The organism is Streptococcus sp. 29892, assembly GCF_032594935.1.
Taxonomy (GTDB): Bacteria; Bacillota; Bacilli; order Lactobacillales; family Streptococcaceae; genus Streptococcus; species Streptococcus hyiners.
Window position 1 is genome coordinate 1,701,031 of the sequence record NZ_CP118734.1, and the last position, 230,686, is coordinate 1,931,716.

The following is a 230,686-nucleotide window of genomic DNA, read 5'->3' on the forward strand; positions in this document are numbered from 1 at the left end:
CAAAACGATGTTGCTCATCCGTCACAACTAGTCCCAGTTGATGATAAGACACACTCTCTTGAATCAGAGCATGCGTCCCAACAATCACATCTACCCGTCCATCAGAAATAGCTTCCAATGCTGTTCTACGTTCCGCTACCTTCATACCACCCGTCAAAAGTGCAATAGATAAATCTGGAAAAAGCTGCCGCAAACTCTGATAATGCTGTTCTGCTAAAATTTCCGTTGGCACCATAATCGCAGCCTGCATACCAGCCGAAACAGCCGCAAACATGGCTAATCCAGCAACCACCGTCTTACCAGAACCAACATCCCCTTGTAATAAACGATTCATATGACTAGGCGACTGCATATCAGCCAAAATTTCCGACAAGACATTGGCCTGGGCAGCCGTCAATTCAAAAGGCAATTTCTCAATCTGTCGATTAACTGTATTCAAATCATACTCAATCATCAAACCATTGGAAACATCTCGATTACCAGCTTTTAAGAGTTGCAACTGCAACTGGAAATAAAATAATTCCTCAAATTTAATCCGTCGCAGAGCTTGCCTGTATTCTTCCAAATTTGTCGGAAAATGCATAGCCAAAACGGCCTGTCTACGATTTAAAAGGCGGTATTTCTCCAACAAAACGATTGGTAAATTCTCTTCCAAGAGCTCCAAATAGCCTTGATCAACAGCCGCTTTTATAGCCTTGACCAAGTTCGCTTGAGAAATTCCTTGAGCCACATGGTAAACAGGCTGCAAATCTTCAGACACCTGAGCTAACACCTTCATGCCAGTCAAACTAGCTTTGGCCTTATCCCACTTACCCCAAATCGCAACTTGCTGCCCCATTACAATCTTATCAGCTAAGTAAGGCTGATTGAAAAAAGAAACAGAAACCACTACCTCACCCTGCTTAATCGAAAACCGTAGCCGATTTCTCTTGTAACCATAATACTGCACATTTGCTGGAGATACCACATGACCGACCACTACAGCCTTTTCCCCATCCTGCAAATCCAATATTGACTTGCTTTCAAAGTCCTCGTACCGAAAAGGATAATAAGTTAATAGCTGACCAATCGTCTCAAGGTCTAATTTCAAAAATTTCTCTGCTGATTTTGGTCCAATCCCAGGCAAAACTGATAAATAATCTGACAAACTTTTCATAATTTAATTATATAATAAAACTCAATTAGATAACAAAAAAAGGGCTACTGCCCTTCCATATAGTCCGTACGGGATTCGAACCCGTGTTACCGCCGTGAAAAGGCGGTGTCTTAACCCCTTGACCAACGGACCATATAACTAAAGATTTCTCTTTACTCCGCCAACAGGGCTCGAACCTGTGACATCATGATTAACAGTCATGCGCTCTACCAACTGAGCTATGGCGGAATTTCGCTAAGCGACTACCGTATCTCACAGGGGGCAACCCCCAACTACTTCAGGCGTTCTAGGGCTTAACTGCTGTGTTCGGCATGGGTACAGGTGTATCTCCTAGGCTATCGTCACTTAACTATTGAGTCTTGTCAACTCAAAATTGAATATCTACATTCTATCAAGAAAAACCAACGCTGTCAATATTGACTCTAGTTTATTTTTTGGATAAGTCCTCGAGCGATTAGTATTGGTCCGCTACATGTGTCGCCACACTTCCACTTCCAACCTATCTACCTGATCATCTCTCAGGGCTCTTACTAACATAATGTTATGGGAAATCTCATCTTGAGGTGGGTTTCACACTTAGATGCTTTCAGCGTTTATCCCGTCCCTACATAGCTACCCAGCGATGCCTTTGGCAAGACAACTGGTACACCAGCGGTAAGTCCACTCTGGTCCTCTCGTACTAGGAGCAGATCCTCTCAAATTTCCTACGCCCGCGACGGATAGGGACCGAACTGTCTCACGACGTTCTGAACCCAGCTCGCGTGCCGCTTTAATGGGCGAACAGCCCAACCCTTGGGACCGACTACAGCCCCAGGATGCGACGAGCCGACATCGAGGTGCCAAACCTCCCCGTCGATGTGAACTCTTGGGGGAGATAAGCCTGTTATCCCCAGGGTAGCTTTTATCCGTTGAGCGATGGCCCTTCCATACGGAACCACCGGATCACTAAGCCCGACTTTCGTCCCTGCTCGAGTTGTAGCTCTCGCAGTCAAGCTCCCTTATACCTTTACACTCTGCGAATGATTTCCAACCATTCTGAGGGAACCTTTGGGCGCCTCCGTTACCTTTTAGGAGGCGACCGCCCCAGTCAAACTGCCCGTCAGACACTGTCTCCGTAGATGATAAACCTACCGGGTTAGAGTAGCCATAACACAAGGGTAGTATCCCAACAGCGCCTCTGTCGAAACTGGCGTCCCGACTTCTTAGGCTCCTACCTATCCTGTACATGTGGTACAGATACTCAATATCAAACTGCAGTAAAGCTCCATGGGGTCTTTCCGTCCTGTCGCGGGTAACCTGCATCTTCACAGGTACTAAAATTTCACCGAGTCTCTCGTTGAGACAGTGCCCAAATCATTACGCCTTTCGTGCGGGTCGGAACTTACCCGACAAGGAATTTCGCTACCTTAGGACCGTTATAGTTACGGCCGCCGTTTACTGGGGCTTCAATTCAGATCTTCGCTTGCGCTAAACCCTCCTCTTAACCTTCCAGCACCGGGCAGGCGTCACCCCCTATACATCATCTTACGATTTAGCAGAGAGCTGTGTTTTTGATAAACAGTTGCTTGGGCCTATTCACTGCGGCTGACTTAAAGTCAGCACCCCTTCTCCCGAAGTTACGGGGTCATTTTGCCGAGTTCCTTAACGAGAGTTCTCTCGCTCACCTGAGGCTACTCGCCTCGACTACCTGTGTCGGTTTGCGGTACGGGTAGAGTATGATACATCGCTAGAAGATTTTCTCGGCAGTGTGACGTCACTAACTTCGCTACTAAACTTCGCTCCCCATCACAGCTCAATGTTACAGATACAAGCATTTGACTCATATCACACCTCACTGCTTAGACGGGCACTTCCAATCGCCCGCTTTAGTTAGCCTACTGCGTCCCTCCATCACTTCATACTCTAGTACAGGAATATCAACCTGTTGTCCATCGGATACACCTTTCGGTCTCTCCTTAGGTCCCGACTAACCCAGGGCGGACGAGCCTTCCCCTGGAAACCTTAGTCTTACGGTGGATGGGATTCTCACCCATCTTTCGCTACTCATACCGGCATTCTCACTTCTATGCGTTCCAGCACTCCTCACGGTATACCTTCTTCACACATAGAACGCTCTCCTACCATAACACCTAAGTGTTATCCACAGCTTCGGTAAATTGTTTTAGCCCCGGTACATTTTCGGCGCAGGGTCACTCGACTAGTGAGCTATTACGCACTCTTTGAATGAATAGCTGCTTCTAAGCTAACATCCTAGTTGTCTGTGCAACCCCACATCCTTTTCCACTTAACAATTATTTTGGGACCTTAGCTGGTGGTCTGGGCTGTTTCCCTTTCGACTACGGATCTTAGCACTCGCAGTCTGACTGCCGACCATAAATCTTTGGCATTCGGAGTTTATCTGAAATCAGTAAACCGAGATGGCCCCCTCATCCAAACAGTGCTCTACCTCCAAGATTCTTAATGTCGACGCTAGCCCTAAAGCTATTTCGGAGAGAACCAGCTATCTCCAAGTTCGTTTGGAATTTCTCCGCTACCCACAAGTCATCCAAGCACTTTTCAACGTGCCCTGGTTCGGTCCTCCAGTGCGTCTTACCGCACCTTCAACCTGCTCATGGGTAGGTCACATGGTTTCGGGTCTACGTCATGATACTAATGCGCCCTATTCAGACTCGGTTTCCCTACGGCTCCGTCTCTTCAACTTAACCTCGCATCATAACGTAACTCGCCGGTTCATTCTACAAAAGGCACGCTCTCACCCATTAACGGGCTCGAACTTGTTGTAGGCACACGGTTTCAGGTTCTATTTCACTCCCCTTCCGGGGTACTTTTCACCTTTCCCTCACGGTACTGGTTCACTATCGGTCACTAGAGAGTATTTAGGGTTGGGAGATGGTCCTCCCGGATTCCGACGAGATTTCGCGTGTCTCGCCGTACTCAGGATACTGCTAGGTATAAAGACTATTTCAAATACGAGGCTATTACTCTCTTTGGCCTACCTTCCCAGGTAGTTCTTCTATACTCTTTAAGTCCACATTGCAGTCCTACAACCCCGAAGAGTAAACTCTTCGGTTTGCCCTCCTGCCGTTTCGCTCGCCGCTACTAAGGCAATCGCTTTTGCTTTCTCTTCCTGCAGTTACTTAGATGTTTCAGTTCACTGCGTCTTCCTCTACACTACCTTAACAGTAGTGAGTGACAGGCATTACCTGCCGGGTTCCCCCATTCGGACACCCCTGGATCATTGCTTACTTACAGCTCCCCAAGGCATTTCGTCGTTAGTCACGTCCTTCATCGGCTTCTAGTGCCAAGGCATCCACCGTGCGCCCTTATTAACTTAACCTTATTAACCTAATTTTTTCAAAAATTAGAAAACTCATTAAATATTCACAGCGTTTTCGGTTTATTTTCTTGTTACTATTTCTTAATGTATCCTTGCAGATACATCAGGAATGTTTGATAGATATTCAATTTTCAATGGACAATTCCTTAACAACTTCCGTTGTTAATGGAGCCTAGCGGGATCGAACCGCTGACCTCCTGCGTGCAAAGCAGGCGCTCTCCCAGCTGAGCTAAGGCCCCACAAGACCTCTCAAAATTAAAGAAGATTAACGTACAGGTTCCGTTTCCTTAGAAAGGAGGTGATCCAGCCGCACCTTCCGATACGGCTACCTTGTTACGACTTCACCCCAATCATCTATCCCACCTTAGGCGGCTGGCTCCTAAAAGGTTACCTCACCGACTTCGGGTGTTACAAACTCTCGTGGTGTGACGGGCGGTGTGTACAAGGCCCGGGAACGTATTCACCGCGGCGTGCTGATCCGCGATTACTAGCGATTCCGACTTCATGTAGGCGAGTTGCAGCCTACAATCCGAACTGAGACTGGCTTTAAGAGATTAGCTTGTCGTCACCGACTTGCGACTCGTTGTACCAGCCATTGTAGCACGTGTGTAGCCCAGGTCATAAGGGGCATGATGATTTGACGTCATCCCCACCTTCCTCCGGTTTATTACCGGCAGTCTCGCTAGAGTGCCCAACTGAATGATGGCAACTAACAATAGGGGTTGCGCTCGTTGCGGGACTTAACCCAACATCTCACGACACGAGCTGACGACAACCATGCACCACCTGTCACCAGTGCTCCGAAGAGAAACCCTATCTCTAGGGCGGTCACTGGGATGTCAAGACCTGGTAAGGTTCTTCGCGTTGCTTCGAATTAAACCACATGCTCCACCGCTTGTGCGGGCCCCCGTCAATTCCTTTGAGTTTCAACCTTGCGGTCGTACTCCCCAGGCGGAGTGCTTAATGCGTTAGCTGCGGCACTGAGTCCCGGAAAGGACCCAACACCTAGCACTCATCGTTTACGGCGTGGACTACCAGGGTATCTAATCCTGTTCGCTCCCCACGCTTTCGAGCCTCAGCGTCAGTTACAGACCAGAGAGCCGCTTTCGCCACCGGTGTTCCTCCATATATCTACGCATTTCACCGCTACACATGGAATTCCACTCTCCCCTTCTGCACTCAAGTTTGACAGTTTCCAAAGCGTACTATGGTTAAGCCACAGCCTTTTACTTCAGACTTATCAAACCGCCTGCGCTCGCTTTACGCCCAATAAATCCGGACAACGCTTGGGACCTACGTATTACCGCGGCTGCTGGCACGTAGTTAGCCGTCCCTTTCTGGTAAGATACCGTCACTGTGTGAACTTTCCACTCTCACACACGTTCTTCTCTTACAACAGAGCTTTACGATCCGAAAACCTTCTTCACTCACGCGGCGTTGCTCGGTCAGGGTTCCCCCCATTGCCGAAGATTCCCTACTGCTGCCTCCCGTAGGAGTCTGGGCCGTGTCTCAGTCCCAGTGTGGCCGATCACCCTCTCAGGTCGGCTATGTATCGAAGCCTTGGTGAGCCGTTACCCCACCAACTAGCTAATACAACGCAGGTCCATCTCATAGTGAAGCAATTGCTCCTTTCAAGTATCTACCATGCGGTAAATACTGTTATGCGGTATTAGCTATCGTTTCCAATAGTTATCCCCCGCTATGAGGCAGGTTACCTACGCGTTACTCACCCGTTCGCGACTCACTTATCTCGGTGAAGCAAGCTCCGGTGAAATAAGTGCGTTCCACTTGCATGTATTAGGCACGCCGCCAGCGTTCGTCCTGAGCCAGGATCAAACTCTCATTAAAAGTTTTGATTCAAACTCAAGCTATCACTAGCTTTCCGTTTTATTGTTTTTTGTTCATTGACGATTTATCCTTAGATAAATCACCCTGCACGTTTGGTTCGTCTTCTTTAATTTTCAAAGGCCTTGTTCATCATCACTCTCTTGCGACAACTATCTTAGTTTATCATTTCTTCAACTGCTTGTCAACTCTTTTTTGAAACTTTTTTTAATTTCTTCAGAATCAACAGAGACGAAGATTTGACAACCCATTCATTCTATCATCTTCTTATCTACTTGTCAACTCTTTTTTGAAAATTTTTTCATTTCTTTCTGTCAACACGTCCTCAAAAGACAACTCAGTTATTCTATCATCGCTGTGAGAGATTGTCAAGAACTTATTATGCAGAGATTTCCTTCTAACTATCTTATACGAAGTACTTCTTATAATCTACCGCTTCTTGGTTTTGTTGTCATATACAATCAAAACCACCAGTCGAACTGGTGGTTTGTTCTGCGGCTATAAGCCGCTTGTTCCGGCCAGGGCCAAAGGCCCACTGAAATAGCTTCCTCGCGCACCACTTTCCCGAGCAGGTGCTAAAGCACCATCAGTTTTTTTCCTGTTGCTTTCCCATGTAAATGGGTCAACCGTTTCAAACAAAGTGAGCTGGTCCGCTACCCTGTCTTCTTATAATTGGTTTTGTATGTATTCTGCTATCACTTTTTGATTGCGTCCTACCGTATCCACATAGTAGCCTCTGCACCAAAACTTTCTATTCCCATACCTATATTTTAGATTGGCATGTTTGTCGAAAATCATTAAACTACTCTTACCTTTTAAATAGCCCATAAAACTGGAAACACTCATTTTGGGTGGAATGCTAACTAACATGTGAATATGATCAGGGCAGGCATTAGCTTCAGGGATAGTGACTCCTTTTCGCTCACACAAATCTCGGATAATCTTTCCGATACTGACCTTATACTTGCCGTAAATGATTTGACGACGATATTTAGGCGCAAAAACTAGATGATATTTACAATTCCAGCGAGTATGTGATAAACTTTCATTATCCTCTCTCATGAGGTACCTCCTATTTGATTTGATGTAGTGGCGGGGAAACCACTTCTATCTTATCACTTTGGGAGGATTTTTTAATACCTCGCTAGAAGCTCTACTGAACCACTAGCATAGCTAGTGGTTTTCAGGGGACAAAAAAGTCGCTAGACTATTCTAGCGACTTTCTTATTATACACGCTCAACTTTACCTGATTTGAGAGCACGAGCTGAAGCCCAAACTTTTTTAGGTTTGCCATCAATCAAAACAGTAACTTTTTGAAGGTTTGGTTTAACTGCGCGTTTCGTTTGGTTCATAGCGTGTGAACGGTTGTTACCTGATACAGTCTTACGACCAGTAAAATAACATACTTTAGCCATTGTATATTCCTCCTCATTTGATCAAATATATCGGATGTGCTAGCACCACATACCATACTATTCTATCAGAAAAGTATGGACTTGGCAAGAAATATTTTTATTTTTTATTTGCATTCTTCTTGCTAGCTAAGCTAGAACGATTTCAGATAGTTGGAATTTATTTTACTTCTATAAAAGAACTTCATTTTGCTTTAGCAGAAATAAGGCTTAGACAATAGGTGCACGGACCAGGTTTGCAAAAAAAGAACCCAACATTTGTCAGGTTCTCAGTATTATTCTAATTAAGCTTTGTTTGCTCGAAATCAAAAATTTCTTCGCAGTAATATTAAGCTTTATTCGCTGAACCAAATACGTCGATACGCTCTTCAACAGATGCTTGGATAGCTTTTACGCCGTCAGCCAAGAATTTACGTGGGTCAAAGAGTTTTTTCTTGTCGTATTCTGCTTCATTTGCTTCATAAGCTGCTGCAAATTTACGAGTTGCGTTTGCAAATGCGATTTGGCACTCAGTGTTAACGTTGACTTTAGCAACACCCAATTTGATTGCTTCTTGGATTTGCTCATCTGGAATACCAGAACCACCGTGCAATACGATTGGGAAACCTGGTACAGCTTCAGTCAATTTACGCAAGTGGTCAAGATCAAGACCTTCCCAGTTTGCTGGGTATGGACCGTGGATGTTACCAATACCAGCTGCCAAGAAGTCAATACCAGTTGCAACCATTGCTACTGCATCTTCGATTGGAGCCAATTCGCCAGTACCAACGATACCGTCTTCTTCACCACCGATAGTACCAACTTCAGCCTCAACTGAGATACCTTTAGCGTGAGCCAATTCTACAACTTCTTTAGCTTTTGCAAGGTTTTCTTCCACTGGAAGGTGTGAACCGTCAAACATGATAGAAGTGTAACCAACTTCGATACACTCAAGTGCATCTTCGTAGTGACCATGGTCAAGGTGAATAGCAACTGGAACTGTGATGTTCATTGACTCGATCAAGTTAGCGATCAAGTTACGAGCTACTTTGTAACCACCCATGTACTTAGCTGCACCCATAGAAGTTTGGATAAGAACTGGAGCTTGTTTTGCTTCTGCTGCACGCAAGATAGCTTGAGTCCACTCAAGGTTGTTTGTGTTAAATCCACCAACTGCATAACCGTTGTCACGCGCTGCTTGGACAAATTTTTCTGCTGAAACTAATGGCATTTCGATAGCCTCCTAATATTTTTTGAGGTTATACCTCATACCCTTCTATTCTACCATTTTTATTTTGAAAATGCTAGCTGAAACTATAGGGTTTTGAGAAAATTTTCACATAAGTTTCATGATAAAGTAACTTCTCTTCCTTAAATCCACTTACTTCATATTCTCTAAGTTTTTAAATTTTCCAGCGGGACTTGACAAGCCTCCGATGACTTTCAACTTCATTTATAGAAACTAAGTTTCAAATTAAAGAGAATGATGAACAAGGATATACTCAAAAAGACAAAGCAAAAGGACTAGCCTGAGCTAGTCCACTGATGCGGAGAGTGGGACTTGAACCCACACGATCTAAAGCGATCACAGGATCCTTAGTCCTGCGCGTCTGCCAATTCCGCCATCCCCGCTTAACACAAGATTTAGTATAACACGAGAATAGAGGACTGTCAACACTTTTTTTGAAAAAAATAATTATTTTGTTCATTTTTATTTTCGAACCTTGATTTACAAAGTTATTGTAGCACCCAAACTATTCTAGCCTAATCACCTCATCGTATCTTTCTTTATACATACTACGGTGACTAATATGAAGCAGGGTTTGTCCTTGCTCCGCTAGCAAGGCTTGTTCAACAGATTTGAAGGTTTCATCATCCAAACCAGACAGGGTTTCATCCAAGATTAGAATCGGTTTTCCTAGAAGTAGAACACGAATGATTACTAGCAGTTGTTGCTGACCACCAGAAAGACTGGTCGTTTCATCAAATCTTTCAGTCATCATACTTTCCTTATTAGGAAAACGTTCTGATAAACCAAATCGATGGAGCCACTTGAATACTCGTTCATCATCTACTACTCTCCCAAGAGTGATATTGTACCAGATACTATCTTGAAAAAGATTGACTTTTTGGGGTACAAAGCTGATATAGGATTGGACGGTTTCATAAGACAGGTACGACAGGGCTTGGTCATTTAAGTAAATTCCTGGAACTCTCTCTTTTGTATTTTGCGTCAGTAGATGGACCAGGGTTGACTTACCCACACCACTCTCTCCTTGAATCAAGTATTTCTTGCCGGCATCAAATTGTAGATGAAGGTGGTTGAACAAGCTACCATGATCCACTCGGTAGTCAAGACCTTCTATACGTAGAGTTGAGAAATTTGGATTTCCGCTAACTTCAGCAAAGTCAACAGTATCATTTCCTACCAAATCTTTTCGGATTGTTCGAACAGAGGTCATATCTGAGATAGATGAAGCAATCAGTCCGACTGGTGAAATTAGCTCTAGCGAAATGCTATAAATGGCAACAAGGGCACCCAAACTCATCTGTCCTGTTAAAACCTTTTGTCCGCCGATAAAGAGAATGATCATTGTCGTCAGGTAGAAAAAGAAACCTGAGCCTATATTGACCACAGCCGTTAGAAAGGCGCGCTTATCTTCTTGAGTATTTATCTGCTGGTATTGCTGATTTATTTTTTTGTAAAATTGCTGACCAAGACCATTGTTTTTGACAAGCAATAAATTGCCCAACAAATCCTGAAGTTTGGACTGGTAAGAAACTTTCTCTAGTGAGATAGCTTCCTCTACCTTGGTTCGATAGCTATTAACCAAATACGGAATGCCTACAGGAATGGTCGACACCAACAAAATCGTAAGAGATACTTGAATGTCCAGAGAAAACAAGGCGATACTAGCAATCAGAAAAGACACCAGACCCTGATAAAGTGAAAAAAAGGTATCGTAATAAAGTTCTGTAACCCTTTCGATGTCGTTATTGATTTTAGAAACATAGCCACTGACCTCTGATTGACTAAGGAGACTTCTTCCAGTTAGAATGCGACCAACCAGCGTAGCTTGAATCTTATAAGAAATCTGATTTAGAAAACGTTGATTGCTAATCTGCCTCACCAATTCCGCCGCCAGTAAAAGTAGAACGACGCCCACTATCAACAGGATGCTGTCGTAAAATGCAAGACTGTCTTTCGCAGTTAGGCTATCAATAATATTAGATATATGGTAGTTAAAAAAGATATTTAAGGCCGCCACAATGGTAATACAAATCACGGTCAACATAAAGTGTAATTTCTTCACAGTAGTTCTCCTTCAATATCTTTAGTATACCATATCCAAGTATTTTGTGAAATTGACAACATATATGTAATAGATTTTTTCGCATGATAGCAAAAGGTTGACCTAAGCCAACCTTCTTCATTTATTTTTCATTCTCAACCGCTGCTGTGACAAAGGCGGTGTAAAGCCCTTCTGGGCGGTTTGGTCGAGATTGGAGTTCTGGATGATACTGACAGGCCACAAAGAACTTATTCTCAGGGATTTCGACAATCTCAACCAAGCGGTTGTCTGGTGATACACCTGAGAAAACAAAGCCAGCTGCTTCAAATTGTTGACGGAAGTCATTGTTAAACTCGTAACGGTGGCGGTGGCGACGTTGGACAACTTCTTGATTGTCATAGGCTGCAGCAGCCTTGGAGCCACGTTTGAGTTTGCTTGGATACAGCCCCAGACGGAGCGTTCCCCCCAAGTCTTCCACGCCAATTTGATCACGCATGATATCGATAATCGGATACTTGGTTTCAGGATCCAGCTCAAAACTATTGGCACCTTCTAGGCCAAGGACGTGGCGGGCAAATTCCACACAGGTCAACTGCATGCCCAAGCAGACCCCTAGCATTGGCACGTCATTTTCACGCGCATAGCGAATGGCTTGGATTTTTCCTTCTGTACCACGCTGACCAAAGCCGCCTGGTACGATGATTCCTTGGGCTTGTCCAAGTCGGTCAGCGACATTTTCTGCTGTCAGGTCATTGGCATTGACCCAATCCAACTCAATAGCAGCATCGTTGGCATAGCCAGAGTGTTTCAAGGCTTCTACAACTGAAATGTAGGCATCTTGGAGCTCGACATATTTACCAACAAGGGCAATCTTAACTGTTTTCTTGAGGTTGAGAACCTTGTCAACCATGGCAGACCAGTCTGTCATATCTGCTGGTGGCACATCTAATTTCAAATGGTCACAGACAATCTGGTCCATATTTTGTGCCTGCATATTGAGAGGGATTTGGTAAAGGTGTTCAACGTCCAATGATTCAATGACCGCTTCTGGTGCCACATCACAGAACTGGGCTAGTTTGTTTTTAATGCCTTGACCTGCTGGCTGTTCTGTCCGAATCACCAACATATTTGGTTGAATACCAAGTCCACGCAGTTCTTTGACCGAATGCTGAGTCGGCTTGGTCTTCATTTCTCCTGCCGCCTTGAGATAAGGCAAGAGGGTGGTGTGGATGTACATGACATTATCTGAGCCGACATCCGCTTTCATCTGACGTAGGGCTTCAAGGAAGGGCAGGCTTTCAATATCACCAACCGTACCACCTACTTCTGTAATAATGACATCCGCATCTGTCGTACGAGCTGCTCGCTTGATTTTATCCTTTAGCGCATCCGTAATATGTGGAATCACCTGAACCGTTGCTCCTAGGTACTCTCCCTTACGTTCTTTGCGAAGGACTTCGCTGTAAATTTTACCAGTTGTGACGTTGGAATATTTGTTGAGGTTGATGTCGATGAAACGCTCATAGTGACCAAGGTCCAAGTCTGTTTCTGCACCATCATCTGTCACAAATACTTCCCCATGTTGATAAGGACTCATGGTTCCTGGGTCAATGTTGATGTAGGGATCAAATTTTTGGATAGTAACTTTCAATCCTCTATTCTTTAAGAGGCGGCCCAAACTCGCTGCCACAATCCCCTTACCAATCGATGACACAACGCCACCTGTTACAAAAATATATTTTGTCATGCAAACTCCTCCTCTGCTGTCTTCTTAATGACGGGGTGTTTTTTAACCATCTTGAAGAAAAAACAAAAATAGCTCCCTATTGACTAGGGAGCTCCGACCTCAAAAGAGGTGCCCGATAATATCTTATCGTAATTTAGTGGTCTTGTCAAATACAATTTTATATGATTATTCGTCAATACCTTCCTCATCTGAGTAGTCATCATCCACCTCACCCAGATCAACTTGTTCATCATCCAATTCATCATCCGTGATAATTTCGTTGATTTCAGAGTCATACGATTCTACTTCATCCTTCTCATCATCTGGATTTTCATCATCATATTCAGATGACAATCTATCAGAGTAATCATCCTCATCTTCTGGATCATCATGACCGTAGTCAAGGGCATCTTCATCACCATCCATGAAGGCATTAACACGTTTTTTCTTACGTTTTGGTGCATCTTCATCATCTTCTTCAAGAGTGATTACTTCTTCATCGATTTCATCAATGGCATACCACGAACGAAGACCCCATTTATTTTCTCCTAACGGGATGAAACTGCCGTCCACATTCAAATCAGAATAGAAGGTTGGCAAGGCTGCACGAATGTCACTGTTTGATTTTTCAAGGTAGTTTTGAATTTCATTGACCAAGTCATTGAAATACATTTCATTGTCGCGTCCACGTTCTTCCAAAATAGCACGCGCTACTTCAATCATGGAAAGTTCGCTTTTTTCTTGTCCTGCAAATACGTTAAGTTCCAAGGCTTTTCTCCTTTTTTGTCTTTCCTTTCTATTTTACGCTAAAACTGCTAATTAGTCAAAGATTAGTCCACTTTTTCAGAAAAGAAAAGTCCAGTTGGCTCTGCCAAACTAGTCCTTCTTGCTGGGATTACCCAACTTCTTCCAAAATGGTCGGCAGTGCTTGCTAACCATTTCGGGGAGGGCAAAAGCTATGTTTTTTATTCTGAGACAGAATCTAGCGCCTTCTCTGGCTTGCTTTCAGCTGCATCTGTCTCTGAAACGGAATCTAATGCCTTCTCTGGCTTGCTTCCAGCTACATCTGTCAGGACTGGAACTGGTTCATCAGCTACTGCCGGTTCGCTTGCCGCCTCTTCGCTTGCCGGTTTAGCAACTGGCTCAGCATCCGATGGTGATGTACTTGATGGAGTCGACTCACTCTTGGATTCTTGCGCTTGATTGCTTGTTGGTGTGCCACTTTTCTCCCTTGTTTCCTCAGGAGTGAAGCGTTGGGCAGGCGTTGCAATAATCGAAGAAGTGCTTGGCTGAGTTGTTGATTCTGTAGGTTTTGCAGGCTGGGCAGGTGCTGGTTGAGTTGCCGCTAGCAAGGCTTCTGCTGGTGCCAATTCCGTTTGCGGATGGAGCGCAGCTTTTTCCACCCGGTAGAAACCTGAACCGTCTGGTCTTGGGATGCGGAAGGCCGTTTGAGAAACCTTTGTTTTTGGATCGACAACATCTTGTGGATCAAAAATGTATCCATCCTTAGTCGTAAATTTACCAGCCGCCTTGACAGCTTCAATTTCCTCATAACTGTGGACAATCTGCCAATTCTTCAATCCTTTCCGTTGCTCTTGCGGTGTTACACGTTTGGCCAACTCATCTCTATCACGCTTGTCTAATAGTGCTTGAACCGCAGCCAATTCCTGACTGGAGAGCTCGCTCTTTTTCACTGAACGCAGGCTATCATCATCTGCACGTGGCAGACTAAATGCATCACGGAAGACAAAACTTCTAGGATCCAATACATCCTCAGCCGCAAAGATATAGCCATCAGCTGTCGCAAATCGCCCTTGGGCACGAGCTGCCCCCACCTCTTCTGCTGTATGGACAATCTGCCAATTTTTCAAACCAGCCCTCTTATCTGGTGCTGTCGCATTGAGAATCGGTGCCAACTGGTCCGCGGCTTCATCATGACTATGACCGCTGCTGGTCCAAGCTGCAGGACGAACTTCAGGATGACGCATGAGGTACTTGATGGTCGCAATCTGTTCCTTGTTCAACCAGGTATATGGCAGGACATGGATGTGGTCAATATGCGGAATAACAAAGACTTCCCCGGTATCATAGGTGGCATTTCCACCACGCATTGGAAGCTTATGGATTGGCACAAGCGGAGCTGGTGTCAGATCCCCCTCTTTAGCAGGGCTGACATCAAATAGATAGGATGGATCCTTCTCCATCAGACGCAATTCTGCAAATGAAATCTTCATCAAATCTAATTCCTGACGGGCATAGAAATAAGCCTTGCCATCCACTTCCATCCAATAGCCCACCTGACCTTGATGACTGGCCTTGCGCAAAACTGCCTGGCTATCAAATTCAGGGCGGTTTTCAGAACTCTCTTGTCCCTCAGTCGCTGGAGGAATTACTGGTTTTGATGGAGCTGCTGTCGAATGACTACCAGCATTGGCCTGGGATTTTTCAGCCAACCATGCTGCAACTTCCTTCAATTCAAATGCTTCTAATTCACCAAAGCCAACATAATGGAAGTGGTCTCCGTGGCTTGCAATCAAGCCATGTTCATCAACAGAGGTAATCGAAGCCTTGCTGAACTGATAACCATCACTAGTGAAGTAGGCTTTGCCATCCAATCCTTTACCATAAACAGTGATCGGACGCCCCTGCCACATACGAGTTGGTTGTTTGGCAGTCCCTATCGGCTTGGTTGGACTTGGTGGCAAGGTTGGACTTGGTGTTGGATTAGAGTGAACCTGATGACTAGTAGCTTGGTGTCTGCTACCACCATTTGCCTGGCCGATGCTTGCACCACTTGTGCCAATCATTCGGGCAATCTTTTCTTCCAAGGCAGACATCTGACTGTAAGGAATAAAGTGGAAATGATCTCCATGGGGCACGATTACACCGGTGGCTGTTTTTTTACTGATAGTTCTTGGATCAAAGACCAAACCATCAGCTTCAACATGGCGTTGAGATAAAGGTGTTGTATCCAGTTGAGCCAACAAACTAGCTAAATCTTGATTCTGAGCTAATAGAATAGCCGGTTGCTGAACGACCTTATCATTTCTTTCATTTTTTCCAACTTGGCCATGGTCCTTAGCCACAATCGATTTTCCCGATTGCTCCTTAACCCATTCTTCTACTTGTTTAATTTCAAAATCTTCCAATTCGCCTAAATCGACATAGTGGAAATGGTCTCCGTGACTAGCAATTAAACTGTGTTCATCCACTGATGTAATCGAATCCTTACTAAAGATATACCCATCACTGGTAAAATATGCCTTGCCATCCAATCCTTTACCATAGACAGCAATCGGACGTCCCATATAAGAAATGACTCTATCCTTACCCTGACCGGCTATTGGTATATCAGTGGAATGACTTGATTGAATCGGTTCTACAGAATCTATCAAAATCATGGAATGAGTAGAATTGGTTACACCTCCTACCTGCACATTTTGTCTCGGAGCTGAAACAACTCCTCCACCAACACCAATCATTCTGGAAATTTTTTCTTCCAAGGCTGACATCTGGCTATAAGGGATAAAATGATGGTGGTCTCCATGAGGAACAATCACACCTGCCGCCGTTTTCTTAGTAATGGTTCTTGGATCAAAGACCAAGCCATCCGCCTCAACATGGCGTTGAGACAAGGGGGTCGCATCCAGTTGAGCCAACAAGCTAGCCAAATCTTGACCTTGTACTGAAACTGGAGTTTCCTGCCGAACTTTCTGGGTGTGATTTCCATAATGATTTCCAGTGGTTGACTGACTGTTCCCAGACTTTTTATTCCAGTAATCCTGAGCAGCTTTTAACTCTGTTGCTGAAAGATCTTTTTTCGGGATGAAATGGAAATGGTCCCCATGAGGAACAATAAAGCCATCCCCCGTATCTTCGATGACATCTGTCGGATTAAAGACATAACCATCGTCAGTCTTGTAAGGACCGTCTGAATGACTAGAACCCGTCGCCTGCCGCTTGCTATCAGCCGATGTAATCCCTTTCTGTCGCTCCACTTCCTCCTTGCTCCGAACATTTTTCTGCTGTTTGGCATCTTTCAAGTAAAGGTAATATTTCCCATCTACCTTGATAACATAGCCATCTTGAACCTCATTGATAATGTGAGTATCTTGAAGGACATAATTCGGATCCTTCATGACCAATTCTTCACTAAAGATGGCATCGAAAGGCACCTTGCCATTGTAATAATGGAAATGATCTCCGTGAGAGGTCACATAGCCTTGGTCTGTGATTTTGACAACAATCTGCTCAGCATCAATATTTTCCTTTGCCGAAACCTGTTCCGGAGTTAATTGCTCCGCAACTAATGACTGTTCCTTGTGACTATCTTCAATATAGGACACTCGATTTTTTTGTTCTTCTGTCGCCTGATAACGACCCAACTGGTAGCTACACAAACTCATCCCCAAAACAAGGGTCGCTACCGAACCAACAAGAGCTTTCTTCTTCATTTTATCTCCTTTATCAATGATTATTTCAATTCTTGAGCAAGAGTTTCTAAAACCTGCTCTAAGTTTTCTAAATAGGTCAAGTTATTTTCAGGGTCTGCTTCTAGAGGATCCAAGACCTTCAAGTCCACACCTGTCGAAGTTGCCAGAGCCTTAGCCAATTTATCCGATGTCCCCTTTTCGGTAAAAATCGTTTGTACCTTGTAAGTGTCGACAAACTCTTTAATCTCTGCCAACTGTCTTGGGCTAGGTTCTTCCTCAGACACCCCTGCTATCCCCAACTGCTTCAATCCAAACCTCTGGGCAGTATAGGAAAAGGCAGTGTGTTGGGTCACGAAGGTTTTTGAACTGGCTCTTGAAAAAATTGGAATATATTTGTCCGCCAACTTTTTGGCATTCTCATCCAAAGCCTTAGCATTTTTCCGATAATAATCCGCATTTTCAGGATCACTCTCTGCCAAAAGTTCCCCAATTTCAAGGGCTTCCTGTCCGACCAAGACCGGATCCAGCCAGGTGTGGGGATCATACAAACTAGCCTCATCAATCCCCTGACCAACTTCCATATCTTCTAGACCAGGAACTTTTAACAAAGGCAGGCTTGTAGATGCTTCTAAGACTTGGACAGACGAACCCTGTAAATTCGGATCCAAGCGCCCTGCCCAGGACTCCAAAATCCGTGAGTGATAAATAAAGACATCTGCATCATAAATGGCTCGTATGTCTGCCGCTGATGGTTCGTATGAATGAATTCCCGAACGCGAACCAATCATCCGAACATCATTCTTATCTCCCGATACTTCCTTAACCAATGAATAAATAGGGTAAAATGATGTCACAATCCGCATTCCTGACTGAACCTGACTAGCCTCTTTCTGAACCGAGCAAGCCATCAAGCACAAACCAGCTAGAACAGAAAGACAGGCTCTAAGTATTTTCTTTAGCATATTTCCTCCTTTTCACAAAAAAACATTAACCAGTTAAGTTTATATCACAAAATAATTAACCAGTCAAGTATTTTTAAAAAATATATACTAATTTATCAAAAAACAAAAAGAAAACCCGACTAAGTCGAGTTTCCAATTTTCACTATATTATTTTACAGTTGCAGTGCTTGTAATCACTTCTACAGCTTTCTTCACAGCGATGTCGTGTTTAAGCATTTCTGGTGAAAGCAAGCTACGAACTTGTGCCACTTCCATACGGTAAGTAGCTGCCAAGTCTTCGATTTCTTTCTCGATTTCAGCGTCAGTTGCTTCGAAACCTTCTGCTTTAGCTACTGCTTCAACAACCAAGTTAGTCTTAGTACGTTTTTCAGCATCAGCTTCGTATTGTTTATGAAGGTCATCACGAGTTGTACCAGTGATTTGGAAGTACATGTCTGGTGAGATACCTTGTTGTTGCATACCACCCAAGAATTCATTGATTGCACGGTGAACTTCTTCGTGGATCATTTCTTCTGGCAATTCAACGATCTCAGCGTTTTCTACAGCCAATTCAAGAGCTGCTGATTCAACTGCATCGTCAAAGGCAACTTCTTTTGCTGCTTCCAATTCTTTGCGGTATTTAGCTTTCAACTCATCAAGTGTTTCTACTTCTTCGTCGATGTCTTTTGCCAATTCGTCATCCAAGGCTGGAACTTCTTTTGCTTTTACTTCGTGGATTTTTGTTACGAAGAGGGCTGGTTTACCAGCAAGGTCTGCTGCTTGGTAGTCTTCTGGGAAAGTCACTTCAACGTTTACTTCCTCACCAGCTGCGTGACCTACCAATTGTGCTTCAAAACCTGGGATGAATTGACCTGAACCAAGTCCAAGTGAGAAGTTCTCACCTTTACCGCCGTCAAATTCAACGCCGTCGATTGAACCTACAAAGTCGATAACAACTGTGTCGCCTTCAGCTGCTGGACCTTCTTTGATAACCAATTCAGCCAAGTTGTTGCGCTCACGCTCGATTTTTGCATCAACTTCTTCATCTGTTACTTCTTTAGTAGCTTCTACTGAAACTGCCAAGTTTTTGTAGTCACCCAATTTTACTTCAGGTTTTGTCACAACTTCAGCAGTGATTGTCCAGTCTTGACCTTTTTCCATAGACACAACGTCGATTTTTGGTTGTGCAACCACTTCAAGACCAGCTTCTGCAACCGCTGCTTCATAAGCTGCTGGTAACAATGCATTTACAACATCTTGATAAAGTGCTTCTTCACCAAATTTTTGGTTAAATACGGCACGTGGCAAGTGACCTTTACGGAAACCTGGAAGATTGATATCTTTCTTAACTTTGTTGAAAACGCGATCCAATTCTGGTTTGATGGCATCTTGACCAATTGTGAAGGTCAATACGCCGCGGTTTGTTTCTTTTGCTTCAAATGATACAGACATTCTGTCATTCTCCTTAAAATTTTATTGCATACTCTTCATTATAACACAATTGACAGGGATTTCAACGATTTTATAACGGACTTTTGGGAAATGGCAGAGCTTCTGCCCAATCTTCTAATCTGGTTGTTGACCGTCGTGGGCTAGCCATTTGCAGTCTGTCAAGGTCATTTCTGAAAAGATCGCTTCAAAAGAAGAGTCTTCTGGTGAACAGGCATAGATACCAAAACGAATTTTCCTGCCGCCTTGGTGCAAATGGCAAATCCGCATTTGCTCAAAATGGATACCGTCTTTGGAGTTTTCAATGCAAAAATCACTGCCCCGTCGGCTCAAACGGTAGTAAATTGACTTGACAGAAGCAGGAATTTCCTGGGTTGCCCAGTCTGAAAAGCCCTGATTGGTCACAACGCTGCCCAAGTGCTGAAACTCCTCATTTTCATACTCAATCGAGCCCTTAATCCAGTTTTCCGAATCCTGATAGACCACAACACCACACTGGTCAAAGCGGGTATGACTTTTGGAAAAATCTGTCTTAACCGTAAAGGAGAAATACTCTTCCTCCGTATCCATCAAGAGCAGGGGAGCATTGTCATTAACAAAATGATAATAGGTTTTCTGCCACAAGTCCGTATGAGCTTGGGTTGTAATTCTGATTTCCTTATCTGAGATCTGGTAGTTTTCTGGTTCTCGTACCCAGTAAAAATCTTTTGTGTTCATTTGATTTCCTTTCATTTGTGACTGGCCAACCAGTCACCGATTATTGCTTCTGCCTGTCTCGCCAAGTTTTCCTGCTCTGCATTGACCACTTGGGACATATCAACAGTTGCCCCTGTCAAACCTTCGGGATTGTTGGACTCGATGAAGCTGTGGACGGCTTCTGGATAGTCAATGACATCCACCGTGCAACCTGCTTCTTTCATATCTTCTATAAAAGGCTTGGCCTTTTGGGAAATAGGGTCCTGACCTGCCAAGACAAAAAGCGTTGGCGGGAAATCTTCCCCTTGATTTGCCACAGAAAGCCCCGTCGTCCAGGGATAAGCCATGATCAAGCCCGCCAAGTCAAACCGATCCTTGACCAATAATTCACTAGCAAGAGCGGCATAGTTGGCACCTGCGGAGTAGCCGATAATGGAAAATTGAGTCGGATCCACTCCATAAGCAGCCTTTTCCTTGGCGAAATACAAGACCGTGTCCTTGATTTCCTCTGCTCCGTAGGAAATGGGTTGCAGGTCTGCCTTGGTATAATTGACCGTTACAATGACCGCCTGCCATTGATCCGCCAGTCGCTGACTTTGCGTATCCAAGACATCTGCATCTCCTCCGACAAAACCACCACCGTGGACATTAACTACCAAGGGAAGCGGAGTTTGGCTTGCCTCACTTGGACGGTAGAGATTGACACGAACAGACTCTTTTCCAGGTCGGTCAATCACCAATCGCTCTCCTATCAGCTGACTGTCAGGCTTTACCAAGACTGCTCGGTGGGCTTGATTGTTTGCACGGTAAGACTGCAAGAAAACAGTAAAACCGACCAGCAAAAGTAGACTAAGCACTGTCCAGAGGGACAAGAGGATCAACTGGATTTTCCATTTCTTAGGTAATTCTTTAAACTTCATCTTATCCCACCATTACCTGAATCAAGGCCCCCAGGGTCAGCCAAAAATAAAGCACCAATAACAAGGGTAAGAGCACTGCCGCAATTCGTAAGCCAATAATCACATTACGCCACTTGGGTGGCAAATCGTGTAAACTTGTTGTTTTCATTCTGATGTTCTCTCTTCCAAAAATGTCATCATCCGCTCAAATGCTTTAGCAGATACCGGGTCATTTCGTAAATTCGCCACAAAACCATGAGGCTTTTCAAGCCCTTCTTCTGCTAAAGGATCGACCAATTCATTCTCAACTCCCGCTTGCTTCAAGGCCTTATTGAGCGACACCATATCTGTCCGATACTCGCTTCCCAACAGGAAACTAGCTGGGTAGTCCTTGTTCACATGGGAAATAGGGTTATAGGCATTGATTTCTTCCTCACTTAGATAGATGGTTTCTGAAACATAATTTCCAACCAAGAGCTTCGTGCTTAAGCTAAACTTGGCATAATCTAAGGGAGCATCATCGATGACCAGAGCCTTGACATGTTCTTTTGCAATACTTGGTTCAATGTTCAATAGCTGAGCGTAATCATTGTTGGCTAAGAGGCTACCGTATTGTGCTACCATGATGGCACCTGCGGATGAACCCATCAAGACAACATTGTCCATGTTCAAATGGTATTCTTCAGCGTGTTCCTTTATGTAGGCAAGGGCCTGATTCATCTGAATCACAGGTGTTGGGAAATGGTGGTCTGGTACAAGAGCATAGTCAACATTGACCACATTATATCCTTTTGACACAATATCGTCAATGAGATAGGTGGCTTGGCTGGCAGCCAGAGGGTCCCCCATATTTTTACTCCCTCCAAAGAATCCACCACCGTGGAAATAGAAGAGGGTTGGACGGTCAGCTTCAAAATTTTGGTCTGGATAGATAATATCTAAAAAGCTGTTAGGGTAGTCCTTGCTATAGGCAATCTCACTTTTCAGATACTGACCATTCTCTTTCAGACCATCAATGGGATCGTAAAGAGGACTGTAAGAGTTCGGTGAACTCTCCTTGTACATAAACGATTGAATGACACCGACCATCAACTGCGGATGATTGGTAACGGACACATAGGCAATGATACCGAGACTAGCTACAATCCCAAGGGGCCATAAGATAATTTTTTTAAATTTTTTCATGAGTTCTCCTAATCTAATAGTTCTAACCCGTAACTCTTTACCTCTCCGTTAACCGCATCATCCAGCCATTCTGCTACACTCTTTTCTTGAGCCATTGGTATGAAAAATGTTGAAAAGTTAATGGTTGTGTGCTGAGTAGCGGTAGTTTTTTCATCTTGCCCATAATTCCAGATAAAAATACCCACGCCATCAATCTTGGATTGCAGTTCTTGAATCATTTTTTTAAGTTCTTTTTGAAAGTGCTCACTGCTCTCTTCTGTTGCATCTGCTAGTTTCCCTTGGTCAATATAGGCTTGATATTGCTGAAGAATCCCATCTCGATAGGAAATGTCAAATAAAATCTTAACGCTATCCCCGCGTTTCTCATGGAGGGCTACTAAGCTATCCAAAACAATATTGTCTGAATGCAGGCGGTCACTAATAGAAGTCGGTGTTTTCCAGACATTTTCCGCTATGCTTTTCCAATTATCATGTCTCAAAAAGGAACTGTCCACTGCAACGGTGACATTTTTCGCTGTTGGAAATTGTGAAATTACTTCGTCCGCAAGCAATGATGTTGCAAATCCACCTGCTGAAAATCCAGTTACCAGAAGCGTATCTGGATTACCTATGTGAGCCTTGGCTGCTGCTAAAATACTCATCAGATTGGAATAACCTTGGTGATGGACTACTTGCTCTTTTCCGTTATCATCGATATAAGAAAAGTTTTGGGTCCCTGCATGAAAATCTCCTGTCCCATACGGAAGCACAATCATAGTCCAGTCCTTAAATGGATTGTCTTCCTGCGGACTTCCAATTCCCCAAGTTGCGACATAATCTTGATGGCCAGTTGTGGTCGCAAAATAGCGTGTGCCACCACTAGCAGTCTCTTCATTGATACTCACACCACCACCGAAGAAATAGACCATCACCTTATTCTTCTCTTTACCGATACGAAGCAGGCCATGTGCCTGATTACCCTGAGAATCTACAACCCCTTCGGGACTGAGGCGGTACCATTCATTCACTTGTGGGGTCTGATCAACAAGCTCAGGAGCTGACCAGCCAAATATCTTTTTGTAGGCAATAAAACCAAGCAAGGCTAGTACCACTGTTACAGCCGCTACTATTTTCCAAACTTTTTTCATACTTTCTTTTTTCTGTCCTTTATGGTATATTTTCAGAAACAGGTGTTTCGTTTTTATCAGTATAGCAGATGGACAGTGGGAAAACTAGTCCCAGCTCTGCTATTTACCCAAAAGGAAACAAATGAAAGGAAGTGTTTCGCATGGAAAGAGTGAAGCGGAAAGAGTCGTTATTTGTGGAGAGTGTCGTGGAGGCTCTGTGGGAATTACTGGAAGACAAAACCTTTGACAAGATTAGTGTGTCAGAGTTGGTGGAGCGAGCTGGCATCGGTCGGGTTACCTTTTACCGAAACTTTTCTAATAAAGAAGAGGTACTCAAACGGTCCTTCAACTTGGAGTTGCAAGCCTGGTTGACCGAGCGGCAGATTGACTTGTCGGATTGGTCAGATGTTCATCTCTTACTGGCTTTACGGCAATTTTTTGACTTTTGGTATGAGCAACAGAATAAGATCCGCTTATTGACTGCCAACCATTTGGACTACTTGCTCGAGGAGGTCTTGGATAGCTATTTCAAAGAAAGGCTGGGGGACATGACTGATGATTTTCACCTGCAATTTATCGTAGGGGGATTTTTCCGAGTGCTTAAAACCTGGGTTGCTAGAGGCTGTAAGGAAAGCCCCGATGACATCATGCGGTTGATGGGAGAGCAATAGGGCAAGCTTATCAACTGTCTGGACCAGACCAAGCAAAAAGACTTAGGCAACTGATGTTCAGTCACTCTAAGTCTTTTTGTATATATAGTGGTCATTGTGAAAAGATGACAATTTAAGTCCTTTTCGCTATTTCGCCCGTGCAAGATTACTTCATAACCTTCACTAGCTAGTTTCATGGCTAGGTGTTTGCCGATTCCATCCGTCGATCCTGTGATTAAAATGGTTTTAGGCATTGCTTTCCTCCAAAAAGGCTAGTAAGGCTTTCGAAAAATCCTCTGCATTTTGGAAGATAGAGCCGTGACCTGCATTTGGATAGATGATCAGTTGGCTATTTTTGATTTTCTCATGCATGGTATAAGAATTTTCTGTTGGAACCTGCATATCCTTATCCCCGTTGACGATCAGAGTTGGTTGGGTAATAAAGGTCATATCATCTTGCGGCTCTCTTCCCCAGCGTTTGATAGCTTTCAGCTGGGTCAAAAATCCTGGAACATTCATGTCCTTGTCTGCATGAGCAGCACTTCTTTGCCCCATACGACCCAAGACTTTTTCTGCCTCCAAACGACCTGCTTCATCATGATTGTAGAAAATGTAGCGTTTTGGATCCACACGCTCTAAACCAGCCTTCAGCATATAACGGAAGGTTTTTCCAGTCACCTTATCAACTTCAAAACCACCACGGGGACCTGTACCTGCTAAAATCAAACGTTTGACCAGCTGACTATCCAGACGAACGATTTCTTGAGCAATAAAACCACCCATAGACAGACCCAGCAAATTGATTTTCTCATGACCCAAAGCCTTGATAATGGAAACAGCCTGCTCAGCCATTCCTGGAATAGTCGGAGCCACCTTGCCCTGACTAGCTCCTACGCCAGGAAGGTCTAGGACAATCACATGGTGCTGTTCAGCCAGCAAATCCAGCAATTTTGGATCCCAGTTGTCCAAGGTCGCTGCTAGGTGAACCAGCATGACCAAAGGAAGGTCCGACTTGCCCTTGCTGAGCTCACGATAGGCGATTTTATTGTTTGAAACAGTGATGTATTGGTTTTTGGTTGTAATATATGACATGATTTTTCCTTGTATATTCTATTGTTTTAGTTGAAACTGAGGACTGTTTTTCCGCGTGAACGACCGTTGGCAACCTTATCAAGTGCTGCGTTGACTTCTTCAAATGGATAAACAGTATCGATAGACGGTTTAATTTCGAGCTTGCTGAAAATGTCTGCTACTTCTTGCAGTTGGCGACCATTGCTCTCTACGAAAATGAAATGGTAGTGAACACCGTATTTTTTAGCCATTTTGTCAAATGAACGACCAGCTAGGCCAAACAAGATTTGTTTCCATTTTGGCAAATTCATGCGTTTAGCAAATTCACCATTTGGCATGGCACGAAGGGAAACCAGCTGTCCACCTTTTTTCATGATGGACATTTGTTTTTCCGTTTCTGCACCACCAAGTGTATCCAAGACGTAGTCAACATCGCTAAGTGTTTTGGTGTAATCTTCTGTCTTGTAATCGAGAAACTGGTCTGCACCCAGTGACAACACTCGCTCTGCACTTGCCCCATCACCATTAGTAATGACGGTCAAGCCCTTGGCTTTGGCAATCGGAATGGCCATCCCTCCGACACCACCAGTTCCACCTGAGATGAAGATAGTCTTGCCTGCCTCAGCACCCATGAGATCAAGGGCCTGCATGATGGTCAAGGCTGTCAAAGGAACAGCAGCCGCTTCTTCATCTGTCAAGTAGGCAGGAACCTTAGCAAGAGCTTGAGCGTCAACCGCTACATACTCAGCGAAAGCACCGATACTATCAAGCGGAAGACGACCGAAGACACGGTCACCTGCTGCAAAGTTGGTTACAGTTGCACCGACTTCTTCAACCAAACCAACTACTTCATTTCCAGCCGTTTGTGGTAATTTGTAAGGAACAATCAATTTCACATCTCCGCGTGAGATCATGTTGTCCAATGGATTAACGCCTGCTGCGGTCACTTTGACAAGGACTTGGTTAGGCTTAATTTGTGGTTTAGCAATTTCTGTAAGGTTAAGGGTGATATTGTTTTTGTTATAAGATGTGTGTTGTGCTGCTTTCATGCTCTTCTCTTTTCTATTCTTTAATTTGTTCCTGTATCACTTACAGGTCTATGTTTGACTTTATAAAATCTGACCGAGGTCAGATTCGGGTTACTTGTGCGGATTGATAGAGATTATCAATCACATTATCTAAGGATTGACGACTGAGTTGATGTTCCAGTTCTTGTTCAACACTGGAAAAGATGGGAACCATTGCGCCTTCTATATGCTGCCCAACTGGACAAGTAAGATTGGCATTCTGGTGTATCTGAAATAGGCGAATATGCTCCACTTCTTGCGTCGCAAGGTAGATTTCCAATAAGCTAATTTCCTTAGGGGACTTGCTCAATTGGTAGCCTGATCGTCCTTGGTGCGAAGTGATTAAGCCTGCATTTTTCAAAAGTGCAATCACCTTGCGGATGTAGCTGGCATTGGTGCCAACGCTCTCAGCCAAGGCTTGCGAGCTAAGTATTTCCTTACTCTCACTGATCATGGTCAGAATATGAAGGGCTACTGAAAACTTTGTATCCATCTGGTTTCCTTTCTGTTCTTGTATCATTTACAAGAACAAGTTTATCATAAGCCAGACCTCTTGGCAAGTCTTTTGCTTGATTTTTTTAAAAATAAAGCATGCGACCAAGAAGTTGCTTGTCTTACATGCGTTTGCCATTTAGGACGAAAGGCAAGGTTTTTTCTATATGATAGACGTGGACTGCGGAGGCGTATTGCACCACTTCTGCATTCAACTGCGGAGCTAGGTTGGCATAGAAGGTCTCTCTTGCCGCCTGATCCGCAAAACCTAGGATGATGGAGGCATGAAGATGGTCTTCTTTAGGATTGTCATGGGCAACATTTGGGGTATTCCAAGTCGCTTTATTCCAAGGAAGATAGACCTGTGTCCGTACTTCCGTTACCCCAGAGATTGTCGCCAGTTGACTGGCTAGTCCATCTTGAACAAATTTTTTGAAGCTACCGCTCTTCACACCATCTTTGCGACGGAAATAAAGGACATCACGCAGTTGGGTTTGGGCCTGAGTACTAGTATGGTACCAACGTGATGAATATGGGAAGCCCATGTGCATCAAGGTCCGACGGAAAACATTGACCTCATCTTCAAAGGCAAGAGCAGTCTGACGGCGACCGCCTATTGGTGCCAATAACTTTTGATAGGTTACTTCCGCAATGCCATCAATCCGACGGTCTTCAGGAATAGCCGTTTCCAAGCCTGTCGCTTTCGGCCAAAAACTATGTTCTGTATCACTCAAATGTTGCTGGCGGTATTCTAATAGACCCGGTGAAGCCGCGATAATCTGTGCATGACCGCCACTCCAGTAGTCCATTCCTGCTTGGCGTACTTTATCCTGACGCATCCATAATAAAATGGACAGTGAGAATCGTTGTTGGTATCCTTTTGTCATGTTTTCCCCTTTTTGTTCTTGTATCATTTACAGGAACAAGTTTAGCATAAGCCAGACCTCTTGGCAAGGATTTGGCTCAAAAAAGGGAGTGGGAGAAAAATCGGTAACCCGCAGGGTTCGATTTTATCGTCCCACCCCCGCACAGCTCCAAAGGTTTGGGGAACCTTTGGAGGTTGGGAATAGAGCGAATTTTGTTCGCGTCAGCCGTAAAGGCCAGATTTGGAGTGTAAAACACGAATTGCTGAGATTTGCTGTGCAAATCTTATCTCCAACCTTTAACAGTCCACTGGACTGTTAAAGCCACTCAACCACTGCATCAAGTTTAACTATTGAAAAAAACTAAGGAGGCCAGGAATTTTTCCCAGCCTCCTAATTCTTCCGTATGGTATCTTCCTGATAAGCCGCACGAGCGCCACCGATTAGTTTTGGGCGACTGGCAAGGGCGGTGACATGAGCCTGACCAATCTCACGCAGGCTAGGTCTGATCGGAACTTGGACGTGCTTGATGTGCATGCCAATAGCTGTGTCGCCGATGTCTACACCAGCCTGAGCAGTGATAAACTCGACTTCCACCGGGTCCTTCATATACTTGAAGGCCGCCAACTGTCCAGAACCACCTGCATGCAGGGTGGGTAAGACATTGACAATTTCCAGGTCTTTCTGAATAGCCAATTCACGCTCCACCACCAAGGCACGATTGAGATGTTCACAGCCTTGGACAGCTAGATAGATACCTTTTGGCTCCAGGATTTCCAAGATGGTTTCAACAACCACCTCACCAACTTCCAGACTGGAATTTTTTCCAATATGCCCACCGATGACCTCACTAGAAGACAAACCTAGAACAAATATCTGCCCCTTTTGAAGATTGCTGAGTTCTAGGACCTCTTCGATAACTTGCTGGGTTTGAACTTTGATTTTATCGAGTGACATAGTTAATAGCACCGCTTTTCTCAACTAATTTAGCCACTGCAAACCCTAAACCCATCCCGACAAAGTTTTGCATGCTATTGCCAAAAACACTTTCAATGGCTTTGAGGTCGTTAAAATAAATCCGAGATGCCAGGTAGTAACCCCCAACCATAGAGAGCGTCGCCAAGACTAAACCGAGAATCCGTTTCTTGCCTGTCCAACCCGCAAAATAACCCTGAGCCCCGTGGAAGACCAAGCTAAAGAAGGCCCACTGGGGATAGCCCAGCAAGAAATCTATCAAGAGCCCTGCCAAACCACCGACAATAGCTCCTTCTTTCTTGCCCAAGTAAAAGGCTGTAAAGTAAACTCCCACATCCAAAAGTGTGACAAAGCCGGATAGGGTCGGCATATGAACATGGGCCAAGACCAGGGTCAAGGCTGTTAAGATAGCTAATAATACTAATTCTTGTGTTTTTTTATTTCTCATATTGAATTACCCCATATTGATCTGAATTTGAAATAGCCGCATGGACAAAGTCCTTGGATAGTCTGACTGCCTCTAAAGGATCTTGACCCAGCAAAAGCTGACTGGCAATGCTGGACGCAAAGGTACAGCCTGCCCCTACATTGTTTTCTGACAGCATAGGCGACTCCAGCACCACCACTTCCTGTCCGTCATAGTAAACATCGACCGCCTCTGAGCTACCCAGACGATTGCCGCCCTTGATGACCACTGACTTGGCTCCCAAGTCATACAAGGCCACTGCCGCCTGCTTCATCTCCTCCACCGTTTGGATGTCTTTTTGGAGCAATAGCTGAGCTTCTGCCAGATTTGGCGTGATAATGCTGACATAGGGAAGAAACTTCAAGAGTTCATCTCGCAACTGGCTGACCTCGGTATCGTGCGTTTCCTTGCAGACCAAGACCGGATCCAGTACCACAGGAATATCCTGGTGAGCCTTGATAAACTCCAAAGCCTGCTCTGCTATGTCCACCGTCGGAAGCAAGCCGATCTTAATCGCAGAAAAGGGCACATCCTTCAAACTAGCCAGCTGCTGGGCAAATACCGCTGCATCTGTCGGAATGACCTCAAAACCCTTGTCGGTCAGAGCTGTCAAGCAGGTCACCGCCACAAAGCCATGCAGGCCATGAACCGTGTAGGTGGTCAGGTCTGCATGGAGCCCACCACCACTGAAAATATCATTGCCCGAAAGCGCTAAAATATACTTAGTCTTCATAGATAATCTCCTTTAGATAGAGGCCGTTGCCTGCCGCAGTCGGACCCGCCAAACCACGATCCTTTTCTGCCAAAATCCGCTTGATCTGCCCAACAGGCATGCGACCATTGCCAATTTTCAGTAAGGTCCCGACCATATTCCGCACCTGCTTGTATAAAAAACCGTTGCCTGAAAAGGTAAAAATCAGAAACTGCCGCCGCTGGTCGTATTCCATAGTCGCCGCCGTGATGGTCCGCACCTTGTCCTCAACCGAGGTCCCTGAAGCCGTAAAGCCTGTAAAATCATGGGTCCCCACCAAGTCCTGAATGGCTTCTTCTATCAAGCTCAAATCCAAATCATAAGGATAAAAGGTCGCATAGTGCCGCATCATGGGATTCTTAGGCCTCCCAATATCCACCAAAAACTCATAGGTCTTGCTGTGCTTGGCATAGCGGCAATGAAAATCATCCGCTACCTGCTCCACACTGACCACATCAATATCCTCAGGTGTTTGAGTATCCAGGGCAAAGCGGAGCTTCTCAGCATCTCGACTGCCAGCCAAGTCAAAGTGAATCACCTGACCATAAGCGTGCACTCCTGCGTCTGTCCGACCTGCACCATGCACTGTCACCGGCTGGCCACTGTTTAGTCTTACTAGTGTTTTTTCGATTTCTTCCTGAACGGTACGGGCATGGGGCTGGCGCTGAAAACCAGAAAAGTCATGGCCGTCGTAGGAAATAATTGCCTTATATCGTGTCATGTTCTGATTGTAGCACAAGCAAACTTAGAAAAACAAGCCTATAAAACAACAACTGTCCTAGTGCAGATGTTCAACCTCCTATTAGATTGACAGAGCTAAGAAAATACACTATAATGAAAATAGGAATTGAAATTTAGAATTGTTATTATTACATCGTAGAAAGGAGGGAAGCATGACCCACCATCATAGTAGTGACCATCAAGCGGATTTCGACCACGTCATCCAGCACCTTAAGGAAAAAGGAGTGCGTATCACTTCGACTCGTAAGGCTGTTGTAGCCTACATCATAGAAAGCGATGACCACCCGAGTGCTGAGATGATTTACCAAGATCTTCTACCAGACTATCCAGGAATGAGCCTAGCAACTGTTTACAACAACCTGAAACTTCTGTTGGAAGAAGGATTTGTAACAGAAATCAAACGAACCAATGATAATACGACCTATTATGACTTTATGGGTCATGATCACCTCAATATCATTTGTGAAGTGTGTGGAAAAATTACAGATTTTATGGATATCGAACTACCTAGTCTGAAAAAAGAAGCCCAAGACCAGACAGGTTACAAGGTCACAAAAGAGGTCCTAGCTATCTATGGTATCTGTCCTGATTGCCAATCTAATAAGTCATAAAATAGCAGAGCGAAATATTTCGCTCTTTTTTCTTTCCTTGGAATTGTCTGAAAACTCTTATTTAGAATTATTACAATTAAACTTGACATTTTATTTATAATTGTTATAATTAAAATATAAAAAGATATTTCGAGGAATGATTTATGACTCTAACACAACAATTTAAACAAAATAGTCACATTATCACGACTTCTGTCTGCCTAGTATTTATCCTGGTAGGGATAATCCTGCTACAGACCGGGCAAGGATGGGCACCCTTCCTCTTCATTTCAGCCTTTGTCATCGGAGGCTACCAGTCAGCCAAGGAAGGACTGACAGAATTGTTCGTTGACAAACACCTGTCTGTTGACCTGCTCATGATTTTGGCGGCTATCGGATCTGGCCTCATCGGCTACTGGATGGAAGGAGCCCTGCTCATCTTCATTTTCTCCCTTTCTTCTACGCTGGAAGAATTGGCCATGGAAAAAAGCAAGAATGCGATTGCAGCTCTGATGAACATGACACCTCCAACTGCTCGTAAAATTGAAGAAAATGGCGACATCACCGTTTTGGACACGGCAATCATTCGCGTCGGTGACCTCCTGCAAGTTCGGAAGGGGGACACGGTGCCACTGGATGCCACCCTCATCAGCCAGCAATCCATCTTTGACGAATCTATGATTACAGGCGAGCCTCTGCCTGCGGAAAAAATAGCAGGTTCGGCTGTTATCGGCGGAACCATTAACCAAGGGCCAACTGTGACCGTACAAGTTACGGCTGAGAAAGGAGATGCCCTCTTCGATAAAATCGTCCAGATGGTCGAAAATGCCCAAGAATCCAAATCAAAAACTGCTACTTTCATTGAAAACATGGAAGATACCTATGTCAAAGTTGTCTTGGTGGTGGTACCGCTCTTCATTCTCTTTGCTCATTTTGCTTTAGGTTGGGACTGGTTGACCGCCTTCTACCGTGGCATGATTCTCTTGACCATCGCTTCTCCTTGTGCCCTCGTAGCTTCTTCTTCACCGGCAACACTTTCTGCCATCAGCCGTGCGGCACGCAAGGGCATGATTATCAAGGGCGGTGACATTGCGGATAATATCGCCAATCTAGAAGCAATCGTCTTTGACAAGACGGGTACCCTAACCATTGGTAAACCTGAGGTTATAGGGGCAACCTATCTTGGCGATGAAAAGCTAATCAAGGAAGTCGTTCAAGCAGTTGAAAAACAATCTAGCCACCCGATTGCACAGGCTCTCATGACCTATACGGCTGACAGCTCTGCTATTGCCCTCCAAAGCCTAGAAGACGTGACCGGTAAAGGCTTGGTAGCCCGCTATCAAGGCGACAGCTGGAAAATCGGTAAGGCGGATTTTGTGGTAAATAGTTTAGTGAGTCCGCTGTCTGCGGACTTGAGGGCACAAATCGATGAGGCAGAAAGTACTGGGAAAACCCTGGTCTATGTCAGCCAAAATGATGTCCTTGTGGCGATTTTTATGGTGGAAGATAGTTTGAAGCCAGAGAGTAAACTCCTTATCTCTCAGCTGAAAGAGATGGGAGTGACACCCATTCTCTTGACAGGTGACCAAGAAAAGACGGCTCGTTACGTAGCGAGTCAGGTCGGCATTGATCGGGTCATTGCCAACTGTCTGCCGACGGATAAGGCTGCTGTTATCCAAGAACTGCAAACCGAGTTTGCGTCTGTCGGTATGGTGGGGGACGGTATCAACGATGCTCCTGCCCTTGCTCAAGCCAATGTCAGCTATGCCATGGGAAGCGGTACGGACATCGCTATGGAGTCGGCCGACATCGTGCTCATGGAGGACCTGACGAGAATTCCTTACTCTATCCGCCTGTCTAAGAAAATGCGGGGCATCATTAAGCAAAATATCGTCTTTGCCCTGTCTGTCATTGCCCTTCTTATCATTTCCAATCTCTTCCAGTCTATCAATCTGCCACTCGGGGTAGTCGGACACGAAGGATCTACCATTTTGGTGATTTTGAATGGGTTGAGACTCTTGTACTTTAAATAATTAAATAAAATTCCTCGATTCAAAAGAACCGAGGAATTTTTTAATAAGTCGCCAATCGTTTTTCCAAGTGTACTTGACCGACAGCATATAGTGTACAGATCACCCAATAAATGAGGGCTACACAGATATAAACTGTCATGTAGTCGGACTTGGCTCCACCGACTATTTTGGCCTTATTGAAAATCTCTGGCACTGTAATCATAGCTGTCAGAGATGTACTTTTAACCATGTCCAAAAGCACATTGCTAAGAGGCGGTAGGGCAATTCGGAAGGCTTGGGGAATGATGATTTTTCGATAAATCACATTGGTCCGCAAGCCCAAGGAACGCGCCGCCTCCCACTGTCCCTTATCAATGGCTGAAAGAGATGCACGAATAATTTCAGAAATATAGGCACTGGACATGGATGTAAAAGCAATGATGGAAGCCGAAATAGCATCAAGCTGTAGCCCCATGAAAGGCAAGCCAAAATAGATGAAAAAGAGGAGAACCATGAGAGGAATACCCCTCATGAGAGAAATGTGAGTCATGGCCAGCCAACGTAAGGGACCAATCTTAGACATACGCATCAGAGCTACAAAGAAACCGCAAAAGGTCCCCAAGGCAAAGCCAATTAAAGACAGAGAAAGAGTGTAAGGTAAGCCTTCCAAAATCTGCGGAACGGCTTCCTTCGCAATCTCTGCATTAAAAACTGCCTGCCAGTTGATTTCCATATCTTCTCCTCTTTCCTAAAAACCAGATAGACCTTGCCAGTCTTTAACTGACAAAGTCTATACAACATACAATTTAATTTCTTACCAAGTCTTATTCAACTTCGATAACTGGCAATTTATCAGCATTTTCAACTGGTACTGATAGGTCTTGTCCTGCATAGTATTTCTCAGAAATAGCTTTCAAGGTACCATCAGCTTTCATTGCTTCAAGAGCTTCGTCAATTTTTTCTTTCAAGCTTGTATCAGCCTTGCTCATGACAATCCCTTGTTCAGTTGGGTTGTACTGAGCTGCACCCATCTTCACTTTGATGTCTGGGAAATTAGCCTTAGCCCATTTAATAGCCATTACCTGTGTAAAGTAGTCGTTTGGAATGAAATCTGTACGACCTGTTGATACATCACGCAAGTAAACATCGTTGGTTACGTTGTCATAGATAACTGGCTCCGCACCTTGCTTTTCAGCAATTTTCATGTACTGAGTACCTGCGCCACCACCAGCTTTCTTGCCAGTCCAGTCGCTCAAGTCAGCTGCTTCGATCCCTGATGAACCATCTTCACGGACGATATAACCACCAACTGAATACTTGTAAGGGATAGAGAAGTTATACTTTTCCTTACGAGCTTCGGTCATGTCAAAGTTGTTAACAGAAATATCTACCTTACCACTGTCAACCGCTGTAAAGGCTTCTGCCACACCGATTTCTTGGTATTCAATTTCTAGTTTCAAACGCTTACCAATTTCATTGATCATGTCAATTTCATAACCGACCAATTCTTTGGCATCGTTGTAGTAAGAAGTTGGGAAGAGGGTTCCTGGTGTAGCAACTTTCAAGACACCTGCTTCTTGTACTTTTTCCCACTGGGTTTGGCTAGCTGAAGAAGAGCTTTCTGTGCTTGTTGAAGTATTTGAACAAGCTGCAAGAGTAATTGATGAAACAAGCAGGGCTGATGCCAACAATTTTTTCAACATAGGTTCTAATCTCCTTTGGAAGCTTAGGCTTCTCTTTTTTCTTTTTCTCGGTGTTAACCCACCAACTTTTATAGGGTAACACTTTTAAAGAGATTTGGCAAGTATTTTATCTGAAAAATGAATTCCCTTACAAGTTGAGTAAACCTGCCGCTTCCATCTGGTCTGCCAACTGCAAGAGTAAATCCTCTCGTCCCTTGGCTGCTGTCAATTGGATACCAATCGGCAATCCGTCAGCCCGCACATAAGTTGGCAGAGAAATTGCTGGCTGACCACAAATATTGGCCTGCTGCGTAAAGGGAGTTAGGGCTAGGCTGTCCTCGAACATTTGCCAGATCAAGTCCTGCTGCTCTTCCATGGAATAGTTCTGGGTCTGCTTGAGGCGGTCCAGCAAATCTGCTGATAGGTCAAATTGCCCATGCTTGGGCGCTACATCAGCCACTGTCGGCGTCAGGAGCAAGTCGTATTCCTCATGAAAATGTGCCATTCTGGCTCCAAACTGGTCCCAGTCCAAGAGGGCCTTGGAGTGCAATTTGGCCGGAATGGTTTGCCCGCTTTGGTAAATAGCCCAGGACATAACTTCCATGTCATCCAGGGTCATCTGACGCCCAAAAGCTGCTTCGATATCGTCAAACATCTGGGCCGTATCCACGCTGTTCATCAGGTAGAAGGATTTCATTAGGGCCACTCCATCCAGAGGATACTCTGATAATTCCACCACTTCATGCCCCAAATTTGCCAAGTCATGACAGGCTTTTTGAACCGCTTCTACCGCTTCAGAACTGACCTTGCTCCCTACTGGAGATTTGGTATAGTAGGCGATTTTAAGGGGGCGTGAACCTTTTCCAAAAACCTCCTCCTCGCTCAGCTTGGCAAGGGGAAAGGGAGCTTCTAGCTGATAGTCCTGGAAATGATAGAGCAGGCGCTGGGTGTCTCGGACAGACTTGGTCAGGGCAAAATTGACAGATGCCCCCTGCCAGCCACGATAGGACTTAGGTCCAACTGGAATCCGACCACGACTGGTTTTAAGCCCAATCAAGCCATTGAAGGAGGCTGGGATACGAATAGACCCACCACCATCAGATGCAGCGGCAATAGAAACCATGCCTGAAGCTAGTGCTGCAGCTGCACCACCACTTGATCCACCGGCATTACGACTAGGATCCAAGGGAAGATTGACAGGACCATGCAGGCTGGCGTCTGAGATATTTTTAAAGCCGAACTCCGGTGTGTTGGTTCGACCGACAATGATGAAACCCAAGTCCTTCAAGCGTTGGACATAGGTATCGGTATGGCCTGCTGGTCGACCAGCAAGCAGGCCAGAACCTGCAGAAGATGGTTGCCCCTTTTCATTTTGCCCCAAATCCTTGAGCAAGAAGGGAACCCCTGCAAATGGCTTGCCCAGATAGTCTTCTTTTTCTGCTTCTTTCATGGCTTCTTCATATTGCTTGCTGACAACCGCATTGAGGGTGGGATTGAGATTTTCTATTCTGTCAATCGTTTCTTGCACCAATTCCTTGGCAGAAACCTGTTTCTGATTGACAGCCTGAGCCATGGCTGTCGCATCTTTCCATTCCATAGGGACCTCTATTTCTGCTTTTATCCTTCGCTCAGCATCAAGCCGACCAACTCTTCCGCACTAATCTTCCCGAAATAATGCGCCATGTCCAAATCCGCCAAGGCTGCTTGAAGATCATCTTCGAGCAAACGCGTGCCGATTAGCTTGTTTTCGACTTCGTCAATATTGCCCTTGGCAAAGAAATCTCCGTAAATACGGCATTTGGCAATGCGGCCTTTTTCAACTTCGAGGTGAATATCCACTGTTCCACCAGCAAAACGACCATCACGGTGGTAGCTATACTGTGGCGAATTACCGTAGTTCCATTCCCAGTTCTTATACTTGTCTGCCACCAACTTGTCAATAGCTGCCCAGTCTTCCTCAGTCAAGACATAGCGTTTTGCCTGGTCGATGGACTCAATGCCCAATAACTTGCAAGTAATGAGGTTCTTAAATTCCTCTGTTGTGACAGACTGGTATTCTTCTGCCAAGTATGGACGGATGGTACCCACACGGCTTTTGACAGACTTGATACCTTTTGATTCAATCTTTTTCTTGTTGGGATTGAGGACCTTGGACATGGCTTCTTCGTCAATATCCAAAAGGAGAGAGTAGCCACCATAGACACGGTTGTTGCTGATGGTCATGGCTGCACCTGACACCTTTTTCCCTTCAATCACCAGGTCATTGCGGCCTGTTTGCTCTACCTCAACAGCTCCCAACTCATGTAGGGCCTTGATAGCAGGCTGGTAGGCACGTTTGAAATCTCCAAAAATCCCGTTATCTTGAATTAAATAGCAGACATTGACAGAACCCTTATCCACATAGATGGCACCGCCACCTGTATCCCGACGAACCAAAAGGATATTGTTCTCTTTGAGGTAGTCTTCATTGATTTCGACCAAGGCATTTTGGAACTTGCCAATCTCTACCTTGGGGTCACAGTAATAGGGAAAGAGAATATCATCATCCAAGAAGACATTTTGCTGAACATAGACCTGCATAGCTAGAGCAACTGCTCCATCGCTGACATATTGGCCGTTACGAATTGGTTCTATTAGATACATGTTTTTCTCCTTTAAAATAAATTTTATGGGTTTCTTTTAATAATTGGGCACCGTCTTCTGCCAGGGTCAAACTTCGTTCCCTAATAGGCAGAGGTAGGCGATAGTGTTTTTGATTAAGACAGACATAGAGGGCCTGGGGATTTTGCTGGACTCGTGTCTGGAAGGGAGTCTTGATAAACTGAGGCGTGGTAAAGCCAATCCCGATTTCCAGATAGAGGACCTTACCTGTTTGATGCTCTTCTAAAAAGGCATCGTAGCGAGCTTTTTGGGCAAAGAAATCTGGCGATTCAACCATGCCCTTTTCGGCATTGCGTTTGTTAATCTCGAAAGGGGCATCACAGACTGGACAACGCGGAATTAGGTCATAGGGAATCTTCATATCCTCCTGCTCTGCTATCATCCGACGAATGAGGGCATCATCTCGATAGGTCTGGTCATGGCAATGGCGACTGCATTGCCAGAGACCGTATTCCCCTTGAATGTGGAAAACCTTATTCCTATCGTAGTCGGCAACCCAAAAGGCATTGTCTGCATTGGTGGTGATGATGTGATAGGGCTTGGTTTCTAAAAGCTCCCGCAAATGGATATAGGAGGCACCAACAGGCTGGTCCAGATAATTAAGGGCAACAAAGCGGCTCTGAAAGGCCCAATATTCCTCCGTGCTTTCAAAGTCAAAAAGGCTAGCCTGCAACATATCCAAAAAGCCGTACTTGGCGATAAAATCTGGAAAGGCTGTTTCAAAACGTGGACCGATGTAGGTAAAGCCATCCGCCGCAGACATGCCTGCTCCAATGCCCACCACCACCGCATCAGCTTCAGCCAGCAAACCTGCAAGCAGCTCCGCCTGAGTTTTTTCTTCTTGTTTAAGCGTCTGCCACATGGACATCCTCCTTTTCTCCTAATAAGGCTGTATAGTAGCTCTAGTCTTCCACCGTATAGGTCGAAAAAATGACCTTTAGGGGATAGGTTGTTTCCGTCAGCCACTTGCGGACAGTTCGAACTGCCACTTCCGCCGCCTGGTCCTTGGGATAGCCAAATTCCCCTGTTGATAGAGCTGGAAAGGCGATTGCTTTAAGACCACGCGCCTGAGCCTCCTCTAAACAGGACAGGTAGCACTGCTCCAAGAGCCCTCTCCGAATAGCCGAAACTGGCTTACCTTCTGGGATAAAGGGTCCCACCGTGTGAAAGACCAAACCAGCTGGCAGGTGAAAACCAGGTGTCACCATGACCTTGCCAACTGCTGCTGGAAGACCTTGGTCTTCCATTTTCTTGGCACAAAACTGGCGTAACTCCAAACCAGCAAAGGTATGGAGGGCATTGTCCAGACAGGCGTGGTTGGGGATAAAACAGCCCAGCATCTGACTATTGGCAGCGTTGACCACTGCATCAACCTGCAAATGACACAAATCTCCTGGATAGAGAAAAATCTGAGGGTCGCTCGTCGGCTGACAGACTGACACATCCTGCATATGTTCCTCATGATAGGCTGCTAGAAAGGCCTCCTCCGCTACCAGATAGTCCGCCCCAATCGGTCCCGCTGGTCGTTGATTGACCAAACCTCTCCAAATCGGAATAGCTTCTTCAAGACTAGTCAATTCAAGCTCCGCTGACTGTAGATCACCATTCTCAGTCTTCAAGATGGCAATCATAGACCCCAGCAAGTCTAGCATCTCTTCCTTAAGCATCTTCAAGTGCTAAAAAGGCTTCTTCAGACACATCGGTTAAGCGAATCAACCAGTTTTCTTCTGGTTTTTCCGAATTGAGCAAGGTTGGTTGTTCCAGAGCAGCCGTATTGCGCTCTACCACCCGACCTGCAATAGGGGTCAGGATAGCCATAACTGTTTTTGAGGCTTCGAGATTGAGAATCTCATCATTGACTTCTAAGACTTCCTTGTCGGAAAAAATAACAAAACCAAGTGTACCGACATCATCCTGCAACTCTGCTGTCATACGAATAGTGTAAATAGCATCTTCTTTTTCTACCCAGAGGTAGTTGGCAATTTTTTTCATAGTGTCTCACTTTCTACAATTTGTGCTAGTAATTCGATGGCTTTCAAGCGGTTATCAATCCCTGAAACCAAGGGGATAAAGAGGAGTTCGTCTGGCTGACAAGCTGCAACCAGTCTTTCAAGTTGCTCCTTGACTTCTGCTGGATTGCCAATAATCATCCGACTGCGGTGCTGGGCAATTCTTTCCCTATCCTGCTCCGTCAGATCATAGGCCTGATAGGTGGCTAGGCTTGGAAAATGGGTAAATTCATTAAAATCTTGCTTGCCCAACATCCAAATATCTAGCGATTTTGCCAGATTTTCTGCCTCCTGACTGGTTTCCGCAATCACTACAAAGAGGGCCAGGGCAAAATGCGGTTGCGCCATGATGTCTGACGGCTGAAACTCCCTACGGTAATCCTGAGCCAATTTTCCAGCTGTTTCCACAGGATCATGGGGAATGTAAGGGAAGCTACCAAAGACATAGCCCAAGCCCTCCTTAGCAGACAGAGCCATGGACTGCCCACCCATCCCCAAGGTGAAGATTTCTGGGTAGCTTGCCAGCTTGGGCGACAGACCAATGACTTCATCTCTTCCTGTCAGATAGCCTGTAAACTGCTGGATCCATTTGTCAAATTGACTGGGTTGAAACTGGCTACGCATGTGCTCTTTAACCAGAGCCGTTCCGGTAGAATTTCCCAAGCCGATGTCCACCCGACCTGGAAACAGAGTTTCCAAACTGGCTGCCAGCTCTGCTATTTTATAAGGCGAATAATGCAAGCCCATGATGCCGCCCGAACCCAGATGAATCCGCTGGGTCCGACTGGCCAAGTAAGGAATCACGACCTCGGGACTGCCGATGGTCAGGGCATGGACATTGTGGTGCTCCGCCAACCAAAACCGATGGTAGCCCAAGCGATCCGCCGCCTGCACCAGCGCCAAACTATCCTGCCAGGCCTCCTGATAGGTCCGGCCCTCATCCAAAAGCCCATAGTCCAAGAGACTAATCTTCATACCTTTCCTCCTCGTAGTGTTTTTCTAGGCTACGGAAAACCTCTCGCGATTCCCTCGGCAACGACTCCCCATAGTCCATCAAGGGAACAATATCCTTGAAAGAAGCCTGGGGAATAGCCAGCTTGGACAGGTCTTCTGACTTGATCCGAAGTTGAATCTCTTCTGGTTTGCCGGCCGCGATCTTGTGGACAAACTCAGGATCGGTGATAAAAGGTGTTGATAGACCAACCATATCCGCATGCTCCAAGGCCTCAATAGCCTTCTCCGCCGAATTGATTCCCCCTGTCGCCATAACCACCAGCCTATCCTTTAAGGCATCATGAACCACCTGATTGACCAAGCACCCCTGATGACGCCCAGCTCCTCGAACCTGATTGCGAAAGACATCATGTCCCCATGAAGCGATGGCTAGGTAGTCAATCCTTGCAACATCCAAAGCCATGTCCATGAACTGTAAAAATTCCTCGATAGAATAGCCGATACTGGCTCCTCTTGTTTCTTCAGGCGTTGCCCGAAAACCGAGGATAAAGTCAGCTGGCGCCAACTGGTCAATCACTTCCTGAACCTTCCGCAAGACTTCTAAACCAAAACGGGAACGATTTTCCAAGTTTTGACAGCCATAGCGGTCCTGACGCTGATTGGAAAAAGTCGAAAAGAAGGTCTGAATCAGCAAGCGCTGGGCAGAAGAAATCTCCACTCCCGCAAAACCCGCTTCAATAGCTCGCCGCGTCGCCTGACCATAGGCCTCAACCAGCTCTTCCAGCTCTGCTATAGTCAACTCTTTCACCTCATGGGGAAAGGGTGCATGGAGCTTCATGGGACTGGGACCATAGACCAGCTTGTCCCGCTGAAGGGTATGGCTGGAAAAACGACCAGCATGGGTCAGCTGCAAGATCGCCTTTGCCCCCTTGGACTGCATGACCTGGGCCAGTTTTCGCAAACCAGGAACATCCTCATCCTTGGCCACGCTAAAACCAAACTCAAACAACTGCCCCTTGGGGTCCACATAAGCCGCCCCTGTGATTTGCAAGGGAGCCGCATCCGCCCGCCGTTCCGCATAGTCCAAATCATCCTGAGTCACCAAGCCATCTGCTGTGGAGGAATTGGTCACCATGGGCGATAGGACAAAACGGTTGGCTAGGACGGTTTGGTGCAATGGCAGAGCTTCAAATAATGCTTGATAGGCTTCCATACTTCCTCCTAGATACCATATTTTTCCATAGACTGCTTGATGGTCTTTCCGAGCGCCATAAAATCAGCCATGTTGTCCGACGAAGGATAAAAGGTGGTCAGAAAAGCCCCGTTTTCAATCAAGACACGCTCAATTCGTGTTTTCATATCCTCCACCGTCAAAGCCTGACCGACCAAGTCTGACAGATTGGCCATCGAATTCGGATTTACTTGCGGAAATCTGTCCGCTACTTCTTGCGGAGCAAAACTTGCTGCATAAAAATCCGCCACTACTTGCCCACGTTTGACTTGATTGCCTGACACACTGATATAGGCAGAAATGGCAATAGCCTCTTGGTAAATCCGCTGGGCCAATCCAGCAAACTTCCGCCCCTTGATACTAAGGTCGTAGGTCCCAGGACAGTAGGAAGTTGCCACCTCACCACTGACCACATCGAAGGGAAAATCCGAAAGCGCCTGAGCAATCAAATCCACCATGACCTGATAGGATTCCCTCAAATCAACCTTGTGACCAGAAGGATTGGGCAAAATCAGAGTGACATTTAAAATCCCCTCATCTGCTACCACAGCTAGACCACCCAAACTCCGAATAATAGGACTGTAGCCCGCCCGACCAATACTGGCTAAGCCCCTGTCCAGCTGGGCAACCTGACTGTCCATCATCCCCAGAATGACCGTTTGGTCCATGGGCCAAAAATGCAAAATCCCTGTATTGGACTGACGATTGACCTCGCGCAAAAAGACCTCAGTCCACACCAGTGGTCCCTGTTTCAAACCCGTCAAACCAGACCGATCTTCGTATTTTTTTATGATCACATTCTCAACCCAAGATTTCATTCGTAAGCGTTCTCTTTCAATTTGCTATTCCTATTTTAACACAGACTAGCTGATGTAGGAGCAAAAATATTCAACTTGCTTTCAGTGTGTATATATTTATTGTTGTTTATTCAAAAGGGGAAGGCTACTTGCACAATACAGTGAAGTTGAGACCTCTGCCCTAACCTTGGTATGGACTATTTGCTCATACATAGATTTTTCTGAACGTGGCTAGGATAAATCCGCTACTCTATTAGAAGGCTTTCAAGAGGGGCCTAAGAAGACCAGAGGGCTCTCTCGCTAACATTTCTTCGCTAACATCTATGGTCGTCATTAAGAGCAGCTCAGATGTTAGACTACCTCTTTTCTTAATCTTATAGTATATTATCTAAGTCCCATTCACCATGCAGTGCAAGTGGGGAGATGATTCTAATATACATGTTATCCGAACTTGTTGGTGTGCTGCTCTTTGTGTGCACAGCTTCACAGCTACTCACGGAACGACCAATCTGTAAGTACTTCGACAAATGCGACAAAAACAAACTTAACCTGAGTACCTTGAGTAAGTAACAAAAAACACCCCATGGTGTGAACCATGAAGTGTTGTAAATGCTGTAATGTAGCTGGTTCTTAACGTTTTGAGAATTTCGCTATTGAAAACGAAGAATTCTCAACCCTTATAAATCCCGTTATATCAACATCTTACAGTTTGAAACTTCCATGAAAATGGACTAAAATCCATAAATTTGGATAAAATTGACACCAATTAACACCACAAAATAGACTAGTCATCAGTAGGTCAAACTAATTTGACCTACTTTATCTTATAGATGGATAATTTATTAATCAAATTCAAAATGATAGGTCAAGTATTTTATAAATTTATCGGTATAAGAAGACAAAAAACTAATCAATACGAGTTATTCTTCAAGAAAAAATCTTTTCAAAATTATTTCTCTTTTAGGAAGTTCGACTTGTTGCTGATTATCTCCATATAAAGTATTATATAACTCGATACAAGCTGTATATATGGACTTAATTTCTATCGCCTCAAAATAATAGTATAGAATGTCAATGTCTAATCTTTCTGTTGAAAAGACCATCTCTTTATCTAAGTGAGCCAAGAGTTTGTCGCGAAGCAATTTGATTTCATCAATATTTTTTTGTTCTTTATCAATACCCTCTTGAATGGTACTCAAAATTGATAAAAGAGATCTATCTTTGGTACTATGTCTCAACCTAGATAGAATCTTAAAAATACCATTTTTTTCTCTGATATCAAAAATTTTAGTTATACCGAAGACAACTCTATAAAACAAAGATTCATATGTCACATTTCGTATTATATCATATCTAATAGATGACTTCACTACTCTATCATGCCACTCATTGTTTACAATTTTTATTATTTCAAGTGCAGCAATTATTGATCCAAGTTCAAGTATCATAGTATGAAAATGAATCATTATTTTAGAGTCATCATCTGGTAATTCATCAGCAAAATTCTTTCCTACAAAATCTTTTAAATCATAATCATTCATAAGCTAACACCTATTTAATAAATCTTCTTACTTTTACTCAAATTGATAGTTCATTCTGCTTCAAAAATATTTTCGAGATTACAATTTCTTTAGTCACCATGCTCACTCAAATTAGACTCACTTTATAAACACTAATCTACTAAAATTTTCCGAAAATCTCCTCTAAACTGTTCTTTATCTCTTTATGGACATAGTCACTTAATGGAGTATTTTTACTAATATTTCTTGAGAATAAAAGATTTGAGAAAGCACTCTCATGAGTAGAAATATCTTTAGGAACTCTATTTAACAAATTGTAACTTTGTATTATTTCATCATATGCTCCTTCATAATTCTTAAACGAATCACTATGAGATACTTCAACTAAATTTTTATCTCCTGAATATGCTACGTGATAATATCCTATCCACGGATTACTTTCATCATCTTTGTAAGTGATAAGTAATTTGTACGGCATATCTTGAAACTTTGAAAAATATCTATAAATTTTAGGAAAGTTATATTTCACCATTTCCAGATAACTCACTTCAGCGAAATTAAAAAATGTTTCAACTATTTCTATTTTTCTTTTCGTAGAATATAAGTTCATTGTTAAGCCATTTGATTCTGAATATTCTCTATCACGACCAGGTATGATAGAACTCCTATAATCCACACCAGAGTGTAGTAAAATAGATAACAATTTATTTAAACTAAACAACTCTACTCCTTCCGATGTTGTATAGCTTAAAACTTCCGGACAATCTTCAAGGGCTTCATCTATCCTTTTTCTAACCTCTTTACTCATCAAAGAGATTTCATCAATATCTTTAAGCCAAGATAACCTATCTATGGTTTCTTTTAAAAGTTCACATAAAATATAGTTACTTGCTGGTAATGATTGTTTTTCTAATATATCTTTCAAATTACTTTTAATAAGCTCTACTGCAATTTTTCGCCCACTATCCCCTATAAATCCTGATAACTCCAAGTTTATACTATGCTGAACCATCCTAGTGGTTTTTAAAAATATTGTAGCCTGATATTCTTGACGCACTTGACTCAGTAGATTAGAGCTGACAACTTTTACATCTGGAACACTTTTATCCACGATATCAAACCAATAATAAAGACTATTTTCTACTATACTTCCAGTAATCCCGATTTTAGAATCCACTTTATTTTCTGTTATAAATGGTTCAAACTGCTCTGATATAGGATGAAAATAGTTCTCTACTATAAATGTATAAGTTGTATGAATTTCCGATAAAATTCGTTCCACATGATTCTCTATGGAAAAATCAGTTCTTCCATTATTCCTCAATAAATCATTTTTAGAGTTAACACATTCAATATAAAGAGGTAAGTTATGTTGTAGAACATAATCTAAAAATTTATCCTGCTCATCAATAGTTGAAAATAATCCTGAGATAAAAATAACTACCTCTTGCCATTCTTCATTATAGATAAGCTTCTCAAGAAGTTCAGTATCTGATGAAACTGTTAGGTTATTCGTAATATAGTATGCCGCACAAAACTCCTTAAATAGCTTATGAGAAAAACTAATTCTATCTGAAGTACTAAAAATTCCAAAATTTATAAAATAATCAATTATATTTCTTTTATTTGGTGTAGAAACTGGATAAGCACTTATTATTTTATCTACTTCACTGTATGTAAAACTAGACCGATCAAAATGCTCGTAAGAAAATTTGCCAAAAAGATTTAATGTTTCATATAGGGATAATTCTGAATAACTATTTTTGTAGCGATAATTATTTTCAAAATACTCTGTAAAAATTTGGGTTCTATTGAACAACTCCTTATTTTGTCTATTAGCCAGAACAGTTTTACCAATCTTATAAAACAAAGGGTTTCTAAACAATTCAAGATATGCTTTAGGAAGATTACTATACCATCCAAGTCTAATTAAATCACTTTGAATCATACCATCAGTAAGATTCGTTAGAAAGAAATTCTTTTCTTCCCCAAGCTCATTCTTATAACGATTATTTCGTGTGGTAAAAAAGAAAAAATTTTGTTTATATTGTGTCATTAATTGATTGACTTCAGAAAAAAATTTCAATCTCTTTCTCTCATCAATAATATCATCAATACCATCGAAGAACAGTGCTAATTGATTATTAGCGAATAGCTGATTAATAGCCTCTTTAGAATTTCCTTCACAAAAAGGCTCCATTTTCGATTGAATAATCTCGAATAATGTTCCTAAACCGTCCACGTACTCCACTAACGGAACATATACAGGAATTAATTGATAATTAGAATATTTTGCACATAACTGATTTATCAGTTTAAAGATTTCAAATGTTTTTCCAAATCCAGCTTCTCCTTTCAATACAACTTTACGGTATTGTAAAAGGGTATCTAACGAATCTTTTTCCTTACTACCTTCGGTATCTTGAAATAAACTACGTTCAAAATAGTTGGACTGATCAAATGAATCACCTAATGTTGTTAACAAGGTTTCAATATAAGAACGTATTCTAAAATTACCATCTACAACCTGTTTTAACATCGCATTATTATCATCTACAATAGACGTTATGTGCTGCAACTGCCTGTCTATTCCATCGATAATCTCTCTAATAGTCCGACACAGTGCCTGCGATTCAGGAGTCCCTATTTTATTGAGTTGTCTAAATATAATTTCAAAATATTTTTGAAGAATTTGTTTTATTTTACTATTATATAATTTATATTTAGGATATTTTTCAATAAACAATTTGATATAAAAATCTACTGATTGATTTATTGTTTTTGATTGTAGAATATCCTGATTAAGAAAATTTTTAATAATTTTGTTTAGCACATCCTGTTCAATCAAAAATTGATCAAAATCAAGATAATATATTTCATTTCCATATTGTTGTAATACTGAATATTCAATTTCATTCTTTAGCCTTTTTGTAAAGCACTTTAGTCGCATTTTTCCAAAGATACCTCTAAAGTAATTTCCAAGCTCCTCTATCAGTAAATTTTCAATTAATGAAATAATAAGCATATGTAATGTCCTCTCTCACTAAGTATATCATACCCCATAGGAATACATCTACTACGATTTTTGTATCGCTTTATCATCTCGTAATTAATTCATTGATAAAGTTTTCTCAAAATACAGCTGAACCCCCTCCAACAATTAATTTAATTTTTCATAATATTAGATTAAGCAATAAACCCCACTGACTTATTCAGCCAATGGGGTTTTTGAGTGTTTTCCATAGAATATTTAAATTACTTAACTATGGTATTTACTCAATAATAATATCAAAATATTTTGTATCAACCTCTTTTGGCGCAACATAACTAATACTTCGTTTGGCATTGAAAATATCAGATTCTTCCAATGCAGTAGAGAGTCCGCTCCATGGTTCTAATGCGACAAAGGGACTCTGATTTGTAGTTGACCAAATCACTAAATATGGAAAATCATCAAATGCAATCGAAAGTTTTTTCTGATGATTTTTGGATTTTAAGGTTACCTTTCGTGATGCTAATTGATCCAATGTGATGGCATCATGCTCAAACAGTTTATAGGACAAGTCCAAGGTCTTTTGATTTTCCAAGAATGGCCGGCGGTCTCGCAGATCAAGTAAGCCAGTTTCTGGAAAACTTCTAGGTACCGTACAAGATTCTACTTTTTCAAATTCTAAATAATAGTCTTCATAACTCTCACCATCCAACAAAGGACAATTAAAACCTGGGTGACCCCCAATAAAGTAAGGTAGCTTTCTATGTCCCTCAAGGTTTTTCACCCGATATTCAGTTCGGATTGTATTGCCAAGTAGTGAGTAGTTAATGGAAAGTTCAAATTCAAAAGGGTAATTTTTTACGGTTTCCTCATTTGATGAAATAGAAAATTCCAAAGAATTTTCGGTTCTCCTTACATTTTTGAACATCATTTTTCGTACAAGTCCATGCCTTGGAATTGTGCCTGTAAATGTCGGTCTTTCTGCAGGTTCATAGATAGCCCAATCATTTCGTAAACTTCCACAAATCGGAAATAGAACTGGTGCTTGACCGCTCCAATAGGTCGGATCTCCTTGCCAAAGATACTCGATACCATCCTTGTCTTTAATAGAAATAATTTGTCCACCTAATTCAGAAAATTGTACTGTTAAGTTCTCATTTTTTAATTCGAACATAAAAACTACCTCCCTTATATGAAAACAAGGATGCTAACTTGAGCTAGGCATCCTTGTATTAGTTTTATTCAATAACCTGTGTTTCTGCTACTTTTTTATACCAATAAGCACTTTTCTTTGGATAACGTTCTTGGGTCTCAAAGTCAACATAGAACAAACCATATCGTTTCTCGTATCCATTTGACCAAGAAAATACATCCATCAAGGACCAGATGAAATAACCTTTAACATTGGCACCATCTGAGATAGCATCTGAAATCACTTCTAAATGCTTTTTCACATAATCAATTCGACCATCGTCATAGACTGTACCATCTACAAACTCATCTTTATAGCCTAGGCCGTTTTCAGTGATGTAGATTTTCTTATAGTTTGGATAGTCATTTTTCACACGCATGATTTGATCATAAAGACCTTGTGGGTAGATAATCCAATCCCAATCCGTTTTCGGAATATCGACTGGAGATTCTCTACGACCAACTCCCTTGATTTGATACTTAGAACTTCCCTTTTCACCTTTACCATTATGGATAATTTCCGTTTCTCCATCATGAGCTCTCATCCAATCACTCATATAGTAATTGATGCCCAAGAAGTCGTTCAAATCTTTTGCGGCATCTAAGGCAGCGAAGTCTTCATCACGAAGGTCTAATTCTCCACCATTTACTTTCAGAATATGTCGAACGCCTTCAAGCGTTTTTTCAGAATAGTAACCCAAGTATGTAGCATCGAGGATAAATTTATTATGAATAATATCTTCTAGTTCCGCTGCACGAACATCGTCAGGATTGGTTGGATCATAAGGATATTTCGTTGGCAATGCGTGTACAACACCAATTTCTCCGCTATATCCAGCATCCTTGTAGAGCTTAACTGCCTTGGCATGTGAAACCATCATATTGTGGTGAGATTGGAATACCTTAGCTAAGTCATACTGAATCCCTGGTGGGAACTTCCCAACTAGATATTGCCCATCACCAATTGGACCGATTTCATTAAAGGTTGTCCAGTAATTAACTTCGGGGAATTCTTTGAAGCAAAACGCTGCGTAATTGACGAAGTGCTCAATATTTTCTCGATTTAGAAAGTCACCATTAGAATGTAGCGTTTCTGGTGTATCAAAATGGTGAAGCGTTACAAATGGTTCTACATGACGTTTATGGCATTCCGCAAATAATTTATGGTAATACTCTACTCCCTTTGGATTCACTTCTCCAAAGCCTGTTGGGAAGATACGAGACCACGCAATCGAAATCCGAATGCCATTCACCCCAAACTGTTCACTTAGTTCTAAATCAACTGGATAACGATTATAAAAATCAGAAGCTGGTTCCGCAGTGTACCAGTAATTATCTTCTAGATACTTGTCCCACGCAACACGACCTTTTCCATCCGTCTGTGTAGCACCCTCTGCTTGATATGCAGCAGTTGCCCCACCAAATATAAAATCTTTCGGTAATGTTTTAACCATATGCCTACCTTCTTCTATCAAAAATAAATAAAGGGGTAGGAGTTGGAGATGATAACTCCCTCCCCTTTTGATTAAGAACCTGTATTCACAAGTGAAGTGCTTGTATATAAGAGATAGTTTTTCGCTAATCAAGGCGGTTTTTTGAGGGAATACTGACTGTATTTTGAAAAAAACTAACGATGAGTAGCTGAAAAACTAGCCTTAGATGGAAGTGCTGAACCGTGAATATAGTTTCTAAAACTGTTGTTTGACAAAGTCAAGAGCACCTTGACCATCACGTGTGAGTTTAATGTATTGAGCCCCTTCAGTTTTGGCAAGTTTTATACCCAATGCATCGGTTTCTTGTTTAATGTCATCGTAGTTTGATGCTACTTGAGGTGCAAGGATGACTAATTGATACTCTGGCAAAATCTCACGGTGTGCCCCATAGCTTCCTGCTGTAGCTGTAACTGGAACACCATATTCTTTTGCAGCTTTAGTTAGAGCGTTGGCAAGCAATCCGCTTGTACCACCCCCTGCACAAAGTACCAAAACATTAGTTTGTTCAGAAATTTCGGTTTCGACTGCAGCTTTTTCAAGAATAGCATCCGCTTTGGCAGTATTAAAGTTAGCCGCCACTTTCTCTTTCAAACTATTTTCAACTTTCCCTGATTGTTCTTCAGCAAGAATTTGCTCATCGTAAACTTTCAAGAATGGATAATAGATAAGTACATCGACAACTACCAATAAGATAGCTAGTGCAAAGGCAAGTGGAGCAAAGTTTGTCCCCATTACAATCCCCAATGGTCCTGGAGTTGTCCATGGCAAGTTAACGCTGAAGCTGTTCATTTTTAGCGTATCAACAAAGAATTTGAAAATCCATACGTTAGCAATTGGAGCTAAGATGAATGGAACAAAGAATACTGGGTTGAGTACAAGTGGTGCACCGAACAAGATCGGTTCGTTTACACCAAAGAAAGTTGGAACAACTGAAGCACGTCCAATTGCTTTATTTCGTTTAGACTTAGTCAACCACATAAACATGAATGGCACAACCAAGGTAGCACCTGTACCACCCATTGTCACGATAAACATTTGAGTACCTGAAGTCAGGATTTTGTCCGCATGTTGACCCGCCTGTAGAAGCTGGAAGTTGGTTTCAATATTAGCATAAGTAATGGCTGCAATTGCTGGTTCAACAATAGATGGACCATGAATCCCTACAAACCAGAACAAAGCATAGGCACCAAAGATAATTGTAATACCAACATAACCATCTGCGGCAGTAAACAGAGGCTCAAATAATTTCAGAATCGCCTCAGCAACGTTTGTTCCAAGGAATTGACGTGTAACAAGATCAATTCCATACAAGACAAAGATAGACAATGCATATGGAATCACATCTTTAAATGCCTGGGATACGTTCGGTGGAACTTCGTCTGGCATACGAATGGTGACATTGTTTTTCACACAGACCTTATAGATATTAACCGTAATGAAGGCTGCTAGAAAGGCTGTCAAAAGTCCCTTAGTTCCCATGTAACCATTGGCAAATCCACCTTCAATACCATCAGAAGCCAGTAATAGGAAACCTGAAATTGAAGCAATCATGGTTGAAATGAAGTTGATTTGATTGGTCTTTGGCAATTGACGGTTAAACGCATCTGTCAAAGATTTTGCGGTCGTTCCTGCAACTAGGACAGCTACAATACCCATTGTATAACCGTAAGGTTTCATGATAGCCGCCACTGCTTCATCAGACCAAGTAAAGCCAAAGATATTAGGCACGAATGCCACCAATAGGAAGATACTTGAGAACAAGATAACCGGCATGGCAGCGATAAAACCATCACGGATAGCCCTTAAATAAGGGTTTCTCGAAATCTTTTCAAAGAAAGGCTTCCCTTTCTCAATGAATTCAATCAATTTATTCATTACTTATCACCTCGTTTATAAAGTTCAATCATATGACTCATCATGTCTTTCAATAACAATGTTGTCATGAGATGGTCTTGGCCATGCATGAGCGTCACACTAAAGGCTAAATCCTCACCAGCCGCTTCTTTCTGCAACAAACTTGTCTGAGCATGGTGGGCTTCAACAATACAAGCATTGGCAGCTTCAACTAGTTCTTCTGCTTTTGCATAATCACCTTTTTGAGCAGCAGCCAGTGCCTCCATCAAACGAGAACGAGCATCACCAGCGAATGCAACAATCTCAAAACCTAATAAAGTAATTTCTTCTCTGTTCATAATATGAACCTCCTTTTAAAATTGAATTGATTTACAATAACCGTTGAATATGTAGTACAATATAGAACCTTTCACTATCATTTACTGGCTCATCAACCAATGATGTAATCATCTCAAAAATCTGACTTCCAACCTGATGGGCTCTTGGATTCTGGAGCTTGATGTACTGTTCCAAACTAGCAATCGATTCATTTGACTGATGGGATCTATCTAAGTAATTCAGAAAATAGGACAAATGAATCATAAAGCGATCATAAAAATTGCTATTTTCTTTAGAGCGTTTAATCCCATTCTCTATCAAAATTTGTTCAACCTCAGCAATAATTTTCTTACTGATATCATGTTCTTCACTTGTGGGATGAATTGTTTCACCTTTTGCATTGATTAAGTGAAGTGCAATTTTACCAATCTCATCATTTGGAAAATCATTTAGCAACTTTTCACGAAACATAGCTAAGGCTTCACGCGCCATTTTATATTCCAATGGATATTCGGCTGAAATATTGGGTAGCCTACTCTCTTGATAACTGTTCTTTAAAACCGCCTGATATGCACAATAGATATGATCTGTCAGTGTCACATATAGATATTCTTGTACAGGGTAATGATAAGTTTCTACCAGATGATTAATAACCGTGTAGGTTGCCGAAATAAAATCTAAGGGAATATCTTTTAATAAGGTTAGAAAATTTTCTTTGGCTTCATCATTTTTTAGCGAAAAGATATTTTCTATCTTGTCCTTAACAATTAAATCCCCTTTCTTCTTTTGAAAGGTTATACCTAATCCCATCACGACTGCCTGTTCCCCATGTTCATTTTTCACCAGGGCAGCGTTATTATTTAGTGACTGTATAATCCTAAACATGTATCCCTCCTATATTTTTAAGCAAAAAAAGACTACAAACAAACCGAGAATATCCTACTCTCAAATCCATTTGTAGTCTTGCCTAATCGAATTAGTTACAATCCACTCTATTCTTGCTGATGAGATTATTATAGCATATTCTCAGAAAATGTAAACCCTTTCTTTTGAGAAAATGGTTATTTTTCAATTATTTTTCTAGCCAAGAAGTTGCTGTTTGAGACAAGACTGCATCAAGTCCCTCGATATTTTCACGACCAACAGTACGTAACCATTCTCGCGCAGCTTCTTCACCCTGTTCAATATAGACTGGCACAACTCCCGCCCACGTCGCACGACCGCAGAGAACACCGTTAAATTTAGCACCTGCTTCATGTGCAAACACTAGTGTATCTTGGAAAAGCTTAGCAGAAACACCTGCACTTAGATAGATGTATGGCAAATGAGTTGATGCTTCTTGTTGACGGAAATATTCAGCTGCTTCTTCTTTTGTATAGACGACTTCCCCTGTTCCAAAGCCTTCTACAAAATTCATGTTTACAGGTACTTCTACCTTGAGAACATCTACTCCAAAACGTTCATCCGAAAAGACTTTCATGGCTTCATTTACTTTTCGAGGTTTGACTTTTGCAAATTCCACACTGGCATTGTCTTCAATCGTTTCATCATAGCTCAAAATTTCCAAGAAGAATGGTAAACCTTCAGCCTGACATTCTGAACCCAAGCGTTCAATATAGGCATGTTTTTGAAGGTTGACATATGGATCACCATCAACGTCATAGTAGAGTAGAAACTTAATCGCATCTGCCCCTTCTTCTTTTAGTCGTTTTACAGACCACTCTACTAAGCAATCTGGTAAGCGACTGGTAGAGCTAGTATCATAGCCTGTTTTTTCATAAGCCAAAAGCAAACCGCACTGTTCGTCACGGGCGCGTGATGCTGGCAAACCAAATTCAGGATCTAACAGAATTGAGGAAGAAAACTGTGTTAATTCTTCTGAAACTAGTTTCTTTAGTTCTTCCATCTGCTCCACAGTAGGTTCTTCTGTCTGATGTTTTGCCATCATTTTTTTCAGGGCTCCACGTTGGTCAAAAGCTAAAGCTGAAATAATACCTGCTTCATTGCTTACTTTTTCCATGTATTTTCTTTTATCTGCTGTTACTACCATATTATACCTCTTCGACTTCGATTTGAGAATACAACGATTCTGCATTTTCTAAATTGACGTAACCCGTCTGTTCTTCCTGTGCATTTAACATGCCTAAAACATTAGCCTTTTTAAGTAATTCTGTATCAGGTAAGGCATGTACCAAACCTGCTGCAATACCTGCAACAGTTGAATCTCCTGATCCTACTGGATTGACGACTTTGATTTTTGGAATTTCCACACGATAGAACTTGTCATTGTGCTTGGCAAAAGCCCCCTGTGCCCCTAATGAGACGACTATCCACTCAATTCCTTGAAAAAGTTGACCCGACAAAACTGATTTCAACTCTTGAATATCATCAGTAACTTCTTTACCAATTAGTTGTGATAACTCCTCTGTATTCGGCTTAATAACTGTCGGCTTCTGCTGGCTTTCTAAAACGTTTTTCAGCGCCTCACCAGAACAATCCAGAACAACAGCTACACCGTATTTTTTACAAAGTTCTACAATCTCAACATAATAATTGCTAGCAAGTCCCTTAGGCAAACTTCCTGAAATGACAACTACATCTACATTGTTCAGAATAATTTCAAGGTGTTCGATAAAATTCAAGGCTTCGTGTTCATGAATAGTTGGGCCTTGTTCTAAAATCTCCGTCTGTTTGCCATCATGAAGAACCGCAATACAGTTACGTGTTTCGCTCCCGATTTCCACAAAGGAGTTTTTAATATCATTTCGAGTGAGTTGTTTCTTGACATAGCTCCCAATCTCACCGCCAATAAAGCCTGTTGCTACAACATCTTCACCAATTTGTTTCAAAACTCGTGTGACATTGAGCCCCTTGCCTCCAGCTGTTTTTTGAACTTTTTCTACTCGATTGACCGTATCCAAATGAAAGGTATCCAATTGATAGGCAATATCAACGGACGGATTTAAAGTGATTGTCAAAATCATGTGAGCCTCCTAGTCGTGGTATTCTCCACGATCCCACTTTTCAAGAAATTCCGTAAAGAACTCTGGATTAGCTTGCTCTTGATTGAGCGTTTCAACTGCAGCAATCTTTTCAATCAAACGTTTGTTTTCTTCAGTTGGTTTGTATTCTGCTTTAATGAAGGCTTCAATGATGTCGCACATGAGCAACTCACCTGTAATCTTTCCTCCAAAACCAATGACGTTGGCGTTTAACTCTTCTTTTGCATAGAGTGCAGAGGTCATATCACGAACCAAGGCTGATCGAACACCAGGAACCTTGTTTACAGCATTGTTGATTCCAACACCTGTTCCACAGATACAAATTCCCAAATCTGCTTGTCCGCTTGCAACAGCTTCACCAACTTTTTTACCAAAGATTGGGTAATGAGTACGAACATTGTCATAAGTCCCAAAGTCCAATACTTCATATCCTTGATTTTTCAAATAATCTACCACAGCGATTTTTTCATAGGTTACAATGTGGTCACAACCGATTGCAATTTTCATCTCTTATTCTCCTTTGTTTACAACAATTAGCACATTTTATTTAGCATATCGACACGAATTTGGTGACGGCCGCCATCATACTCACCTTCAACAAATCCTTTAACGATATTTTTAGCAATTCCTTCTCCTACAATCTCACTACCGATTGTAATAATACGCGAATTGTTGTGTCCTCTTGTCATATAGGCAGAGCGTTCGTCTGAAACTTCTGCAGCGATCATGCCTTTGACTTTAGTTGCGGTCATAAATGGACCAACACCATAAGCATCAATCACAATGCCAAGATTTCCTTCCTCTTGATTAACTTCTGCAACTACTGCCAAAGTTGTATCAACAAAATCACTTCCATCACTGACATCTTTAAAGTCATATGATTTTTCTAGCAAATAATCTTTAATAACGTCTTTTAGTTTTGAACCCGCTGGATCAGCACCGATAATGATTGTCATAACCTATCTCCTAACAAAAATAGAAAGTTGTAGCCATATTTGGCAGAAAATCTTTGTTTTGCAAAACTTAGAAAAAGCGTTTTCGCTTTTTATGTTTAAATTATACAACCAAATAAACATAAAGTCAACATGTTTTGTTTTATTTTTGTTTATTTTTTTCGTATGCAAACAAAAAACCAACATTCCGCTGTTGGTTTTGATAACTTTATGATTTTGTAGTGATAATTTCGATGTGCCTACTTAATAATTGGTAATTTTCATCCTTTGCATCCATATCGGTTACTAGAGCAGTTACATCATTCAAATCACAAAAGGAAGTAAAATCATCTTTTCCAATTTTCGAGGCATCTAGCAGTAGATATTTTTCTAAAGAATGTTTAATGGCAATATTTTGCGTATAAGCTTCGGCTAAGGTAGAGGTCATGACATCAGTTCCCTTAAGTCCGTTACCTGAAAAGAAAATCTTGCTGAATCGCATTTTTTCTAAACTTGTATTGGTAATTTCTCCTACAAAAGATTCTGTCACTTGGCGATATTCTCCTCCCAAGAGAAAGACTTGAAAATCCTCAGTCTTCTTTTGTGATAGGATGGTAAAAACAGGCATACAGTTTGTGATGACTGTTAGGCGAGGATTTTTAATGGCCTCAGCCAGAAAGGCCACTGTTGTTCCTGGACCTAAAAATACCGTGTCTCCATCTTCTATCAGCTGTGCAGCCCTTTCCGCTATCTCTTGTTTGGCTTCCTTATTCTGAATGTGTTTCTCAGAATGGGAATATTCCCGATATTGAAAAGCCTTATTACTTCTAGCACCGCCGTGAATTTTTGTTAAGACACCTTGCTCTTCCAGTTCAATAAAATCACGTCGAACAGTCATATCAGTAACATTTAGCAATTCAACAATCTCAGAAATTCGAACTGTGCCTTTTTTGTTTACCAATCGTGTAATTTCTTCTAGTCGTTCTCGTTTATTCATGTTTAATCCTTTGTTGTTTTTTACATTATATCAAAAATAAACAAGAATATGTTGGAATTTTGAACATTTGTTTTAAATGATAATTACAACTTTATTATGCGAGCAATCTTCGCGAGCAGGTTTTGCGCGGTTCGCAAAACATCGGTTCGTTAGAACCGACTGCAAGGAAAAAAGAAAGCATGGTGCTTTCTTTTTGGGCTGCAAGCCTACGTGTTTAGCGATGAGTAACGATAGTTTACTCACGCTAAACACGTATCTCATCAAAAATGAGATTATCTCAATAATAACATCAGTAGAATAAATAAAAATAGGCAGAAAATATCGAAATCTCCTGCCTTTTACCTATTCCACTTTTTGAGAAATAATGGATGGTTAGTTGGCATCTCGCTCGACAGAAAAGCTTGTAAAATTGTGACAAAGGCTCTGGGACACAATAGACCAGAGGAATTTCCTCGTTCCTACGCTTATATTTTATTGAAACGTTAGGTAGCATTGCACATTTTTCAAAAATCTAGCCTCAATTCATTACACATGTGGCATAATACTTGTATCTAGAAAATGAAAGGAATTTTATATGTTACCTCAAAATAATTCTCCTCTTCTGTTAAATAGACAACAAGCAGCTGAACTACTTGGAATAGATCCCAAATCATTTGATAAGTACATCAGAAATCACCCAGACTTTCAATGCTTTATGGTGGGAAAACAAGAGCGCTATTTGAAGTCAAAACTGGTTAAATTTATTGAAAGCCACTGCGATTGACGGATAATGATTGATAAAATTAGATTTTTCATATATCCTATATGTGACTAGTCTATTTTATCAATCATTTTTTATAGAAAGGCTGATAAAATGGCAACAATAACAAAACGTGGTAACTCTTACCGTGCAACTGTATCACTTTATAAGAAAGGAGAATATAAACGAGAAACTAAAACCTTTAGCAACAGAAAAGATGCTGAGCTTTGGACATTAGAAATGGAACTTGAAAAAGGTCGTGGCAAGAATATTGCCGAACGATCCACCCTATTTCCTGATTTTTATAGAAATTGGGTCCATACGGTCAAGAAAAATGATGTTCGCGAAGCCACCTTTATAAACTATAAACGAACTCTCGTAGTAGTTGATGACCTTTTTGATGGTATTCAACTTAAACACCTTGACGATCTCGTCATGCAAAAGAAAATCGACCAATATGCTGAAACCCACTCTAAAAAAACAGTAAAAGAACTTGTTCTTAAAATCCGTGGTTCACTGAAATATGCGTATGCTCGTGGTTTGATTAGTAATGACTTTGGTCATCTTTTGAAAGCAAAAGGACAAGAACAATCTAAACGAAATATACCACTATCTATCACAGAATTTAAAAAACTCAGACAATACTGCCTAAGTCATACTGAGGATGAATTTAATGTTCTTGTTGCTCTCGCCCTTGAGACAGGAGCAAGGCGTGGAGAACTTTTAGGAATTAAAAAAGAAGATATTTTTGAATATGGTATCAAAATTCTTCGATCAATTAGTCCAACTAATGACGATACCCAGCTTAAAACCAAACATTCTAAGCGTGATATTTCCATCAACGAAGATGTTTATCAAGCTGTGACAAAACTTGCACAAACAAAAGAAGGCTATATCTTTGATTGGAATGGATTCAAGCAAGCTAGTCAACTTCAAAAGCTGTTAAAACAGTTGGGATTAACAAAAACGACATTTCATGGACTTCGTGACACGCATGCCTCATTTCTCTTTTCAAAAGATATTAGCCTAGACTATATTTCTCGTCGTCTAGGTCATAACTCTATCTTAACAACACAACAGTATTATCTAGAATTGATGCCAGAAAAAAAGCACCAGCAAGATGCCGATGCTTTAAGTCTCTTAAACGACTTATCATTATAATTAACACCAACTGGCACCAAAAAAGCGCCATAATCGTTGGTATAATAAGGTTTTGATTAACGTTTTGAGAACTGGCTAGCTTTACGTGCTTTCTTAAGACCTGGTTTCTTACGTTCAACCATACGAGCGTCACGTGTAAGAAGGCCTGCGCGTTTCAATGAATCACGGAAGTCTGGGTCTACTTGAAGCAATGCACGCGCGATACCGTGACGGATCGCACCTGATTGACCACCGTAACCACCACCGTTCACGTTAACGAAAACGTCGTATGAACCTTGAGTTGAAGTTACTGCGAATGGTTGGTTGATAACCAAACGAAGATCAGCGTGTGGGATGTACTCTTCTACATCTTTTTTGTTTACTGTGATTTTACCAGTACCTGGGACCAAACGTACGCGTGCAACCGCGTTTTTACGACGACCAGTACCTGTGTATTGTGCTTGTGCCATTTAGATTACGTCCTTTCCCTTAGATAAGACCTGAAATATCAAGTACTTCTGGTTGTTGTGCAGCGTGAGTGTGCTCAGCACCTACAAACACTTTCAACTTCATGCCTTGTGCACGACCAAGTGTGTTGTGTGGAAGCATACCTTTAACTGATTTTTCAATCAAACGAACAGCGTTTTTAGAACGCAATTCACCAGCTGTGATTGATTTCAAACCACCTGGGTGCAATGAGTGAGTGTAGTACACTTTGTCAGTTGCTTTTTTACCAGTCAATTTCACTTTCTCAGCATTGATAACGATAACGAAGTCACCAGTATCAGTGTGAGGTGTGAAAGTTGGTTTGTTTTTACCGCGAAGAACGCTAGCAACTACTGCTGAAAGGCGTCCAAGAGGTACATCAGTAGCGTCTACTACATACCATTTACGTTCAACTTGGCCTGGTTTAGCCATAAATGTTGTTTTGTTCATGATTTCTCCTATACGAATCGTTTTTGTTTACTGGGCGGATGTTCCGGTCCGCGGGTATTTGGAAGGTTCCGGGGCCTTTCAAATGGGGTAAACAATACCGTCTACCATTCTATCAAAACTACTGTTCTCCGTCAAGTTATTTTACTTTACTTTTTTTATTTTTTGAAAGATGACAGAGCAGCTGAGAATGAAAGCCTTGGGATCTACTACTCTTCTCTAGTTCGCTTCCAATCAAAATGTGTCCCACTTACGCTATAGGCATGATAACCTCTCTTATTTAGAAAGGCCGCCGCTCGATTGGCATAGGTACAGAATAATCCCCTACAATACAGAATAATTGGTTTATCGCGCTTTAGTTCCTCTAAATGCTCCTCCAATTGACTGAAAGGAATATTCACCGCTCCATCTACATGCTCCAGCTCAAATTCACTAACGCTTCTTAGATCAACTAGTTGTGCCTGGCTAGAAAAGACCTTATCCTTGGCTTCATCTAAACCAATTGTTTGGATTGCTTTATCTTGCTCAATATAACTCTTTTCAATCCACCCTAACATCGGCGACCGTTCTTCACTAATGGAATGAATATCAGACAAGAGTTTTTCTACTGTCGGGGTGGAAATACTGTACCAAATATATTTTCCGTCTCTTTCAATTGAAACGAGGGACGCTTCCTTCAGAACTTGCAAATGCCTGGATGTATTAGCTGTTGTCATATCGGTCATTCTGGTTAGCTGTTCTACCGTCTTGGGTCCATGAATTAAACGGTGAAGTATCTCCAAGCGTTTTTCACTAGAAAGGGCTTTGGCGATCCGAACATATTCTAAAAATACTTGATCCATATAGTCACGATCTTGACTCATGATGACTCCTTGCTAAACTTACTATCTCCATTATAGCATATAGTAAAAATACTCTGCTAGTCAGAACTAACAAAGTATTTGTCCTTAATAATCTAGGAATTAGAGTTCTAATTTCTTGGCTACCGTATTACCTAGCACTCCACCCGTAACCAGAACAACTAAGAAAATCCATCCCGACAGAGAATAATTCGCAATCGGAGTAAAGAGAGCTCCTACATTACAGCCATTAGACAACCGCGTTCCAAAGCCCATCAATAAACCACCCAAGGCAAAGAAGAAAGCCTGTTTTGGAGTAATTTTCAACTCTGATTTGGCTACTTTGGTAAAGGTACCTGAAGTCAACAAGAAGAAAATTGTCCCTAACATGATTCCAAAGTTTTGTGTGCTAATTGGGTGTTCAAAGAATGGTGTTGAAAATGCTCCCTCTGGCATCAGGGTAAACTCCGCCAAACTACTTGCATCTATACCAAACAGCATCAAGAATTGGCCAAACCATAAACCGTAGGGAGTACTTGCACCCCAACCTGCTTTTGTCACTCCCATTAAGAGAGTAAAGAGAACGGCAAGAATAACCGCAGCTTTACGCAAAGACCATGCCTTTACAAACAAGCGATCATACCACCCTGCCTCATCCGCTGGATTTTCCAAAGACTCTGCCACTTCCATATCTTGAATTTTCTCGCCAAAGTGACCAGTATAGGTGCCGGCTTGCTTGCGTTTATTTTCATAACGATAAGAAAGCCAAATGACAATTCCACAGAGGAGACCGGTAAACATCAATGCTCCTAGATATCCACCCAGGCCATCAAATTTGAACAAGTCTGGTAGATAGACCCCTCCATATAATTTAGATCCCACTTCACTTGTAAACCAAGATTGTGTAATCCAACTAGCTGAATTCTGAATAGGGAATCCAATAAATACGCCCAAGCAGAAAAAGACCAATGTAATCAATCCACGAGGCAAGGCTGTCACCAAATCAGTCAATACGCCTGAGGCACAACAAGAAGAGAAGGTCATCCCAAATCCAAATAAAATCCCTCCTAAGAGAAGACCTAGATTAATGGGATTCACCCAAAGATCGTAAGAAGAAGCGTCTGCATTAAATAGAAAAGCGGTACTCAATAAAGTTGTAATAAAGAACATCATCATCATGGTCCGCATCAAGCGTGTAGAGCCTGTTCGATAGGCACGATTGACACTACCTGCAAATCCTGTATACCCTCGACTGAGTGTGTAGCCAAGAGCCGCACCTATCACCAGCCGAAAGAATAGCATATCCGATGACAATAATTTTGGCCCCAAAATCAGAATAGCTGCTCCTAATAGAAAACCGCTATAACGTTCTACATGTTTCATAAAAACTCCTTTTTATTTTGTTTATTCTTTGACAAATGAAAATAAAGAAATCCTAAACCGACCCAAATGCCCAAAATTCCAAATGAATAAGGAGACAACTGGCTCGGTGAATTTGGGAAAATAAGCAATAGTACAAACACAATCCCCACTAGCATTCCCAACAAACTTTGATACTTCATAACTCGTTTTTCTGTCAGCCGACTACTCACATAACAAACATAAGCGTAGGTGACTGCCGCCATCAAACTGGACAAATCAACGATATAGGAAATAACACTTCTCCCCAAGAGTGGCATCAGAATACTTACAACCGTTACAAACCGTAAAGCATTTTCTGGTATCTCATATTGATTTTCCTTAGCAAAGTGAGCAGGAAGTAATCCATGCGTCGCTAGAGAAGCTAATACTCGGCTACTTCCAACTAAAAAGCCGTTGATTCCGCCAACTACTGCGGCAAAAAGAGCAAGGCATAGACCAACAAAACCAACCCAGCCTGCATGTTCTAAAATGGCACTCCCCAAAGCCCAATCAAGCTGACTAGCCTGATTTGGAGAATAGGCTAAGGCTGTCATCACATTCAACATATTGTAAATGATCATCCCAATTATAGTTGCTAGAATCGTCATTCTTGTTGCGAAACGGAAAGGGAAACCAAGATCAGTCAAGACCTGCGGCACAATATCGAATCCAACAAAAAGAAAGGGAATAATGGCCAACACCTTCAAGATCGCAACGCTATCAATCTGAGACCTCTCTAAATAACTAGCCGCAAACTGAACACGATTTCCAGAAACGAGCATATAGATACAACTCACCACTACAATGGCTACCAGACTTATGATCAATATCTTTTGCAAACGCATGGAGAGAGAGACTCCCTGCAGATTGACCCAATAAAATACCAGGATTACTACTGTTGAAATCAGTACATCCGTGATATAGACTGGATAGGAAGCCGCAGTATAAAGATATCCAAAAGAAATACCTCCGAAAAGTTGTTTCAGAACCAGTACCACCGCAGTAGCATTCAAGGGAATCAAGGTCAGATAGCAAAATGTCAAGGCCCAGCCTACTAGAAAACCATGACCTCTTCCTAAATGTACGAATACATAGGAAAATTCTCCGCCACGTTCATGATGGTATTCAATCATGACATGGTAGCCCATCTGAATAAAATAAATCAGTACAGCTCCAAGAAAAAATGCAACTGCCGTGTTAAGCACTCCTGCTTCAGGCAGAAATTTTTTCCCTGGCAGATAGAAGGCACCCCAGCCAATAACCGACCCAATTACTAAGGAAATAACATCTAATTTTGATAAGGTCTGTCTGCCACTAGTCAAAGTTATACCCCGTCACGATTGGTCTTCTATCGGTCGTTTTATCCTTGAAATATTCATAATAACTCAAGGCAAGGAAGGAACCTTGGATATTGATAATATTGTCAAAGCCATAACCTTTCAAGGCGCGGATAGCATAATAGCTATTCCAAGAGGTCCGACAATGGATGTAAACCGGTCTGTCTTTCGGAATCTCCCCTAAGCGTTGTCGAATTTCATCGAGCGGAATATTTACTGCACCGATAACATGAGATTTGTCAAAAGCCTCCTTCCCACGAACATCGAGAATAAACGCACCTTCATCTACCAACTGACGAACACTTGTCACAGGTACTTGCTGATAGTCCCCATTGAGATAATTGAGGCCGACAATTCCAGCGAAGTTCACCACATCTTTTGCAGTTGAAAAAGCAGGAGCATAGCATAATTCCAAGTCTTTCAAATCTTCCAGGTAGCCCCCAAAACTAATCACGGTCGCAATGACATTGATGTTCTTAACAGGATTGCCCTTGCTGATGGCCTGGGCACCTACTATTTTTCCAGTCGGATACTGATAAAGTAATTTAAAGTGCATGGGTGCTGCATCTGGCATCAACCCAACACGGTCGTTTGGGATAACCAAGGCAACGCGATAATTGATACCAGCCTTTTGGCAGTCTTTTTCATTTAACCCTGTACTAGCCGCATTCAGACCAAAGACACGGATGCAAGAAGAACCAATCACGCCTCGATTGCGATTTTGTTTGCCCGAAATCGCATCTGCCACGTTTCTTGCTTGTTTTTGAGCAGGACCTGCAAGAGGTAGCCTTGTCTTTCTACCTGTAATCTGATGCACGACTTCAATAGCATCACCCACAGCATAGACATCTGGTAAGTTTGTTTGGTAGCGGTAGTCTACTTCAATCGCCCCTGTCTCCCCTAATTTTATGCCTGACTTGACTGCAAAATCAACATCTGGGCTGACACCGATAGCTACAATAACTGCTTGAGCGGGCAATCGTTTGCCACTCAGTAACACAACTTCCTTCTCTGTAATCTCGACAACACTATCCTCTAAGATTAGTTGCACACCATTGTCATAGAGTTCCTTGTGCAGCATCTGAACCATATCATCATCAAACGGAGTCATGATTTGAGCACTAGCTTCAACAAGGCTTACCTCTTTGCCAGAATGGCGCAAACATTCTGCTGCCTCGACACCAATAAATCCGCCACCAATCACAACGATTTGCTCTGCTTTTGAATACTTTAAATGCTGATCGATGTTGCGAACATCTGACACATTCTTCAATGCGAAAACATGAGGAGCATCAATCCCCTTTATGCTAGAGGGACGAATTGCCCTTGCCCCAGGTGACAAAATAAGGACATCATACCAATCTTGAAACTCTTCGCCAGTCTCAAGATTTTTTACGGTAACCTTATGTTCATCTGCAAGAATCTCTATCACTTCATGACGAACTTTGGCATCCAGATTATAGGTTTTCTTAAAACTCTCAGTATCATAAAAAACTAAATCCTCTATATTTTCGACCTCTCCGCTGAAATAGTTTGGCAAGCAACAGTTAGAGAAGGAAATGTCGTAACCCTTATCATAAATCTGTATCTGACTCTTTTCATCAATCCTACGAAGACGAGCTGCTACAGAGGCACCACCTGCAACACCACCTACAACTATATATTTCTTAGTCATCTTGACCTCCTTTGTGATTTTTTTCTCAAATACATTCTAACATTCAATTGATTGTTTGTCAACGGTTTCAAAATAAAAGAATGGACTTCTTTCCATTCTTCTAAAATTTACTCACCTACTGCCCTAGTTGTCCAGGCAAGACCAATTCGTCCACCGTCTAGCTCGGCGGATCTGTAAACCACCAGTCCCGGCCATCCAAGGCTTCTGGTTGGAACAACTTGACCAAGAAATAATCGGCCTCTGGGTCTGCCTGATAGCTAATGCCGACCTCCTTACCCTTGACAAAGCAAAATCGACTGTAGTAATCAGGAAAGCCTGTAATGACCGCCAAGACTGCTCTGCTATTTTCCGCCAAAGCCAACGAATGCTCTAAAAGTGCCTGACCATAACCACGGCCTTGCTGGTCTGGCGAGATGCTAAAGGGTCCAAAGAGCAGGCTGGCAAGCGAGTGCAGCCTACTGTAATCTCCGACACCACATAGAAGATATGCCCTACCAGCTGACCGTCGGCTTCCACCACAAGATTGAGATCTTGCCCGCGTAATTGATGAAAGTTCAGATGCTCCGTCGCACTCAGATAATAGGCCTTCAGTTTACTTTTAGTACAAGGCAACGAGTTGCAGACAGTACTGGAGTACGGCAAAACAAGTTAACGATGTAATAAAAGATAAACTGACGGATGAAAGACATTCCAAAAGGCGTCACGTGCTTGCTCTTCAACCGCACGCTGATCTTTTTCTTCTTCTCTTCTGATGATCAGTGACATTCTATCTCCTTACTGATTGACCTATTTTGAAATAGGTGTGCCGTTTGCCTCTGACTGCCAAGGACAGAGCCAAGATATTTTCAGGGTCTGGCATCCGACCGTAGCCTCCGTCCCCAATATGGTGGATGTCCGAGCCCACTCGCTTGTTGCTGAGCCCAAACTCCCGCACCGTCTGGCTATCCGCACTCTCCTGGCTGGTCCCAATGGTCGAAATGACCAGGCCGCCACGCGCCTTGACCTGACTGACGATTGGTGCCACAATCTCTTCCCGCACACCCGGCACCGTTCCAACCGCAGGAATGAGGACACCGTCTGCCCCCAAGTCCACAAAATCCAGCAGGACTTGACTGTCCACGACCGACTCTCCCAGACCTGCACCGTGCATTTTCCCCGCAAAGATGAGGCCCTCAAAGTGTTCTTTGGCAAGGCCAATAGCAGAGCGGATTGCAGCCATGGACACACCCGTAGCAGGATTGCCTGTCAGCATGATAAAATCTACGCCAAGGGCTTGGGCCTGTCGCAAACTTTTTGGACTAACCTGACGACCCGGTTTGAGAAAGACCTGCTGGTCTTGGACTTCCTGGCTACTGTCCACAGGCTCCAAGTTAATCCCAACCAATCGACCTGTCAACCGCTTAATTTCAGCGATGGGATTGTCGCAGTCGTAAAAATCAACAATCTCCGGATGAAACACATCTAATTCGTTGAGCACCAAGAGGTCACAACCAAAGGCAGCCATCATCTCCGCATTGGTCACTCCTGCAATCAAGGGAGCCGCCGTAACCACTGTTTCTCCCATGATAATCCGACCTTCACTGGATAGAATGGACTGCTTGAGCTCCTCCTTGGTCGCTCCCAGCAAGTCACTGGCATAACAAGACAACAAGCGTTTCATAAGAACCTCCACATCGAAATTAGTTTGTAATCGCTTTCTGTTTTTGTAAAAAGAAAAGAGATTATCTCTCTTCTTTATTGATTGATAGGATAGCCAGTACCCCTGTACCCGTATGAGTGGCAATAATCGGACCCAACTCCGTCAAGAGCACATCTGCTACCTGACTATCCTCCAATAAGCTAGCCTTAACTGCTTCGGCAGCCGCTCTATCACCTGTATAGGCTACCATTACTGTAGAATGATCCAATTTATCAAGGGTCAGGTTCAGCATTTCCTTGATTCCTTTTTTGCGACCACGGATTTTAGCAATCGCTTCTAACTTTCCTTCCGCATTGAGCGCAAGGAGAGGCTTGATATTCACTAAACCACCGATTAAACCTGCAGCTTTGGACAGACGACCACCACGCACTAAGTGTTGTAAATCATCAACTAAGAGATAGGTCCGTAAGCGCGGTACCAAATCTTCTACGATTGCCATAGTCTCTGCCAACGTCTTACCCGCAGCACGCGCTTGAACCGCCTGCATGACCAAGTAACCTTCACCGATAGATGCCGCCTTGGTATCGACAATCTCGATATGGGCTTGTGGATACTTATCCAAGACCATGTCACGGGCAATGGTACTGCTCTGGTAAGTCCCTGAAAGGGCAGATGAGAAAGCGAGATAAAGCACCTCTTGACCTTCCTTGGCTGCCGCTTCAAAAACTTCCTCAAATTGACCAACATTGACCTGACTGGTCGTTGGCAGTCCTCCTGTTGCCATTTTCTCCAGCAAATCTGCTGAGGTCAAGCGGTTTTCCCCAACGGTTTCATAGGTTACGCCGTCTAGGTTAATGGTCAAACCAAGCACGGTCACATCATTTTCTTGGACCCAGCTGATTGGCAAATCCGATGTCGAATCGGTTACGATTATAAATGTCACTCTTTCATTTCCTCCATCATTTCTTTTAAGGCTTGAAAATTCCCATCTGACCAGGGATTGAGCCGCGGGGTGTAAAGTTCGACCTGGTCCACAAACTTGTCCAAGTCCTTTTTGATGACCCTGGCTCTCTCCTCTAACTCACGCGCCGAAATCCGTAAGGCCCCTTGTGAAAAGACCACCCATTGTTCGTTGAGGTCGCTGGTTGCGACGGAAACCTGCTTGCGACGGTCACTATTGAGCTGGGCGCTGAGTCGTTCGATATAACTATCTGCCGTCTCTTCCTCCTCTGTAAAAATGACCGACACTTTGAATTCGTCATACTGTTGGCGAAGACCTGGCACATGGTGGGCATCAAAGACACAAATCACCTCAATCTGTTCAAAGGCTGCGTAGTGAGACAAGGTTCGAAGCAAGGTCGTTCTGGCCGCATCCAAGTCTCCCTTTTTAAAATCTTGCTTGGTGGCCTGCCAAAAGGCAATCATGTTGTAGCCATCTACAATGAGAATTTTTTCTTTCATTTAGATTTTCTTCCGAAATACTTCATACATCAGCACAGCTGCTGCTATGCTGGCGTTGAGAGATTGGACATGGCCCTTCATAGGAATGGTAATCATCTCATCAACCTGCTTTTTGATATTGCTGGAAATGCCCTTGCCTTCGTTGCCGATAATAAGGGCTAGCTTGCCAGCTGTATTCCACTTGTGGCTTGGGGTCCCGTTCATATCGGTACCAAATACCCAGAAACCAGCCTCCTTGAGCTTGTCGAGGGTTTGGCTGAGATTGGTTACTCGGGCGATTGGGACATGGGCCACCGCACCCGTGGAAGTCTTAGCCACAACAGGCGTCACACCAACTGCTCGGTGCTTGGGAATGATGATGCCTGCCACCTGAGTGGCATCTGCGGTCCGTAAAATCGAGCCGAAGTTGTGGGGGTCTGTCAGACCGTCCAAGATGAGAATGAGAGGATTATCTTCCTGCTCTGTTTTTTCCAAAATCACCGAAAGGTCCGCATAGGCAAACTCAGAGACCCGCAGGACAAAGCCTTGGTGGACAGCACCGTCTGTCATGTCGGACAGGGTCTTCTTGGGCGTCCAAGAAATCGACACCTTCTTCTCTGCTGCCAGCGCCTTGATCTTTTCTACATTTTTTCCGCGCAAATCATCCTGAATGTAGAGTTTGTTGCCGGTGTTGGCCTCCAAACTCTCCACCACAGCATGTACGCCATATACGATATCATTTTGTTCCATAAGAGTATTATAGCATAGGTTACTTGAAAAATGGCACTCACTGTGTCCCAGCTGAAATACTTGACCACATTACCAATATATGTTATCCTTATGCCTATTACTTGTCCGTACAAGCGGACACAAAAGGAGAACGTATGACACTTATTTTTGGAATTGTTGCGGGTCTGATTGCCTTTGCAATCGGTGGTTTGTGGTATGGTTTGATTTTCCGCGATGCTTGGATCAAGGCTTCAGGCATTGACATGGCTAAGGTAGAAGCAGATCGTCAGGCTGGAAAAAATGGCCAGAAGGAAATGGTGATTTCCCTTGTCATTGAAGTGCTGACTGCCATCATTGCTATTTTCTTCATTAAGACCCTCGGTGTTTCACCACTTCACGCAGCTGGCGGCATGGGCATAATTGCGGTCCTTGCTTCATTGAAAAACTACATCTTTGAGCAACGCCCCATCAACCTTATCCTTATCAACGAAAGCTACAAACTAGTCTGCTACCTAGTAGTCGGTATTCTGGCTCTATTTGCATAAGCGTAACCCTCCTAGCTTTAGGAGGGTTTTGTTTTATGGTACAATAGAAACAGATTAAGACCAAAGGAGCCACCATGTCCCTCTCCCTCCGAACGATTAAACTGATATTTGCCACCGTCCTAGCCATTTACCTAGCGACCGCCCTGGGTTTGTCCTATGCGACGGCAGCTGGCATCATCGCCATTCTCAGCGTCCTCGACACCCGCAAGTCCAGCTTCAAAATGGCTCGCAACCGCCTCTTCTCCACCCTCCTGGCCCTGACCACAGCTGTCCTGACCTTCGCCCTCTTTGGCTTCGGCATCTGGACCCTGGGCATCTACCTAGCCCTCTACGTCCCCCTGGCCTACCGTTTCAACTGGGAGGCAGGCATTGCACCCTCGACCGTCCTTGTCACCCATCTCTTGCTAGAGCAAGATATTTCGCTGATTTTTTTGGGAAATGAGCTGACGCTTTTTCTGATTGGGGCAGGACTGGCACTTTTGTTTAACCTCTATATGCCCTCACAAGAAAAGAAAATCCAGGCCTATCACGACCAAGTCGAAGACCTGCTCAGGCAGATTCTCCTTCGCTTTGAAGCCTTTCTGCTTAATGGTGACGGACGAAACGAGGCAGAATTGATTACGCAGCTGGATAAGACCTTGGATGAAGCCCTGAAAGTCGTCTATCTGGACCGCCACAATCAACTCTTCCAGCAGACCAACTACCAAGTCCATTACTTTGAAATGCGGGCCGCACAAAACAAAATCCTGCGGACCATGGCAGGAAATATCAACAAGTGTTTACTGGAAGGCAGAGAAAATGTCATCCTGTCCAGCCTCTTTGAGCGAGCAGCCCAACAACTGAGCCGAGAAAACTCCGCCAAGGAACTGCTCCTGGACATCGATCTCTTCCATGCCACCTTCCGCGAGCGACCTCTGCCACAAACAAGGGAAGAATTTGAAACCCGTGCCACCCTCTTCCAACTCCTACACGACATGGAAGCCTTTATTCGCCTCAAGGTTAATTTTTATGAAGTTTATAAAGATGAAGAACCGTCAGTTTAAACCGACGGTTCTTCTATTTTTCCATGAAATTCATCTGATACTTGGTTGTGCAAATGCACGAAAGATAGGCCCATCATGACCGCATTCCCTGCAACTGCAATCATAAATTCTTCCTTGGAAGATACCTTTCCTAGCCAAATGGAGAGGATTAAAATGAGATTATAAAGCAAAATATAAAGAGACGTTATACGAATTTTTCTCAGTAGCGACTTCATAGGAACCTCCTGTAAGTGTTTTCTATATTTATTATATAGAATTCAAGAAGCAATTGCACGTATTTATGTGTTCTTAGCCAAAAACCGCCAGATTTTCATCCGACGGTCAGGTGTTTTATGAACGATTTTAGAAAGGTTAGACAATCGCCTTGCTTGTTTCATCATCAAAGAAATGAGCTTTGTTGAGGTTGAAGGTCAAGCGAACTTTATCTCCTGGGTTGTGGTAGTCGCGTGCATCAACACGAGATACAAACTCTGTGCTACCTACTTTAGAGTAGAGCATGGTTTCTGCACCGAGAAGCTCAGATACAACTACTTCTGCTTCTACGATGGAAGATGGGTATGTGTCCAATTCCAACTGAGAAGCCTTGATGTCTTCTGGACGGATACCGAGGGTAAATGATTTGCCATTGTAGCCTTTTTCTTCCAAGTGTTTGCGACGTCCTTCTGGAAGATCCACCTTGAAACCATCTCCAACAAGAACGCCATCTTGAAGCGTAACTGTGAAGAAGTTCATAGCTGGGCTACCGATGAAGCTAGCAACAAACTTGTTAACAGGGCGGTTGTAGAGCTCTTCTGGGCTACCGATTTGCTCGATACGACCGATTGTACCAGTACCTGCTGGGTTTTTAGTCGCAGACATGATAACGATACGGTCAGCCAAGGTCATGGCTTCTGTTTGGTCGTGGGTTACGTAGATGGTTGTTGCACCGATACGGCGGTGGATTTTAGCAATCTCTGTACGCATGGATACACGCAATTTGGCATCCAAGTTTGACAAAGGTTCATCCATCAAGAATACTTTTGCATCACGAACGATGGCACGACCCATGGCAACACGTTGGCGTTGTCCACCTGAAAGGTCTGCTGGTTTGCGTTCCAAGAATTCTGTCAAGCCAAGAATTTGGGCAGCTTCTTCCACACGTTTTTTGATTTCGTCCTTGCTGTATTTACGCAATTTCAAACCAAAAGCCATGTTGTCAAATACAGTCATGTGTGGGTAGAGGGCATAGTTCTGGAATACCATGGCAATGTCACGGTCTTTTGGAGCCACATCATTCATGAGAACGCCGTCGATGTATGCTTCCCCTTCTGTGATATCTTCCAAACCAGCAATCATACGAAGAGTTGTTGACTTACCGCATCCTGAAGGACCTACGAATACGATAAACTCCTTGTCCTTGATGTCCAAGTTGAAGTCTTCAACAGAGTAGTGCTCGCTGTTTGGGTATTTTTTGTAAATGTTTTTTAAATTCAATTGAACCATGTTCAATCCTCGCTTTCTTTGATAGTTTTATTATAAATGAAAACGCTCTATTTTTCTCTGTCAATATGAACAAAAATAAAAAAATCTTTTGTACATCTTGCACAAAAGATTAAAAATCCTGTTCCATGATGACCTGATAGCAAACAGCTAAATCCGTCAACTCTTTTAATTGCAAGCCCGTCCAATCATACCATTTATCCAAACGGTACTGAAGGGTATTCCGATGAATATAGAGGGACTGGGCCGCCTTTGTTAATACAGCCCCCTCTTTCCAAAGCGCCTGAATTTCCTTTTCCATTTGCTGGTAGGCAATCATATCTCCCAGACCTCTTCTGATAATAGGATAAAGCTGACCAGCCCATAGATGAAGCTGACTAAAAGTTAGTAGACCAGACTGATGATGGCTTAATCTCCAGTGCTGAAAGAGAGATTGTTCTGCCTGAATGAGCATGGGCCAGGATTGCAGCAATCTTGCTGGCCAGATCTGACCTAGAAACAAGGTCATTCGCAACCCAAAATCAAACTCCATGGTCGCAAGGGTATCACCTAGGATTTCTCTAACATCAAATAGAGAGGAGCTGTCTAAGACAAAGCTGTAGTCCTGACCATTGGTCGTGTAGTAGCTCTGAAGATTGGGCAGAAGCTTGGTCATCATATCCAGCCAAGCTTGCTTCCCCTCTTCATCTGATACCGTCCAAATATGAGCGTGGATAACTTGAAGTTTACTTAGAGCCTGTGGAAGGGGGCCCATCCCCTGAAGATAACGAGCCCAAGGATGACCTGCCTCCTGGGGTAGTTCACCCAAGAATAACTGCAACAGGCCCCGTTCTCGCTCTGTGATATCCTCTTGAGCTATCACGAGCCAGGTCCCATCAGCTAGAGGCAAATGAATGCCTACTCCATCTACTTTTTCAGCTACCATTTTTGCTTTTGGAAATAATTTCTGTAATTGATCCTTACTGGTCATCTGGCCTCACTTTCATTCTATCATGACGGTTTCTTAATGGTTAGCTTCGATAAACCCAAGACACCAAGCCACCAACTCCTCCAAGCGTTCAATCTGCTCAGTCATGTGCAGGTATCCCAAGACCGCCTCAAAGCCTGTGGACATCCGATAGGTGACCACGTCCGCATTCTTGGCCTTGGTGTGACTGTTGGTATTGCGACCCCGCTTGTAGATTTCTTCCTCTTTTTCTGTCAATAGCTGAGCTTCTAAGAGGGCAGAGATCAGGCTTGCCTGAGCCTTGGCCGACACATACTTGTTAGCCTCTCCGTGCAATTTGTTAGGCTTGGTCAGCCCCTTGAAAATCAAGTGCCGTCTGACATACATGGAATAGACAGCATCCCCTTCAAAAGCCAGGGCGATGCCATTGATGAGATTGACATCTACTGCCTTAGTCACGTGTCCACCTCACACCATCCTTGGTATCCAAGAGCTTGATGCCTTGGGCTGCCAATTGATCTCGAATACGGTCAGCCGTCGCAAAGTCCCGATTGGCACGCGCTGCTTGACGCTCTGCTATCAAGGCTTCGATCTCGCTGTCCAAGACTTCTTCTTCAAAGACAATACCAAAGACGGCGAGCATCTTGCCAAAGGCTTCTTTTACAGCTTCATCATAATTGCCTGAGTTGATCCACTTGGCAAAGTCAAAGATAGCCGTAATCCCATTTGCCGCATTGAAATCATCATCCATTGCTGCTTCAAAGGCTGCCAAATACAATTCAAGAGCTGACTTATCCACAGAGTTTTGCACAGGTTGTGTATAAGTATTTTTCAGATATTTGAGATTGATTTCCGCATCTGAAATAGCCTTCTCAGTGTAGTTGAGTGGACGGCGGTAGTGCTGGGTCGATAGGAAGAATCGCAAGACCTGCCCGTCGATTTGTTCCAACATATCATGAGCTGTCAGGAAATTGCCCAAGGACTTGGACATCTTCTCATCATTGATATTGAGCATGGCATTGTGCATCCAATAATTCGCAAAAGTCTGACCAGTCTTGCACTCAGACTGGGCAATCTCATTGGTATGGTGAGGGAATTCCAAGTCCGCACCACCACCGTGAATGTCAATAGTGTCTCCCAAAATCTCTGTCGCCATAACCGAACACTCGATATGCCAACCTGGACGACCTGCTCCCCAAGGGCTTTCCCAAGATACTTCACCTGGCTTGGCAGTTTTCCACAGGGCAAAATCAAAAGGGTGTTCTTTGAGTTGACCTTCTCCCTCAACACGACCAGAAGCCCCAGCTTCTAAGTCAGACAGGGTTTTGTTGGCCAAACGGGCATAATTGGCTGCCTTTTCCACACGGAAATAGACATCTCCAGCCGCCTCGTAGGCATAGCCCTTGTCAATCAAGACCTGCACAAAATCGATGATTTCATCCATATAGTCAATAACGCGAGGGTTTTTGGTAGCAGGCTTGACACCCAGTTTTGCCACATCTTCCTTGAAAGCTGCGATAAACTTATCAGATAGTTCCTTGGTTGTCATGCCAGCTTCATTAGCAGCCTTGATAATCTTGTCATCCACATCCGTAAAGTTAGAAATGTAAGCTACATCAAAGCCACGGTATTCAAAATAGCGGCGGATGGTATCAAAGGCCACGACGCTACGGGCATTACCGATATGGATATAGTTGTAAACCGTCGGACCGCAAACATACATCTTGACCTTGCCCTCTTCCAAGGGCACAAAGTCACGCAAACTGCGAGTCATGGTATCGTAGATTTTAATCATAGTTTCTCCATTACTTCTGAGTATTCTTTAGGACTTGATACTTTTGATACAATTTTACTAGCCAATAAGCTGTCGCTGCCAACCAAATCATCCCTAACTGCCAGTTTCCTTGGGAGAATTTAAGGATAAACATGATTGTCCCAGCAATGGCGGTCAACACATAAGGCCAGTTTTGTCTTACTAATTTTTTTAACATGATCTACTTTCTAATTTTCTTGCAATGGCCATGGCCACTTCAAAGAAGGTCATACTGTCAGCCGTCCGTTCTTCCCGACGGGTATCCCACTCGTTCTTGTGGTGGTCCACATAGTCTGCCGTGTAGAAAAATTGATAGACCTTGGCCTGACGATAATTGGCCCAGGCCATGATAGCAGAAGCTTCCATATCGACCACCATGGCACCAGCGGCTAGGCGACGTTTGACCTTGGCAGCCGTTTCCCGATAGAAAGCGTCCGTGGTCCAGGTCTTGGCCCGCACATGCTCGATTCCCGCTTGGTCCAAGGCCTTTTCCATGGTTAATAGCAGAGCAGAATCATAGCTGATTTCCTCGCTGGCAGGAGCGTAGTGGTAACTAGTCCCCTCGTCCCGAAGGGCAGAGCTAGGAATAATAATCTTATCCGCAGCAAGCGACTTATCCAGCACCCCACAAGAACCCAGAACGATAAAGTTCTCAAACCCACAGGCCTTCAGTTCTTCCAGATGACCAACCGCCATGGGAGCACCAATGACTGCCAACATGACCGCAACACACAGTCCGTCCCTCTCTAAAATATACCAAGGGTGACAACCATTTAAGGTCTGTAAATGACCACCTTCCCTGCGTTCAGGCAACTGACGGACACGGTCTACGATTTCCCCATTGAAGGAGAAAATCATGGTGTCACATACCTCACCGCCACCACGAATAGCCTTATCCGTTGGTTCAATGACTGCAGAGGTGTTTTCAAATTCTTCTAGTAGCATATCATTCTCCTTTTGGGTCTAGGTAAACTACTTGTGTCTGCTTTGTAAAACCGATAGTTTCATACAGCCGCTTAGCGATGAGGTTATCATCTTCGACAGCGATTTGAAAAGGTTTGTCGTTTTTCCTGATAAGGTCATTGATGACAGCTTTGACTAAGTAAGTACCATATCCTTTTCGTTGCTGGTCTGGGGCAATAGCTAAACCGTAAAGGTAGTTATCATCGGTCGAGATATCTACTGTGCAAGAACCGATAACCGCTCCGCTATGTTCCAAAAGATAAAGCAAGCTATCTGCATCAGCGATAGCCTCACGCACGTAACGAAGAGCCACCTCGTAGTCGCTATCAAAGACCTGTGTCTGAAAACGTGCAATGTCATCTGCATGGTGAGCCTGTGCCAAACTTACTGTGAGTTCAGCCTGTTGTGAGAACTGATAAGGCTCTCGCTCACGTACCAGCCATGTCTCAGTATCCGTATTTTCAACCAAGTCCCATGCTGTCGCAAGGTCTGGGTGCTTGTCCAGAAAGGCACGTTCGGTCTGAAAGGTCACACTAGCGATAGGATAGTTTGCCGTCTTCATCTGGTAGCAATCATAGAGCTTGCCTGCCAGACCCTGTCTGCGGTAGTCTGGGTGCACGATAATCGCAAGTTCTACATCCTCATCATCAGCATACACAGTCAAGAGCCCCACCAACTGTTCGCCTTGATAAGCCAAGAAAAAAGCTGGCATTTCAGGGTCAAAGTTGAGCATATTTGACAGGTAAGGGGCACGATAGGTTCCGTCATGGGATTGTACAGTGCTTATCAGAGTTTTTGCTGCGGATAATTGCTGAAGATTTAGGACATTAGTTGCTGTTATCATGCTTATTTTTCCTCTCTATGGCTAACTCACATAGGACTTACCATATGTGGCTTTCCTACAAATGCGACGAATGATGGCTGGCTTCTCTCAGCTCTGCCAGTTTGGTAGTGTAGTGTTCACGACCACCTTCCATGTCATGAATGACCTTCTCATCTTTTTGACCATGCACACGGACAATTTTAGCTGGCATGCCGACTACTGTCACATCTGCTGGAACATCGGCTAGGACAACGGCAGCTGCACCCACTTTAGCATTTTCCCCAATCTCAATGGGACCAATGACTTGGGCGTGGGCAGAAACCAGAGCTCCTCTTCGCACAGTCGGATGGCGTTTGCCACAATCCTTACCCGTTCCACCAAGCGTTACGCCGTGGTAAAGCATGACACCTGATTCGATAATGGCGGTTTCTCCAATGACCAAACCGGCTCCATGGTCAATGAAGACTCCCGAAGCAATCTCGGCACCTGGATGAATTTCAATATTAGTCCAAAAACGCCAAAATTGGCTGTGCATCCGAGCTAGTAATTTAAAACCTTTTTTCCACATCCAGTGGGACAAACGGTGGGCAGCCAAGGCCTTGACACCTGGGTAGGTCAAAAGAACTTCCAAGGTCGTCCGTGCTGCCGGATCTTTTTCTTTTACAATCTCAATGGTGTCCTTCCACCAACCCATAGTCACTCCTTCTAGCGAGAAGACAAGCCCGCTACCGAACTTGTCTACTCAGCTTATTTCTTTTCAACCTTGTGGAATTTGAATTCACCAAAGTTGTTGTCTTTTTTCTCTTTGTTGTCTTTATGACGGCGTGGTCTGTCAGAACGCTCGCGTTTTTCTGGTTCCACATAACCTTCTGGTTTTGGAAGAAGAGCCTTCATAGAAGCATCAACACGACCTTTATCGTCAATCTTGATAACTTTGACATCGACAATATCGCCAATTTCAACCAAATCTTCTGGTTTATTGACACGGGTCCAAGCCATTTCAGAAACGTGGACCAGGGCATCTGTCTTGTCAAAGAGGTTGACAAAGGCACCGAATTTCTCCAAACGAACCACTTTTGCTTGGAAGACTTCGTCCACTTTTGCTTCGCGAACAAGTCCAGCGATGATTTCCTTGGTCCGCTCAATCGCATCGCGATCTGGTGAGAAGATAGCTACAAGCCCGTCTTCGTCGATATCGATTTTCACGCCAGTTTCTGCAATAATCTTATCGATAGTCTCGCCACCCTTACCGATGACAATCTTGATCTTATCGACATCAATCTTGATAGTGTCAATCTTCGGTGCAGTTGGTGCCAAGTCAGGACGAACTTCTGGGATCGTCGCTTCAATCACATCAAGGATTTCAAAGCGAGCTTTCTTAGCCTGTGCCAAGGCTTCTTCCAAGATTTGCGGTGTGATACCGTCAATCTTGATGTCCATCTGAAGAGCTGTGATACCATCACGGGTACCAGCCACCTTGAAGTCCATGTCGCCAAAGTGGTCCTCAAGACCTTGAATATCGGTCAAGACGGTGTAGTTTGTCCCGTCTGAAATCAGACCCATGGCAATCCCTGCAACTGGTGCCTTGATTGGCACACCACCTGCCATGAGGGCAAGGGTACCAGCTGTGATAGAAGCCTGTGAGGAAGAACCGTTTGACTCCAAGACTTCTGCTACCAAGCGGATAGCGTAAGGGAAGTCATCTAGGCTTGGCAGGACTTGCTCAAGGGCACGCTCACCAAGGGCTCCGTGACCGATTTCACGACGACCAGGTGCTCCGTAACGACCTGTTGATCCCACTGAGTATTGTGGGAAGTTGTAGTGGTGTAAGAAACGTTTCTTATACTCATCATCCAAACCGTCGATGATTTGGGTTTCACCCATTGGTGCCAAGGTCAAGACAGAAAGAGCTTGGGTTTGACCACGGGTAAAGAGACCTGAACCGTGAACATTTGGCAAGAAGTCCACTTCTGCATCCAGCGGACGAATCTCATCGACACGGCGACCGTCTGGACGAACCTTGTCTTCTGTAATCAAACGACGAACTTCTGCGTGCTCCATGAGTTCCAAGATTTCATGGACATCCCGCATGATGCGGTCAAATTCTTCGTGCTCAGCGTATTTCTCTTCATAAGCTGCGATGACGGTTTCACGAACGGCATTGGTCGCATCTTCACGGGCCAATTTTTCTTCAACCTGCACCGCTTTTTTCAAATCATCATTGTAAGCTGCAACAATCTCAGCCTGCAATTCTGGGTCCACTTGAAGGAGCTCCACATCTGCTTTTTCCTTGCCGACTGCTGCCACGATTTGATTTTGGAATTCCAAGAGTTCTTGAATAGCAGCATGACCTTTCAAGAGGGCTTCCAACATAATGTCTTCAGACAATTCTTTGGCACCAGACTCAACCATGTTGATGGCGTCCTTGTTACCAGCTACTGTCAAGTCAAGGAGAGACTCTTCCATTTGAGCCTTGTCAGGGTTGATGATGAGTTCACCATTGACATAGCCAACCTGCACACCTGCGATTGGACCGTTGAAAGGAATGTCTGAGATTGCCAATGCCAATGAAGAACCGAACATGGCTGCCATTGGAGCAGAAGCATCTGGATCGTAAGAAAGCACTGTGTTGATGACTTGAACTTCGTTACGGAAGCCTTCCGCAAACATTGGACGGATTGGGCGGTCAATCAAACGAGCTGTCAAGGTCGCATCAGTTGACGGACGGCCTTCACGCTTCATCCAGCCACCTGGGAATTTCCCAGCGGCGTACATTTTTTCTTCATAGTTGACTTGGAGGGGGAAGAAGTCTCCCGTCGCCATTTTTTTGGACATAACCGCCGCAGTCAAGACTGTGGAGTCGCCGTAGCGAACAACAACCGCACCGTTGGCTTGTTTGGCAACCTGGCCAGTTTCAACAACCAATTTCTTGCCAGCAAAAACCGTTTCAAATACTTGTTTTGACATGAATTGTCTCCTATTTTTTCTGAAATTTTTCTTGCGTGTTTTCTACAAAAGACAATCAAACAAGCTTGTTTCACTCTCTTTTGCACAAAACCACGCATACCTCATATTTTATCATATTTGAAGGAAAATGTGGGAAATTGAGAAAGCAATTTCTGCTAAAATAAGATGAAAAACGAATGAGTAACTCAAAAAAGAGAAATTGAAGCAGAAATCAATACCTTGCACAGCCTAAAAACTCGGAAAAAAGAAAAGGGAAAAACAAAAAAGAACCTGAAAAACAGGCTCTTTCTGAATTGTTGACACGAACTTTGTTCGCTTCATCTCCAATCTCCAACAGTCTATCCCAAGACTGTATTGACACGAACTACGTTCGCTTCATTTCCAACCTCCAACAGTCTATCCCAAGACTGTATTGACACGAACTACGTTCGCTCCATCTCCAACCTCCAACAGTCTATCCCAAGACTGTGTTGACACGAACTACGTTCGCTTCATTTCCAACCTCCAACAGTCTATCCCAAGACTGTTGGAGCGAGCTAAAATCCTAGCGAAGAAGAAAAACTGCCACTATCCGAAGACATGGCAGTTTCCTATTTTTCAGTCGTTTTTGACGGCTTTTGTATCCTATCTTAACGACGGAGTCCGAGTGAGTGAATCAATTCACGGTAACGGTTTACGTCTGTGCGGCGTAGGTATGCCAACAAGTTACGACGGCGACCGATTTTTTTCATCAAACCACGGTAAGTTGCATGGTCTTTTTTGTGTTGTTTGATGTGGTCGTTAAGGTGGTTGATTTCCCAAGTAAGTACTGCCACTTGTACTTCAACTGAACCTGTGTCGCCTTCATGACGAGCATATTGTGCCATGATTTCATTTTTTTTCTCTTTTGAGATTGCCATGATATGTTCTCCTTTGTATTTGAGCCTAATCCGAGTGACAGGTTGGCGACCTGTAACCAAGAAAAAGCTAGATGTGTCCTTCTGGACCTTAACCATTCTATCAAGGAATGACCTTTTTGTCAACTGATTTGAGAAATAGCTGAGCTGCTCTGCTATTTTTCAAAAAAAGCCAGCCGTGGCTGACTTTCATTTATATCTTTATTTCTCAGACTTTTCTGCTTTTGGCAAGATGAGGTTGAGGACGATGCCGACAATGGCTGAGAGGGCTGTTCCTGAAAGGGTAATGGCACCGATGTTAAGAACTGCTCCACCAAGACCCAAGACCAACATGGAGCTTGCGATAATCAGGTTGCGGACTTGACCGAAATCAACACGGCTTTCAATCAAGACTTTCAAACCGTTTGAGGCGATAACGCCGTAGAGCAAGATGGACATACCACCAAGAACAGCACTTGGAATAGTAGAGATAAGGGCTGTAAATTTGCCTAGGAATGAGAAGGCAATGGCAATCAGGGCAGCGTTTCGGATAACGGATACCGATGCGATACGGGTCATACCGATAACCCCTGTATTTTCACCATAAGTCGTGTTGGCAGGTCCACCGATAAAGGCAGATACGGCAGTCGCCACACCGTCACCAATCAAGGTACGGCTGAGACCTGGATCTTTCAAGAACTGGCGACCACAGATTTGGCTGAGAACCGTGTGGTCTCCGATATGCTCTGCGATGGTCACCACTGCGATTGGCAAGATGGCAATCATTTCTGGACCGAAGTAGAAATTGTAGGATTTGAAGGCACCAGTTTCAAATGGTAGGTAGAAACCTGGCAATTCAAACCACGCCGCTTCCAGCACAGGTTTGAAATCAACTAGACCAAGGAAGATAGCAATCACGTAACCACCGATGATGGCAATCAAGAAGGGAACAATCTTGGCGAAGCCTTTCCCTTTGGTATTGACAAAAGCCGCAATCAAGAAGGTAGCAATAGCCGCTACGACATTTCTCCAGTCACCGTCTGCGACAAAGCCTGCCGAAGTCACAGCAGAGTTGGCAAGACCGAGACCGATAACGATAATCATAGGACCGATGACAATCGGTGGCAAGAGGCTATCAATCCACTTAGTACCGATAACTTTGACAAGTGCTGCAATCAGTACATAAATCAAACCGACGAAGAGAATACCTGTCTGAGCAGCTGACACATCGCCACCCATTTCCTTGATAGCAAGCGCCATAGCCGAAATGTAGGCAAAGGATGAACCCAAGTAAACCGGCACCTTAAACTGGGTTGCCACTTGGTAAATCAGAGTTCCGACACCTGATGCAAAGAGAGCCACGGAAACGGGCATACCGAGAATCAGTGGCACCAAGATTGTCGCTCCGAACATAGCGAACACGTGCTGGAAACTCAACAAAATCCCTTGCAAGGGTGCTGGTTTCTCATGGACATCAAACAAAAGATTGGCTTTTGTACTCATAAATCTCCCATTCTGGGTACGCAAAAAGACCCAGACTTTCTAAATATATAGTCATAGGCCCTTAATTGATTTTCCTCTTGTCTTTCTCACCTCACGGGATGAGTTTAAAAACCTACGCTTTTGGTATTGTAGCACAAAGAGGAAGTTTTTTGCAAGGAATTTTGTAAATTTTTATTTTTTAGGAAAATGGCAGAGCGGGGAGCTGGACTGCTCATTATTACTCCATTTCTTCTTCCAACTCTTTTTCCACCTGCTTCTGACGATACTTATTCGCCCAAGATAGTATGTTCAACAATAGCAAACAAAGACAGGTAACAGAGACGAGGAATATCAAAATCACCACCCAAAAATGCCAATCCCAGATGCCACTATAATGCTGTCCATAGGTCTGGTAGTTGGTCCAAGCCATTACAATCGTTGTCCCAGCAATCACCCCTCCTAGGTAAAGGTAAGCCTGCCAAGAAGTTCCCCGCTCCATATCAAGCCCCTTCCTCCAATAACCGTAAAAGAGATAGACTGAAACTACCAACATGGCAAACAGTTCAAAAACATAGGTATCAAACGACCATTTTAAGACCAGACTTTTGATGAGAAATGAGAGGGGCAAAAGAATATTCATGGTCTTTCCCACCCAGGCAAAGACTTGGTTTTCTTCTTGTTGAACACGTTCATCAGTCACAATTTTTTTCATCAGTTGGTTCCTCCCAAAATAATTGATCTAAACTTTTCCCTAAACAGTGGCAAATCGATAAACAAAGACTTAGACTAGGATTGTATTTCCCTGCCTCAATCAGACCGATGGTCTGGCGGGTCACTCCAATAGCCTCTGCCAAGTCCCCTTGGGTCATATCTTTTTCCACACGCGCTAACTTTAACCGAAGATTTTTCATTCCCTAGCCATCCTCCTGTCCATTTTTATAACTTAATTATACACTATATTTTTCTTTTTGCAATATATACATTACATTTTGTTTGGTTTTTTAACAAAAAAAGAAGACAAAACTGCCTCCTTAAAATATCCATACACTTCTCCGTTTATTCCACACTCTTTATCCGTTTCTTAATCTTCTGACTAAACTCAGCCATCCTGCGCTTTTCTTCTGGCCAGATTTTGGTCACTCGGTCCACGGCGATGATAAAGATGACAATGACCGCATAATCTTTGGCACTATCAATCACTCCTAAGTTCTCCAAGATGGTCAAGAGTAGGTAAAAACTAAACAAGATGGTTCGTTTAGGCAGAGCCATCAGGAATTCAATCCCCGCCTTGTAGCCCAGATATATCTGCCGATTTAGCCCCTTGGCACGTTCTAACCGACGATTGAGAAAGGCACGAATGCGACTATAAAACCAGTCAGATGTGAAAAATAGGGACTGGATGGCAATGGCGATTAGGGATAAATTATTGGCATGTTTCTCCTTCATACCGGACACTCTGGCAATGATGTAGGTCCAATCCCCATTATCAATCCAGATCCAAATCGACAGATAAACAACTGCACCTGCCACTACAATCAAGGGCAAGGCACGCAGGTATTTGAACATGAACAACTACTCCAATCTATTTTTTTCTATTATCAACCGAGAAGCCAAACAAGTCAAGAAAAAGATAGTCAATATTTTTGACTATCTTTTCTCTTACATATACCCGTAAAATTCCCTGCGGACCACGGCCGAATGCACCCAGTTAATCAGGGTAGTGAAGTCAAAGACAGGCAGGCCTGTTTCACGATGAAGGGCTGCTGCATAGGGAGGCAGGTCGCTGCACTCCAGCAAGATAGCAGCAATCTCTGGATGCTTAGCCCGCAAATCCTGAACAACTGCGATTAGGTCCGCCTTCAAGCGACCATTGTCCAGATAAGGCTTGTTGTAACGAATGGGAGCAAAGCTCTCCAAACTGCCGATTTCCTTGACAATACAGTCTTCAATGGAAGCATTGGCCTTGGCGAAAAAGTCGGCATTGGCACCCGCTCCGTCTGCCACCAGAACGGCAATCTTCTGGTCTGGCTTGAGCCCCATTTTTATCAAGGGGATCTGCAAAACGCTGGATAGATAGACAGGAACCGCTACTGCATCCCGCACCTGCTCCTGAAAGTGATTGAAGTAGCCACAGGCACCAACAATAGCCCGCACACCCTTTTTCTCCAATTTCTTAGCCGCATCAATGACCATGTCCAACAACTTTTCCTCACCGTTGAACAAGTCTTCAATTTCCAAAACAATATCCTCATAGACGACTGGGAAAGAAAAGGTGGTCGCATTGGCCACATTACCCGGTAACTTGACATAGTTAAAGTCAATGGTGATAATTCCGATTGAAAATCCTGCCACAGAAGCATCTTGTACATGATACACTTGATCCAACTGCCCTGGGCCTTCTATACTTGCTCTGAAATGTGTCATCTATACCTCCCTCTCTCGAAACAAGCCTGTTTCCAAGTATTCTAAGGTTTCTTCCTTGGTCAAATGTGCCAAATCCAAGTCTTCCAAGGTCAAACCTTCTTCAAAAAACTTACGCCCTGTCATGACAGAACCCAGAACAATCATACTATCGATAACCGGCGTAGCCACTCCATATTTCTTGCCCAATTCATGATAGATATGGCAACCAACAGGCACATCCTCGGTCACATAACGGTCCTGAATGGTGAAGGGACCTGTCCCATAAGCCATCGGAAACTGCTTGTCGAAGGGAACAATGCAGTCATCTCCCATATACTCTGGCCCCAAAATACTCGTCCGCGACAAAAAGTTCTCCTTGGGATAGCGGAGCAAATCAACACCAATCGCCTCCGCCAGCTGCACTTGCTCCAGATAGAAGGCGTATTGCACTTCTGCCACGGATTCACTATAAGCATGTGAATAGATTGAGTACTGGAGTGGATCATTGCCACCGAAAATTCGACCAAAATTCTCCATCACACTAGCTCCCAAAATCGTACCAGGACAATGCAGGACTGGATTGACATTGCTAAAACCAACATCCAAAACGGTCTGACCACCTGTCACACCATCCCCTTCCGTAATGGCATCAAAGGCTCCAATCGCCCGCGAACTTTCTAGGAAGAGTTCTTGGTCGGTCATGGGCAGAGCTGCACCCCGAAGCGTAATGGCCCGATATTTTAACTCGATTTTAGGCGTCATGACCCCGCCCTCCCTGACAATTCGGGCTCCGTAAGGGGCACTGGTCCAGCCACCGACAATCACCTGCTTCTGACACCCCAGCTCTCTCATCTTCTTACGAAGTTTCAAACTGCCAAAATTATCCGGAATGATATGAACAATCATCCCATCTTCTAAGACAGGCACCAAGGCTTCAAAAAATTGGTCATGAGCAATGGACGGCACCGCCACAATGATGATTTTGGCCCCTGCTACCGCTTCTTCAATACGGTCCGTCACCAGGTCAAAAAAGGCACGTCCGCTACGCTCAAAACCGTAAAGACTATTTTGTCCACCTGTCAAAGTAATCCCTGTCTTGTCCAGATTCTTCAAGGTTTGTTCCGCAAATGCCGGCAACTCAAAGAGGTGAACACGATTCCCAGCCAACTTAGAATCCGCTCCTACAGCCTTTCCAACCGCACCTGCCCCTAAAATCGCTATCGGCGCTTGTTTCCATTCTTCTACTGACATAAATTCCTCCCATAGTCGTTTCTTCCTAGTATAACAAAACCACACTCACTCGGCTAATAGCAATAAATTATGACTAGCTATAAGAATAGACTATCACGAGGATAGCCTATTTCATCTTATTTTTCTTTCAAAACGACATTTAGTAAGAGGGCTGCCAGGGTCCCTGTTGAAATACCTGATGAGAAGACCATTTGGAGAGCTGAGGGAAGATGACTCAATAATTCTGGACGAACGGTCACTCCAATCCCAAGCGCAAAGGCAATGGAAATAATCAAAAGCTCACGGTCCCCAATTTTAATCGTTGCAAGAGTCTTAATCCCTTGGGCTGCAACCAAACCGAACATGATAATCCCAACACCACCAAGAACAGGCTGCGGCATGATGGAAATCAAGGCTGATAATTTGGGAAAGACGCCAAGTAGGGTCAAGATAATACCTGCAAGAATCATGACATGACGACTAGCAACTTTTGTCAAAGTAATGAGGCCAACGTTTTGTGAGAAGGCTGTATTTGGACCAGCCCCAAAAACACCGGCAATCAAGGAACCAACACCATCGGCTAGCACACCATTTGCTGCCCGCTCAGAAGAAATCTTTTGATTTGACGCTTCTCCAATGGCCATCATAATTCCCACCGTTCCAATCAAAGATACAACATAAGCAGGAATAAAGGCCAAAATTGAAGATAGGTCAAATTTTACACCATAATGGAAAATTTTAGGAAGAGCAAACCAGGCTGCTTCTCCTACAGCCGATAAATCAACTTTCCCAAGAAAAATACACAAGATGTAGCCAAAAACCATCCCAAAGAAGACAGAGGCTGTTTTTAGCATGCCTTTGCCATAGTGATTTAAGGCCAAAGTAAAGACCAAGACGATAAAAGCAATGCTGATATTTTCAACAGAAGCATAGTCTGTTGCGCCAACTCCACCAGCTGCCCAGTCCATACTGACTGGCATTAGGGTGATACCAATGAGGGAAACAACAGTTCCTGTAATCAATGGCGGAAAGAAACGCATCAAAGGTTTGACAAAACGACTAAGGGCTATCTCTACAAATGAACCCGCAATGGTCGCACCCACGATACCAGCAATTCCCAACTGACTACCAACGCTGATAGCTGGATTGGCAAAGGTAAAGTCCGTCCCCATCATACCAGAGACACGCGAACCTACTGGGCCAATACCTTTCGATTGCAAAATGGTGGCAATACCAGCAACAAAAATTGAGGCTGACACCATGATAGACGTATCTTCTACTGATAACCCCAAGGCACTTGCAACGACAAGAGGCACTGCGATGATTCCTGCAAAAGCTGCTAAAATATGCTGAAAAGCAAGCAAAACAGCCATCCCCTTTGGTGGTTGTTGATCAATTCCGTATAGCATTTCGGAAGACTGCTCCGTTCTTGTTTTCTGAGACATGATTTCTCCTTCACCATTCCTAAATAATGGTTTTAGTTTATCAGAAAAAGAAATCTATTTCAATACGTTTTTATAATTTTTAAGAATAATATTCGTTTTTTATCCATTTAAAAAGAATACATACAAATGTTTGAGTTAAATGTTCGTTTTTGTTTATAATCAGGTGAAAAAATGTTATAATACACCAAAGTATCACGTAAAGGATAGGATATCCATGAAAACATTAGAAGAACGTATTTTAAAAGATGGGCAGGTACTAGGAGAAAACATCTTAAAAGTTGACTCATTTTTGACCCATCAGGTTGATTTTGGCTTGATGAAGGAAATGGGGCAGGTCTTGGCAGATGCCTATCGCTCCAAGGACATTACTAAGGTCGTCACCATTGAAGCTTCAGGCATTGCTCCAGCCGTCTATGTTGCAGAAAGTCTAGATGTGCCGATGATTTTTGCTAAAAAGCATAAAAACATCACCATGACAGAAGGCATTTTGACATCTGAAGTCTACTCCTTTACCAAGCAAGTCACCAGCACCGTCTCCATCGCCAGCAAATTCTTATCATCTGAGGACCGTGTCCTAATCGTTGATGACTTTTTGGCCAATGGCCAGGCTGCTAAAGGGTTGATTGACATTATCCAACAAGCCGGAGCTCAGGTAATCGGGGTTGGTATCATCATCGAGAAATCCTTCCAAGATGGCCGCCAGCTGTTGCTTGATGCTTGTGTACCTGTTACTTCTCTCGCTCGTATTGAAAAATTTCAAGATGGGCAGGTTGTTTTTGCACCTGCGGATATTTAAAAGGCTTGCTTCCTATCGGAAGCAAGCCTTTGCTTTGATTTACAATTCAACTCCAAAAACTTTCAAACTAGTCAATTCCGCTTCTGTCAACCTGCGGTATTCTCCAAGAGCCAGCGCTGGATCTAACTCAAGTGGCCCCATGGTCAATCGTTGCAGATCTGTCACCGTCTTTCCACAGGCCAGCACCATGCGTTTGACCTGATGAAATTTCCCTTCTCGGATGGTGATGTCAACCAGTGAGGTCTGCTTGATTTCATCCACCTCCAAGATAGTCAACTGGGCTGGCTGACAGGTAAAGTCCTTCAGTTCTATTCCTGCCGCAAATCGTTCGACATCCTCTTGGGTCATGACCCCGTCAACCAGTGCACGGTAGCGTTTGTCCACATGTTTTTTCGGAGAAAGCATAGCATGGGCCAGCTGGCCATTGTTGGTCAAAAGGAGCAAGCCATGGGTATCAATATCCAAGCGTCCAACTGGAAAAACTTCCTTCTGGCGAGCTGTATTATCTAGCAAGTCCAAAACAGTCCGATGGTGGTCATCCTCGGTGGCTGATATGACACCCTTGGGTTTGTTCAATAGATAGTAAACAAAGGTTTCATGACTGAGAACCTGACCTGCTACTGCAATCTGGTCTTGTTTTTCGTTAATTTGCTGTTTGGGTGATGTTTCAACCTGGCCGTTGACTGTGACTTGCTTGTTTTTCAGGAGTTTCTTGACTTCTGTTCGACTGCCGACACCACAGTCCACTAAAAATTTATCTAATCGCATACGAGTTTCTTTTCCATTTTGATATATTCCGCTTGCTTTTCTGTTTCTGTAAATCCAAGAGCATGAAAGAGTTTTTGGGCAACTTGATGAGAGCTAGCAACTGTCAGTTTGATACTAGCTGGTTGAACATGCTCTACTAGGTAGTCTTCAATAGTCTGGTAGAAAGCTCTGCCATTTCCCTGACCGGTCAAAGAAGGTTTCATGCCCAAACGAAGTTCAACTACCTCACCAACTTGGTCCATACAGAAATAGCCCATGAGGGCGGCATTGCGGATGACTGCAAAAAAGCGGTCCCCACGCGCCCCTGGCGAAATCATCTCCGCATAGGTCTTGGGGTGTGCACTAATCGTATAGACATCCAAAGGGGCTTGATAGCGCCATTGGTTAGCAATTTCCAATGCCAGATCCTGGGGCAGGGGCATGATGTAAAAATAATCCATCTTCCGAAAATTTTTAGACAAATTTTTAATCCTGCGGTTTTGGGTGGCGTAATTATCTGTCTGATAGACATAATCCACATAGCCCAACTGATAGGAGGGAATCATGTCCTTAAAAATCAACTGAACATCCTCGGGAAAACGGAGTATTAATTCATTCAAACGGTTATTTTCTAACATAAATCCATTATAGCAAAAAAGAAACGGAAATCCGCTTCTATTTCTTCATTTGTTGGTAAATCAAACCAGCACTTATCAAGGCACAGCCGATGGCATAAATCCCAAAGGCACCTGTTGGGGTTGGGTTGAGTTTTTCCAGATAAGTCGGCAAGATAGCAGATGTCGCACCGCCGATATTGCAACCCATGAGGACGATTGTCATGACCGTATTGAGCAAGGCCTTAGGCGCCCGATCCGTTACCTGACTAAAGACAATGGTTAGAATGATGCTGTAGAAAAATCCTGACACCATACCACCAAGACCCAGTACCCAGAGATTATCCGCAAAGGCAATGCCGACAACCGCGAGTCCAAAGACCACGTAGGAAACAGCTAAAAGCCAACCCTTCAAACGACCAACCAAGCTACTAAAGACCGTCCCTGCCACAATCCCCATGACCTGCATAAGACTGAGAATCAGACTGGCTTGCTGAGCAGTACCAATGCCCTTGGCTAAAATAATCTGAGGAATACGAATGGTCAGGAAGGTATTGACATTGATAACAAAGAAGGCTAAGAATGCCAGATAAATGCCCATCATCCACATGGTCTTATCCAGTTTGACCTTGGGCGCATTCTCCTCAACCTTCACCTCCATGCGTGCCAGCAATTCCTCCTTGGGAACAAAGAGAAGGAAGAGGGCCAAGATGACCAAGGCAAAAAGGTAGACCAAGAAGGCAGGTTGCCAACCAAACTGGGTCAACCAACCGACAAGGAGGGTAAGCCCTGCGCTTCCCAAAACCTCTGCTGAACCACGCAAGCCCATCATCTGCACCCGCTCCTGACCGGTGAAAAAATTACCGATAATGTTAATAGCACGCGCATTGATCAAGCCAATCCCCAAACCAAGCAAGATACGAGCCAATAAAATCAGAGGATAAGCAGTTAGAAACATGGGCAAAGCTCCACCGGTGGCCATAAGCAAAAGCCCTGCAATGATAATGTTTCGTTCTGATAAGAAACGAACAACTAGACCATTTGCCAATAGAGTAACCATAATAGCAAAGGATGTCACCGTAATCAAATTTTCCACCTGGGCCGCTGCAATTCCCTGCTGGGCAAAATGCTCAATCATCTGTGGAATAGCTGGTGAAACTGCAAATGTCGAAACCAGCATGGTGGATAGGGCCAGCAAACTGGCTTTTTCTAAAATTCTTTTCATTTTTCTCCCTTTCAACGTTCGTCTTTTACTAGTATAACAGATTTGAAAACGAATAGATAGAAAAGTCCGACTTTTATTCTCTCCCATTTCATGCTATACTTATCTTAACTATATTCAAAGGAGAGAATCATGTCTGTTATTGAACGATTGACAAAAGCTGCCCATTTGATTGACATGGATGACATCATCCGTGAAGGGCATCCAACCCTACGCCAAGTTGCCGAAGAAGTTGTATTTCCTCTATCTGATCAGGAAATTATTTTAGGCGAAAAAATGATGCAATTCCTCAAACATTCGCAGGATCCTGTCATGGCTGAAAAAATGAAACTCCGTGGCGGAGTTGGTCTAGCAGCACCTCAGATTGATGTTTCCAAACGCATTATTGCTGTCTTGGTCCCAAATCCAGAAGATGAGGAAGGCAATCCACCTGCCCAAGCCTACTCCCTCCAAGAAGTCATGTACAATCCTAAAATCGTGGCACACTCTGTCCAAGAAGCGGCTATGGAAGGGGGCGAAGGCTGCCTATCTGTTGACCGCGAAGTCCAGGGCTACGTTGTCCGCCACGCGCGCGTGACTGTTGACTACATGGACAAAAACGGCGAAAAACACCGTATCAAACTCAAGGGCTTTAATGCCATCGTGGTCCAACACGAAATTGATCACCTCAACGGTGTCATGTTCTACGACCGCATTGACCCAGAACACCCATTTGCCGTTAAAGAAGGCATGTTGGTAATTGAATAAACATAAGAAACTGACTGAAGAATTTTCAGCCAGTTTTTCTTTTTTTATGAAAATAGCAGAGCTAACTGCCTAAAAATTTCCTGCCCATCCAAGACCAAATCTTGAAAAAGGAAATAGTCCAGCAGAGCCAAGAATCCAATTAGCAAGATAAAGACGACCAAACGATTTGAAAACCGAACTTGCAAAAGATGGTTGAGACTAACCAATCCAATTTCCAAGACAAGCAAGCCAACCACCATCCACAAGAGATAAGGAGCATTGGGCAGGAACCAAGCCCAGAGTTCTTGTCCCCTCAGGAGTTCAAGAAAAATACCCCTCTCCGAATGGGAAAGCAAGATTATGCCATCTTCCAGATAACCGATTCCTCCGACCAGACTATTGACTAGGAAAAGGCTAACGAGAAAGAACACTGTAAATCCTAGTGCCTGGCCCAGTCCCAGCAACCACTTAGTGAGTAGAACCTGACGCAAATCCACAGGCTGGGTCTGATAAAGACGCCAGTTTTTTCCAGCAATCTCCACCGCCTTGCCCCGACTGCCAAGCCAAACCGCCAGCAAGAGCACCACCAAATAGGCCGGACCATCAAAGAGAGAGCGCAGACTGCCGATACCTGACAAATCTCTGGAACGGTCCCATGTGGGATCATCTGCTGGAACCAAGGCATCATTAGTATCAAAACGATTTTCCAAGCTGGTCAAAATGACATCCTTGCCCCGCTTAGTTGCTGGCACCCCAGCCTCCATCAGCTGCTTCCAGTAATACTGACTGACCTGATTGCGGGTCTGGTAACGGCGAAGATTATCCACCGTCTGGCTGGCCCCAATATCACCATTGGCAAATGCCTTTTCCTCCCTAGCCCATAAATAGACCTGCTCTGCCTTCAGTAAAGCAAGGTGACTAGCCGGCAGGGCCTGAGGTTTTTCCTGATAAACCTGCCACTGTTTGACATAGAGGTCCTTATAGATATGATATTCCTGTAAAAGCTCCACTCTCCACTCCAACTCCTCCTGATAGCTCGCGTCCTCTTTGACCAACTGCCTCAGACGGCTGATTTCCGACTGCAAACTCTCCACATAGGCCCCATCCTGCTCATAGGACTGGGCAACCAACTCCATCGAAACCCTCTCCTCCTGGGCAACCTCTTGCTTTTGTAGGCCTGTTACTAGGGAAAATAGCAGAGCTAGGAGCAAGTTTACTAAGACGAGCCCTTTCCAAGTCTTGAGCCGACTAAGGATGAGTATTTCAAAAGACCAAACCTTGTCCAAAGGACAGGTTTCCCATTCTTTCTGATAACCAACTGACAAGACCAACCTTTTCTTTTCTGTCAGCACATAATAGGCAACGAAAAGCCCAATGGTCAGCAGGAGAAAGACATCCACCGCTACAAAGACCTGTGAAAATACGCCTGTGTCTAAAAAACTAGGAAAGGCCAGTAAGGGAAATACTTGACCTGACCAACCAGCTACTGCACCAGCCTGATAGGAAAGCCCCAGAGCCAATAGTAGCCCCGTCACTACAAAAATCAGCCGACTGGCTAACAAGTGGTCCAAAAATCCAAATAGCAGGCGAACAGCAAGAAGCAAGACCAGCCAAAAGCCAAGCAAGATAAGCCCATAAAGCCAAGAGCCTATCAACTGACTCTGCCCCAAAATTTCAAGAGGAGCTTGAAAACTAGATACAGCCAACTGACCTGTCAGCCCATCATAGACCAGGATAAAAAGCAAACCTATCCCCACAGCCAACAGAAGCGACAGCAAGGAAGCAACCAAACGCCTGAGCCCCTGCAAACTCAGACTATCCCATTGCCGCAACTGCCAAACTTGATGCGCCAGTGTCTTTTCCGACAGCTGATTGGCAAGTAGAAAACCAAGCACCAAAAATACAGGAAGAAAACCAAACAAACTTTCTAAATAGGCTTGAACAATACGCCCTGTTGACCAGGCTTGATTTTCAGGACCATCAGGCAATTGGTAGGCAAGCAACCAGTCATTCCATCTGGCCAAGCGTTCGACTTCAGTTTGGGTCAAAGACTGCCGAGTTTGAAAAAGCTGTCGATTGCGACTGATAAAATAGTCCAAATCCTGATACATGAGTTTGCGGTAGTTGGGGATAGCTTCAAACTTCCCCTCATCTAAGGCCTGACCGACACTTTCTATATCGGATTTCAAGCCCAGCATCCGCGGTGCTTCTTCTGAGCCATCCTCAATTTTTATATCTGCCAAGACACTAGCTAATTCACTCAGTTCTTTTTTATAGGTTTCCACATAGGTCGCTTGGTGGACTTGGCGCTGAGAAATAGGAAGGTAAGCCAGACCTAGAAAACCCAGCACGAGCAAGCAGTAGAGAGGCGACCAGAGAATTTTCTTGATTTCAAAGTTCAGCCTCATATCTCCTCACCACCTTCCTCCACGTAGAGATCACGATAGAGGGATTCCATATAGTCGCTGGCTTTTGTAAGGCCAGCCACCTGCTGGATTGGAATACAATCCAAACAATCCAGTAAATCTCTCTCAGGCAAGAAGATTTCCACCAGACCCTGCTCTGCCTTTTTCCACAAGAGTTGAGGATAATCCCGTAAAAATTCCTGAACCTGCTTGGAGTTTTCCACAGCAAGATGGTAATCATAATCAGCCGTCAACTCCACTTCTGTGGCAATCAACTTGCTAGCCTTGAGGAAATAAACCTGATTAGTCAGCTTCTCAATCTCCGACAAATGGTGGGAAGAAAGCAAAATGGCAACCCCTTCTGCTTGTAGGTTTAGAAGAAATTCCCGCTGTTGAATGATATTGGTCGGGTCCAAGCCGATATGGGGTTCATCCAGCAACAAGAGCTTGGGCTTGGGAAGGACAGCCATGGCAAAGAGCAGCTTCTGCTTCATACCCATGGAATAGCCAGCCACCCGCTTTTTGACATAGTAGCCCATCCCCAATTCTTCCACCAATGCATCCACTTCCTTTTTCCCCAGCTTGTGGGTGGCAGCCACATAGGTCAGATGGTCGTAACCCGTCAACTGTGGATAAAGGGCTTGGGCGTCCAACATGACAGACATATCCTGAAAAATCGCTCGGTCACTATTGGGACGACCATTGATGCTTACCGACCCACGGTCAGCGGTTTCTGTGTTGCTGATGATATTCAGGAGGGTGGATTTTCCCACACCATTGGGACCGACTAGGGCCACCAAGTCCCCCGCTTTCAGCTCAAAGGACACATAGGACAAGACCTGGTGGGCACCGTATCGCTTGCAGACATCAACTACTTTTAGCATAGAAACTCCTTTCTTGGGGAAATGGCAGGTTTTATTTAATATAATAATATTAAATAAAAGTATCCAGAACAACAAAAAGTGGAAAGAAAGTGTCTCTCCACTTAATAATACTTTACCCCAATATTACAACACATAAAATATTTAATTAATTTTTCTTAAAAATCAATTGATAAATATTTTTGACCTCCAAATAGATTGACAGCTCCCCAAGGAGAATTTACTCCTACACCAATTAATACCGAACCATTAGCTCTCTGTCCATAAGGAATAGAACTTGTCCAAGTTTTTCTGTCAGAAATAGTATTTGGAAACCATGCCCAATCAGTAAAATACATATTCGTTACACTCCCAGATGTAGGATTAGAGTATCCAGAAGCATGGAAAGTTACATTAAGAACGTGTAACCCCGCTAGAGAATGACCATTTATATGTCGTGTTGCATTTACATAGCCCGCTGAAACAGGCTGAGCCTGAAAACAGATAACCAGTAAAGTTATCAAAATTGCTTTTAGAGAAAATTTTTTCATTAGAAACACCTACCTATTCAATCTAATACAATCTACTGGGGATTTTTGACATGCCTTGTAAATCGGTAATAGTCCACTTGTGACAATCACACCAAAGCTAACTAGAGGTAAAGTAATCACATTTAAAATCATAACTCTCACAATATCCCTTATGTCTAAATCTAACGAAAAAGCTAGCAGAACCACTAATAAAAATGATACTAATAAAGCCATTGAACCGACCGATATAGCATATTGGACCAACTCTCTATAATAAAAACGTCTGACTGCCTTACTATTAAACCCAATCGCTTTCAATATACCTACTTCTTCTTTACGAGTATTACTCACTTGGAAAAAAACGAAAAATAAACATAACCCCATAAGCAACAGGATGACTAGACCTATATATGTCGATACTTTTCTGACATAAGCTAGGATATCTTTCAGACTCTGATAATCTTCTGCCGAGGAAACAATTGTTACACTAGGAAGTTGTTTAATGCGGTCTATTTCCTCAGAAACAGCTGTGCTATTTTTTATTTTTATATGATAGGCACTTGATTGCCAACTAGAGACCGATAGCCCTCCTAATACTTCTGGAAGTTCCTCGTCCTGTTGTAATTCCTGCTGCAAATGTAGCATTTCATCAGCCATCATGAAGAAACTATTGCCATAAATTGAATATTGGAAAGGGTAGGAATTTTTTAATATCCCAATTATTTTGAACTCTCTTCTCTGTTTAACGTAGATGTTGCCGTCACTATCTAGGATTTCCCCTGTATCAGTGGTCATTTCCCCTTCATAAAGAGCTACTGGTACATAATAATCTAATGTTATTCTTGGAAAAGTTCCCAACTCTGAAGATAAGTTTTGCGTTGCAATAAAACTTTCAGATACAATCAATCCTTGTTTCGTAGTTCTATCAATATACTCGATATTTCTCTCGGTCATATTCGTTTGAAATAGTGGCTGTATGCTGTACGGAGAAGACAAAGTAATCGTTTTTCCATTAAGAGTTATTTCAGGATTGATTTGCTGAGTTGATTGTTCAGGATTTTCAAAAGTCAATCCTTGATAAGGAAATTCTAAGTACGGGGTGACATTCAAAATAGCCACTGAATCCGCTAAAAATTCCACCTCATCAGTCGTAAATGACAAGAAATCATCATAAACTTGTTTCCCCTTAATCCCCAAGTTGTCATTCATGACTAAAAATCCATTTTCTAAAGAATTATCCAATAATTGCTGATAGTGAGACTGAAATAAACCAGTAATATTAAACATCATACTACTCAGGGCAACAAAGAAAATAAGTAAGCCTGTCACAATTTTGGAAATAGGGAATTTTCTCTTTGGTAAATCAATTTTTTGTTTGATCGAAAGATTGTAGATATCTCTGGCTCCCTCTTTTTTAAATGTATTTTTTTCTTCCTGTTCAATTCTTTGATCTAAAAATCTAATATGAACATCTCCGTATTTTATCACTTCATCATCATGAGAAACAATAATGACTATTTTCTGATAATGATGTGCCAATTCTACTAAAAGATTCGTAATCTTCTCTCTATTCTCCTTGTCAAGCGAATTTGTGGGTTCATCTGCTAAAATAATATCTTTATCTGTAACAATAGCTCTAGCGATGGCAACTCTTTGTTCCTCGCCACCTGATAAATCATAAGGGAAAGTGTATTTTTTATCTAATAAACCTAATTTTTTTAAACACTCATCCACTCTGTCATCTAAGTCATCAGCTTCACTTTGACTCTTGACTAACAATGCTAAATTATCATAAACACTGAACTGCCTTATTAAATTCTTTTCTTGGAAAATAAATCCAATATGTTGGGCAATGAAATTTGAAACTGCTTCCCCATCAGTCAAGTTAAGCGGATGACCATCGTAAGAATAACTCATATCTCCTAAATCAGTTGCTATTAGACCAATTTTGTTTAGTAATGACGACTTTCCAATACCTGAAGGGCCTGAAATCGTATATACGTTTCCTCTCTTAAACTGTAAAGAAGTCTCATTTAACAGGATTCTAGAACCATATCTAAGAATAATTCCATCAATCTCTAACATAGGTTTCCTCCCTTATATATGTTTATGCTTAGTAGATTTGCTAGAAGACCCCAATTTAAAATATGTTTCAGAGATAGTATCAAAACGAACCCTTACACTAAATATTGACATCCTCATATAGCCACTTTTACGGCTCCCTACCCCACCAGATGAGTTGCCGGTTGGGTTTCATAGATATCTTCATCTGGCTCACCAAAAATCCGAATGACCGAGATAAGTAAGACCAATATGGCGATTGTCATATATGTGACCTTCTTTTTCATCCGTCCCTCTCCTCCTCTCTGATGGGATTTTTTCTTGAATACCTCAATTCCTATCAAGAATATCGTTTCCGTTCTTCCTTTTCTCCTTTCTACCCTATAGAAATTGATGTATATTTTATACCATTATGATATACTATTTTTACAAACATTGTCTATTTTGTTACATATTTTCACATTTTTTGAAAGGTGTAGTTTATGCGGTGGGATTACGGAAGTGTATATAAGAGTATTCGGAAAAGTAAGCATTTAAGTCAGGAACAAATTTGTGGGGATTATTTCAATCGGTCTACTTTGGTTCGTTTCGAGAAAAATCAAACCATTCCTAGCTACGAGCTCATGCGATTCTTGCTCAAACAAGTGGATATGACCTTCGAGGAGTTTGAATACCTCTGTAACTACTACCAGCCCAGCCAACGCCAACAATTGCTCTATGATATAGATAATCTCAGAAATCCGACCACTAAGACCATGGAGAATTTGATAAAGCGTTGCTACAACCACTTGAAAAAAGAACCAGATGATGGTCCTATCCGTCGAAAATGTCAACTTTTAGAAACTGTAGTAGCAGTTCGAAACAGTACTTCTTTCAATCAACTTTCCGAAGAAGCTAAAACCCTTTCTAAGCTCCTCTGGTCAGAATTGGAGCGATATGACAACTGGTACCACAATGATATTATCTTAGTAGGCACTCTTCTGTCTAAGATTTCTTCACTTGATAGCCTTGAAGAAACTGCCAATCTTCTACTAAAGCGATTAGAAAAATACAAGGATTACAAGCGGATCCAACCGACCATTCTATCTTTCTACCAACAACTATCCCTTTTTACTCTTGAACAAAAACAATACAGCAAGTCTACTTTTTTTGCCACCAAACTCATGGACCTAGCCAAGCAAGAAAAACGCTATGACCAACTAGCCCGTGCCTATGTCTACCTAGGCATAGCCCAAAACAAGCAGGAACTGATTGACAAAGGACTACAAATCTTGGAGCTGACGGACGAGAAAAGGCTAGTCGACAACCTCCAATTTCTTATCAAACAACACCAAACTGACTGAAATCTTCGGTCAGTTTTTTTGTGAGTACGAAAAAACGACCCTTTCGGATCGTTCTCAATTAGCTTAATAGTATTCCCCTTGTCTATAGTCCCAAGAGTTGAAATGGTCAGACAAGTGCATCATGATTTTATCAATGTCCAGACCCTTACGAATGACAACTGGGCATGGGCTGATGGAGCGACTATCCGCACCTTGTTCTGGAATGAGTTTACCATCTTTGTCTACCATAGACACCATAACACCTTGCTCATAGCGGGTTTCGATGGTCTTGTCTGGCTGGATAGATGCTACATAATCATCCGCCTCGATAATTAAGTCTACCTTAGACGCGATACGCTCACCAATACCTTCTACCTTACCACGATTTCCCTTACCTGACGGGTTAGCAGATGAAGCGTAGACCATACGGCCTTCTTTTTCCCACATTTCCTTAGCAATCTGCTCGCCAGCTACACCAAACTTGATGACAAAGCAGGAAGTCCCACGAACGTCGGTCATCAACTCTTCACGACCATCACCATAGGCTTGCAATTTAGCATAAGCCTCTGGTTTCCAAGGTAGGATACAACCCAACAAAATGTCCTCATCCCAATGTTTTTGGTAGAAGGCATCAATCTCAGGTGTCAACTGTGCCAACTCACGAAGCTCCTCCATGCTACCGCAAAGGACAACACCCGGCTTATTACGCTTGCGCTCTTTGGCATCAAACTTCCGCTCCAAACCAGCCTTGTCAGCAGTCATGATGATGTAACCAACCTTAGTCGGACAGACAATCACGCCTCCCTCACCCTTGATAATGTCAAAACCTTCTTGTGAAAGTGCGCCATCCCAGTGAATTTGTTTCGTCATAATAGTTTCCTCTTTTCTTTTGTTTCATAGCAGAGTGACCTGCTTGTTTTCTTATCTTTATTTTATTCCTGCCAGTAGCTTGGGCGATTCCCCTCATACTCCTCAATCAAGTCCTGGTATTGCAAGGTAATGCCAATATCATCCAGACCCTTGAGTAATTTGTGTTTCCAATCTGCATCGATCTCAAAATCAAATTCTCCGACTGGAGAGATAATTTTTTGCTGGTAGAGATCGACAGTCACCTCATCAGTCGATGCCAGCGCAGCCAATTTCTCCCGAACCTCACAGGGCTGAACGATTGGCAAGATGCCATTGTTGAGGTCATTGTTGTAATGAATATCCCCGAAGGAGCCTGCAATGATAACCTTGAAGCCATAGTCAGCAAGGGCCCAAGCGGCATGCTCTCTGGATGAACCTGCTCCGAAGTTATCCCCTGTAATCAAGATCGTTGCCTGACGATAAGGTGCAGTATTGAAGATAAAATCAGGGTCCTCAGTGTACTTGTTATCCAGATAACGCCACTCATACATGAGGTACTTGCCAAAGCCTTTCTTGTCAATCAGCTTGAGAAACTGCTTGGGCAAAATCTGGTCGGTATCAATGTTGTCATTCATGAGTGGAACGGTCGTCCCAGTGTAGATTGTAAACTTTTCCATCAGACCACCTCCATCTCACGAACATCTACAAAGCGTCCTGCAATAGCTGCCGCTGCTGCCATGGCTGGGCTACAAAGGTGGGTTCGAGAGCCAACACCCTGTCGATCCTCAAAATTTCGGTTGCTGGTCGATGCACAGTGGACACCTGTCGGCACCTTGTCTGGGTTCATACCCAGACACATGGAGCAACCAGGATCTCGCCATTCAAAGCCAGCTTCCAAGAAAATTTTGTCTAAGCCTAGTGCTTCTGCAGCTGACTTAACCGGTCTCGAACCCGGAACCACAATTGCAGTCACATGATCTGCCACACGTTTGCCTTCAACAATCTTGGCGGCCACCTGCAAGTCAGAAAGACGGGCATTGGTACAGGACCCCAGGAAAACATAGCCAATTTCGATATCCTTTGGACTTTGTCCAGGCTGTAAGTTCATGTACTTATACGCTCGTTCATCGTTCATATCGCGAACTTCAGGAAAGGTCTCATCAAAGGATACCCCCATGGAAGGATTTGTTCCCCATGTTACCATCGGTGCTAGATTCGAAACATCCATTTCAATGACCTTATCATAAACTGCATCCGGGTTGGATACCAATGTTTTCCAATCAGCAACCGCCGCCTCAAAGTCTTTGGGGCGTTTTTCCTTGTCTGCTAGATAATCAAAAGTGGTTTGATCTGGGTTCATAATCCCCATCTTGGATCCGAACTCGATAGACATATTGCAAATCGTCATCCGTTCTTCCATGGTCAGAGCATCAATAGCCTCACCCACATACTCGACTACATAACCAACCCCCAGTGCCACACCATACTTAGCAATCAATGCTAAGACATAATCCTTGGAGTATATCCCCTTTTTCGGCTTACCTGTAAACCGTACTAAGAGCTTTTTGGGTTTGACCTGCCACAGGGTTTGAGTTGCAAAGACATGCTCTACTTCTGTTGTCCCAATCCCAAAGGCAATGGCCCCGAAAGCTCCGTGGGTTGCCGTATGACTATCTCCACAGACGATGAATTTCCCTGGCTGAGTCAAGCCAGTTTCTGGACCCACCATATGGACAATGCCTTGGTTGGCAGACCCATGTGGCGCATGTGGAATGCCGAATTCCACCACATTGCGGGCTAAAGCATCCATCTGAGCCTTGGAAATGACATCACGAATATCATAAATATTAACCGTTGGAACATTATGGTCAAATGTACCAAAAGTCAAGTCGGGTCTACGCACTTGACGTCCAGCCTCTCGTAGACCATCAAAGGCCTGGGGACTAGTCACTTCATGGATATAGTGCTGGTCCACATAAAGGAGTTGAGGCTGACCTTCTTGCCCTGTAATCACATGGCGATTCCAGAGCTTATCGAAAATGGATTTTCCACTCATGGCGATCTCCTTTCAATCTGGGCAATAATAGCCTCCGTCATTTCTTTGGTAGTGGCGCTACCACCTAGATCTTTAGTGAAAATGCCCTGTGCAAAGACCGCTTCGACAGCTTGGCGAATGGTCTGACCTGCTTGGACCAAATCAAAACTTTCTTCCAGCATCATGGCAACAGACAGAATCATACTGACCGGATTGGCAATGCCCTGACCTGCAATATCTGGTGCCGAACCGTGAATAGGTTCATAAAGACTAGGACCTGCCACCGCATGACTAGCAGAAGGCAGAACTCCTAACGTTCCTGTTAGTACGCTGGCCTCATCCGACAAAATATCTCCGAAAAGATTTTCCGTCACCAAGACATCAAATCGACTAGGATTGGTAATCAAGAGCATGGCTGCACTATCCACCAACTGGTGCTCCAATACCACATCTGGATAGTCCTTAGCCACCTCATCCGCTACCTTCCGCCACAATTTTGACGTTGCCAGCACATTTTGCTTATCAATGCTGGTGACTTTTTTTCGTCTTTTTTGGGCTAGGTCAAAGGCAGAGCGGACAACTCGTTCAATCTCTTCTGCCTGATAGGTATTGCTATCGCTGGCTTGGTCTGTTTCCAGAATATGCTCCCCAAAATAAATCCCACCTGTCAACTCCCGTACCATGACCAAATCCACACCATCCAAGCGCTCCGCTTTCAGAGGAGAATAGTCTTTCAAACTATCAAAAATCTTAACAGGACGGATATTGGCAAAGAGCCCCAATTCCTTCCGAAGTTGAAGCAGGCCTTGTTCTGGACGGACAGCCGCATTGTCATACTGAGGGCTACCGATAGCTGCCAACAAAATCGCATCCGCCTTTCGGCAAGCTTGCAAGGTATCCTCAGGTAGAGGATGACCTGCTGCATCAATCCCAGCGCCACCAAAAGCTTTCTCCTCAATCTCATAATCAAATCCTACTTGCCCAGCCACAGCCTCAAGGACTGCTAGGCCAGCCTCCATGATTTCAGGACCGATACCATCACCAGCCAAGGCTACAATTTTTTTCGTCATATTTCCTCCTAGATGTGTGGCAAGTCTTTCTCTGATAGTTTCCTATCTATCTGGCCACTATTTTCTTTTTGCACCATGACATTGGCATGGATATAGGCAATGGCCGAAGCCTTCAGTACGTCAAAGTCAATACCAGAGGCATTGAAGATAGTTTCCGTTGCCTTGTTTTCTACAGCAACCAGTACACGAGCCTGGGCATCAATTCCATCGGTAATGGCGTCAATATGATACCGTTCCAAGCTGATTTCCTGCTGGAAGAATTGGTCAATAGCATTAAATACAGCTTCAACCGAACCCTTACCAGTCTCAGCAACAACCACTTCTTCCTCATCTTGATTGATAAAGATGACCTGAGCCTGGATGCTGCCGTCAGACTGACTATCCAAACGCAAATCTTTAAATTGGAAACCATCACGGTTGCTAATCTCTGTCCCAGCTACTAGAGCTCGAATATCTGCGTCCGTGATTTTTTCTTTCTTGTCTGCCAGGCTTTTGAAACGAGTAAAGAGGCCCGCAACATCACTCTCTTCAAAATACAGGTCTAGTTCTTTTAGTTTTTCCACAAAGGCATGGCGACCAGAAAGTTTACCCAGTGGCAGAGAATTTTTCTTGACCCCTACCAACTCAGGTGTAATGATTTCATAGGTCAATGGATTTTTCAAGACACCATCCTGGTGAATACCTGACTCGTGTGAGAAGGCATTGCCACCAACCACCGCCTTATTGCGTGGAATGGCAATCCCCGAAAAGCGAGATACTAATTCCGAAGTATTAAGGGTTTCCTTGAGGACAATGGGACTGGTTACGTCATAAAAATCTTTCCGAATTTCAAGAGCAACAGCTACTTCTTCAAGGGCCGCATTTCCAGCCCGCTCACCGATACCATTGATAGTTCCTTCGACCCGACCAGCTCCATTTTTTATAGCTGAAAGGGTGTTGGCAACAGCCATGCCTAGGTCATTATGGCAATGGGGACTGAAAATAATCTCACGATCCGATTTAACATTAGTTGTCAGATAACGGAAAATTTCTCCGTAGTGCTGAGGGGTGGTAAAGCCGACTGTATCTGGAATGTTGATGTAGGTCGCACCAGCATCTACCGCTGTCTGCACCACTTCTAGCAAATATTCCAACTCCGTCCGCGTCGCATCCTCAGGCGAGAATTCCACCACCTCAAAACGCTCACGGGCATAGCTGACATGTTCAGTGATTTGCGCCAAAATTTCTTCTTTGGTCTTTTGCAGTTTAAATTCACGGTGAATGGGACTGGTCGCAATGAAAACATGGATCTGCGGATACTTGGCATCTTTAAGAGCCTCATAACAAGCATCAATGTCTGATTTGACTGACCGAGCCAAACCTGTCACCGCTGTCTTGGTCATCGCCGCCGCAATCTGACGGACCGCTTCAAATGAATCAGGACTGGCCGCTGGGAAACCCGCTTCGATGGCAGAAATCCCCCATTTCTCCAACTGCTTGGCGATGGTCACTTTTTCCTTGATAGAAAAATTCACACCCGGCGTCTGTTCACCATCTCGCAAAGTTGTATCTAAAAATTCAATCACACGCATAAGAACACCTTTCTAAATAACCCTAACGTCAATATTAGGTTTTCTTTCTTAGATTTCAAAGCAACCATAAGAAAAAGAAAACACCTCGAGGAAAACTACCCGCGAGATGTTGTCAACAGCGCCCGCTTGGTAAGCCAAACAGGACTAATGCATTCTTTCAGCACTAGCCCGACCGTCGCAACAACAAAGCAAAGAATTTTGTAGTGACAGGTTTCATTTGACTTTTCCTTTCAGTGTTCTGGAACCTGTGTGAACACAGGTTCTTAATTGTTTACAATGATACCTAACTTTTTTTCACTTGTCAACAGAAAAATGGAAATTTTCTGAAAAATCCGAATAATGTCGCAATTCGTACAAATTCAGACCACAAAAAACCATGCTCCAATTGAAGCACGGTTCAGGTGTTTAATTTCGTCTAGAACTGCTAAAAATTGCCACCAATAAAACGGCTCCTAAAACAGATGGTACAACTGCCATTTCGCCGAATTGTGGACCCCAGTCACCAAAGAGCAACTGTCCAATCCACGAACCAGCAAGTCCAAGGATAATATTTCCTAGACAGCCACGACGGTCATCTGATGAGGTCAAAGCCCCAGCAATCAAGCCAATAATGGCACCAGCGATAATGCTCGTTAACATCTTCTATCCAGAATGTTTTTAGCATACCAGAAATATAATACATATTTGCTTTGTATGGTATAATTGTTTAGTAGAAAAGTGAAGACGGTGGCTCTTGAGTTTCTGAAAGTGAGGTGATGCCTATGGGCAATTCATCAAAATCTAACAGAAGGGGGGAGCATTCTTTTGACAGCTTTTGAAGTTGTACAAACGATTCTAGCTTTTGGTAGCTTTACCATTGCGCTAGTTAGCTTGTGCTATAAAATCTTCAAAGAAAATGACAAAAAATAACCCGTCCCCACTTTTGCGCGAGTAGGACGGATTAAATCTAAACTACGAGCCACCGTCTTTTTAACGGTTCTACGTCAGGTGGTTGTTAGCGCAACTACCTTTTTCTATTTCTATTATAACACGAAAGCTATGAAAAGCAACTTTTAATAATATCGGCATACCAGTAAATTTATCCCATTTTTCTGAAAAAATCGGATAATAGAATTATTTTAGTTAGTTCCGTCTAGAACTAGAAAAAATCGCCACCAGCAATACTGCTCCAAAGACTGACGGGACCAAGGCCATACCAGCAAACTGTGGTCCCCAGTCACCAAAGAGCAACTGTCCAATCCATGAACCTGCAAGTCCAAGGATGATATTTCCAAGACAGCCACGACGGTCATCTGATGAAGTCAAAGCCCCAGCAATCAAGCCAATAATAGCACCTGCGATAATACTTGATAACATTCTGTTTTCCTCCTTATTTACAAAATGGGAGTGGGAAAGAACTCGACTAGGTCAAAAAGAGTTCGTCAACAAGTCCTTATTTCCAGTTGTTGAGCTGAAACAGTCTATCCCCAGACTGTTTCACTCCCACCCCAGCATAGCTCCAAAGGTTTGGGGGAACCTTTGGAGGTCGGAGATAGAGCGAACAGAGTTCACATCAGTCGTATAGGTCAGATTTGGAGTGCAAAACACGAATTGCTGAGATTTGCTTCGCAAATCTTATCTCCAACCTTTAACAGTCCACTGGACTGTTAAAGCCAATCAACCACTGCGCTGAGATGTTGACACGAACTCTGAAAAGTGATCCTGGGCTTTTTGCCCAGTTTCATTCAAGTATCATTAGATTGCCCACTCACCGTCACGGAAGATTGGCACACGGGTACCGTCTTCACGGATACCGTCAATGTTCATCTTGTTAGAACCAATCATGAAGTCCACATGGACATCAGAACGGTTAAGGCCTGCTTCTTTGAGCTCTTCTTGGCTCATTTCTGTACCACCTTCGATAGAGAAAGCATAAGCAGAACCGATGGCCAAGTGGTTTGAGGCATTTTCATCAAAGAGAGTATTGAAGAAGGTCACGCCTGATTGAGAGATTGGACTCTTGTCTGGAACAAGGGCAACTTCACCAAGACCACGCGCTCCAGCATTGTCAAAGACCAATTTCTTCATAACTTCATCGCCTTTTTCAGCAGTTACATCCACGATTTCACCGTCTTTGAAGGTAACTTTGATGCCTTCGATGATATTACCGTTGTAGCTGAGTGGTTTTGTGGATGTTACATAGCCATCTGCCACACGGTAGTCAGGTGCTGTGAAGACCTCTTCTGTTGGCATGTTGGCAATAAAGTGCTCACCTTGGGCATTGACCGAACCAGCCGCTTCCCACAAGTGATTTTTCGGCATACCGAGAACAAGGTCAGTTCCTGGTGCTGTATAGTGCAATTTGACAAACTGCTCGTCGTTAAGGACCTTAGCTTTAGCCACCAAGCGTGCCTCGTGCTCTTCCCACGCCTTGATTGGATCTTCTTCGTAGATACGGCAAGTCTTGAAGATTTGATCCCAAAGGAAGTCCACTGCCTCTTCGTCAGAGGCTGCATTTGGGAAGACTTTTTTAGCCCATTCCAAACCAGAGGCTGCACCAAGTGTCCAACTAACCTTGTTCGCTTGCGTTGCTTGACGCATTGGCTGCAAAGCTTGGCTGAGTGCACGAGCGTTGCGAGACAACTTCTCTGGATCAACGCCATCGTAAGCACCTGGATCATCAGACAAGACCACCAAACGGCTTGCCTTGCGCTCCAAGAGGTAGTTCATTTCAGTAACACGTTGTGGATGAACTTGTTCCAAGAGTTCCACATCTACATTGACCAAACGTTCACGTGCAATCACATCGTCCAACCAGTTGACCAATACTTCCTTAGCACCATGAGCGTAAGCTTCTTTGACAATCAAACGTGCCAACTCAGCCTGTTCCACACCAATTGTCAATTGAACCGTGTGACCAGGTTGGACATTGATACCTGTTGATACCAAGAGTTTAGCATATTTAGCGAGATTTTCTTTAAAATTTGGTAATACCATTTTTTTCTCCTTTGAAATGTAATACTAGATTATTGTATCATATTTTTTATAATTTTCCTCAATCTTAGTCAATAAATAACTATATTGAGTTGCATTCCTCATAGAAAAATTGGTACAATATATAGGACAACATTTAGGAGAATTGCATGTGAAAAAGTCTGAATTACTCATTATCATCCCAGCTTATAATGAAGAGGAGTCTATTCAAGGAGTCATTGAAAACCTCATACAAAACTATCCCCAATTTGATTATCTCATCATCAATGATGGCTCAAAAGACAATACCTCTCTTATCTGCCATCAAAATGGGTACTCTATCCTAGATTTGCCTATCAATTTGGGATTGGCTGGTGCTTTTCAAACAGGTCTACGCTACGCTTACAAACATGGTTATAAAAAAGCCATTCAATTCGATGCAGACGGACAACACTTACCAGAATATATCCAAGGTCTCTCTGATCAAATAGACCAAGGCTACGATCTAGTCATTGGTTCTCGCTTTGTAAACCAACCCAAAAATTGGTCCTTGAGAATGCTAGGCAATCGTCTCATCGCCAGTGCCATCAGACTGACGACAGGAAAGGAAATAGCTGACCCTACTTCCGGTATGCGCATGTTTAGCGCACCTCTCATCAAAGAATTTGCCTTGAATATTAACTATGGCCCAGAACCAGATACCGTTTCCTATTTATTGCGAAACGGCGTCAAGGTAAAGGAGGTTCAAGTAGCCATGCAAGAGCGACAAGGAGGTCAAAGCTATCTCACACTTTCTCGTTCGATTCAGTACATGATTCATATGTTTGCCTCCATCCTTATCATCCAAAACTTTAGAAAGCGAATGAACAAATGAGTTTATTATTTCAAACCATTCTTATCCTCGTATCTCTCCTTACAGGTGTTCTGATACTTAGAAGGATACGAAAATCGCAGCTACAAATACCTGATGCTCTATTTTGGATTTTTTTCTCTGCACTCTTGCTTATCCTCAGTCTATTTCCAAGTTTAGCTGAAGCTATAACAAAATTGTTAGGCATCGCCTTACCAGTTAATTTCATTTTTCTCTTTATCATTTTTTTACTGATTATCCATCAATTCCAGCTGACTATGCGGCTATCAAAATTAGATAACAAGCTAAAGGAACTAGCACAAACTATTGCAATCGAACGGTTTGATAAAGATGAATAATACACAAAAATCAGTTTATTTTTGGAATATGGTTGGTAATCTAGCTGCGGCTACCGTATCTGTTCTCTATCTGCTTATTGTATCGCGCTTTTCAAACGCAAAAACGGCCGACGACTTCAGTATGGCCTATGCTATTGGTAATCTTTGGGTAGTGATTGGTCTCTTTCAGGTAAGAAACTATCAAGGGACAGATATCAAAGAAACCCATTCCTTTGCCGCCTACCTATTAGCACGTAGCTATTCTTTGACACTTATGGTCGCAACCATTCTGCCCTATCTCCTTCTCACTCAGTATCAGTCCAGCTATGAACTTGTCCTCTTGGTCATCCTATATCGTGTAGGTGATGTTATCTCCGACTTATTTCAAGGTTTTTTCCAGCAACGAGATCGACTAGATATAGCAGGGAAGAATATGACTATTCGCTACACCACCAGTACCTTAGTATTAGCCTTCTCATTAGCTATCGGAAAACATCTTCCCCTAGCCCTAGCCCTTATGGCAACAACTAATCTGGCCTTGGTCTTTCTTCTAGATTGCCGACAAGCTCAGAAATTGTATACCACTAAACTTCATGCTCTTTTTAGAAAGTCATTACATAAGGATGCCTACACTATTTTGCGTGCCTGTTTCCCTCTTTTTATCAACGGTTTCCTACTCACTTATATCTTTAATGAACCAAAACAAGTCATCGAAACCGGCCTAGCCGAAGGAAGTCTGGTGACAGGTATGCAACGTGATTTCAGCATTCTATTTATGCCTGTATTTTTCATGAGTCTTTGTGTACTAATCCTGCGTCCATTGATTACCAGTTTAGCTAGACTTTGGTACCAACATAGCTACCAGGAATTTCGGCAGATTTGCAATCGCTTGGTACTAAGCTTGTTCATCGGAGGCAGTCTAATAAGCCTACTAGCTTTCGGCATAGGCACTCCCATCCTGAGCCTTCTATTTGGGATCGATTTGACAAGCCATAATCTGACACTAGGAATTCTAGTTTTTTCAGGTATTCTATATTCCCTGGCTATTGTTTTTGAAAATCTTATCACCATATTTCGACAACAAAAAATCCTGGTCTTTGTCTACCTCCTGCTATTTATCTTTTCAAGAATCATTACCAGCCCACTCATTTTCCATTATCAATTGCTTGGAGCTGCAATCAGTTTCTTACTAACAATGACCATATACGCTCTAGTCATGGGACTACTAACTATCTATCTCTATTCCAAAGGAAAAAAGAATGTCTAATTTACAGCCACTACATACCTTCATTATCTGTGCCTACGGAGACAGTCCTTTTTTAGAAGCCTGTATCCAGTCACTGCAAGAGCAAACTATCTCCTCTTCTATTCAGCTCTATACTTCTACACCTAGCAAACACATTCAACAGCTTTGTGAGCAATATGCCATTCCTATGCATTCTTCTGTAGGTGGAAGTATTGGAAAAGATTGGAACAATGCTCTCTCCTTTACGTCTACTCCCTATGTAACCATTGCCCACCAAGATGACATCTATCAATCAAGCTATGCCGAAGAAATGCTGACATCTTTCCAAAGCAACCCGGAAAACCTTATTGTCTTTTCAGACTATATGGAATGTAAGAATGGACAAACTATCTCCCGTAATACCAATTTAACCGTCAAACGAATCCTACTCAAAGGACTATCCTTGTTCCCTCAGTCCAAGACCTGGAGGCGTTTTATCCTCAGCTTTGGGAATTCAATTTGTTGCCCTGCTGTCACCTATAACATGGATAAACTAAGGGGCTTTCAGTTCAATGAACAAATGCGCACCAATTTAGATTGGTATGCCTGGTACCAAATAAACCAGTCTAATGGAGTTTTCTCCTATATCCCAAAACCACTTATGTATCATCGTATTCACCAAGAATCCGAGACCTCACAGACCATAGCTGACAATACTCGGACAAAGGAAGACTTGATGATGTTTGAACTATTTTGGCCGAAGCCGCTTGCCCGTCTAATCAATTCTTTTTATATCAAAGGACAGGACTCAAATCACTAGGAGGTTCTTGTGTTACATAAACTTAACCAAAATAAATGGTACTTGTTTGCCAGCTTCATTGCTTGTTGTACAGTTTATACAATTTATATACGAGACTATCACGCATCCGCCGCTGTCTATCCTCTAGCCTTATTCATGATTGGTTTCATTCTTCTACTCCCTAAGAGGCAAGATTTTGCTTGTTTGCTTGTCTTACTAGTATCTGGCCTAGCCTTCTCCATTGTAACTCCCGTATTGAATACACCAGATGAATATGTTCACCTTTCTCGTGCTATGCATATCGCACAAGGAGATATCAATTTAGACAATAACCCAGCAAATCTCCAAATATCTGAAGACTACTTTGTTATTGTTGATGACTATACTATGCCCCCCTTGGCTGTAGATGCCTTTGAATATCAGCATAGCTCCACTGAGGTTCCTTTTAAGGGCCTGGCTGATTTTCGTACGACCAATGCCTATTGGTTTATCGGTTATATACCCCAGGTTATCGGTATTACACTGGGACGAGCCTTGAATCTAAATGTTGGTTTAATCTATTACCTAGGTCGCATTTTTAATGCTATTTGCTACGCACTACTAGCTTATATAGCTGTCAAATTAAGTGGCAACTTTAGGCAAATAATGATGCTGATTGTACTCATGCCAATGAATATTTTCCTAGCCGCCTCCTATAATCAAGATGGAGTTGCACTCGGATTTATCTATGTTATTATTGGGCTCTTTATCCACTATCTAACCAGACAAAAAATGCTTGGTTATAAGGAACTTGTTATGTTTACTGCTCTTTCTTGCCTGATAATCACATTAAAATTACCTTATATCCTCTTGATGGGATTGCTCTTCTTTATCCCAAAAGAACGTTTCTCTATCAAATTCCCTACGATTAGCATTCTTTTAGTATCCTGCTTAGTTCTAGCTCTGACCGCCATCTGGTTTATCGGTTACCAACAAATTAAATCGACTACGACACTACAGGGAGTTGGTCTGGTTGGACAAATCCAATATTTCTTATCCAATCCTAGTCATGGATTGTTAGCTCTATCAAAAGAATTCTTCCTGACTCCCCACCGCTTAGTCATGCTATTCTACTTTGGAATCCTAAATCTACCTATGCGGGAAACGCTTATTCCAATTTTTACCTTCTATTTATTCGTTATCGCTAGTAATTTAGGTCAGAAACAGGTTACACTTCGCAGCCGTACAGGTAGCATTCTCATTGGCCTGGGAATTATTTGTGGGATTATTCTCGTCATGTACCTAACCTGGACCAAGATTGGCTACGGACACGTAGATGGCATCCAAGGTCGTTACTATCTGGGTGTTTTACCTCTTTTTGCACTCTCTATAACAGCTCTACCTATAAAATCTTTTACACCTTTCCGCATTTCCGATGCTTTTGTCATCAAAGTCAGTTGGATTATCTTAACAATGGTATTAGTATTCATCGTCCTATCTACCTACTAAGACTGATTTATATAAAAAAACTAGATAATAGTCATTTAAGGAGACATTATCTAGTTTTTTATTATACTCAATGAAATAGCACCAAGCTGTACTGAGGTACGGCAAAGCTACTTCAACTAATGATGAAATTAATTGAAGCAGGAAATAAGGATACAGGGTTTCCTCAACTGCCGACCTAATAAAGCAAACTGTAAACTTTATTAGTTACCAAAAACCTTTACACGGTCCCCATCCGCCATATAGTCTTTGTCTGCTGCTGGAGCTGCAATGCTACCGAATGGTGCTTGGGCACGAAGTTTCCAGTTAGCTGGGATACCGTATTTTTCAGCAACTTGTGCATCTACCAATGGGTTGTAGTGTTGAACGTTCATACCGATATTTTTCTCAGCAAATGCCAACCACACTGCGTACAAGTTGATACCATGAGCTTGTTCAGACCAGATTGGGAAGTTTTCTGCATAGAGTGGGAAGCTTTCTTGCAAGCCTTTAACTACGTCTTGGTCTTCGAAGAACAAGATAGTACCTGCACCGGCTGCAAAGCTAGCCAAACGACCTTTAGTGCCTTCAAAAGCCTCTGCTGGTGTTACTTTTTCCAATTCACTGTAAGCAATTTCGTTCCAGAAAGCTTCTGATTCAGCACCAAAAAGTACTACTGCACGACTTGATTGTGAGTTGAAAGCTGATGGTGATTCCTTCATAGCTTTCTCAACGAGAGCTACTACTTCTTCATTTGATACTGGCAATTCTTTACCGAGTGCATAAATAGTACGACGAGTTTCTTGAAGTTTTGCAAAATTTGACATTGATTTCCTCTTTTCTGTTTATTACTATCTAGTAGTTTTTATCACTATGTAGAGATTATATACCTATTCAAAAAAATAATCAAGGGTTTTGACTTCTTTTTTGAAAAAAATCACTGTCTCTCTAAATAACGAGAAACAGTGACCTTCCTTATTAAAACAAATCATCAAATAGACTGAGTTGGTTATCCTCTGGCAGTTTACCAAGGATGCCCATCTCATCCATTTTTTCGACAAGGGTGCTGGATAGACCGCCTCGCTTACGGAGTTCTGTTTTGGAGAGAAATTCCCCTTCAGCACGCGCCGTTACAAGCTGCTTGGCTACGTTTTCTCCCAGACCATCCATAGCGACAAATGGTGGGATGAGGGTATCGTCTTCAATCAAGAAGTCGGTCGCATGGGACTTGTAGAGGTCCAACTTACCAAACTTAAAGCCACGTTCCAGCATTTCATTGACCAATTCAAGTGTGGTATAGAGATCCTGCTCAACGTTTGACGCTTCATTGTTCTTCTTCTTGAGGGCAATCTCTTCCATCTTGGCCTTGACCCGATCCAAACCACCCGACATGGTCGCCAAATCAAAGGCCTTGGCACGAATAGAGAAGTAAGCACAATAGTAGTAGATTGGATAGTGAACCTTAAAGTAGGCAACCCGCAAGGCCATCATAACATAGGCAGCCGCATGGGCTTTGGGGAACATGTACTTGATTTTACCACAGGATTCGATATACCAGTCCGGCACCTTATTATCCTTCATATGTTGGATATAGCTGTTTCGCTCTTCCTCAGAAATCTTTAGCCACATGCCCTTCCGCACCCGCTCCATGATATTAAAGGCCATCTTAGGTGGTAGACCTGCGTGCATGAGATACACCATGATGTCATCCCGACAACCGATAACGGTTGATAGGTCGGCAATTCCTGCCTTAATCAAGTCCTGGGCATTGCCCAACCATACGTCTGTACCATGGGATAGACCAGACAGCTGCAGGAGTTCCGCAAAGGTGGTCGGCTTGGTTTCCTCCACCATTCCACGTACAAAGTTGGTTCCAAATTCAGGAATGCCCAGCATACCTGTCGGTGTCCCAATCTGTTCTGGTGTAACACCTAGAATTTCCGTGCCAGAGAAGAGGGCCATCACTCCCTTGTCATCAGCAGGAATGGTCTGCGGATCGATGCCCGACAAGTCCTGCAGCTTGCGGACCATGGTCGGATCATCGTGTCCCAGGACATCGAGCTTCAAGACGTTTTCATCAATATCGTGGAAGTTAAAGTGGGTGGTCTGCCAGTTGGCCGTCACATCATCGGCAGGATATTGGACAGGCGTAAAGTCATAAACATCCATGTAGTCCGGGAATACGATAATTCCTCCTGGGTGCTGACCGGTCGTCCGTTTGACCCCAGCCGCACCAGCAGCCAAGCGTTCTACCTCTACATCACGGTAGAATTTGCCATAATCCCGCTCATAGCCTCGGACAAAACCATAGGCCGTCTTGGCCGCCACCGTACCAACCGTTCCTGCACGGAAGGCATTTTCTTCGCCGAAAATATCCCGAACATCCAAATGGGCAGACGGTTGGTCATCCCCTGAGAAGTTCAAGTCAATATCGGGAACCTTGTCCCCATCAAAACCAAGGAAGGTTTCAAAGGGAATATCCTGACCATCTTTTTTATACTTGGTACCGCATTCTTCACAATCCTTATCTGGCAGGTCAAAACCGGAACCATAGGAACCATCTGTGATAAATTCACTGTGTTGACAATTTGGACAGACATAGTGAGGAGGCATAGGGTTTACTTCCGTAATCCCAATCATGGTGGCAACGAAACTGGATCCGACAGACCCCCGTGAACCAACCAGGTAGCCCCGTTCATTTGACCGTTGCACCAACATCTGCGATGCCAGGTAAATCACGGCGAAACCATTACCCAGAATGGACGTCAATTCCTTCTCAATCCGCAGGTCGATAATATCTGGAAGAGGATTGCCATAAATTTCAAAGGCTTTCTGATAGGTCAATTCCGCAACCGTTTCCTCAGCCTTTTCGATATAAGGGGTGTAGAGGTCCGACTTGACCACCTGAACATCTTCAAACCGGTCCAGCATAGCATTTGGATTGGTAATGACAATCTCACGAGCTAGACTTTCACCCAAGAAGGCAAACTCATCCAACATCTCGCTGGTCGTTCTAAAGTGAGCCTTTGGCAGAGGAGCCGGTTGAGCATTCTCACCATTTCCGATAGTCCAGTTAATCGGTGCCCCTTGACCTAGAGCACGGACAATGATTTCCCGATAAATCTCTTCCTCAGGGTCAATATAGTGGACATTTCCAGTCGCCAAAACTGGCAAACCTGCCCTACGCCCTACCTCAATCAACTGCTTGATGGTTTCTTCAATCTCTGCCATGTCCTTGAATTGCTCCTTGGCAATCATAGGAGCGTAGAGAGCTGGTGGCATGACCTCGATAAAATCATAATAGCCCGCTGTCTTAACCGCATCATCCATACCCTTAGAAAGCAGGTCATCAAAAACCTCGCCCTCTTGACAGGCTGTTCCTAGTATCAAGCCTTCTCGGTGGGCATCCAGAACCGTTCTGGGAATGCGAGGAACTCCCTCAAAATACTTAGTATTGGACAAGGAAACCAGTTTGAAGATATTTTTCAAACCAACCTGATTGACCACATAGAGCGTAGCGTGTTTGACACGGGCCTTCTTATACGAATCCTCCGCCACCAATTCTGTATTGAGCTGGTTGAGATTGGTCAGATTGTGTTTCTCCAAGGCTTCTTTTAGGAAGATAAAGAGCAGGCGACCAGTGGCCTCCGCATCGTAGTTGGCCATGTGGTGATGCTCAAGAGCAACACCAAATCGCTTGGTCAAGGCTGCCAAACCGTGCCGCTTGTAGTCTGGATAAAGGTTTCGGGCAAATTCTAGCGTATCGATGACTGGTTGGCTGATGATTGGCAAGCCAGCTCGCTCGTAGTTGACGTTCATGAAACCAACGTCAAAGGTCGCGTTGTGGGCAACCATGATGGAATCCTGACAGAAGTCCTGAAACTCTCGCAGAACTTGCTCCAAGGGCTTGGAACCACGCACATGCTCATCTGTAATCCCTGTCAGTTCAGTCGTAAATTTACTAAGCGGGTGACCTGGGTCAATAAATTCATCAAATTCCGCAATGATATTACCCTTGTGCATCTTAGATGCTGCAATCTGAATGAGGGCATTGTTGACAGCGGAAAGACCTGTCGTTTCCACGTCAAAGACCACATAGGTGGCATCAGATAGAACCATATCTGCTTCATTGTAGACAATGGGAACCGAGTCCTCAACGATATTGGCTTCCATACCAAAGAGGGGCTTAATTCCAGCCTTCCGAGCAGCATGGTAGCCATGGGGGAAGGATTGAACATTGCCGTGGTCAGTAATGGCCACCGCCTTGTGTCCCCAAGCCGCCGCACGCGCCACCAAGTCCTCAACAGCAGGCAGGGCATCCATGGTAGACATGTTGGTATGGGCATGAAACTCGACCCGCTTTTCCCCCTCAGGCATGAGATCCTTACGGATTTCCTTCTTGACCTCCTGGACCTCCTGGACATTCATAGTCAAATCACGAGTGAAGTTATTGGTTTCCACATTTCCACGCACCCGCAGCCAGTTGCCCTTTTTGACCATGTCAAATTTCTGGGCCTCTTCCTCATTCTTAGCCCACTTCTGCAAGGTAAAGGACGAAGTATAGTCAGTCATCTTAAAGTTGATAATGACCCGCCCCGTCTTGGTCGTCTTCTGCTCGACCTCAAAGACCAGACCCTCAAAGACAATCCGATTCTCCTCGCTGTCCACCTCAATCATAGGCGTAATCTCAGCCTTTTCGATATTGACCTTGGCAGGACGATTTTTCTTATATTCTGGGACAAATGGCTGAGCTGCCTCTGGTGGTGGCGCCATTTGCGCCAGTTGTTCCAGGGCCGCCAAGTTTTCTTCATTAGCCTGCAGGTAAATTTCCTCATTCTGCGCATGGAAGGCCGCAGCCTGCTGCTGCGTCATCTCTTGACAAACTTCAATATCCACCGCAAGATTGCCAAAACCAAATCGCTTGTATTGTTCCACAAGGTTTGGCAGGTGATTCTTCCGAAAATGAACGGTGTCAATGGTTTCAGGACCCTTTATCCACAGGGTATTCTCCCGATAAACAACCTCCAAAGATTGAAACAGAGCCTTGAAACCTGCACTCTGACACAAATCTTCTGTAAAAGCTTCTGGATAATAGGCCTCTACTAAGCCCGCTTCAAAACTTTCCGCATCGCTGACGATAGAAAATTGAATCCTGTTCCCTACCTTTTCAAACTCCGTCGCCAAACGAGCCTTGAAAAGTCTATAGTCCATCAGCGGCAAGGGCTTTTCAAAGCGGAAGGTAAATTCCCAGAGTTTGCTGACCTTGTGCAAGACCACTTTCTCAATCGTTGCAGTCGAAAAAGCCCCTGATTGCTGAGCATCAAGAGGCATCCCGATTTGTTGAAGCAAGAGCTGAAACTTATCTGACATGACCATTTCCTTTGTAGTTCGTTAGAAACATTTTACCATAAATGGAGGAAATTTTCTTGGGGGAGAGAAAAAACCTCTTCGGCATTCCAAAAGAGGTTCATCATTTGATACTTAACTTACCAGGCCGCTGCTTCTGTCGGAGCCTGCAAGAAGTCTAGCCAGACTGGATCCTTGACACGACAAAGGGTGACAGATATACCTTCCATATCCAAACTGGTCATAAACTTACCTGTTTTAATATAGGGTAGTTTCAAGCCTTCTAATTCCAAGAACTGGTACAAATCATTGAGAAAGATGCCTTGCTCCAACTCAGACAGGTTCCCTAGATTGTTGACCAAGAGGACATACTCCTCCCCCTCCTTCCAACGGAATTTCAGTTTTAGCTTGTTGACAATTTCATTAGCTAATTGCTCCGAAGATTCGTAGGTTACGGTGCGATAACCTTCCTCTCCATGAATGCCAATTCCATAGGAAATTTCTCCATCCGCCAAATCAAATAAAGGCTGGCTGACATCTGGCAAGCTGGCTGACTTGGTCGCAAAACCAATAGTCGCTATCTCTGTTGCTAGAGAGAGACCTAACTGCTCTAAGTCTACTAAATCATAACCAGCTTGAGCCGCAGCTCCAAGAACCTTATGCAGAAGAATAGTCCCCGCCAATCCCCGATGTCGCATCCGAAAATTATCCTTGGTATCAACAGAAATATCATCGTGGGATACAATATATTTCACAGCTATACCTTCTTGTCTTGCTTGCGCGATGGCTTGACCAAAGGTTTCTAAATCTGCCTCAAAGTTTTTTACAATCAGAAAAACTCCCTTACCCTTATGAACAGCACGAATGGCTGCCAAGACTTCTTCGGCAGTTGGTGGGGTAAAAATCTCTCCATAGACTGCTGCAGTCAGCATTCCTTTGCCCACGAAACCGACATGGGCCGGTTCATGCCCAGAACCACCACCTGAGATGATGGGAACCAGCTGACTGTCCTGTTCTTTTTGAACTAGAATAGGTTGATGTTCAAGTTTCTTTACATACTTATTTGTCCGATAGAATCCTTCAATGTAATCCGCAATCACATTATCCTGTCTATTTTTTATAAATACCATCCCTCTTCTCCCTCGAATTGTGATTAGAAAATGACTGCTCTAGTAAGGTGATAATTTGACCATACATGCTATGAATAGCACAAGGGGATTGAGCTAGCCCCTTCTTAATCAGACCAATCCAAGCGCTCGAATGGTAGGTCACTAAAAACTCCTGTTCCTGCCTTGTAAAATATCGACCTTCTTTGGACTGATATTCCGCCAATAATTTTTCCATCAGAACCCTAAAATAGCCTTCCAGATAGGTCACAAAGTCATTTTGTCCCTCAATTTCAAACAAGTGTTTGTAAAATACCTGGTTACAATCAATGTAATAGAGCAGTTCATCTAAGAGCTTCACCCCACTGATATAGGTCAGATTGTCTGTCACCTGCTCCTGCAATTCTGTTTCAAAAATCCAATCCAGTAGCTCATACTTGTCCAAAAAATGATTATAAAAGGTTTGACGACGGATACCTGCTTCCTGCATGATATCTACAACAGAAAGCTTATCAAATGATTTTAGCGATAATTGCCTTTTAAAGGCCTTGGCGATTCTTTTCTTGGTAATCAACGAGGTTGGCATATGTCACTTCCTTTCGCTTCCTCTCCATTATACCCTATCATGCTTTTGATAGAAACAAAAGGGACACATTTTAGAATTTGTCCCTTCCTTTTTCAATTATTTAAAAATATAATAACAGTATAAAAAACAAAGGGGTTTATCTCATGAAAAAAATCATTAACCAACCTGAACATGTCGTTGACGAAATGTTGAAAGGCCTTGTCTTTATGCACCAAGATGTGATTGAGCGTATTGACGGTTTTGAAGTCATTGTTCGCAAGGCGGAAAAGACTGGCAAAGTCGGCATCATCTCAGGAGGTGGTTCTGGTCACGAACCTTCTCATGCAGGCTTTGTCGGTAAGGGTATGTTGTCTGCCGCTGTCTGTGGCGCAGTATTTACCTCACCAACCCCAGACCAAATCTTGGAAGCCATCAAAGCAGCTGATGAAGGCGCTGGAGTCTTCATGGTCATCAAAAACTACTCTGGCGACATCATGAACTTTGAAATGGCACAAGAGTTGGCTGAAATGGAAGGAATCGAAGTGGCTAGTGTCGTTGTGGACGATGACATCGCTGTGGAAAATAGCCTCTATACCCAAGGCCGTCGTGGCGTAGCAGGTACCATCCTTGTCCACAAGATTCTCGGTCATGCTGCTGAAACTGGTAAATCGCTTGCTGAGATTAAAGAATTAGCTGACCGCCTCGTTCCACAAATCAAAACTATCGGTCTTGCGCTTTCAGGCGCTACTGTTCCAGAAGTGGGCAAACCAGGCTTCGTCCTTGAAGAAGATGAATTTGAGTATGGCGTTGGTATCCATGGCGAACCTGGCTATAAGAAAGAAAAGCTACAACCATCTGCAAAATTGGCTGAAGAATTGGTTGAGAAATTGGCTGAAGGCTTTGACATTCAAGATGGTGAACACTACGGTGTCCTTATCAATGGTCTTGGAGCAACTCCTCTCATGGAGCAATATGTTTTTGCCAACGACGTTGCGCAATTACTAGCTAAAAAAGGGGTTATTGTCGATTACAAGAAAATCGGTAACTATATGACATCCATTGATATGGCTGGACTATCACTGACTTTGATTAAACTAGAAGACCCAAGCTGGATTGATGCTTTACAGGCACCTGTTGAAGTTGTCGCTTGGTAGGAGAACGCTTATGGATGCAAAAACAGCATTGACATGGATGGAGAAATTCAACGAAAAAATTCAAACGAATAAGGATTATTTGAGCCAACTCGATTCACCGATTGGCGATGGAGATCATGGCGGAAACATGGCTCGAGGTATGGCGGCTGTCATGCAGGAGCTATCTGACAAAGACTACGAGAGTGCTGACCAGGTTTTCAAAGTGGTTGCCATGCAGCTTCTCAGTAAGGTTGGCGGGGCTTCAGGTCCTCTCTATGGCTCTGCTTTTATGGGAATTTCCAAGGCTAGCCAGACTGATACTGATTTGGCAGATGTGCTACAAGCAGGTTTGGATATGATTCAAAAACGTGGCAAGGCCGAATTAGGTGAAAAAACCATGGTGGATGTTTGGGTCCCTGTCATTGCTGCCCTAAGAGAAAACCAGCTCTCAGTAGAGGTTATTCATGAGGCTGTTCAGGCAACAAAAGATATCCTTGCGACCAAAGGGCGAGCTTCCTATGTTGGCGAGCGGTCTATCGGCCATATTGATCCAGGTTCTTTCTCGTCTGGGCTTCTATTTGAAGCCTTGTTGGAGGCAGGACTATGACAAAGGTTGGTATCTTACTCGTATCCCATTCAAAAAATTTGGCCCAGGGAATCATCGACCTAGTATCTGAAGTCGCCAAAGATATTCCCATCACCTACTGTGGCGGATTGGAGGACGGTAGTATCGGAACTAGCTTTGAAATGGTACAAGACAGGATTGAAACAAATCCAGCAAGTACAGTCCTTGCCTTCTTTGATCTTGGGAGTGCTAGGATGAACATTGAACTGGCTGCCGATTTTTCTGATAAGCAAGTCCTTATCCAAACTGTGCCAGTTGTAGAAGGATGCTACACAGCTGCTGCCCTCTTACAGGCAGGAGCAGATTTAAACACCATCCTTGACCAATTACAGGAGCTTGAAATCAAAAAATAAATCCATATTAAAAGCCGAGTTTTTATAAACTTCGGCTTTTTCTTATTACTTATTCAAAATCTGTAAGGTTTCAAGGAGTTGATCTACATGGACTTCAACCGTATCACCTGTTCCCTTGATTTTCACTTCAACAATGCCGTCAGCAGCTTTCTTACCGACTGTCACGCGGATTGGCAAACCAATCAAGTCACTATCAGAGAATTTCACACCGACACGCTCATTACGATCATCTGTCAAGACTTCGTAGCCTGCGCCAACCAAGCTGGCTTCGATGGACTGGGTCAAGGCCATAGCTTCTTCGTCTTTTACATTGACTGGGATTAGATGAACATCAAACGGAGCCAATTCTTTAGGGAAGTTGATTCCCCAAGCGTAACGGTATTCGCCTTTTGGTGTCTTGTTGACAAAGAGGCGAGCATGTTGCTCAAGAACGGCTGACAAAAGGCGACTAACACCGATACCGTAGCATCCCATGATAATTGGCATAGAACGACCGTTCTCATCCAAGATATTAGCATTCATGCTATCTGAATAACGGGTCCCCAGTTTGAAGATATGACCGATTTCAATACCGCGAGCAAAGTTGAGAACCCCGTGTCCATCTGGAGAAGGCTCACCTTCCTTGACTTCACGAATGTCCACATACTCAGTCACTTGGAAATCACGGCCTGCATTGGCACCTGTGTAGTGGAAACCATCTTCGTTAGCACCGACTACAGCATTTTTCACATCTTGGACCTTGCGGTCTGCAATAATCTTGATATTTTCTGGTAAACCAACTGGGCCAAGAGAACCAAAGCCTGCACCGAAGATGTTTTCAGCATCTGCTGGGCTTGCTGCATCAAAGAAATCAGCTCCAAGGTAGTTTTTCAACTTGACATCGTTTACCTGGTCATTGCCGACAAGTAGGGCAACAACTGGCTCACCATCTGCCATAAAGAGCATGGTTTTGATGGTTTGCTCTTCAGCGACATTCAAGAAGGCAGCAACTTCGTCGATGGTTTTAGCATCTGGTGTCGCTACTTTGACCAAGTCTTCTTCGACGACAACTGCTGTACTTGGTTTGTATTCGCTAGTTGCCATTTCTAGGTTGGCAGCGTAGCCAGACTCGCTAGAGTAGGCGATGGTATCTTCACCAGACACAGACCAAGCCAAAAGTTCTGCCTTGATTGCTTCAAGAACATCCTCTGGGATTTCCTCAAAAGAAGCAACCGACTTGTCCAAGACAACCCAACGGTCCAGATCAGTACGGTCCGGTGTAATAGCCATAAATTCCTGGCTATCCTTACCACCCATGGCACCACCGTCACCGATGATAGCCTTGAACTCAAGTCCTGCACGAGTGAAAATAGCCTCGTAAGCTGCCTTATAGTCATCGTAGGTCTGGTCCAGGCTCTCGTAGCTGGCGTGGAAGCTGTAACCGTCTTTCATGATAAACTCACGACCACGGAGAAGCCCGTTACGAGGACGTTTTTCATCACGGTATTTTGGCTGGATTTGGTAAATGTTGAGTGGTAACTGCCTGTAAGATTGCACCGCATCACGCGCCAATAGTGTCACCGTTTCTTCGTGGGTTGGACCCAAGATAAAGTCAGAACCCTCACGGTTTTTGAGCTTGTAGAGGTCATCACCGTAGGTTTCGTAACGACCCGACTCACGCCAAATGTCCGCTGACAAGAGAGCTGGTGCCAAAAATTCAATGGCATCAATCTTATCGAATTCCTCACGCATGATATTTTTTGCTTTTTCAATGACACGGTTAGCCAAAGGCAAGTAGCTGTAAATACCAGCAGAAATCTGGCGGACATAACCCGCACGCAACATCAAAGCATGGCTAATCACCGACGCATCCGAAGGCATCTCCCGCAAAGTAGGGATAATCATTTTAGACTGTTTCATAATGTAAGATACAAAGGGCGTGGAAACCAAAGCAAAAATAGGAAATCATTGCAGTGTGCTAACACACAAAATGATTTATCTTTTTTGCACAGGTTTCAGCCCGTGTTCAATTCCTTTCGTAGTTTACTTGATTGGAAGACAAAGAATTAACTTTTCTAAACCCCTCGCTGACGCTCGAGTTCAAATCTGAAAACTCTCTGTTCCTTTCTTTTTCGTATTTTTCAGAACATCCTGCGTTTAGCACGCATTCAATTCCATTTGAAGTTTTTATTTAGAAGAATACACGCATAATGTCATTCCAGGTCACAACTAGCATAAGAACGACCATAATGGCAACTCCTGCCAGCGTGATATAGGATTCCGTTTCTGGTTTAAGTGGTTTTCTGCGAATACCTTCTAGAATGTTCATGACAATCTTCCCACCATCCAAGGCTGGAATAGGGATAAGATTGAAAATACCGATATTGATTGACAGCATAGCCATCAGGTTAAAAACTGAGAACCAGCCATTTGCAGCAGCTTGATTGCTGACAGAATAAATAGCCACAGGTCCGCCCAACTGCTTGACATCAAAGTTTGCAATCAAGTTCTTTAAGGCAGTCACAACAATAAGGGCTGTCCCACCTGCTTGCTGGAATCCCCCAATAATCTTATCAAAGAAACCTGTTTTTAGAATGGGTGAAACGCCAATTCGGTAACTACCCTCAACCTTTTCAGCGGTCACTGTGATTGTTTTTTCAGCTCCTTCATGCTCTACGACCAACTCAAAACTTGGAGCTGTAGTCGCTTCCGCTGCGGATTGACTAATAGCGCTAGCAATTTCCGTATAAGTATCCGTTGCTTGACCATTGATAGACAAAATTTTATCACCCGTAACGATGCCTGCAGCCTGTAAAGCCCCTCCATCTGTCACACGAACCGCATTAGTCGTTGGGTCAGCAACCCCACCCTGAGCAAAGACAAGCATGATGAAAATAAAGGTACCTAGAATAAAGTTATTCATAGGACCAGCAAAGTTGGTCATCAATCGACCCCAAACGGTCGCATGCTGGTATTGAACATCCAGCGGAGCAATGCGAACTTCCGTTCCATCCTCCTCTACAATCGTAGCATCGTGATCAACCTTGTAGGTCTTGCTTTCATCTAACACCAAGCCTGTGATTTCTAGCTTTTCCTCGAAATCAAAACTAGTCACATTCATGGGTAAGCTAACATTATCAAGCTGTTTTCCAGAAAGATTGATACGAGTAACAACCCCATCAGCATTCAAGGTCAGGCTAGCTGGCGTCCCCGTCTTAATTTCCGTCTTATCTTCACCCCAACCAGCCATGCGCACATAGCCACCGAGCGGAAGGATACGAATAGTATAAGCCGTCCCATCTTTACCAATGTGAGCAAAGATTTTAGGGCCCATACCAATGGCAAATTCTCTGACAAGGATACCCGATTTTTTGGCAAAGTAGAAATGCCCAAATTCATGAACAACTACAATCACGCCAAATATAAAGATAAAGGCTAAAATTCCCTTCATAGTCCCTCCTTAAAACAGTCCAAAGAAGTGCATGATAGGAAAGACAAAGATCATACCATCAAAGCGGTCTAAAATACCACCATGACCTGGAATCAGATTGCCAGAATCCTTAACACCAAAGTGGCGCTTAATAGCACTTTCTACTAAATCACCAAATTGAACAAAAGCAGAGAAGATGACCACCAATACCAACATCAAGAAGAAGGGATAACCTGCTCGAAGACTTTTATCAACCAATAAGAAAATAATCGACAAGACGAGAGCGGAGCCAATCCCACCAAAAAATCCTTCCACCGTCTTATTGGGTGATACTTTTGGTAATAACTTTCTTCGACCAAATTGGCGACCAACCAGATAAGCCCCAATATCCGTTGCCCATACAATACAAAGTGCAAAGAACACCTTATTCAAGCCATCCGTCCGTGCCAACAGCAAATTATGAAAACCAATCCCTACATAAAAACTAGATGCAATCGGAAAAACCACATCCGAGTAGTTGTACTGTCCCAAATTAAAAACGGTCGTTCCGAGAAGAAGGAAGACGACAATAGCATAGGCTGTGTAGTTGCCATCCGTTGGTAAAAAAGTCAGGTAATTCTGCAAGGGCAAGGTCAAAACCAAACTTGCCAACATGGCCAAAGTCCCCTCAATCGAGTAGGGAGTTAAGCCGTGCATCTTAATCAATTCAGCCGTAGCAATCATCGCCAATAGGCCTATAAAGAAATGAAAGGCAGTTCCTCCTAGCAATAAAAAGGGAAGGAAGACCGCAAAAGCAATCCCTCCAAATACCACTCGTTTCTGCAAATCGTTTGTCATAACCTCTCCTTACACGCCACCAAAACGTCTGTGGCGACGGTTGTATTCTTTAATCGCTAATTTCAGTGCCTCACCATCAAAATCTGGCCAAGCAACATCTGTAAAATACAGCTCACTATAAGCTGTCTGCCAAGGCAAGAAATTACTCAAGCGTAATTCCCCGCTGGTCCGAATAACCAGATCAGGGTCACGAAGAGCAGGCGATAGACTTCCGGTATAAAGATAATCTGCAATCAGCTTCTCATTAATATCACCTGGATTAAACTTGGCATCCAAGACATCTTGTGCAATGGCCTTAACCGCTCTAGTCACCTCATCACGCCCACCATAGTTCAAGGCGAAATTTAAAATCAAACCCGTATTATTCTTGGTTTTTTGCTCTGCCTTATAGAGCGCATTGAGCGTAGGTTCAGGCAGCTTGGAATGGTCACCAATCATCTGGATTTTAACATTATTGGCATGGAGTTCAGGAACATATTTATCATAAAATTCCACAGGCAAGTTCATGATAAAGGCCACTTCCTTCTCGGGTCTGGACCAATTCTCCGTCGAAAAGGCATATACCGTCAAGACTTTAACTCCCAAATCAGAAGCTGTCTTAGTTACATTTTGTAAAGCATCCATTCCAGCCTTGTGCCCCATAATTCGCGGCTGCATCCGCTTTTTAGCCCAACGACCATTGCCGTCCATGATGACCGCTATATGCTTGGGCACCTCAATAGCTGTTTCAATGCTTTCCTTCTTTTTAAATTGAAATTTAAACATGGTAGTTTCCTTAAGATAGTATTTAGTCTGTTTTCTCTATCCTACTGACAAAAAATAAGGATATAATCAGTCTATTATACCATATTTATAGGGATTTAAGCAAAAATCAGCTAGCACAGTCAAGCAAAAAACCGAGGCTTTCCTCGGCTTTCAATCATCTATTCTTCAATAGCTGTTTCTGTTTTTTCTTGACTTGCTTCTTCTACGATAGCTGAAGCTGCTGGAGTACTGGCTACACGGTTACGAATAGCCCCACGTTCAAAGGTTAGGTAAACCCCATCAACGTCCAAGACAACCTTCTTCTCATCGATTTCATCAACAATACCAAACAGACCACCAATAGTAACAATCTCATCACCTTTTTTAATCTGACTAAGTGCATCTTGGCGCTGTTTTTGTTGTTTGCGCTGGCTATAGAACATAAAACCAATCATAGCAAGCATCAAAACAGGAAATAACAATCCTTGTATATCTGGCATTTTTTTACCTCTTCTTTTAGTTTATGAACATCATTATACCAAATTCCAGCCTAGAAAGCAAAATTCGGTCGCGCAAAAAGACCGAACTCTCGTTCAGCCTTTATCCATCTTATTTTGCACTCCACACACTCTCGAGGATGTTGGTCTGTTCACGACCTGGTCCGACTGAGAAGGTTGAGATACGAACGCCTACCAATTCGCTGATACGACGAACATAGTTGCGAGCTGCTTCTGGCAATTCATCCAAGCTACGCACACCTGTGATGTCTTCAGACCAACCTGGCATTTCTTCGTAGATTGGTTTGCAGCGTTTGAGCTGTTCCAAGCTTGCTGGGTAGTGATCAATACGCTCACCATCCAAGTCATAAGCCACGCAGATTTTCAAGGTTTCAAGACCTGACAAGACGTCAATCGAGTTGAGGGACAAGTTGGTAATACCTGACACACGGCGGCTATGGCGCATGACAACAGAGTCAAACCAACCGACACGGCGTGGACGGCCAGTTGTCGTACCGTATTCCTTACCGATTTCACGGATACGGTCTCCGATTTCATCGTGCAATTCAGTTGGGAATGGTCCGTCACCAACACGGCTGGTATAGGCTTTACATACTCCCACAACCTTATCAATCTTGCTTGGGCCGACACCGCTACCGATAGTCACACCACCCGCAACTGGGTTTGAAGAAGTAACGAATGGATAGGTACCTTGGTCAATGTCCAACATAACCCCTTGCGCCCCTTCAAACAAGACACGTTTGCCTTGGTCGAGAGCATCGTTCAAGATAACAGAGGTATCTGTTACATATTTCTGGATTTCCTGACCATAAGCGTAGTATTCTTCAAAGATTTCGTCGAATTCGATTGGCGTTGATTCATACATTTTCTCAAACAAACGGTTTTTCTCAGCCAAGTTTGTTCTCAAACGCTCCGCAAAAATCTCCTTGTCCAAGAGGTCTGCAATGCGGATACCAACACGCGCAGCCTTGTCCATGTAAGCTGGACCGATACCCTTGTTGGTTGTACCAATCTTGTTCTCACCTTTGGATTCTTCCTGCAACTGGTCCAATTTGATGTGATAAGGCAAGATGACGTGTGCGCGGTCTGAAATCCGCAAATTATCTGTCGTCACACCTGAATCATGGAGGTAGTTGATTTCCTTCACCAAGGATTTTGGATTGACAACCACACCATTACCGATTACAGAAATCTTTTCTGGGAAGAAAATTCCAGACGGAATCAAGTGCAACTTATACTTGGTGCCGTCAATAACGATAGTATGTCCTGCATTATCTCCACCTTGATAGCGCGCGATTACTTCAGCATTAGCAGACAAGAAGTCTGTAATTTTACCCTTACCTTCGTCGCCCCATTGGGTTCCTACAACAACTACTGATGTCATATTCACTCTTTCTCTGAACTGGCTGACCAGTCCAGCCTTTCTTCTACTTCTGGCAGGAATCTCACCTGCAAGTTTCGTTTTACAATCTATTCTACCAAAATACGAACATTTTTTCAAGAATTACCAATATTTTCGTTTATATCGGATGTTGTTTCTTGTTGCATTATTTTCAATCTCAAAATACGAACAAACGCTTATCCTGAACATTTTTAAAATTGTTTTTGACAGGAATTCCCGAAGCCTCCCAATCCTGTCCTCTTACCAACTTCATTTTTTCTTTCAAAACGTAGCAGAAATTTGTATTTGTTTTACAAACTAGATAAAATTGGTATAAGACATTATCAGAAATTGGACGGATTGCTTATGTTACAGAAATTATCCCCAAATAGCCCTATCCTCCAAGCCACCTTTGGTTTGGAACGGGAATCCTTGCGAATAAATAGCGACAACCGCGTGGCTCAGACACCACACCCTGAAACATTGGGTTCACGCAGTTTTCACCCCTATATCCAGACCGATTACAGCGAGCCACAACTAGAACTGATTACACCCGTGGCTCATTCGACCAAGGAAGCCCGTCGTTTCCTCGGAGCCATCACAGATGTAGCGGTGCGGTCTATGGAAAAAACGGAATACCTATGGCCCCTGTCCATGCCACCTGTGATTTCAGAAGATGAAATCCAAATTGCTCAGCTGGAAAGTGACTATGAGTATCAGTACCGTGTTGGTTTGGCAGAACGCTATGGTAAGTTGCTCCAGTCTATGTCGGGCATCCACTACAACTTCGAGCTCGGCAAGGACCTGACCCAGCAACTCTTTGAAGCCAGCGATTACGACGACCTCATCACCTTCAAAAATGCCCTCTATCTCAAGCTGGCTCAGAATTTCCTACGCTACCGCTGGCTCTTGACCTACCTCTACGGAGCTAGCAGTCTGGCTGAAAAAGGATTTTTGACAGAGGAAATTGGCTGCGTGCGGTCTATTCGCAATTCCAACTACGGCTATGTCAACGCCCCTGATGTCCACATCTCCTTCTCTTCTTTGGAGCAATATGTGACCGACATCGAGCAGGCGGTTGCTAGCGGTCAGCTGTCTGCCGAAAAGGAGTTTTACTCTGCTGTCCGCCTCCGCGGTGCCAAGACCAGCCGGGACTTCTTGACTAAGGGCATTACCTACTTGGAGTTCCGCAACTTCGACCTCAACCCCTTCGAGCCTCTGGCCATTAGCCAAGAAAACCTCGACACCACCCACCTCTTTGCTCTAGCTCTGCTCTGGCTTGATGACATGGAGCAGGTTGACGAGGAACTGGCTCAGGCAGCAGAACTCAACAACCGCATCGCCCTCAGTCATCCCCACACCCCCCTACCAGCAGAGGCAGACGCCAGCCCTATCCTGACCGCCATGAAGGCTATCGTTCAGCATTTCGGACTGGATGATTACTACAGTCAGCTCATTGCTCAGGCAGAGGCAGCCCTTCAAGACACTCGTCTGACCCTTTCTGGAAAAATAGCAGAGCAGGTTGAAGACGGGTCTTTGGAACACTTTGGCCAGCAGCAAGGCAAGACTTTCCATGACCATGCTTGGACAGCCCCTTACGCCCTCAAGGGCTATGAAAACATGGAACTCTCCACCCAGATGATTCTCTTTGACGCCATTCAAATGGGCTTGCATGTCGAGATTTTGGATGAAGAAGATCAGTTTCTCAAGCTCTGGCATGGTGACCATATCGAGTACATCAAAAATGGTAACATGACGTCCAAGGACAACTACGTCATTCCTCTGGCCATGGCCAACAAGGTGGTGACCAAGAAGATTTTGGACCAGGCTGGTTTCCCAGTGCCTGCGGGAGCGGAATTTGCTAACAAGGAAGATGCCCTGCGGTATTACGGACAGGTAGCCAGCTCTGCTATTGTTGTCAAACCAAAATCCACTAACTTCGGCCTAGGCATCTCTATCTTCCAAGACCCAGCCAGCCAAGCAGACTATGAAAAAGCCTTAGACATCGCCTTTTCGGAAGACAGCCATGTACTAGTGGAGGAATTCGTGGCAGGGACCGAATATCGCTTCTTCGTCCTAGACGGCAAGTGCGAAGCTGTCCTGCTTCGCGTCGCAGCCAATGTCGTAGGGGACGGTAGCTCAACCATCCGTGAATTGGTGGACCAAAAAAACCAAGATCCTCTGCGTGGCCGCGACCACCGCTCACCACTGGAAATCATCAATCTGGGTGATATCGAACTGCTTATGTTGGAGCAACAGGGCTACACACCTGATACGGTCTTGCCTGAGGGAGTTCAAGCCTTTCTGCGTGGCAATTCCAATATCTCAACCGGTGGCGACTCTATTGATATGACCGACCAAATGGATGAATCCTACAAGCAACTGGCTGCCGCTATGGCGACGGCTATGGGGGCTTGGGCCTGCGGTGTGGACTTAATTATCCCTGACCGCACCAAGCAAGCCAGCAAGAACGAACCAAACTGCACCTGTATCGAGCTTAACTTTAACCCAGCCATGTACCTGCATACCTATACCTACGCAGGACCTGGTCAGAGCATTACGCCGAAGATTTTGCGGAAGTTGTTTAAGGAAATATAGACTAAAGCCCCCTTATCTCATTGAGAAGGGAGCTTTTTTGATATTTCTTCTTGTACATGACTGTACCAATTTTGATATAATCTAAATGGCACTAACGATACCGCCTTAGAAAGGAGGTAAAGTACTATGCTTGACTTTCTTCTTACCAACATCATATCACCGCTCGCGGTTGGTTTTATTCTTCTAGCTATTGATAAATGGCTTGATGAGTAGTAGTGCTTTTCTAGGAAACTAGAAAAACCCCCTTGCTTTTGTAGGATCTAGCAAGGGGGTTTTCTTTTGAGGTAAAGTCAACTTGACTTCCCTACCAACATCTTCCTCTACATTATCCCATAACAGATACACCTTGTCAATCGATGTACTCACGTATCTTGGTGTGCAGAATGAGAATAGGATATCCTGTGCTGAAAATTTTTGTTATTTTATGAGATTTATCACTAGGTAGAATAAGAAAAATAAAACACTTCTACGACTCTATCAACTACACTCAGAATATTCTATCTTATCGATACTTAATCTTATAAATGAGGATTATACTTGAAAATAATAAGGAAATCGCGTTTGCAAAAATAAGCGGAAAATCTCTAATCATAATCCCGTGTACTAGCCATAAACCTATACCTAATACCGTCATACTATACATCCCTAGAGAAATAGCTCCTGTATCTTTTGTCTTTATTACCTTTATCACCTGTGGTAAGAAGCCAAAGGTAGTAAGACAAGCCGCAAGCATACCAATCATAAAAATACTCTCCTACATTATTAAGAATGCTGAACCAATTATTCCGTTATTTCCACTATCTATTTTTGAGATGATAATATTATTTAAAATATGTTTTTGCTCATGATGCAAAGATAAGCTCAAAACAGTCTTTATATCTTCTATAAAATCTGGGTTGTTTTGTGCAACACTACCACCCAAAACGATTATTTTAGGATCCAGTAAACAAATCATATTATGAATCGCTTGAACCATACCATCTCTAGCATTAGCAATAATAGCCGATGCTGTAATATCACCTTTACGCCAATTATCAAACACTGCCTTGGTTGACAAATCTTCACCATACATTTGCTTCCCTTGGCGTTCAATGGCTGGTCCTGAGCAGGAGATTTCTAGACCACTTGTTCTTCCGAAACTCCGAACTGGCATAAAACCGATTTCGCCCGCAAAGCCAGATCCTCTTAGAATTGTGTTATTTATGATATTGGTGGCTGCTATACCTGTAGAAATAGTAATATAGCCAAACATATCATCTGCTTCTAAAGAAAGCATTCGATACTCTGCATAAGCCGCTACTTTCACATCATTGTCAATTTTTATTGGAATATTTCCAAATTCTTCTTGAAGTCGCTTAACAAGAGGAAAATTCTCCCATGGAATATTATTTTGAAAAACTGCAACTCCATTTTCAACATCAACTTTTCCCGGCAAGCCAACACCAATCCCTGAAACATCCTCAATATTCAGTTGCTGACTGTTTAGTAGTTCTCGAATAGCTGTACACACGCATTGAAATAAGGTTTCTGAAGACTCTTTATTGCTTGGCACCTTTAGACTATAAGCCACATGACCTGCATCATTTACCAGTCCCACAGCAACTTTTGTACCGCCAATATCTACACCTAAAGCATATTTAACTGCCATATCACCCTCCTAGTTTTTCTGCGCAATCAGAATTGTATATGGAGCTAGTTCACACTCTGTTTCTGAAAGGACTCTATAGTCACCTTTGACCAATTGATACTCAGAAAGATTGATCTTATCTAACTGAATAGTGGCTGAATGGCTAGCTGGGTTCCGAAGTGAGAGGATTTCTTTCCCTGTTTCTTCATCAATACATCTGTAACCATAAATTTCAAATGCTGACGGTTTCCCACCAATCATTTGACTGTGCTTTAGAGTGGAATAATTGTTCTCTATCCACTTGACAGCACGAGCATTGGCCTTCCAACGTTCCTGATCAAACATTGTATAGGAATAGTGGAACTCCCAAAAAGCATTTCCACGAGTGGAAATAAATAGGAGATACTCTTCAAACTCTTCTACACTAGCATACATTTGATGGTCCATGTACCAGGTATGAGCTGTACTCGCATAGACAGGTTCATGGTTATAAAGACTCCAGAGAGGCAACTGAATATCCCGCTTGGTCAAAAATTCTTCATATTGACAATCACGATAGGTAATCATCCGCTGAATATCATTCCCAGCATTTTCTGTAAAACCAACATCCTGCGAAATTTGTATCCAAAGGCTGTTGACCCATTGTAAGAACCATGGGCTAGGATTGACATAAGAAGTCAAGTTCAGCCAACAATCTCTATCTCCTCGCTCTGCCCTTAAATCTTTTAAAAGGTCAATCAAGAATTCATAGACAGGAGTCATAGTGTGCATGGCAAATTCACCACTAGAGTCTGGCTTGTCCGGCTTCAACAACCAACCATCGATTTTCCAATAGCTGATGTCATATTTCTTCTGGTAATCCAACATTTTTTGCTTCATTCGCTCTAAATAATTAAAATCACCAATATTGACATCGTTTGATAAAGCATTTTTGCTACCAAATTCTGGATGTGCTTCTAACCAGTCACTCATGATAATTTCTGTACCGTTATAACCTCCACGTGGTCCGATCCAAAGACCAAGGCTAGCACCTAAATTGTTCACAAGAGCTTTTACCTTTGTTAGACCGTTAGGGAACTTTTCATTAAACTCCCAAACACTTTGGTAATCACACCAGCCATCATCAACGACATAGGCATCCAACTTCACACCATTATCTTCAAAACCATGCGAAATCTCTTCAAAACTCTTTACAATAATCCCTTCATCAATGGCAGTCATATGGTCATACCAAGAATTATATTGTTTTCTGAAATAACTTGGTTGAGCTATACCTCTAATGTAAGTGTAGAAATCCTTTTGAATACTAGACTTATCAAACCCAACGGAGGCACCAATAACAACTGGCCAGATTTTTTTCGGCTCTTTAATCTCGTGACCGACATAGTAGCGAGAAAAATAGGTCTGGTCCACCAGTCTATTTTCTCCCATTGGAAACTCCATACCAAAGAAGAGGGACTTGGCATAAATCGGTTGCCCTAACTCTACATAATAGCCAGAAAATCCACCCATTTCTTTAATATTATCTTGTTTTTTCGGAATATATACCTGCTCTAAATTTGCAAAACCAAACTGCTCCACATCAATATAGTTAATTGTTTTAGAAGACGACAGAATAGTAACCTCTTTAGCAAGTACATCTTCACGTTTTGAATAAAATATGGTTAACTGGATTTCTGAATGATAGAAACTCACCAAAAGACTCTCATTGGTTTGTTCGACTACATGAGCTGTAAAATCCTCAGAGCTGATCTGGCTTCCATCACAGAAATAAACAACGAATTCCGTATGTTTTTCGTTTCCAATGGGTTCATCAAGCTTTTTATTCAAGATATGGGAAGTATAAAACTTCCCATCTTCTAATTTAAAATAGCGTGCTATCTGTTTATTTTCAATCTTCACTATCATCACCTACTAACTCAATCTTAATCACACTATCTACGCCATCTGGCAAAGGATAAGTAAAGTGAGGAATATCACCATACTGTGCGAAGCAAATCCCTTCATACGCATTAGTGGTCCAACTCTTAGAAATTTTCACTTCACTTCCATCATGGAGGAAACTCATTCTTTTGACTTTGCTTTCATCGATACCAATCAGGGCAAGAGGGCCAATTGGCTGTTCGAAGACATGAGCATACACCGTGTTTCCTTTTTGAGTATAGTAGCCCCATTCTGGTTTAGGTAATGAACTAACGCCACAACCATAAATAGACTCACCATTCTTATCTAACCATTTTCCAAAATCAGTTAGAATGTTTTGACTTTCTTGGTTGATAACACCTAGTGCATCTGGACCTACATTCAGAATCATATTCCCATTTTTGCTCACACATTCAACCAACTTACGAATAAGTGTCTTGGACGATTTGTAGAGATGATCCGTAGGGTTGTAGGCCCAGTTATTATTCATTGTTAAGCAAAGTTCCCAAGGAATTGGCTCGCCGTGGATATTTCTAATCCCTTCATGAGGAATTAGCTGTTCTGGGCTAACAAAGTCACCAGAATATAAACTAATATTATCCGTTACAATACTACCAAAGCCTTCACCTGAACCCTCCAAGCGATTATCTACAATGACTTCGGGTTGATATTTACGAACCAACTTGATTAACTTCTCAGCTTGCCAACTCTCACCTACCATATCCTCATATGAGAAATCAAACCACAAAATGTCAATTTTTCCATATTTTGTAACAATTTCTTCTACTTGATGATGCAGATAGGAAATATAATTTTCAAAGTCAATTGTTTCGTCTTTAAATCTCTCATTTCCTCTCATTGGGTGGTAAAGATCTTGGTGTTTAGGATAATCTGGATGATACCAGTCAATCAGACTGAAGTATAGACCTACTTTTAATCCTTCCTCTCGTACCGCTTCAATAAACTCAGCTACTAAATCTTTTCCAATTGGTGTGTTTGTAGCCTTGTAGTCAGTATAGGCTGAATCAAACAAGCAAAATCCATCATGGTGCTTGGCGGTCAAGACCATATATTTCATACCTGCGGCCTTTGCTGCCTTAGCCCATTCTTTCGGATTGTACTTTACAGGATTAAATGTTTCAAAATATGGCTGATAGTCATCAATGGATAATTGTTGGTGACTGCGGATCCACTCCCCTTTTCCAGGGATTGAATAGAGCCCCCAGTGAATGAACATTCCAAAGCGGTCTCTTCGGAACCACTCTGTACGTTTGTTAATTTCTTGTAAACTATTTTTATTCATCCTTTTACTGCTCCTCCTCCAAGGGCTTCGATAAAGTATTTACTTGCAAATGCAAAGAGTAAAATTGGTGGTAAGATAATGACAACAATAGCCGAGAAAAGACCATTATAATTCGTATTAAAACTTGTTGTAAACTGTCCTAGAAGAGCAGGAACTGTTAACTCTTCGGTATCAATCAATAGCATAGAGGCCCAGTAGTACTCGTTCCAGTTATTTATAAAGGCTAAGATTGCTGCAGTTAATATTCCAGGTCTAGCAATCGGCAACATAATTTGCCAAAAAATTTGTGCGTAACTTGCCCCATCAATTTCTGCAGCTTCTTCCAATTCTTTGGGGATGATTGCAAAGTAGTTTTTTATAATAAAGAAACTCATGGCAATCCCACTACAAGAATAAACAAAAATCAAGGCCACAGGGGTATTGTAAATACCGAGTGCATTTACTAGACGATATACTGGAAATGTCATAGCCGTAGCAGGGATAAATAGAGTTGAATACAGCATTGCGGTTATCAATTTTTTGCCACGAAACTCCATCCTAGCAATGACATAAGAGGACATAGAAATCATAATGATGCTAATAATCACAGAGATTGAAACTACTTTAAAACTGTTCCAAAAGTAATCCAATACGTGTAGTTCTGTAAACACCTTGATATAACCGTCAAAACTCAAATCAGTCGGTAAACTAATACCTGGATTTTTCATGGGATCTGCTTTTAAAGATGATAAGAAAATCCATAAAATCGGAAATACTGATACTAGGCATGTAAACAGCATGTAGAGATAGATAATAATTTTACCGGTCTTTGTCAAACCATTCATATGACTTTTCATCTCTTTCTCCTTCTAACTTCTTTAAACATTAGGTTAATGCATAGAATGATAAGCATGCCGCCCAAAATTTGAATAACTCCTATAGTATTAGCTCTTGCATACTGAGTTCTAGAGCTAGCTACTGCTAACTCTCGAATAACGTAGGAAATGCTTCGTGTCTCTGCAGCACCATTCGTTAAAAAGAACACCTCGTTATACAGTAAGAATCCTGCAGTTCCTGACATTACTGTCACTGTTTTAATTGTCTCTTTAATCATAGGAATTGTAATATACCATTCTCTACGCCAACCAACAATATTATCTAAAAGAGCAGCTTCATGGATTTCTTGTGGAATGGCAAAAATTTGACCTAAAATCATTATAGTTGACGTTCCAGCAAAGAAAATGTAGGCACAAGTCATTGCAATAATATTTACACCCGGAATAAGTAACACCGATGAGGTAAAGTCTGGATTAAATAAACGTATAACCTGATTGACTACACCATAATTAGGATTATAGATTTGAAGAAAGATTAATCCCATGGCTGCACTGGAAATAATACTTGGGATGATATAAAGATTACGCGACAATTTCCAACCAATCAATTTCTTTGATAAAGCGATTGCTACTGAAATCGATAATGGAACCTGCACTACTACACCTATGACAGCCCATATCAATGAATTTCTAAGTGCTTCTGAGAAAAATGGATATTCTGTAAATATGTACTTATAATTATCAAATAGATTGCTTAAACCTAAAAATTGAGGATTGTTCAAATTTGAATAGTCCCACTTAGTAAATGACGTAACAAAAATTGTTACTACAGAATAAAAGTAAAATAGAAAAAAACAAACCAGTGTTGGAAGCAAAAATAGAAAGATAAATCGACTCTTTTGCTTTTTTCTATTTTTCAAACTCAAAACCTTATTTGGCATAATTGCTTCCTCTTTCAAAATAATCATAAGCTAGGTAAGGCAGGTCTTAACCAATATCTAAGAACCTGCCTAACTGGCCTAGCAAGTATCTATTAACCAATCAAAGCAATTAGGATTGCTTGGGTATCTTTGACTTTTTGTTCAATGTTTACACCCTCTGCCGCACTTTCTGTAAATGCGTTAATGAGAGCACCACGAACATCTCCACCCCAGGCAGTAATAATCGTTGGCACAGTATATTTTGCAGAGTTGGCTTGAGCTGCAGCGCGACCAAGGAGCTGAACAGTAGCATCCTCAGACCCTTCTGCTAATTTTGCAGTATCAATATTCTGACTAGCAGGGTTAGCACCTACTTTTTCAAAAATAGTAGTTTGCACCTCATCACTAACCATGTACTTCAAAAATTCTAAAGCAATCTTTTGTTTTTCTTCAGACATTTTACTAGAGATTGTAATACCTCCTCCAGGAGAACTGATTGCTACTCCACCTGGATACAAACCTGGTTGCAAGGCAGGATTATCCACCATAGCTCCAGCTGCCCATACACCATTGAAGAAAATCCCTGACTTATTCTCTTGGAAATCTACAGTGTATACATCAGCACCTCCACCTGCGTTAGCTGAACCATTTGCTTGTACTTCAGTCATAACTACTTTTAATGCTTCTGCAAATTCTTTAGACTCAATTCCTTCTTTAGTCAAAGGAGCAGTTAACAACTCTCTTCCTTTCTCAGTTGTCCCTAGAACTGTATTAAACATCCGAATTGCAGGTTCTCCAGCACCAAAACCATACACTCCTTCTTGTTTACGGACAAGTGCCAAGGAGTCAGAAAAGTCTTGCCATGTTTCCCATTGTTCTGGAGTTTTTGCTCCTGCTTTCTCAAAGATCTCTGCGTTATACCATAAACCTAGAGTTACTAACTGATCGTGTACACTATAAATTTTGCCACCAACATTATTCTGAACATAGTTGATACCAACATTTTTTTCCAAGCCATTTTCATCAATATATGGCTTCAAATCCACAACTAAGCCCTGTTCAATTGCTGCAAGCGATACACCATTTCCTGCTAAATCGATAATATCAGGAAACTCACCACTAGCAACCTTGTTGTTCATAATATCTGTCAAGCTTCCTGTTACAGGTATTTGTTTAAATTCAATATTTTCTGTGTTATGTTCCTCAGCGAATTTATCATAGAGATCCCTCATAACTTTAGCAGGTGCCCATTCTTCCTCACTGTGGTGAAATCCATGATAAAATTCTAACACTTCTTTTCCTGAAGATGCTGCCTCTTCTTGTTTAGATGTACTACAACCAGCAAGAGTTAAAACAGTTGCAAAACACAATGCACTGCATTTCAACAAACCTTTTTTCATTTTACGTTCCTCCGTTTTATTTCCTTTGTCCGTAAGTTTTAAATTTTTCAGCCATCAATTCCATTTCTTCATCTGGGAGGATGACTGGTTCTCCCATGCTTTTGGCAACACAATAAATTTTTGAACAGTATTCAACCTCCTCAATGATATTAAAGGCATTCAGTAAGTCCTGAGCACCAGCCAAAATACCGTGGTTGGCAAGAAAGACTGCACGTCTGTCTCTCATAGCCTCAGCAGCATTTTCAGCCAATTCCTTAGTCCCATATGTGGCGTATTCTGCTACTCGGACATCTTTTCCAGCTACCGCAATCATATAGTGGCTAGCTGGTAAGGGCTCTCTTAGTACTGCCAAAACAGTTCCATAAGTTGTGTGGGCATGAATGACTGCATCGATATCTTCCCTTTGCTGGTATTGAATCAGGTGCATATACCACTCACTAGAAGGAAGCTTTTCACCTTCGACTACTTGTCCCTCCAAGTCCATGATGACAATATCTTCTTCCTTGATTTCAAAGAAATCAATTCCAGATGGAGTGATTGCCATTAGACCTTTTTCACGGTTAAATACGCTCAGATTCCCACCAGTACCTTTGGTTAAGCCTTCAGTAACTAACTTTTTGCCGTACTTTATAAGTTCCTTTCTTTCTTTTTCCATGAACATAAAGTGTTCTCCTTCTATTTACTATATAGCGGTCCTAAAACCTCACACATCTTGAAATCTGCTGCTTCCAAATCCTTAGTACCGACACCATCAAAAATGCTTGGACGGAAAATTCGTTCCCTTGGAATATTGTGGAGGGCTACTGGGATACGCAACATACTTGCCAAGGTGATGACTTCCGCACCAATGTGACCATGTACAAAGGCACCGTGGTTAGAACCCCAATGGTTCATAACATCATAGACGGTTTCAAAACCAGGTTCTCCAAGATTCGGAGCAAACCAGGTTGTTGGCCAAGTTTTATCTGTCCGTTCATCCAAGATACGGTGCACCTCATCATCCAATGGACAGGTGTAGCCTTCTGCAATTTGTAAACTTGGACCAACACCCTTGACTAGATTGACACGAATCAAGGTCACTGGAAGTTCCCCCTGAGTCTTGAAGTGAGAAGAATAGCCACCTCCTCGGAAATATTCATAGTTTGCTCGACACCAATCTGTCGCTTCCAGACAGGCTTTTATATCCTCCTCTGTCATATTCCAGAACTCTTTCATGGTTGGCTGACCAGCTTCATCTCGTGCTGCTGCACTTCCATCAAGGGCTGAAGCTCCTGAGTTAATAAGGTGGAGGATGCCATCCTTAGCCCTACCTGTTAGCTCTTGACCTGTCACCCGTTTGACCGCCTCTGGGCTCCAATAAGTCCGAACATCAGAGAAAATTGGAGCCTTATTGGTTAGGAGGGTTCCAAATAACATGGCGGTCGCATTCAAAGTATCATTTTCTGTTGCAAAGGCAGTCACAGGACGTGGACCATTCCAGTCAAAAGTGGAAGCCAGAATCGCTTCAGCAAAATCACCGTTTGGCAACCAGTCTGTCCACTGACGTTGACCTTGGAAACCACCTGAAATTGCATTTCTGCCACGAGCTTCCTCTTCCCAGCCAATCTCTGCTAAGCGAGGATTTCCAAAGAGAATATCTCGGATAATCAAGGTTTGCTTGGCAATAAATTCCCAATCCTTGTCAGCTGGAATCACCTTGGACTTGGTAATCACTTCTGGGAATTCCTTTCCTACATTGATGTCAACACCTTCTTTGCAATATTCCCTAATCCAAGCAAGAGCTTTTTCATATTCTTCTTTATCGTAGATTTCCAACTCCATACGGCGAAGAATCTCAGTCATGTCCACAAATTCGACCAACATTCCCAGATAGTCTTCAAAGAAGGAAGTGGTAACCTGAGAACCCGCAATTCCCATTGAAGAAGCTCCAATGTTGACATAGGACTTGCCTTTCATCTGACCAGCAGCAATGGCTCCCTTGGCAAATAGCAAGATTTTTTCAGCCACATCTGCAGGAATGCTATTGTCATCCAGATCCTGAACATCATGACCATAAATCTTGAATGCTGGGTAACCCTTTTGAGCATAGCCACTCATGGCTGCGGCTAGATAAACTGCTCCAGGTCGCTCTGTCCCATTAAATCCCCAAATGGCTTTAATCGTATGTGGATCCATATCCATGGTTTCTGTTCCATAGCACCAACTTGGTGTGACAGATAAGGTTGCAACTACATTGTCACGAGCAAACTCGTCATAGACAATCCCTGCATCCCCTTGACCACCAATGGTGCGACTGGCCAGCAAACACTGAACAGGAGTTCCGTCTGCGTAACGCAAATTGGACTCAATCAAATCCTTAGCAGCCAGAGCCATTTGCATGGTTTTTTCTTCTAAGGATTCCCTTACACCGCCCTGTCGACCATCAATAGTTGGACGGATTCCAATTTTAGGATAAAGTGTCATTTTTTTCCTCCTTTTTTGGATAAAAATGGTTAAATGTTATAGACTCTTTTACAAGTTTCTTGGCTTCTTTCATATCTTCAACATAGCCAAGTGCCTTAAATTGAACGAGGGCATTACCGATTGAGGTTGCTTCATACAGACCAGTAACCACCGTCTTACCTGTAACATCTGCTACTAATTGTGAGAAATAGCTCGACTTGGAACCACCACCCAGTAGATAGAGTTTTTCAAAAGAATAACCTAACAGATCTTCCAGTTCAGAAATCACTTGCTTGTATTTCTCAGCCAAACCATAATAAGCTATTTTGAAATAGTGAGCTGGACTGGATGGCAGAACTTGGTTGGTCCTCTTTGCATAGGCGGTAATTTTTTCTATCATATTACCTGCACTAGCAAACTCTGGATTTTCTGTATCAATCCTAGCGACATCTTCTTGGCAATTTCCAATCATTTCTGTAATCATTTGGAACGAGTATTCTTGTCCCTGCTCCTTAAACTGTCTTCTTAATTCTTCAAAAATCCACAAACCTGTACAGTTCTTCAAGAAGGTTATGCTATCATCTAATCCAAATTCATTCGTAAATTCTTTGTCGTAGCTTTCCTTACTAATTAGAGGGGAGCTTAAAACAGTCCCTATTAAAGACCATGTCCCTGATGAAATATAGAGTACCTTATCCCCATCATCTGGGATAGATGCGATTGCACTTGCTGTATCATGTTGGCAGACATTGATGACTTTAGAAGCTTGGAGACCCCATTTTTCTTGGACTTTTCCAATAATATTTCCTGGCTCGACCAAGGATGGAAATAAGTTGTCAGCTATTTCAAAGCTTGCTAATAGCTCTTTATTCCATTCCCTTGTATAAGGATTCAGTAACTGCATTGTAGAAGCAATGGTTTTCTCAATGGCTATTTGTCCTGTAAGCCTATAGTTCAGATAATCAGAAACCATCACTAATCTGTCTGCCTTATAGTACTGGTCAGGTTGTCTGTTCTTTAAACGAATCAACTGGAAAAGTGTATTGATTTCCATGATTTGATTACCAGTTTTATAATACAACTCCTCCAAAGATGAATAACTTCCAATTTCTTCCAGTACACCATTGGTCCGACTGTCACGATAATGAACTGGCTGAGCTATCAATTCTCCCTGACTATCTAATAAGGCAAAATCCACACCCCAAGTATCTATACCTACCGATTGCAGGTCACTTTTCACTTGGGCTAACTTAATAGCATGGACAATATGTTCCATTAATTGATGGCTGTTCCAGCAGAGATTCCCTCTTTCTTTGATTGGAATATTTTCAAATCTGCTCAATTCCTCTGCCTTCAGTAATCCCTCTTCTATCCAGTAAAGGACTCCCCTGCCCGAGGTAGCTCCTAAATCAATTGCTAAAACAGATTCCATAGGTCTTCCTCCTAGAATGTTATCGCTTACATTTTTTATTATAGATTCCTGAACACTTCATTTCAATACTTGAACAGAAAGTTGGAAAATGGTCATTTTTTCAAAAATATATTGAAATATTGTTCAAAAATATTGGTTTTTTATGTATAATATAACATAAAAGGAGGTTCTCCCATGAGCAAAGAACAACGAATCCAAGAAATCAAGGCTATCTTACAAGTTAAAAAACGTATAGGGGTAAAAGAATTGGAGAAATCGACCTATTCCAGTGTATCAACTTTACGTCGTGATTTGATTTTCCTTGAACAGCAAGGTTTTCTTAAACGACAGCATGGCGAGGTCATCTTAAATTCCTTCAACACGATTGAACTATCTCACACCATTCGAGAATCAGAAAATAGACTAGCTAAAAAAATGATTGCGGATATGGCAAAAGATTTTATAGGCCCAGGCATGTGTATCTATCTGGATTCTAGCACCACTGTTTACGAACTCTGTAACTTCCTCACAAAAATTGATAATTTAATTATTTTTACAAATGGACTGAACACTGCTCAACGTTTGTCAGAATTTGCTAATCCAACAATGAAAATCTTCATTACTGGTGGGGAAATCAAACATCACTCCGCTTCTGTTGTAAATCATGCCATCGAAAATACTTTGTTAGATCACTTCAGTGTTGACTTGGCTTTCTGCTCTGCGCGTGGTATAGATAAAGAGTTTGTTTATGAAGCATCTTTCAGTCAAGCCTTGGCTAAGAAAAGCGTCATTGATCGAGCAAAAGAGACCATCCTTCTCATAGATAGTTCCAAATTTCACCAGACAGGATTCTTCAAAATCAACAACCTCTCACAATACAAGGCTATTATTTCCGACCAACTGCCAGATGAGCTTATGCTGGAAGAAGCTGAAAAATCTGGCGTTGAGTGGTTATCTTATAAATAACCTTCTCAAAACCTCTCCCTTTCCTCATTTTCCCCACTTGTGCTATAATAATCCTTATGGATAAAATTATTAAGACACTATCAAAGAGCGGGCATTTTCGTGCCTTTGTGCTAGATAGCACAGAAACCGTGAAAACAGCCCAAGAAAAACACGATACTATGGCGTCGTCCACCGTTGCTCTGGGACGCACCCTCATTGCCAATCAGATTTTGGCTGCCAATGAAAAAGGCGACACCAAGATCACCCTGAAAATCTTGGCCAGCGGTGCTGTTGGGGCTATCATCTCCGTTGCTAATACCAAAGGTCAGGTCAAGGGCTACATTCAAAATCCAGACTTGGATTACAAACGGACCTCAACTGGCGAAGTCATCGTTGGACCTCTTGTAGGGAACGGACAATTCCTAGTTATCACAGACTACGGAACAGGTCACCCTTACAATTCCATGACACCATTGATTTCTGGTGAAATCGGTGAAGACTTTGCCTACTTCCTAACAGACAGCCAGCAAACACCATCTGCGGTGGGACTGAATGTCTTGTTGGACGAGGAAGACAAGGTCAAGGTAGCTGGCGGCTTCTTGTTGCAAGTTTTACCAGGTGCGACCGAGACTGAAATTGCTCGTTTCGAAAAACGCATCCAAGAAATGCCTCCCATTTCGAGCTTACTGGCTTCTGAAAACCATATAGAAGCTCTGCTATCCGCCATTTATGGCGACGACGACTTCAAACGCCTATCAGAAGAAGAAATCGGTTTTGTCTGCGACTGCTCTAAGGACCGCTTCCTCGATGCTCTGGCCAGTCTGCCAAAAGCGGACCTGCAAGAGATGAAAGACGAGGACAAGGGCGTGGACATCACCTGTCAATTCTGCCAGACCCACTACCACTTTGACGAAAACGATTTGGAGGAACTCATCAATGGCTAATCTCAATACCCCTTTCATGATTGGTGATGTGGAAATCCCCAATCGCTGCGTGCTGGCCCCAATGGCTGGCGTGACTAACTCGGCCTTCCGTACCATTGCCAAGGAAATGGGCGCAGGCCTAGTCGTTATGGAAATGATCTCTGAAAAAGGCCTTCTCTACAACAACGAGAAGACCCTTCATATGCTCCATATTGACGACAACGAATACCCTATGTCCATCCAACTTTTCGGTGGCGATGCCGAAGGGCTGAAACGGGCTGCCGACTTCATCCAGAAGAACACCAAGGCTAATATCGTAGATATCAACATGGGTTGCCCTGTCAACAAGGTCATCAAGAACGAGGCAGGTGCCAAGTGGCTCAAGGACCCCGACAAGATCTACCACATCATCAAGGAAGTGACCTCTGTCCTTGACATTCCTTTAACCGTTAAGATGCGGACCGGTTGGAACAATACCGACCTGGCGGTCGAAAACGCCCTGGCCGCAGAAAGTGGCGGTGTGGCTGCCCTGGCCATGCACGGACGGACCCGCGAGCAGATGTACACAGGAACCGTAGACCTGGAAACCTTAACCAAGGTGGCTGGCAGCCTGACCAAGATTCCCTTCATCGCAAACGGCGACATCCGCAATGTCGAAGATGCCCGCCATCGAATTGAGGAAGTCGGAGCCGATGCTGTCATGGTCGGCCGGACTGCTATGGGAAACCCATACATCTTCAACCAAATCAACCACTATCTTGAAACTGGAGAAGTCCTCCCCGACCTCTCCTTCGATGACAAACTCAATGTCGCCTTCGACCACCTGACCCGATTGACCAATCTCAAGGGCGAGTCAGTTGCCGTCCGCGAATTCCGTGGCCTTGCTCCCCACTATCTCCGTGGCTCAGCAGGGGCTGCCAAAATCCGTGGAGCCGTTGCCAAGGCAGAAACCATTGAGCAGGTCCAAGAGCTCTTTGACCAAGCACGAGAAGCCTATCAAGAACGGATTGCTAAATAAGATAAACAGGCAGGTTAAAACTCGCTAACAATGAAACAGAAAAAACGCATAAAACCAAGGTTATGACCTGATTTTATGCGTTTTTTCTATACTGTTTTACATGCTTTCCTTTCCAAAAAAGGAAAGAAAGGCAGGGGCAATGTAATCATGGTATTGTTGAGGATGTTCACGAATGAGAGTGGCTGAAATACCAAATTTTCTAGGACTATAATGAGCTTGATAGCCTCGCCTATGCAGTTCTTGGGCATATTCTTCCTCGGACACATAGAAGACTGGCACTTGATTTTCAGACAAGTCCAACAAACCAAGCAAGCGTTCTAGCCAAAGGTCCCAACCATCTGGATAGGCTGGCAAGTCGGTTTCATCAAGCGCACAAACACTCACCAACCTATCTTCCTTAAACTGCTCTTGAGCAAATTGAAATCGTTTGGTCAGATCTAAACCTATCCTATCTCCTCGATCCTTGTCATAGCCTGAAACCACCACATAAACCTGACCACAAGCCAACTTTGCTCGTTCAATCAAATCCAAATGCCCCTTGTGCATGGGGGCAAAGGTTCCGAAAACGACTGCTACGGTTTGTTTCATACCTTGCCTTTCTCATCCGAAACTATATGATTGCGGCAGATAAAGTCCTCACAATCTGCTTCTAAAAGCAGTCTTAGTTCGAGCATTTTTCCACCTATTTGACCACATCAAACTTGAGCTCTTCGCCCTTAACCCCAACTTTCAAGGTTGAACCAGTTGGTAACTCCCCACGGAGCAACATCTCTGCCAATGGATCTTCCAACTTGGTCTGCAAGAGTCTGCGAAGTGGGCGAGCCCCCATTTCTGGGTCGTAACCTTGTTTAGCCAACAACTTAAGGGCAGACGGCTGAAGTTTGAGAGTAATGTCTTTCTCAGCTGTTACCGCAAGCAAGGCTTTGACCATGACCTTGACAACATCCTGCATATGCCTTTCCGTTAGGCTATGGAAGACCACTTTTTCATCAATACGGTTGATAAATTCAGGACGGTAGGCCTTTTTCAATTCCTCAAAAATGCGTTTCTCCACTTCTTTGTGGTCCTTAGACAAATCAAGAGCCCCAAAACCAACTGTCTTATCATCACGAAGGGCTGTCGCTCCTAGGTTTGAGGTCATGATAATGATGGTATTGGAGAAATCAACCTTGCGTCCCTTACTGTCAGTCAAGACACCATCATCCAAGACCTGCAAGAGCACATTGAAAATATCTGGATGGGCTTTTTCAACCTCATCAAAAAGAAGAACAGAATAAGGTTTATTACGAACTTTTTCTGTTAATTCGCCACCTTCTTCATAGCCAACATAGCCTGGAGGGGCACCATTTAGACGGCTAGCTGCGAATTTCTCCATGTATTCAGACATGTCAAAGCGAATCAGAGCTGACTCGTCATCAAAGAGGACTTCTGCTAAGGCCTTAGCTAGCTCCGTTTTACCGACACCCGTCGGTCCCAAGAACATGAATGAACCAATCGGTCTGCGACCTGTCCGAATGCCTGACTGATTACGGCGGATGGCCCTGCTGACTGCAGAAATAGCTTCTTCCTGGCCAATGACACGCTGGTGTAATTCTGCTTCCAAATTCAAATACTTCTTGGCATCTGACTGGCTAAGCTTGGTCACAGGAATACCAGACAGACGACTGAGGGTTTCTAAGACATCTTCTTCCGTCACTTCCAAGTCATAGTTTTGACTGGATTTAGCTGCTTCTTTTGCTTGACGCAGTAGCTTGCTAACTGTCTTATACTTACCAGCCATCAAAGCCTTATCCAGACTGGTCAAACCAGATTCTGCCAATTCTCCCTGTCCCTTGGCACGATTTTGCACGGTTGCACTGGCTTCATCTAGCAAGTCGATTGCTGAATCTGGCAGGTTTTTACTGGTCAAATACCGCTTAGCGTAGGTCACAGCAGTTTCAACAGCCCTATCTCCAATACGGACCCTATGGTATTTCTCAAAAGTCCCTTTTAGACCAGACAAAATGGCAATGCCATCTTCCACAGTCGGCTCCTCAATCATCACCTTGGCAAAACGACGTACCAAGGCCGCATCTTTTTCGATATGCTTCTGATACTCCGCCTGAGTGGTCGCCCCAACCGTACGAAGGGTCCCACGAGCCAGGGCCGGCTTGAGGATATTGGCCGCATCCAGAGTCGAATCAATCCCTGAACCAGACCCCATAATCGTGTGCAGCTCATCGATGAAGAGTATCACCTGACCGTCTTCTTCAATGTCATTGATGATATTGTTCATCCGCTCTTCGAAGTCACCACGGAAACGAGTGCCCGCAATCACATTCATCAAGTCAAGTTCCAAAACCCGCATCTTAGATAGACTAACAGGCACATCACCTGAAGCGACACGTTGAGCCAAGCCCAAAGCAAGAGCCGTTTTTCCGACACCCGCATCACCGACTAGGACAGGGTTGTTTTTCGTCTTGCGGGAAAGGATTTGAATCATCCGCTCAATCTCGACATCACGGCCAATGACCGGTTCCATCTTGCCTTCTCGGGCCAGGGCAGTCAAATCTCGGGTATAGTCTTCCAAACCACCCGTTTGAGGTCCAGGAGGCATGCCCATCATCTGTCCCGCATTGACTGGCTTGGCTTTTCCGCCCTTCATCAAGCCACGAACAGCCTTCATATCTTCCTTGGTAAATCCTGCACGTTTTTCTAAGCTCTTGCGCAAATCTACAAAACGAATCTTGTCATCGGAATCTTCCAAATGAAAACCGACCTTGTCCAAAATCAGACTGGCAGTCGAACGTCTGTTCAGCAACATGGCTAGGAAAAGGTGTTCTGTTCCCAACTCCTTGGCCTTGACCACTTCCGCAATCTTTTTAGCTAAGCTTGCTGTTTCATCCAAACGTTTAGAAGACGGCAAGATACGAAAACTCTCCAAGTCTTCACGATAGACCTTCTCCGTCACGACAAAGGTCGCATGCTCATACTCTGAAATAGAAGCAGGATATTCTGCCAAGACTGCTCCAGCAACCGTATCGTGATTGATGACAAAGGCCAGGAGAATATGCCAGGTTTCCAAATACTCACAGGCATAGCGTTGGGCGACCAACTGGGCATCTTCAAACACCCTTTGTAAACCAGTTGAAATCTTCATGAATTTATTCCTCTTTCCTATCTAAGCGCCGCAAAACCTGGCGCATCATCCGAGCGCGAATACTATCTGCATCCTTGCCCAAGACCTCATCCGAACTCGTTGCCAAAAAGAGATTTCCCTCCCTTTCTGTCATCAATCCTTCATCAAACAACAACTGCAAAATATCTGCATAGACCGTAGCAGACAGCTGCTCGCCCATATTGTTTAATAAATCATGGACCAGTTCATGCTTGTCTGAAAAGGTAATACGCCCAATGCGGATGTAGCCACCGCCACCTCGCTTGCTTTCCACAATATAGCCACGACTGGCTGTAAAACGGGTTTTGATGACATAGTTTATCTGGCTGGGAACCACTTCAAACCGGCTGGCCAATTCGCTGCGGCGCAATTCTGCCACATTGACCTGGTCCAAGATGGCTTTGATATGCTCTTCGATATAATCTGATGTATTTTTCATCGCCATAGTATCGCCTCTTTCTTTGACTATCTTTGACCATTATACCCTAATTTGACAAATATTGAAAGAAAAAGCCCAGCCTTATCCGTAGCAGAATTTTGAAATCTCTCCTCAAATTTTCTATAATAGAAAGAAAAAGGAGAAAGGACTAGGGCTTCCGTATTTGGTTGAACTGAATACGGGCTAGGGACTGGACCAGAAAGAAAAACCAGAACAGGACGCTTGCATCGTCCTTCTATTACCTATTTTGTCTGTGTCCGCTTAAGGCCCTTTATATCTTACACCATGAACTTTCAAGATTACATTCAAGATTTTACAAATGTGACTGTGGAGCAGGCACAGAGCCTTCTAACTGCCAAAGACGGTGCTGTTCTCTTCATCGGACGTAGCACCTGCCCTTACTGCAACCGCTTCGCACCAAAACTCCACAAGGTAGCCCAAGACAAGCAAGTGACCGTCCACTTCCTCGACTCCAGCCAAGTCAGCCCTGAACTTCAGGCCCTCCGTGACCACTACCAAGTTCCTACCGTACCTGGTCTTCTCGTCGCTAAATCTACTGGTGTCCAAGTCCGCTGCGATTCCAGCATGACGGAAGAAGAGATTGCGGCGTTTATTCAAGGCTAATGCTAGACATTTCCTACCAAGCCAACACCTTCCGCATCTCTCATCACGGAAGACCAATCGGCAGCATCCATACCTACAGCAACCCCTACCACCAAGTCAATATCTATCTGCGACTGGATTTGGCCGATTTCGAATGCACCATAGCAAAGCAGCTCTTCCAGTCCCTACAGACTTTCTTAGAAGGTAAGCCTCTGCAGGTTATGCTCTCCTCTGCAGAGCAGGAAAGAATCCATTTCCTTACCGCAGCTGGCTTTGTCTGCAAGCGGAAATGCTATGAGTTCGAAGTGACCAAGCAAGACTACCTTGGTCAAACAACTACCACTAACATCATCACAGCTCGAAAAGGCACCGCACCTTATCAAATAGCCTGTCAGCAAATTTTTGACCACTATCAAACAGTCCACCAAGACATCAATCCTTGGACTGCCAGTCAAGAAGAATTTGAAAAGGGCTTACCTGATCTGGTTTATACAGACTCAGCCAATTGTGCCTTCGTAGAAAACAATGAAATTGCCTATGTATGCGGAAAAGATGAACAAAGCCTTGGTTCCTTCATCCAAGCAGTTATTTGCCAACTATTTGAACAGTATGAGCAAATTAGCTTTGAGGCTGATGACTGCGATCCTATCGCCATGCATTTAGCTGACCAATTCCGACAACCAAACAAGCCTAGTTGGGACACTTATATCTTAAAAAGCTAGCAAAAAGCACCGACCACAAGGCCGGTGCTTTTTAAGGAGATTATGAAAAATATTTAGGATTGATACTAGTATAACTCACTCAACCTGTTCAAACATCCGCCCTAAGACCGATTTATCAAAAAAAGAACTCCTTTTCGGAAGTTCTTCGTTATATCTTATTTACCAAGAGCTGCTGCCATAGTAGCTGCAACTTCTGCTTCAAAGTCGTTTGAAGCTTTCTCGATACCTTCACCCACTTCGAAACGAGCAAATTCTACAACTGAAGCGTTTACTGAGTTCAAGTAAGCTTCAACTGTTTTGCTGTCGTCCATGATGTAAACTTGAGCAAGAAGTGTGTATGCTTGGTCAACTTGAGTGTTGTCAAGCATGAAGCGATCCATTTTACCTGGGATGATTTTGTCCCAGATTTTTTCTGGCTTGCCTTCTGCTGCCAATTCTGCTTTGATTGCTTCTTCAGCTGCTGCAATCACTTCGTCAGTCAATTGAGCTTTTGAACCGTATTGCAAGAGTGGCAATGCTGGTTTGTCAACCATTGCACGGCTTTCGTTGTCTTGTTCGATTTTGTGGTTGATTTGTGCCAACTCATCTTTAACGAATTGCTCATCCAACTCAGTGTAAGAAAGAACAGTTGGTTTCATCGCAGCGATGTGCATTGAGATTTGTTTAGCAAGAGTTTCGTCACCACCGTCGATTACTGAGATAACACCGATACGTCCGCCATTGTGTTGGTAAGCACCAAATGCTTGAGCATCTGTTTTTTCAACCAAAGCAAAGCGACGGAATGAGATTTTCTCACCGATTGTTGCAGTTGCGTTTACGTATGCTTCTTCAAGAGTTTCACCTGAAGGCATTGTCAATTTAAGAGCTGCTTCGTTGTCAGCTGGTTTACCTTCTGCAATTACTTTAGCAGTAGTGTTTACCAATTCAACGAATTGAGCGTTTTTCGCAACGAAGTCTGTTTCAGCGTTAACTTCAACAACTGCTGCTACATTACCATCAACGTAAACACCTGTCAAACCTTCAGCTGCTACACGGTCAGCTTTCTTAGCTGCCTTAGCCATACCTTTTTCGCGAAGCAATTCAATCGCTTTTTCGATATCACCTTCAGTTTCAACCAATGCTTTTTTCGCGTCCATAACGCCAGCACCTGATTTTTCACGCAATTCTTTAACGAGAGCTGCTGTAATTTCTGCCATGTCTATTCTCCTTGTTTGTATTTATAAAATAGAGGAGCGGGCTCAGCCCTGCCCCTCTAGGATTGTTTTTGTGTTTGATAAATGATGTAAAGTGTACTCAGACTAAAAAGCTAAAATTTAGATAAATCTAACGCTTTTTTTCACGTCCTCGTTACTTATTTTCCTTCTACAACTTCAACCAATTCTTCGATTGATTCTGTAGATGCTGGCTCAGCTGCCAATTCAGCTTCAACTGCTGCTACGCTGTCTTCACCTTGGTTACCTTCGATGATAGCGTCAGCCATTTTAGCTGTGATCAATTTAACAGCGCGGATAGCGTCGTCGTTAGCTGGGATGATAACATCGATATCATCTGGATCTGTGTTTGTGTCAACCATCGCTACAACTGGGATACCCAATTTCTTAGCTTCTTTAACAGCGATTTGCTCTTTGTGTGGGTCAACTACGAACATTACGTCTGGAATGCGTGGCATGTCAGCGATACCGCCCAAGAATTTTTCAAGACGAGCACGTTGTTTGTTCAACAATGCTACTTCTTTCTTAGGAAGCACATCGAAAGTTCCATCTTCTTCCATACGGTTGATTTCTTTCAAACGAGCGATACGTTTTTGGATTGTACCCCAGTTTGTAAGAGTTCCACCCAACCAACGGTGGTTGATGAAGTATTGACCAGCGCGGATAGCTTCGTCTTTAACAGCTTCAGCAGCTTGTTTTTTAGTACCTACGAACAAGATAACTGCGTCGTTTGCTGCAGCGTCACGGATGAATTCGTAAGCTTGGTCAGCCAATTTTACAGTTTGTTGCAAGTCGATAACGTGGATACCGTTACGCTCTGTGAAGATGTACTTAGCCATCTTAGGATTCCAGCGACGAGTTTGGTGACCGAAGTGTACACCAGCCTCAAGAAGTTGTTTCATTGAAATTACTGCCATGAGTATTTCTCCTTTTTGTTTTTTCTCCTCTCCCGAACTTCGACTTGCAGCCCAACCTTTCGGCAACAAGACCACAATTGGTCCGAGATGAGTATTTGTTGCACAGCAACTCTATTAGTATATCAGAATACCTGCCTATTTTCAAGCAAAATAGTAGAGAAATTCGTCAAAAATCGGCACTTTTTCTATTCAAAGTATGTTTCTGCAACAACAGAATAAGACCCTGCCACAACATCCATTCTTTCTAACTGTCCACTGGCATTTATTCTATAAAAACCAGCTGATGGAGCAACATTGGGATCTGTTCCCTGCATATTAGGGCTATTATGGTCTTCCCTTACCTCAACATAGACCAAGCCATCAGATGACTGAACATTGGTAACCACTTGGGCCAGAAAATCCGCTTTGGTAAAAGGAGCCCCGTAACGAGAAGCTGCATGTGCCTTGGCCCAATTAGCTGCCTGCTCGACGGTCAAATTCTTGGTGTCTACAGACGTATTAGGAACAGTTGCCGAGCTAGTTTCAGTTGCCACTGCTGAACTTTCACCGAGAACCAAGTTTTCAAAGAAGGCTTGTAATTCCTGGTTTTTAGTCGGTCGGAAATACAAACGCTTCTCTGGATTACCCTGATTTTGCTCAGTAATCCAAGCAATAACCTGACCATCCTTAATGGTAAAGAGATAGAGGTGGGCACTTGGGAATTTTGTATTTTCAATATCCGAATAAATCCCAACTACTGCTGTTTTCCCTGCCGCCACTTGTCCAGTTTCACTCCAAACGAGGTCAGGAGTTTCTCCTAGAAAATCAGGCGTCATTTGTTGCTCCGGGCCACTGAGAATACCTGAGGGCAAGGTCACACCAAAAAAGTTACCTTGACGACTGGGCCCATAAGATACATAGTATTGGGGAGGCGAGAAAGAAGGTCCCCACTGGTCAATCACAAACGTCCTCAATGCCTCTGCCTTGCCAGCATCCCAAGGACCGACCTGACTACTTGAACTACTTGATGTAGAGGTAGTTGTGGTTGATGTAGTGGAACTGGTGCTTGACAAGCTAGAGCTAGAGGATGAGCTAGATGAGGATGCCGGGGTTACTTCCTGCTTCTGCCCACCACAGGCAGCTAGTAAGCAGACACTGGCTCCCAAAAGTAAGCATGAAATAAATCTTTTCTTTTTCATTTTATCTCTCCCATTTTAACTAATCATCTACTCGATAAAAGACACCTTGGCTAAAGCTTTCTGTCGTTGCAACACTCTGGGTAGTAAAAATCCTATCCTTGCTAGTGTCCGTCTGATCGCTATGCCCTTCTAAAAATCCATAAGTATTCTGTACCCCTTTTGGAATCAGCAAAGTTGGTATGGTAGGTGAAGACATAGCATTTGGATTGGTAATTCCTGCTAAAAGAACTTCACCTTCAAACTTGGCATTTTGTACATCAACAAAGACGGTATTGCCCTCGCCATTTACAGCCACATTTCCTTGACTATCAATCTCAATCCGATCACCGCGTCCATTGACCCATTCTCCTTCCAAACTAGAAAAGTTCCCAGCTAGGATTTGTTCCAAATTCATGGACTGGACACCATCTGTTTGATCTGAACTGCTGGTTTCCGTTTCAACCATGTCAAACTCAAAATATTCCCAGTCAAATTGATTAGGATCTAGAATTTCTGACTCTGTCTTTCCAAAAACAGAAACAAGTTCATCTCTCATATGAAAATCTTGCGCGACTCCCTCAATCAATTGACCATTTGCATCTAACTTATTAAGCGTACCTACGGCATCTCCTGTCCCTGAACTCCATCCATAACTAACATATTCTCCACTCTGGAACAAGACAAGGGCGCTTCTCCCACCACCAACTCCAGCTACAAAATTTTCTGCTAACAAAGAAATTTGACCATCAATAATCGCGTAGAATCCCTTTACAAATACTGACTCATCTGTATTTTCAGATCCGATAAACAGTTCATTCTGACCATCCTGATTAAGATCATAAAAGGCATATCTTAAATGGGGAGCAGTTTTTACCGCACTTTCCATAACCCAAGAATTCATCGGAAGCTGTAAACCTTGCAAGACAGCCATCATTTTTTCTACATTTTCTTTGTCTGCACTATTCGCAAAGTCAATGATTGTCTGGTAATCCGAAAAGACGGACTGATACAGTTCCTTATCATCCTTCTTGACTTGGCTCGAACTAGTTGAACTTTGTTGTTTCGTTGATGAACTAGTCGAACTTTGCTGAGTGGATGACGAGGTTGAGGATTGTTTCGTCTGGACATTTGACTTGCTACAAGCTGATAAGGTCGCTACACAAACCAGTGCTAGAGCTAGATATTTTTTCATAATAACCTCCAAATGAAAAATAGATTAGGAACGAAAGGTATGGCCATTCTTGATTATACCGACAGTTGCTCCGACTAGCATTTCCAGTCTTCACTGCCCTTTACCAGACACATTATCTGTAAATGTTTATTTTTCCACTTGACCAATTTCACTATTTAAGGTACAATATTCTTTGTTATGGCGGTATAGCCAAGTGGTAAGGCACGGCTCTGCAAAAGCTTGATCGTCGGTTCAAATCCGTCTACCGCCTTTATTATAGGATTTTATCCGAATTTATACAAGTCAAAAGCCCGATTTTTCGGGCTTTTTTGATTTGTTATTTGGTAAAATTCGGTAAAAACAGAAAAAAGTTTTGGACAAATTTTGGACACCCAAAATAACAACAAACTCCCCACAGCTTGTCGCTATGAGGAGCATGGATATATTACAACTCAGCAATCTGGCTCAAGTTAACTTCAGCAATGGTATCATTACCAAACATAGAGATGACCATTTTGACCTTGTTGTTGTCGATTTCTGTGATTTTACCTGTGTAGTCGGTGAAGGCTCCGTCGATGATACGAACAGTGTCTCCAACTTTGACATCAATATCAAATTCTTGCACGGTTTGACCCATAGATACCAAGATTTGACGGATTTCTTCTTCCAAAAGTGGTGTTGGTTTTGAACGGTTACCGTGTGAACCCACGAAACCTGTAACGTTTGGCGTGTTACGCACTACAAACCAAGCTTCGTCGGTCATGACCATTTCCACCAAAACGTAACCTGGGAAACGATTTTCTTCTACTTCCTTAACCTCACCATTTTTCTCAACTTGAACGGTCTGGGTAGGAATTTCTACACGAAGAATGTTTTCCAACATGTTATAGGTATGAGCGCGTTGGAGCAAGTTCTCCTTGACCTTGTTCTCATATCCTGAATAAGTTTGCAAAACAAACCAGCCCTTATCAAAACTATCGTACATTTTAACTTCCTTTCTATGGAACCACTGCATTTTTAGACGCTAAAAAAAGCCCGAAGGCTTTCGCTTTTCTTTATTATATCACTTCCATTTTACAAATGGCAAGTGTTTTCTAGAAAAGATTAATAAGACTCACCAAACCACGTGACAAAATCAAGTCAAAGAGGTAGATTATCGCCACGAAAAATGCTGTGTATTGCATCACAGAAGCGAAATCCTTCCAGCTCTGCTTACGAGTTGGCCAGGCGGTCTTTTTTAAAATACGAACAATATCTTTCAAAAATTTCACGCGCTACTCCTATCTGGTTTCCTTGTGAACGGTGTATTGTCCACAATGTTTACAAAATTTATTTACTTCTAACCGTGTTGGCTTGGGATTACTCGACAAACTAATCGAATAGTTGCGAGAACCACAAACAGTACAGGCTAGGCTTGCTTTTTTTAGTGCCATAAAGCCCTCCATCTTTCTCATTTTATCATGTTTCTAAGGATTTGACAACTCCTCAAACCAAGTTGTAACCGTATCCCAAAGAGATTTAGCCCTCTCAGGCAACTGGGCATCAATCAAATTTTGCTTGGTTTGCTCAATCAGATTACGAGCTTGATCGGAGATCTCCTGTACCTGCTCCTGGCTAATGCCAACCTCAGACTGTGTCGCTGGTTCTTCTGCTACCTCCACAATTCCATTTTGCACATAGGCATTCTCAACATCAAAAGGAGTTCCCGCAGTATAGGGAAGTATGGAATTGGCCACCGTTTGAAAAACTGCCGGTGCCATCCAATAGCTACCACTGTCGATATAATGGTTTTCATCCGTCTGCTCAAAACCAACCCACTGACTAATAACCAAATCTGGCGTGTAGGCAATGTGCCACTGGTCATTGACCAAATCCACATTAAAGCTGGTTTCCGTCGTTCCCGTCTTACCAGCCAAGTAGTAATTTGCCGCATCAGCTGTTACACCTGTACCGTTTGTAAATGTTCCCAACATCATTGAAGTCATCTTATCAGCCACCGACCGATCAAGAACCTTAGTACTGGTTTCACGGTGCTCTGCCAGAACCTTACCGCTAGCTGTTTCGATTCGAGTAATCAAGTGAGCGTCTTTCATGACACCCTTATTAGCAAAGACAGCATAGGCCTGGGCCATTTGTAGAGGATTAGTTTCCACACCCGAACCAATTGAAACACCCAAGACCTTTTCGACTTCATCCATGTTCAGACCGAACTTTTTCCCATATTCGAAGGCCTTGTCAATGCCCAAGGTGTTCACTATGTAGGCTACTGGCAAATTGTAAGAAAGAGCCAAAGCTTGATACATTGGAATAGTGTCCGAGGTAGAACGATCGTAGTTATGTAAAGTGTAATCGCCATAGGTTTCCGTATGGTTATCCAAAGCCATGTCTGTGGACCAGCCCGCAGCCACCGCAGGTGCATAGGCTACAAGAGGCTTAATGGTTGACCCAGGACTTCTCTGCCCCTGTGTCGCAAAGTTAAAGGTTCTAAAGTCTGCATCTTCTGCACTGTTGACACGACCAACCAAGGCACGCACACCACCTGTCTGAGGATCAAGAGCCACACTGGCAGCCTGGGCATAGGTCCCATCATAGTTGGAGGATGGGAACATACTTTCATCATCAAAAATGACCTGCATACTAGCCTGCGAATTTTGGTCCATCTCCGTGTAGATCCGATAGCCGTTGTTAATGATGTCCGATTCTTTCAAACCATATCTATCAATGGCCTCCGCAATGACCGCATCAAAATAAGATGGGTAGGAATAGTTACTCTGTTTTCCTGAATAAGTGTCAGCCAATTGACTAGCCAAATCAACCTGAAAGCCCGCATCCGCCGTTGCCTGATCAATGACTCCAGCATCTACCATGGCTTGCAAAATAGTATCCCGACGATTGGTCGCATTCTCAATTGAGTAATAGGGATTGTAAATCTCCGGACCTTTCAACATGCCTGCTAGTAAAGCGGATTGCTCAATCGACAAATCACTAGCTGAAATCCCAAAATACTTTTGACTGGCGTCTTCCACCCCCCAGACCCCATTACCAAAATAAGCATTGTTGAGGTACATGGTTAGGATTTCCTGCTTGCTATATTTTTTATTGATTTCAAGGGCAAGGAAATATTCTCTGGCCTTCCGACTGATGGTCTGGTCCTGGGTCAAAAAGGCATTCTTGGCCAACTGCTGCGTAATGGTTGAACCACCACCTGAACGTCCCAAGGTCAAGACCGCTAGAATAGTCCGCTGATAGTTAATTCCTGAGTTTTTATAAAAACTCCTATCTTCCGTCGCGATGACGGCATTTTCCATATGATCCGAAATCGCATCCAGCTCCACATAGGTGCCTTTTTGACCAGACAAGGTGCCTGCTTCCGCTCCATCCTTATCGTAGATAATGGTGGTAGCCTTGAGAGCTTCCTGTAAATCCCCAACATTGGCTGTTTTGGCTAGGAAGAAGAGATAACCACCTACGGTCAACACCATGACCCCAATCACAATCATTAAAATCTTAGTCAACTGATAGCGACGCCAAAACTTGCGAATCGGCTCTGGAATTCGTGACTTCTTCTTTGCTTTTTCTAAAGATTTACCACTTCCTCGACGGCTACGACGAGGATATTCTTCCTGCTCAGCCTGAAAGTCCTCTGGTACATCAATCGGTTGATACTCTAAATCATCTCTGTCCATTACATACCTCTTTCTAATGAATTTTGTACCATTATACACCATTTCCTAAAAACTAGCAGAAAAAAGCCTGCGGCCACTTGTGACAACAGACAGAGAAAATTTTCCAAAAATATGATAAAATAGGGTCATTCTGAACAAGAAAAGGATATTCCATGACACAAGTATATGATATTACCATCATCGGTGGCGGACCAGTCGGTCTCTTCGCCGCTTTCTACGCCCACCTCCGTCAAGCCAAGGTCAAAATCATTGACTCCCTGCCCCAACTGGGTGGCCAACCCGCCATTCTCTATCCTGAAAAAGCTATTTTGGACATCCCAGCCTTTCCAAGTCTGACCGGACAGGAGTTGACCGACAACCTCCTTGCACAACTGGCGCCCTTTGACACTACCATCTGCCTCAATGAAACCCTGACTGCTATCGAACCTGGGGAAACCATTACCCTAAGGACCAACAAGGGCTGCCACCAGACCAAGACCCTGATTATCGCTATGGGTGGCGGGGCCTTCAAGCCACGTCCGCTGGAGATTGATGGTGCTGACAGCTTTGACAACGTCCACTACCACGTGTCTAATATCCAGCAGTATGCCGACAAGGACATCGTCGTCTTGGGTGGCGGTGACTCTGCGGTCGACTGGTCTCTAGCCTTTGAAAAGATCGCCAAGACCACTCAGATTGTCCACCGTCGTGACAATTTCCGAGCCCTTGAGCACAGCGTAGAGGAGCTCAAGCAGTCCAGCGTCACCATCCACACACCTTTTATCCCTAAAGGGCTTTCTGGGGAAAATGGCAGAGCTTCTAGCATTGATTTTGACAAGGTAAAGAGCGAGGACAAGCTGACCCTGTCTTTCGATCACCTCTTTGTCAACTACGGTTTCAAGTCATCTGTCGGTACGCTAAAAGAATGGGGATTGGAACTCAATCGCCACCGAATCATTGTCAACAGCAAGCAAGAAACCTCTGTCCCTGGTATCTATGCCATCGGTGACTGTTGCTTCTACGAAGGCAAAGTTGACCTGATTGCGACTGGACTGGGCGAAGCCCCAACCGCTGTTAACAATGCCATGAACTACCTCAATCCAAACGAAAAAGTGCAACCCAAGCACTCGACCAGCCTATAAGATGAAAATTGATATTCGTATTCCCCAAGCCTTTCCCCAACTGACTGTCAAGGAAGTCTTGGAAGATTATTTTCTCATTCCCAGAAAAATCCGCCACTTCCTCCGCACCAAGAAGCATGTCCGCGTCAACGGTGAGCTGATAAACTGGCAGAGTCCGATTACCGCAGGTGACTTGTTAGAATTGACCTTTGACCAGGAAGATTATCCTGAAAAAAGTATTCCTCTAGGACAGGCGGACTTGGTGGAGGAACTCTATCAGGATGAGCATTTGATTATCGTCAACAAGCCTGAAGGCATGAAAACCCACGGCAATGAACCGACGGAAATTGCCCTGCTCAACCATGTATCTGCCTATGTCGGCCAGACCTGCTATGTGGTCCACAGACTTGATATGGAAACCAGCGGAGCCATTCTCTTTGCTAAAAATCCCTTTATCCTGCCCATTCTCAATCGGCTTTTGGAGGACAAGGTCATCTACCGTGACTACCTAGCCCTCTGCCAAGGCCAGCTAAGAAAGACAGACTGGATTATCACCGATAAAATTGGACGGGACCGACACGACCGCAGAAAGCGGGTGGTCGATAACCGCAAGGGGCAGACTGCTCTTACCCAGGTCCACCTCTTGAAGACCCTTGGCAAAAATAGTCTGGTATCCTGCCGCCTCCAGACAGGTCGGACCCACCAAATCCGAGTCCATCTAGCCCACCACGGTCATGCTCTAATCGGTGACCCTCTTTACAGTCAAGTCGCTGCCCCCCGCCTCATGCTCCACGCCCAAAAACTCAGACTAACCCACCCGCTGACCCTCGAAGAAATTAGTGTAGAAGCAAGGTCGGAGAGTTTTGAGAAGGTAGTGAGAAGTATGAAATAAACAAATACACCCCCAGAGTTCTCATGCTCTGAGGGTGTTTTTTTACTTGAAGCTCACTCGGAACCTCCTTGATGGACTCAGCCTGATCCAGACCTGACAGGTCTTCGTTGAGAATCTCATATTGACCGATGTCATTGATGGCATAGATGGTATGGTCCTCAATCCCCTGCTCATCCTTATCTGGCTGGTAATCAGCCCCAGACCAGGCAGACTGGAAGAGTTCATACACTTCATTGTTTCCGACCTGGAGGTAGCCACGACCCACCTGAGTAATCTCAGCCGCATCTGGCGTCTTAAGCATCTCCATGGAGTCGCTCCGATCTGCCACCTTGAGCGCCAGCTTGAAGCGGGAGTTGGAAATTGACCGCAAGTGAGAGAATATAATACTGGATGACCTCTGAATTACCTGAACCCGCAGTTCCTATATTACTTTTTTTGAAAAATAGCAGACCATTTCCAAGAGTGAAGTAAGTTTGGTAAGTCTAACTCTGTCATATCCATCAGCTCCACTTTGAAACAAGTCCAGTCTGATTGCTTATGTATCAAGGAAAAATCTACCTTTCCATTATACCAAAAATCCAGACAAGGTGACCCTGTCTGGATAGAAATATCTTAGGTAGATTATTATCTATAACACCATAACCTGTCATAGTCATTCAAAGAATTGTATTCTGTTCTGTTTTTATAAATTTATGTATAGACTAAAGTAATAAGCTAGAACAAGCTACCTATGCATTAGATAAAAAAACACACCTCTACTTACCTCAAAATTAAAAGATTCGCTGTTAGATTGGCTTTCTAACCGTCCCTTTTTCAAGCTTCCCTCCATTTTGCTTAAACCAATTATCATAAAGCTCTCTAAATCTCTCCTCATCCTCATCTTGGTATCCTTCGAAAATAACTTTATCAATATTCTCTTCGTTAAAATAAAAAATTTTTTCCGGACTGAACCCCACTGGATACGCACAAGCAGAGTAATCAAAGTACACCTGTCCTTCACCTAGATCAACTATTGCTCCACGATTTAATATCATCATTTTTTGTCCACCTTCTTTCAAGTAGACAATACTGCCAATTGTTTGCATTATTTCCTCCTCACTTATATAAATGTTATCATCTCTATATCATCAGGCGCCATTGAAGCACCGCTTGAATTTAATAGCATCAAAAATAGTATAAATACAACAACAATACCAAGGAGCTCTCCTATTAAAAAATAATAAGCACCTACAAATAGTATTGTGAATAAAAACAATATTGGAAATACCATCCTTTTAAAGTAGTTTCGTCTTGAAGACTTAGAAAATTCTATACGAACAATCTTCACTTCGGTAAATTCCACTGCTTGCTTCTTACTCCACAACAGCCTGGCTAAAAATAACAGTACGCACACTCCTAGCATAATTGAACCTGCGATAAATTGGTTATAATTGGTATATACCAAAGAAAAACGTGTGAAAAAGATAGCGACTAGCGATGAAACCAAATATGGCGAAATTTGTGGCTGTTTCTTGCTCACAAAAAATTTTGGTCCTTTTAATCGATAAACTCTCATAGGAAACCACCACACACTTGTCGGAATCAACCAAGTCCAAATATGTGTGTCCAAGTCTAAAAGATAATAATCACTTCCCACTTGTAACTGACGGTAGCGTAGGTTTCCTACTTTTGTGATAATGTAGTTTTGTTCTGGTTCCTTCAAATTAAGTCTCCGCTTCCTTTACTCTTTTAAAAATACTATTTCATCTATCGGCTTAATCGGAACAATTATATTATTTAAAAAATAATAGAAAATTGTTCCAAGAGCAATCAAGACTCCTACCAGTAAGTTCCCCTTTGTGATAAACCAATGTAGAAAATAGCCGTAAATTGTAAAAAGTATGACAAATCCAAATAAACGTTGTAAATAGTATGAACGAATTACTGCTTGATTGTAACGAAATTGCACCATTTTTCTATTCTTTCCCACTTTAGCATCTTTCTGCCGTTGAAAACACTTTAGAGAAAAAGCAACGACATGTAGCAAGACCATCAACCCTATCGTTATTCTCACATTATCAATATATACCACTTCATAAAAGTTTTCAGGTAAAAGTCTTGTAAAAAGAGCAGAGGTCAGGGAGGCAATTATAATGGTCAATCCAAACCATCCCTTTTTGGATAACGCTGACTTTTTTCTAAATTCATTATCTGAATCAATTTCATAGATAACAATCGGTCTTATCCAAATTAAAGATGGAAAAAAACAATATAACAAACTATCATCTAAATCAATCAAGTATCTTTTACCTTTATAAACCAGTATCTTGTGCCGTATATAATTACTATTTTCAATATTAATCTTTTCACTCAATAATCTAACCTCCTCATAAAAAATATCCTACATTTTTAAATGCCGTTCCTATATCAGAAAAAGTTTCATCCATATTCTATCCACAATCTTAACAACAAAAATATTTTTGCACGTATAGACAATATGAATGACATCATTTGTAAAATCGGGCAATTTTCCTATTGAATCACAGAAAATTACTTCTAACGAATGACCCAAAATTAATGCCAGTCATTGCATATATAAACAGTCTATTGATTTTCTTTAATTTCAACACTACTGACCTCTAATGGCATATGCATAAGGTTGTGAAAATAAAGAAGTAGAGCATTAAAGCCAATAGTCGTAAAAAATACCAAAATCGAACCTGTACGAAGAAACTCACTGACTAACCAAAAGTATAAAAGTACAAAACCTATCAACCCCGGGAGAACCTGTTTATAAAACGATGTCAAGTTTGAATAGTAAATTTTTAAAGTATACTTCTCTCCATCTGACAGCTTTAACATGCGACTGATTAGTAATTTAGTACAAAACAAAATTAGTTGTGTCAACAAAATTAACAATAACAGTGTTTGCTTCGAAAAAATAAATGCATCCTTTGGAAAAAATCTAAAAATGAGCATTGTGGCAATAGGAGTAACCAGCCCAACTGTCACCTTTACTTGAGGAGCTCTTTTTTCTTTTCTAACTACTCTTTGATTTATTTTTTGGGCTTTCATTGGGAAAAGACCTACAATCCCAGGGAAAAACCATAATAATGGATTAGCATCCAAATCAATCAAATAATATTCCTCATTTATCTGAAGTTCACGATAACGGGGATTATTAATTTTCCTTGTCTTGTATACGGTAACTGTATTTATTAATTTCCCCATAAAAAATCTCCTACATTTTTAAATGCAGTTCCTATATTAGAAAATGTTTCATCCATATTCTCTCCCCAATCTTGAGCAACACTTCTCATACCCATAAAATCGGAATTATATAGCCATGATGATATTGCCCCAGCTGCTACACCAATACCAATAGCGGCCCAACCCACTGGTGTTGCATTAGCAATCAAACCTATAGAATAAAGACCTAAGGTAATTCCTTGTCCAACCACTACCGATGTAACAGTCGTCATCACTGAACCAGCAATTGCCTGTCCAGAGCTATCTCCTTGCATCATACCAATCACTGAACCAATAGTTGCTCCAAAGACTGTTGATCCTATTGCATCACCAACAGTATTAATTGCACCTGTATAACTAGCGCGAATTGCATCATTAGTAGAACGGGCAATCGGTCCTGCCGCATCATCAAAAATTGTCCCTAGTGAATAACCTATTTTTGACGCCAATCCATTCTCCTTAGTAAGCAAGTAAGATAATCCACCTAAACTTACATCAGTTACTGCCCCATGAGTCGCATCCTCGATTTTTTCCTCGACTGTCATTTGATTTTCTTTTTGTTTTTCAAACCGAATTATTGCATCTTGCAGATGTTCCGGGATTTTTGCTTGTGGATATTTTTCAAGATATTTTTCAACCGCTTGAATATCTTCATCAATTAGACTAAACCCTTTTTGAGCTTTTTCAAAAACCGATTGGAATTTTACATTAACCAATTCATAATCCGCTTCCCTCTCCTCCAACTTCCTGAAATCCGCAGGACTAGAAGTATCTCTCATCCGCTTCACACGGTCGTTCCATTTCTGATTGACCTTTGAAACCCATACTGGACTTAGACCACTTGGAAAACTTCCAGAAAAGTTACTCATGTCACTGCCAACTTGGGCAATCCCTTGACTAAGCTGCGTTTCTAGGTCTCCTATACCCGAAAAGAAACCGCTCGACCGCTCATTAAAGGCAAGCAAGGCTTGAAGTTGGCGTCGAACCTTGTTCTTACGGTCTATAACCTGGTGGAGCTGGCGCATCATGGAATGGGCATGCCACTCATAATCAGGATAGTCACGAGCCATCTCCAAAGCTCGATCAATCGACCCCTCCAGACGCATGCCTACCGACTCCAAACGAGCTAACTCTGCTTCCAATACATCCGAATCGAGACTTTTCCCTTCCAGGTATTCGGTAGCCCGATAGTCGGAAGGGAGGCGCTTAACCGCCTCGCTCAAAGATTCCTCGTAGAGAATCGCTGCTTTAAGCAGAGGCAAAAGAGTGCTCGTCGCATAGTCTTTGGCATTTTTATAAGCTTGACCAGATAGGCCAGTCGCATCTATAAAAGAAACAAGAGCCTGCATAGCTGACTCATATGCCCCTATCCGAGAGGCCACTACCTGACCGAAGGAAGCTGCCTGTGTGTCCGAGCTAGGTAGATTCATCTTAACCATTCGGTTTCTCCTTTACTTTTTCTTCTGTTACTCGTGATTGACTGTAGTAATTCTGTTTCTCCTTATGCAGTCGATCGATACGTGCCTCTGTTTCCGTCATCTCTTTCTTGTACTGAGCTTGTAATTCACCAACTTCCTCCTCAAAGGCATGGTTGGTTCGCTCCATATCAGCCGCAAGACCTTGATAGAAAGAGGCTAAGTCAGGTTCGTTGGAAGTATGTTCTAAGTTTAAGAATATACCTTTCCATTATACCAAAAAAACCAGACAAGGTACGCCTGTCTGGATGAAAAATCAATTGCTATAAACACAATTACTTAATCTTTATTTTTTGGAACTTTCCCTTTAGGATATTCAGCTCCATCTGTTTCCAACCATTTGGTATATAATTCTTGAAAACGCACTTCTTCCTCATCCTTATAACCCTCAAAAATAACTTTGTCAATATTTTCTTGGTTAAAATAATACGTTTTATCAGGATTTACTCCCAGCGGATAAAGCGAGGCAGAGTAATTAAATAGCACATTTTCCCCCTCTTCTTTCACAATTACACCCCGGCTAATTATCATTAACTTTTGGCTTCCTTCTTGTAAATATACTACACTTCCAATTGGTAACATAATTTATTCTCCTTTAATAATAAGATACATTCATTCCTAATCACTTACTTCCGAAATATTTGTTAAAATTAGCTCACCATTCCGATACGGAGTGCTGACTGGTGACATTGCAATAAAACCTAGCAACATCAACGTCGTTACTATCCCATTTATGATTAAAAATGTTCCTGATCCACTAGTATTTTGAAGCATGTAAAATCCAAAAATTACAAGATTGATCAAAATCAAAAGTTGCCAACCAAACATCCTCTTCCCATTCGGAGTAAATGATACTTGCATTTTCTTAGTATAATTTTGCAATCGTTGCTCGGCAATGCGACCACTGCTAAAAAGATAATATTGAACAACTAAGTAAGATATTATAAGAGGAAGTAAGAATAAACTTGTCTTAATCACCATCTGTTGTTCGATATTGTATCTGATGAATGTTCTCTCCATCATATCATACAAAAGCTTTACAAAAGGTTGAACTACAGCAACAATCAAACCGGTGCTAAACTTGGGTGTTCCTTTACGTTCAAACGACACATCATCTAAACTAACTTCTGTCATCTGAACAGAGATTTCTTTTGGTAGAAGTCCTGCATAGTAGCATTTCCCTTTCATTGAATGCAGGTCCATAATATACTTTCGTCCCTGATACTCAACAATATTATATCTCGCTAAATTTGAATTTCTAAATTTTAATTCCATCTATTACCACCCGAATGCACCTGTTAAACTATCCCACCCAGAACTAATAGCCTGGCCGACATTTTCTAAATCCTCAGTCATTCGATCTCCCCCATCATTTACAATATCATCGATAATAAATAGAACTTAAAAGCGAATGATGACAACTTTAATACTCCAGTTTTTACTTTTTGTAACAATTTATTCTAAATTAGTATTATTCCTCTTTCAAAAAGGACGCTTCTTCAAAAATAAGGTATCCAAGCTGATGATGAACTCCGATAGGTATTATTCGATAGCTGAAAACATACATTGCAAAAAAGAATAGAGTTGTTAATATTAAGAATGTTCCTGACTGGGGATTATCCCAGAGAAGATAAATAATCAGAGTAACTGTATTAAGTATTATAAAAATTGGAGCAAGGCCAAATCGTCGTTTTCCATCAGTCTTAAACGTCAACTTTAAAAATTCATCCTTAGAAATTTCTGATAACTGGTATCTCTTGTCTTCGCCGTAGTAGAACACTTTATATATGATAAAAGCTACAATGCTGGATATACCAAACATAAGAAGTTTCATTATTAAATTTCCACCGAGATAATGAGTATTGAAAAGTTCAGCCAAGAACCTGTACAGCAGTCCAATAACCGGTTGGATAATAATTGCAATTACTAATAAACTGAATCGCGGATTCTGGCTCTTTTTTACTAGCTCTCCTTGATTCACTTTCCTACCAAAAATGGATAATTTATCTGATCTTTTTCCTAAAAAATATGACCTTGGTGATATCCAGCAATTATGTATGATATACTCATCACCTTTATATCTTACGTAATGAAAGCTACCTTTTATTTGTGTTATTTTCAATTCCATACATTACCTCCCGAATGCACCTGTTAAACTATCCCACCCAGAACTAATAGCCTGGCCTACATTTTCTAAATCCTCAGTCATTCGATCTCCCCTATCGTTTAAAATGTCCTTAATACCTAGAAAATTACTATTGTAAGCCCAATTCACGGCTAAGCCAACACCTATCGTTGTAACAACTGCTAATCCAACAGGATTCATGGATAAGATTGTTCCTGCCACTGGTGAAACAACACCAGTACCAACACTTGCGGAAATTAGCCCAGCGGATAAAGCGAGGCAGAGTAATCAAATAGCACATTTTCCCCCTCTTCTTTCACAACTACACCTCGGCTAATAATCATTAACTTTTGGCTTCCTTCTTGTAAATATACTACACGTCCAATTGGTAACATGGACAGTTCTCCTATTTTTTACTAATTTCTTTAAAAATCAAATACTTATTTTGATATGAATGAGCAACTGGTGGCATCGTCCAAGATGCTAAAAATAACAATATTGACCATATACAATTCATAACTAAAAATCCTGCTTCAACTCCATTATTAATATAGATGTAGAAAGCAAATAAAATTATATTTCCTAAAAAAATAATACTGTTTACAGGATTTCTTCGGTTGTTTGAATGAAAAATAATTTTATAATCACTAGGATTTTTATCAAGTAATATCTGAGCTTTTGAGTGAGCCCTTCTTAAAGATTGCAGTACTATAAAATAAGCAATACTCATTGATAGTAAAAATAGAATGGTTTTTATCACTATTTGGGAACTTATATCATAGTTTACGAATACATTTTTAAAAAGATCGTAACCAATTTTCACAAAAGGTTGAACCATTATTGTTATGACTGCAGTAGAGAAAGACATTTTTTTCTCATTATCAAGTTCAAATTGACTATTAGATTTTTCAATTTCTATCATTTCTAACATGACTGTTTTTGGTAAAAATCCCCAATAATAGAACTTAGGCTTCAAAGTACTCAAATCCATAATAAATTTTTTATCCTGATATTCAACAATCTGATAGCAGCCTATTTTAGACTGTTTAAATGTTAATTTCATACTACCCTTTCTTGAGGTTTTTGAAAAATAGCAGAGCAGACAACCACATCTCCTTAAACAGCCTGTAAATCCAGCTAATCGCAAAAACAACCCAAAGCAGAGCTTTACAGCTAGAATAGACAGGCAGAAGAACCTTCCATGAAGAATCATTTCTACCACTCCATTATACCAAAAAGACCCAGCTAAAACTAGCTGGGCAATTCAATCATCCACAACCTATTAAACATTTTCTTTCAAGGATTCCTTATACTTCTTTGACTTCTTGCCATACCAAGCTTCGATGGAGTAGTCAAACTCTTGACGATAGTATTCTTGGTTTTTCTGGATTTCAGTAACAATTCTATACTGATGTAATGTCGTTCGAAACCAGTTCGTAAAAAATATAATAATGAAAATTGGAGCCAACATAATGGCTGACATGAAAAATTTGGCAACTAATCCATCGATATCTGCTCCAATAAATGTTAACCCCAAATTCACTAGATATACAAAAGGTATATACTTAATCAATTTATTAACTTGGATTGCATTTATCAAGTTGTTTGCGTCGTTTTTGCTTGAAACTATTAAAAATAGTATATAAACCAAAGAGCCAACGAATATTCCCCAATATACTATCCTTAGAAAAACTATTGTTACAAAATACTGCAATCCGAATATGAATGAATAATAAACGATACCGGACAAAATAGACAATACAAGCAAATTTTCCAAGTAAGCTTTTGGTCTATCATTTCTTGAAATAAAATAGATTCTAAAATAATTAATCCAACCCACCAGAAAAATCAAAACTAACACCTGAGTAGGAATTTGCAATAAAGTTTCAAACTTGCTAAGTGGAGCTGCAAAGGATGTGTTCGAATAAGCAAACATTTTACCAAATGTCGGCAAATAATACGAAGCAAAAATAAACATTGCTATCATAATTGGAAATAGGAAAATAATTGTGAAAATGTTCCACTTTTTTGTAGTATCTATTATATCTGATACTATTTGCTTTTTTTGCTCCATGCTTACCCTCCAAACCAGGACGCAAGCATTTTCGAATTTGAGTTGAAATAATCAGATACATTCTGACCAACCGATTTCAGATCATTCCAAGCCGACTCTATTGCTTTTCCTGTATTTTCTACTAATTGCTCACCTAGATCGACTAATTTATAAGCTCCATCCTTAATAGTATCATAGCCAACTTCATTCTCTCTTCTAAAAAGTGGGAACCGATTAATAATCATAATTTTCCTATTCCCATTCTTGAGCTGAACCACTGAGCCAATTGGTAAATATTTCTTCATCAATAATTTCTCCATTTCTAATACCATTCTTCCTTTGTTTTCCCTTCCCACTCACGATATTCTTCAGGATATTTCCATTTATAATAGCCCTGAAGAAAGAACGGAAGAAAAAGATAGATTTGCAAGGTCAAAATTCCTATATTGGTAATAAACCATATAGACAGGGCTCCTAAAACACCTAATCCATCCATGCCCTTCCAACCTTCTAGTATCCATTTTAAAACGGTTAAAATAATCACTACAATCCAAAAATACCGTGCCAGAACACTGAAAGCTCTGTCTAATCGTGATGGCAAAAATTGACCATATAGCAACTGACTAAGACTTTTAATTTTATTATTGAACAGATTGCCAATAATAACAGCTTGAGAAAAATAAATCACGCCAACCCCTAATATACCGAGGGTTCCATAAAATACATTCAATAAAAGTAAATTAAATTCAATCAATAACCAAATAAAATAGGTTACAAAAATATGAAACTGAGTACGATAAGTTAGAATAAACTTGAATTTGAATCTTTTTCCCAAAATAACGATCAGTAACCATAGAAATGCCAAGAGATAAAAGATCCAATACGGAAAAAAATTGATTGGAGAACCGGTAATGGATGTTTTTTCACTTGGGAGATGATAGATCATATTAGATATGACAGCAAATAAATAATTGACGCCAAAAATAAGAAGAAGACTCCACCAGAAAGTATTCCAATTTCCTTTAAAGGTTCCTCTATATTTCTCAGTCTCTTGCGCTGATTCAAAATTTGGTTTCCCAAATTTTTTATAAGATGGATCATCATATAGATTTAAGCTCTCTTCAAAGCTTGCATCTAAAAGTGTTTTTTTCATATTTTCTCCTTAACCAATAGCAAATAGTCTTAGCTCTTAGTTCAATACACTTTTTGCTACTGATTTTAATGTTTCCTGCTTATATTTATTACTTCCCCAAACTTTCCTTATATCGCTTGGACTTTTTACCATACCAGTCTTCAATACTATATCCTGAGAGAATACGATAGTCTTCCATATATTTGTTAATATAAAATCCTTGAATACAGCTAAACACTATTGCTACTGAAAAATAGAAAAGTAATATAGGCCCACCAATCCCAAAAATCATGACTAAACTTCTTAGAATATCATTCTCATAAATCCCTTCACCTTTATTAGGTAAAAAGAGACGAAACAGAACGAGGGGAAAGACGATTAAGCCACCATATTTCCTCCCTAAGACGACAAACTTCTCTAACACGTCATTCAATGGATTAGAAACAGATTGATTTCCATATAAGCCATTCAAAACCTCTTTCTTAAACCATAGATATCTTTCTGCGATTACAAAGATTATGATAGATAGGTTTAGAATGACTGCAATTAGCGAACCAAAAAACATGGCCGAACCAATCGCACATAGAACAAATACTTGGTAATTCAGAAGACTCACCATCAAGAACATATTCCGATTGAAATAGTAATACGACAAAATTCGATTATGGCGTATCTTTCTAGCGTCCATTAAGTAATGAACGATTACTAATAAGCCGAGCCATACGGGGATTGAAAATAGGATTTTCGCCTCCACAAATAATATCTTTCCAACTTCTTTGTCAGAATACGGTCCGATAAATGATATAAGAAAGATAAAAAATTCAACTGTCAAAAATCCCAAGATTTTCTTTCCATAACCATTTTTCTCTATGTCCTCCATTGAAGTCTGAATGTACTGATCCGTTACCAACCCCGTGCTCTCTTCTAAAGAGGCATTCCATACTGTTTTTTTCATGTTTTCTCCTTAACCAAACCAAGATAATTCAGGGACTTGGAAGTTAGAAATGATTGATTGGGCCTTACTTCCTACCTCACTGACTCTGAAATCAAATCTTCGAGTGGTTTATCATAATAAGTTTCCAGACCAACTCGTGTCCGCGCTCCTCTGTAATTGACTCAATGATTTCTTTTTATCCTTAAAATCAGATCTTGTCGTCTTCATAGCTTCATAAGCTTTTTTAAGTGCTTCTAGCTTTGTTTTGTAACTGGCAATTGTTGATTCTGTACTTGAAATCTGACTATTAGTAGTTGATATCCGTTGGTTACAACGAGCAATTTCAGCATCTTTTTACATTGTGAAAATCTCCTTTCTATTGAAAATTTATCCCGCAAAGAAGTAAATAATTGACATAGCAAGAAGCCAAACTACAAAGATTAGTATAGTTAGATTACGGAAATAATGTATCGTTCCTGCATACCGCTCAACATAGGCCAATTTAGGATTTTTGGGGTTATAGTAAACTGCCATAGTCGAGCCAACAGGCCAATGTTTTCTATAATCGCATTTTAAACCATTTGCATAGATTGTTAATCTATCTTTTAGTATTTCTCGCTTCAGTTCTTCTTCTGTTTCATAGGTAAAGTAAACATTACCTTTATCGATATAACGCATATAGTAACGTAAGTGTTGTCTGTACCTCTTTCCATCAACATAGTATTCAACTATCGGTGTATGAAATCGTTGAAACATTTTATGACCAATGACAATCCCTTTGATTTTTACCGAACTCTTATCTCTAATTGTCACTTGGCGCCACCAGTTGTAGAAAAAGACTAAACCTAGAAGCCAACATACGAATGTTAAAATAACATAGCCCAAAGTTGATTCTTTCATCCTTTACTCCACATATCCTAAATCTGAAATACTTAGTGAAATTTTGCTATTATCTGTCATATTTTTTACAACATCAACACTCTCAGCAGGGAGAGGTAGGAAGATAATGGCTGTCGTATTGGGCTCCAGCACCCCATATTCATCAGGCTCATACAGCACTTTTTGATTTTCATAGATGACCGTTCCATCATAGGACCAGTTAACCGTAAAATCAAAATTCTGTTCAATCCTATCTGCCGTCCTGTTCGTTACTAAGAACAGGGCGTAGGTAGTGGTTCCATCTGAATTCGTAGCATCCGCATAATTTAAACTAATGGCATTTTCTGCTCCTAAGTTAGGATTCTTTTCAAGCAAATCCTCAACATATTGAACAACTTCATCAGATTGAGTTGTATTTTTTCCATGTACTAATGTCAAGGCCTTATCCTCCACTGAACTACTTGTACTACTTTCAACACTTGATTGTGTTTCTGTATTTGTACTCGAATTTCCACAAGCCGTTAATAAGAACATGCTTGTGACGATAACAATTATTTTCTTCATCTCTTCTCACTTTCTAAAAATTGAGATTAACCTAGGTAGCACTACGATCACTAACAAATCACCTATAAGTCCACATCAAACAGCGCTTCTGAATATACACCGCTGACTTCTACATAATACCTATCCATTATACCAAAATTCTAGATAAGATGGCATATTTAAAAAATGTTACCCAGATATGAGTTTGAAGCCACCAAAAAAAGCTGAACACTCAGCTTTTTTATGCACGCATAATTTAAATGGGGGGGCAGCATACATCTCTTGAAGTGCTGACCAGTAAAAGTTACTCAAAAATATTACCCAACTCAACGTCCACGCGATTTTCTTTGACATTAATGTCCGTCACAGCTAGAAGGGATTTGTAGTTGGCAACGTTGCGATCACCTTTTTGGTTTTCCGCAAAGACGGCTACACCTACTAAAGTTGAGTCAAACTCAGACAAGAGGCTGATCATACCATTGATGGTACCACCATTTTTCAAGAAATCATCGACAATCAAGACACGACTTCCTGCCTTCAAGCTACGCTTGGATAGGAACATTTTCTCAATGCGGTCGCTAGATCCTGACACATAGTTGACAGAAACGGTTGAACCCTCTGTAATCTTGAGGTCACGACGAACAATAACAAATGGAACATTGAGTACATTGGCAACGGCATTGGCTAAAGGAACACCTTTTGTTGCAACCGTCATGACAGCATCAATCTTTTCTTCCTTAAAAGCATTGGCAATAATACGACCAACGTTTTTCAAGACATGAGGTGTTGAAAGAAGGTCAGATGAGTAAATATAACCACCTGGCAAAATTCGGTTACTTTCAGCCATCTGGTCACGAAGAGCCTGAGCAATCTCGATGGACTCTTCCTTAGAAATAGACGGCGTGAACACAACACCTCCACTGGCACCAGTAATGGTTTCAATCTGACCAATCGAACTTTCTTCAAAGGCTTTTTTAATAATTGCAATATCTTCTGAAATTGAAGACTTAGCAGACTCATACTTTTCCGCAAAGGTATTCAAGCTTGTTAATTCGTAAGGGTGATTGATGAGGTAGTTAGAGATAACAACCATTCGTTCACTTCTTCTTAATTTCATATCGTTCTCCTTTTTGGCTTTTTCCTATTATAGCACAATCTATGCAAAAAGCGAACTTTTTTATTTTAAAAAGTCCGTCTTTTTCGTATTTTGTTCATTTTTCACAAATACCATGATGGTTGAAGCCTGCTATAGCCTTGATACCAAGTCCAAACAGCATCAGCCTGTTCTTTCATCAAGGGGATTTGGAGGGGATCCACCTGTTCCGCCCAAGAAAGAGCCCCTAGACTGTTCACGGTCAGATAAAGGGCTAAAAGCCTCCAAAATTCCTCTGGAATAACTCCTTCAAAGTAGGCTTCCACCTGACCACGCGCAAAGGCTGGCGACAAGTCTGCCGTGAAAATCAATCGATTAAACTCTTCCCAAGGATCTCCTATATCGTAGCGATCAAAGTCTAAAATTTTCAGTCTTCCATCCTGGCCCCGTAGAAAGTTCCCTGTATGAAAATCACCATGATGGTAGGCAATTGGTCTTCCTGCCAGCAAGTGACGATTGGCCTGAACAAAGTCTATCATAGCTTGACCATTTGGATAGGAATGACTAGCTGCTTGGTAGGCAGCTAATTTATTGTCAATCTTAGCCTGATAGTAGTTGTTCCAGTCCCGTTGGCTTTGGTCAATAGGCAAGGCATGTAAGGTTCGCAAGAACTGACCTGACTGACAGCCCAGTTCATATAAGGTTTGTTCTGACAGACTGGTAGCCAAGTCATTCATATCCTGACCTTCTATCCATTCATAGAGGCTATGGACCGACTTCTCATCTGTCCAAAAGGCGATTGGCTCTGCCACAGGCAAACTTAGACCAAACAGTTTTTCAACTAACTGAAACTCTAATCGCTTAGCCTCATAGGCTGGTCGCTCTGCTATTCTCAAAAGACCAAGGCGACCATCTTCTAGCTGGACCTTATGCTTTCGGTCCGAGGACCAACCTTTGGTGAGGGGCTGTCGAGATACAATCCCAACTGCCATCAGTCGATGTTGGGCTTATAGAAGGCGCGGTTATCCATGGCAAAGATACGGTTGGTCATCTCGCCTGGGCCGACCTTGTCCAAGGCCGATAGCATCATCATCATTTCCGCATCGATGTTGTCAATCATGTGGAGGATTTCCGCCTCCATAATCTGCGGACGGACAGGGCTTCCATACTCCAGCAAACCGTGGTGGCTGAGGATGACGTGGCGCAGAACAGTCACTTCTTCCTTGCTATCGTCAATGCCCAATTCCATCAAGACCTTGGTAATCTCTTCATCAATCAGGGAAATGTGCCCAATCAGATTGCCACGGACAGTGTAGCCAGTGTTATCAGGACCTGTCAGTTCAATCACCTTGGCTAGGTCATGAAGCATAATCCCTGCGAAAAGCAGGCTCTTGTTGAGCTGAGGATAAATGTCACCAATTTTATCTGCCAAACGGACCATGGTCGCTGTATGGAAGGACAAACCTGAATAGAAGGCGTGGTGATTGGTCTTGGCCGCTGGATAGGAATAAAATTCCTTGTCGTACTTGCTGTAGAGAGCACGGACAATCCGCTGCCAAGTGGCATTTTCAATGCGGAAAATCATCTGGCTCAAGTATTCCTTGGTGTCCTTGACATCAACAGGTGGTTTTTCCTTGAAATCAGCAGGATCATTTGGCTCACCAGCTTTTGGCAAACGAAGAACCAGTTGATTGACCTGGGGGGTGTTGTTGTAAACTTCACGGCGTCCCTGCATGTGAACTACTGTTCCAGCAGTAAAGTCTTTGATTTTCCCTGGTTGGGCATCCCAGACCTTGCCTTCAATCTCGCCCGTATCATCTTGGAAGGTCAGAGCTAGGTAGTCTTTGCCAGCTCGTGTTTGACGGACTTCAGCTGTCTTGATCAGATAGAATCCTTCGAAGAATTCATCTTTTTTCATTTGGTTAATTTTCATTATCTTCCTCATCTAATGGGGACAGGCCAAGCAGTCCCTTGGTTTGATCATCTTCGTACAGGTCAATGGTACGAAGACTACGCTCGATAGCGTTGGTGCGAGTGGTTAGGAGTTTGTCAATATTGCTGCTGGCCTGATTGAGCTGTTTCTGAGCCTTGACCAAGAGGTCAGAAAACTTGCCAAATTCCAGCTTGACATTGCCCAAGACCTTGGAAATATCATCGGCCGACCGTTGAATATTGAGGGTCTTAAAGCCGACGGAGAGCGAATTAAGCAGGGCAGAAAGTGTGGTGGGTCCAGCTACTACGATATTTTCCTGACGGCGAAGCTCATCAAAGAAAATCGGATTGCGGACCACTTCTGAATAAAGCCCTTCGGTTGGCAAAAACAAGACGCCAAAATTAGTGGTTTCAGGCGGATTGAGGTACTTGCTCTGAATGTCCTTGGCAAAACGTTTAATAGCCGCTAAGAGATTTTTGCGGTGGAGGTCAATCTGGTCCTTGTCCCCACTTTCGTAGGCATCTTCCAAGCGATAATAGTCCGCCAGCGGAAACTTGGAATCGATTGGCAAGTAGATATAATCTCCCTCGGTCCGTCCCGGTAGCTTGACCGCATACTCCACGCGCTCATTCGAGCCTGAAACCGTGGCAAACTCTCGCTCATATTGGCTAGGTGTCAAAATATCCTCGATAATCTGTCCCAGCTGCAATTCGCCCATGATGCCACGGGTTTTAGTGCCAGACAGGACCTTGTTAAGACTGCCCACATCACGCGCCACCGTCTGCATTTCGCCCAGACCACGATTGACCGATTCCAACTGCTTGGACACCGTTTCAAAGGAGGCTTGTAGGCGGGTTTGCAGGGTTTTCTCCAGTTTTTCCTCAACCGTCTGCCGCATTTCTTCCAGGCGTTTTTCATTGGACTCCTGAATGGCCTGCAAACGGCGATCGGTGGCATCTCGATTTTCCAAGTGGCCCTTATTCAGCTCTTGACGGATGTCGGTTAGCTGTTGGTAAAGCTCCGTGCGGAGTCGTTCCACTTCCTGATGAATGGCCTGCTGCTGTTTGAGAGTTGCATTTTCTAGTTGATAGCTGAGCTGGTCAGACAAGTTGTCTGCAGTATCTTCGGCTTGATCTTGCAAAAGCAGGGCCAAGCTCTGCCATTTTCCATAAAGAAAAACCAAGGCAAGCAAGACCAGTATCAGCAAAATAAGTAGTACAATATCCATCTAATCCTTGTCCTTACTGTAGATCAGGACCACGTAGCCCTGATCCAGTTGAATGTCTATGTCCCTATCTATAAATTCGTTAGAAGCATAGCATTTTTTGAAAAAATAATTACTGGCATCCAGCGGGTACTTGGCATGACGAATGGTCAGGCGACTCTGGTCCGACGGCATAAAGGAAATGTACTTCATACCAGCAATCGGTGACAAACGGTGCTGACCTGCAGGTCGAAAACGGACGATGTTCTGACTGTCCACCAATTCAATCTGCTCCATATAGGCTGCCAAGTCTGGCTCAGCAGGCAAGAAGAGATTGCTCATCATGTGATCCATGCGACCACCCAAGGCTCCGTATATACGAACCTGAGCCTGCGGATAGGCCTTGAAGATTTCCTTTAAAGCCAGCTCCAAGTCTGTATCAGCTTTTTCAGCAGGAGCTTGCAGAAACCGCTCTGCCATCTCCCTGATCCGCCCTAATTCTTCAGGTGTCACCGAGTCAAAATCACCGATAGCCCAGTCAAGAGGCAGGGAATGGTCCAGAAGACGAAGAGAGCCTGCATCTACCCCCACATAGAGGTCGGCAGGCTCAGGAAGGCAGTCAAAGGAACCGCCTGCAATGACAGCAACCTTAGTCATTGAGGGCAGCTCTCAATTTGGCAACGTTGGCATCCAAATCGCCTTTGAAGAGATAGGACCCTGCCACAAAGACATTGGCACCCGCATTTTTGGCTGAATGAATGGTCTTGTCGTCAATCCCGCCGTCCACTTCGATGTCAAAGTTCAAGCCCTTGGCTTCACGAAGTTTGACCAAGGCCTCAATCTTCTCAGCCACTTCTGGAATGTAGGCCTGACCACCAAAACCTGGGTTGACCGTCATGAGCAGAACCTGATCCACCAAGTTGAGCACAGGCTCAATGGTCACAAGAGGAGTGCCTGGATTGATCACCACACCCACCTTCATACCGGCAGCACGGATTTTTTGCAGGGTCCCATGCAAGTGAACCGTTGCTTCTGCGTGAATAGTCAAGATATCCGCACCAGCGCGGGCGAAGCTTTCGATATGGTTTTCAGGATTGGACACCATGAGGTGGCAATCGAAGACCAGCTTGCTATGAGGACGCATAGCCGCAACCACATCCGCACCAAAGCTGATATTTGGCACAAAATGACCATCCATAATATCAATATGAACGTATTCCACACCTGTCTGCTCAATACGCTTGAGCTCTTTTTCAAAATTTGCATAATCTGCCGCCAAAATAGACGGTGCAATCTTATAATGTGACATAGAGTACCAACTTTCTATTTGAATTTCTTACTAACCTTGGTATAGGTTTCACGCTGATTTTGGATTTCGCTGAGGAATTGGAGGTAATTGTCAAAGCGACTTTGGGAAATGGCAGAGCTGGCAACAGCTTCCTTGACTGCACAATCCGGCTCGTGTGTGTGGGTACAGGTCCTAAATTTACAGTCCTGACTGCCTTCCGCAATCTCTGGGAAACAATCTGTCAGAGCCTCCGCCTCCTTGACTTCATAGTCTAGGGATGAGAAACCTGGCGTATCCGCAATTTTCCCACCGAAGACATTGTAGAAGCTGACCGCACGAGTGGTATGGCGACCACGCCCCAGACTATCTGAAATTGCCCCTGTTTCCAAGGCTAATTCTGGCGCAATGCGATTGAGTAGAGTCGATTTGCCAACCCCTGTCTGCCCCATAAAGACCGTCACCTTATCCTGCAATAGTGGCGTCAATTCCTCCAAACTATAGACAAAAGGATAGCCAATTTTCTCATAAATAGCCTTGAAGTCATCCATTTCTGTCCTGTCTTCTACCAAGTCCATCTTAGAGATGTAAATAACTGGGTCCATATCCTTTTGTTCAAGGAGAACTAGGAAACGATCCAGTAGATTGGCATTAAAATCAGGTTCCTTGGCTGACATGATAACCACCGCTTGATCGATATTGACGATAGGAGGTCGAACCAAACTATTCTTTCTCTCGTGGATTTTTAAAATATAGCCTTCTGAATTTTCCTCAGCCGAAAAGTCCACAAAATCACCCACATAGGGCGTTTGTCCCTTCTTACGAAAATTTCCTCTGGCTCTGGTTTGATAAATCTGTCCATCTGCCTCAACATAGTAAAAACCAGCCAAGGCCTTGATAATTCTTCCTTGCAATGAAGACTCCTTTGTGTGTACTTGTTCCTATTATACCAAATTTCCTACAAAAAAACCGCAAGCGGTTTCGATTTTACACTTTACTCTAGTCATTTCAAATAAAAAATAGTATAATAAAAACAAGCGGAGGTGGTGGAACGGCAGACACGCATGCTTCAGGCGCATGTGCCCATCGGGTGTGAGGGTTCAAATCCCTTCCTCCGCATGATAAATGGAGAGACCCCAAGTCAGAATTATTGGCTTGGGGTTATTTTTATATCTTCTCGCTCAGTTTCCCATCACGCATTTCCAAAACCACATCAAACAAGTCTAGGATAGCTGGGTCTGATTGGTGCAAGATAGTAATGATCAGTTTGTCCTCCAACTGCAAGAGGTTGGTCAAAACCTGTTTGGTCAGGGCAGGGTCTAAATGAGCGGTCGGTTCATCCAAGAGCAAGATGTCCTTGCCGCTCATAAGGGAACGGAGCAGACACAGGACATTTTTCTCGCCACCACTCAAGAGACTGGGGTCTGTTGTTGTATGCAAGGTGTCCTGTAAACTCTTTGGCAAGCTCTTCAACAAGCCAAGCATGACATCTCTTCCCTTCTCATAGGTCCCAAAGACAGACACATTGCTTTCAAAATCGGTATGGTAAAGATGTTCAAACTGGCTGAGATAGAAGGCTGTGGCAGTTTCCATTTCATGCAAAACATCATTTTCCAGATAGGAAACACTTCCCTTATCCAGAGCTAGTTCTCCTGCCAACACTCTTAGAAAAGTCGATTTCCCGCTAGCTGACGGACCAATGATGGCATACTTTTTCCCCTTGTCAAACCGATAGGAAAAATCTGCTACCGCTAATTCTCCCACATGATAGGCCACATCCCTGACTTCCAAGGCTGTCACATTGGGATAGCTTGGCACTTGCTCAGACAAGACCTGACCAGCAAGATAACCTTCTAAGTTGGCAACTGTTTCCTTGGTCGAATGGATATAATTGACATCCAAGAGGATGTATTTCATAGGATAGATGAAATTTTCAACATAGCTAAAAGTCGCAATGGCAGCTCCAATGGTCAACTCTTTTTGCAACAAGAGGTAGCCGACCAAGCCAAAAGCTGTTAATTGCACCAAAAACATGGAAAATCCATTGACAACATTGGCCAAGGTTTTGAATTGCCCAAAGCGAAAACGGGCTTGCTCACTTTCTTCTACTGACTGATGATGGACACGGCTGATGGAGCCGAAAGTTTCGGTATTAACGCGGTTCTTAGCAGAAAAGAGGTCTGTCACCACCTGAAAATAACTTTCCAAACTCTGTAAAAATGCCCGCTGTCGCTGAGAAAGAGGACCGGAAATCCACTTGGGAATGAAGACCGCCAAGGCAGACGACAGAATAATCCCAATCGCAACCAGCGGATGAACAAAGAGAAAGAGGGAAACCGCATAGATGAGCATGCTCAAACTAGAACGAATAATGTCCATGAGAGGACTCAGATAACTCTCCTCAATGGTTTCCAAATCGTTGTCAAAAATGGACAGATAGGCAGAGACATTCTTCTCTGAAAATTTGGATAAAGGCTGTGATAACAAGCTGTTTGCCAGGCCTTTTTTAGCCGTGACATAGAAGCCCTGAGACACCTTCCACTCATAAACCTGGGAAATGTACTGAAAAACTGAATTGGCAATGATGGTCAAGGCATAAGCCAACAAGAGCCAGACAAGCCCTGTCCAGCCCATCTGAAAAATATGGTCAAAAAGATACTTATTTAACTCAGGCAAAACGACATTGGTTAAACTATATAAGATATGGAAAACCAACTGAATGGCAATAACAGGCCGAAGAGATGATAGTATTTTTTTCATGTTCTTTTACCCCTAAATTCAATTTAGGACAATAGGGTTCTAATTGTTTAAAGTCTTGTTATTATTATACTACAATCCCCACGTTTGTGTCCTTTTTCACATAAAACAAACCAAGCCAGCATTCTGACTTGGGCATAGTTTTATTCTGTTGTTTCTGTCGCCACCTTGAAAAAGTCTTTGTATTTCAAAAGGTAGCCTTTTCCTGTGGATAGGTCGTATTGGACCAGCTTGAGTTCTGCTGCGACTGTTGCATCGCGCTCAGCCTGCCCTACACGGTCCTTGTGGAGCACTTCTGTCAAGAGAGCGTAGTAAGGACTGACCTTATTATTGGTCGTCTCCAGCATCAGTGCATTGAGATCGCTAGAATTGACCAAATCATAATGGTAGTCTTCCGTTTCAAAATTACTCCAAACGAAATAGTCGGTCTTATATTGCAGACTTGGGTCCGTCACAAAGGCAGACTCTGGATAGAGACCTGGCAGGTGGTCACCGTAAAAGACGACTGTCACTTTTTTATCCAAGGTCTTGAGCTGGTCTAGGAAATCCCTGGTCGCCTGGTCCGTAAAGGATAGAAGACGAACATAGCTATTAAGGTTTTCATTCTCCTCAGCCGCGAAGCCCTCACCCGAAGCCGTAATACTAGCTGGCTCTAGGGAATTCCACTGCACATGGTTCTGCATGGTAATGGCAGACACAAATGTATTTGTTCCTGAACGTACCTGCTCCAAAATCAAGTCATAAGTCTTTTTATCACTGATAAAATTCCCTTGATAATCTTCAGCCGTCACTGTCAGAGGATAAGCAGCACTATTCAGAGTGTAAAACTGCTCAATTCCCAACTGCTTATAGATTGAATTACGATTGTAACTAGTATCGTAGTAGGGGTGAATAGCGACACGATTATCTGCTGGATAGAGGTCACTGATACTTGGCAATTTCTTCATATTTGGCGCCACATCCAGATAGACGGACGAAATGGACGAGTTGTAATTGTAGAAGGGCAGACCACTGTAGACCTGAAACTCGATGTTAGCTGTACCACCACCATAGTGGTCACTCTTCATCAAGCCACTGGTAGTCTGACTCATGATGTACTCAATATTTGGAAGGACATTTTGACTAAGGGTCACGCCTGGAATCCGACGCGGATCAGCCAAACTCTCACTAAGAATGTAGATAACCGTCTGGTCAGTCAATTGACCTGTCCGTTCCGCATTGATTTCCTCGGCCAGGGCGGTGTATTTCTTCACAATCGCCTTCATGGTCTTCTCAGAGTAATTTTCAGGCTTTTCCATACTGGTCTTGCTGAGCTGTTGCAACCAGAGGAAGGATAGGGTGCGATAACGCGCCACAAAGGCATAACCCTTCCAGTCTACGTTACGCCAGTTATTGACCTTAGAAAGAATAGGAACCCAGCCAACAATCTTATGGTCTTTTTCATTGCGAATCGCCCACCCCATTCCCAAAATCAAGGACACAATGATTGAAATCCCTGCCAGCCGTTTCCAGATAGAAGCGACAATCCTTCCTTGGAAGTAGTTCTTGTGAATTTTCCGATAAAGAAAGAACAGAAGAACTAAAAAGAATAGCGATATGAGCACAACACGCAGACTGATAAAGCTGAGAATCATCCCCAAGTTCCCGACCCACTTGAAATCATTGGGGGTCAATGGCTCCGAACGATAGCGGAATTTGAGGAAATTGGCCGCTATCAAGGTCACATTTAAACCGGCAATGACAGCAACCGATAGGATTTGACGGTTGATGACCAAACTAATGATAATGTTTAGGAAAAAGAGGCAGGCAATCTGAAAGACAATGGCTCCAGGAAAGAGGTGACGGGTGAAATATGAACCCGTTCCCCCAGCCATAGAGGCCTGATAACCGATATGCGACAACATAGCCAGAGCCAGGCTGATAAAGAGCATACTGTGAACGTTGGTCCGATTGGCCTTAAACTCTACAAATGCCTTATGAAGATAGCGGAGAAAAATATAGGTCCCTATAAAATGAATAGGGGCAAACAGCGGTGTCTGGCTAAAGAATTCTATATAAGACCCCTTTTCCACCAAGCTCTCATAATGGCTATCTTTCCAATAAGAGATAGCTAGAGGGCTGAGAGAAAGCAAACTGGTCAAGAGCAAATAGCCATCTGGTACCAAGTGATTGGCTGACCACTGGCTTAATTTTTCTCGAATACCCGTCTTCTTCCGCCATAAAAATGCCAATAATACAGGAAGAGCCAACATCAACAGAAGCTCAAATTGAAAGAGATTATTACGGAAAATATTCCAGGCTTGATATTTCTTGGCATTGAGCCGATAGACTAGATTGACAAGATACAGAAAGCCTAGAAAATAGCCGACATACTTGGCAAAGCTCTTGGTCTTGATAAACTGTTCGTACTTATCCAGCAGGACCAAGATATAAAAAGTAAAAATAAGATAGGCAAGTAAGGGCAGAGGGATAAACCAGAGCGGAAAAGATACTCCACTTAGCAATAGAGCCCGACCCATCGCCAGCAAAACGGTCATAATCATAACCAGAATAAATTGCTTGCTTGCCTTTGGATTGATTTGTTTCATAACATTTCTCTCTTAGGAAAGGCTTGATTTTCGGTAAATAAAGATGTAGTGCATCGACCAGACTAGCCATCCAGTCAAGCTAATCGCGATAACAGGCAGTAACCACCATTGTTGCTTGTAGGATAGGATTAGGGTATTTTGCCCCGGTTGGCTGGTAACTGTTGGCACACCGATATCGGAAAGTTCCACATCCTCTCTATCCAATACCTGTTCATTCAAAACGAGCTGACTATCTTGGTAGACAATAACTGGTACCACAGTTTCTTCTGCTTCTGACGCCGTCCAAGTTACCACCAGCTGATTACCATCAACTTCTTTTTTAAATTCCTGATTTGGTAAAATCACTTGGTCACGATAGGTAAAATAGGTATTGTCCGACTCTTCATTGGTCAGATGTCCCGTCTTTTCTGATAAATCTGGTACATAGTCAGGCGTGGATTTCTGAGCAATGTGGATAAATTCACCCAAGTCTTTGGAATAGAAAGAAGCCCGTAACTCTTCCGTCGTCCCGTACAAGGTCGTATGAATTCGTTTTTGTAGGAAGGTATCGCTATAGTAATGTCTTTTGATTTCCTTATAACTTTCATTCCAGAGGAAGCCAACCGAAACAAACAAAGAAATAACAGTCAAACCAGAAAAGATTTTCTGCATTTTGTCTGACAAGCCAGATACTTGTAGCCCTACAACTCCTAATAACAAGGCATTGGCATAGAGGAAGAAACGGAAAGGAAATTGGATCAACTCAACTAAGTCAATCCCCTTACCAGCTACTAATTGCCAAGGGAAGAGGTTGGTTGACAAGACCAAAAATACTGCGTAGGTCAGAGCAAGACCAGCCAGAACCAGCGATTGTTTCTTCCAATTTTTCACCAAGAAATAAAAATAAATTCCAAAGAAAATTGGCAGTGGATATGGATAGTAGAGAAAGGCTGTTTTCAGCCATGTGACAGTATTTTGAACGAATTTCTTATTTACAAATGGAGGAACCAAGGTGTTGGTCGCATTGATATAAACCAGTGGCAACCAGATATTGATGGTCAGGAGCAGGAAAATCCCTACCGAAAGGGCTACTTGTCCAATAATCTTCATTTTTTGGTCTGATTTCCACCAACCAATGAAAAAGAGAATGCCATAGGCAATGACCAAGAACAAGGTCGATAGCATATGGACCTGTAACATAAGCCCCACAGCACCTGCCATAAGGAAAATGGGTACTTTTTTCGTCTGCAAAAAACGGACTGCAGGGATTAAACAAAGCGGAAAAAGAGCCACTCCCCAGCTGGTAAATCCTTGGGTTGCCCACCAATACTGAATGGAATAGGTGGTCACAAAGAACATAGACAAGAGAATGGAGTGAGCATACTTGACCTTGACCTCACGCATGAGGAAATAGAGAGAGGTGGCACTCAGAGTTCCCAAGAGAAGATTGGACAAAATTTGATAACGAAACCAGGTCCCACTTAAGAGTACCAAGGCTCCCTGTAGATAGGCAAAATAAGGACCATAGAGAGCATTGACAATCCGCCCTGACTGCTGATAGCCATACAAACTGATGATATAGGAGAAATTGCTCTCCTTCATCTGCATAGCCGCATCATAGAAACGGTTGTAGTGGAAAATCAAGTCCGCACCTGTCACCATGCCCTTGGTGAGCAAGTGGGGAACCAATAATAATAAAGAAAAGCCCACAAATAGGCCCAGGGCTACTAAATGGGGATGCTTTTTCAGCATAGTTTTTAACATATAGATACCTTCATAAAAAAAGAGGGAAACCCTCTCTTGTTTTTGTAAATATTCTGCCAATTTGCAGACAATATTTTTCAAAAGTTAGTCATATTTCAGTATAGCAAGCTTTCCACCCACTGTCAACGAACAAGGCAAATAGGAAAACAATTTTCCATTAAAATAAATATTGATTGCAGATTTCTCCGCAATCAATACTTGCTTATAAACCGACTTCCTGGAGGCTGTCAGACAGACGTGCGAAGTCAGCCATGGAAAGTGCTTCTCCACGAACACTGGCTTCCAGCTCTGCCATGCCAAGTGCCTGCGTCAGCTTGTCCTTAACTTCTTCGGACTTACCGAAATGGTTGGTCAGGTTGTTCCACAAGGTCTTGCGGCGGTGCACAAAGCTAGCCTTGGACACCCGGAAGAAGAAATCTTCGTCCTTGACGCTCACCATGGGTTGCTCGCGGCGAACCATTTTGAGAATGGCGGAATCCACGTTTGGTGCGGGTACAAAGACGGTGCGAGGCACGATGAAGGCCACCTTGGCAGTCATGTAGTACTGGACCGCAATGGACAGGCTGCCGTAGGCCTTGGTGTTTGGCTCGGCAGAAATGCGATCGGCCACCTCCCGCTGCATCATAACCACGAACTCGCTGAAGGGAATCTTGCTCTCAATCAGGTGCATGAGGATGGGTGTGGTGATGTAGTAAGGCAGATTGGCCACGACCTTGATAGGCAGGTCAGGATTTTTGAAATTCTGAATCTGGGTCTGCAGGTCGGTTTTCAAGATATCTTGGTTGACCACGGTCACATTGTCAAAGCGACCCAGGGTGTCCGCCAAAATCGGAATCAGGCGGTCGTCAATCTCAAAGGCCATGACCTCAGCAGCATTCTCTGCCAAAAACTCGGTCAAGGCCCCGATTCCAGGACCAATCTCGATGACATTGACATTCTGGTCAATCTCTGCCGTGTCCACAATCTTCTGTAAAATATTGGTATCGGTCAAAAAGTTCTGACCGAAAGATTTCTTAAAGGTAAACCCGTGGCGTTCCAGGACGGCACGAGTAACGTTTTTGTCTGCGATTCTCATGTGTGTTTCTTCTCATTCATCTGTTTCATTTTGAGTTTAATGTGATCAATTGGCTTATCGCCCCATATCTTTTTCATGTCATCATAGGCACTTTTGCTAATATACATACCAGCATCTAGGTATTGTGTAGCATTGATAGCAAAATCGTGCTGCTCAATAAAATCATCAACCGTCGTTATCATCCCATTCCATTCATCATCAAATACCATTCGCAATCGTTTCCAGTCTGTAAAGACTTGAAGCGTTGTCCGGCCATCTTTGTATTTCCCTTCACGAACTGGAAAGGACATGGTAGATTTCTCTTTCAATACCGTTTTCCCATCTGCATCAACAGCATCGTGGATAAGATTACCCTTCATTGGGATTAGCAACTTGGCACCCATCAATTCCCTAGCCATAAAACCATAGTACAACTGAAAAATTTGCTTAGCTTCATCTGTTTCTGGATGACCTATTTGTCCCATAAGCAACATCCAACGAACCAAATCTGGGTTAGTAATTGGTACTTGAATTTCTGGAATTCCACTAAAATCGGGTTTTGGAACCAACTCTTTCGCCCAGACTACTGTATCTTTGGACTCAATAAAAACTCCAAGTGCTCCATTTAGGTAAAATTCAGTTCCTAAAGCGTTGGTAATTCCTTCACCATCTTCCCCTTTTTCAACCTTTCGTAAAGTCACATCAGTCCGTTTAGCTTCTGTTAATTTTGTCATTACATAGTCGTAGCGTTCCTCATCTACAATCTGTATCAACGGATCTGTACAAAGGAATGAGCCATCTTCTCTTTGGAAGGTTTCAGAATGGAGGTGAGCTTCTCCGGTTCGTGTCGATTGGAGAACATAGATCCTATCAGCTACTAAAAGTTTGTCTCTGACAATATCTTTCAATGTTTTGATTTTTTGAAGATTCTCGTCAATTTCCTCTGCTGAGAAAAGTTTGTCGTTTCTTCTACAGTAATCAATAAATAGCCCTACCAATTCAGCAACATCAGCTAAGCTGGCTTTCTGAATATCCTCGGGTTTTAAAATTGCCTCTTGAAAGCCAATAAAACCATCAGCTAACGCTCTGAGATAAGCTTCTTCTTTAAAGTCAACGCTAGCAACAGCATTATACAGGACTAACCCTGTTTTGGCAAACTTTTTATCAGACAGAGCTACTCTCAAGCTACCTTTTTGATTGTTCAAGACTTGCATAGAAATTTGAGATTTCTCAATCCCCTTGATTAGTACAGTATGTTCCCGGCTGCCCTTAACAAAAGTAAGCCTATCACCCACCTTTATTGTACCATAAGCCTGACCAGATAAAATGACTTCCCCAGAATCTTGCGAGTTAAAGACCGCTTCTACACCAAAAGCAACTGGCTGCTGGGTAGCTGTTGTCACGTCTGTCATCTCATCTTTATTCTTTTTCCAAAAATCAAATAATCCCATCTTCCATCCTCCAGATTTAACATCTCACTCAATTCTGAAATAAGACTCAACTCCCTCACAGTAACTGCCATTTCCAGCTATTTTTCATTATCGATTCTCCACCTTCCACTCACCGTCTTCAAACCAGAAAAAATTCTCCGTCAGCTGTGGCTGTTCAAAGATTTCCAACATAGCTTCAAAACCGTCTGCCAGCTGAACATTCTTCAGGTCCGCACGATCAATCCAAAAGACTTCTCCCTCATCAGAAGATTGGAGAACTCCTGAAAAATGGCTGGTTTTGTAGCAAAATACTAGATAACGATAGTGGTCAGTAGGATCCGTCCAGTTTTGAATGCCACAGAGTTCGAGGTTGAATACAGTCAAGCCCGTTTCTTCTTTGACCTCACGAATGACGGAGGAAATAATACTCTCGCCACGTTCGACATGGCCACCCGGAAACGTGACGCCCGGCCACTTCTCTGACTTCCTATTCTGGACCAATACCTGCTGACCGTCTGTAATCATGCACATATTGGTTAAGACAACTTGTTCTCATCTAGACATTCCCTATCTCCCCAAATCATCAAAATAATAGAGATTCAAAAATTCTTCCTCAGTAACTGGACGTTCAAAATTGTAAAACCAACGATAGACTTCCACGGCTGGTCCATCAAACTCTACCCTGTCGTCCATTTCTTGCAGACCAGCAATATGAAACAAACGGCTCTGCTTCCAAATACCATCCGCATTGACATAGCCATCTTCGACCAGATTACGCAAATAGTCAAGTAGCGCTTCCGTGTTAACCTGCTCATCCTCCCAAACAAGGACATTAGCCGGTAGCAAGTAGGTCACTTCTTCATAGGACGAGTAATTCTCATAAGAAGGCTCAAAATCGTTTTTTACCAAGCACTTAACAGCGTAGACCCTATCCATGATAGTACTCCATACACTCTTCAACTTCCACCAAACTTATCCCAAACAACTCCAAGCGTTTGAGCAGTTGCTTGCCATTGCAGTAACCGATGCGGAGCTGCTCTCCCAGATACTCTCTCCTCTTGCGACTATCTCCGCCCATAAGCAAGCCTAGGCGCATTAGGTCTGACTTGCTGATATCAAAGTTATTTTCATCATCATAATAGCCACGCAGGCCTGCAAGGGCCTTTTCCAAGTCTTCAAAGCTGGCGTGCTCAATGCCCAAGGACCGCCCTTTTGTCTTGGACTGGGGCCGAGCCTCATCCCGCTGTAAGAAGGCGTGTTTGACCGTGGGAATGGCCTGCATAATCATCTTTCGAATCCGCTCGCCATTGTAGTCTGGGTCAGTAAAGACAATCACGCCCCGCAGGTCATGGAGTTTCTCGATGCGTTCTAAGTCATCGTCTGATATGGCAGAGCCTCTGGTTTCGTAGGTATCCACCTCATAAAATCGTTTGAGATTGGCTGTATCATCCTTGCCCTCGACAACGAGGACTTCTTGTATCTTAATTTTCTGAGTCAATTCTGAACAAGCTCCTTGCATTCTCGTAGGTCGCTCTCGCCACTTCTTCGACCGACTGGTTGCGAAGCTGGGCCAGCATATCCACCACATATCGGGTGTAGCCGGTACGATTTTCCCGACCACGCTTAGGAACTGGGGCCAGATAAGGCGCATCCGTTTCGACCAGGATTTTTTCTAGGGGCAATGCTTGCGCCACTTCCTGAAGCTCGACAGCTTTTTTGAAGGTCACCACTCCCGAGAAGGAGATGTGCATGCCCAGGTCCATGAAGGCCCGAGCCTCCTCCAGCGTGCCAGAGAAGGAATGCATGATGCCTCCGCGTGGACCGACGCCGACTTCCTTGATAATCTGATAGGTATCTTCCAAAGCATCGCGAGTATGAACCACAAAGGGCAAATTCAACTGCTTGGCCAGCTCCATTTGCCGCTTGAAGACACGGGCCTGGGTTTCCTTATCTGCCGTCATCCAGTAGTAATCCAGCCCAATCTCGCCCAGGGCAATGACCTTGGGATGTTTAAGAGCCTTGAGTAGATAACGTTCTACTTCCTCGTCATAGGTGCCAGCCTCTGTCGGATGCCAACCCAATGTCAGATAGATTTCGGGATGCTGGTCAGCAAGCTCCATAGCCTTGTCAATGGTTGCTCGGTCAAAACCGACGACGTTGTGGAGGGTGACCCCCATCTCCTTGGCAAAATCTAATTCTTCTTGGACCCGACCATCAAACTGCTCAACATTGAGGTGGGTATGGGTATCGAAAATTTCTATCATCTTACTTCTCTTTCTTTTCTACCATTATACCATACTTTAGACCTCTAGCTTTCAAGACAGTTTTGTAGAGAATATGCTACAATAATCTGAAAAGGAGAATAAATAATGATTAAACTACTCGCTATTGATATGGATGGAACTCTGTTGGACGATAAAAAGGAGATTTCCCCTCGCAACCAGCAGGCCTTGCGACAAGTTGCCGAGGCTGGAATAATGGTGGTACTGTGTACAGGACGACCCCTGTCTGGTATTCAACCCTACTTTGACCAATTGCAGTTGCCACATTCCCCCTATGCCATTGGCAACAACGGCTGTCTAACCCTTTCGACTGATGACTGGTCTATCCTGTCTTATCAATCGACACTGCTAGCTCATGTTGAACAATTAGTCAAACTTCTGGAGGAATTCCCTGGTCTTAACCTAGTCCTCTTTACACCTCATGCTAATTATGCACTGGGACAAGAGCTCAATGAGGCCACGAAAAATGATGCTATCATCGAATCTTCTATCCTTTACCATACAGACTTGGAGAATTTTCGCTCCTTAAACATACCTGTCCTTGTGCCGATTTTTATGGGAGAGGCTGAGGAACTGGATCAACTGCAACTAGCTTACGGTAACCAACTAGCAGAAAACTTCCAACCTGTCCGTAGTTTAGACTATGCTTTTGAAGTCCTTCCAAAAGGAGTTAGTAAGGCTAGTGCCTTGGCTAGACTAACAGAGAAGCTCGGCATAACTCCAGAGGAAGTCATGGCGGTTGGAGATGGGGACAATGATATCCAAATGCTCCAATGGGCAGGGCTTGGCATTGCCATGAAAAATGCAAGTCCATCCCTACTCAAGTTCGCGGATGATATCACAGACAGCCATAATGAATCTGGCTTGGCCAAGGCTATCGAAAAGCATCTCCTCAATGTGAAATAAGGACGAAAAAACCAGCAGACTCGAGTTTCTGCTGGTTTTAGTTGTATTCTTATGCTACTGTAAGAACTTTACGTCCCTTACGGCGACGAGCTGCTAACACGCGACGGCCATTTTTAGTTGCCATACGGCTACGGAAACCGTGTTTACGTGCGCGACGGATTTTACTTGGTTGAAAAGTACGTTTCACGATGAATACCTCCTCTTAGATTCTTGTATTCGTTTAGCCGGCTAGTTTTGATCAGTTACTAAACATACCAAACTATTTTATATAAAATCTGGGGGTTTGTCAAGCTATTCTGTTCTATTTTCAATCAGATTAAGAAAAAACATTGAAAAAAAGAGGCTGAGCCTCTTCTTAATCGCGATGTCCTTCAATATCTACCACTACATAGCGGTTTGGTTCGCTACCTTCTGAATAGCTAGTCAAACCATCCATCTTAGAAATAATGCGGTGGATAATTTTACGTTCACTGCTTGACATAGGGTCTGTGTGGTAGGCTTCCTGTTCAACCAAGACACGCTCAGCCAATTTTTGCGCATAGCCTTGAAGAACTTCTGCACGGTGTTCTACATAGTCATTCACATTGATGGTAATGTAGAAATTACGTTCGTAACGGTTGTAAAGGAAGTTCTGAGCCAAGAGTTGCAAGGCCTTCAAAACTTTACCATGATAGCCAATGACACGTCCTGGTTCATTGGTGTCGACTTGGATATTGATTGTACGTCGGCTATAGCTGGTTTCAATACTTGCTTCCACATCCATGTCGTCTAGAATTTCTTGGATGTAGGCAGAAACCTCTGCAACAACCTGTTCAATGTCATACTGGGGCTCCACTTTGATATTTAAATCAGCAAATTCATCCTTGACAACTGGCTCTGGGCTAGTCACTTCTTCTGGAGTAGGTGTCTGACTTACACTTGCTAACAATTCGTCAGAAAGAATTTCAATGCGCCCAGTTTCTTCAAGAATGGTTGTCGCTTCTTTTTCGTTCTTCAAAATCTGAGCCTTAATCTCATCATCAAGCGTTTGACCAGATTTTTCAAATTCCTTAACTGCCGCAACAACTTTTCCTAAATCAATCGTAGCTTCTGAAACACTCTTGACTGGCTCATTGAGTTCATTGATTTCACTTGGAACGCCTCGAACAGCCTTTTGGTTGGCTTTGACAACTGTTGTTTCGTTGATAACATCAATATCTACGATGGCTGGTTTTTTACCAAAACCAAAGAAACCTTTCTTCTCACGCGCTACAACAGTGATATGTGCCTTCTTACGGGGAATATTCAATTCTTCTAGACCATTTTGAATGGCTTCTTCAACATTTGCACCTGTAAATTTCATTTTCTCTCTCCTATTCGTTTCATCCTACTTCTGTTTGCGAGCCTTTTTCTGAGCCCGTCTGATTTTAGCTTGACGCTCTTTTTCAGCATCAATTTTAGCTTGACGCTCTGCTATGATTTTAAAAGGATTATTAAACACCAAGGTTTGAACCACTTGATAAGCGTTAGATACCGTCCAGTACAGGGCCACACCACTAGCGGCTGTAACAGCAAAGAAGAAAATCAGTACTGGCATGATGTACATCATAGCTGTAATGGCACCGTTTTTCTCAATGGCTGCCTTATTGGCCAACCAAGTACTTAAGAAGGTGAAGGCTGCTGCTAAAACTGGAAAGATAAAATAGGGGTCAGCTTCACCAAGATTTACCCAGAGGAACTGTCCAACCTTGAGAGCTTCCTCCGTTATCAGAGCTTGATAGAGAGCTAGCAAAATCGGCATCTGAATTAAGAGTGGCCACATGGATGAGGTCATGTTGACACCGTTCTCTTTATAGAGTTTTCGTGTTTCCTCATATAATTTCTGACGAGTATCCATATCACTTCCAGCATACTCTTCCTGTAAAGCACGTAGCTGGGGTTGAAGTTCCTGCATCTTACGCGAAGAATTCATTTGAATTTGGAACAAAGGCAATAAGATAGTCCGAATGATAATCGTAAAGAGAATAATCCCGATACCAATCTGACCGTTGATGGACAAGAATTGAATAATGCTAGCAAACCAATGAATCAATCCATTCCATGCGCCCGAAGACTGACTGGAGGCTGTTCCTGTTCCACAAGCGGTTAGCACGAGTAGAGTTGTGGTCAGTAGCCCAGCCCACTTAAGATTCTTTTTCAATCGCAACACCTTCCTGGTATAATTTAGCTAGTTTTAAAACATGGATGAGGTTTTTCTTGATTTCCTGATAGGACAGCTCTTCAACTCCTTTACGAGCGATGATTACAAAGTCATCCGTCACCAACTCTTGCTGGCATTCTATCAGGACATGGCGAAGTCTTCGCTTAATGCGATTTCTCATGACAGCGTTTCCCAATTTTTTGCTGACAGATAGGCCTACTCGGAAATGAGCCTGGTCCTTGGGTAAGCAGTAAACCACAAACTTCCGATTGGCTACATTCTTTCCTTTTGTAAAAATGTCATTAAAATCTCGTTCACGCTTGACACGATAGCTTTTCTTCAAACCGTCACTCCATCTTTCAAAATTACCTCTATTATACCATAAAATTCAAAAAAGCCAATAAACATCACGTTTAGAGGCTTTTTGAAACTAGTAATTGCTCATTTGCTTGTTGCATTCGCAGATAAAATTATGCAAAAACTGTCCCGTCAAGCGATTGACACGGTGGACTGCTGTTTTTGATTGAAGTGCCGTGTAGATGTCCAATTCAATCAAATCAGAAATTTCTTGGTAGCATTCCAAGGGCACATCTTGTTAATAGTAACCTGCCTTGCTGCATTCCAAGACCAGTTTTCCAATAATTTCATGAGCCTGGCGAAAGGGCATTCCCTTGCTAGCCAAATAATCTACCACCTCAGTTGCATTTGAAAAAACTTCTCTGTTGACTGTCCACAAGAAGAAAAACTGACCGAAGTCAGCTTTTTAGGATAAAATCTCTTTAATCTGGTCAAAATCCAGACGACGCATCTGCAGAACGGCATCATTAACAGCCTTGACGGTTTCTGGGCTAGCCGTATCGTATGCTTCCATCAACATACGCGGTACAATCTGCCAAGAAATACCGAACTGGTCCTTGACCCAACCGCACATTTCCGCCTCTGGCACTGCTGACAGGAGGTCATAATAGAAATTGAGTTCGTCCTGACTATCCACATAGACCATGAGCGAGAAGGCCTCGTTGAAAGACGCTTCGCCACCGTAACCGTGGTCCATAACAATCATTTTCTGTCCACCGACGATAAGTTCCGCATAATTCAGTTTAGCAGCCTCAACAGCAGCCTCCCCCTCACCGTAGTAGGAAAGTTGACCGACACTAGCCTGAGGCAACTTATCCTTGTAATAATCTAGCATAGGCTGGGCCAAACCAACCTGGTCCTGTGAGAAGAGCAGGCAGATGTCAAACTGATATGGCTTGTCCAAGTCCGGTGCATAAGACAGTTGCCAAGACAGACCAAAGCGGTCTTCCAACCAGACATAGTAAGGGCTGAAGGGATATTCTCCCAAAGGCATGAGAATACGACCGCCTTCTGACAAGGCTTGGTACAAACGTGTCACTTCATCCTTGCTGGCTACATTGACCATGAGAGACATGGATTCATTGAGCTTAAAGTATGGACCCGCACTAATAGCCGCCAAGGTCATATCGCCCAGTTGAAACTGAATCAAATCCGAATCACCCGAAGGCGTATCCGTAATGGTGTAAGTCCAGTCAAGCTTGCCACCGAAGAGGTCCACGTAGAAAGCCACCGCTTCTTTTGCCTCTGTGTCATACCAGAGATGAGGAATAATAGGCTGCATAAATTTCTCCTTTACTTTCGTCAGCCCATTATACCACACATTTGTCCGTACAAGCTCACAGGAAAATTTCCTATGCTATAATAGAAAGATAGAAAAGGAGCAAGCTATGGAAATCTGGAACGCCTACACAGCCGACGGTCACTTGACCGACCACACCCTCACACGAGGAGAATCCATTCCCCACGGCCTCTACCACCTGGTCGTCGAATGTATCATCCGCCACCACGACGGCAGCACTCTCTTCATGAAACGCGACAGCACCAAGCCCTCCTACCCTGACTATTATGAAGCAACAGCAGGAGGCTCGGCCTTGTTTGGGGAAATAGCAGAGCAGGCCATATTACGCGAAGTCCGCGAAGAGACAGGCATTGAGCTGACAGCTGACCAACTCCGCCACCATACACACTTTATCGCCCATGATGACCAGTGCATTTTCCACTGCTACTGGGCTGAAACCGACTGGGACAAAGCTGCTATCCAACTCCAAGCCGAAGAAACCAGCAACTACATCTGGGTCCCACAAGAAAAGTTGAAAGATTTCCTGGAAACAGAGCTAGTCATTCCAAGGCAGAAAGGCTATGTGGAGAGGCTATTTTTAGAAAGCTAAATTCCCCTAACAGACAAATCCCCACCGTCATGTGACAGCGGGGATACTTTTATTTCAAACCTGCAACTAGGCTAGTTATATCAGCTGGTCGGGTACGGCAACACCCTCCAACTACCTTGGCACCCAGTTTGTGCCATTCAAGTGTATTATCCAGAAGGGAATGGCTGTCGTCTGCTTTTTCCTTCCAAGTTTGAGTGGCTCCATCATAGACTTCCCCAGAATTTGGATAGGTGACAAATGGTTTATCCGTTTTTTCTCTCAACTGACTGAGAAAGGCTGAATAGAGCGAAGGAGCCGTACAGTTAAGACCAACCGCCAAAATCTGCTCACTACTGTTGACCAGCTCTGCTATTTTTTCAATAGACGTTCCGTCAGAAATCGACTGACCGTCCTGTGATGTGAAGCTGATATAGGCTTCAGCCTCTGGAAAATCCTCTACCAACAGCTCTACTAAAGCTTGGGCTTCAAGAACATTTGGAATGGTTTCCAATGCCAAGAGCTCAGCCCCATGTTCTAAGAGAAGCTGAATTCGACGGCGGTGGAAGTCTTTTAACTCTGACAGACTAATGTTGCCATAGTCACCCGTGTATTCAGCACCGTTGGCCAAATAGGCAGCGTAGGGACCCACATCACCTGAAATGAGAGGGTAGGTTCGTTGTACTTTTTCAGCTTCAGACAATTCTGCCCAGACCTCATCACGCGCTTCCTTGGCCAAATCAACGGTCAAGCGAATGAGTTCCTCTGCCTCTGCTGGTAACAAACCAACTTCTGCCAGTCCTTCAAAGGTCGCCTGATAGGTTGAGGTTGTCACCAAGTCGGCCCCAGCACGAACGTAGTCCTTATGAATATCCTTGATGTACTCGGGATTTTCCAATAGATATTTGGCAGACCAGAGCTTGCCCGATACATCATGACCTCGAAACTCTAATTCTGTTCCCAGAGCACCGTGCAAAATGATGTATTCCTTTTGTTCTAATAGTTCTTTAAAACGACCCATACTCGATCCCTCCTACCACTTTTTAAAGCGGATATAGTGATAAATATAGCAGCCAATCATGAATGGCACACCAAAGTAAAGACCAGCACGCTGAGAAGGATCCCAACCGATTCCGATGATGGAAATAACCAACAAAACAACCGTAATCCACGGCAAAGTTGGTGAAAAGGGTGTCTTGTATTCCAATTCATCTTCGCTATGATTCTTCAAAAATTCACGTCGGAAGCCGATTTGTGCAAGCGGAATAGCCAACCATGCAATGACAACCGCAAAACCAGCGATAGAAACTAGGGCCAGGAAGATTGTATCTTCTGCATAAATAGACGCAATCAAAGCGATTACAACACCAATCATGGACAAAATCATGCCACGCATGGGAACACCGTGTTTATTAATTTTTACCAATTCCTTACTAATCATGCCTTCATTGGCCAAAGACCACAGCATACGACTTGAAGCATAGAGACCAGAAGTCGATGCAGATAAGATAGCTGTCAAGATGATAAAGTTCATAATGTCAGCAGCATAAGGAAAACCTATCTTGTCCAAGACAAGTACGAACGGTGCTTCTGTCACACCTGCTTCTGACATAGGAAGTAAGGCTGCCAAAACAACGATTGTTAGGACAAAGAAGATGACCAAGAGACCGATTGTCGATTTAATGGCTTGCGGTACAGCTTTCTTGGGATTATCTGTTTCACCTGCCGCAATTCCGATCATTTCCACACCTGAAAAGGCATAGTTAACAGACAGCATGACCGTGATAAAACCAACCAGACCGTTAGGAAGTAAGCCGTTACTTGTGATATTGTTAAATAGCGGCGCAGCTTTGGTTCCCTCAAATGGCAAAATACCAAAAATAGCCAAAGTCCCAAGCACGATAAAAGCTGCAATGGCATAGACCTTGACAGACGAGAGTGAATCCTCCGCCTTGGCAAACCAACCGACAGATAGGGTGTTCAATCCAAAGACAATAACCGCAAAAATCGTCGCAAAAATCCAAATCGGCACACTAGGAAACCAGCGTTGCATGAGCTGGGCTGCCCCCACAAACTGCGAGGCCAGAGCAACGACCCAGCAAAGCCAATACATCCAGGCCACCATGAAACCAGTACCTGGACTGATAAACTTGGTCGCATAGGTGTGGAAAGATCCAGTCACCGGCATTGCAACCGACAATTCACCTAAAGAGAACATGACCAAGTAAACCATGACAGCTCCAAATAGATAGGCCGCAATAGCTCCAAATGGCCCAGCCTGTGCAATGGTATAGCCTGAACTTAAGAATAAACCAGTTCCGATTACCCCACCGATAGACAACATCTGCAAATGACGACTGTTCATCTCTCGATTAAAAGTACCCTGATTTTCAAAATTATGATTTTCCATACACTCTCCTAAATTCTTGTGATTAGTCTATCATACCATGAATTTTCAGAAACTGGTTATATCGTTTTCAAGCTTATTTCCATAGTTTTAAACTATAACAAATCCCCACCGCCATATATGACAGTGGGGATTTGTTCATTACAAACTCTTCAACATATTCTCAATATGCTGGATAGATTTTTCACGGCCGAGTAGGTAAATGGTATTTGGCAACTCTGGTCCATGCATTTCGCCTGAAACGGCGATACGGATTGGCATGAAGAGGTTTTTGCCCTTGATGCCTGTTTCTTTTTGAACAGCCTTAATTTGTGGGAAGATATTATCTGGTTGGAAATCTTCGTCCGTCATGGCTTCCAATTTTTCCTTAAGAGCATTGAGGACAGTCGGAACAGTTTCACCTGCCATGACTTCTTTTTCCTCATCCGTCAATTCTGGGAAATCAGAGAAGAAAAGGTCTGTCAAACCAACGATTTCATCCGCAGATGACATCTGTGGCTTGTAGAGTTCCACCAATTTTTCTGCCTTGTCTGTCAAGCGACCAGCCTCTTCCAAGAATGGTTTAGCAAGATTGAAAATAGTTTCCAAATCAGCATTTTTGATGTACTCATTGCTCATCCAGTCCATTTTCTTCTGGTCAAAGGCAGCGGGTGACTTGCTGAGACGGTTCTCATCGAAGAGTTGGATAAATTGCTCACGGGAGAAGATCTCTTCCTCACCACCCGGGTTCCAACCCAAGAGACCGATAAAGTTGAAAACAGCCTCCGGCATATAGCCTTTACGACGGTAGTCCTCGATAAACTGAAGGGTGTTGGTGTCACGTTTAGACAACTTTTTACCAGTTTCAGAGTTGATAATCAAAGTCATGTGACCAAATTCTGGCGCTTCCCAACCAAGTGCTTCATAGACCATGAGCTGCTTGGGTGTATTGGCAATGTGGTCATCCCCACGGATAACGTGTGAGATTTCCATCAAATGATCGTCAATAACTACGGCAAAGTTGTAGGTTGGGTAACCGTCGCGTTTCTGGATAACCCAGTCGCCACCGATGTTGCCACCTTCAAACTCGATTTCACCCTTAACCATGTCATTCCACTTGTAGATACCAGCTTCATTGACAGCCAAGCGAACAGTTGGGACAATGCCAGCCGCCTCACGCTCTGCGATGTAGGCCGTTTTTTCATCCTCAGACATGCCAAGGTATTCGTTGATGTAGCGAGGTGTTTCGCCTGCAGCTTCCTGACGCTCACGCTCCGCCGCCAACTCTTCTTCGGTCACGTAAGACTTGTAGGCCTTGCCTTCTGCCAAGAGCTCATCCACATACTTCTGGTAAATGTCCAAACGCTCAGACTGGCGGTATTGCTCATGGGTTTCTGGACTTTCATCCCAATCAATACCCAACCAACGCAGGTTTTCCAGCTGAGAACGCTCTCCGTCTTCCACATGGCGCTTGCGGTCTGTGTCCTCGATACGAATAAGGAAAGTACCGCCATGATGACGGGCAAAAAGATAGTTGAACAATGCTGTACGAGCATTTCCGATATGTAAAAGTCCCGTTGGACTTGGTGCGTAACGCACACGAATTGGTTTAGTCATGTTTCTCTCCTGTAAAATTTCAATCAAGAACATTATAGCATAGATACGAGTAAGAAAACAGAAAAATCAGCCTAGTTGGGCTGATTTTGAGGTGTTTTTTGGTTGCGTGCCAGCCAGTAGAGGACATAGAGGACTAAGATTCCAGTAGCTGCTAGGAAAAGTCCGCTAATCTGATCTACTGTTAACACCAATACCAGACCTGAAACAAGTAGTCGAACAAAGGCCTGACCCAGCATAAAGTAGGTCGATACTGCACCGCCGATAGTTGCCAGTTGCTCCTCTGGCATAGAATTGACAAACTTGGCATTAAACTTAGGACCGCTGGCACCAAAGCTAATTCCCATTGTAGTAAGGAAGAAGAAAATAATTGGCAGTTGATGTAGCAACATTCCGACAAACACGCCAAGTAGAGAGAAAGTGGCTGCCACTTCAAGCGTCACCATGCTGGTCTTTTTGAAGAGGCTAAAGACCAAGGTCGAACCCAGAATATTGCCGACAAAGAAGATCAGAATGGTCAGGGCAAGGGTTGTTTCAACATTAAGGAAGACGAGGCCTGGGTCTTCGCTAATCAGCAGGACCAGAATAGGATAAAGGATGGCTCCGCAGGCATTGATAAGAGGGCTGGTAATCAGGACCAGACGGAACTCGGGAATCTTACGCAGCTCCACGATTGCTTGCTTGAAAGAAGCTAGAATGCCTGGTCCCTTGGTTTTTTGCTCAGTCTGGCTCGGCTGCTCTGCTATTTTCAAAGGCTGCTCCGTCAGGAGCTTGCGAAAGGCTGGCGTCAGCAGTTGCATGATGAGGAGGGCGGCTAAAAAGGTGCCGGCGTTGAGAAAGGCCAGGTTTTGGTAGGAGAGGAGGCCGACCAAGAGGGCAGAGAGGGCCTGAAAGGCGATGTTGAGAAGGCTGGTCACGGTCTGGCGAAAGGCCGAGTACTGCTCCCGCTCTTCCTTGGGCGCTACGCGCAATCCCAGAGGTGTATAGAGGCCGTTTTCATAGAAGCCAGCGAAGTCTGCAAAGACATTGAAAGTTGCAGCCACCACGACAATCCAGAGAGCTGGCTCAAAGCCCATGCAGAAGCCGAGGATGAGGTAGAGAAGAACACGAAAGAGTAGGGTCAGCTTGATAGTGCTGATTTTGTTGACCGTCTTATCTGCCAGATAGCCTGTAAAGAGTCCCATAAAGCTAGGGAAGATTTCCGAGAAGGTCACGATTGCCAGAGCCAGACGGCTGTTGGGCACCAGCAAAACATAGTTCATCAAGGCCAAATAATAGACCACATCGCCAAAATTGGACAACATATCCGCAGTCAGTACCCATAGGTAGGTAGCATTTTTCAAAATCTTTTTCATGATAATCCCTTTCTTTTGAGTGGTTTTCAGAATATTCTGACTCTTCAACCTGCAGAGGAGCCTGAATAGACTGCTCTCTGTTCACTCTAGGTGTAATAGATATTCAAAGTGGAGAAGGCCATATCTCCTGTGATATGCAGCATCTTTTCTCCTATACCAGTTGCATAGTTATTGACAGCAGACATGGAACTATCTAGCTCCACGACCGCCTGCCAATTTGCCGGCAGATAAAGATTAACTGATGAGAAAGCTGCATCTATATGAAATTCAGCCTTATCTCCCAGAATAATCGCCTGATCAAAATAAACCATACTGGAGCCAAAGGCCACTTCCACACTATCGTAGGTAAAATTTTCCTCATGAATGTAGCGAGTAGAGGAGCCAAAAGCTATTTCCCGACCCTTATCGCCAATCACTCCGGTACTGCTCACATCTGGTCTCTTGGGCTTGAATAAGAGCTGCAAACCCGCACAGGCTAGGCCTGCACCCACAATCAGTGTCCAAGTATCGATGTCCACCCAGTCAAAGTGGTTGTTCAAAATAATAAAGACCAAAGTTCCCCACACAAAGCTTGTAACTAACTGTCTTCTAATTATTGCTTTTAGGAGAAGATAACTCCAACCGACTACCAGTGCCAATTTCCAAAGAGGAAGCTCAATAGCCGGCAAGTAGTCTTGAAACAAGACCAAGCCTGCCAAGACCAGCAGGGCAATTCCTAAACCATTTTTTTTCATTTTTCTACCTCACTTCTCGTAACTTTTCTTTTAATAAATGATAATAATGCCGCGACACGTGGACTTCCTTGTGAGTCTGATAGAAGGAAATCCGACTAGTTCCTGAAAAGGATTTGTCCAGCGAATAAACAGCCTTGCTATTTGCAATGGTTGACTTGGAAACCCGACAAAAATAAGCAGGGAGGCAGTCTTCCAGTTCATAGAGTTTCATCTTGACTTCATAGGCATCATCCCTGGTATGCCCCATCATCTTGGTTCCATCCGTTTCAAAAAAGAGCAGGTCTTCTAGTTTCAAGAAATATTCACTAGTTCCTTTGTAAAAGACAAGCGAGGGACGGCTAACCTGTTGCAAAGCCTGCTGGATGCGTTCCAACTCTGGTCCTAGTTGGCTACTTCTGATAATCACTTCGACTTGCTCTAAGCTATCATCTAATTCAATCCGAACTTTCATACGACCTCCTTTGCTTTTTCTGGTTTTATTATATCAACTTACTCGAATTTTGCAAGGGCATTTCAGCAAGTGGTCAAAAAATGCCAGTAAGTGGTATAATTGGACACTCAAAAAACCAGCCGTAGCTGGTTGAGTCTTAAAAAATCGCATCAAGGAGAGATGTACTACCTCCTCCACCATCCCCACCTGTTACGATATGGCTACCGATAACTTGAGCAAAGGTTTCAATATTCAAGCTTTGTACATAGATTTCCCCATAGCCCGAGAAGGTATTAACAATCCCTTCGCCAGTACCAATGGATTGTAGGAAACCATTTTCCATATGAATATCGTAGTTGAGGTCACGGCTCCAAGCTACCACATGGGCATTATCAATGGTAATACTCCCGCCATCCAATTCAATCTTCTTAATCGACCCGAAAGCATTTGCCAAGAGGGTACCCTTACCCTCAGTCGTCATAACAAAGAGGCCACCCTGACCACCAAAGAAGGCACGACCAACACTTTGGCGTTCCATCTTATACTGAGCTGAACCATCAAGGGCAAGAAATGCGCCATCATTAAGACGGTATTGTTCTGCCCCAAGTTCCAAGGCAATGACCTGACCTGGCGTTGAAGGCGCAAGTGCAATTTTTCCATCGTCACTATTGGAAATGGCTTGCGTGATAAACATAGATTCGCCTGATACCATTGACCGACCGATGGCTCCCATCAATTTACCAAAACCAGAGCCTCCACGGGCATTAAGCTTGGTATTCAAGGTCACACTCGGCGTATGGTAGACCATGCTTCCTTGTTGAATATAAGCTGATTCCCCAGCTTCCAAGGCGATTTCCACCAAAGGAAATTGCATATTGCTGTCGATTGTGTATTTCATACGATTGTCTGACATAGTTGCCTCCTATTTTTTACGAAATGTACCTGTTAACCACAGGATTGCTATAATAAACCAAAAACAAGCTAAAACAAACCAAATCATTATTAACTCCTTTTGTATTGTTTCTATAACACAATTCTACAACTTAAACTAAACCCTGTCAAGTATCTTTGTAAAAAAATAAAGGAATCCAAACAATTAGATTCCTCCTGTCATCATATAACCTCTGTCATACGGCCCGTATCCACATCATAAACCGCACCAGAAATTTCAACGTCGTCAGGGATGAGCGGAGATTGCTTCAAGAGAGTAATATCCTCACGAACGCTTTCTTCAATGTCTGTAAAAGGAAGAAAGTCCTGACCAGCCACATCCACTCCCAAATCCCGCCTGAGTTGGACCGCAAATTCTTCATTGGTAAAGGTCTGGGCACCGCAGTCTGTATGGTGGAGCACCACGATTTCCCGCGTACCAAGTTGCTGCTGGGAAATGACTAGCGAACGAATCATGTCCTCCGTCACGCGCCCACCTGCATTCCGCAGAATGTGGGCATCACCCAGAGCCAAGCCCAAAGCCTGAGCAACGTGAAGTCGTGAGTCCATGCAGGTCACGATAGCCACCTTGGTCTTGGGCTTAAGCGGCAGGTGATAGGTACCATGCAGGTCAACATAGGCCTTGTTGGCCTTCATAAAGTTTTGAAAATAAGACATAGGACCTCCTTGTCTGATGAGAATTTCTGAATTTTTCAGAAATAGGTTAGACCTAGCTTATCACATTCCCGACCATTTGTCGCAAAAAGAGGAGCGACTAGCTGTCACTCCCGAATGATTTTATCAGTTGAATACTTTCTGCAAGACTTCGCCAATGGTTGTCACGCCGACAACAGTGATTTCCTTTGGTACCTTGATTCCTGTCAGGGAATTTTTAGGGGCATAGACCTTAGTAAAGCCCAATTTGGCGGCTTCGTTAATCCGTTGTTCAATCCGATTGACGCGGCGGATTTCCCCTGTCAGACCTATTTCGCCTATAAAGCACTCTTGTGGGTTGGTTGGCTTGTCCTTGTAACTGGAGGCAAGGGCAACTGCGACTGCCAGGTCAATAGCTGGCTCATCCAGTTTGACACCGCCTGCTGACTTGAGGTAGGCATCTTGGTTTTGGAGGAGCAGGCCTGCCCGTTTTTCCAAAACCGCCATAATCAAGCTAGCACGGTTGAAATCCAAGCCTGTCGTAGTCCGCTTGGCATTGCCAAACATGGTCGGGGTCACCAGAGCCTGTACTTCGGCAAGGATAGGGCGGGTGCCCTCCATGGTCACGACAATAGCAGAGCCTGTCGCCCCGTCCAGACGCTCTTCCAGAAAGACCTCACTTGGATTGAGAACTTCGACCAAGCCCTGCGACTGCATTTCAAAAATGCCGATTTCATTGGTAGAGCCGAAGCGGTTTTTGACCGCCCGCAAGATACGAAAGGTGTGCTGCCGCTCGCCCTCAAAATAAAGAACGGTGTCCACCATGTGCTCCAGGGTCCTAGGTCCAGCCAGGGTTCCTTCCTTGGTCATGTGGCCGACGATAAAGGTTGCGATATTGTTGGTCTTGGCAATCTGCATGAGCTCATTGGTCACTTCACGGACCTGACTGACAGAGCCTTGCACGCTGGAGATGTCAGGGCTCATGATGGTTTGGATAGAGTCGATAATTAGGAAATCTGGCTTGATTTTCTCAATCTCGGTCCGAATGCTCTGCATATTGGTCTCCGCATAGAGATAGAACTCGCTGTCAATGTCGCCCAAACGCTCGGCACGAAGCTTAATCTGCTGTGCAGACTCCTCACCCGACACGTAGAGGACGGTGCCAATAGTCGAAAGTTGGGTCGATACTTGCAGGAGCAGGGTGGACTTCCCAATCCCTGGATCGCCTCCAATGAGAACTAGACTGCCCGGCACCACTCCACCACCGAGGACGCGGTTAAACTCCTCCATGTTGGTCTTGGTGCGGGCCACTTGAATGGACGACACTTCATTGAGCTTCATAGGGCGGGTCTTCTCACCTGTCAGACTGACCCGCTCGTTCTTGACTTCAGCGACTTCCACTTCCTCGACAAAGGAAGACCAGGAGCCACAGTTGGGGCAACGGCCCAGATACTTGGGCGAGTGGTACTCGCAGGATTGACAGACAAAGGTTGTTTTTTTCTTAGCGATGATGATGTCCTCCTACTTCCCAGTCGAGCCAAATCCACCTGTCCGAACGCCATCGGCCTGGTCGCCGTCAGCCAAAAGGAAGGGGGCAAAAACAGCCTGCACAATTCGCTCCCCAGCTTCCACCACCACGATTTCTTCTGTGATGTTTCGCATCTGGGCAAAGATGTGGCCTTCGTTGGCTGGATTGCCGTAGTAGTCGCCGTCGATAACTCCAACTGAGTTAATCAAAACCAGCCCCTTCTTGCGAGGATTGGACGAGCGGTCGTAGAGATAGAGGACCTCGTTGGCCTGCATATAGGCCTTGACACCCGTTGGCACCAGCTTAATCTCACCTGGCTCCAAGCTGACGGTTTCTGCAGCCTTCAGGTCGTAACCTGCTGCATGAGCGGTCTCACGTTTTGGCAATAAATTTTCATCAGTAAACTGGCTGACCAGTTCGAATCCGCGGATTTTCATTAAAACTCCTTATATCATGTTCTTTTTTTATTCATTGTATTCATTCGCATTTTTCGTCACAAATGCAAAAAGTGTTGTTAAGGGGAAGGCATACTCGTCATCAAAGCGGGCTGCACGTAGCCACAAGTCTTGGTCAACCTTGCGAATATAGACACTGCGTGGGAAGGTGAATTCTTCTTCCAACTGAGGCGACAGCAGGCAAATGGCTCCGTCTGGTGATTTTCCTTGGGAGAGTACGGTATTCTGGCTGACTTCCTGTTCCAACAAGGTCAGGCGAAGATAAACTCCCAGATGAGCTGGTGGTAGTTGATAACCCATCTCCACGGCTCTCTCCTCTATCTGAGGAGCAGTTGCTTCCCTATCAAACCCCATATCAACCAGGCTGACAATCTCAACCAAGCACTCTTGCTGCTCCTCCACTACTTGATATGCAGACTGGGCTAGGTAGGTCTTGAAATAATCATTTACCAAAATCCCCTTGTCATCTAAGTAGGCAAGGATTTCTTCTTTTTTCAGGGGAAACAATTCAACTCGAAGGCTCTGTCTTTTCATAGGTCTATTATACAGGAAATACAGGGTAAAGCAAAGACCTACTAGTAAACTAGAAGATCTCGCTGGTTTGAATTAGTTTCAAAACATAGTCCAAGTCTACATCTCTTTCCAAATGCTCAGGTGTCCAGGGAATGTAAATATCTGGCTCAACGCCTCTATCTGTCATCCCATTTCCCTTGTCAATTTCCAAACTGCGTGAGGTCGGATACATCAGGTAATCGTCGCCAAATTCTGCAAAACAGCAGTTGGAATAATCTAAGATACCCAAGGTCGCCCGCCCAACCACTGTGACTTTTGGAAGTGGTTTAAAGGTTTGGACAAAATTATCTCCTGAAGAGGCACAACGAACATCTGACAGGATATAAATCTTATTCGGTCCACCTTCAAGTCCTCTATATTCTGCCAAGTAATCTTCCTCGTCATCTGCACAGACAAAGCCAGCACCCTGATGTACTTCCAAGTCTGCCAACAAACTTTCTGTAAAGGCTCGACTTTCTGCTGAAAGATGAGGATCCCGCAAATCCTGCTCAAACAACTTACGTCGGTGAGCAACATTTGTCGGTGTATAGAGAATCTCCATGCCTGCCTCATCCGTCACCATATCATCGTAGGATTTCCCTGCTGGCAAGGCATATTTGAGCAAGGGCCAATAGAGTGAATCACTGCCACCACTGTTGACACGGACATCAATAATCAAGTTTTTTACCATGTGCAACAGAGGCTCTATCTGGGTATAGAGCTGTCCAATTTTCTCTTCGTCATAAAAGTTCTCCATTTTCATATAGAGAGTATGGTCGTCTAGCCAGTTCCAAGCAAATGCTTCCTGCTCTGCTGAATCTTGACAATCTCCAATCTCTACTTGCAAGAACTGACCATTACGAAAAAGACTGACCTTCTCTGCTTTTTTGACCAAATAAGCCCACTCCATGTACTGTCGCTCAGGCGTCGGACTGACAAAAAAGGCTTGGTGCTCCTGATAAACTTGGTCAAGAGGTTGACCACCTATGGCGATAATGCGGTCGCCCACCTCAAGACCGTTGCCACTATCACTGTCTAGCACATAGAGGGAATCTTCATGCCGACGCAGGAAGGCACCCAATCTTGGTGCGGCAGGGGAATGGTACCAGATATGACCCAGCACACCAAAGCTAGCTAAGTAAGTCCGAACCAGATAGATAAAGTCTTCTTTGGGCAAGTCTGTCAGTAACTGGTCACGATAAGGAGTCGGATCTGCCCCCTTTTTGTCCTTTTTAGTAGACGAATCTTCCTGCATGATGCCTACAATCGTATCAAATATTTCTAATTGGGTCATGAGTAGCTCCTTCAAAATATAAGTTTATTTCAGTATAATCTGTCGCCAGGCTGATGTCAAGACTGGAAAAGTCAGAAACAAAAAAGGCCTGTTGAGACCTTTTTCTTTATTCAAACACAAACTGGTTATGGTAGAGTTCGGCGTAGAAGCCATTGAGCTTGAGGAGCTGGCTGTGGTTGCCCTGCTCAATCACTTTTCCGTCTTTGAGGACGATGATTTCGTCCGCATTGAGAATGGTTTTGAGGCGGTGGGCAATGACGAAGCTGGTCCGTCCTGCGATAATAGCCTCCATAGCTTTCTGGATTTTGGCTTCCGTTACGGTATCAACGTTTGACGTTGCTTCGTCCAAAATCAAGACTTGTGGATCTGTCAAAAGCGTACGGGCAATGGAAATCAACTGTTTCTGACCTGTTGAGAAGACATTCTCATCATCGGTCACAAAGGTTTCATAGCCCTCTGGCAAGCTCATGATGAAGTCGTGGATATGAGTGGCACGAGCTGCGGTTTCCACCATTTCTTGCGAAATGCTTTCATCACCAAAGCGGATATTGTCCGCAATAGTACCTGAGAAAAGAACCGACTCCTGCAAGACAATGCCGACCTTATCCCGCAAGCTGTCCAAGTCATATTCCCGAATATCACGACCATCAAAGGCCACGCTACCACCGTTAACATCATAGAAGCGGTTGATCAAGTTCATAATGGTAGTCTTACCAGACCCCGTCGGACCAACGACTGCCACCATTTTGCCCTTAGGAGCAGAGATAGACACCTTGTCCAAGACCCTCTGACCTGGCAAGTAGCCAAAGTCGATGTCCTTGATTTCAACTCCTTCTTTTAATTCGGTAAATAGCGGAGCGTTTTGAGGGCGAACCTCCTCAGGCTCATCAAACATTTCCTGAATACGATGAGCTCCTGTGAAAGCTAGCTGCAATTCTGCCCAGCTGGCAGCAACCTGCATGATTGGCTGGTAATACTGTTGCGAATACTGAACAAAGGTCACTACCAGACCAAGTGCAGCAGCTGTTTCCAGCGAACTATCATTGAGAACAATGCTGGAGCCTGCAAAGATAACAATGGCCGTATTGACCAAACTCATCCCATTCATAAATGGAAAGAGAATACCACCAAACAAGCGTCCCTTGAAGGTCGTACGGCGAACTTCTTCATTGAGTTCCAAGAAACCATCAATCGTCTCTTCCTGCACACCCTGTACAATAATCGCTTTTTGTCCGGAAATTTTCTCGTCCATGTAGGCATTGAGCTTAGATACCGCAGCCTGTTGCTTATCCGTATATTTCCGTGATAGGCGGATGATAAGGACCAAGGCAATCAAGGCAACTGGTGTAGAAGCAATGGTGACCCAGGCCAAGCGAGTATCCTGACGGAACATCATGATGACCATACCAATATAAAGGGCGATGTTGGTCACCACTTGGGTCAAGGACTGGTTAAAAGCGTTTTGGATATTGTCCAAATCACTGGTAAAGCGAGAAAGAATGTCCCCGTCCTTGTGGCTATCAAAGAAGGCAACTGTCAAACGTTCCAGCTTGCCAAACAAGCCCTTACGCATACGGTTGGTCGAATGAGCCACGATACGCGTGAAGAGGAGGGTGTAAATCAAGGAAGCCACAACCGTCGCCGCATAGGCAAAGAAAAGATTGAGCATAACCCCGTTAAAATCAGCCATGTCTGGCTGAAAGTCAGCCTGACCAGCTTGATTGGCCATAAAGTAAGCCTGCCCAATTTTCCCCATCTCCGCAATGGCATTTCCAAGGAAAACAGGCGTCTTAACCTGCAAGTAGGTCGCTGTCACAATGGCTAGAAAAATCACAGCAAAGGACAGTTTATAGCGTTTGAAATAAAACCAGAAAAAACGTAACGTCTTCATCTATTCCTCCCTCCCTTTCTGTGTTTCGTAGATTTCACGGTAGACATCATTCGTAGCTACCAACTCGGCGTGGGGACCTTGGCCGATCAGACGACCTTCGTCAAGAACCAAAATCTTATCAGCTTTGACAACAGAAGAAATCTTCTGGGCAACAATGACAGTGGTTGTCCCCTTCAAATCATGGTTGAGAGCCTCTTGGACTAGTTTCTCAGACTTGGCATCCAGGGCAGAAGTTGAGTCATCCAAGACCAAAACCTTAGGCTCGCCAATCACCCCACGAGCAATGGACATCCGCTGCTTCTGACCACCAGAGAAGTTATTTCCACGTTCTTCTACTTGGCTCTCATAGGTATCATCCAAACGGTCGATAAATTCTTTTGCTTGGGCAATACCTGCGGCCCGCTCCAAACGTTGCAAATCAGCACCAGGTGCCCCTTGACGCAGGTTGTCTGCAATGGTCCCCGAGAAGAGAATAGCCTTTTGCAAGACAATCGATACCGTATCACGCAGGGTGTTCTTGCTGACTTCTTTCAAGTCCCGACCACCAATGGATACCGTTCCTTCCTGTGGGTCAAACAAACGTGGGATTAGCTGAGCAAGTGTGGATTTACCCGCACCTGTTGCACCAACCACACCGACCATCTGCCCAGGCTCAATCTCAAATGAGATATTTTTCAAAGTCGGCTCCGTATCGTGTGGGTAGGTAAAGCTAACATTGTCAAAGACAATCTTACCAGTCAATTCTTCATCCGCCACATCCTTGAAGGTCATAGCAGGCTCCGTATCCAAGACCTCGCTGATCCGCTTAATAGAGATGGCAGCACGAGAAGCCTGCATCCCCATAAAGCTAGTCATGATAATGGCAAACATGATTTGCATGAGGTAGCTCATAAAGGAAGTAAAGCCACCAACTGCCTCCAAGTTGGTTTCCAACATCCCGGACACCAAGTAGAGCGATGCAAAAATCGCCATGTAGGCAATCAACATCATCAGAGGTTGCAAAATAGAAAAACCGTAGCCGATAAAAAGGTTGAGGTCCAAGAGTTCGTTGGATACCTCCTTGAATTTAGCATATTGATTTTTCTCCTGAACAAAGGATTTGACCACACGAATTCCCCGTAGGTTTTCCTTGGCAATACTGTTCATCTTGTCCATGAGGGACTGGAATTTACCAAAACGTGGTCCCATCTGCCCCATGACAACTGCCATAATGGCCATAATCAAGACCACCATGAGAATAATCATCCACCAGAGTTCTGGCATGGTCCGCACTGCCATGATGAAGGCTCCGACAAACAGCAACGGAACCCGCATCAACACTGTAAAGAGCATCATGACAAGGTTCTGGATCTGATTGACATCGTTAGTCATCCGAACAACCAAGTTCCCAGCGTTAAACTCTTCGATATTGGCATAAGAGAAGCTTTGGATCTTCCGAAAGGTCTTCTCACGAATATCCGCAGATACTCCCTGAGAAATCTTAGCTGCTGAAATGGTATTGACAAGCCCTGCCAAAAGACCAATTCCAGCAATAATCAGCAGTAATTTGCCCACACGAACAATCTCATCCTTGTCATTGGCCAAGACTGCTGCCAAGACATCCTTTAAGTAGTTGGGCTGCAAGAGGGTTGTAAGGACGACAACTGACGTCAAAGCAAGACAGGCCAAGGCATACCATTTATAGCGTAAAATGGCTTCTTTAAACATGTTTCTTCTCCTTATAGTGTTGAATATTTTCTTTTAATTGATCGGCTACTTGTCTAACCAAATCAAAGTCCTCTTTTTGAATGCCCCAAAAAAGCGAATGGTGCATTTCATCATGGAAGGCTTTCAGGTGACAGATCTTACCCTGCCCTTTCTCTGTCAAGACTAGCTGCTTATAGCGTTTGTCTAGTTGAGAAGGCAAGACCTGAATAAAACCATTTTTCTCCATTCGCTTGACCAGGTTGCTGGCAACCGATTTGGAAATCTTCAATTCTACTTCTACATCTTTGACAAAGGTTTCAAGGCCTGACCGCTCCGCGATGAAACGCAAGGCCCAGCCCTGTGGACCAGCTAGGTGCTCCACATCGTATTCTTTAGCAATAGTTTCACTGATTTGTTCAATCTGATTGAGCAAGTTCCGAAAATCTGCAATAGTATGTCCCACGATAACTCCTTTCCTAGAATAATTATCATGAGAACTATTATAGTTCTCTCAAGAACTATTGTCAATGATTTCATCTCCAATTTTCTGAAAATGGCGCCAGTTTTCATACTTCCTGCTGAAAGCATTTTTCTTTATCAAAGTAATATTTGACATGACTTGCAAGCTTTTATTTTTTGCTTATGGTATAATAGTAAATAAATTAACTCAACTAGAAAGGATTTTCTATGACCAAACAAACTATTGCTATCTTGGGACCTGGTTCATGGGGGACTGCCCTGGCCCAGGTTCTCAACGATAACGGTCATACTGTCCGCATTTGGGGAAATATTCCCGAACAGATTGACGAAATCAATGAACAGCATACCAATACCCGCTACTTTAAAGATATTGTCTTAGATGAGAATATTAAAGGCTACAAGGATTTGACAGAAACACTAGACGGAGTTGACGCTGTTCTCTTTGTTGTTCCAACCAAGGTGACCCGTCTGGTTGCCAAACAAGTTGCTCAAGCCCTTAAACACAAGGTTGTTGTCATGCACGCTTCCAAAGGGTTGGAACCAGATAGCCACAAACGCTTATCTGAAGTCTTGGAAGAAGAGATTCCTGCAGATCTCCGTTCAGAAATCGTTGTGGTTTCTGGACCAAGCCATGCAGAAGAAACCATCGTCCGTGACTTGACCTTGATTTCTGCAGCTTCAAAAGACTTGGAAACAGCTGGCTATGTGCAAAACCTCTTCAGCAACCATTACTTCCGACTTTACACCAACAACGATGTCATCGGGGTAGAAACAGCTGGTGCTTTGAAAAACATCATCGCTGTTGGTGCTGGAGCCCTTCATGGTCTTGGATTCGGTGACAATGCCAAGGCAGCTATCATTGCCCGTGGCTTAACTGAGATTACCCGCCTTGGAGTTGCCATGGGAGCCAATCCCCTAACCTACAGTGGTCTGTCTGGTGTCGGCGACTTGATTGTTACCGGTACATCCGTTCACTCACGCAACTGGCGGGCTGGTGATTTGCTTGGTAAAGGTGAAAAACTGGAAGATATCGAAGCAAACATGGGCATGGTTATCGAAGGGATTTCTACTACCAAGGCAGCCTATGAATTAGCACAAGAATTGGGCGTTTATATGCCAATCACTCAAGCCATCTACAGCGTCATTTACCAAGGAGCTAGTATTCAGGACGCTATCAAAGATATCATGTCCGGCGAATTCCGCCACGAGAATGAATGGTCTTAATAAAAAGGAGATACGATGACAAAAAAAGTTAGAAAAGCTGTCATCCCAGCAGCTGGATTAGGGACTCGTTTCCTACCTGCTACTAAGGCGCTTGCCAAAGAGATGTTGCCGATTGTGGATAAGCCAACCCTTCAATTTATCTTTGAAGAAGCCCTTAAATCAGGTATTGAGGATATCTTGGTTGTAACCAATAAATCCAAACGTTCCATCGAAGACCACTTTGACTCAAACTTTGAATTGGAGTACAACCTCAAAGAAAAAGGAAAAAATGATCTCTTGAAATTGGTTGATGATGCGACAGCCATTCGCCTACACTTCATTCGCCAAAGCTATCCCAAAGGGTTGGGGGACGCAGTCTTGCAGGCCAAGGCCTTTGTTGGAAACGAGCCGTTCGTTGTTATGTTGGGCGATGACCTCATGGATATCACAGACGATACCGTTAAACCAATCACTAAACAACTGATTGAGGACTACGAAGCGACCCATGCGTCAACACTTGCAGTTATGCCAGTCCCTCATGAGGAAGTTTCTTCATACGGTGTCATTGCCCCGCATGGAGAAGGTATCAACGGCCTATACAGTGTGGAAACCTTTGTGGAAAAACCAAAACCAGAAGATGCACCGTCTGATTTGGCCATTATCGGGCGCTACTTGCTAACTCCTGAAATCTTCAAAATATTAGAAAATCAAGAACCAGGTGCAGGCAACGAAATTCAGTTGACAGATGCCATTGACACCCTCAACAAAACCCAGCGTGTATTTGCTCGTGAATTCACGGGAAAACGCTACGATGTCGGAGATAAATTTGGCTTTATGAAAACATCGATTGACTACGCCTTGACCCACCCACAAGTCAAAGATGATGTGAAAGACTACATCATCGACCTTGCTAAACAATTCCAAACTGAAGAAGAAAAGTAAAAAACTAGCAACCGCTAGTTTTTTCTTATATCACATAAAATATACCTAATAGCACGGCAATCAAGCCCCAATAACCAATGAAACTGTAGAAAATCTGTTTTCCTGTAAAGAGATTTTTTTCCATAAGAGGCGGAAGGAACATCACAACCAAACAACCTCCAATAGCTCCTCCAATATGCCCTGCCATGCTGATGGTTGGATTAAAAAGTCCCAATACCAAGTTCAATCCCAAAAGGACCATATAGCGTTGACCAAGAACTTGCAGATAGGGACTACGACTGAATTTCCTCAAGAGTGCCATGGCAGCAAAAAGACCAAAGAGCGAGGTCGATGCACCTGCACCAACTACATCTGGTGTAAAGAAGAGTACGAAGAGATTTCCTATTATCCCAGACAAGATATACAGCAGGAAGAAGCGCCGTGCTCCAAACAGTCCTTCTAATTGATAACCCAAACCAAGCAAGGTGATGCTATTAAAGATAAAATGTTCCCAGCCAATGTGGACAAAGATGGGGGAAATCAAGCGCCACAACTGAGTTGGATCATAACGTACCACTTGGCCATACATGCCACCAAACTCAAAAATTGTATAAGCTGCCGTCGTCTGCCCAAATCGAAATACCTGTATCAAAAGAAAAACAAGAGCCGTAACCGCCAACAAGGCATTGGTCACAGGATAGCGCTTATCAAAAAAGTTCTTCAAAAATCAACAACTCCTTTACTGGAATATCAAATAGATCTGGTTCGAAATCATAGACTTGAAAGTATGCCAAGGTCGATGCCGTTTTCCCCTGATAATCTACTAGGTAGCGATCATAAAAACCACCACCATAGCCCACTCGAAAACCCGCATGGTTCCAAGCTAAACCGGGCACATGGACCAACTTAATCACAGACTTATCCACAGGTTGTGAATAAGTCCCAGGTTCCCAAACTCCAAACCTAGATTTCACCAAATCATCAGGATTATATTCTACAAAATCCATGCGCCCTTGTGAATAGGTCTTAGGGATGAAAATCTGCTTGCCATCCTTTTGAGCCTGCTCAATCAGGTAAGAAGTGTCAAACTCATGGGGCATGGAAAGGTAGGTCCCAAGCGACTGTGCGCTCTGATAGACCGCAGAAGCAAGGAGCCTTTCCGTCAGCTGCTGGCTCCATCTTGCTCTCTGACTACTAGTCATGCCTTTCAAGTTCTGCAAGGCTTCTCGTCGAATACTGGCTTTATCCACAGAAACTCCTTTTCATTCTGAAAAAGACTGGAAACCCAGTCTAGTTTGCTTTCATTTTCAAAAAATCACTCAACTTATCCACAGCAAAAGGAAGCACTTCCTCTTTGGGACTGAGGCGAGGGTTGTGAAGGGGATAAGGTGTATCCACACCCAACCAGAACATAACACCCGGCACCTTATTGAGCAGGTAGCCAAAGTCCTCACCCGTCATAGCAGGCGGACAATCAATCATCTCCACACCAGCAACCTGTTCAAAATAGGTCATCAGTTCATCTGCCAGCTGGGGATTGTTCTCCACAGGCAAGTAACCGCTAGGATTGAGCTCGATGTCCAGGTCCACTCCAAAGGACAGGGCGATTCCTTCTGCCACTTCCCGCACCCGCTTTTGCACCAGAAGACTCATGCTCTGGGTCAAAGCCCGAATGGTGCCATGCAAGAAGGCCGTTTCTGCAATGACATTATTTGTTGTGCCAGCATGCATGGAGCCAAAGGTGACCACAGCCCCCTCTATTGGGTCGACATTGCGGCTGACCACCGACTGAACCTGGGTCACAAAGTAGCTAGCTGCCACCAAGGCGTCATTGGCCGTATGGGGAAATGCTGCGTGCCCACCCTTTCCTGTAAACCGTATCTTGACTTCACAGGTCCCAGCAAAAAGGGTCGCACGGTTGGTGGCCATTTGACCGACTTTGAGGTCTGGTCGGACATGGAGCCCATAAAATTCATCTGGCAACCAATCCCCAAAAGCACCCGCTTCATACATGAGCATACCTCCTGCTAGATTTTCCTCCGCAGGCTGAAAGAGGAAGAGCAGATTGTTTCTCGGTTGCTGCTCTGCCATTTTCTCCAAAAGCCCCAAGGCAATGGTCATGTGGAAATCATGTCCACAGGCGTGCATCCTGTCTGGGTGGAGGGACTTGAAGTCCAGGTCCGTCTCCTCCACGATCGGTAGGCCGTCAATATCCGCCCGCCAGCCAACCGTCTTTTCAGGAGCGGTCCCTGTCAGATAGACCAAAATCCCAGTCTTCCAAGTGCGGACTTGGGCAAAAGTACAATCTTGCAGTAAACCTTCAATCGTTTCCATAAGAAAGGCGTGGGTCTTGAACTCCTCCATGCCCAGCTCTGGAATCTGGTGGAGGGCCCGGCGTGTCGCGATTAAATCTAGCATAGCTACCTCTTAAAGTGTCCGCAAAGCCTCTTCCAAGGCTGTTTTTTGTTGGGTTTGGGCGTCGATTTCCTTGATGATGCGGGCTGGTACACCTGCCACCACGACGTTTTCAGGGACGTCTTGAGTTACAATAGCACCGGCTGCCACAACAGAGCCGCTACCGATTTGCACACCCTCGATGACAACAGCATTGGCACCGACCAAGACATTGTCACCAACGCGAACTGGCTCGGCAGACGCTGGCTCGATGACACCCGCAAGGACCGCACCAGCACCAATGTGGCTGTTCTTACCAACCGTCGCACGTCCGCCCAAAATCGCACCCATGTCGATCATGGTACCTGGACCGATTTCCGCACCGATGTTGATCACCGCTCCCATCATGATAACAGCATTGTCGCCGATGGTCACTTGGTCACGAATAATGGCACCTGGCTCGATACGGGCGTTAATGTTACGTTTGTCAAGCAAAGGCACAGCTGAATTGCGGCCGTCTTGTTCTACAACGTAGTCCACATTTTCAGTCAAGTTTGCCAAGAGTGGCTCAACGTCCTTCCAGTCACCGAAGAGGACATTGCCAAGCTTTGTCACTTCAGCAGGAACAGGACCTGCCAATTCTCCTTCAAAGGTCACTTTAACAGTGGTCTTTTTCACAGCATTACCGATAAAAGCAATGATTTCTTGCGCAGTCATTTTTTGTGCAGTCATAATGTTTCCAATCTAAAAATAATATTTTTACTATTATATCAAAATTTTCTGAAAATTTGATGATGAAAAACAAAAAAATTAGAAGTTTTACCTCCTAATTTTCATCTATTATATTAATCCTCAATTTCTTTTCTCGGATTGACAGCTCCAACGATATAATCTTGAACTAAACCTGTGTCATCTAGTACAATTCCATGGAGAACTCCACCGTAAACAGCACCACCGTCAATCCCCATTTTCCCATCTGAACTGGTCCAGATTTGGCTAATGCGGAGCTTTGTTTGATAGAGGTTATAAACAGGGGTATGCCCAAAGACAATCATTTTCCCTGTGGTATTTTCAGCCTCATGGAAAGGAGTTCTAAGCCAGACTTTATCATGATTGCTGGTTTCGCGCCAGTCTGGTAAAGTCAAGTCCACACCAGCATGGACAAAGATATATCCTTCCGTTTCCACATGATAGGGACAAGATTTGACAAAATCAATCAGGTCCTCATATTGTTCCATCACTGCATTAGCATCTACTAATCCATCTACAGGAGCATCCAAGGGCCGTCCCAGAAGAGAGTTAATCGTTGTATCACCACCGTTCCGACGGTAATGGTCATAGCAGTCAACCGGATCACGTAACCAGGCCAGAAACATCCGTTCATGGTTACCCGTTAAACAAATCGCATCCTTTTCCCGTACCAATTGCCAAACCAACTCCAAACAGGCTTTGGAATTTTCCCCGCGATCAATCAGGTCACCCAGAAAAATCAACTGTTGTCGCTTCTCGTTCCATTTCTTTAAAATATCAAGCAGGAGTTCAAACTTACCATGAACATCTCCTACTACAAAAAATTCCGTTTTCATAGAGAATATTCTACCATATTTCTAAAGGAAAGAAAAACCGACCGTTTCCGGTCAGTTTGGTTTTCCTACAAACGTGCATTCAATTCTGCACCGAGTTCTTCAAATCCTGGTTTGCCAAGAAGAGCGAACATATTTTTCTTGTAGGCTTCTACACCTGGTTGGTCAAATGGGTTGATGGCATTGAGGTAACCAGAGATCGCAATTGCCAACTCGAAGAAGTAGAAGGTGTAACCAAGTGTGAACTCATCTTGTTGTGGAAGAGTGACAAACATGTTTGGTACGCCACCATCTGTGTGGGCAAGAAGTACGCCGTCCGTTGCTTTTTTGTTTACAAAGTCAACGTCCTTACCTTGCAAGTAGCCAAGACCGTCAAGATCTTCTGCCATGTCAGGAATGAGGATATTTTTTCTTGGTTTGTCAACACGAACTACTGTTTCAAAGATATTGCGGTTTCCTTCTTGGATAAATTGTCCAAGTGAGTGCAAGTCTGTTGAGAAGTTAGCAGATGTTGGGTTGATACCTTTTTGGTCCTTACCTTCTGACTCACCAGCCAATTGTTTCCACCATTCGCTGAAGTATTGGAGTGATGGCTCATAGTTTGCCAAGATTTCTGTTACATAGCCTTTTCTGTAAAGGATATTACGAACAGCTGCATATTGGTAAGCCTCATTTTCAGCAATCTTATCTGATGTGTAAGTCTTACGAGCAGCGTTTGCACCTTCCATCAGGGCATCAATGTCTGCACCAGCTGCTGCGATTGGCAAAAGACCAACTGCTGTCAAGACAGAGAAACGGCCGCCGACATCATCTGGAACTACAAAAGTTTCCCAACCATTTGCGTCCGCTTCAACCTTAACTGCACCTTTTGCCTTGTCAGTTGTCGCATAGATACGCTTGTTAGCTTCCTCTTGACCGTATTTCTTGACAAGCAATTCTTTGAAGACGCGGAAGGCAATAGCTGGCTCGGTTGTTGTACCTGATTTTGAAATCACGTTAACTGAGAAGTCCTTGTCAGCAACGTAGTCCACCAAGTCAGCAAGGTAGCTTGATGAGATAGAGTTTCCAGCGTAAAGGATTTGTGGAGCTTTACGCTCTTCACGAGTTTGCAAGTTAACAAAAGCATTGCTCAAGAAATCAATAGCTGCTTTGGCACCGAGATACGAACCACCGATACCGATAACCACCAAAACTTCACTTTCATTTTGGATCTTAGCTGCTGCTTCCTTGATACGCGCAAATTCTTCTTTGTCATAATTTTCTGGTAAATCCAACCAGCCGATAAAGTCGCTACCAGGACCTGTTCCTTGACGGAGCATTTGGTCAGCAAGCGTTACTTGTGGTTGCATATAGTCTACTTCTTGAGCACCAACAAATTGGCCCAAGACTTTTGAATAATCAAATGTAATATGTGTCATGTCATTCCTCCATTTATGTACCATAATATGATAACGCTTTATCATGTTTTTTTCAAGGAATTTATCAATTTTCATTTATTTTCATAAAACCGTGCTTGTGCGAATGTTATTTTCTGAAAATTGTTTGTAATTTACCCTTGCATAATAGTCTTCCAAGTACTCCCCGCTTTGTGTCACAGTTATCAATTCTGGACATAGCTTAGACAGTAAATAAAGCGGCAACAAACTGAGATACCAAATAGTCATCACTTCAAAAATGAATTTACTATTATTTCCTCGTTGAATATAGCGTTGTTTGTACTCCGCTTTTAGACGAGGATGGGGAATATAGATATGAAAAGGAATGCCCTGAGAAACAATGACCGTCAGTACCATCCTGACCAAAAAATTGAGGGCTACCAGGACCGTCTTTCCCTCTTCGTGTAAGGCATGGGCCCTGTTCACATATACATTTTTATAGTTCTTATCTTTAATGGGACGGGGAGTGGATTTCCGTTCTTCCTTGGTCAAATGTCTGACGCTGCTATTATCATACTTAATATCAGACATCTCCAAATCGACTACATGAGCATATTTCTTGGCCAGGGTCGTTTTCCCCATACCTGGAAAAGCAAATATAAACATAGGCCTTCCTCCTTTTCCCCTGTAGAATAGCAGAGCTAACAAAAAGTTTTCTTAAGTGGAAGTCTATTTTACTCCTTTTTCCCTATAAATCAATAGAAAATTCCAAAAATCAGTCCCCAGACGGAGATAAAAGTACTCGCTAGGCCAGTAGCCCTTATTTTGCCCCTATTTCTAAAAATTAGACAATGAAAACCCTCTGAAGAGCTTGATTTCAAAGGGGTTTTAGACTGTACGCAAAAAGAGCACACACCCGACTTCGCTTAGGGCTGCTGGATTCCTCCCCTGACCCGCTTCACGCACGAATGTTGCTCCACTTATTATTATAACACAAATCAATGAAAGTGCAAGTTTGGACTACAAACTAGCTATCCGAAACTGTCCCTTGCTGAGCTTTCAAGGCCTCTTTTTCTACTTTTTGTTTTTCTCTTCTCTGCCTAAAAAAGTCCTGCATGATTTGGGCACAAGAATCTTCCAAGAGCCCTGTTTCCACTTCCACACGGTGATTGAGGCGCTCATCCGTTAAAATGTCGTATAGGCTACCTGCCGCCCCAAACTTTTGATTAGTAGCTCCGTAAACTACATGAGGAATACGGGCCAAGCCGATTGCACCACTACACATGACACAGGGTTCAATGGTCACAAAGAGGGTCGTATCCAGCAAACGCCAATTGCCCTCCACTCGATTGGCCTCTTGAATAGCCATCACCTCCGCATGCATAATAGCCTGATTAAGCTCCTCACGGGCATTATGCCCACGGCCAATAATCTGTCCATCCTTGACAATGACACAGCCAATGGGAATTTCATCCTTCTCCAGCGATTTTTTGGCTTCAGTCAAAGCCTGGTTCATAAAATATTCTTTTTCTTCTTGTGTATAGTTCATAGGATTATTATAACAGAAATAGCGTCTAAACCTGAAACTTTTTCCCAATATCAAAAATACCTTCTCGCTTGGAGAAGGTAGGGGGAGAGCAATGATCAATTGATCGTTCAAAAGGTATTATAATATATTATTATTTTATTGTCAAGGACTAATTAACAATTTACAAGCTATTTGAACCGTCCTATAAATCAGTCTAGATAGGAGTGCTGTATAAAGTAATAGCAAAACCTGGAACACTTTATTCTATATTCCTTTTACTGTCCTTATATGTTATACAAAAATGCACAGATTGTTAAGAGAGAGATTTTGAAACTAGAAAACAGCCCCGAAGGGCTGTCTGTACAGTTTCTATTACAATTCTCCAACCAATTTCACTACGTTTTCTACAGTGAAGCCATAGTTGTCGATAACTGTTTGTGCTGGAGCTGATGCACCGAATGTGTCGATACCAAGGACTTTACCGTCAAGGCCGACATACTTGTACCAGCTTTGAGTTGCACCCATTTCGATAGCCAAACGACGACGGATAGCATTTGGAAGGATTTCTTCCTTGTAAGCTGCGTCTTGAGCATCGAAGAGCTCAGTTGATGGCACAGAAACCACACGAACTTTTGTACCAGCTGCTTCTAGTTCTTTGGCAGCTTTGACAGCCAAGTTTACTTCTGAACCAGATGCAAGAAGGATTGTATCAAAGCCTGCTGCTTCATAAACCACATAAGCACCTTTGGCAACCTTGTCAAAGTCAGTACCTTCTTCAACGGTCAAGTTTTGACGAGTGAGGACAAGTGCTGATGGTGTTGACTTGCTGATCAATGACAAGTACCAAGCTGCCTGTGTTTCACGCGCATCTGCTGGACGGAAGACGTTGAGGTTTGGCATAGCACGAAGTCCTGCCAAGTGCTCGATTGGCTCGTGAGTTGGTCCATCTTCACCAACTGCGATAGAGTCGTGTGTGAAGACGTAAGTCACAGGAAGACCTTGAAGGGCTGACAAACGAACTGCTGCTTTGACATAGTCTGAGAAGACGAAGAAGGTACCACCATAGACACGAAGTCCACCGTGAGCTGCCATACCGTTCAAGATAGTACCCATAGCAAATTCACGCACACCGAACTGGATATTGCGGTTGAGTGGGTTTGCTGCATCCTGCAAACCATCTTCCTTGATGTAGGTCATATTTGAGTGAGCCAAGTCAGCTGAACCACCGAGGAAGGTTGGCAAGACCTTAGCTGCTGCGTTGAGGGCATCTTGTGATGAGTTACGAGTTGCTTGTGAGAAGCCATTTTCGTAGACTGGGAAGTCTTCTGGTTTCACTTCTACTACATCGCGACCTTCCAAGATAGCTGTTACTTCAGCTGCTAATTCTGGATGAGCTACTTTGTAGTCTTCTACTAATTTCACCCAAGCATCGTAAGCTGCTGCACCACGATCTGCTACATTTGCCTTGAAGTCCGCATAGACTTCTGCTGGAATTTCAAATGGAGCGTAGTTCCAGTCAAGTGCCTTACGAGTTGCTTCTGCTTCCTCTGGCCCAAGTGGCGCACCATGGACTGCGTTTGTACCTTGTTTGTTTGGTGAACCGTGACCGATAACAGTCTTGATTTCGATAAGAGATGGCTTACCTGCTGCCTTAGCTTTTTCAATAGCAGCAAAGATTGCATCCACATCTGTTCCGTCTGTTACGATATCTGTGTGCCAGCCATAAGCATTGTAGCGAGCGCGCACATCTTCTGTGAAGGAATCTTTTGTTTCACCATCCAAGTTGATGTCGTTTGAATCATAAAGAACAATGAGTTTTTCTAATTTTTGAAGACCAGCGTAAGAAGCAGCTTCTGCAGAAACACCCTCCATCAAGTCGCCATCGCCACAGATTACATATGTATAGTGGTCGAAGATTGGGAAACCATCACGGTTGTACTTAGCCGCTAGGAAACGCTCAGCTTGAGCAAAACCTGTCGCAGTTGAGATACCTTGACCAAGAGGACCTGTTGTCGCATCAACACCAGCTGTGTGACCAAATTCTGGGTGACCTGGTGTTTTTGAACCCCACTGACGGAAGTTTTTGATTTCGTCCATGCTGACATCTTCAAAACCTGAAAGGTGAAGAAGTCCGTAAAGCAACATAGAGCCGTGTCCTGCTGACAAGATAAAGCGGTCGCGGTTGATCCAGTTTGGTTGAGCTGGGTTGATACGGAGCTCTTTGGTAAAGAGGCTGTAAGCCATTGGAGCTGCACCCATAACAACACCTGGGTGACCTGATTTTGATTTTTCAATGGCATCGATACCAAGGAAACGAATTGCGTTTACTGAAAGTTGTGACATCTTATTCTCCTTTAATAAAGTCATAGTTCTATTATACCATAAAGCGTTTTCGCTTGTCATTTTCAAAAGGCAGGACTTACGTCCCGCCCTCGGAGTGATCTATTATAGCAAAGCCTTGAATTGAATGTTTGAATCTTCCAAGAAGCAATCGTCAAAGCCACGTGGGTGATGGTATTCAATGCGGTCTTTGTCAAGTGGATAGGTGTACTTGCCACCAACTTCCCAGATGAATGGATGGAAGTCGTATTGCAAGCGTTCCTTACGCATTTTCCAGAGCTGCAAGATTTCATCTGTTGACGCCATGAAGTTAGACCAGATGTCATAGTGAACAGGGATGATTACCTTAGCACGCAAGTTTTCTGCCATACGGAGAAGGTCGATTGAGGTCATCTTGTCTTGGATACCGATTGGGTTGTCACCGTAGTTGTTAATAGCAACGTCAATGTTGAAGTCACGGCCGTGTTTTGCAAAGTAGTTTGAGAAGTGGGAGTCTGCACCGTGGTAGATGGTTCCGCCAGGTGTTTCAAAGACATAGTTGACTGCCTTGCGAGCCATGAGTTCATCTGTCACAGGAAGACCTGCTAGCTTGCCACCGTTTTCTTCGTAGCCATCGATTGGAAGAGTTACCAAACAAGTACGGTCGAAGGATTCTACAGCGTGTACCTTGATGTCTTTGAATTCAAAGCTATCACCTGGTGCGATACGGATGATACGGTCAGCTGGAACGCCCCATTTTTCCCAGATGTCGCCACTTTCAACTGGACCGACAAATTTGACGTGGTCCAATTTTGGATTGTTGATGATAGCAGCTGCAGTGCTGATGTCCATGTGGTCGCTGTGGACATGTGATACCAGGTAGTAGTCCAATTCATTGATGGCAAATGGATCGATAACCATTGGTTGTACACGCAAGTTTGGTTGCAATTTACGGACACCTGCCATGTTAGCCATTTGGTGACCCCAAACCATATCTTTTACTTTTTTAGTTGACTTACCGCGAGATGACCAAAGGTCCATGACCACGTTCGCACCACCTGGTGTCTTAATCCAAACACCACAGTTACCAAGCCACCACATAGCAAAGTTGCCTTCTGGCACTACTTCTTCTTCAATTTCTTCATTAAGCCAAGTTCCCCACTCTGGGAAAGTTGAAAGAATCCATGATTCTCTTGTAATATCTTGAACTTTAGCCATTTTTCATTCCTCCTATAAGGCTGATTGTATTTCTATGTTTCTAGTATATGCGCAAAAGGTCACAAAAAAAAGACCAAATAAAACACAGGCTTGTGTTCACATTTGGACTTTAAGGCTTAGGCAAGCAAAATCAGTACAAATCTGTTTCAATGTCGCGACTAGATACATTTGACAGCAGTTCATTACTGATGAGCTTTTGCAGTCTGCCTTTGAGTTCTTGGACTGTCTTTCCATCTGATAAATAGCCAGCCAAGAGCTTATCTAACTCTACTGCAAATCCCTGTTTCTCATCAGACAGGCTACGGTATTTGGCAAAGTGGGTGAGATTGAGTACGTCATCGAAATCCAAGATTGGATGGACCCGTACCAGTGGGAAATCCGTTTCCAAACCCTCACTAGTTGTAATTAAGAAATCTACTTCCAACAAATCTTCAACACTTTTAAATTGCTCCGTAGTAAAAACTGCTCCAATTTTCTTGTCAGGCAAATGATGCTGGCACTGTCTATAGAGCAGGCGTTGAACAGAAACTCCCTCATCACAGATTAGATAGATGTTTTGGCTCTGTACCTTGCGGGTTCCACTTCGGCGAATAGCCCCTCCTAGATGAATGGTCAGATAGGCAATGTCCTCATCTGTCAGCTCAATCTCCCATTCCTCCTCTAATATCTTGCCGGAAATTTGGGTGACAGCAAACAGGGTACTATATTTTTCCTGGATTTGCTTGACCATTGGATTTTTTGATAAAATCCCATAGGTCTTTCTGAAGAGTAGGGCCTTACAGTGAGCCAAGAGATGTCTAGCTAGCTCCTCTGGATTTTCCAATTCAAAGGAAGAATGCACTTCAAAATGATGAATAAACCGGTCAACCACTCGTTTTAATTCGGCAAAATCCTGACTGGTCACATGCACATCGCTATCCTTCCGATAGGATAGAAGCAAAATGGCAATCAAGGAAACCTCAATATCATCTAGCTCCAAATCAAAACTAGACCACAGTGCCTCCTTAAAATCTTGCGCCACCAGGTACTCAATCCGTTCTCGAACCTGTTCAAATTCCTTGAGAATGGCGCGTTCTTCCAACTCATCCAACTCCATATTGCGATAGCTGAGTAAGAGAAAGGGGAGAACCTTAAGCATAAACTCAATCTCATAGCGGTTGATTTTCTTCCCTAATTTCTTCTCTAAACCAGGTACCTGTTTCTGCCAAAAACGAGCCATTTCTTCTGAGAAGAGAATTTGATAACCAACTAAATCCGATAATTTCTCTTCAAGGACTTGAAGAAAGCCCTTGTTGGCATCTGAAAAAATGCTATAGAGTAGAGAATGGACATACTGGATTTTGTTCAAGGGATGGCAAACTAAGCTATAGCCTTGGCTCTTGGACACATAGAGGGTCATCTTATATTGCTCCTGTGTCAGTTGCGATCGAATTTCATTGAGGTCATTCAAGACTGTGTTACGAGAAACCTCTGTCAGTTCCATAAGCTTTTCAATGGTTACCCGTTCGGGTGTGATACAAATGTAGACCATCATCAATTGAATACGTTCATCCATATTCATAATGTAGCTATAGGAATCAATGGAATCTAAGAGTTGGCGACAGGCTTGCTTTTGCTCTTCGGACAAGCGAATGCCTATCCGAGGCAAACTTTCCAGAGCTTCAATACCTTTTGGTAAAGATGCATTGATTTTTTCCAAGTGGTAGTAGATTTTTCTACGCGATTGTTGCAATTCCTTGGAAATAGCCATAATGGTTTCTGGCTCTTGGATACCAATCAAATGACGCAATAAGGCACAACTGCTTTTATCTAGTAACACCGTTTTTCCCTCCTCTCTTTCTCTATCTTAACACATTTATGCACCAATTTCTAATAATTATAAAAACTGAACGTATTCGTGCATCTTCATTCAAAATTGCCGACCCCACCTAAATAGCTTAGTAGATACTCTTGATAATCTCCACCCGTGTAATCAAATCCCCATGCATATTGTCAATCCGTAGAGCCACATTTTTCAGATAGACACAGGCACCAATAGCAATGGTCTTTTCTTCTTCTTTCAACTTACGAGTAACAAAATCTCGCAAGGTTTCAGTTCCCTCGCTAGGAATTTTTACCCGTGCAATGATATTAGCAACCCTGACCTTCTGGCTGGCCCGCATGATGATGTTGTTAGAATCATCAAACTGGGTAAAGAGGTATTTTCTCACTGCAAATAAGATGGCAACCGACACAATACCAATCAGGTAATCCATACTAGACCCATGTTCCACAATCAATTGACGGGCAATAGCAACCAAGAGCACCTCGATGACAGTACTAGGGGATTGTTTGCAGAGCATTTTGATGAATTCGACCCCGACTGCCAAGGTCATAGCCTTGCTTAAAAAACTCTGGATAAAGTTATCCGCTTGAATACCACCCGTCAGTGAACCAACTAAATCCGCCAACAACAAACCTGACAGTGCTAGTAGGGCTAATCCTAAAATGGCTGATAAAATCAACTCCAGATAGTAGGCAACCTCTGTCAGACTATCTTGTAAAAACTTTCTCATGTCCTCTCCTTTCAAAAAAAGAGGCTGGACCCAAGCCCAGCAACACTTCTCAAAGTTTGCGCCAAAATATCAGCGCAGTGGTTGATTGGGTTTAACAGTCCAGTGGACTGTTAAAGGTTGGAGATAAGATTTGCAAAGTAAATATCCTTAATTCGCGTTTACACTCCAAATCTGACCTCTACCACTGATGCGAACGTGCTCGCTTTATTTCCAGTTCTCCGAACCTCTTTTGTAGCAAACAAGTTCGCTTCATTTCCAACCTCCAAAGGTTCCCCAAACCTTTTTTGTAGCAAACAAGTTCGCTTTATTTCCAACCTCCAAAGGTTCCCCGAACCTTTTTTGTAGCAAACAAGTTCGCTTCATCTCCAACCTCCAAAGGTTCCCCGAACCTTTGGAGGTATGCGGGGCTGGGACTAAAACGGTCTGGGAATAGACCGTTTTAGCTCAACAACTTAAAATTAGGGCTTGTTGACGAACTCTTCTATGATCGGTCAAGTTCTTTCCCACTCCCTCTCATTCTTCTAATCGTTTTTGGCTAGAAACAAAGCTTAGTGTTCATCACCTTTTTGTCCGTAGTAGGCATTTGGACCGTGCTTACGGAGATAGTGCTTGTCCATGATATAGCTTGGTGCTGGTTCCACCCGTGGATTGATTTGTTCGGTGTATCGGTTCATCCGAGCCACTTCTTCTAGGACAACACTGTGGTAAACTGCCTGGGCAGGATCCTTGCCCCAAGTGAACGGACCGTGATTGCGGACAACAATTCCTGGTACAGCAACTGGATCGATTCCACGGCGCTCAAATTCCTCAATAATGACTGAGCCTGTTTCCTTTTCATAGGCAGTATTCACCTCTTCAGCCGTTAAGGAACGAGCGCACGGTACTGGACCGTAGAAATAGTCTGCGTGCGTTGTTCCATAAAATGGAATGTCACGACCAGCCTGAGCCCAACCAACTGCCTCTGTCGAATGTGTATGCACAACAGCGTGTACATTTGGCCAAGCCTTGTAGAGGGCAACGTGGGTCGCCAAGTCAGAAGAAGGATTGAGATCACCTTCTACCACATTTCCATCCAAGTCAGTCACCACCATGTTTTCTGGTGACAATTTTTCATAATCCACACCAGAAGGCTTGATAACAATGCGACCAAGTTCACGGCAGACTTCTGATACATTTCCCCAGGTAAACTTCACAAGTCCGTGAGCAGGTAGGGCGATGTTGGCTTCATAGACCCGTTGGCGCATTTCCTGTAAATCTTTTGGCATTAGTTCAACCCCGCTTTCTCAATCAATGGATAGAGGAAAGCCTGTGCTTCTTTAATGGCTGCACGTGTTTCCTCAACCGTTTCACAATTCTCTGACCACATTTCAATCAAGAATGGACCTTGGTAGTTGGTCTTTTTCAAGACTGCAAACATATTTTCCCAGTCCACACAGCCCTGACCGAATGGTACATCGCGGAATTGACCTTTGGAGTTCTCGGTTACAGCATAGGTATCTTTGAGGTGAAGGGCTGCAATAGAGCGATGACCTAAGTAAAATTCGCTATAAATGTCATTGTGCCAAGCAGACACGTTTCCAGTATCTGGATAAACAAAGAGATATGGTGAGTCGATTTCCTTCTCAACTGCTAGATATTTTTCAATGGAGTTGATAAATGGATCATCCATAATCTCGATAGCCAACATGACCTGAGCCTGTTCTGCCCAGTCGCAAGCTTTGCGGAGATTCTTGATGAAACGTTCTCTAGTTTCAGGCGACTTTTCTTCATAGTAAACGTCGTAGCCAGCCAGCTGGATGACACGGACACCCAGGTCCTGAGCTAGTTCGATACACTGTTTCATGGTTTCTAGCGACTTAGCTTCAAGAACAGGATCATTGGAACCAAGCGGATAACGACGGTGACCAGAGAAGCAAATGGTCGGAATACGGACACCTGTTTCATAGATGGCCTTGACCAAATCCAAACGCTCTTCCTTGGTCCATTCCAAACGAGCCAAGCGAGCATCGCTCTCATCCACCGACATCTCCACAAAGTCGAAACCTAATTCTTTGGCAAACTCCAAACGCTCTTTCCATGTAAAGTGCTTGGGCGTTGCCTTTTCATATATTCCGATTGGTCGTGCCATAGGCCTTACCCCCAGATACGACGGATTTCGTCTTTGAATTCACGCGCCGCAGCTGCTGGATCTGCTGCTTCTGTAATACCGCGACCTGCGATAAAGGTGAAGACATCTACACCCTCGAAGAGTTTGAGGGTATCCACATCAAGACCACCTGTTACAGAAACACGGAAGCCCATTTCAACCAATTTTTTCACTTTATTGAGGTCTTTTTCGCCCCAAGTTTCGCCAGCAAGGAGGGCGTCACGAGATTGGTGGTAAATCGCTTGGGAAATGCCTGCGTCCAACCAAAGTTGAGCCTGTTCATAAGTCCAGTCACCGTAAAGCTCGATTTGGATTTCACCCTTGTCGCCACGCACTTCCTTGATAGCCTTCAAAGCCGCTTCCATGGTTGGAATGGTCGCAGAACAGATACAAGTCATCCAGTCTGCACCGCGAACGGCATTATTTTTAGCTACAGTACCACCCGCATCCGCACACTTGGTATCTGCAACGATGATTTTGTCTGGGAAGAGGTTACGAAGAACTTCCACCAATTCGCTACCAACTTGGAGCAAGCAAACCGTACCTGCTTCAATCACGTCAACTTCATGACCAACAGACACAGCAGCCTTAATTGCTCCTTGCAAGTCTGAATGGTCAAGGGCAACCTGTAAATTTGGGATATGTTTTGTCATAATACTATTACCAAGAGTGAATAGACGGCCGATAAAGCTTCCTATTCCCCTTCAATTCCTTTCATTTTTGTCTATATCAATTTCTAACCGCCAAATTAGCTTTCCAAGTCTAAACCTTCTAAGTAAGGGCTGTTTTTAGACTCTTCAACCATTGCCAATACTTCTTCTGGAGTTTTGCAGGCAATCAAACGCTCGATTGAATTTTCCAATTCGAAGAGGGCGATGATTTGCGGAATGGCTACTGAAGTATGGATTTTTGGATCTGTCGCAGCCAAGGTCAATAGGACAGAAACCTCTTTACCATCTGAAAAGGCTACTGGTTTTGTCAGAGTAATCAAAGCAAAGGAATCTTTCAAAACACCGACACCAGCCTGGGCATGAGGCATAGCCATACCTGGCATGAGCACATAGTAAGGGCCATATTCTTCTGTTGAAGCGATGATGGCATCGTAGTATTCTTCTGTTGCGGCACCGCTTTCAATCAAAGGTTCAACTGCCAAGTGAACAGCTTCCTGCCAAGTTTCAGCTGTCAAACCCAAGCGGATAGAATTGTTTTCAATAAATGCTTTTTGTAAATTCATGATATTCTCCTTTCTATGTGAAAGGGGATGGGAAGAAATCCCGCCCCCTTTTTCCATTACAATACTTGACTAAGTTTTGTCTTGATTTCGTTATCGTCCATGAGGTTGTCAAGACCAACCAAATGACCATTTGTACGACCTTCCAATTCAGCAATCAAGTGATTTGAAGCAACGACGATGTCATAGCCTGCTGCCAAACCTTTTGCTTCACCTACTGAGCAAGAAGCAGATTGGAAATCTGTTACACCGAGTTGACGAAGAGCATTTTCAACCTTCATCTTAATAACCATGGATGAACCCATGCCGTTACCACAAGCTGTTAATACTTTAACCATCTTATTTTCTCCTTGTTTTTTATAAAATATATTTTGTTGTTTTTGTTAATGAACCAAGTAATAAACGAAGTTTTGTTCTGTTGATTTACGAAGAGTTATCGTCTTTCAGTTTGCTTTTAGTACGAGGCAACGAGATGCAGGCTGCTTATACAGTCTAATGGCTGTATAAGGTTGGAAATAACACTTGCGGAGCAAGTCCCCCCTGCCGAGTACGGCAAAGCGAGTTCAAATAATCTGTAGATTGTTTGAAGTGGGAAATCCAGAAACGGAGTTTCCTCTTTCGTCGAAGTAATAAAAGATAAACTGGATGACGATGTTAGTCCGCTTGCGCCTCACCGCGATAGTAAGCTTCCTTATCTTTTGCTTTTGCAAATTGAAGTTGTGGGATAGCCAACAAGAAGAGGCAGACAAGAACATAACCAGCAATACCAAGGTATTTGAAGGCATAGCCGAATGGCAACCATGGGATTTCGAAGTCAATGTTTCCGTGGTAACCACCGCTCAATTCAAGCAAGCCGACGCAGACTGCACCAAGGGCTACTTGAAGGACACCTGAGAGGAAGGAAAGGATTGCTGCTGCTTTCCAACCACCACGTTTGTCAGCGTAAACTGCGATAGCTGCGTTATCGAAGAATACAGGTACGAAACCAGTGATGATAAGGATTGGGCTCTTGAAGACAATCAAGAGAACGATAGTGATCAATTGACCAACCAAACCGAAGGCAAAACCTGAAAGAACTGCGTTAGATGAACCGAAGCCGTAAGAAGCTGCAACGTCCACCGCTGGGAATGAGCCTGGAAGCAATTTGCTTGAGATACCTTGGAAGGCATTTGTCAATTCTGCTACGAACATACGTACACCCTGCATCAAGATGAAGAGATATACTGAGAAAGTGAAGGCTGTTTGTACAACGTACATGAAGAATGCTTGTTTAGCTGGGTTGTATGGAGTGCCTGAAGTGATTACTTCTGGGTTTGCCATGATTTCTGGCCCCAAGATAAACAAGATGACACCGAAGAAGACCAACATCAAGGTTGCAGATGCAACAACTGTATCGTGGAAGATGTTGAGGAAGCTAGGCAACTTCAAGTTGTCCAAGTTTTCTTCTTTTTTACCAAGTTTTGGAGCAATCTTATCTACAAACCAGATTGCAAATTGTTGTTGGTGACCGATGGCAAATCCACCACCGCCTGTCAAGCGTTGAGTTGCTTCAACAGTCATATTTGAGCTGACTGCCCAGTAGATACCACAGATGATACCGATAGCTGCTGTACCGAATTGGTTACGAAGTCCTGGGATAAGGAAGAGCACCATCAATGAGATTGTTGCTGCTTGTTGTACCATGATATGT

At 43.3% G+C, this 230,686-nt stretch carries 222 protein-coding genes, 6 tRNA genes, 3 rRNA genes, 1 other RNA gene and 4 pseudogenes (2 of these 236 running past the window's edge); 33 read left to right on the top strand and 203 right to left on the bottom strand.

The window, feature by feature from the left end; genetic code table 11:
* The 22 genes and pseudogenes from recG to PW220_RS08615 form a co-directional block, all read right to left on the bottom strand.
* Nucleotides 1-1,156, bottom strand: partial view of an ATP-dependent DNA helicase RecG gene (gene recG, locus PW220_RS08510; RefSeq protein ID WP_248053955.1) — the 5' portion only. The gene continues 863 nt to the left of window position 1, outside the view; the window shows 1,156 of its 2,019 coding nt (coding positions 1-1,156); its start codon is at nucleotides 1,154-1,156; the stop codon falls past the left edge of the window.
* A gap of 60 nt (nucleotides 1,157-1,216) precedes the next feature.
* Nucleotides 1,217-1,288 (bottom strand) — tRNA-Glu (locus PW220_RS08515).
* A gap of 23 nt (nucleotides 1,289-1,311) precedes the next feature.
* Nucleotides 1,312-1,384 (bottom strand) — tRNA-Asn (locus tag PW220_RS08520).
* A gap of 5 nt (nucleotides 1,385-1,389) precedes the next feature.
* Nucleotides 1,390-1,505: ribosomal RNA gene (gene rrf, locus PW220_RS08525) — 5S ribosomal RNA — on the bottom strand.
* An 85-nt stretch (nucleotides 1,506-1,590) separates the two neighbouring features.
* Nucleotides 1,591-4,493: ribosomal RNA gene (locus PW220_RS08530) — 23S ribosomal RNA — on the bottom strand.
* A gap of 166 nt (nucleotides 4,494-4,659) precedes the next feature.
* Nucleotides 4,660-4,732: transfer RNA gene (locus PW220_RS08535), tRNA-Ala, on the bottom strand.
* A gap of 52 nt (nucleotides 4,733-4,784) precedes the next feature.
* Nucleotides 4,785-6,341, bottom strand: a 16S ribosomal RNA gene (locus PW220_RS08540).
* Together the 16S, 23S and 5S rRNA genes with 3 tRNA genes alongside form the textbook arrangement of a ribosomal RNA operon.
* A 588-nt stretch (nucleotides 6,342-6,929) precedes the next feature.
* Nucleotides 6,930-7,400: pseudogene (gene tnpA / locus PW220_RS08545) on the bottom strand (IS200/IS605 family transposase); the annotation flags it as partial.
* Nucleotides 7,401-7,565: 165 nt separating this feature from the next.
* On the bottom strand, nucleotides 7,566-7,754 hold the full coding sequence (gene rpmB, locus PW220_RS08550) for a 50S ribosomal protein L28 (protein WP_001140948.1): 189 nt from the start codon (nucleotides 7,752-7,754) through the stop codon (nucleotides 7,566-7,568).
* A 325-nt stretch (nucleotides 7,755-8,079) separates the two neighbouring features.
* Nucleotides 8,080-8,961, bottom strand: coding sequence for a class II fructose-bisphosphate aldolase (locus PW220_RS08555; RefSeq protein WP_105109964.1), 882 nt, complete (start codon nucleotides 8,959-8,961; stop codon nucleotides 8,080-8,082).
* A gap of 315 nt (nucleotides 8,962-9,276) precedes the next feature.
* Nucleotides 9,277-9,362 (bottom strand) — tRNA-Leu (locus tag PW220_RS08560).
* Nucleotides 9,363-9,484: 122 nt separating this feature from the next.
* Nucleotides 9,485-11,044, bottom strand: coding sequence for an ATP-binding cassette domain-containing protein (locus PW220_RS08565; RefSeq protein ID WP_248055410.1), 1,560 nt, complete (start codon nucleotides 11,042-11,044; stop codon nucleotides 9,485-9,487).
* 121 nt (nucleotides 11,045-11,165) lie between these two features.
* Nucleotides 11,166-12,770, bottom strand: coding sequence for a CTP synthase (locus tag PW220_RS08570; RefSeq protein WP_105113267.1), 1,605 nt, complete (start codon nucleotides 12,768-12,770; stop codon nucleotides 11,166-11,168).
* A 165-nt stretch (nucleotides 12,771-12,935) separates the two neighbouring features.
* Nucleotides 12,936-13,517, bottom strand: a complete 582-nt coding sequence (gene rpoE, locus PW220_RS08575; protein WP_248055412.1) for a DNA-directed RNA polymerase subunit delta — start codon at nucleotides 13,515-13,517, stop codon at nucleotides 12,936-12,938.
* 197 nt (nucleotides 13,518-13,714) lie between these two features.
* The gene (locus PW220_RS08580; protein ID WP_316716278.1) at nucleotides 13,715-17,203 is read right to left on the bottom strand and encodes a pneumococcal-type histidine triad protein; all 3,489 of its coding nucleotides are present in this window, start codon (nucleotides 17,201-17,203) and stop codon (nucleotides 13,715-13,717) included.
* A gap of 20 nt (nucleotides 17,204-17,223) precedes the next feature.
* Nucleotides 17,224-18,144 carry a metal ABC transporter solute-binding protein, Zn/Mn family gene (locus PW220_RS08585; RefSeq protein WP_248055414.1) on the bottom strand — a complete coding sequence of 307 codons (921 nt, stop codon included), beginning with the start codon at nucleotides 18,142-18,144 and terminating at the stop codon, nucleotides 17,224-17,226.
* A gap of 147 nt (nucleotides 18,145-18,291) precedes the next feature.
* A complete protein-coding gene (gene tig / locus PW220_RS08590; protein WP_105125495.1) occupies nucleotides 18,292-19,575 on the bottom strand; it encodes a trigger factor in 1,284 nt (427 codons plus the stop codon).
* A 114-nt stretch (nucleotides 19,576-19,689) separates the two neighbouring features.
* Nucleotides 19,690-20,289 (bottom strand): DUF1349 domain-containing protein, encoded by a 600-nt coding sequence (locus PW220_RS08595; RefSeq protein WP_248055416.1) that lies wholly within the window; start codon nucleotides 20,287-20,289, stop codon nucleotides 19,690-19,692.
* An 11-nt stretch (nucleotides 20,290-20,300) separates the two neighbouring features.
* Nucleotides 20,301-21,188 (bottom strand): alpha/beta hydrolase, encoded by an 888-nt coding sequence (locus PW220_RS08600; RefSeq protein ID WP_248055418.1) that lies wholly within the window; start codon nucleotides 21,186-21,188, stop codon nucleotides 20,301-20,303.
* Nucleotide 21,189: 1 nt separating this feature from the next.
* Nucleotides 21,190-21,336 carry a hypothetical protein gene (locus tag PW220_RS08605; protein WP_153309389.1) on the bottom strand — a complete coding sequence of 49 codons (147 nt, stop codon included), beginning with the start codon at nucleotides 21,334-21,336 and terminating at the stop codon, nucleotides 21,190-21,192.
* The gene (locus tag PW220_RS08610) at nucleotides 21,333-22,352 is read right to left on the bottom strand and encodes an alpha/beta hydrolase (protein WP_248055422.1); all 1,020 of its coding nucleotides are present in this window, start codon (nucleotides 22,350-22,352) and stop codon (nucleotides 21,333-21,335) included. Before PW220_RS08610 ends, PW220_RS08605 begins: the two co-directional genes overlap by 4 nt.
* 8 nt (nucleotides 22,353-22,360) lie before the next feature.
* Nucleotides 22,361-23,479, bottom strand: a complete 1,119-nt coding sequence (locus tag PW220_RS08615) for a pectinacetylesterase family protein (RefSeq protein ID WP_248055424.1) — start codon at nucleotides 23,477-23,479, stop codon at nucleotides 22,361-22,363.
* Nucleotides 23,480-23,619: 140 nt separating this feature from the next.
* On the opposite strand from PW220_RS08615, the gene PW220_RS08620 reads away from it, so the two are divergent.
* Nucleotides 23,620-24,129 carry a TetR/AcrR family transcriptional regulator gene (locus tag PW220_RS08620; protein WP_248055425.1) on the top strand — a complete coding sequence of 170 codons (510 nt, stop codon included), beginning with the start codon at nucleotides 23,620-23,622 and terminating at the stop codon, nucleotides 24,127-24,129.
* Between the two features lie 119 nt (nucleotides 24,130-24,248).
* Here the strand turns inward: PW220_RS08620 and PW220_RS08625 are convergent.
* The 9 genes and pseudogenes from PW220_RS08625 to truA form a co-directional block, all read right to left on the bottom strand.
* Nucleotides 24,249-24,362, bottom strand: a pseudogene (locus PW220_RS08625) (SDR family NAD(P)-dependent oxidoreductase); the annotation flags it as partial.
* Nucleotides 24,355-25,200, bottom strand: a complete 846-nt coding sequence (locus PW220_RS08630; RefSeq protein ID WP_248055427.1) for an alpha/beta fold hydrolase — start codon at nucleotides 25,198-25,200, stop codon at nucleotides 24,355-24,357. The gene PW220_RS08630 and the pseudogene PW220_RS08625, both read right to left, overlap by 8 nt.
* Before the next feature lie 26 nt (nucleotides 25,201-25,226).
* Nucleotides 25,227-26,228 carry an NADP-dependent oxidoreductase gene (locus tag PW220_RS08635; RefSeq protein ID WP_248055429.1) on the bottom strand — a complete coding sequence of 334 codons (1,002 nt, stop codon included), beginning with the start codon at nucleotides 26,226-26,228 and terminating at the stop codon, nucleotides 25,227-25,229.
* A 79-nt stretch (nucleotides 26,229-26,307) separates the two neighbouring features.
* The gene (locus tag PW220_RS08640; protein ID WP_248055431.1) at nucleotides 26,308-26,739 is read right to left on the bottom strand and encodes an Rrf2 family transcriptional regulator; all 432 of its coding nucleotides are present in this window, start codon (nucleotides 26,737-26,739) and stop codon (nucleotides 26,308-26,310) included.
* 121 nt (nucleotides 26,740-26,860) lie between these two features.
* Nucleotides 26,861-27,625: a hypothetical protein gene (locus PW220_RS08645; protein WP_248055434.1), complete on the bottom strand. Its 765-nt coding sequence runs from the start codon at nucleotides 27,623-27,625 to the stop codon at nucleotides 26,861-26,863.
* Nucleotides 27,626-27,994: 369 nt separating this feature from the next.
* Nucleotides 27,995-28,558 carry a TIGR01440 family protein gene (locus PW220_RS08650; RefSeq protein ID WP_248050242.1) on the bottom strand — a complete coding sequence of 188 codons (564 nt, stop codon included), beginning with the start codon at nucleotides 28,556-28,558 and terminating at the stop codon, nucleotides 27,995-27,997.
* Nucleotides 28,545-29,024 (bottom strand): ECF transporter S component, encoded by a 480-nt coding sequence (locus PW220_RS08655; protein WP_248033773.1) that lies wholly within the window; start codon nucleotides 29,022-29,024, stop codon nucleotides 28,545-28,547. Before PW220_RS08655 ends, PW220_RS08650 begins: the two co-directional genes overlap by 14 nt.
* Complete coding sequence (locus PW220_RS08660; RefSeq protein ID WP_248055436.1) at nucleotides 29,014-29,775, bottom strand: bifunctional hydroxymethylpyrimidine kinase/phosphomethylpyrimidine kinase; 762 nt, start codon at nucleotides 29,773-29,775, stop codon at nucleotides 29,014-29,016. Before PW220_RS08660 ends, PW220_RS08655 begins: the two co-directional genes overlap by 11 nt.
* Nucleotides 29,765-30,514: a tRNA pseudouridine(38-40) synthase TruA gene (truA, locus tag PW220_RS08665; protein WP_024397808.1), complete on the bottom strand. Its 750-nt coding sequence runs from the start codon at nucleotides 30,512-30,514 to the stop codon at nucleotides 29,765-29,767. Before truA ends, PW220_RS08660 begins: the two co-directional genes overlap by 11 nt.
* A gap of 172 nt (nucleotides 30,515-30,686) precedes the next feature.
* Here truA and PW220_RS08670 point away from each other — a divergent pair, with 172 nt between their 5' ends.
* Nucleotides 30,687-31,145: a Fur family transcriptional regulator gene (locus PW220_RS08670; protein WP_105117353.1), complete on the top strand. Its 459-nt coding sequence runs from the start codon at nucleotides 30,687-30,689 to the stop codon at nucleotides 31,143-31,145.
* A gap of 143 nt (nucleotides 31,146-31,288) precedes the next feature.
* Nucleotides 31,289-33,157, top strand: a complete 1,869-nt coding sequence (locus PW220_RS08675; RefSeq protein WP_248055438.1) for a heavy metal translocating P-type ATPase — start codon at nucleotides 31,289-31,291, stop codon at nucleotides 33,155-33,157.
* A gap of 40 nt (nucleotides 33,158-33,197) precedes the next feature.
* Here PW220_RS08675 and PW220_RS08680 read toward each other — a convergent pair whose 3' ends face one another.
* The 22 genes from PW220_RS08680 to PW220_RS08785 all read right to left on the bottom strand — a co-directional run bounded on the left by PW220_RS08680 (nucleotide 33,198) and on the right by PW220_RS08785 (nucleotide 56,769).
* Complete coding sequence (locus PW220_RS08680) at nucleotides 33,198-33,869, bottom strand: amino acid ABC transporter permease (RefSeq protein ID WP_248055444.1); 672 nt, start codon at nucleotides 33,867-33,869, stop codon at nucleotides 33,198-33,200.
* A gap of 91 nt (nucleotides 33,870-33,960) precedes the next feature.
* Nucleotides 33,961-34,839, bottom strand: a complete 879-nt coding sequence (locus PW220_RS08685) for a transporter substrate-binding domain-containing protein (protein ID WP_248055445.1) — start codon at nucleotides 34,837-34,839, stop codon at nucleotides 33,961-33,963.
* 127 nt (nucleotides 34,840-34,966) lie between these two features.
* The gene (locus tag PW220_RS08690; protein ID WP_248055446.1) at nucleotides 34,967-36,415 is read right to left on the bottom strand and encodes an amidase; all 1,449 of its coding nucleotides are present in this window, start codon (nucleotides 36,413-36,415) and stop codon (nucleotides 34,967-34,969) included.
* Nucleotides 36,416-36,435: 20 nt separating this feature from the next.
* On the bottom strand, nucleotides 36,436-37,461 hold the full coding sequence (locus PW220_RS08695; RefSeq protein ID WP_248055448.1) for a lipoate--protein ligase: 1,026 nt from the start codon (nucleotides 37,459-37,461) through the stop codon (nucleotides 36,436-36,438).
* Entirely contained in the window at nucleotides 37,436-38,347 is a 912-nt protein-coding gene (locus tag PW220_RS08700) for an SIR2 family NAD-dependent protein deacylase (RefSeq protein ID WP_248055450.1), read from the bottom strand. Before PW220_RS08700 ends, PW220_RS08695 begins: the two co-directional genes overlap by 26 nt.
* Nucleotides 38,348-38,381: 34 nt before the next feature.
* The gene (locus PW220_RS08705; protein WP_248055452.1) at nucleotides 38,382-39,146 is read right to left on the bottom strand and encodes a protein-ADP-ribose hydrolase; all 765 of its coding nucleotides are present in this window, start codon (nucleotides 39,144-39,146) and stop codon (nucleotides 38,382-38,384) included.
* On the bottom strand, nucleotides 39,139-39,471 hold the full coding sequence (locus PW220_RS08710; RefSeq protein WP_023369315.1) for a glycine cleavage system H family protein: 333 nt from the start codon (nucleotides 39,469-39,471) through the stop codon (nucleotides 39,139-39,141). Before PW220_RS08710 ends, PW220_RS08705 begins: the two co-directional genes overlap by 8 nt.
* The gene (locus PW220_RS08715; RefSeq protein ID WP_105117345.1) at nucleotides 39,468-40,463 is read right to left on the bottom strand and encodes an MsnO8 family LLM class oxidoreductase; all 996 of its coding nucleotides are present in this window, start codon (nucleotides 40,461-40,463) and stop codon (nucleotides 39,468-39,470) included. The genes PW220_RS08710 and PW220_RS08715 overlap by 4 nt, the downstream gene beginning before the upstream one ends.
* Nucleotides 40,453-41,655, bottom strand: a complete 1,203-nt coding sequence (locus PW220_RS08720) for an NADH-dependent flavin oxidoreductase (protein WP_248055453.1) — start codon at nucleotides 41,653-41,655, stop codon at nucleotides 40,453-40,455. The genes PW220_RS08715 and PW220_RS08720 overlap by 11 nt, the downstream gene beginning before the upstream one ends.
* Before the next feature lie 8 nt (nucleotides 41,656-41,663).
* On the bottom strand, nucleotides 41,664-42,491 hold the full coding sequence (locus tag PW220_RS08725) for a lipoate--protein ligase family protein (RefSeq protein WP_248055455.1): 828 nt from the start codon (nucleotides 42,489-42,491) through the stop codon (nucleotides 41,664-41,666).
* An 899-nt stretch (nucleotides 42,492-43,390) separates the two neighbouring features.
* Complete coding sequence (locus PW220_RS08730; RefSeq protein WP_248055456.1) at nucleotides 43,391-44,011, bottom strand: AbiU2 domain-containing protein; 621 nt, start codon at nucleotides 44,009-44,011, stop codon at nucleotides 43,391-43,393.
* A 139-nt stretch (nucleotides 44,012-44,150) separates the two neighbouring features.
* Nucleotides 44,151-47,015: an NACHT domain-containing protein gene (locus PW220_RS08735; RefSeq protein WP_248055457.1), complete on the bottom strand. Its 2,865-nt coding sequence runs from the start codon at nucleotides 47,013-47,015 to the stop codon at nucleotides 44,151-44,153.
* Between the two features lie 247 nt (nucleotides 47,016-47,262).
* Entirely contained in the window at nucleotides 47,263-48,156 is an 894-nt protein-coding gene (locus PW220_RS08740) for an aldose 1-epimerase family protein (RefSeq protein WP_248055458.1), read from the bottom strand.
* 64 nt (nucleotides 48,157-48,220) lie between these two features.
* Nucleotides 48,221-49,627: a 6-phospho-beta-galactosidase gene (lacG, locus tag PW220_RS08745; protein WP_024410489.1), complete on the bottom strand. Its 1,407-nt coding sequence runs from the start codon at nucleotides 49,625-49,627 to the stop codon at nucleotides 48,221-48,223.
* A 234-nt stretch (nucleotides 49,628-49,861) separates the two neighbouring features.
* Complete coding sequence (locus PW220_RS08750; RefSeq protein ID WP_024405813.1) at nucleotides 49,862-51,541, bottom strand: lactose-specific PTS transporter subunit EIIC; 1,680 nt, start codon at nucleotides 51,539-51,541, stop codon at nucleotides 49,862-49,864.
* Entirely contained in the window at nucleotides 51,541-51,858 is a 318-nt protein-coding gene (locus PW220_RS08755) for a PTS lactose/cellobiose transporter subunit IIA (RefSeq protein WP_003048451.1), read from the bottom strand. The genes PW220_RS08750 and PW220_RS08755 overlap by 1 nt, the downstream gene beginning before the upstream one ends.
* Nucleotides 51,859-51,889: 31 nt before the next feature.
* The gene (locus PW220_RS08760; RefSeq protein ID WP_105096861.1) at nucleotides 51,890-52,723 is read right to left on the bottom strand and encodes a PRD domain-containing protein; all 834 of its coding nucleotides are present in this window, start codon (nucleotides 52,721-52,723) and stop codon (nucleotides 51,890-51,892) included.
* Between the two features lie 187 nt (nucleotides 52,724-52,910).
* Nucleotides 52,911-53,888, bottom strand: coding sequence for a tagatose-bisphosphate aldolase (gene lacD, locus PW220_RS08765; protein WP_024378034.1), 978 nt, complete (start codon nucleotides 53,886-53,888; stop codon nucleotides 52,911-52,913).
* A gap of 1 nt (nucleotide 53,889) precedes the next feature.
* Complete coding sequence (locus PW220_RS08770; protein ID WP_248055459.1) at nucleotides 53,890-54,822, bottom strand: tagatose-6-phosphate kinase; 933 nt, start codon at nucleotides 54,820-54,822, stop codon at nucleotides 53,890-53,892.
* A 9-nt stretch (nucleotides 54,823-54,831) separates the two neighbouring features.
* The gene (lacB, locus tag PW220_RS08775; RefSeq protein WP_018031055.1) at nucleotides 54,832-55,347 is read right to left on the bottom strand and encodes a galactose-6-phosphate isomerase subunit LacB; all 516 of its coding nucleotides are present in this window, start codon (nucleotides 55,345-55,347) and stop codon (nucleotides 54,832-54,834) included.
* 26 nt (nucleotides 55,348-55,373) lie between these two features.
* The gene (gene lacA / locus PW220_RS08780; RefSeq protein WP_002941127.1) at nucleotides 55,374-55,796 is read right to left on the bottom strand and encodes a galactose-6-phosphate isomerase subunit LacA; all 423 of its coding nucleotides are present in this window, start codon (nucleotides 55,794-55,796) and stop codon (nucleotides 55,374-55,376) included.
* Between the two features lie 205 nt (nucleotides 55,797-56,001).
* Complete coding sequence (locus PW220_RS08785) at nucleotides 56,002-56,769, bottom strand: DeoR/GlpR family DNA-binding transcription regulator (RefSeq protein ID WP_248055460.1); 768 nt, start codon at nucleotides 56,767-56,769, stop codon at nucleotides 56,002-56,004.
* Nucleotides 56,770-57,343: 574 nt separating this feature from the next.
* Between PW220_RS08785 and PW220_RS08790 the strand changes: the two genes are divergently transcribed.
* Nucleotides 57,344-57,532, top strand: a complete 189-nt coding sequence (locus PW220_RS08790) for a helix-turn-helix domain-containing protein (RefSeq protein ID WP_248055461.1) — start codon at nucleotides 57,344-57,346, stop codon at nucleotides 57,530-57,532.
* Between the two features lie 90 nt (nucleotides 57,533-57,622).
* Nucleotides 57,623-58,669 (top strand): tyrosine-type recombinase/integrase, encoded by a 1,047-nt coding sequence (locus PW220_RS08795; protein WP_248055462.1) that lies wholly within the window; start codon nucleotides 57,623-57,625, stop codon nucleotides 58,667-58,669.
* 56 nt (nucleotides 58,670-58,725) lie between these two features.
* On the opposite strand, the gene rpsI is transcribed toward PW220_RS08795, so the two are convergent.
* The 11 genes from rpsI to rlmB all read right to left on the bottom strand — a co-directional run bounded on the left by rpsI (nucleotide 58,726) and on the right by rlmB (nucleotide 68,662).
* Entirely contained in the window at nucleotides 58,726-59,118 is a 393-nt protein-coding gene (rpsI, locus tag PW220_RS08800) for a 30S ribosomal protein S9 (protein WP_002942223.1), read from the bottom strand.
* Between the two features lie 19 nt (nucleotides 59,119-59,137).
* On the bottom strand, nucleotides 59,138-59,584 hold the full coding sequence (gene rplM / locus PW220_RS08805; RefSeq protein WP_027972471.1) for a 50S ribosomal protein L13: 447 nt from the start codon (nucleotides 59,582-59,584) through the stop codon (nucleotides 59,138-59,140).
* Between the two features lie 206 nt (nucleotides 59,585-59,790).
* A complete protein-coding gene (locus PW220_RS08810) occupies nucleotides 59,791-60,444 on the bottom strand; it encodes an ArsR/SmtB family transcription factor (RefSeq protein ID WP_158457243.1) in 654 nt (217 codons plus the stop codon).
* A 99-nt stretch (nucleotides 60,445-60,543) separates the two neighbouring features.
* Nucleotides 60,544-61,803 carry a YeeE/YedE family protein gene (locus PW220_RS08815; protein ID WP_248033835.1) on the bottom strand — a complete coding sequence of 420 codons (1,260 nt, stop codon included), beginning with the start codon at nucleotides 61,801-61,803 and terminating at the stop codon, nucleotides 60,544-60,546.
* Nucleotides 61,800-63,143, bottom strand: a complete 1,344-nt coding sequence (locus PW220_RS08820) for an APC family permease (RefSeq protein WP_248055463.1) — start codon at nucleotides 63,141-63,143, stop codon at nucleotides 61,800-61,802. The genes PW220_RS08815 and PW220_RS08820 overlap by 4 nt, the downstream gene beginning before the upstream one ends.
* A complete protein-coding gene (locus PW220_RS08825) occupies nucleotides 63,136-64,833 on the bottom strand; it encodes an FAD-dependent oxidoreductase (RefSeq protein ID WP_248055464.1) in 1,698 nt (565 codons plus the stop codon). The genes PW220_RS08820 and PW220_RS08825 overlap by 8 nt, the downstream gene beginning before the upstream one ends.
* Nucleotides 64,834-64,990: 157 nt before the next feature.
* Nucleotides 64,991-65,194 (bottom strand): hypothetical protein, encoded by a 204-nt coding sequence (locus PW220_RS08830; protein ID WP_248055466.1) that lies wholly within the window; start codon nucleotides 65,192-65,194, stop codon nucleotides 64,991-64,993.
* A 405-nt stretch (nucleotides 65,195-65,599) separates the two neighbouring features.
* Entirely contained in the window at nucleotides 65,600-66,493 is an 894-nt protein-coding gene (locus PW220_RS08835; RefSeq protein WP_248055468.1) for a DUF7916 family protein, read from the bottom strand.
* 61 nt (nucleotides 66,494-66,554) lie between these two features.
* A complete protein-coding gene (locus PW220_RS08840; RefSeq protein ID WP_248055469.1) occupies nucleotides 66,555-67,415 on the bottom strand; it encodes a DegV family protein in 861 nt (286 codons plus the stop codon).
* A complete protein-coding gene (locus tag PW220_RS08845) occupies nucleotides 67,412-67,933 on the bottom strand; it encodes an NYN domain-containing protein (protein WP_248055470.1) in 522 nt (173 codons plus the stop codon). Before PW220_RS08845 ends, PW220_RS08840 begins: the two co-directional genes overlap by 4 nt.
* On the bottom strand, nucleotides 67,934-68,662 hold the full coding sequence (gene rlmB, locus PW220_RS08850; RefSeq protein WP_248055472.1) for a 23S rRNA (guanosine(2251)-2'-O)-methyltransferase RlmB: 729 nt from the start codon (nucleotides 68,660-68,662) through the stop codon (nucleotides 67,934-67,936). It lies immediately after the preceding gene.
* A 134-nt stretch (nucleotides 68,663-68,796) separates the two neighbouring features.
* Between rlmB and PW220_RS08855 the strand changes: the two genes are divergently transcribed.
* Both PW220_RS08855 and PW220_RS08860 read left to right on the top strand, forming a co-directional pair.
* On the top strand, nucleotides 68,797-69,186 hold the full coding sequence (locus PW220_RS08855; protein ID WP_248044332.1) for a DUF1761 domain-containing protein: 390 nt from the start codon (nucleotides 68,797-68,799) through the stop codon (nucleotides 69,184-69,186).
* A gap of 74 nt (nucleotides 69,187-69,260) precedes the next feature.
* Complete coding sequence (locus PW220_RS08860; protein WP_248055474.1) at nucleotides 69,261-70,229, top strand: aromatic acid exporter family protein; 969 nt, start codon at nucleotides 69,261-69,263, stop codon at nucleotides 70,227-70,229.
* A gap of 351 nt (nucleotides 70,230-70,580) precedes the next feature.
* Here the strand turns inward: PW220_RS08860 and PW220_RS08865 are convergent, their stop codons facing one another.
* From PW220_RS08865 to PW220_RS08945, 17 genes are all read right to left on the bottom strand, one after another.
* Nucleotides 70,581-71,711, bottom strand: a complete 1,131-nt coding sequence (locus tag PW220_RS08865; protein WP_172008975.1) for an ABC transporter ATP-binding protein — start codon at nucleotides 71,709-71,711, stop codon at nucleotides 70,581-70,583.
* Between the two features lie 109 nt (nucleotides 71,712-71,820).
* A complete protein-coding gene (locus PW220_RS08870; protein ID WP_248055475.1) occupies nucleotides 71,821-72,678 on the bottom strand; it encodes a helix-turn-helix domain-containing protein in 858 nt (285 codons plus the stop codon).
* 33 nt (nucleotides 72,679-72,711) lie between these two features.
* A complete protein-coding gene (locus PW220_RS08875) occupies nucleotides 72,712-73,113 on the bottom strand; it encodes a Mini-ribonuclease 3 (RefSeq protein WP_248055482.1) in 402 nt (133 codons plus the stop codon).
* On the bottom strand, nucleotides 73,106-74,449 hold the full coding sequence (cysS, locus tag PW220_RS08880; protein ID WP_248055485.1) for a cysteine--tRNA ligase: 1,344 nt from the start codon (nucleotides 74,447-74,449) through the stop codon (nucleotides 73,106-73,108). Before cysS ends, PW220_RS08875 begins: the two co-directional genes overlap by 8 nt.
* A gap of 10 nt (nucleotides 74,450-74,459) precedes the next feature.
* Entirely contained in the window at nucleotides 74,460-74,645 is a 186-nt protein-coding gene (locus PW220_RS08885; RefSeq protein ID WP_248055486.1) for a hypothetical protein, read from the bottom strand.
* Nucleotides 74,639-75,412 carry a nucleoside phosphorylase gene (locus tag PW220_RS08890; protein ID WP_248055487.1) on the bottom strand — a complete coding sequence of 258 codons (774 nt, stop codon included), beginning with the start codon at nucleotides 75,410-75,412 and terminating at the stop codon, nucleotides 74,639-74,641. The genes PW220_RS08885 and PW220_RS08890 overlap by 7 nt, the downstream gene beginning before the upstream one ends.
* Before the next feature lies 1 nt (nucleotide 75,413).
* Complete coding sequence (locus PW220_RS08895; protein ID WP_248055489.1) at nucleotides 75,414-76,274, bottom strand: GNAT family N-acetyltransferase; 861 nt, start codon at nucleotides 76,272-76,274, stop codon at nucleotides 75,414-75,416.
* A 55-nt stretch (nucleotides 76,275-76,329) separates the two neighbouring features.
* Nucleotides 76,330-76,947, bottom strand: coding sequence for a serine O-acetyltransferase (cysE, locus tag PW220_RS08900; RefSeq protein ID WP_024378261.1), 618 nt, complete (start codon nucleotides 76,945-76,947; stop codon nucleotides 76,330-76,332).
* Between the two features lie 53 nt (nucleotides 76,948-77,000).
* Nucleotides 77,001-79,220: a polyribonucleotide nucleotidyltransferase gene (gene pnp, locus PW220_RS08905; protein WP_248055496.1), complete on the bottom strand. Its 2,220-nt coding sequence runs from the start codon at nucleotides 79,218-79,220 to the stop codon at nucleotides 77,001-77,003.
* Between the two features lie 629 nt (nucleotides 79,221-79,849).
* Nucleotides 79,850-80,119 (bottom strand): 30S ribosomal protein S15, encoded by a 270-nt coding sequence (gene rpsO / locus PW220_RS08910; protein WP_002938849.1) that lies wholly within the window; start codon nucleotides 80,117-80,119, stop codon nucleotides 79,850-79,852.
* Nucleotides 80,120-80,317: 198 nt separating this feature from the next.
* Nucleotides 80,318-81,598 (bottom strand): uracil-xanthine permease family protein, encoded by a 1,281-nt coding sequence (locus PW220_RS08915; protein WP_248055498.1) that lies wholly within the window; start codon nucleotides 81,596-81,598, stop codon nucleotides 80,318-80,320.
* 217 nt (nucleotides 81,599-81,815) lie between these two features.
* Nucleotides 81,816-82,289, bottom strand: a complete 474-nt coding sequence (locus tag PW220_RS08920) for a DUF6773 family protein (protein WP_248055499.1) — start codon at nucleotides 82,287-82,289, stop codon at nucleotides 81,816-81,818.
* The gene (locus tag PW220_RS08925) at nucleotides 82,270-82,488 is read right to left on the bottom strand and encodes a helix-turn-helix transcriptional regulator (protein WP_105113856.1); all 219 of its coding nucleotides are present in this window, start codon (nucleotides 82,486-82,488) and stop codon (nucleotides 82,270-82,272) included. The genes PW220_RS08920 and PW220_RS08925 overlap by 20 nt, the downstream gene beginning before the upstream one ends.
* A gap of 145 nt (nucleotides 82,489-82,633) precedes the next feature.
* A complete protein-coding gene (locus PW220_RS08930) occupies nucleotides 82,634-83,143 on the bottom strand; it encodes a hypothetical protein (RefSeq protein ID WP_248055501.1) in 510 nt (169 codons plus the stop codon).
* Nucleotides 83,144-83,236: 93 nt separating this feature from the next.
* Nucleotides 83,237-84,001, bottom strand: a complete 765-nt coding sequence (locus PW220_RS08935; protein WP_248055503.1) for an aspartate/glutamate racemase family protein — start codon at nucleotides 83,999-84,001, stop codon at nucleotides 83,237-83,239.
* Nucleotides 84,002-85,231, bottom strand: coding sequence for an NAD/NADP octopine/nopaline dehydrogenase family protein (locus tag PW220_RS08940; protein ID WP_248055505.1), 1,230 nt, complete (start codon nucleotides 85,229-85,231; stop codon nucleotides 84,002-84,004). It lies immediately after the preceding gene.
* Between the two features lie 116 nt (nucleotides 85,232-85,347).
* Complete coding sequence (locus PW220_RS08945; RefSeq protein WP_248055508.1) at nucleotides 85,348-86,655, bottom strand: nucleobase:cation symporter-2 family protein; 1,308 nt, start codon at nucleotides 86,653-86,655, stop codon at nucleotides 85,348-85,350.
* Nucleotides 86,656-86,869: 214 nt separating this feature from the next.
* Between PW220_RS08945 and PW220_RS08950 the strand changes: the two genes are divergently transcribed.
* Nucleotides 86,870-87,451: a xanthine phosphoribosyltransferase gene (locus PW220_RS08950; RefSeq protein ID WP_248055509.1), complete on the top strand. Its 582-nt coding sequence runs from the start codon at nucleotides 86,870-86,872 to the stop codon at nucleotides 87,449-87,451.
* A gap of 39 nt (nucleotides 87,452-87,490) precedes the next feature.
* On the opposite strand, the gene PW220_RS08955 is transcribed toward PW220_RS08950, so the two are convergent.
* The 3 genes from PW220_RS08955 to PW220_RS08965 are packed head-to-tail and all read right to left on the bottom strand — an operon-like array spanning nucleotide 87,491 to nucleotide 90,037.
* Nucleotides 87,491-88,219, bottom strand: a complete 729-nt coding sequence (locus PW220_RS08955; protein WP_248055511.1) for a pseudouridine synthase — start codon at nucleotides 88,217-88,219, stop codon at nucleotides 87,491-87,493.
* Nucleotides 88,210-88,836 (bottom strand): GNAT family N-acetyltransferase, encoded by a 627-nt coding sequence (locus PW220_RS08960; protein WP_248055513.1) that lies wholly within the window; start codon nucleotides 88,834-88,836, stop codon nucleotides 88,210-88,212. Before PW220_RS08960 ends, PW220_RS08955 begins: the two co-directional genes overlap by 10 nt.
* Before the next feature lie 37 nt (nucleotides 88,837-88,873).
* Nucleotides 88,874-90,037 carry an MFS transporter gene (locus PW220_RS08965; RefSeq protein WP_248055514.1) on the bottom strand — a complete coding sequence of 388 codons (1,164 nt, stop codon included), beginning with the start codon at nucleotides 90,035-90,037 and terminating at the stop codon, nucleotides 88,874-88,876.
* Nucleotides 90,038-90,166: 129 nt separating this feature from the next.
* Here PW220_RS08965 and def point away from each other — a divergent pair, with 129 nt between their 5' ends.
* The gene (def, locus tag PW220_RS08970) at nucleotides 90,167-90,781 is read left to right on the top strand and encodes a peptide deformylase (RefSeq protein WP_029176156.1); all 615 of its coding nucleotides are present in this window, start codon (nucleotides 90,167-90,169) and stop codon (nucleotides 90,779-90,781) included.
* A 44-nt stretch (nucleotides 90,782-90,825) separates the two neighbouring features.
* Here def and PW220_RS08975 read toward each other — a convergent pair whose 3' ends face one another.
* The 5 genes from PW220_RS08975 to PW220_RS08995 form a co-directional block, all read right to left on the bottom strand.
* Entirely contained in the window at nucleotides 90,826-93,168 is a 2,343-nt protein-coding gene (locus tag PW220_RS08975; protein WP_248055515.1) for a hypothetical protein, read from the bottom strand.
* Nucleotides 93,165-94,049, bottom strand: a complete 885-nt coding sequence (locus tag PW220_RS08980) for an ABC transporter ATP-binding protein (RefSeq protein WP_248055516.1) — start codon at nucleotides 94,047-94,049, stop codon at nucleotides 93,165-93,167. The genes PW220_RS08975 and PW220_RS08980 overlap by 4 nt, the downstream gene beginning before the upstream one ends.
* A gap of 155 nt (nucleotides 94,050-94,204) precedes the next feature.
* Nucleotides 94,205-94,576 carry a hypothetical protein gene (locus PW220_RS08985; protein WP_002942113.1) on the bottom strand — a complete coding sequence of 124 codons (372 nt, stop codon included), beginning with the start codon at nucleotides 94,574-94,576 and terminating at the stop codon, nucleotides 94,205-94,207.
* A 9-nt stretch (nucleotides 94,577-94,585) separates the two neighbouring features.
* Nucleotides 94,586-96,640, bottom strand: a complete 2,055-nt coding sequence (locus tag PW220_RS08990) for an ABC transporter ATP-binding protein/permease (protein ID WP_024378850.1) — start codon at nucleotides 96,638-96,640, stop codon at nucleotides 94,586-94,588.
* A 137-nt stretch (nucleotides 96,641-96,777) separates the two neighbouring features.
* Entirely contained in the window at nucleotides 96,778-96,903 is a 126-nt protein-coding gene (locus tag PW220_RS08995; protein WP_316716333.1) for a hypothetical protein, read from the bottom strand.
* A 195-nt stretch (nucleotides 96,904-97,098) separates the two neighbouring features.
* On the opposite strand from PW220_RS08995, the gene PW220_RS09000 reads away from it, so the two are divergent.
* The gene (locus tag PW220_RS09000) at nucleotides 97,099-97,959 is read left to right on the top strand and encodes a helix-turn-helix domain-containing protein (RefSeq protein WP_248055517.1); all 861 of its coding nucleotides are present in this window, start codon (nucleotides 97,099-97,101) and stop codon (nucleotides 97,957-97,959) included.
* A gap of 63 nt (nucleotides 97,960-98,022) precedes the next feature.
* Here PW220_RS09000 and PW220_RS09005 read toward each other — a convergent pair whose 3' ends face one another.
* The 6 genes from PW220_RS09005 to PW220_RS09030 all read right to left on the bottom strand — a co-directional run bounded on the left by PW220_RS09005 (nucleotide 98,023) and on the right by PW220_RS09030 (nucleotide 104,102).
* Complete coding sequence (locus tag PW220_RS09005; protein WP_014638675.1) at nucleotides 98,023-98,808, bottom strand: L-threonylcarbamoyladenylate synthase; 786 nt, start codon at nucleotides 98,806-98,808, stop codon at nucleotides 98,023-98,025.
* A gap of 62 nt (nucleotides 98,809-98,870) precedes the next feature.
* Nucleotides 98,871-99,464: a 3-isopropylmalate dehydratase small subunit gene (gene leuD / locus PW220_RS09010; protein WP_248055518.1), complete on the bottom strand. Its 594-nt coding sequence runs from the start codon at nucleotides 99,462-99,464 to the stop codon at nucleotides 98,871-98,873.
* Nucleotides 99,464-100,843 (bottom strand): 3-isopropylmalate dehydratase large subunit, encoded by a 1,380-nt coding sequence (leuC, locus tag PW220_RS09015; protein WP_248055519.1) that lies wholly within the window; start codon nucleotides 100,841-100,843, stop codon nucleotides 99,464-99,466. The genes leuD and leuC overlap by 1 nt, the downstream gene beginning before the upstream one ends.
* The gene (gene leuB, locus PW220_RS09020) at nucleotides 100,840-101,892 is read right to left on the bottom strand and encodes a 3-isopropylmalate dehydrogenase (RefSeq protein WP_248055520.1); all 1,053 of its coding nucleotides are present in this window, start codon (nucleotides 101,890-101,892) and stop codon (nucleotides 100,840-100,842) included. The genes leuC and leuB overlap by 4 nt, the downstream gene beginning before the upstream one ends.
* Before the next feature lie 8 nt (nucleotides 101,893-101,900).
* Nucleotides 101,901-103,463, bottom strand: coding sequence for a 2-isopropylmalate synthase (locus PW220_RS09025; RefSeq protein WP_248055521.1), 1,563 nt, complete (start codon nucleotides 103,461-103,463; stop codon nucleotides 101,901-101,903).
* Nucleotides 103,464-103,868: 405 nt separating this feature from the next.
* Nucleotides 103,869-104,102 carry a GlsB/YeaQ/YmgE family stress response membrane protein gene (locus PW220_RS09030; protein ID WP_172053711.1) on the bottom strand — a complete coding sequence of 78 codons (234 nt, stop codon included), beginning with the start codon at nucleotides 104,100-104,102 and terminating at the stop codon, nucleotides 103,869-103,871.
* A gap of 129 nt (nucleotides 104,103-104,231) precedes the next feature.
* Here PW220_RS09030 and PW220_RS09035 point away from each other — a divergent pair, with 129 nt between their 5' ends.
* Nucleotides 104,232-104,372, top strand: coding sequence for a putative holin-like toxin (locus tag PW220_RS09035; RefSeq protein ID WP_290438361.1), 141 nt, complete (start codon nucleotides 104,232-104,234; stop codon nucleotides 104,370-104,372).
* 213 nt (nucleotides 104,373-104,585) lie between these two features.
* On the opposite strand, the gene PW220_RS09040 is transcribed toward PW220_RS09035, so the two are convergent.
* Both PW220_RS09040 and PW220_RS09045 read right to left on the bottom strand, forming a co-directional pair.
* Complete coding sequence (locus PW220_RS09040) at nucleotides 104,586-104,819, bottom strand: GlsB/YeaQ/YmgE family stress response membrane protein (RefSeq protein ID WP_024378839.1); 234 nt, start codon at nucleotides 104,817-104,819, stop codon at nucleotides 104,586-104,588.
* Nucleotides 104,820-105,197: 378 nt separating this feature from the next.
* The gene (locus PW220_RS09045) at nucleotides 105,198-106,439 is read right to left on the bottom strand and encodes an aminopeptidase (protein ID WP_248055522.1); all 1,242 of its coding nucleotides are present in this window, start codon (nucleotides 106,437-106,439) and stop codon (nucleotides 105,198-105,200) included.
* 148 nt (nucleotides 106,440-106,587) lie between these two features.
* Here PW220_RS09045 and PW220_RS09050 point away from each other — a divergent pair, with 148 nt between their 5' ends.
* Genes PW220_RS09050 through PW220_RS09070 form a run of 5 tightly spaced genes read left to right on the top strand, consistent with a single transcriptional unit; the run spans nucleotide 106,588 to nucleotide 111,115 of the window.
* Entirely contained in the window at nucleotides 106,588-107,289 is a 702-nt protein-coding gene (locus PW220_RS09050) for a glycosyltransferase family 2 protein (protein ID WP_105117306.1), read from the top strand.
* Entirely contained in the window at nucleotides 107,286-107,624 is a 339-nt protein-coding gene (locus tag PW220_RS09055; RefSeq protein ID WP_105117305.1) for a DUF2304 domain-containing protein, read from the top strand. Before PW220_RS09050 ends, PW220_RS09055 begins: the two co-directional genes overlap by 4 nt.
* Complete coding sequence (locus PW220_RS09060; protein WP_248055524.1) at nucleotides 107,617-108,870, top strand: lipopolysaccharide biosynthesis protein; 1,254 nt, start codon at nucleotides 107,617-107,619, stop codon at nucleotides 108,868-108,870. The genes PW220_RS09055 and PW220_RS09060 overlap by 8 nt, the downstream gene beginning before the upstream one ends.
* Nucleotides 108,863-109,648 carry a glycosyltransferase gene (locus PW220_RS09065; protein WP_248055525.1) on the top strand — a complete coding sequence of 262 codons (786 nt, stop codon included), beginning with the start codon at nucleotides 108,863-108,865 and terminating at the stop codon, nucleotides 109,646-109,648. Before PW220_RS09060 ends, PW220_RS09065 begins: the two co-directional genes overlap by 8 nt.
* Before the next feature lie 9 nt (nucleotides 109,649-109,657).
* On the top strand, nucleotides 109,658-111,115 hold the full coding sequence (locus PW220_RS09070; RefSeq protein WP_248055527.1) for a DUF2142 domain-containing protein: 1,458 nt from the start codon (nucleotides 109,658-109,660) through the stop codon (nucleotides 111,113-111,115).
* 200 nt (nucleotides 111,116-111,315) lie between these two features.
* On the opposite strand, the gene PW220_RS09075 is transcribed toward PW220_RS09070, so the two are convergent.
* From PW220_RS09075 to dhaS, 4 genes are all read right to left on the bottom strand, one after another.
* Nucleotides 111,316-111,918, bottom strand: a complete 603-nt coding sequence (locus PW220_RS09075) for a nitroreductase family protein (RefSeq protein ID WP_172066780.1) — start codon at nucleotides 111,916-111,918, stop codon at nucleotides 111,316-111,318.
* A 151-nt stretch (nucleotides 111,919-112,069) separates the two neighbouring features.
* On the bottom strand, nucleotides 112,070-116,461 hold the full coding sequence (locus PW220_RS09080; protein ID WP_248055533.1) for a PolC-type DNA polymerase III: 4,392 nt from the start codon (nucleotides 116,459-116,461) through the stop codon (nucleotides 112,070-112,072).
* Nucleotides 116,462-116,577: 116 nt separating this feature from the next.
* Entirely contained in the window at nucleotides 116,578-117,567 is a 990-nt protein-coding gene (gene dhaQ, locus PW220_RS09085; RefSeq protein ID WP_248055534.1) for a DhaKLM operon coactivator DhaQ, read from the bottom strand.
* Nucleotides 117,548-118,129, bottom strand: a complete 582-nt coding sequence (dhaS, locus tag PW220_RS09090; protein ID WP_105117298.1) for a dihydroxyacetone kinase transcriptional activator DhaS — start codon at nucleotides 118,127-118,129, stop codon at nucleotides 117,548-117,550. The genes dhaQ and dhaS overlap by 20 nt, the downstream gene beginning before the upstream one ends.
* A 143-nt stretch (nucleotides 118,130-118,272) precedes the next feature.
* Here dhaS and dhaK point away from each other — a divergent pair, with 143 nt between their 5' ends.
* From dhaK to dhaM, 3 genes are read left to right on the top strand one after another with little or no spacing between them, the layout of a single operon-like run.
* Nucleotides 118,273-119,262 (top strand): dihydroxyacetone kinase subunit DhaK, encoded by a 990-nt coding sequence (gene dhaK / locus PW220_RS09095; RefSeq protein WP_172002655.1) that lies wholly within the window; start codon nucleotides 118,273-118,275, stop codon nucleotides 119,260-119,262.
* Between the two features lie 10 nt (nucleotides 119,263-119,272).
* Nucleotides 119,273-119,848, top strand: coding sequence for a dihydroxyacetone kinase subunit DhaL (dhaL, locus tag PW220_RS09100; RefSeq protein WP_248033088.1), 576 nt, complete (start codon nucleotides 119,273-119,275; stop codon nucleotides 119,846-119,848).
* Nucleotides 119,845-120,219 carry a dihydroxyacetone kinase phosphoryl donor subunit DhaM gene (dhaM, locus tag PW220_RS09105; protein ID WP_248055535.1) on the top strand — a complete coding sequence of 125 codons (375 nt, stop codon included), beginning with the start codon at nucleotides 119,845-119,847 and terminating at the stop codon, nucleotides 120,217-120,219. Before dhaL ends, dhaM begins: the two co-directional genes overlap by 4 nt.
* 45 nt (nucleotides 120,220-120,264) lie before the next feature.
* Here the strand turns inward: dhaM and PW220_RS09110 are convergent, their stop codons facing one another.
* The 6 genes from PW220_RS09110 to PW220_RS09135 all read right to left on the bottom strand — a co-directional run bounded on the left by PW220_RS09110 (nucleotide 120,265) and on the right by PW220_RS09135 (nucleotide 127,111).
* Nucleotides 120,265-122,118, bottom strand: coding sequence for a proline--tRNA ligase (locus PW220_RS09110; protein WP_248055539.1), 1,854 nt, complete (start codon nucleotides 122,116-122,118; stop codon nucleotides 120,265-120,267).
* A gap of 271 nt (nucleotides 122,119-122,389) precedes the next feature.
* Entirely contained in the window at nucleotides 122,390-123,649 is a 1,260-nt protein-coding gene (gene rseP / locus PW220_RS09115; RefSeq protein ID WP_248055540.1) for an RIP metalloprotease RseP, read from the bottom strand.
* 9 nt (nucleotides 123,650-123,658) lie between these two features.
* The gene (locus PW220_RS09120) at nucleotides 123,659-124,453 is read right to left on the bottom strand and encodes a phosphatidate cytidylyltransferase (RefSeq protein ID WP_248055874.1); all 795 of its coding nucleotides are present in this window, start codon (nucleotides 124,451-124,453) and stop codon (nucleotides 123,659-123,661) included.
* A 21-nt stretch (nucleotides 124,454-124,474) separates the two neighbouring features.
* The gene (locus tag PW220_RS09125) at nucleotides 124,475-125,230 is read right to left on the bottom strand and encodes an undecaprenyl pyrophosphate synthase (protein WP_248055541.1); all 756 of its coding nucleotides are present in this window, start codon (nucleotides 125,228-125,230) and stop codon (nucleotides 124,475-124,477) included.
* A 158-nt stretch (nucleotides 125,231-125,388) separates the two neighbouring features.
* On the bottom strand, nucleotides 125,389-125,691 hold the full coding sequence (gene yajC / locus PW220_RS09130; protein ID WP_248055875.1) for a preprotein translocase subunit YajC: 303 nt from the start codon (nucleotides 125,689-125,691) through the stop codon (nucleotides 125,389-125,391).
* A 127-nt stretch (nucleotides 125,692-125,818) separates the two neighbouring features.
* Nucleotides 125,819-127,111: an adenylosuccinate synthase gene (locus tag PW220_RS09135; RefSeq protein ID WP_248055542.1), complete on the bottom strand. Its 1,293-nt coding sequence runs from the start codon at nucleotides 127,109-127,111 to the stop codon at nucleotides 125,819-125,821.
* A gap of 363 nt (nucleotides 127,112-127,474) precedes the next feature.
* On the opposite strand from PW220_RS09135, the gene gshAB reads away from it, so the two are divergent.
* Nucleotides 127,475-129,706, top strand: a complete 2,232-nt coding sequence (gene gshAB / locus PW220_RS09140; protein ID WP_248055543.1) for a bifunctional glutamate--cysteine ligase GshA/glutathione synthetase GshB — start codon at nucleotides 127,475-127,477, stop codon at nucleotides 129,704-129,706.
* A 502-nt stretch (nucleotides 129,707-130,208) separates the two neighbouring features.
* Here gshAB and PW220_RS09145 read toward each other — a convergent pair.
* The 10 genes from PW220_RS09145 to PW220_RS09190 form a co-directional block, all read right to left on the bottom strand.
* Nucleotides 130,209-130,448 carry a SemiSWEET transporter gene (locus PW220_RS09145; protein ID WP_248055548.1) on the bottom strand — a complete coding sequence of 80 codons (240 nt, stop codon included), beginning with the start codon at nucleotides 130,446-130,448 and terminating at the stop codon, nucleotides 130,209-130,211.
* A gap of 12 nt (nucleotides 130,449-130,460) precedes the next feature.
* Nucleotides 130,461-131,354 carry an ROK family protein gene (locus PW220_RS09150; protein WP_248055551.1) on the bottom strand — a complete coding sequence of 298 codons (894 nt, stop codon included), beginning with the start codon at nucleotides 131,352-131,354 and terminating at the stop codon, nucleotides 130,461-130,463.
* Nucleotides 131,355-131,363: 9 nt separating this feature from the next.
* Complete coding sequence (locus PW220_RS09155; protein WP_248055552.1) at nucleotides 131,364-133,235, bottom strand: alpha-galactosidase; 1,872 nt, start codon at nucleotides 133,233-133,235, stop codon at nucleotides 131,364-131,366.
* Nucleotides 133,225-134,559 carry an alpha-L-fucosidase gene (locus PW220_RS09160; protein WP_248055554.1) on the bottom strand — a complete coding sequence of 445 codons (1,335 nt, stop codon included), beginning with the start codon at nucleotides 134,557-134,559 and terminating at the stop codon, nucleotides 133,225-133,227. The genes PW220_RS09155 and PW220_RS09160 overlap by 11 nt, the downstream gene beginning before the upstream one ends.
* The gene (locus PW220_RS09165) at nucleotides 134,556-135,395 is read right to left on the bottom strand and encodes a carbohydrate ABC transporter permease (protein WP_248055556.1); all 840 of its coding nucleotides are present in this window, start codon (nucleotides 135,393-135,395) and stop codon (nucleotides 134,556-134,558) included. The genes PW220_RS09160 and PW220_RS09165 overlap by 4 nt, the downstream gene beginning before the upstream one ends.
* The gene (locus tag PW220_RS09170) at nucleotides 135,392-136,315 is read right to left on the bottom strand and encodes a carbohydrate ABC transporter permease (RefSeq protein WP_248055558.1); all 924 of its coding nucleotides are present in this window, start codon (nucleotides 136,313-136,315) and stop codon (nucleotides 135,392-135,394) included. The genes PW220_RS09165 and PW220_RS09170 overlap by 4 nt, the downstream gene beginning before the upstream one ends.
* Before the next feature lie 92 nt (nucleotides 136,316-136,407).
* The gene (locus PW220_RS09175) at nucleotides 136,408-137,694 is read right to left on the bottom strand and encodes an ABC transporter substrate-binding protein (protein ID WP_248055560.1); all 1,287 of its coding nucleotides are present in this window, start codon (nucleotides 137,692-137,694) and stop codon (nucleotides 136,408-136,410) included.
* 16 nt (nucleotides 137,695-137,710) lie between these two features.
* Nucleotides 137,711-138,355, bottom strand: coding sequence for an L-fuculose-phosphate aldolase (locus tag PW220_RS09180; protein WP_398582926.1), 645 nt, complete (start codon nucleotides 138,353-138,355; stop codon nucleotides 137,711-137,713).
* A gap of 14 nt (nucleotides 138,356-138,369) precedes the next feature.
* A complete protein-coding gene (locus PW220_RS09185) occupies nucleotides 138,370-140,157 on the bottom strand; it encodes an L-fucose isomerase (RefSeq protein WP_029173302.1) in 1,788 nt (595 codons plus the stop codon).
* Nucleotides 140,141-141,568: a rhamnulokinase gene (locus tag PW220_RS09190; RefSeq protein ID WP_248055563.1), complete on the bottom strand. Its 1,428-nt coding sequence runs from the start codon at nucleotides 141,566-141,568 to the stop codon at nucleotides 140,141-140,143. Before PW220_RS09190 ends, PW220_RS09185 begins: the two co-directional genes overlap by 17 nt.
* Before the next feature lie 174 nt (nucleotides 141,569-141,742).
* On the opposite strand from PW220_RS09190, the gene PW220_RS09195 reads away from it, so the two are divergent.
* From PW220_RS09195 to dusB, 3 genes are read left to right on the top strand one after another with little or no spacing between them, the layout of a single operon-like run.
* On the top strand, nucleotides 141,743-142,513 hold the full coding sequence (locus PW220_RS09195; protein ID WP_248055564.1) for a DeoR/GlpR family DNA-binding transcription regulator: 771 nt from the start codon (nucleotides 141,743-141,745) through the stop codon (nucleotides 142,511-142,513).
* Nucleotides 142,514-142,569: 56 nt separating this feature from the next.
* Nucleotides 142,570-143,436: an Hsp33 family molecular chaperone HslO gene (hslO, locus tag PW220_RS09200; protein WP_172094757.1), complete on the top strand. Its 867-nt coding sequence runs from the start codon at nucleotides 142,570-142,572 to the stop codon at nucleotides 143,434-143,436.
* On the top strand, nucleotides 143,429-144,433 hold the full coding sequence (dusB, locus tag PW220_RS09205) for a tRNA dihydrouridine synthase DusB (protein ID WP_248055565.1): 1,005 nt from the start codon (nucleotides 143,429-143,431) through the stop codon (nucleotides 144,431-144,433). The genes hslO and dusB overlap by 8 nt, the downstream gene beginning before the upstream one ends.
* A gap of 96 nt (nucleotides 144,434-144,529) precedes the next feature.
* Here the strand turns inward: dusB and PW220_RS09210 are convergent, their stop codons facing one another.
* The 3 genes from PW220_RS09210 to PW220_RS09220 form a co-directional block, all read right to left on the bottom strand.
* Nucleotides 144,530-145,021: an adenylyltransferase/cytidyltransferase family protein gene (locus tag PW220_RS09210; RefSeq protein WP_248055566.1), complete on the bottom strand. Its 492-nt coding sequence runs from the start codon at nucleotides 145,019-145,021 to the stop codon at nucleotides 144,530-144,532.
* 94 nt (nucleotides 145,022-145,115) lie between these two features.
* On the bottom strand, nucleotides 145,116-147,572 hold the full coding sequence (locus PW220_RS09215) for an ATP-dependent Clp protease ATP-binding subunit (protein WP_248055567.1): 2,457 nt from the start codon (nucleotides 147,570-147,572) through the stop codon (nucleotides 145,116-145,118).
* A 4-nt stretch (nucleotides 147,573-147,576) separates the two neighbouring features.
* The gene (locus tag PW220_RS09220) at nucleotides 147,577-148,035 is read right to left on the bottom strand and encodes a CtsR family transcriptional regulator (protein ID WP_248055571.1); all 459 of its coding nucleotides are present in this window, start codon (nucleotides 148,033-148,035) and stop codon (nucleotides 147,577-147,579) included.
* 279 nt (nucleotides 148,036-148,314) lie between these two features.
* Here PW220_RS09220 and PW220_RS09225 point away from each other — a divergent pair, with 279 nt between their 5' ends.
* Both PW220_RS09225 and PW220_RS09230 read left to right on the top strand, forming a co-directional pair.
* Nucleotides 148,315-148,653, top strand: a complete 339-nt coding sequence (locus PW220_RS09225; protein WP_172090909.1) for a DUF6568 family protein — start codon at nucleotides 148,315-148,317, stop codon at nucleotides 148,651-148,653.
* Nucleotides 148,653-149,354 carry a GNAT family acetyltransferase gene (locus PW220_RS09230; protein ID WP_248055572.1) on the top strand — a complete coding sequence of 234 codons (702 nt, stop codon included), beginning with the start codon at nucleotides 148,653-148,655 and terminating at the stop codon, nucleotides 149,352-149,354. The genes PW220_RS09225 and PW220_RS09230 overlap by 1 nt, the downstream gene beginning before the upstream one ends.
* A gap of 155 nt (nucleotides 149,355-149,509) precedes the next feature.
* Here PW220_RS09230 and tsf read toward each other — a convergent pair whose 3' ends face one another.
* The 4 genes from tsf to PW220_RS09250 all read right to left on the bottom strand — a co-directional run bounded on the left by tsf (nucleotide 149,510) and on the right by PW220_RS09250 (nucleotide 153,831).
* Complete coding sequence (gene tsf, locus PW220_RS09235) at nucleotides 149,510-150,550, bottom strand: translation elongation factor Ts (RefSeq protein WP_099806551.1); 1,041 nt, start codon at nucleotides 150,548-150,550, stop codon at nucleotides 149,510-149,512.
* Between the two features lie 155 nt (nucleotides 150,551-150,705).
* Nucleotides 150,706-151,482, bottom strand: coding sequence for a 30S ribosomal protein S2 (gene rpsB / locus PW220_RS09240; protein ID WP_014637198.1), 777 nt, complete (start codon nucleotides 151,480-151,482; stop codon nucleotides 150,706-150,708).
* 185 nt (nucleotides 151,483-151,667) lie between these two features.
* Nucleotides 151,668-152,660, bottom strand: coding sequence for a DUF4767 domain-containing protein (locus tag PW220_RS09245; RefSeq protein WP_248055574.1), 993 nt, complete (start codon nucleotides 152,658-152,660; stop codon nucleotides 151,668-151,670).
* Between the two features lie 19 nt (nucleotides 152,661-152,679).
* Nucleotides 152,680-153,831, bottom strand: coding sequence for a DUF6287 domain-containing protein (locus PW220_RS09250; protein ID WP_248055576.1), 1,152 nt, complete (start codon nucleotides 153,829-153,831; stop codon nucleotides 152,680-152,682).
* Nucleotides 153,832-154,010: 179 nt separating this feature from the next.
* Here PW220_RS09250 and PW220_RS09255 point away from each other — a divergent pair.
* Nucleotides 154,011-154,081 (top strand) — tRNA-Cys (locus PW220_RS09255).
* Nucleotides 154,082-154,255: 174 nt separating this feature from the next.
* Here PW220_RS09255 and nusG read toward each other — a convergent pair.
* The 4 genes from nusG to pbp2a form a co-directional block, all read right to left on the bottom strand.
* On the bottom strand, nucleotides 154,256-154,795 hold the full coding sequence (gene nusG, locus PW220_RS09260; RefSeq protein ID WP_002940254.1) for a transcription termination/antitermination protein NusG: 540 nt from the start codon (nucleotides 154,793-154,795) through the stop codon (nucleotides 154,256-154,258).
* A 109-nt stretch (nucleotides 154,796-154,904) separates the two neighbouring features.
* Nucleotides 154,905-155,081 (bottom strand): preprotein translocase subunit SecE, encoded by a 177-nt coding sequence (gene secE / locus PW220_RS09265; RefSeq protein ID WP_248055578.1) that lies wholly within the window; start codon nucleotides 155,079-155,081, stop codon nucleotides 154,905-154,907.
* A gap of 9 nt (nucleotides 155,082-155,090) precedes the next feature.
* The gene (gene rpmG, locus PW220_RS09270) at nucleotides 155,091-155,243 is read right to left on the bottom strand and encodes a 50S ribosomal protein L33 (protein WP_002940258.1); all 153 of its coding nucleotides are present in this window, start codon (nucleotides 155,241-155,243) and stop codon (nucleotides 155,091-155,093) included.
* 33 nt (nucleotides 155,244-155,276) lie between these two features.
* Complete coding sequence (gene pbp2a / locus PW220_RS09275) at nucleotides 155,277-157,496, bottom strand: penicillin-binding protein PBP2A (RefSeq protein WP_248055582.1); 2,220 nt, start codon at nucleotides 157,494-157,496, stop codon at nucleotides 155,277-155,279.
* Nucleotides 157,497-157,648: 152 nt separating this feature from the next.
* On the opposite strand from pbp2a, the gene PW220_RS09280 reads away from it, so the two are divergent.
* Nucleotides 157,649-158,617, top strand: a complete 969-nt coding sequence (locus PW220_RS09280) for an NAD(P)/FAD-dependent oxidoreductase (RefSeq protein WP_248055584.1) — start codon at nucleotides 157,649-157,651, stop codon at nucleotides 158,615-158,617.
* Nucleotide 158,618: 1 nt separating this feature from the next.
* Nucleotides 158,619-159,488, top strand: coding sequence for an RluA family pseudouridine synthase (locus PW220_RS09285; protein WP_248055586.1), 870 nt, complete (start codon nucleotides 158,619-158,621; stop codon nucleotides 159,486-159,488).
* A 49-nt stretch (nucleotides 159,489-159,537) separates the two neighbouring features.
* On the opposite strand, the pseudogene PW220_RS09290 reads toward PW220_RS09285, so the two are convergent.
* The 26 genes and pseudogenes from PW220_RS09290 to rsgA all read right to left on the bottom strand — a co-directional run.
* Nucleotides 159,538-159,846 (bottom strand): annotated as a pseudogene (locus PW220_RS09290) (type VII secretion protein EssC); the annotation flags it as partial.
* Between the two features lie 427 nt (nucleotides 159,847-160,273).
* The gene (locus tag PW220_RS09295; RefSeq protein ID WP_248055588.1) at nucleotides 160,274-160,573 is read right to left on the bottom strand and encodes a DUF4176 domain-containing protein; all 300 of its coding nucleotides are present in this window, start codon (nucleotides 160,571-160,573) and stop codon (nucleotides 160,274-160,276) included.
* A 14-nt stretch (nucleotides 160,574-160,587) separates the two neighbouring features.
* Entirely contained in the window at nucleotides 160,588-161,190 is a 603-nt protein-coding gene (locus PW220_RS09300; protein WP_248055590.1) for a DUF443 family protein, read from the bottom strand.
* An 18-nt stretch (nucleotides 161,191-161,208) separates the two neighbouring features.
* The gene (locus tag PW220_RS09305) at nucleotides 161,209-161,841 is read right to left on the bottom strand and encodes a DUF443 family protein (RefSeq protein ID WP_248055591.1); all 633 of its coding nucleotides are present in this window, start codon (nucleotides 161,839-161,841) and stop codon (nucleotides 161,209-161,211) included.
* 230 nt (nucleotides 161,842-162,071) lie between these two features.
* Nucleotides 162,072-162,698: a DUF443 family protein gene (locus PW220_RS09310; protein ID WP_248055593.1), complete on the bottom strand. Its 627-nt coding sequence runs from the start codon at nucleotides 162,696-162,698 to the stop codon at nucleotides 162,072-162,074.
* On the bottom strand, nucleotides 162,686-164,155 hold the full coding sequence (locus PW220_RS09315; RefSeq protein WP_248055595.1) for a T7SS effector LXG polymorphic toxin: 1,470 nt from the start codon (nucleotides 164,153-164,155) through the stop codon (nucleotides 162,686-162,688). Before PW220_RS09315 ends, PW220_RS09310 begins: the two co-directional genes overlap by 13 nt.
* Entirely contained in the window at nucleotides 164,148-164,321 is a 174-nt protein-coding gene (locus PW220_RS09320; protein WP_248055597.1) for a hypothetical protein, read from the bottom strand. Before PW220_RS09320 ends, PW220_RS09315 begins: the two co-directional genes overlap by 8 nt.
* A 149-nt stretch (nucleotides 164,322-164,470) precedes the next feature.
* Complete coding sequence (locus PW220_RS09325) at nucleotides 164,471-164,773, bottom strand: DUF4176 domain-containing protein (RefSeq protein ID WP_248055600.1); 303 nt, start codon at nucleotides 164,771-164,773, stop codon at nucleotides 164,471-164,473.
* 36 nt (nucleotides 164,774-164,809) lie between these two features.
* The gene (locus tag PW220_RS09330; protein ID WP_248055602.1) at nucleotides 164,810-165,466 is read right to left on the bottom strand and encodes a DUF443 domain-containing protein; all 657 of its coding nucleotides are present in this window, start codon (nucleotides 165,464-165,466) and stop codon (nucleotides 164,810-164,812) included.
* A 196-nt stretch (nucleotides 165,467-165,662) separates the two neighbouring features.
* Complete coding sequence (locus PW220_RS09335) at nucleotides 165,663-166,319, bottom strand: DUF443 domain-containing protein (protein ID WP_248055604.1); 657 nt, start codon at nucleotides 166,317-166,319, stop codon at nucleotides 165,663-165,665.
* 254 nt (nucleotides 166,320-166,573) lie between these two features.
* Nucleotides 166,574-166,711, bottom strand: coding sequence for a DUF4176 domain-containing protein (locus PW220_RS09340; protein WP_248055608.1), 138 nt, complete (start codon nucleotides 166,709-166,711; stop codon nucleotides 166,574-166,576).
* Nucleotides 166,712-166,722: 11 nt separating this feature from the next.
* Nucleotides 166,723-167,379: a DUF443 domain-containing protein gene (locus tag PW220_RS09345; protein WP_248055611.1), complete on the bottom strand. Its 657-nt coding sequence runs from the start codon at nucleotides 167,377-167,379 to the stop codon at nucleotides 166,723-166,725.
* 219 nt (nucleotides 167,380-167,598) lie between these two features.
* The gene (locus PW220_RS09350) at nucleotides 167,599-168,390 is read right to left on the bottom strand and encodes a hypothetical protein (RefSeq protein ID WP_105210102.1); all 792 of its coding nucleotides are present in this window, start codon (nucleotides 168,388-168,390) and stop codon (nucleotides 167,599-167,601) included.
* Between the two features lie 2 nt (nucleotides 168,391-168,392).
* Nucleotides 168,393-168,674 (bottom strand): DUF4176 domain-containing protein, encoded by a 282-nt coding sequence (locus tag PW220_RS09355; protein ID WP_316716470.1) that lies wholly within the window; start codon nucleotides 168,672-168,674, stop codon nucleotides 168,393-168,395.
* Nucleotides 168,675-168,691: 17 nt separating this feature from the next.
* Complete coding sequence (locus PW220_RS09360; RefSeq protein ID WP_029743644.1) at nucleotides 168,692-169,522, bottom strand: hypothetical protein; 831 nt, start codon at nucleotides 169,520-169,522, stop codon at nucleotides 168,692-168,694.
* An 88-nt stretch (nucleotides 169,523-169,610) separates the two neighbouring features.
* Nucleotides 169,611-170,456 (bottom strand): hypothetical protein, encoded by an 846-nt coding sequence (locus tag PW220_RS09365; protein ID WP_248055617.1) that lies wholly within the window; start codon nucleotides 170,454-170,456, stop codon nucleotides 169,611-169,613.
* A gap of 111 nt (nucleotides 170,457-170,567) precedes the next feature.
* Nucleotides 170,568-170,777, bottom strand: coding sequence for a YwqH-like family protein (locus PW220_RS10380; RefSeq protein WP_398582938.1), 210 nt, complete (start codon nucleotides 170,775-170,777; stop codon nucleotides 170,568-170,570).
* A gap of 45 nt (nucleotides 170,778-170,822) precedes the next feature.
* A complete protein-coding gene (locus PW220_RS09370) occupies nucleotides 170,823-171,335 on the bottom strand; it encodes a DUF3592 domain-containing protein (protein ID WP_248055621.1) in 513 nt (170 codons plus the stop codon).
* Between the two features lie 3 nt (nucleotides 171,336-171,338).
* Nucleotides 171,339-171,878 carry a hypothetical protein gene (locus PW220_RS09375; protein WP_248055623.1) on the bottom strand — a complete coding sequence of 180 codons (540 nt, stop codon included), beginning with the start codon at nucleotides 171,876-171,878 and terminating at the stop codon, nucleotides 171,339-171,341.
* Between the two features lie 283 nt (nucleotides 171,879-172,161).
* On the bottom strand, nucleotides 172,162-172,974 hold the full coding sequence (gene purR, locus PW220_RS09380) for a pur operon repressor (RefSeq protein WP_105124316.1): 813 nt from the start codon (nucleotides 172,972-172,974) through the stop codon (nucleotides 172,162-172,164).
* A gap of 101 nt (nucleotides 172,975-173,075) precedes the next feature.
* Complete coding sequence (locus PW220_RS09385) at nucleotides 173,076-173,942, bottom strand: aminoglycoside phosphotransferase family protein (RefSeq protein WP_248055625.1); 867 nt, start codon at nucleotides 173,940-173,942, stop codon at nucleotides 173,076-173,078.
* Entirely contained in the window at nucleotides 173,942-174,883 is a 942-nt protein-coding gene (locus tag PW220_RS09390; RefSeq protein ID WP_248055627.1) for a 3'-5' exoribonuclease YhaM family protein, read from the bottom strand. The genes PW220_RS09385 and PW220_RS09390 overlap by 1 nt, the downstream gene beginning before the upstream one ends.
* Nucleotides 174,873-176,111 (bottom strand): DNA recombination protein RmuC, encoded by a 1,239-nt coding sequence (locus PW220_RS09395; protein ID WP_248055629.1) that lies wholly within the window; start codon nucleotides 176,109-176,111, stop codon nucleotides 174,873-174,875. The genes PW220_RS09390 and PW220_RS09395 overlap by 11 nt, the downstream gene beginning before the upstream one ends.
* Nucleotides 176,112-176,744, bottom strand: coding sequence for a thiamine diphosphokinase (locus PW220_RS09400; protein ID WP_248055637.1), 633 nt, complete (start codon nucleotides 176,742-176,744; stop codon nucleotides 176,112-176,114).
* Complete coding sequence (gene rpe / locus PW220_RS09405) at nucleotides 176,737-177,396, bottom strand: ribulose-phosphate 3-epimerase (protein WP_248055643.1); 660 nt, start codon at nucleotides 177,394-177,396, stop codon at nucleotides 176,737-176,739. The genes PW220_RS09400 and rpe overlap by 8 nt, the downstream gene beginning before the upstream one ends.
* A 14-nt stretch (nucleotides 177,397-177,410) precedes the next feature.
* Nucleotides 177,411-178,286, bottom strand: coding sequence for a ribosome small subunit-dependent GTPase A (rsgA, locus tag PW220_RS09410; protein WP_248055645.1), 876 nt, complete (start codon nucleotides 178,284-178,286; stop codon nucleotides 177,411-177,413).
* Nucleotides 178,287-178,409: 123 nt separating this feature from the next.
* Here rsgA and PW220_RS09415 point away from each other — a divergent pair.
* Nucleotides 178,410-178,491, top strand: a tRNA-Leu gene (locus PW220_RS09415).
* A gap of 48 nt (nucleotides 178,492-178,539) precedes the next feature.
* On the opposite strand, the gene PW220_RS09420 is transcribed toward PW220_RS09415, so the two are convergent.
* From PW220_RS09420 to PW220_RS09460, 9 genes are all read right to left on the bottom strand, one after another.
* On the bottom strand, nucleotides 178,540-180,132 hold the full coding sequence (locus PW220_RS09420; protein ID WP_248055647.1) for an ATP-binding cassette domain-containing protein: 1,593 nt from the start codon (nucleotides 180,130-180,132) through the stop codon (nucleotides 178,540-178,542).
* Nucleotides 180,133-180,272: 140 nt separating this feature from the next.
* A complete protein-coding gene (locus tag PW220_RS09425) occupies nucleotides 180,273-182,717 on the bottom strand; it encodes an LTA synthase family protein (protein ID WP_248055650.1) in 2,445 nt (814 codons plus the stop codon).
* Nucleotides 182,718-182,729: 12 nt separating this feature from the next.
* A complete protein-coding gene (locus PW220_RS09430; RefSeq protein ID WP_248055653.1) occupies nucleotides 182,730-184,460 on the bottom strand; it encodes a hypothetical protein in 1,731 nt (576 codons plus the stop codon).
* 202 nt (nucleotides 184,461-184,662) lie between these two features.
* Entirely contained in the window at nucleotides 184,663-185,535 is an 873-nt protein-coding gene (rsmA, locus tag PW220_RS09435; RefSeq protein WP_248055655.1) for a 16S rRNA (adenine(1518)-N(6)/adenine(1519)-N(6))-dimethyltransferase RsmA, read from the bottom strand.
* Entirely contained in the window at nucleotides 185,532-186,965 is a 1,434-nt protein-coding gene (locus tag PW220_RS09440; protein ID WP_105124328.1) for an SseB family protein, read from the bottom strand. The genes rsmA and PW220_RS09440 overlap by 4 nt, the downstream gene beginning before the upstream one ends.
* An 87-nt stretch (nucleotides 186,966-187,052) precedes the next feature.
* Nucleotides 187,053-187,469, bottom strand: a complete 417-nt coding sequence (locus tag PW220_RS09445) for an 8-oxo-dGTP diphosphatase (RefSeq protein WP_398582939.1) — start codon at nucleotides 187,467-187,469, stop codon at nucleotides 187,053-187,055.
* Between the two features lie 42 nt (nucleotides 187,470-187,511).
* Nucleotides 187,512-187,880, bottom strand: coding sequence for a hypothetical protein (locus PW220_RS09450; protein ID WP_248055665.1), 369 nt, complete (start codon nucleotides 187,878-187,880; stop codon nucleotides 187,512-187,514).
* The gene (gene rnmV / locus PW220_RS09455; protein WP_248055670.1) at nucleotides 187,873-188,442 is read right to left on the bottom strand and encodes a ribonuclease M5; all 570 of its coding nucleotides are present in this window, start codon (nucleotides 188,440-188,442) and stop codon (nucleotides 187,873-187,875) included. The genes PW220_RS09450 and rnmV overlap by 8 nt, the downstream gene beginning before the upstream one ends.
* The gene (locus PW220_RS09460) at nucleotides 188,426-189,208 is read right to left on the bottom strand and encodes a TatD family hydrolase (protein WP_248055674.1); all 783 of its coding nucleotides are present in this window, start codon (nucleotides 189,206-189,208) and stop codon (nucleotides 188,426-188,428) included. Before PW220_RS09460 ends, rnmV begins: the two co-directional genes overlap by 17 nt.
* 105 nt (nucleotides 189,209-189,313) lie before the next feature.
* On the opposite strand from PW220_RS09460, the gene PW220_RS09465 reads away from it, so the two are divergent.
* Nucleotides 189,314-190,132, top strand: a complete 819-nt coding sequence (locus tag PW220_RS09465; protein WP_248055681.1) for a Cof-type HAD-IIB family hydrolase — start codon at nucleotides 189,314-189,316, stop codon at nucleotides 190,130-190,132.
* A gap of 49 nt (nucleotides 190,133-190,181) precedes the next feature.
* Here the strand turns inward: PW220_RS09465 and rpmH are convergent, their stop codons facing one another.
* From rpmH to PW220_RS09495, 6 genes and pseudogenes are all read right to left on the bottom strand, one after another.
* Nucleotides 190,182-190,319: a 50S ribosomal protein L34 gene (rpmH, locus tag PW220_RS09470; RefSeq protein ID WP_002939016.1), complete on the bottom strand. Its 138-nt coding sequence runs from the start codon at nucleotides 190,317-190,319 to the stop codon at nucleotides 190,182-190,184.
* 168 nt (nucleotides 190,320-190,487) lie between these two features.
* Nucleotides 190,488-191,474, bottom strand: a complete 987-nt coding sequence (gene jag / locus PW220_RS09475) for an RNA-binding cell elongation regulator Jag/EloR (protein ID WP_248055682.1) — start codon at nucleotides 191,472-191,474, stop codon at nucleotides 190,488-190,490.
* A 24-nt stretch (nucleotides 191,475-191,498) separates the two neighbouring features.
* The gene (locus PW220_RS09480) at nucleotides 191,499-192,311 is read right to left on the bottom strand and encodes a membrane protein insertase YidC (RefSeq protein WP_105117250.1); all 813 of its coding nucleotides are present in this window, start codon (nucleotides 192,309-192,311) and stop codon (nucleotides 191,499-191,501) included.
* The gene (gene rnpA, locus PW220_RS09485; RefSeq protein ID WP_105117249.1) at nucleotides 192,295-192,654 is read right to left on the bottom strand and encodes a ribonuclease P protein component; all 360 of its coding nucleotides are present in this window, start codon (nucleotides 192,652-192,654) and stop codon (nucleotides 192,295-192,297) included. The genes PW220_RS09480 and rnpA overlap by 17 nt, the downstream gene beginning before the upstream one ends.
* A gap of 87 nt (nucleotides 192,655-192,741) precedes the next feature.
* Nucleotides 192,742-193,023, bottom strand: a pseudogene (locus tag PW220_RS09490) (hypothetical protein); the annotation flags it as partial.
* Between the two features lie 51 nt (nucleotides 193,024-193,074).
* Nucleotides 193,075-193,950 (bottom strand): VOC family protein, encoded by an 876-nt coding sequence (locus tag PW220_RS09495; protein WP_248055683.1) that lies wholly within the window; start codon nucleotides 193,948-193,950, stop codon nucleotides 193,075-193,077.
* Between the two features lie 106 nt (nucleotides 193,951-194,056).
* Here PW220_RS09495 and PW220_RS09500 point away from each other — a divergent pair, with 106 nt between their 5' ends.
* The gene (locus PW220_RS09500; RefSeq protein ID WP_248055684.1) at nucleotides 194,057-194,557 is read left to right on the top strand and encodes an NUDIX hydrolase; all 501 of its coding nucleotides are present in this window, start codon (nucleotides 194,057-194,059) and stop codon (nucleotides 194,555-194,557) included.
* A 49-nt stretch (nucleotides 194,558-194,606) separates the two neighbouring features.
* Here the strand turns inward: PW220_RS09500 and mmuM are convergent, their stop codons facing one another.
* The 15 genes from mmuM to PW220_RS09575 form a co-directional block, all read right to left on the bottom strand.
* Complete coding sequence (gene mmuM / locus PW220_RS09505; RefSeq protein ID WP_248055692.1) at nucleotides 194,607-195,554, bottom strand: homocysteine S-methyltransferase; 948 nt, start codon at nucleotides 195,552-195,554, stop codon at nucleotides 194,607-194,609.
* 12 nt (nucleotides 195,555-195,566) lie between these two features.
* On the bottom strand, nucleotides 195,567-196,943 hold the full coding sequence (locus tag PW220_RS09510) for an amino acid permease (RefSeq protein ID WP_105117245.1): 1,377 nt from the start codon (nucleotides 196,941-196,943) through the stop codon (nucleotides 195,567-195,569).
* Between the two features lie 138 nt (nucleotides 196,944-197,081).
* Complete coding sequence (gene gltX, locus PW220_RS09515) at nucleotides 197,082-198,536, bottom strand: glutamate--tRNA ligase (protein ID WP_105118598.1); 1,455 nt, start codon at nucleotides 198,534-198,536, stop codon at nucleotides 197,082-197,084.
* 71 nt (nucleotides 198,537-198,607) lie between these two features.
* On the bottom strand, nucleotides 198,608-199,888 hold the full coding sequence (locus tag PW220_RS09520; RefSeq protein ID WP_248055694.1) for an MFS transporter: 1,281 nt from the start codon (nucleotides 199,886-199,888) through the stop codon (nucleotides 198,608-198,610).
* A gap of 86 nt (nucleotides 199,889-199,974) precedes the next feature.
* Nucleotides 199,975-200,622 (bottom strand): hypothetical protein, encoded by a 648-nt coding sequence (locus PW220_RS09525; protein WP_248055695.1) that lies wholly within the window; start codon nucleotides 200,620-200,622, stop codon nucleotides 199,975-199,977.
* Nucleotides 200,623-200,626: 4 nt separating this feature from the next.
* Entirely contained in the window at nucleotides 200,627-201,073 is a 447-nt protein-coding gene (locus PW220_RS09530; RefSeq protein WP_105118601.1) for a LytTR family DNA-binding domain-containing protein, read from the bottom strand.
* Nucleotides 201,074-201,209: 136 nt separating this feature from the next.
* Nucleotides 201,210-201,965, bottom strand: a complete 756-nt coding sequence (locus tag PW220_RS09535; protein ID WP_172018867.1) for a TIGR00266 family protein — start codon at nucleotides 201,963-201,965, stop codon at nucleotides 201,210-201,212.
* A gap of 200 nt (nucleotides 201,966-202,165) precedes the next feature.
* On the bottom strand, nucleotides 202,166-202,660 hold the full coding sequence (locus PW220_RS09540) for a beta-class carbonic anhydrase (protein ID WP_248055698.1): 495 nt from the start codon (nucleotides 202,658-202,660) through the stop codon (nucleotides 202,166-202,168).
* A 123-nt stretch (nucleotides 202,661-202,783) separates the two neighbouring features.
* Nucleotides 202,784-204,151, bottom strand: coding sequence for a DNA repair protein RadA (gene radA / locus PW220_RS09545; protein WP_024398839.1), 1,368 nt, complete (start codon nucleotides 204,149-204,151; stop codon nucleotides 202,784-202,786).
* 6 nt (nucleotides 204,152-204,157) lie between these two features.
* On the bottom strand, nucleotides 204,158-204,601 hold the full coding sequence (locus PW220_RS09550; RefSeq protein WP_105210133.1) for a dUTP diphosphatase: 444 nt from the start codon (nucleotides 204,599-204,601) through the stop codon (nucleotides 204,158-204,160).
* Between the two features lie 27 nt (nucleotides 204,602-204,628).
* Nucleotides 204,629-205,153, bottom strand: coding sequence for a hypothetical protein (locus PW220_RS09555; protein WP_248055699.1), 525 nt, complete (start codon nucleotides 205,151-205,153; stop codon nucleotides 204,629-204,631).
* Nucleotides 205,154-205,202: 49 nt separating this feature from the next.
* The gene (locus PW220_RS09560) at nucleotides 205,203-206,465 is read right to left on the bottom strand and encodes a S41 family peptidase (RefSeq protein WP_248055702.1); all 1,263 of its coding nucleotides are present in this window, start codon (nucleotides 206,463-206,465) and stop codon (nucleotides 205,203-205,205) included.
* A 106-nt stretch (nucleotides 206,466-206,571) separates the two neighbouring features.
* The gene (locus tag PW220_RS09565) at nucleotides 206,572-208,356 is read right to left on the bottom strand and encodes an ABC transporter ATP-binding protein (protein ID WP_248055703.1); all 1,785 of its coding nucleotides are present in this window, start codon (nucleotides 208,354-208,356) and stop codon (nucleotides 206,572-206,574) included.
* The gene (locus tag PW220_RS09570) at nucleotides 208,357-210,063 is read right to left on the bottom strand and encodes an ABC transporter ATP-binding protein (RefSeq protein WP_248055704.1); all 1,707 of its coding nucleotides are present in this window, start codon (nucleotides 210,061-210,063) and stop codon (nucleotides 208,357-208,359) included.
* Nucleotides 210,056-210,505, bottom strand: a complete 450-nt coding sequence (locus PW220_RS09575) for a MarR family winged helix-turn-helix transcriptional regulator (protein ID WP_248055709.1) — start codon at nucleotides 210,503-210,505, stop codon at nucleotides 210,056-210,058. The genes PW220_RS09570 and PW220_RS09575 overlap by 8 nt, the downstream gene beginning before the upstream one ends.
* Nucleotides 210,506-210,729: 224 nt before the next feature.
* Between PW220_RS09575 and PW220_RS09580 the strand changes: the two genes are divergently transcribed.
* Nucleotides 210,730-211,746, top strand: coding sequence for an NAD(P)H-dependent glycerol-3-phosphate dehydrogenase (locus tag PW220_RS09580; protein ID WP_105113399.1), 1,017 nt, complete (start codon nucleotides 210,730-210,732; stop codon nucleotides 211,744-211,746).
* 15 nt (nucleotides 211,747-211,761) lie between these two features.
* Nucleotides 211,762-212,667 carry a UTP--glucose-1-phosphate uridylyltransferase GalU gene (galU, locus tag PW220_RS09585; protein WP_105210140.1) on the top strand — a complete coding sequence of 302 codons (906 nt, stop codon included), beginning with the start codon at nucleotides 211,762-211,764 and terminating at the stop codon, nucleotides 212,665-212,667.
* Between the two features lie 25 nt (nucleotides 212,668-212,692).
* Here the strand turns inward: galU and PW220_RS09590 are convergent, their stop codons facing one another.
* From PW220_RS09590 to PW220_RS09680, 19 genes are all read right to left on the bottom strand, one after another.
* Nucleotides 212,693-213,370, bottom strand: coding sequence for a rhomboid family intramembrane serine protease (locus PW220_RS09590; RefSeq protein ID WP_105118611.1), 678 nt, complete (start codon nucleotides 213,368-213,370; stop codon nucleotides 212,693-212,695).
* Nucleotides 213,354-213,896, bottom strand: a complete 543-nt coding sequence (locus PW220_RS09595; RefSeq protein WP_105118612.1) for a 5-formyltetrahydrofolate cyclo-ligase — start codon at nucleotides 213,894-213,896, stop codon at nucleotides 213,354-213,356. Before PW220_RS09595 ends, PW220_RS09590 begins: the two co-directional genes overlap by 17 nt.
* 40 nt (nucleotides 213,897-213,936) lie before the next feature.
* Entirely contained in the window at nucleotides 213,937-215,064 is a 1,128-nt protein-coding gene (locus PW220_RS09600) for an N-acetyldiaminopimelate deacetylase (protein ID WP_105118613.1), read from the bottom strand.
* A gap of 9 nt (nucleotides 215,065-215,073) precedes the next feature.
* Nucleotides 215,074-215,772: a 2,3,4,5-tetrahydropyridine-2,6-dicarboxylate N-acetyltransferase gene (gene dapD, locus PW220_RS09605; RefSeq protein ID WP_024376132.1), complete on the bottom strand. Its 699-nt coding sequence runs from the start codon at nucleotides 215,770-215,772 to the stop codon at nucleotides 215,074-215,076.
* A gap of 113 nt (nucleotides 215,773-215,885) precedes the next feature.
* A complete protein-coding gene (locus PW220_RS09610; RefSeq protein WP_105118614.1) occupies nucleotides 215,886-216,626 on the bottom strand; it encodes a metallophosphoesterase in 741 nt (246 codons plus the stop codon).
* Between the two features lie 65 nt (nucleotides 216,627-216,691).
* Nucleotides 216,692-218,041, bottom strand: coding sequence for a glucose-6-phosphate isomerase (locus PW220_RS09615; protein ID WP_105118615.1), 1,350 nt, complete (start codon nucleotides 218,039-218,041; stop codon nucleotides 216,692-216,694).
* An 81-nt stretch (nucleotides 218,042-218,122) separates the two neighbouring features.
* Entirely contained in the window at nucleotides 218,123-218,665 is a 543-nt protein-coding gene (locus PW220_RS09620) for a hypothetical protein (protein ID WP_105118616.1), read from the bottom strand.
* 224 nt (nucleotides 218,666-218,889) lie between these two features.
* An RNA gene (gene ffs, locus PW220_RS09625) (signal recognition particle sRNA small type) lies at nucleotides 218,890-218,985 on the bottom strand.
* 41 nt (nucleotides 218,986-219,026) lie between these two features.
* Entirely contained in the window at nucleotides 219,027-219,548 is a 522-nt protein-coding gene (gene tadA / locus PW220_RS09630) for a tRNA adenosine(34) deaminase TadA (protein ID WP_105118617.1), read from the bottom strand.
* 351 nt (nucleotides 219,549-219,899) lie between these two features.
* On the bottom strand, nucleotides 219,900-221,870 hold the full coding sequence (gene tkt / locus PW220_RS09635; protein WP_248055711.1) for a transketolase: 1,971 nt from the start codon (nucleotides 221,868-221,870) through the stop codon (nucleotides 219,900-219,902).
* A gap of 102 nt (nucleotides 221,871-221,972) precedes the next feature.
* Complete coding sequence (gene ulaG, locus PW220_RS09640; protein ID WP_029943848.1) at nucleotides 221,973-223,064, bottom strand: L-ascorbate 6-phosphate lactonase; 1,092 nt, start codon at nucleotides 223,062-223,064, stop codon at nucleotides 221,973-221,975.
* Nucleotides 223,065-223,194: 130 nt separating this feature from the next.
* Nucleotides 223,195-224,883 carry a BglG family transcription antiterminator gene (locus PW220_RS09645; protein WP_248055713.1) on the bottom strand — a complete coding sequence of 563 codons (1,689 nt, stop codon included), beginning with the start codon at nucleotides 224,881-224,883 and terminating at the stop codon, nucleotides 223,195-223,197.
* 118 nt (nucleotides 224,884-225,001) lie between these two features.
* Entirely contained in the window at nucleotides 225,002-225,619 is a 618-nt protein-coding gene (locus tag PW220_RS09650) for a hypothetical protein (protein ID WP_099871512.1), read from the bottom strand.
* Nucleotides 225,620-226,167: 548 nt separating this feature from the next.
* Nucleotides 226,168-226,884: an L-ribulose-5-phosphate 4-epimerase gene (locus tag PW220_RS09655; RefSeq protein ID WP_024386066.1), complete on the bottom strand. Its 717-nt coding sequence runs from the start codon at nucleotides 226,882-226,884 to the stop codon at nucleotides 226,168-226,170.
* A complete protein-coding gene (locus PW220_RS09660) occupies nucleotides 226,884-227,747 on the bottom strand; it encodes an L-ribulose-5-phosphate 3-epimerase (RefSeq protein ID WP_105118621.1) in 864 nt (287 codons plus the stop codon). Before PW220_RS09660 ends, PW220_RS09655 begins: the two co-directional genes overlap by 1 nt.
* 5 nt (nucleotides 227,748-227,752) lie before the next feature.
* Nucleotides 227,753-228,418, bottom strand: coding sequence for a 3-keto-L-gulonate-6-phosphate decarboxylase UlaD (locus PW220_RS09665; RefSeq protein WP_029179493.1), 666 nt, complete (start codon nucleotides 228,416-228,418; stop codon nucleotides 227,753-227,755).
* A 95-nt stretch (nucleotides 228,419-228,513) separates the two neighbouring features.
* A complete protein-coding gene (locus PW220_RS09670) occupies nucleotides 228,514-228,999 on the bottom strand; it encodes a PTS sugar transporter subunit IIA (RefSeq protein WP_044773537.1) in 486 nt (161 codons plus the stop codon).
* Nucleotides 229,000-229,055: 56 nt separating this feature from the next.
* Nucleotides 229,056-229,334, bottom strand: coding sequence for a PTS sugar transporter subunit IIB (locus PW220_RS09675; RefSeq protein WP_029179495.1), 279 nt, complete (start codon nucleotides 229,332-229,334; stop codon nucleotides 229,056-229,058).
* 316 nt (nucleotides 229,335-229,650) lie between these two features.
* On the bottom strand, nucleotides 229,651-230,686 hold the 3' portion of the coding sequence (locus tag PW220_RS09680) for a PTS sugar transporter subunit IIC (protein ID WP_248055716.1). The gene runs 413 nt beyond the window's last position; only the last 1,036 of its 1,449 coding nucleotides appear in the window; its start codon lies beyond the right edge, outside the window; its stop codon occupies nucleotides 229,651-229,653.

Excerpts from the sequence above, each read along its gene's own strand:
- PW220_RS09655 (WP_024386066.1), bottom strand. The coding sequence starts at position 226,884 with ATGCCAAAAGATTTACAGGAAATGCGCCAACGGGTCTATGAAGCCAAC.
- PW220_RS09620 (WP_105118616.1), bottom strand. The coding sequence starts at position 218,665 with ATGTTTATATTTGCTTTTCCAGGTATGGGGAAAACGACCCTGGCCAAG.
- lacA (WP_002941127.1), bottom strand. The coding sequence starts at position 55,796 with ATGACAATCATTATCGGTGCTGATCCAGCGGGTTCAAAACTAAAAGAC.
- PW220_RS08640 (WP_248055431.1), bottom strand. The coding sequence starts at position 26,739 with ATGGATACAAAGTTTTCAGTAGCCCTTCATATTCTGACCATGATCAGT.
- cysE (WP_024378261.1), bottom strand. The coding sequence starts at position 76,947 with ATGGGTTGGTGGAAGGACACCATTGAGATTGTAAAAGAAAAAGATCCG.
- PW220_RS09190 (WP_248055563.1), bottom strand. The coding sequence starts at position 141,568 with ATGGAATCTGTTTTAGCAATTGATTTAGGAGCTACCTCGGGCAGGGGA.
- PW220_RS09195 (WP_248055564.1), top strand. The coding sequence starts at position 141,743 with ATGAGCAAAGAACAACGAATCCAAGAAATCAAGGCTATCTTACAAGTT.
- PW220_RS08815 (WP_248033835.1), bottom strand. The coding sequence starts at position 61,803 with ATGAAACATGTAGAACGTTATAGCGGTTTTCTATTAGGAGCAGCTATT.
- PW220_RS08795 (WP_248055462.1), top strand. The coding sequence starts at position 57,623 with ATGGCAACAATAACAAAACGTGGTAACTCTTACCGTGCAACTGTATCA.
- galU (WP_105210140.1), top strand. The coding sequence starts at position 211,762 with ATGACAAAAAAAGTTAGAAAAGCTGTCATCCCAGCAGCTGGATTAGGG.
- PW220_RS09400 (WP_248055637.1), bottom strand. The coding sequence starts at position 176,744 with ATGACTAAGGTTGCTGTCATTGCAGGCGGTTCCTTTGACTGCCTTCCT.
- PW220_RS09615 (WP_105118615.1), bottom strand. The coding sequence starts at position 218,041 with ATGACACATATTACATTTGATTATTCAAAAGTCTTGGGCCAATTTGTT.
- PW220_RS08965 (WP_248055514.1), bottom strand. The coding sequence starts at position 90,037 with ATGAAAAGAATTTTAGAAAAAGCCAGTTTGCTGGCCCTATCCACCATG.
- PW220_RS09395 (WP_248055629.1), bottom strand. The coding sequence starts at position 176,111 with ATGGATATTGTACTACTTATTTTGCTGATACTGGTCTTGCTTGCCTTG.
- PW220_RS09550 (WP_105210133.1), bottom strand. The coding sequence starts at position 204,601 with ATGAAAATCCGCGGATTCGAACTGGTCAGCCAGTTTACTGATGAAAAT.
- dapD (WP_024376132.1), bottom strand. The coding sequence starts at position 215,772 with ATGACTGCACAAAAAATGACTGCGCAAGAAATCATTGCTTTTATCGGT.
- PW220_RS08725 (WP_248055455.1), bottom strand. The coding sequence starts at position 42,491 with ATGAAATCTTGGGTTGAGAATGTGATCATAAAAAAATACGAAGATCGG.
- PW220_RS09610 (WP_105118614.1), bottom strand. The coding sequence starts at position 216,626 with ATGAAAACGGAATTTTTTGTAGTAGGAGATGTTCATGGTAAGTTTGAA.
- PW220_RS08620 (WP_248055425.1), top strand. The coding sequence starts at position 23,620 with ATGGAAAGAGTGAAGCGGAAAGAGTCGTTATTTGTGGAGAGTGTCGTG.
- PW220_RS09180 (WP_398582926.1), bottom strand. The coding sequence starts at position 138,355 with ATGTTCATGGAAAAAGAAAGAAAGGAACTTATAAAGTACGGCAAAAAG.
- PW220_RS08920 (WP_248055499.1), bottom strand. The coding sequence starts at position 82,289 with ATGAAAAAAATTGTGACTGATGAACGTGTTCAACAAGAAGAAAACCAA.
- PW220_RS09005 (WP_014638675.1), bottom strand. The coding sequence starts at position 98,808 with ATGACGAAACAAATTCACTGGGATGGCGCACTTTCACAAGAAGGTTTT.
- PW220_RS08630 (WP_248055427.1), bottom strand. The coding sequence starts at position 25,200 with ATGTCATATATTACAACCAAAAACCAATACATCACTGTTTCAAACAAT.
- PW220_RS08715 (WP_105117345.1), bottom strand. The coding sequence starts at position 40,463 with ATGAAGATTAGTCTCTTGGACTATGGGCTTTTGGATGAGGGCCGGACC.
- PW220_RS09250 (WP_248055576.1), bottom strand. The coding sequence starts at position 153,831 with ATGAAAAAATATCTAGCTCTAGCACTGGTTTGTGTAGCGACCTTATCA.
- PW220_RS09570 (WP_248055704.1), bottom strand. The coding sequence starts at position 210,063 with ATGTTTAAAGAAGCCATTTTACGCTATAAATGGTATGCCTTGGCCTGT.
- PW220_RS09530 (WP_105118601.1), bottom strand. The coding sequence starts at position 201,073 with ATGAAAGTTCGGATTGAATTAGATGATAGCTTAGAGCAAGTCGAAGTG.
- PW220_RS09075 (WP_172066780.1), bottom strand. The coding sequence starts at position 111,918 with ATGTCAAATTTTGCAAAACTTCAAGAAACTCGTCGTACTATTTATGCA.
- PW220_RS09385 (WP_248055625.1), bottom strand. The coding sequence starts at position 173,942 with ATGGCAGTTGGGATTGTATCTCGACAGCCCCTCACCAAAGGTTGGTCC.
- rpmB (WP_001140948.1), bottom strand. The coding sequence starts at position 7,754 with ATGGCTAAAGTATGTTATTTTACTGGTCGTAAGACTGTATCAGGTAAC.
- PW220_RS09110 (WP_248055539.1), bottom strand. The coding sequence starts at position 122,118 with ATGAAACAGTCTAAAATGATTATCCCTACTTTGCGGGAGATGCCTTCG.
- PW220_RS08695 (WP_248055448.1), bottom strand. The coding sequence starts at position 37,461 with ATGTATCTAATAGAACCAATTCGTAACGGCCAATATGTCAGCGATGGA.
- PW220_RS09370 (WP_248055621.1), bottom strand. The coding sequence starts at position 171,335 with ATGAAAGAATCAACTTTGGGCTATGTTATTTTAACATTCGTATGTTGG.
- PW220_RS09340 (WP_248055608.1), bottom strand. The coding sequence starts at position 166,711 with ATGTTACCAATTGGACGTGTAGTATATTTACAAGAAGGAAGCCAAAAG.
- PW220_RS09460 (WP_248055674.1), bottom strand. The coding sequence starts at position 189,208 with ATGATAGAAATTTTCGATACCCATACCCACCTCAATGTTGAGCAGTTT.
- PW220_RS08580 (WP_316716278.1), bottom strand. The coding sequence starts at position 17,203 with ATGAAGAAGAAAGCTCTTGTTGGTTCGGTAGCGACCCTTGTTTTGGGG.
- PW220_RS08885 (WP_248055486.1), bottom strand. The coding sequence starts at position 74,645 with ATGTTAAAAAAATTAGTAAGACAAAACTGGCCTTATGTGTTGACCGCC.
- PW220_RS08760 (WP_105096861.1), bottom strand. The coding sequence starts at position 52,723 with ATGTTTAGGATTATACAGTCACTAAATAATAACGCTGCCCTGGTGAAA.
- PW220_RS09425 (WP_248055650.1), bottom strand. The coding sequence starts at position 182,717 with ATGAAACAAATCAATCCAAAGGCAAGCAAGCAATTTATTCTGGTTATG.
- PW220_RS09170 (WP_248055558.1), bottom strand. The coding sequence starts at position 136,315 with ATGCCAAATAAGGTTTTGAGTTTGAAAAATAGAAAAAAGCAAAAGAGT.
- PW220_RS09335 (WP_248055604.1), bottom strand. The coding sequence starts at position 166,319 with ATGGAATTGAAAATAACACAAATAAAAGGTAGCTTTCATTACGTAAGA.
- PW220_RS09310 (WP_248055593.1), bottom strand. The coding sequence starts at position 162,698 with ATGGGGAAATTAATAAATACAGTTACCGTATACAAGACAAGGAAAATT.
- PW220_RS08750 (WP_024405813.1), bottom strand. The coding sequence starts at position 51,541 with ATGAATAAATTGATTGAATTCATTGAGAAAGGGAAGCCTTTCTTTGAA.
- PW220_RS09445 (WP_398582939.1), bottom strand. The coding sequence starts at position 187,469 with ATGATTACAGACGGTCAGCAGGTATTGGTCCAGAATAGGAAGTCAGAG.
- PW220_RS09065 (WP_248055525.1), top strand. The coding sequence starts at position 108,863 with ATGTCTAATTTACAGCCACTACATACCTTCATTATCTGTGCCTACGGA.
- PW220_RS09390 (WP_248055627.1), bottom strand. The coding sequence starts at position 174,883 with ATGAAAATTAACCAAATGAAAAAAGATGAATTCTTCGAAGGATTCTAT.
- PW220_RS08975 (WP_248055515.1), bottom strand. The coding sequence starts at position 93,168 with ATGAGGCTGAACTTTGAAATCAAGAAAATTCTCTGGTCGCCTCTCTAC.
- tsf (WP_099806551.1), bottom strand. The coding sequence starts at position 150,550 with ATGGCAGAAATTACAGCAGCTCTCGTTAAAGAATTGCGTGAAAAATCA.
- PW220_RS08790 (WP_248055461.1), top strand. The coding sequence starts at position 57,344 with ATGTTACCTCAAAATAATTCTCCTCTTCTGTTAAATAGACAACAAGCA.
- pbp2a (WP_248055582.1), bottom strand. The coding sequence starts at position 157,496 with ATGGACAGAGATGATTTAGAGTATCAACCGATTGATGTACCAGAGGAC.
- PW220_RS08770 (WP_248055459.1), bottom strand. The coding sequence starts at position 54,822 with ATGATTTTGACAATCACTTTAAATCCGTCCGTTGATATTGCCTATCAA.
- PW220_RS08925 (WP_105113856.1), bottom strand. The coding sequence starts at position 82,488 with ATGAAAAATCTTCGGTTAAAGTTAGCGCGTGTGGAAAAAGATATGACC.
- rpe (WP_248055643.1), bottom strand. The coding sequence starts at position 177,396 with ATGTCACATTATAAGATTGCACCGTCTATTTTGGCGGCAGATTATGCA.
- PW220_RS08855 (WP_248044332.1), top strand. The coding sequence starts at position 68,797 with ATGACACTTATTTTTGGAATTGTTGCGGGTCTGATTGCCTTTGCAATC.
- PW220_RS08990 (WP_024378850.1), bottom strand. The coding sequence starts at position 96,640 with ATGTTAGAGATTGATGGAATTATTCTTAGATATGGTTCTAGAATCCTG.
- tadA (WP_105118617.1), bottom strand. The coding sequence starts at position 219,548 with ATGAACTATACACAAGAAGAAAAAGAATATTTTATGAACCAGGCTTTG.
- mmuM (WP_248055692.1), bottom strand. The coding sequence starts at position 195,554 with ATGGGTCGTTTTAAAGAACTATTAGAACAAAAGGAATACATCATTTTG.
- PW220_RS09345 (WP_248055611.1), bottom strand. The coding sequence starts at position 167,379 with ATGAAATTAACATTTAAACAGTCTAAAATAGGCTGCTATCAGATTGTT.
- PW220_RS08650 (WP_248050242.1), bottom strand. The coding sequence starts at position 28,558 with ATGTCACTCGATAAAATCAAAGTTCAAACCCAGCAAGTTATCGAAGAG.
- rpmG (WP_002940258.1), bottom strand. The coding sequence starts at position 155,243 with ATGGCACTAAAAAAAGCAAGCCTAGCCTGTACTGTTTGTGGTTCTCGC.
- dhaM (WP_248055535.1), top strand. The coding sequence starts at position 119,845 with ATGACAAAGGTTGGTATCTTACTCGTATCCCATTCAAAAAATTTGGCC.
- rseP (WP_248055540.1), bottom strand. The coding sequence starts at position 123,649 with ATGAAGGGAATTTTAGCCTTTATCTTTATATTTGGCGTGATTGTAGTT.
- rpsI (WP_002942223.1), bottom strand. The coding sequence starts at position 59,118 with ATGGCACAAGCACAATACACAGGTACTGGTCGTCGTAAAAACGCGGTT.
- PW220_RS08675 (WP_248055438.1), top strand. The coding sequence starts at position 31,289 with ATGACTCTAACACAACAATTTAAACAAAATAGTCACATTATCACGACT.
- dhaQ (WP_248055534.1), bottom strand. The coding sequence starts at position 117,567 with ATGGTATTTATAAAAAATAGACAGGATAATGTGATTGCGGATTACATT.
- PW220_RS09000 (WP_248055517.1), top strand. The coding sequence starts at position 97,099 with ATGCGGTGGGATTACGGAAGTGTATATAAGAGTATTCGGAAAAGTAAG.
- PW220_RS09220 (WP_248055571.1), bottom strand. The coding sequence starts at position 148,035 with ATGGCGATGAAAAATACATCAGATTATATCGAAGAGCATATCAAAGCC.
- PW220_RS08730 (WP_248055456.1), bottom strand. The coding sequence starts at position 44,011 with ATGAATGATTATGATTTAAAAGATTTTGTAGGAAAGAATTTTGCTGAT.
- PW220_RS08950 (WP_248055509.1), top strand. The coding sequence starts at position 86,870 with ATGAAAACATTAGAAGAACGTATTTTAAAAGATGGGCAGGTACTAGGA.
- PW220_RS09350 (WP_105210102.1), bottom strand. The coding sequence starts at position 168,390 with ATGGAGCAAAAAAAGCAAATAGTATCAGATATAATAGATACTACAAAA.
- truA (WP_024397808.1), bottom strand. The coding sequence starts at position 30,514 with ATGACACGATATAAGGCAATTATTTCCTACGACGGCCATGACTTTTCT.
- PW220_RS08930 (WP_248055501.1), bottom strand. The coding sequence starts at position 83,143 with ATGTTCAAATACCTGCGTGCCTTGCCCTTGATTGTAGTGGCAGGTGCA.
- PW220_RS09320 (WP_248055597.1), bottom strand. The coding sequence starts at position 164,321 with ATGGAGCGAACCAACCATGCCTTTGAGGAGGAAGTTGGTGAATTACAA.
- PW220_RS09230 (WP_248055572.1), top strand. The coding sequence starts at position 148,653 with ATGCTAGACATTTCCTACCAAGCCAACACCTTCCGCATCTCTCATCAC.
- PW220_RS08655 (WP_248033773.1), bottom strand. The coding sequence starts at position 29,024 with ATGAGAAATAAAAAAACACAAGAATTAGTATTATTAGCTATCTTAACA.
- PW220_RS08870 (WP_248055475.1), bottom strand. The coding sequence starts at position 72,678 with ATGACCAGTAAGGATCAATTACAGAAATTATTTCCAAAAGCAAAAATG.
- PW220_RS08980 (WP_248055516.1), bottom strand. The coding sequence starts at position 94,049 with ATGCTAAAAGTAGTTGATGTCTGCAAGCGATACGGTGCCCACCAGGTC.
- PW220_RS08670 (WP_105117353.1), top strand. The coding sequence starts at position 30,687 with ATGACCCACCATCATAGTAGTGACCATCAAGCGGATTTCGACCACGTC.
- PW220_RS08995 (WP_316716333.1), bottom strand. The coding sequence starts at position 96,903 with ATGAAAAAGAAGGTCACATATATGACAATCGCCATATTGGTCTTACTT.
- PW220_RS08595 (WP_248055416.1), bottom strand. The coding sequence starts at position 20,289 with ATGAACACAAAAGATTTTTACTGGGTACGAGAACCAGAAAACTACCAG.
- PW220_RS08705 (WP_248055452.1), bottom strand. The coding sequence starts at position 39,146 with ATGCTTAAGGAAGAGATGCTAGACTTGCTGGGGTCTATGATTGCCATC.
- rpsB (WP_014637198.1), bottom strand. The coding sequence starts at position 151,482 with ATGGCAGTAATTTCAATGAAACAACTTCTTGAGGCTGGTGTACACTTC.
- PW220_RS08985 (WP_002942113.1), bottom strand. The coding sequence starts at position 94,576 with ATGAAAAAATTTTCTCTAAAAGCAATTTTGATAACTTTACTGGTTATC.
- PW220_RS08635 (WP_248055429.1), bottom strand. The coding sequence starts at position 26,228 with ATGAAAGCAGCACAACACACATCTTATAACAAAAACAATATCACCCTT.
- PW220_RS09060 (WP_248055524.1), top strand. The coding sequence starts at position 107,617 with ATGAATAATACACAAAAATCAGTTTATTTTTGGAATATGGTTGGTAAT.
- PW220_RS09600 (WP_105118613.1), bottom strand. The coding sequence starts at position 215,064 with ATGCTAGATTTAATCGCGACACGCCGGGCCCTCCACCAGATTCCAGAG.
- cysS (WP_248055485.1), bottom strand. The coding sequence starts at position 74,449 with ATGATTAAAATCTACGATACCATGACTCGCAGTTTGCGTGACTTTGTG.
- PW220_RS08605 (WP_153309389.1), bottom strand. The coding sequence starts at position 21,336 with ATGAAAACAACAAGTTTACACGATTTGCCACCCAAGTGGCGTAATGTG.
- PW220_RS09135 (WP_248055542.1), bottom strand. The coding sequence starts at position 127,111 with ATGACATCAGTAGTTGTTGTAGGAACCCAATGGGGCGACGAAGGTAAG.
- PW220_RS09040 (WP_024378839.1), bottom strand. The coding sequence starts at position 104,819 with ATGTTATCAAGTATTATCGCAGGTGCTATTATTGGCTTGATTGCTGGG.
- PW220_RS09535 (WP_172018867.1), bottom strand. The coding sequence starts at position 201,965 with ATGTCAGACAATCGTATGAAATACACAATCGACAGCAATATGCAATTT.
- PW220_RS09495 (WP_248055683.1), bottom strand. The coding sequence starts at position 193,950 with ATGCAGCCTATTATTCCTCATCTCTGGTATGACACAGAGGCAAAAGAA.
- PW220_RS08945 (WP_248055508.1), bottom strand. The coding sequence starts at position 86,655 with ATGTCTCAGAAAACAAGAACGGAGCAGTCTTCCGAAATGCTATACGGA.
- tkt (WP_248055711.1), bottom strand. The coding sequence starts at position 221,870 with ATGTCACAACTTTCAGTAAACGCAATTCGTTTCCTTGGTATCGATGCC.
- ulaG (WP_029943848.1), bottom strand. The coding sequence starts at position 223,064 with ATGGCTAAAGTTCAAGATATTACAAGAGAATCATGGATTCTTTCAACT.
- PW220_RS09030 (WP_172053711.1), bottom strand. The coding sequence starts at position 104,102 with ATGTTAACGAGCATTATCGCTGGTGCCATTATTGGCTTGATTGCTGGG.
- PW220_RS09420 (WP_248055647.1), bottom strand. The coding sequence starts at position 180,132 with ATGAAAAAAATACTATCATCTCTTCGGCCTGTTATTGCCATTCAGTTG.
- PW220_RS08680 (WP_248055444.1), bottom strand. The coding sequence starts at position 33,869 with ATGGAAATCAACTGGCAGGCAGTTTTTAATGCAGAGATTGCGAAGGAA.
- PW220_RS09055 (WP_105117305.1), top strand. The coding sequence starts at position 107,286 with ATGAGTTTATTATTTCAAACCATTCTTATCCTCGTATCTCTCCTTACA.
- PW220_RS08785 (WP_248055460.1), bottom strand. The coding sequence starts at position 56,769 with ATGAATAAACGAGAACGACTAGAAGAAATTACACGATTGGTAAACAAA.
- PW220_RS09440 (WP_105124328.1), bottom strand. The coding sequence starts at position 186,965 with ATGGGATTATTTGATTTTTGGAAAAAGAATAAAGATGAGATGACAGAC.
- PW220_RS08690 (WP_248055446.1), bottom strand. The coding sequence starts at position 36,415 with ATGGAATGGAAAGATGCGACAGCCATGGCTCAGGCTGTCAATCAGAAA.
- PW220_RS09280 (WP_248055584.1), top strand. The coding sequence starts at position 157,649 with ATGACACAAGTATATGATATTACCATCATCGGTGGCGGACCAGTCGGT.
- PW220_RS09295 (WP_248055588.1), bottom strand. The coding sequence starts at position 160,573 with ATGCAAACAATTGGCAGTATTGTCTACTTGAAAGAAGGTGGACAAAAA.
- PW220_RS08740 (WP_248055458.1), bottom strand. The coding sequence starts at position 48,156 with ATGTTCGAATTAAAAAATGAGAACTTAACAGTACAATTTTCTGAATTA.
- PW220_RS08600 (WP_248055418.1), bottom strand. The coding sequence starts at position 21,188 with ATGAAGTTTAAAGAATTACCTAAGAAATGGAAAATCCAGTTGATCCTC.
- PW220_RS09675 (WP_029179495.1), bottom strand. The coding sequence starts at position 229,334 with ATGGTTAAAGTATTAACAGCTTGTGGTAACGGCATGGGTTCATCCATG.
- PW220_RS09555 (WP_248055699.1), bottom strand. The coding sequence starts at position 205,153 with ATGAAAAGACAGAGCCTTCGAGTTGAATTGTTTCCCCTGAAAAAAGAA.
- pnp (WP_248055496.1), bottom strand. The coding sequence starts at position 79,220 with ATGTCAAAACAAGTATTTGAAACGGTTTTTGCTGGCAAGAAATTGGTT.
- PW220_RS08585 (WP_248055414.1), bottom strand. The coding sequence starts at position 18,144 with ATGCTAAAGAAAATACTTAGAGCCTGTCTTTCTGTTCTAGCTGGTTTG.
- PW220_RS08845 (WP_248055470.1), bottom strand. The coding sequence starts at position 67,933 with ATGAAAGAAAAAATTCTCATTGTAGATGGCTACAACATGATTGCCTTT.
- PW220_RS09185 (WP_029173302.1), bottom strand. The coding sequence starts at position 140,157 with ATGACACTTTATCCTAAAATTGGAATCCGTCCAACTATTGATGGTCGA.
- leuC (WP_248055519.1), bottom strand. The coding sequence starts at position 100,843 with ATGAGTGGAAAATCCATTTTCGATAAGCTCTGGAATCGCCATGTGATT.
- PW220_RS08555 (WP_105109964.1), bottom strand. The coding sequence starts at position 8,961 with ATGCCATTAGTTTCAGCAGAAAAATTTGTCCAAGCAGCGCGTGACAAC.
- PW220_RS09285 (WP_248055586.1), top strand. The coding sequence starts at position 158,619 with ATGAAAATTGATATTCGTATTCCCCAAGCCTTTCCCCAACTGACTGTC.
- PW220_RS09500 (WP_248055684.1), top strand. The coding sequence starts at position 194,057 with ATGGAAATCTGGAACGCCTACACAGCCGACGGTCACTTGACCGACCAC.
- PW220_RS09650 (WP_099871512.1), bottom strand. The coding sequence starts at position 225,619 with ATGAGAAAGTTTTTACAAGATAGTCTGACAGAGGTTGCCTACTATCTG.
- gltX (WP_105118598.1), bottom strand. The coding sequence starts at position 198,536 with ATGACTAAACCAATTCGTGTGCGTTACGCACCAAGTCCAACGGGACTT.
- PW220_RS09660 (WP_105118621.1), bottom strand. The coding sequence starts at position 227,747 with ATGGCACGACCAATCGGAATATATGAAAAGGCAACGCCCAAGCACTTT.
- PW220_RS09045 (WP_248055522.1), bottom strand. The coding sequence starts at position 106,439 with ATGGTATTACCAAATTTTAAAGAAAATCTCGCTAAATATGCTAAACTC.
- dhaS (WP_105117298.1), bottom strand. The coding sequence starts at position 118,129 with ATGCCAACCTCGTTGATTACCAAGAAAAGAATCGCCAAGGCCTTTAAA.
- PW220_RS09430 (WP_248055653.1), bottom strand. The coding sequence starts at position 184,460 with ATGTTAAAAACTATGCTGAAAAAGCATCCCCATTTAGTAGCCCTGGGC.
- PW220_RS08935 (WP_248055503.1), bottom strand. The coding sequence starts at position 84,001 with ATGACACATTTCAGAGCAAGTATAGAAGGCCCAGGGCAGTTGGATCAA.
- PW220_RS09175 (WP_248055560.1), bottom strand. The coding sequence starts at position 137,694 with ATGAAAAAAGGTTTGTTGAAATGCAGTGCATTGTGTTTTGCAACTGTT.
- tig (WP_105125495.1), bottom strand. The coding sequence starts at position 19,575 with ATGTCTGTATCATTTGAAGCAAAAGAAACAAACCGCGGCGTATTGACC.
- PW220_RS08645 (WP_248055434.1), bottom strand. The coding sequence starts at position 27,625 with ATGACAAAAGGATACCAACAACGATTCTCACTGTCCATTTTATTATGG.
- PW220_RS09025 (WP_248055521.1), bottom strand. The coding sequence starts at position 103,463 with ATGCGTGTGATTGAATTTTTAGATACAACTTTGCGAGATGGTGAACAG.
- PW220_RS09165 (WP_248055556.1), bottom strand. The coding sequence starts at position 135,395 with ATGAAAAGTCATATGAATGGTTTGACAAAGACCGGTAAAATTATTATC.
- PW220_RS09375 (WP_248055623.1), bottom strand. The coding sequence starts at position 171,878 with ATGAAGAAAATAATTGTTATCGTCACAAGCATGTTCTTATTAACGGCT.
- PW220_RS09465 (WP_248055681.1), top strand. The coding sequence starts at position 189,314 with ATGATTAAACTACTCGCTATTGATATGGATGGAACTCTGTTGGACGAT.
- lacG (WP_024410489.1), bottom strand. The coding sequence starts at position 49,627 with ATGGTTAAAACATTACCGAAAGATTTTATATTTGGTGGGGCAACTGCT.
- leuB (WP_248055520.1), bottom strand. The coding sequence starts at position 101,892 with ATGACGAAAAAAATTGTAGCCTTGGCTGGTGATGGTATCGGTCCTGAA.
- PW220_RS08835 (WP_248055468.1), bottom strand. The coding sequence starts at position 66,493 with ATGAAACGCTTGTTGTCTTGTTATGCCAGTGACTTGCTGGGAGCGACC.
- PW220_RS08955 (WP_248055511.1), bottom strand. The coding sequence starts at position 88,219 with ATGCGATTAGATAAATTTTTAGTGGACTGTGGTGTCGGCAGTCGAACA.
- PW220_RS09565 (WP_248055703.1), bottom strand. The coding sequence starts at position 208,356 with ATGAAGACGTTACGTTTTTTCTGGTTTTATTTCAAACGCTATAAACTG.
- PW220_RS09145 (WP_248055548.1), bottom strand. The coding sequence starts at position 130,448 with ATGATTGGTATGCTTGCGGCTTGTCTTACTACCTTTGGCTTCTTACCA.
- PW220_RS09520 (WP_248055694.1), bottom strand. The coding sequence starts at position 199,888 with ATGAAAAAGATTTTGAAAAATGCTACCTACCTATGGGTACTGACTGCG.
- PW220_RS09510 (WP_105117245.1), bottom strand. The coding sequence starts at position 196,943 with ATGGAAAATCATAATTTTGAAAATCAGGGTACTTTTAATCGAGAGATG.
- PW220_RS09160 (WP_248055554.1), bottom strand. The coding sequence starts at position 134,559 with ATGAATAAAAATAGTTTACAAGAAATTAACAAACGTACAGAGTGGTTC.
- rpsO (WP_002938849.1), bottom strand. The coding sequence starts at position 80,119 with ATGGCAATCTCAAAAGAGAAAAAAAATGAAATCATGGCACAATATGCT.
- PW220_RS08660 (WP_248055436.1), bottom strand. The coding sequence starts at position 29,775 with ATGAAGACTAAGTATATTTTAGCGCTTTCGGGCAATGATATTTTCAGT.
- PW220_RS09325 (WP_248055600.1), bottom strand. The coding sequence starts at position 164,773 with ATGTTACCAATTGGAAGTGTAGTATATTTACAAGAAGGAAGCCAAAAG.
- dhaK (WP_172002655.1), top strand. The coding sequence starts at position 118,273 with ATGAAAAAAATCATTAACCAACCTGAACATGTCGTTGACGAAATGTTG.
- PW220_RS09150 (WP_248055551.1), bottom strand. The coding sequence starts at position 131,354 with ATGGCAGTTAAATATGCTTTAGGTGTAGATATTGGCGGTACAAAAGTT.
- PW220_RS09365 (WP_248055617.1), bottom strand. The coding sequence starts at position 170,456 with ATGAAAAAAACAGTATGGAATGCCTCTTTAGAAGAGAGCACGGGGTTG.
- lacD (WP_024378034.1), bottom strand. The coding sequence starts at position 53,888 with ATGGTAGTAACAGCAGATAAAAGAAAATACATGGAAAAAGTAAGCAAT.
- PW220_RS09670 (WP_044773537.1), bottom strand. The coding sequence starts at position 228,999 with ATGAATTTACAAAAAGCATTTATTGAAAACAATTCTATCCGCTTGGGT.
- PW220_RS09525 (WP_248055695.1), bottom strand. The coding sequence starts at position 200,622 with ATGAAAAAAAATGGTTTAGGAATTGCCCTGCTGGTCTTGGCAGGCTTG.
- PW220_RS09245 (WP_248055574.1), bottom strand. The coding sequence starts at position 152,660 with ATGAAAAAGAAAAGATTTATTTCATGCTTACTTTTGGGAGCCAGTGTC.
- PW220_RS09580 (WP_105113399.1), top strand. The coding sequence starts at position 210,730 with ATGACCAAACAAACTATTGCTATCTTGGGACCTGGTTCATGGGGGACT.
- leuD (WP_248055518.1), bottom strand. The coding sequence starts at position 99,464 with ATGGAAAAGTTTACAATCTACACTGGGACGACCGTTCCACTCATGAAT.
- PW220_RS09315 (WP_248055595.1), bottom strand. The coding sequence starts at position 164,155 with ATGGTTAAGATGAATCTACCTAGCTCGGACACACAGGCAGCTTCCTTC.
- PW220_RS08915 (WP_248055498.1), bottom strand. The coding sequence starts at position 81,598 with ATGAGTACAAAAGCCAATCTTTTGTTTGATGTCCATGAGAAACCAGCA.
- rlmB (WP_248055472.1), bottom strand. The coding sequence starts at position 68,662 with ATGGAACAAAATGATATCGTATATGGCGTACATGCTGTGGTGGAGAGT.
- PW220_RS09560 (WP_248055702.1), bottom strand. The coding sequence starts at position 206,465 with ATGACCCAATTAGAAATATTTGATACGATTGTAGGCATCATGCAGGAA.
- PW220_RS09665 (WP_029179493.1), bottom strand. The coding sequence starts at position 228,418 with ATGACAAAACATATCCCAAATTTACAGGTTGCCCTTGACCATTCAGAC.
- PW220_RS09360 (WP_029743644.1), bottom strand. The coding sequence starts at position 169,522 with ATGAAAAAAACACTTTTAGATGCAAGCTTTGAAGAGAGCTTAAATCTA.
- PW220_RS08755 (WP_003048451.1), bottom strand. The coding sequence starts at position 51,858 with ATGAACAGAGAAGAAATTACTTTATTAGGTTTTGAGATTGTTGCATTC.
- PW220_RS09355 (WP_316716470.1), bottom strand. The coding sequence starts at position 168,674 with ATGAAGAAATATTTACCAATTGGCTCAGTGGTTCAGCTCAAGAATGGG.
- PW220_RS08610 (WP_248055422.1), bottom strand. The coding sequence starts at position 22,352 with ATGAAAAAATTTAAAAAAATTATCTTATGGCCCCTTGGGATTGTAGCT.
- PW220_RS09225 (WP_172090909.1), top strand. The coding sequence starts at position 148,315 with ATGAACTTTCAAGATTACATTCAAGATTTTACAAATGTGACTGTGGAG.
- PW220_RS08720 (WP_248055453.1), bottom strand. The coding sequence starts at position 41,655 with ATGGAAGCCTATCAAGCATTATTTGAAGCTCTGCCATTGCACCAAACC.
- PW220_RS08890 (WP_248055487.1), bottom strand. The coding sequence starts at position 75,412 with ATGCTACTAGAAGAATTTGAAAACACCTCTGCAGTCATTGAACCAACG.
- PW220_RS08685 (WP_248055445.1), bottom strand. The coding sequence starts at position 34,839 with ATGTTGAAAAAATTGTTGGCATCAGCCCTGCTTGTTTCATCAATTACT.
- hslO (WP_172094757.1), top strand. The coding sequence starts at position 142,570 with ATGGATAAAATTATTAAGACACTATCAAAGAGCGGGCATTTTCGTGCC.
- PW220_RS08615 (WP_248055424.1), bottom strand. The coding sequence starts at position 23,479 with ATGAAAAAAGTTTGGAAAATAGTAGCGGCTGTAACAGTGGTACTAGCC.
- PW220_RS08865 (WP_172008975.1), bottom strand. The coding sequence starts at position 71,711 with ATGGTTCAATTGAATTTAAAAAACATTTACAAAAAATACCCAAACAGC.
- purR (WP_105124316.1), bottom strand. The coding sequence starts at position 172,974 with ATGAAATTAAGAAGAAGTGAACGAATGGTTGTTATCTCTAACTACCTC.
- PW220_RS09450 (WP_248055665.1), bottom strand. The coding sequence starts at position 187,880 with ATGGATAGGGTCTACGCTGTTAAGTGCTTGGTAAAAAACGATTTTGAG.
- PW220_RS08735 (WP_248055457.1), bottom strand. The coding sequence starts at position 47,015 with ATGCTTATTATTTCATTAATTGAAAATTTACTGATAGAGGAGCTTGGA.
- PW220_RS08700 (WP_248055450.1), bottom strand. The coding sequence starts at position 38,347 with ATGTCCATGTGGCAGACGCTTAAACAAGAAGAAAAAACTCAGGCGGAG.
- PW220_RS09210 (WP_248055566.1), bottom strand. The coding sequence starts at position 145,021 with ATGAAACAAACCGTAGCAGTCGTTTTCGGAACCTTTGCCCCCATGCAC.
- PW220_RS08895 (WP_248055489.1), bottom strand. The coding sequence starts at position 76,274 with ATGATAACAGCAACTAATGTCCTAAATCTTCAGCAATTATCCGCAGCA.
- PW220_RS09540 (WP_248055698.1), bottom strand. The coding sequence starts at position 202,660 with ATGTCTTATTTTCAAAACTTTATGAAGGCCAACAAGGCCTATGTTGAC.
- PW220_RS08810 (WP_158457243.1), bottom strand. The coding sequence starts at position 60,444 with ATGAGTCAAGATCGTGACTATATGGATCAAGTATTTTTAGAATATGTT.
- PW220_RS08710 (WP_023369315.1), bottom strand. The coding sequence starts at position 39,471 with ATGAAAAAAATTGCCAACTACCTCTGGGTAGAAAAAGAAGATGCTATT.
- def (WP_029176156.1), top strand. The coding sequence starts at position 90,167 with ATGTCTGTTATTGAACGATTGACAAAAGCTGCCCATTTGATTGACATG.
- PW220_RS09215 (WP_248055567.1), bottom strand. The coding sequence starts at position 147,572 with ATGAAGATTTCAACTGGTTTACAAAGGGTGTTTGAAGATGCCCAGTTG.
- jag (WP_248055682.1), bottom strand. The coding sequence starts at position 191,474 with ATGAAATTTACAGGTGCAAATGTTGAAGAAGCCATTCAAAATGGTCTA.
- PW220_RS08825 (WP_248055464.1), bottom strand. The coding sequence starts at position 64,833 with ATGACTAAGAAATATATAGTTGTAGGTGGTGTTGCAGGTGGTGCCTCT.
- PW220_RS08570 (WP_105113267.1), bottom strand. The coding sequence starts at position 12,770 with ATGACAAAATATATTTTTGTAACAGGTGGCGTTGTGTCATCGATTGGT.
- dusB (WP_248055565.1), top strand. The coding sequence starts at position 143,429 with ATGGCTAATCTCAATACCCCTTTCATGATTGGTGATGTGGAAATCCCC.
- gshAB (WP_248055543.1), top strand. The coding sequence starts at position 127,475 with ATGTTACAGAAATTATCCCCAAATAGCCCTATCCTCCAAGCCACCTTT.
- dhaL (WP_248033088.1), top strand. The coding sequence starts at position 119,273 with ATGGATGCAAAAACAGCATTGACATGGATGGAGAAATTCAACGAAAAA.
- PW220_RS09330 (WP_248055602.1), bottom strand. The coding sequence starts at position 165,466 with ATGGAATTAAAATTTAGAAATTCAAATTTAGCGAGATATAATATTGTT.
- PW220_RS09080 (WP_248055533.1), bottom strand. The coding sequence starts at position 116,461 with ATGTCAGATAAGTTTCAGCTCTTGCTTCAACAAATCGGGATGCCTCTT.
- rplM (WP_027972471.1), bottom strand. The coding sequence starts at position 59,584 with ATGAACAAAACAACATTTATGGCTAAACCAGGCCAAGTTGAACGTAAA.
- PW220_RS08940 (WP_248055505.1), bottom strand. The coding sequence starts at position 85,231 with ATGTCAGTAGAAGAATGGAAACAAGCGCCGATAGCGATTTTAGGGGCA.
- lacB (WP_018031055.1), bottom strand. The coding sequence starts at position 55,347 with ATGAAAATTGCAATCGGTTGTGACCACATTGTAACCTATGAAAAAATC.
- PW220_RS09125 (WP_248055541.1), bottom strand. The coding sequence starts at position 125,230 with ATGTTTAAATTTCAATTTAAAAAGAAGGAAAGCATTGAAACAGCTATT.
- PW220_RS08860 (WP_248055474.1), top strand. The coding sequence starts at position 69,261 with ATGTCCCTCTCCCTCCGAACGATTAAACTGATATTTGCCACCGTCCTA.
- nusG (WP_002940254.1), bottom strand. The coding sequence starts at position 154,795 with ATGTACGATAGTTTTGATAAGGGCTGGTTTGTTTTGCAAACTTATTCA.
- PW220_RS08960 (WP_248055513.1), bottom strand. The coding sequence starts at position 88,836 with ATGTTAGAAAATAACCGTTTGAATGAATTAATACTCCGTTTTCCCGAG.
- rsmA (WP_248055655.1), bottom strand. The coding sequence starts at position 185,535 with ATGAGAATCGCAGACAAAAACGTTACTCGTGCCGTCCTGGAACGCCAC.